This window comes from Serratia sp. CY47444, assembly GCF_052168635.1.
GTDB lineage: Bacteria > Pseudomonadota > Gammaproteobacteria > Enterobacterales > Enterobacteriaceae > Serratia > Serratia bockelmannii.
In genome coordinates this window covers 1-230,686 of record NZ_JBJNMH010000005.1, presented here as the reverse complement: position 1 = coordinate 230,686, position 230,686 = coordinate 1, and the positions used below count along the sequence as shown (strand labels likewise).

Below are 230,686 nucleotides of genomic sequence, written 5' to 3'. Positions count from 1 at the left end.
AGCGTTTTTCACCGGTGCTGTCGGTCAGCACCAGCTTATCCGCAGTGCGCGCCCATTTGCCGTAGTCGGCAAAGGTCTGATCGCCGTCTTTGGTGTCGCGGTAGGTTTCCTGCAGCACAAAGGTGCCGTCCTCATCCAGGAACAGCGCCGTGTCCAGACCGCCGCAATCGGCGCAAGGCAACAATCCTTGATAACTCTGCGGCATCGCCTGCAGCGGTTGTTCCTTCGGCTGATAATGATTGTTGCATCCCAACAACGAGAGTGCGCCTGCCGCCAAGAACAGGGCTATCGTAATTTTCTTCACAGTTATTCTCCTACTGTGTTCATGTATTCCTAAGTGCGAACCTTGCCACGCAGCGCCTTGGTGGCGCCTTTACGCGTCTTGCCTTCCAGGCGACGCAGTTTCGCTCCTTTCGTCGGCTTGGTCGCCTTGCGCGTTTTTTCCACCACCATCGCCTGCTGAATCAGCGCGACCAGCCGGGCCAACGCCGCTTCGCGATTCAATTCCTGACTGCGATACTCTTGCGCCTTGATAATCACTACGCCATCAGCGGTAATGAGATGATGATTCAGCGCCAGCAGCCTTTCCTTATAATACTCTGGCAGGCTGGATGCCCGGATGTCAAAGCGCAAATGGATCGCCGTTGAGGTTTTGTTCACGTGCTGGCCGCCCGCGCCCTGTGCGCGGATCGCCGTCAATTCCAGTTCATTATCCGGTATGGCTACGTTTCTTGACAGTTCCAGCACCGGTTACACCTGTGCCTGCTGCCACTCGGCAAACTGGATTTCCAGACTATTCTGAGCATCGGACAGCCAAATAGTTCCCTCCTGCAGCGTTGCCTGCAGCGTCATGGTGCGGCTGGCCAATGCCGTCAGGCGCGCCAACTGCTCGTCGTCAAGGAAACGCACGCTCAGGTTCTTGTAGCCGGCCACCTTACCCTGCATTCCCTGCCACCACACGTGCGCAGCGCGCTCGCCGTAAGCGTACAACACCACGCGCGGCGACTGGTTGCAGGCCTTGCGGATGCGTTTTTCGTCGGGTAATCCCATCTCGATCCACATTTCCAGCCCGTTGTGGTCGTTGCGCTGCCAGATCTCCGGCTCGTCGTCGGCGCTCAGCCCTTTGGTGAACACCAACCGCTCGTCGGCATGACAGATCCAGGCCAACAGGCGCAGCATCATGCGCTGCTCATTTTCGGACGGGTGTTGCGCCAGCGTCAGCGTGGCGTCGTGGTAGAAGTGACGATCCATATCAGCAATATTGACCGCGGCTTTATAAATGGTTGCTTTCAGCGCCATGGGTGACCTCGTTATTATCCGGCAACAGTGTACTTGATCAGGGCCAAACCCCGCCAGCGCGGCCAGGCCACGGCAGTGCGAAAGGCGTGCCGGGGTGCTGATAACTCCATAACAGCTGTGCTATAGTCGTCTAGGATAGGATAAAACTCCGAGAGCCTGCGCCTCATCGCGATAGTAGTCTTGATGATGCAGAGGTTCTTAAGGGAGGAAACTGTGCAACAATACTGTGAGTTAGTACGCCGTACTTACGCCGAGATTGGCAGTGGAGATCTTGGCTACGTGCCTGATGCGCTGGCTTGTGCGTTAAAGGCATTGGACGATGTCGCAGCGAACGATGCGCTACCGTCCTCCGTTAGGGAACAGGCGGCCTTTGCCGCCGCTAACTTATTGGTGAGCGACTATGTTGATGAATGATGAGTACCAACCCATCAATTGCGATGACTACGACAACCTGGAACTCGCCTGTCAGCATAAACTTATTCTGAAGCTGGAGTTACGCGACGGAGAAGTGATCGAGGCCAAGGCGATCGACCTGCTGCAAAAGAAACGCGTTGAGTATCTGACCATCGAACAGAACGGCCAGCAGCGCGACCTGCGTCTGGACCATATCAGCAGTTTCAGTCATCCGGAAATCGGTACCGTGGTCGTCAGCCTGTCGGACTGAGCAGCGGTAACCCCATCCCAACAGGGCAGCCCAACGGCTGCCCTCGTCATTTAGGGCTTCAGGTTGGCGTAATAGGCCGCCAGATCGGCGATATCGTCATCCGACAGCCCCGACACGTAGGCCTTCATCACCTCGGCCTGGCCGCCGTTGCGTTCCCCTTTCTTGTACGCCTGCAATGCGTGCTGCAGGTACATGGCATTCTGCCCGGCCAGATTCGGGTACATCGGCACCGTCACCTTGCCCTGCGCGCCGTGGCAGGCCGCACAGGCGGCGGCTTTGGCCTGGCCGGCCGCCGCATCTCCCGCCGCCAACGCCGGCAGGCTGAACAGGCCGGCAGCCAACAGCGCGATTTCCACAAACTTCATCATTGCTCCTCACGATTATGATTTTTTTCCCAGCGCAGCCGCCACGGGCGTTCGCCTTCCGGCACCTGCCCCGCCTCACAGACGAATACGCCCAGCGCGGCGATCAGCTGCTCATCATAATAAATCAACGGGATGCGTTCACGCTGCCAGGGAGGAATACCCAGCTCCTGCCACAGTTTTTTTATCGGCCGCGAATGGACGCGCCCCACGATGCGCACCGCACCCTGCACGCCGCCGAACCGAACGCTGACCTGTTGCGATGGCTGCGGTGCGCGCAGCACCAGCTCGCCCTCACCGGCAATCAACTGCCCCAGCCCGTCCGGCAACGTCAGCGGCTGGTCAGGCTGCCAGGGCAGATGCACATCGAGCAGCGCCGCCAGCGGCGGCAACAGGTGCAATCGGCCGCGGAAACGGCGGATCTGATAGGCGCCGAGCTGCAGCTGCGGTTCGGCATCCTCCCGGCTGAGCGCCACCTCATCCCACAGGCGCTGAAGCTGCTCACGCGCCGGCATGGTGACGTTAAACAATGCGATCCAGCGCCGCAGCAAGGCGAAGCGCCGCACCGGCGAACAGTCGGTCAGGCCGTCAATCGCCAATGAGCGATCCGCCGCCAACAGGCTTTGCAGCGGTTCTGCCAACAGTTCGTCCAGCAGTTGCTCCTGCTCGGCGCACAGGCCGGCGCTGCGCGCTACCGCCGAGGCGAAGTGCGGCCAGCGCTGGTTGAGCTGCGGCAACACCTGCAACCGCAGGAAATTGCGATCGAAGCGCGTGTCCTGATTGCTGTCGTCATCTATCCAGGTTAAGGCGTGACGTTGCGCGTAGCTTTCCAGCGTCTGACGCGAACAGCCCAACAGCGGCCGCAACAGCAGGTGCTCGCCCAGCGTGGCGCGCGCCGCCATCGCCGACAACCCCGCCGGCCCGCTGCCGCGCTTGAGCGCCAACAGGAAGGTTTCGCTTTGATCGTCAAGGTGTTGGGCGGTGAGCAGCGCTTCGCCCTCCGCCAATGCTGCGCTGAAGGCGGCATAGCGCGCCGCACGCGCCGCCGCTTCGATGCCGCCCTGGCGGGCATCTACCTGCACGTGCGTCACCGTCAGCGGGATCTGCCAGTCGGCACACCGGCTGCGGCAATGCTCAACCCAACGGTCGGCAAAGGCGCTCAGGCCATGATGCACGTGCAGCGCACGCAGCTGCAGCGCCGGACGTTGGCGGCGCAACGCCGCCAGCAGATGCAGCAGCACGCTGGAATCCAGGCCGCCGCTGAACGCCACCAGCAGCCGCTGCTGCGCGCCCAGCTGGTCCGCCACCTGCGTCGTTAATTGATCAGTATCCATCGGTAGGCTTTGTCACTTCTACATAGCTGCACGTTAACCCCGCCTACCGCCATCAATCAAGCATTAACCGTCCGGGCCTGGCGTCGCGTCAGCAGCCACCAGCCGCCCAGCACCGCGATCACCGCCAGCGCACATCCGGCCGCTCCCCAGCCGATCTGGGCGAAAATGCGGCCATACGCCTGCATCGCCGCCCCTTCGATGTGATCTTCGGCGGTCTGATTGGCGATGATGCCCGCCAGGTAGTTGGCGATCGAACCGGTCGCCAGCATATAGATACCGGTCAACACGCCGGTGGCGCCGGGGATATTCAGCCGGGTGATCTGCGCCATCGCCACCGGATCGATAAACAGTTCGGCGAAGCCCATCACCGCCAGACCGGCGATCATCAGCCCCATCGATCCCGGCCCGTTCAGCCGGGTATTAAGCGCCATCAGCGTAAAGCCGACGCCGATCAACAGCAGACCGAAGGCGAACTTGCACCAGATGCGCAGCGTGCGGTCGCCATCGCCACTCGCCAGCCAGGCCAGCGCCACGCCGCCCAGCATCACCGCACAGGCGTTAACCGACTGGAACAAGGCGGTCGGCACCGTCCAGCCGAACCAGCGCCGGTCAACGAAATGATCGATAAACAGGCTGATGGAGCTGCCGCCCTGCTGGGCAAAGGCCCAGAACAGCGTGCCTAGCAGCATCAGCACAACGATCTGCCACAGCCCCCGGCGCTGGCCGGCGTCCGCGCGCAGCATAATGCGTGCCACCAGCACCACCGCCGCCACGCACACCAACCCGAGCAAATAGCCGGCCCAGCCACGTTCAAACAGCAGCATGAAGAACAGCGGCGACGCCAGCAGCACCACCAGCAGCCAACCCCAGTGCGGCAGGCCCAGGCTTCTGGCGCGCATCAGCGGTACATTCACGCCACGCGTGTGGCGGAAGTGGCGCCCGCCGAGCAGGAAAATCACCAGGCCGGCGAACATGCCGATCCCGGCCAATGCAAAGCCGACGTGCCAGCCATAGCGCTCAGCTGCCAACCCGCAGGCGATCGGCGCCAGAATAGACCCGACGTTGCCGGCGGCGTACAGCAGCGAGAAGCCCCCTTCGCGGCGCGAGTCCTGCGCCGGATACAGCTCGCCCAGCAGGCAGCTGATATTGGATTTGAACAGGCCATAGCCACAGATGATGATGGCCAGCGCCAGATAGAGCGACTGGGCGGAGACCGCGCTCAGGCCGAGCACGATATGCCCCAGGGTCATCAGCGCCGCACCGGCGATCACCGCAACGCGATTGCCCAGCAGGCGGTCGGCGAGCCAGCCGCCCAGAATAGGAGTGACGTAAACTAACGAAGCGTAAGCGCTGTAGAGATCGATGGCGTGGCTGTCGGTATAGCCGAGTTGGTGGGTCAGATAGAGGATCAGTAACGCACGCATGCCGTAAAAGCTGAAATATTCCCAAATTTGTATCGCTACGACATAGTAGATTGCGCGCGGCTGTGAGGGTGTTTTCATGGTGGTCTCCCATCAGTCGGTGAACGGCAAAGGGGAAGCGCGAGCGCCTCCCCTCTTATTGGCTGCGGTTATTTCGCCTTCAGCACTTTCACCCGATAACGTCCGTCCGCCTGACGATAGGCGCCGTGAATGTCGGTTTCAAAGCCCGGATAATGCGCGCCGATTTCGCACAGCATCTGCAGGAACTCCAGCACCGGCCGGCTCTCTTCGGTCAGCATTTCGCCCGGCATCACCAGCGGCACGCCCGGTGGGTATGGGAGGATCATATTGGCGTTGACCTTGCCGACCATCTCTTCCAGATAGACCTCTTCCACTTCGCCGTGCAGCTCTTTCTGGAACGCCTGGTACGGATTCATCACCATGGTTGGCAGCACTTCGAACGCGCGGTACATCAGGTCCGGCAGGTTGTGTTGCTCCACCAGGCGGTGAATGTTCTGCGCCAGATCCTGAATGCGCATGTTTTCATAGAAATCAGGCGCTTCGTGATACAACGAAGGCAGCATGTTTTTCACCCGCAGGTTCAGATCGAACGAGCGTTTGAAGTCGGTCATCGCGCGCAGCAGGCTGAGCGCCTTGGTTTTGTCGATGCCGATGCTGAACAGGAACAGCAGGTTGTACGGCCCGGTTTTCTCGACGATGATGCCGCGCTCGTCGAGGTATTTCGCCACGATGCTGGCCGGGATACCGAACGGCTGCATCTCGCCTTCCTTGCTCATCCCCGGCGTCAGAATGGTGACCTTGATCGGGTCCAGATACATGTGTTCGTTGTCGATGTTCTTGAAACCGTGCCAGGCGCTGTCGGAGCGCAGCGGCCAGCATTCCGGTTCATCGATATGCTCCGGCTGCCAGACGTCGAAGAACCAGCCGTCGGACTCGACTTTCAGGCGTTTAATCTCTTTGCGGAACTTGATCGCGCGTTCGATAGAACCGTTGATCAGGCGCTTGCCGGCGTTGCCTTTCATCATCGCCGCGGCGGTTTCGGTCGACGCCACGATGCCGTAGTGCGGCGAGGTGGTGGTGTGCATCATGTAGGCTTCGTTGAAGGTCTCTTCGTTGATATCGCCCTTCACATGAATCATCGAAGCCTGCGAGAAAGCCGCCAGCAGTTTGTGGGTGGACTGGGTTTCGTAGATCACCTTGCCCTCCACGCGGCCGCCGCTCATGCCGCACTTGCCTTTATAGATCGGGTGGAAGTTGGTGTAAGGCACCCAGGCGGAATCGAAGTGGATCGACTTCACGTCCAGGGTGTTCTTAATAAAGTCGGTGTTGTACAGCAGCCCGTCATAGGTGGAGTTGGTGATCACCGCGTGCACCGGCCAGGTGGCGTTCGGGGTCTCTTTCACGCGCTTGGCGATGGTGGCGCGCTGGAACTCGCTCTGCGGAATGCCGCCGAGAATGCCGTAGGCGTTGCGGGTCGGGCGGAAGTAGATCGGCGTGATGTCGCTCATCATCATCAGGTGAGTCAGCGACTTGTGGCAGTTACGGTCAATCAGCACCGTGCTGCCCGCCGGCGCCGAGTACATGCCGACGATCTTGTTGGCGGTGGAAGTGCCGTTGGTGACCATGTAGCTGCGTTCGGCGTTGAACACCCGGGAAATGTACTCTTCCGCTTCTTTGTGCGGGCCGGAGTGATCCAGCAGCGATCCCAGTTCAGACACCGAAATCGAGATATCCGACTTCATGGTGTTCGGGCCGAAGAAATCGTAGAACAGGCTGCCCACCGGGCTCTTCTGGAACGCGGTGCCGCCCATGTGGCCCGGCGTACAGAAAGTGTATTTGCCTTCACGCACGTATTTGAACAGCGCCTTGGTCAACGGCGGCAGGATGGTGTCGATATACTCGTCGGTGTTCTGTTTGATCTTGGCGGCGATGTCGGTTGCCGCGCCGAGCGCATATTCGAAGAAACGCACCTGCATGCGCAGATCGTTCAGGCTGACGTCCAGCGTCGAATAGGTGTTGGCGAACGCATACAGCGGCATGTATTCGTTCAGCTGGCTGATCTCTTCGCACAGCTCCAGGTTGTATTTGTCCCAGTCGAAGATCACCCCGCACAGGCGGGCGTTGTTCTCGATCAGTTTCAGCAGGTCTTCGCGATCGTTAGGGTAAACGATGCGGAAATCCAGACTTTCCAGCGCCTGATGCAGTTCACGGATAGGCTCTTCTTTGAAGTAGACACCCATGTGATTCATGATGGCGATAACGTTCATATGCATTTCTCCTGGCAAAGCAAGCCCCTTCCCGTCGCGGCTGACAGGTCGGAAAGAAAGGGGCTGGGTAAATTCAGTCGGTCAGCGGACGCGAATCAGTGCGCTTTGGCCGTGGTGTTTTCATCGACCGCCGCTGCGTTGGCAGCCTGGCGGGTATTCATTTTCCGGGCGTAGAACATCAGGATAATCAGGCTGATGATAAAGGTGCCGGACAGTTCGAATGAGTTGGCGCCCATCAGCGCGATGAAGCAGAAGCCGCAGCCGCACACCGAAGCGATCAGGCTCAGCAGGTTGCGCACGTTGACCCCTTCGAAGCGGATCAGATCTACACAGGAATAGAAGTAAGGCAGCATGGTCAGCAGCACCGCGATGCCGGTCAGCTCGCCGAACAGGTCGGAAGCCTTGCCGCCGGCGGAGCTCATCAGGGTGATCAGCACCATCAGCGCGGTCATTTTGCAGCCGGCCAGCAGCAGGCCTTTTTTCGGAATGCCGTTTTTATCCAGCTCGCCGTACACTTTCGGGAAGTTGCCGTCGTTGGCGGCGCGCACCCCGGCCTGGCCGACCAGCATCATCCATGACCCGAGCGAGGTCAGGCAGGCAAAGGCGGTGAAGGCGGAAACCATCGGTGCCGCCCAGTTGCCCATAATCGCCGAGGCGCTGATGGCGAACGGCGCGCCGCTGGCGGCCATTTCAGACGCCGGGAACATGCCGCTGATCACTTGGGTGGCGGCGATGTAGATGATGCCCGCCAGGCCGGTGCCGAGCATGGTCGCCAGCGGCACGGTACGTTTCGGGTTTTTCACCATGCCGGTGCTGACCGCTGCGGATTCCACGCCGATGAACGCCCACAGGCACAGCAGAATACTTTTGATGACCGCATGGCTGTCGGTGGTGCCGGAGGTATTCCAGTTAGCCTGGTAGGTGGCGGCGTCAAACCAGTGCCAGCCGAGGGTGGCGGTCACGATCACCGGGATCAACACCAATACCAGGCCCAGAGTAGTCAAACGGCTGACCCAGGTTCCGCCCAGCATGTTGACGAAGGTGAAGACCCACACGATGGCGATACAGGCGATACCGGCAGGTATTGGGTTGTTCAGCGCCGGGAAGAAGGTGGAGAGATAAGAAACGGCGGTAATGCCGATGGCCAGGTTACCGATCCAGTTAGCATGGTAATAAAGCACGCCGGTCTGGAAACCGAAGGCCGGGGAAATTTCACCGGCGTAGGCGATAGGGCCGCCCTGCTGCGGGTTTTTGGTGGCGAGACGGGCATACACATAGGCCAGCGACATCGCCCCGATAATCGAGATCACCCACCCCCAAATGGCGATGGATCCGAGACTCGCCAGGTTGGCGGGCAATAAGGCAATCCCGCTCCCCATCATATTACCGGCGACGACGCCGGTGCAGGCAATAAGCCCTATTTTCTTGGGTGAAGCCATGGTCAGTTTCTCCTGATTTACGTTTCTTATAAGCCACACCCATAAATAAAAGATTTTAATGAGCCGGCTTGATAGTCAGGATGCTAACCATCGGGGGGAATAAAGTCCTAAAGATAAAGTGAGATTACGCTCATGATCATACAAATGATAACCTGAGGTTTTTGATTAACACATCAAGATAAAAAGGTTTGCTAAAGAAAAGATAAACATCGTTTAAAAACAGAATGATGCCCAGGTTAATAATGAATAACAAACGACAGAAAAGGAACGATATTACGCAGCAAAATAACACAATGGCGCAACATGTCTTCACCAATAAATAACGCCGACAGCATTCCCGGAGAATAATGGCGGCGTAGTATCGGTTAATTATTGGTGCTGGTAGTTATTTAAATAAGGCACCACGTTGGTCAATGACGTCTGGAATACGCCATTGGTGATCCAATGCAAGGTATCCTCACCGGGGCGCAAATTGAACGCGGTAATATAAGAATCCGCCGCCAAATGATTCTGCCCCTGCATTTCATACACTTTGCCCAGCAACACATAATTCAGCCACGACATTTGCAACTCAATCCCCAGATCGATCGCCCGGTGCGCCTCGTCAATGCGCCCCTGCGCCAACGCATCGACCGCCAGAACTTGCTGCATGATCGGCGTGTTTTTCAATTCGGGGATCGTCGTCAGATGGCTGATATCGGCGCGCAATTGTGCCAAGGCCTGGCTGTCGAACGGTTGGTAAGAATTGCGCAGCACATCCACCAGCGCCTTTTCCGCCAGCAGGTAGTGGAAATTCGGCGCGCTTTTAATCAGCTCGCTCAGCTGAGCGCTGGCGCGAGTCAACGAATCGGCATCACCGTGGATCAACAATTGATGTGCCTGGTAGAAGCGCTGCAGCAGCGGCCCGTTGTCGGGCAGCAGCTGCGCCAGACGCTGCTCCAACTGCGGCGGCCAGGGCTGCTTCAGCGCCGTGGACAGGCTGGCGAGGAAATCGCTTTGGATCTTCAGCTGGTTATCGGCGGTAATGAAGTAACGCTTGTCCAACATGATTGAGCTGTCGGCGTTATCCACCAGCCGCACGGACAGGAAACACTGCTGGGCGCGGTAGTGGCGCTGATTGACGAACTCGATATACAGCGACTTGCCCGAGTTGCTGGGGCCGGAATAGTTGTAATTGGTTTGGTCGTGCACCAGGAAGGTCGAGTAGGTGTTGAGCGAATCGGTGATCAGCTCGCTGACGCCCACCACATAAGAGAGCTGCGGCATCCAGTTGCTGCAGCTCTCGCCGCCCTGGATGCGAATATCGATATCGCGCGGGTTGAGCAGCACCGGCATGGTCGAAACCGGCACGCGCTGCGACAGCGTGGCGATGCCGACAAACGCCACGCAGACGCTGAGCGCCGCCAGAAACGCCAGCCACACCCAGAACGTCGAGCGGAGATAAAAGCGCGGCAGCTTTTCGTCAGGCGCGGCGACCGGCGCTCGGGGCCGGCTCGGCGGCACGTACGGCGTCTCGTCGTCGTCATCGCTGCCGTCTTCCGGCTCATGCATGATCACCGCGATCTGCGGCGCCTGTGCGGGAGCGGGTTGCGTCTCTCCCTCTTCACACCATATCACCGACGTCGCCAGCTTATACCCGCGCTTGGGCACGGTGATAATGTATTCCGGGCTGTCGCTGTCGCCGTCTTTCAGGTATTTGCGCAGCTCTGAAATACATTGAGTCACCACGTGGTTGGTGACGATATTGCGCTTCCAGACGTTGTCGATCAGCTCGTCGCGGCTCAGCACCACATCGGGGTGCCGGGCGAAATAGCACAGCATGTCGATCAGGCGCGGTTCCAGCGTTTTCTGGCGGCCGTCTCGGCTGATGGTGTTGTCGGCAGGGGTAACCAGCCACTCCCCGACGCGAAAAGCAGGCTCTTGCATGGCGGAAATAACTCTGTAGGCATGTAGGGCAAGGGCGCGATCATAGCATAACCGCCCCCGGCTGTGGCCGCCGGGAGGCGATTAAGCCGTTAACTCTCGTATAATTCTAACGGTAAACCATCAGGATCGCTGAAAAAGGTAAAGCGGGATTGGGTGTAGGGATCGACGCGCACCGGTTCGCAGGCAACGCCGGCCGCCTGCAGATGGGCGATGGCCCGATCGATGTCGTCAACGCTGAACGCCAGATGGCGCAGGCCGCAGGCCTCCGGGCGGCTGACGCGGGCCGGCGGCGAAGGGAAAGAAAACAGTTCGATAGTGTATTGTCCGTTGAGCGCGAGATCCGCTTTCCAGGAGTCGCGCTCCTCGCGGTAAACTTCACTCAGCAGGGTAAAACCGAGAATATCGCAATAGAAATGCTTACTGGCAGCGTAGTTCGCGCCAATGATCGCAATGTGATGCACCTGACGTAATCCCAGCATAGAAACCCTCTCCTGTTCATTCTGATGGGGCACGGTATCCGGCGGCGGCGATGACGTCAACGGCAAAAACCCCGCGGATTGCCGCGGGGCATGATTCAGCACACGGCGTCTCAGGCCTTCAGATCCACCAACGCCGCGCCGAAGTTGATGTGCAGCACCTGCCCATCGACCACCAGCGCCGGTACACTCTGCACGCCGAGGCGCTCAGCTTCCGCCACGCGCGTTGGGCGTTCCCCCAGGTGCACCACTTCCACCTGCACGTTATCGCTCAACAGTCCCAACAGCTGCTGTTCGGCACTCACGCATACCGGGCAGCCGGCATGATAAAACACGGCCTTAGTCATCCTCATTCTCCTTGGTATTGACGGTTTCGGGCACGTTTACTTACCCATATTGTTTCGAATCGAAACAATGTGAACAGTATGCCAGCACCAATGACTTGTCAATATAGTTTTTAATCGATACTATTTACGCAGCCTGATGAGGATACGATGCTAAAACTGTTTGATCTGCTTGAACGCCTGAATAGCCTGCAACGCAGCTGGCTGCGCAGCCACGAAGAATTGGAAAGCCTGCCGCCGGTGCAGCTGAGCGCGCTCTACTATCTGGCACGCTGTAATCATTACTCCAACACGCCGATGGCCGTGGCGGAATACCTTGGCCTGACCAAGGGAACGGTGTCCCAATCGCTGAAAAAGCTGGAGCTGAACGGCATGATCGCCCGCACGGCGGACGCAAAGGATCGCCGCAGCGTGCGGCTGCGGCTGACAGAAAAATCGCGAAGTTTAATGGAGACTCTGTTTCCTCCTGCCTATCTGCAGCAGGCGCAAGACGCCATGCAGCAGGACGGCGAACAGTTGCAGGCGCTGTTAACCCAGCTGCTGCGCCAACTGCAGCGGCAGGAAAATGCGGCGCTGTTCGGCGAATGCCACCGCTGCCGCTATCACCAGCAGCGCAATGGCCAACCGTTTTGCGGCCTGACACAGGAACCGCTGCCGCTCGACAGCGTGAACCTGATCTGCCGAGAATTCGCCTAAACGATTATGCTGGCGCTTTCAACACCTTCACCAGATAGCGCCCGTCCTCCGTCAGTTTGGCGCCGTGGATGTCGGTTTCAAAACCGGGATAGCGCTCACCGATAGAGCACAGCATCAGCAGGAAATCGAGCACCGCCCGGCTCTCTTCGGTGATCATTTCTCCCGGCATCACCAGCGGCACGCCCGGCGGATAAGGCAGGATCATATTGGCCGCCACCTTGCCCACCAACTGATCCAGCTCGCAGGTTTCCACATTGCCGCGCACCTGCTCCTGGAACATCTGGTGCGGCGTCAGCTTCATTTCAGGCAGCACGTCGAACGCCCGCTGCATCAGGCGCGGCAGATCGTGTTGGCGGATCAGCCGATGAATGCCGGCGGCCAGATCCTGGATACGCATATGGCGATAAAAATCCGGATCCTCGGCGTACAGATCCGGCAGCATGTTCTTCACCCGCAGGTTGAGATCGTAGGCGCGCTTGAAATCAGTCAGGCCGCGCAACAGGCTCATCGCCTTGGTTTTGTCGATGCCGATGCTGAACAGGAACAGCAGGTTGTACGGCCCGGTCTTCTCCACCACGATGCCGCGCTCGTCGAGATACTTCGCCACCAGCGCCGCCGGGATCCCCTCTTCCTCCAGCGCACCCAGCTCGTTCATGCCCGGCGTCAGGATCGTCACCTTGATCGGATCGAGGTACATATGATCGCGATCGGTCTGGCCGAAGCCGTGCCAGTTATCGTCAGGATCCAATGGCCAACACTGCGCCTCATCGATCTCCTCCGGCTGCCAAATGTCAAAGAACCAACTGTCGCTCTCCTCGCGCAGCCGCTGCACTTCACGGCGAAAATGCAGCGCGCGCTCCACCGATCGATTGATCAAGCGGCGCCCCGGGTTGCCGCGCAGCATGGCGGCGGCGGTCTCCATCGATGCCACAATGCCATAGTGCGGCGAGGTGGTGGTGTGCATCATGTAGGCTTCGTTGAAGGTGCTCTCGTCGTAGTCGCCCTTGATATGAATCATCGAGGCCTGGGAGAAGGCCGCCAGCAGCTTGTGGGTGGACTGGGTTTCGTAGATGACCTTACCGGGCACCCGATCGCCGCTCATGCCGCTCTTGCCGTCGTAAATCGGATGGAAGTTGGTGTAAGGCACCCAGGCGGAGTCAAAGTGGATCGACGGCACTGCCAGCGTCTGCTTGATGTAGTCGGTGTTATACAGCAGGCCATCATAGGTGGAATTGGTGATCACCGCATGCACCGGCCAGGTGGCGTTCGGGGTCTCCTGCACCCGAGCGGCGATGCTGGCGCGGGTGAACTCACGCTGCGGAATGCCGCCAAGGATGCCGTAGGCGTTGCGCAGCGGGCGCAGATAGATCGGCACAATATCGCTCATCATCAGCAAGTGGCACAGCGATTTGTGGCAGTTGCGGTCGATCAGCACCGTGCTGCCCGCCGGCGCCGAATACATGCCGACGATCTTGTTGGCGGTGGAGGTGCCGTTGGTAACCAGATAGCTCTGCTCGGCGTTGAAAGTACGCGCAATATACTCTTCGGCCTCGAGGTGCGGCCCGGTGTGATCCAACAGCGAGCCGAGCTCGGTGACTGAAATCGAAATGTCGGCCTTCAGGGTATTGGCGCCGAAAAAGTCATAGAACAGGCAGCCCACCGGGCTTTTTTGGAACGCGGTGCCGGCCATGTGGCCCGGCGTGCAGAAGGTGTACTTCCCTTCGCGCACGTAGTTGAACAACGCCTTGGTCAGCGGCGGCGTAATGGTATCAATATATTCTGCGGTGTACTGCTGGATGCGCTGCGCGATATCGTCCGCCGCATTCAGGCCATACTCGAAGAAATAGAGCACCATGCGCATTTCATGCAGGCTGACGTCGAAGGTGGAGTGGGTATTGATAAAGGCGTACAGCGGTAGGTATTCGTTCAGCTCGTTGATCTCGCTGCACAGCTCCAGGCTGTAGTCGTCCCAGTCGAAGATCACCCCACAGATGCGGGCATTGGCTTCGATCAGCTTCAGCAGGTCACCGCTGTTTTTGGGGTACACCAGTTGGAATCCCATGGTGGCCAGCGCAGCGTGGAGCTCGCGGATCGGCTCATCTTTGTAGTAGACGCCCGTCGGGCCCATGATGGCGATGATATTCATCGGCAGCTCCTGTCAGTTAACGGCCAAGTCTCTATAACACCACGAAAATCCGGCGGTGTGTAGCCAAAAAAAAACCGCCCGGAGGCGGTTTCTTGCAGCGAAGAACAGAACTCAGCAGTAGCCGTAGTTCATCAGACGCTGGTAGCGACGGTTGAGCAACTCTTCGTCGTTCAGACCATCCAGATCTTTCAGATCGGCCAGCAGCTGCGCTTTCAGCGCGGCAGCCATCGCCGGCACGTCGCGGTGCGCGGAACCCAGCGGCTCCGGGATCACCGAATCGATCAGCTTTAACTCTTTCAGACGCGGTGCGGTAATGCCCATCGCTTCTGCGGCCAGCGGTGCCTTGTCGGCACTCTTCCACAGGATGGAGGCACAGCCTTCCGGCGAAATCACCGAGTAGGTGCTGTACTGCAGCATGTTCACTTTATCGCCCACGCCGATCGCCAGCGCGCCGCCGGAGCCACCTTCGCCGATGACGGTGCAGATGACCGGGATGTTCAGACGCGACATCTCACGCAGGTTGCGCGCGATGGCTTCTGACTGGCCGCGTTCTTCCGCACCCACGCCCGGATAAGCGCCCGGAGTATCGATAAAGGTGATGAGCGGCATCTTGAAGCGGGCGGCCATTTCCATCAGGCGCAGCGCCTTACGGTAACCTTCCGGCGCCGGCATGCCGAAGTTGCGGCGGATCTTCTCTTTGGTTTCACGGCCTTTCTGGTGCCCGATGATCATCACCGGGCGGCCATCCAGGCGCGCAATGCCACCGACGATCGCTTTGTCGTCAGCGTAAGCGCGATCGCCCGCCAACTCTTCGAAGTCGGTAAAGATGTGTTTGATATAATCCAGGGTATAAGGACGGCGCGGGTGGCGTGCCAATTGGGCAATCTGCCAGGCCCCAAGATCGGCAAAAATCTTGCGCGTCAGCTCAACGCTCTTTTCACGCAGGCGCTGAACCTCTTCGTCCAGATTAATATCTAATTTTTCGTCTTGACGGCTGACTGCAGTCAGCGAGTCAATTTTCGCTTCCAGCTCTGCAATCGGCTGTTCAAAATCAAGAAAATTCAGACTCATAGCATTCCTATTTTAGTCAAATTCCAAGTCCACCTGCTCATTGCCTACCAACGTCCGCAAATCGATCAACAAGCGGTCGGTGGGCGTCACGCGCCAGGTTGCGCCAAAACGCAGCTTGGCTCGTGCATCTTCCCGTTGATAGTAGAGATGCACTGGAATCGTCCCCGAGCGATGGGGTTCCAACGACTGACGGAGACGGTTCAAAAGCTGGTCATCAATTTGCCTGTCAGTCAGCGAGATAGCAAGCCCGCGAGCGTATTTTTCCCGGGCTTCACTGATGTCCATTACCTCGCGGGCCATCATTTTAAGCCCGCCGCTAAAGTCATCAAAGCTGACCTGTCCACTGGCGATAAGGATACGGTCTTTTTCCAACAAATGCTGGTATTTTTCTAGCGCTTCGGTGAATAGCATCACTTCCAGACGGCCCGAACGGTCATCCAGCGTGCAAATGCCGATACGGTTGCCGCGCTTGGTCACCATGACCCGCGCGGCGACCACCAACCCGACGGCGGTAGTCATTTTGCCCCGATCCGTCGGGTGCATGTCTTTCAAACGCTGGCCACCGGCGTAACGTTCGATTTCCTTCAGGTACTGGGTGATCGGGTGGCCAGTCAGGTACAGCCCCAGCGTCTCCCGTTCACCGTCCAGCACCACCTGCTCCGGCCAGGGCGCGATATTGGCGTAGGATTGCTCCACCTGCTCCGGCGCTTCCGCCAGCACGCCAAACATATCCACCTGGCCAATAGCTTCGGCTTTCGCATGCTGATCCGCCGCTTTCAACGCGTCGCCGAGCGAATTCATCAGCGCAGCGCGGTGCGGCCCAAGGCGATCAAACGCCCCGGACATGATCAGTTTTTCCAGAATGCGGCGGTTCAGTTTCTTGATGTCAGAGCGCGCGCACAGGTCGAACAGGTCTTTGAAGTAACCTTGTTCGCCGCTGTTGCGCGCCTCGATAATGGCCTCGATCGGCCCTTCCCCCACGCCCTTGATCGCGCCGATGCCATAAACGATCTCGCCGTCGTCGTTGACGTGGAAGTGATACAGGCCACTGTTGATGTCCGGCGGCAGGATCTTCAGCCCCATGCGCCAACATTCGTCCACCAGCCCCACCACTTTGTCGGTGTTGTCCATATCGGCGGTCATGACCGCCGCCATAAACTCGGCCGGATAGTGCGCCTTCAGCCACAACGTCTGATACGACACCAGCGCATAGGCGGCGGAGTGCGATTTGTTGAAGCCGTAACCGGCGAATTTCTCCACCAGGTCGAAGATTTTCACCGACAGTTCACCGTCGATGCCGCGCGATTTCGCGCCGTCTTCAAAGCCGCCGCGCTGCTTGGCCATTTCGACCGGGTTCTTTTTACCCATCGCACGACGCAGCATATCCGCGCCACCCAAGGTGTAGCCGGCCAACACCTGGGCAATCTGCATCACCTGTTCCTGATACAGGATGATGCCGTAGGTCGGTTCCAGCACCGGCTTGAGCGACTCGTGCTGCCACTGAATGTCCGGGTAGGAGATCTCTTCGCGGCCATGCTTGCGGTCGATGAAGTTATCCACCATCCCTGACTGCAGCGGCCCCGGACGGAACAGCGCCACCAGTGCGATCATGTCTTCGAAGCAGTCGGGCTTCAGGCGTTTGATCAAATCTTTCATGCCGCGCGATTCAAGCTGGAACACCGCCGTGGTTTCCGAGCGCTGCAGCATGTCGAAGCTTTTCTTGTCGTCGAGCGGAATGGCGGCGATGTCGATCGGTTCCAGCCCGGTCTTGGCGCGCCGGGCGTTGATCATTTCCAGCGCCCAGTCGATGATGGTCAGGGTGCGCAGGCCGAGGAAGTCGAACTTCACCAGCCCGGCATATTCCACGTCGTTCTTGTCGAACTGGGTCACCGGATGGTGCCCTTCGGCGTCGCAGTACAGCGGCGCGAAGTCGGTGATCTTGGTCGGCGCGATCACCACGCCCCCGGCGTGTTTACCGGCGTTGCGCGTTACCCCTTCCAGCTTGCGCGCCATGTCGATCAGCGCCTTGACCTCTTCATCGGCCTCGTAAATCTCCGGCAGCTGCGGTTCGGCGGCAAAGGCTTTCTCCAGCGTCATGCCCGGATCCGGCGGCACCAGTTTGGAGATGCGATCGACGAAGCCGTACGGGTGCCCCAGCACCCGGCCTACGTCGCGGATAACCGCTTTCGCCGCCATGGTCCCGAAGGTGATGATCTGCGATACCGCTTCGCGGCCGTACATCTCCGCCACGTGCTCGATCACCTGGTCGCGCTTCTCCATGCAGAAGTCGACGTCGAAGTCGGGCATCGAAACACGTTCCGGGTTCAGGAAGCGTTCGAACAGCAGGTCGAATTCCAGCGGATCGAGGTCGGTGATTTTCAACGCATAGGCCACCAGAGAACCGGCGCCGGAGCCGCGCCCTGGGCCCACCGGCACGTTGTTGTCCTTCGACCACTGGATAAACTCCATCACGATCAGGAAGTAGCCGGGGAACCCCATCTGGTTGATCACCTTCAGCTCGACGTCCAGACGCTCGTCGTATTCCGGGCGGCGCTGCGCGCGCACTTCAGGATCGGGGAACAGGAACTCGAGACGCTCTTCCAGCCCTTCTTTAGATTTGAGCACCAGGAAGTCCTCGGTGCTCATATCGCCGGTTGGGAACTGCGGCAGGAAGTATTCGCCGAGGCGAATGGTGACGTTACAGCGCTTGGCGATCTCGACGCTGTTCAGCAGCGCTTCCGGGATGTCGGCGAACAGCTCGCACATCTCGTCTTCGCTGCGCATGTATTGCTGCGGGCTGTAGTTGCGTGGCCGCTTGGGATCGTCCAGCGTAAAACCGTCGTGAATGGCGACGCGAATTTCATGAGCGTCAAAATCGTCTTCTACCAGGAAACGCACGTCGTTGGTGGCCACCACCGGCAAGCCGCGCTCAGTGGCCAACGCCACCGCCGCATGCAGATAGTTCTCTTCGTCCGGACGGCCGGTGCGTATCAGTTCCAGGTAGTAACAGTCCGGGAAATACTGTTGGTAGAAGTCCAGGCATTGATCCACCTGCGCCTGGTTACCGCGCAGCAGGAACTTGCCGACGTCGCCCTGACGCGCACCGGAAAGCAGGATCAGCCCTTCGCGATGTTCAATCAGCCAGTCGCGATCAATGGTCGGGCCGGCGGCCCCGTAGCCACGCTGATAGGCGCGGGAAATCAGCAGCGTCAGGTTCTGGTAGCCTTCGTTGTTGCTGGCCAGCACCGTCAGCTGAGCCAGTTCGTCGCCCAGCTCATCGCTTTGCACATGGAAATCCGCGCCGATGATCGGTTTGATCCCGGCGCCGTGCGCGCTGCCGTAGAACTTCACCAGCCCGCACAGGTTGGTGAAATCAGTGATTGCCAGAGCAGGCATGGCTAACGCGGCGGCTCTTTTCACCAGCGGCGCCGTCTTGGCCAATCCATCAATCATGGAGTAGTCACTGTGGACGCGCAGGTGAATAAAACGAGGTTCGGCCATCTCCAGATACCTGATTGAAGGGGCTCAGCAGGCTGAGCCCGGGTTAATGCTATCGTCGAGCCTGATTAACCAGGCCCGCAGGCTACAGCGCCAGCGCCCTTTTCACCGGCGCGAAGCTGCGGCGGTGATGCTCGGTGGCGCCCAGCGCGGCCAGCCGCTCCAGGTGGAAGGCGGTCGGGTAGCCTTTATGCTGCGCGAAACCGTAGTCCGGGAACTCGCTGTCCAGCTCGGCCATTTCGCGATCGCGCGTGACCTTCGCCAGAATGGACGCCGCGCTGATCTCCGCCACACGGCTGTCGCCCTTCACCACCGCCTGCGAACGCATCGGCAGGTTCGGGCAACGGTTACCGTCGATTAAAACCATGTCCGGCGCGATATGCAACCCGGCCACCGCGCGCTGCATCGCCAACATGGTGGCGTGCAAAATATTCAGCTGGTCGATTTCCGCCGGTTCGGCGCGCCCCAGGCTCCAGGAGAGCGCCTTGGCGACGATTTCGTCATACAGCGCCAGGCGGCGTTTTTCACTGAGTTTCTTGGAGTCCGCCAGACCGACGATCGGCTGCGCCGGATCGAGGATCACAGCAGCGGTGACCACCGCGCCGACCAACGGGCCGCGGCCCACTTCGTCCACACCGGCAATCAGCGTGGCAGCGGGATAGATAAAGGGTTCAATCATGCTTTCGCCAGCTCCAACACAGCCTGAGCGGCCTGTTCGTCCGCACCGCAACGGATGCTTTGGTGCAAGGTAAGAAAAGTTTGTTTCAGCGCTTCGGTTTCCGGGCTCTCTTCCAGCAGTGGCATCACGGCGGCGGCCAGTTTGTCCGGCACGCAGTCATGCTGCAGCAGCTCGGTGACAATTTCGCGCCCCGCCAACAGATTCGGCAGCGAAACGTAAGGCGTTTTCACCAGCTTCTGCGCCAACCAGAAAGTGAACGGCTTCATGCGATAGCCCACCACCATCGGGCACTTGGCCAGCATGCACTCCAGCGCCGCCGTGCCGGACGCCAGCAGCGCCGCGTCGCTGGCGATCATCGCCTCGCGCCCCTGGCCGTTCAGCAGGTGTACCGTCAGATCCGGCGCAACCTCGGCCTTGATGCGCTCAAACTGCTCGCGCCGTTTGGCGTTAACCAGCGGCACCACCACTTCCAGCTCGGGATAACGCGTGCGCAGCAGCTGCGCGGTTTTGAGGAAGTCGGCGCTCAGCATCTCGACTTCGGCGCCGCGGCTGCCCGGCAGCAAAGCCAAACAGCGCGCCTGCGGAGCGATGCCAAGCTGAGCGCGCGCCGCCAACCGATCGGGCTGCAGCGGCATGGCGTCCGCCATGGTGTGGCCGATAAACCGGCAGGGCACGTTGAAGCGATCGTAAAACGCTTTTTCGAAAGGGAGAAAGGCCAGCACCAGATCGGTGGCTTTGCCTATTTTGAAAACGCGCTTTTGTCGCCAGGCCCACACGGACGGGCTGACGTAGTGGATGGTGCGAATGCCGCGCTGCTTGAGGCGGCCTTCCAGCGTGATGTTGAAGTCCGGCGCGTCGATGCCGACAAACACGTCCGGCCGCAGCTCACCGAAGCGGCGAGTGAGATCCTTGCGGATCTTCAACAGGCGTGGCAAGCGCTCGAGCACTTCCACCACGCCCATGACCGCCAGCTCTTCCATTTCGTACCAGGCTTCGCAGCCTTCGGCCTGCATTAGCGGACCGGCGACGCCAACGAAACGCGCGTCGGGGATCTGCGCCTTGAGCGCGCGGATCAAACCGGCGCCGAGAATGTCACCGGAGGTTTCTCCGGCGACCAATCCGATAGTCAATGGACGATTCGACATAACTCAGCGAATGATGCCGCGGGTAGAACGGGTGAAGAAATCGAGGTACTGCTGCACCACCGGCTGCTCTTTGGCCAGGGCTTCGATTTCCGCCTTCGCTTCATCCAGCGTTTTTTCACTGCGATACAGGATTTTGTAGGCGTTGCGGATCGCCTGCATTTCATCCTTATCAAAACCGCGGCGCTTCAGGCCGACCGCGTTGACGCCGAACGGCGTCGCGTGGTTGCCCTGCGCGATGACGAAAGGAGGCACGTCCTGAGCGACGCCGGAACAACCGCCTACCATCACATGCGCGCCGATAATGCAGAACTGATGGATCGCCGTCATGCCGCCAATGATGGCGTGATCGTCGATTTCCACATGCCCCGCCAGCGTGGCATTGTTGGCCAACACGCAAGAATTGCCGACCACACAGTCGTGAGCAACGTGCACATTGACCATCAGCAGGTTATCGTTGCCCACTTTGGTCAGGCCGGTGCCCTGCGCGGTGCCGCGGTGAATGGTGACGCTTTCGCGGATGCGGTTGCGATCGCCCACTTCAACGCGCGTCGGTTCGCCTGCGTATTTCAGATCCTGGTTCACTTCACCGATGGAAGCGAACTGATAAATCTGGTTATCGCAGCCAATCTTGGTAATGCCGTTCACCACCACGTGGGATTTCAGCACCGTGCCGGCGCCGATTTCCACCTGGGAGCCGACGTAGCAGAAAGGGCCGATATGCACGTTGGCGCCGATCACGGCGCCCTCTTCGACTATCGCGCTAGGATGGATAAAGGCGGTTTGGTCAATCACGGATTAAGCCTCCCGGCTGCGGGCACACATCATGGTTGCTTCGCAGACAATTTTACCGTCAACGGTCGCTACGCCTTTGAAGCGAGTCAGGCCGCGGCGAGTTTTCTCGAAGGTGACTTCCATGACCATCTGATCGCCTGGCACCACAGGGCGCTTGAAGCGTGCTTCGTCGATACCGGCGAAGTAATACAGCTCGCCCGGCTCCAGTTTACCGACGCTTTTAAACGCCAGGATACCGGTGGCCTGCGCCATGGCTTCCAAGATCAATACGCCTGGGAAAATCGGTTTGCCAGGGAAGTGGCCCTGGAAAAACGGTTCGTTCACCGATACGTTCTTCACCGCACGCAGATATTTGTGCTCTTCAAACTCGAGGACGCGGTCGACCAGCAAGAACGGGTAACGGTGAGGAAGCAGATCCAAAATTTCTGCAATATCCAGAGTATGAGTGTCAGTAGTCAAAATACTCTTCCTGTCTCTAAAAACTGATGGCATCAACAACACGGCCTGCGCTGACCCCAAAAGGAGATCATCATGCAGGCCGCAAATTAACATCTCTTTGCGCTTTTGGTCTCACGACCAACGCGTTTCGTTTTGTACCCGCCAGGGCGGGCGGCAATGATTAGTCTTTTCCGACTTTACGTTCGACAGCTTTCAAGCGTTTGCTGATCTCATCGATATTCATCACCAACGCAGCGGTTTTACGCCAAACCTTGTTAGGCTGCAACGGAATGCCCGAAGAGTATACCCCAGGTTCGGTGATTGGTCGCATAACCATTCCCATTCCGGTGACAACCACCTTGTCGGCAATTTCCATGTGACCGTTGATCACGCTGGCACCGCCAATCTGGCAGTAGCGGCCGATTTTCAGGCTGCCGGCCATGATCACACCGCCGGCGACGGCGGTATTGTCGCCAATCACGACGTTATGTGCAATCTGGCATTGGTTGTCGATGATAACACCATTCCCGATTTGGGTGTTATCCAAAGCGCCGCGGTCAATGGTAGTGCAAGCGCCGATTTCGACGCGATCGCCGATAATCACCGTGCCCAACTGAGGGATTTTGATCCACTCGCCGCGCTCATTCGCATAGCCGAAACCGTCTGCGCCGATCACGGTGCCCGACTGGATCAGGCAACGCTGGCCGATTTCGACCGCATGATAAATCGTGACGTTCGCCCACAGACGCGTTCCCGCGCCGATGCGTGCGTGTTTGCCGATGAAGCAGCCCGGGCCGATAACCACGTTATCGCCAAGCACCGCACCCGACTCGATCACCGCGTTCGCCCCAATGGCGACGTTCTGCCCCAGCTGCGCTTCAGGTGAGATCACCGCGCTTGGCGCGATATCCTGGGCCGGCGACGGCGTAGTGTCCATCAGCTGCGCCATGCGCGCATAGGTCAGGTAAGGGTTCTTAACCACCAGCGCCGCAGCACGGCAGTGTGGTAAATCCGCTTCGGTAAGCACCACGGCGCTTGCCTGGCAGGAAGACAGCTGCTCTTGATAGCGGCTGTTTGACAAAAACGTGATTTGGCCAGGCTGTGCCGAATGCATAGAAGCAATGCCGGTGATGACGAGATCGCCATCACCGTGCAATTGTGCATCCAACTGCTGCGCTAAATCAGCCAGTCGAATTGAAAGCATGTGTTATTTAACCTGTTTCAGCACGTCAGCAGTGATATCTTTGGAAGAGTCTGCATAGGCAACGGCGTTGGCGTCGATCACCACGTCATAACCGCCTTTGCTGGCGACAGATTTCACCGCGTCCTGAATGCGGCTCAGGATCTTGTTACGCTCTTCCATCTGGCGACGACGGTTGTCCTGCTCGAAAGCCTGCGCTTTCTGAGAGAACTGCTCGCGCTGCGCCATCACGTCTTTTTCCAACTTGCTGCGATCGCTGGCTTTCATGGTAGCGCCGTCACGCTGCAGACGCTGCATTTTGGTCTGCAGGCTACGTTCCATGTTCTGGAGTTCGCTTGCACGGCCTTTAAACTCGTTTTCCAGCTGTTTAGCGACCGTTTCGCGGGCCGGCAGCTGTTGGAAAATGCTGGAGACGTTAACGACAGCGATCTTATCTGCTGCCTGAACGCCAGCTGAAGCAGCCATTGCTAAACCGAGGCCTGCGGCACACAACCACTTTTTCACTATAAACTCCTTACCATCACCCATTTGTGTCATATGACACTGAAGTACACAATTTGCCAGACTTGTCCCACCAAACAATGAGAATCATCTCCCTCTGCCGGCGGGCGCCTGGCCATTGCGATTCTTAATAACTGTTATGCCCAGAGGCGAGACCCGTTACCAGGTCTTACCGATGTTAAACTGGAACTGTTCGGACTTGTCGCCTTCGTATTTCTTGATCGGGTTGGCGTAAGAGAACACCAACGGCCCCAGTGGCGACATCCACTGCAGCGCGATACCGGCGGAAGAACGAATATTACTGGCTTTACTGTAGTCCGGCACGCCGTACATCAGCGTTTCGTTGGTATTCTTCCACTTGGTGTCCCACACGGTACCGGCATCGATGAACAGCGACGTCCGCACCGAGTTGGCGTATTTCTCGCTGATGAACGGCGTCGGGGTGATCAGCTCCAGGCTGGCGACCGCCATGGCGTTACCGCCTACCGCGTCATCCGAGCTACAGATGCTCTGACGATCGGTCGTGCTGCCGGCGTTGAACTGACACTGGTACGAGTTGGAATTGTAGTACACCGCCTTCGGACCAATGGTGTTGGACTGGAAGCCGCGCACGGTGCTCGAACCACCGGCATAGAAGTTCTCATAGAACGGCATTTCCTTGCCGCCCAGCCCATCCGCGTAACCCAGGCGGCCGCGACCCAACAGCACCCAGGTGCGGTCGTCGTTGATCGGCACGTACTGTACGCTGTCCAGCGTCACCTTGTAGTATTCGTTGTCCGAGCCCGGAATGGTGACCTTGCCGTTCAACGTGGTGCGGTTACCCGAGGTCGGGAAGTAGCCGCGGTCCAGGTTGTTATAGGTCCAGCCCAGGTTCAGCGTAAAGTCGTCCGTCGAGTAGCTGGCGCGGTCGGTCTTGTTCGCATCCACGCCCATCGAGTCGAGGTAACGCCACATGGCGATCTGCGGCTGCATGTTCGACAGACCGTTGTGGACGTAGCCCAGGCCGGTGCGCAACGAGTTGTTTTCGTTGATCGGGAAGCCCAGCGTGCCGTCGATACCGTAACTCTTGTTGGTATAGTCCGACAGATCCGCGTCATCCGCCTTAAAGTCGTTGTAGAAAATGCGGCCGCCCAGGCTCACACCGTCAACGGTGAAGTACGGGTTGGTGACCGACAGTTCGGTATAGGTCTGGTAGTCGTTCTTGGTGCCGCTGATGCCGACCGAGTAGCCGGTACCCAACCAGTTATCCTGCTGCACGCCGGCCTGGAAGCTGACGCCGCTCTCGGTGCCGTAACCGACGCCGAAGTTAAAGGTACCGGTGTTGCGTTCTTTCACCTTATAGGTCACGTCGACCTGATCGGCGGTGCCCGGCACGCGCTGGGTTTCCACGTCAACCGTTTCGAAATAGCCCAGACGGTTCAGACGCTCTTTACCCTGCTCGACCTGCTCGTTGCCGAGCCAGGCGCCTTCCATCTGGCGCATTTCGCGACGCAGTACGGAATCCTTGCTGGTGTCGTTACCTTCGAACTTGATGCGACGCACGTAGAAGCGGTTGCCCGCGTCAACGTTGACGTGCAGCTTGACGGTTTTATCCGCGTCGTTGATCTCAGGCTGAGTGCCGACGCGCGGGTAGGCGTAACCATAACGGCCCAACATCGTTTTGATGTTGTCTTCCATTTTGGTCACCTTGCTGCCGTTGTACAGCTCGCCTGGCTCAATTTTGGTGATCTGAGCGACTTCCGCCGAGTGGCCGGCCAGGTTGCCGTTCACGACAACATCGGAAAGTTTGTACTGCTCGCCTTCGGTGATGTTGATGGTGATGTAGATGCCTTTTTTATCCGGCGTCAGGCTCACCTGGGTAGAATCGATGTTGAAGCGGGCATAGCCGCGATCCAGATAGAAGCTGCGCAGGGTTTCGAGATCGCCCGCCAGTTTCTGCTTCTGGTATTTGCGGTCGCCGACCAGGTTCCACCACGGCACTTCGTCACGCAGTTGAAAGCGTGAGATCAGTTCGTCGTTGGTGAAAGCATGGTTGCCGACGATGTTGATTTGTTGAATCTTGGCGGAGACCCCTTCCGTGAACACCAGTTTCAGGTCGACACGGTTGCGCGGCAACGGCGTGACTACGGCTTTCACCGAGGCACTGTATTTACCGACGCTGTAGTAGAAGTCTTCCAGCCCTTTTTCAATGCTGGAGATCGTGGTGCGGTCGAGCGCCTCGCCCACCCGGACGCCGGAGGCTTCCAGGTTCTGCTTGAGCATGTCATCTTTCACCGACTTGTTGCCGGAGAAAGTGATGCTGGCGATGGTAGGACGTTCCTTCACCTGCACGATCAAGGTATTACCATCGCGCAGTACGCGCACGTCCTCGAAGTTGCCGGTGGCAAACAAGGCACGAATGGTATTACTGATGTCATCGTCAGTGACGGTATCGCCGACGCGAACCGGCATGTTGAGTAACGCCGCACCGACGGCAACTCGCTGCAGGCCTTCGAAATGAATGTCTTTCACTACGAACCCGTCTGCACCGTATACGGTGGCGCTGCCAAACAGCAGCGACGCTATGAGCAACTTTTTCATCGCCATCGTTGTTATGCGTTCTTCCTAACCTATCCCCGCCCCTAGAGGCGGGAAAAATCATTGAAAAGTGCAAGACCCATCAACAACACCAGCACGATCGAACCTATGCGGTAGCTGTAGTCCTGTACTCGCTCGGAAACCGGCCCACCCTTCAGCTTTTCTATCGCCAGGAAGAGGAGATGCCCACCATCTAACACCGGTAATGGGAACAGGTTGATGATCCCCAGGTTGACGCTAATCAACGCCAGGAACATCAGATAATACACGAATCCGACTCCGGCTGACGCCCCAGCTCCCTGTGCAATCGAGATCGGGCCACTCAGGTTGTTCAGCTTTACATCACCGGTTATTAATTTGCCCAGCATGTTGACCGTCAGCCGCATCAGCTGCCAGGTCTTGTCGCCGGCCTGATACAGCGCCGGGAACGGTCCATACTGGCGAATCGTCTTATACTCTTCCGGCAGCGGCAGCACCTTTGGAATGATGCCTGCAAACCCCACCGATTTGTCTTTTCCCACCGGCTTTGTATCCGGTATCAGCGTCAAAGACAAGGGGGCGCCGTTTCTTTCAATCTCCAAAGCCAGCGGCTGCCCCGGGCCATCGTGGATACGCTTCACCAGCGTCTGCCAACGACCCAACGGCTGACCATCGACTTTAACGATCCTGTCCCCCGCTTGTAAACCCGCCTTTTGCGCCGCCGAGTTAGGCTGCACTTCCGCCAACACGGATTCGATCTGCGGGCCGCGCGGCATAATGCCCAGCGCGACAACGGGATCCTGCTTGTCCGGTTCAAAGTTCCACTGGCGCAAATCCAGGGTTTTGGTCACCACCTGCGAAGAGCCGAACGGCGCGACGCCGACTTCGGTTTGCGCATCGCCAATCTTCGCCACCAGCGCCAGACGAACTGATTCCCAATCAGGCGTTTCGATGCCGTCAACCGACTTTAGTTCCATGCCAGACGAAATTTCGGCCTTGGCGGCGATGGATTGCGGCGCGATTTCGCCGATCACCGGGCGGAAACTCGGCACGCCGATGATGAACACCAGCCAATAGGCAAGGATAGCAAACAGGAAGTTGGCGATGGGGCCGGCGCTGATGATGGCCGCGCGCTGCCAGACGGTTTTGTTGTTAAAGGCCTGATGGCGCATTTCCGGCGCCACCGACTCCACGCGCTCGTCCAGCATCTTCACGTAACCGCCAAGCGGGATCAAGGCGATGACGTACTCGGTGCCCTGGCGATCGGTACGGCGCCACAGCGCCCGGCCGAAGCCGATGGAAAAGCGTTCAACGCGCACGCCGCAACGACGGGCAACCCAAAAGTGTCCGAACTCATGCACGGTAATCAAGATACCGAGCGCAATCAGAAACGCCACCAGGTTCCAAAGCACGCTGACCATCATCCCTCACTTTCCGTCATCGACGGATTAAAACACCAACAGCATCAGGCAGGCAAACACCGGCACCGCCGCGGTCAGGCTGTCGATACGATCCAGTATGCCGCCGTGACCGGGAATCAAATGCCCGCTGTCCTTGATGCCCGCTTCGCGTTTGAACATGCTTTCGGTCAAATCGCCCAGCACCGAAGCCAGCGCGGCGAGCACCGAACAGGCCAACAGCGTGGTCGGCACCACGTTCAGTGGCGCGTAGCGGCCGAACAGCCAGGAAATGACCGCCGACGTCAGCAGCCCGCCGATCAACCCTTCCCAGGTTTTACCCGGCGAGACCTTCGGTGCCAGTTTATGCTTGCCGAACAGCTTGCCGAACATGTAGGCACCGGAATCCGCGCCCCACACCAGCAGCATCACGTACAGCAGCCACCAGGCGCCGGTAAACGGATTTTGCTCGTAGCCGAACTGGCGCAGCGCCAGCATGCCCCAAAAGAACGGCACGATGGTCAGCAAGCCGAACAGCAGGCGCAGCGGGCGCGAATTGCGCCAGATAGAGGCCGAACCGGGATAGAACAACACCAGCAGCAACGCCGCCAGCCACCAGGCCAGCGACAGCCACAGCGAGCCGCTTATCTGCGGCACGGATTGATGGTAAGCGGGGACGCTGAGCATCATCAACGCCAGCAGAAAACCGCACAGTATCGCCAACCAGATGCGCTGCGAACGGGAGGTAAAACCGGCCAATTGGCCCCACTCCCAGGCTGCTAACATGCACACGACGAGCGTTACCAGAGCAAAGGCCAGCGGCGGCAACAGGAACAGCGCCGCGATAACGATCGGGATTAAAATCAGAGCAGTTATGAGGCGATACTTCAGCAAAAGTTCTCCCTAGGACGCATCGGCGCCGATAGGTGTTGTTCCCCCGAAGCGGCGCTCACGTTGTGCAAATGCATTCAGCGCACCTTCAAAGACAAGTTCATCGAAATCAGGCCAGAGCACATCAGTAAAGTAAAGTTCAGCATAGGCGATTTGCCACAGCAGGAAGTTACTGATGCGATGCTCGCCACCGGTGCGGATAACCAGATCCACCGGCGCCAGGTCGCTCATGCAAACCCGCTCGCTCAATAATTCCTCGCTGATCTGATCCGGGTGCAACTCCCCTACCCGTACCTGTTCGGCCAGTTCCCTTACTCCCTGAATGATATCCCAACGGCCACCGTAGTTGGCAGCGATATTGAGCGTCAGGCCATCGTTATTTTCCGTCAGTGCTTCAGAGCGGCGGATCCGCTCCTGCAAACGCGCGCTGAATCGGCTGATATCGCCGATCACCCGCAGCCTGACGTTATGTTTATGCAGGCTTTTTACTTCACTATCCAGAGCGCGGACAAAAAGCTCCATCAGGGCGGAGACTTCCTGCACCGGACGGTTCCAGTTTTCGCTGCTGAAGGCATAAAGCGTGAGTGCATCTAAATGGTGGCTGGCGGCAAAACTGACCGCGCGGCGAACCGATTTCACCCCTGCTTTATGACCGAAGACACGTAACTTGCCCTGACGTTTGGCCCAGCGTCCGTTACCGTCCATGATAATGGCGACATGGCGCGGCCCCTGGGAAGATGGATTAGCCTCTTGTTGGTTTGCGGACGACATAACTCGTACTTATTTCCTCAGTAGAAATATAACTGCCTTTCCGGAACATCAGGCCCTTACGCGCAAAAAAAGCCGTGTGCCCGACACGGCTTTCAGCCTGCCCTCGCGATACCCGGCACAGCCGGGCCGCCATTGGCGCACAGAGCGCCAATCGGGCCATAATTCAACGGTATAACCGCTGACAGGTGGCGCAGACTATACCACCTCAGCGGGGCATGAACAAACGGCCCCGCTGCGGCACGCGCGAATTACGAGCAAAATCGGATAATCGCCGTGATCAGCCGCACAACGCGCGAACGCGCTCCTCGGCAGCGGCGCGCGCCTGACGGTCAATGTCTAAGACCGCGTCGATGCAGGTCGGTTCCTGCAGCGCGAGACGTTCCACCACCTGGCGGTTGACCGCGGCAATGTCGGTAAAGCGGATCTGCTGCTGCAAAAATGCCGCCACGGCGATTTCGTTGGCCGCGTTCAGCGCGGTGGTCGCCGCCTGACCGGCCTCGAACGCCTCGATCGCCAAGTACAGGCAAGGATAACGTTCGCGTTCCGGTTCGGCGAAGGTCAGCGAACCGATGCGGCAGAAGTCCAGCGCTTCCACGCCGGAGTTCACGCGCTGCGGATACGCCATCGCGTGGGCGATCGGCGTGCGCATATCCGGCGTCCCCAACTGCGCCAGCACGCTGCCGTCGGCATAGCGCACCATCGAGTGAATCACCGACTGCGGGTGCAGGATCACTTCCATTTGCTCGGCCGAGGCGTTAAACAGCCAGCGGGCCTCAATGTATTCCAGACCTTTGTTCATCATGGTGGCGGAATCCACCGAGATCTTGCGGCCCATCGACCAGTTCGGGTGGGCGCAGGCTTGATCCGGCGTCATCGCGGCGAACTGTTCCAACGGCGTGGTGCGGAACGGGCCGCCGGAACCGGTAAGCACGATGCGCGAAACACCATGACTGTCCAGTGAAGAGTATCCCAACTGACGCTGAATGTTCTCAGGCAAACTCTGAAAAATTGCGTTGTGCTCGCTGTCGAGCGGCAGCAGTTGCGCCTGGCTTTGCCGCACCGCGTCCATAAACAGACGGCCGCAGGTGACCAGCGATTCTTTGTTGGCCAGCAGTACCTGTTTGCCGGCGCGGATCGCCGCCAGCGTCGGCAATAGCCCCGCAGCGCCGACGATGGCCGCCGTCACTTGATCGACGTCATCCAACGCTGCCAGCTCGCAGGCCGCTTGTTCTCCGGCCAAGACTTCGGTAGCGACACCGTTTTCCGCCAGGACAGCGCGCAGCTCGCGCGCGGCGTTTTCATCCGCCATCGCGGCGAAGGCGGGCCGGAATTCCATGCATTGCTGCGCCATGAGCGCGACGTTACGGCCGGCCACCAGCGCTTTGATCGCAAAACGGTCGGGATTCGCCCTGACCACGGCCAGGGTACTGGTCCCTACCGAGCCGGTCGAGCCAAGAATGGTCAGTTGCTTCATGAGTTCACTCTGAATAACTGTCTGATGAGATCGGAGGTGTTCCAGTGTGGAACCTTGGACACCGCTTGTCCATGATCTTTCAGTACGATGAAACGGGATCTGCGCCACAAAAAACAAAGCGCCGCCCAGGCGACGCTTTCTTTCTGCGCGATGCTGATTAGAAATCCATCAGCTCTTTTTCTTTCTCCGCCAGCGCGGCGTCGACCAGCTTGATGTAAGCGTCGGTCATTTTCTGAATCTCGTCTTGTGAGCGACGTTCTTCGTCTTCGCTGATCTCTTTGTCTTTCAGCAGCGCCTTGACCTTGTCGTTGGCGTCACGACGCACGTTACGCACCGCTACGCGGCCCTGCTCGGCTTCGCCGCGCACGATCTTGATCAGATCCTTACGACGCTCTTCGGTCAGCGGAGGCAGCGGAACGCGAATGTCAGAACCGGCGGAAGACGGGTTGAGGCCCAGATCGGAGCTCATGATCGCTTTCTCAACGGCCTGGCTCAGGCTGCGGTCGAACACGTTGATTTTCAGCGTGCGGGAGTCTTCTACGGTTACGTTGGCCAGCTGACGCAGCGGCGTAGCGGCGCCGTAGTATTCCACCATGATGCCGTCCAGAATGCTTGGAGAAGCGCGGCCGGTGCGGATCTTGCTGATTTGGTTTTTGAATGCTTCTACGCTTTTTTCCATGCGTGAATCAGCATCTTTTCTGATTTCATTAGTCACGTTGCAAACCCTTGGAAGCTGGTTACTTGGCAGGCGATACTCAAGTATAGCCCGTAATCGTACTCGAAGAGCGCGCGGCGCCTGGCGTCACGCGCTCCGAAAAAGGGGGGCGAACAGCCTTATTTGCTGATCAGCGTACCTTCGTTCTCACCCATCACCACGCGGCGCAGTGCGCCAGGCTTGTTCATGTTGAACACGCGGATCGGCAGACCGTGATCGCGGGCCAGCGTAAACGCCGCCAGATCCATCACTTTCAGCTCGCGCTCCAGCACGTCCTGATAGGTTAATTGTTCATACAGCGTCGCATCCGGGTTTTTCACCGGATCGGCGGAGTATACGCCATCCACTTTGGTGGCTTTCAGCACCACGTCGGCTTCGATCTCGATACCGCGCAGGCAAGCGGCGGAATCGGTGGTGAAGAACGGGTTGCCGGTACCGGCGGAGAAGATCACCACGCGGTTGTTGCGCAGCAGGCTGATCGCCTCTGCCCAGCTGTAATTATCACACACGCCGTTCAGCGGGATCGCCGACATCAGGCGGGCGTTCACATAGGCACGGTGCAGTGCATCACGCATAGCCAGGCCGTTCATCACGGTAGCCAGCATTCCCATGTGGTCGCCCACTACGCGGTTCATGCCGGCTTGCGCCAGGCCCGCGCCGCGGAACAAGTTCCCGCCGCCAATAACTACACCGACCTGAATTCCCAGTTCGACCAGCTCTTTCACTTCCTGAGCCATGCGATCCAAAACGCTGGCGTCGATACCAAAACCTTCTGCACCTTGCAGGGCTTCGCCACTCAGTTTAAGCAGAATACGCTGATATACGGGTTTTGCATTGGTTGCCATGGTGTTCTGTCCTAAGAAGCAGTATTAGTATTGGGGATTTCAGCCGATGAAACGCGCCTGAGGTGAGTATCACGCTGCAGGGCCTGCCACCGGTGTAATTCTGGCTGGATAGTATGGAACCGCCAGACGGCGGTTCCATCGACAGTCATTAAGACTGTTTGCTCATCGCGGCAACTTCAGCAGCGAAGTCGGTTTCGACTTTCTCGATGCCTTCGCCCACTTCGAAGCGAATGAAGTTGGTCACGTCAGCGTTGTGCTCTTTCAGCACCTGAGCAACAGATTTGCTCGGATCCATAACGAAAGGCTGACCGGTCAGAGAAACTTCGCCGGTGAATTTCTTCATGCGGCCTTCAACCATTTTCTCTGCGATTTCTTTCGGCTTGCCTGACTGCATGGCGATGTCCAGCTGAACCTGGTACTCTTTTTCTACCACTTCAGCAGACACGTCTTCTGGCTTCACGAACTCTGGCTTGCTCGCCGCAATGTGCATTGCGATTTGCTTGACCAGCTCGTCGTCAGCGCCTTTAGCCGCAACCAGAACGCCGATACGCGCGCCGTGCAGGTAGCTGCCCAGCACGTCGCCTTCCAGGGAAGCAACGCGGCGAATGTTGATGTTTTCACCGATTTTTGCCACCAGCGCTACGCGCTCTTCTTCGAACTGTGCTTTCAGCACGTCAACGTCAGTGATTTTGCCGGCCATAGCGGCATCCAGCACTTTGTCGGCGAACGCCTGGAAACCGGCGTCTTTCGCGACGAAGTCAGTCTGGCAGTTAACTTCCAGAATGATGCCGTAGTTGCCTTCGATCTTGGTTTTGATCACGCCGTCAGCAGCTACGTTGCCTGCTTTTTTAGCGGCTTTGATCGCACCGGACTTACGCATGTTTTCGATTGCCAGTTCGATGTCGCCGTTGGATTCAACCAGCGCCTTCTTGCAATCCATCATGCCAGCGCCGGTACGCTCGCGCAGTTCTTTTACCAGGGCAGCGGTAATATCAGCCATTTATTTTTCCTCGGTTATCTCGCGTGGAGACAGTTCTCATTCAGATAAGCAAAGGGGGCCTTTACAGGCCCCCCTAACCAACATATGTCAATACCTGGTTAATAAGGGCTCAGTGACGAGCTTGCCTTATTATTCAGCTTCTACGAAGCCTTCTTCCGCCTGAACGGCCAGATCTTGAGAACGACCTTCACGCACAGCGGCAGCAACAGCAGTCAGGTACAGGTTTACTGCACGGATTGCGTCGTCGTTACCAGGGATGATGAAGTCAACGCCGTCTGGGTTGGAGTTGGTATCAACGATAGAGAATACCGGGATACCCAGGTTGTTGGCTTCTTTGATCGCGATGTGCTCGTGATCGGCATCGATAACGAACAGTGCGTCTGGCAGACCGCCCATATCCTTGATACCGCCCAGGGAGTTTTCCAGCTTGGCCAGTTCACGAGTGCGCATCAGCGCTTCTTTCTTGGTCAGCTTGTCCAGGGTGCCGTCTTGAGACTGGATTTCCAGATCTTTCAAACGTTTGATGGACTGACGAACGGTTTTCCAGTTAGTCAGCATGCCACCCAACCAGCGGTGGTTCACGAAGAACTGGTCACAGCTGTTCGCAGCGTCTTTTACCGCTTCGCTTGCTGCGCGTTTGGTACCAACGAACAGGATCTTGCCTTTACGGGAAGAGATCTTGCTCAGTTCAGCCAGAGCGGCGTTGAACATTGGTACGGTCTGCTCCAGGTTGATGATGTGAACCTTGTTACGAGCGCCGAAGATGAAAGGCTTCATTTTCGGGTTCCAGTAACGGGTCTGGTGACCAAAGTGAACACCAGCCTTGAGCATGTCGCGCATGGAAACAGTTGCCATGATTAAACCTCTATAGATTAATTGGGGTTATGCCTCCACGTATCCCATAACGCCGACCCTGGCGGCGACAAGTCACCTCAGGGCACCCCGGCGGATGTGCCGATACGTGTGTGTTATTTACACAAAATGAGTGCAGTTAAAGTATTTTCGGCCAATTCCTGCCAGGTCACAAGAACCAAGTCGCGGATCGCCGGCGCGCTTTATACCATAAACCCGCTGCCGACACCAACTTTTGTTGCTTTTCGCCGGGCGTCGGGAAATGAAATTTGGCAGCCTCCGGCCGGGCTGATACCATAAGTCACTGCTTCTTATTGTCGACGATAACGACACCTGCGGACAAATTTCATGGCAATCTCAATTAAAACACCTGATGACATCCAAAAAATGCGCGTGGCCGGCCGCCTGGCCGCCGAAGTGCTGGAGATCATCGAGCCGCACGTCAAACCTGGCGTGACCACCGGCGAGCTGGACCGTATCTGTCACGAGTACATCACCAACGAGCAGCAGGCCATTTCCGCCTGCCTCGGCTATCACGGCTTCCCGAAATCCGTGTGTATATCGGTGAACGAAGTGGTGTGCCACGGCATCCCGAGCGACGACAAAACGCTGAAAGACGGCGACATCGTCAATATCGACGTGACCGTGATTAAAGACGGTTTCCATGGCGACACCTCTAAGATGTTCATCGTCGGCAAACCGACCATTCTGGGCGAGCGCCTGTGCCGCGTCACTCAGGAAAGCCTGTATCTGGCGCTGAAGATGGTCAAACCGGGCATCCGTCTGCGCACCCTGGGCAAGGCTATTCAGCAATTCGTCGAAGCCGAGAAGTTCTCCGTGGTGCGCGAGTACTGCGGCCACGGCATCGGCGAAGTGTTCCACGAAGAACCGCAGGTGCTGCACTATGACGCGGACGACGGCGGCGTGGTGCTGCAGGCAGGCATGGCGTTCACCATCGAACCGATGGTCAACGCCGGCGACTACCGCATCCGCACCATGAAAGACGGCTGGACGGTAAAAACCAAAGATCGCAGCTTGTCGGCGCAGTATGAGCATACTATTGTGGTCACTGATAACGGCTGCGAGATAATGACGTTGCGCAAGGATGACACCATCCCCAACATCATTACGCACGAGATGTAAGCACCGCGGCGAACGCCGCGTGCAGAATATCACCAGGCCGGCTTATGCCGGCCTTTTTTATGGGCTGCGCACTATGTCTGACAATCTTCTTCAACAGGCGGCCCCGGCCGTGCCGATGCCGCCCGTCTCTCCCAGCGCTTACGGCGACGACGAGCTCACCTGTCCGGAACTGAAACAGCGGCTGGAGCAGTTTCAGCTGTGGTTGGCGGCGGCGTTCGACGCCGGCTCCAGCGCCGAAAGCCTGGTGGCGGCGCGCAGCGACTTCATCGATCGCCTGCTGCGCCGGCTGTGGACCTTCTACGGCTTCGAAGATATCCCGGAAACCGCACTGGTGGCGGTCGGCGGCTACGGCCGCGGCGAGCTGCATCCGCTGTCGGACATCGACGTATTGGTGCTCAGCCAGCGCCGGCTGACGGAACAGCAGTCGCAGCGGGTCGGCGAATTCATCACCCTGCTGTGGGATCTCAAGCTGGAGGTGGGCCACAGCGTGCGCACCCTGGAAGAGTGCCTGCTGGAAGGCCTGGCGGATCTGACCGTGGCCACCAACCTGATCGAATCGCGCATGATCTGCGGCGACGTCGCGCTGTTCCTGCAGATGCAAAAACACATCTTCAGCGACGGCTTTTGGCCTTCGCCGCAGTTTTTCCACGCCAAGATCAACGAGCAGCAGGAACGCCACCAGCGCTACCATGGCACCAGCTATAACCTGGAACCGGATATCAAAAGCAGCCCCGGCGGCCTGCGCGATATCCACACGCTGCTGTGGGTGGCGCGCCGCCACTTCGGCGCCACCTCGCTGGACGAAATGGTCGGCTTCGGTTTCCTCACCCAGGCCGAGCGCAACGAACTGAACGAATGTCAGAGCTTCCTGTGGCGCATCCGCTTTGCGCTGCATCTGGTGCTGCCGCGTTACGACAACCGTCTGCTGTTCGATCGTCAGCTCAACGTGGCGCAGCTGCTGCGCTATGAAGGTGAAGGCAACGAGCCGGTCGAACGCATGATGAAAGACTTCTACCGCATGACGCGGCGCGTCAGCGAGCTGAACCACATGCTGCTGCAGCTGTTCGACGAGGCCATCCTGGCGCTGGACGCCACCGAGAAACCGCGTCCGCTGAACGACGATTTCCAGCTGCGCGGCGATCTGATCGATCTGCGTGACGAAACGCTGTTCATCCGCGAGCCGCAAGCCATCATGCGCATGTTCTACCTGATGGTGCGCAACCGCGAGATCAAAGGCATTTACTCCACCACCGTGCGCCAGCTGCGCCACGCGCGCCGTCACCTGAAACAGCCGCTGTGCACCATCCCGGAAGCGCGCGATCTGTTTATGGCCATCCTGCGCCACCCCGGCGCGGTGTCGCGCGCGCTGGTGCCGATGCACCGTCACAGCGTGCTGTGGGCTTATATGCCGCAGTGGGGCAAGATCGTCGGGCAGATGCAGTTCGATCTGTTCCACGCCTATACCGTCGACGAGCACACTATCCGGGTGCTGCAGAAGCTGGAGAGCTTCGCCGATGCGCAAACCCGGCCGCGCCATCCGCTGTGCGTGGAGCTGTATCCGCGCCTGCCGCACCCGGAACTGCTGCTGCTGGCGGCCTTGTTCCACGATATCGCCAAAGGGCGCGGCGGCGATCACTCGATCCTCGGCGCGGAGGACGTGGTCGAGTTCGCCGAGCTGCACGGTCTCAACTCGCGAGAAACCCAACTGGTGGCTTGGCTGGTGCGCTGCCACCTGCTGATGTCGGTCACCGCGCAGCGCCGCGATATCCAGGATCCGACGGTGATCCAGCAGTTCAGCAGCGAAGTGCAGAGCGAAACTCGCCTGCGCTACCTGGTATGCCTGACGGTGGCGGATATCTGCGCCACCAACGAAACCCTGTGGAACAGCTGGAAGCAGAGCCTGTTGCGCGAGCTGTATTTCGCCACCGAGAAACAGCTGCGCCGCGGCATGCAAAACAGCCCGGATCTGCGCGAACGCGTGCGCCACCATCGGCTGCAGGCGCTGGCGCTGCTGCGCATGGACAACATCGACGAAGAGGCGCTGCACCGCATCTGGAGCCGCTGCCGCGCCGACTATTTCCTGCGCCACTCGCCGAATCAGCTGGCCTGGCACGCCCGCCATCTGCTTGCCCACGATTCCACCCAGCCGCTGGTGCTGGTCAGCCGCCAGGCGACGCGCGGCGGCACCGAGATCTTCATCTGGAGCCCGGATCGTCCTTATCTGTTCGCCGCCGTCGCCGGGGAGATGGATCGCCGCAACCTGAGCGTGCACGACGCACAGATCTTCACTAACCGCGACGGTATGGCGATGGACACCTTTATCGTGCTGGAACCGGACGGCAGCCCGCTGGCGCAGGATCGCCACGCGGCGATCCGTCAGGCGCTGCTACAGGCCATCACCCAACGAGAGTATCAGCCGCCGCGTGTGCGCCGCCCCTCTTCCAAGCTGCGCCACTTCAGCGTGCCGACCGAGGTCACCTTCCTGCCGACCCACACCGATCGCCGCAGCTACCTGGAGCTGACGGCGCTCGACCAACCCGGCCTGCTGGCGCGGGTGGGCGAAGTGTTCGCCGACCTGGGGCTGTCGCTGCACGGCGCGCGCATTTCCACCATCGGCGAGCGGGTCGAGGATTTGTTTATCCTGGCTGACGGCGAGCGGCGCGCGCTCGACCAAGAAACGCGCAGAAAGTTGGAGCAACGGTTGACAGAGGCCCTCACCCCGAACGATAAAATGTGATACAAGTAACTTTTTACCGACAACATCAGGAAAGAGAACAGCATGCAGCAATTACAGAACGTTATTGAAAGCGCCTTCGAACGCCGTGCGGACATCACCCCGGTGAACGTAGACACCGTAACGCGCGAAGCGGTAAACCAAGTGATCGGCCTGTTGGACAGCGGCGCCCTGCGCGTTGCCGAGAAGATCGACGGTCAATGGGTCACCCATCAGTGGCTGAAGAAAGCCGTGCTGCTCTCTTTCCGCATCAACGACAATAAGGTAATGGACGGCGCGGAAACCCGCTACTACGACAAGGTGCCGATGAAATTCGCCGACTACGACGAAGCGCGCTTCCAGAAGGAAGGTTTCCGCGTCGTGCCGCCGGCTACCGTGCGCCAGGGCGCGTTCATCGCTCGCAACACCGTGCTGATGCCGTCTTACGTTAACATCGGCGCCTACGTCGACGAAGGCACCATGGTCGACACCTGGGCCACCGTCGGTTCTTGCGCGCAGATCGGCAAGAACGTTCACCTGTCCGGCGGCGTCGGCATCGGCGGCGTGCTGGAGCCGCTGCAGGCCAACCCGACCATCATCGAAGACAACTGCTTCATCGGCGCGCGCTCCGAAGTGGTGGAAGGCGTGATCGTGGAAGAAGGCTCGGTGATTTCGATGGGCGTCTACCTCGGCCAGAGCACCCGCATCTATGACCGCGAGACCGGCGAAATCCATTACGGCCGCGTGCCGGCGGGTTCGGTGGTGGTTTCCGGTAACCTGCCGTCGAAAGACGGTTCTTACAGCCTGTACTGCGCGGTGATCGTCAAGAAAGTCGACGCCAAAACGCGCGGTAAAGTCGGCATTAATGAGTTATTGCGTACTATAGACTAAATTGAAATAGCGGGTGATTCACCCGCTATTTTTTTGTCTGCGTTTCGCTGGCAGTCACAGTCGCAGATCTCGCTTTCCGCCATAATCGCAGTCGTGGAATATAACGATCACATCTAAAGAGGGCGCAGTATGTACGATAACTTGAAGAGTTTGGGCATCAATCAACCGGAAGACGTCGATCGCTATAGCCTGCGTCAAGAGGCCAACAACGACATCCTCAAGATCTATTTCCGCAAGGACAAGGGCGAGTTCTTCGCCAAGAGCGTGAAGTTCAAGTATCCGCGCCAGCGTAAAACCGTGGTGGCGGACAACGCCGGCCAGGGCTACAAGGAAATTCACGAGATCAACCCGAACCTGCGTTACGTGATCGACGAACTGGATCAGCTGTGCCAGCGCGATCAGGTGGAAGTGGATCTGAAGCGTAAAATCCTCGACGACCTGCGCCATCTCGAGGGCGTGGTGTCGCACAAGATTGCCGAGATCGAAGCCGATCTGGAAAAACTCACCCGCGGCAAATAATGCGGATCGGCTGATCCGCATCATCGTTAAGGCGCCCTGTTACGGCGCCTTTTTACGTTATGACTGCAGCAGCGTGCCCCACTGCTCGACCCACGGGCAGGCGGCCACTTCCGGCTCCGGCTGTTCCATCGCATCGATTTCCAGCACTTCGCCAACGCGGGTGGCGCCCTGTTCCTGCAGCAGCGCATCGAACGTGCGCCCGGCGCCGCAGAAGTGGTCATAGCTGCTGTCGCCGAGGGCGATCAGCCCATAGCGCAGCTCCGGCTGATAGCCAACCTGATCGCGAATGGCGTGGAACAGCGGCGCGATGCTGTCCGGCAGATCGCCCTGCCCGGTAGTGGAGGTGATCACCAGCGCGTAGTGCTGACGATAAAACTGCCAGGCCTCCAGCGTGCCCTCTTCGAACAGTTTGACCTCATGGCCCTGCTCGCTGAGGATGTTTTGCGCCTCTTCCGCCACCAGCAGCGAATTGCCGTAGACCGTTCCCACGAAGATACCAACCTGAGCCATGGCTCCTACTCCCTTCATTACCTTTAAAAATTGTCAGCTATCCTGACCGTTAGCCGCGCTAAACTCAACCCCGGCAAGTTCAGGGAATACCCCCGCCCAGCCGAACTGCGCCATCACCCCTTGCCAGTCTTCGTCCCAGCGCGCCGTCACCTGTAGCGGCTCGCCGCTCACCGGGTGCGTCAGCTGCAGATGGCTGGCGTGCAGCATCAGGCGCGGGCAGCCGAAATGCTGCGCCATCCCACGGTTCTGCCGCAGATCGCCGTGCTTGCTGTCACCGATGATCGGATGGCGAAGATGCGCCATGTGGCGCCGCAATTGGTGCTTGCGGCCGGTTTCCGGCTGCAGTTCCACCAGACTGTAACGCGCGCTGTCGTAGCGGCCGACGGCCACCGGCATCTCTACCTGCGCCAACGGCCGGTAGTGCGTGACGGCCGGCTGCGGCCCCTTGTCGGCATCGGCATGTTTATCGGCGATTTTGTCCAGCTCCGCCGTCAGCGGGTAGTCGAGGGTCGCCCCCTCCTGCACGTAACCGCGCACCACCGCATGGTAGGTTTTCTGCACCTGATGCTGCTCGAACTGCTGCGACAGCAGGCGCGCCACCTCGCTGGAAAGCGCCATCAGCAGCACGCCGGAGGTCGGGCGATCGAGACGGTGCACGGTAAAGACGTGCTGCCCGAGCTGATCGCGCACCGTTTGCATCATAAAACGTGTTTCATGACGATCCAGCCAACTGCGGTGTACCAACCAGCCCGACGGTTTGTTCACCGCCACCAGGTGTTCATCCTGATACAAAATCTCAATCACATCGCTTTCCCAGGTCAATAGCCGTTTCGGGCGCGAGTATAACAGGCGTGCGGCTCAGCGCTAGTTTACCCATTCGATGGTCACCAGGCGCGTATCGGCGCGGCCGCGATCGTCCACCGCCCGAATGCGATAACGCCCGTTGTTGATCGGCCGCCAGTCGATCGGCTTTTTGCTGGCGCTGCTACCGAGATAGATATCGTCGACAAACCAGTACACCGTCTTGCTGTCGGCATCCGTCACCGCATTGAAGGCGATTTTGTCCCGCCCCTGCTGCGACTGGCGCAGGGTATAGGTGGTATTTTTCAGCGGCGAAGTGATGCGCGGTGCGTTGCCGCCGACGGCGATGCCGTTATCCTTGCAGCGGTTAACCGGCGGCGTCCGTTTCGGCAGCCCGGCCTGGGCGAACACGTTGGCCAAATCGGAAGGCCAGAATTCAAAGATTTCGGTACGAGTCTGCGCCGCGTCATACGGCGGGCAAACGACCTCGCCGCTGTGAATATCCAGCACCACAGGCCGATAGACGCTGTCCACCTTGATCGGCGACTTGCCGGGAATGAACCAGGTCTTGCCCTTTTGCTGGCACCACGGCGTCGGCAGATCGCCGCTGGCGAGACAAATCTCCACCCGCCGCAGCCGTTGGGGGAACGGATGTTTCGGTTCCCGCAGGCCAGGGTAGCTGGCGTTGACGCTGTCGATGATATTGAAAAACAGCGGCGCGGCCGCCTCGGCGCCGACCAACGCATTGTTGCCGCGCCCGTCGAAGTTGCCTTCCCACACCACCAGCACGTAAGGGCCGAAGATTCCGACGCTCCAGGCGTCGCGAAAGCCCCATGAAGTCCCGGTCTTCCAATACACCGGCAGCGAAGAAGAACGCTGTGCCAGCGTATCGCCCGGCCGCCGGTGCTGGCGCAGCATATCCAGCGTGATGAAACTGGCCTCCTCACTCAGCAGCCGCACCGGCGTCGATTCGGCCTCGTTCAATCGCATGCGAAGCGGCCGCAGCTCGCCGCGGTTCGCCAGCAGCGCATACAGCTTCGCCAATTCCTGCGCCGTCACCTCACCGCCGCCCAATACCAGCGACAGCCCGTAGTGGCTCTCATTGGCCATATTGGCGACGCCGCTCAGGCGTAAGAACTGATAAAAAGTCGGCTGGCGCAGCTGCGAGGCGACATATACCGCCGGGATGTTACGGCTGAAGTTCAGCGCGTCGGTGGCGGTCACCGGGCCGAGAAAGCGCCGGTCGAAGTTTTCCGGCGCATAGGCGCCGAACGACGAAGGCACGTCTTTCAGGATAGTCATCGGATGCAACACGCCTTGCTCCATGCCCAGCGCGTAGATGAACGGCTTCAGCGTCGATCCCGGCGAACGTTTGGCGTTGGTGCCGTTCACCTGCCCCTGGATCGGCCGATTGTAATAGTCCGCCGATCCTACCAGCGCGCGCACCCCCATATCGCGGCTGTCCACCAGCAGCACCGCGGCGTTTTGAATGCCGCGGCTGCGGTTGCGGGCGATAAAGGCGTTAACCTGCCGCTCGACCAGCCGCTGCAACCCGACGTCCAGCGTAGTGTCGACGCGAGTGTCGCGCTGCACCAGTTGCTGCGTCTGCAGGCGTAGCTGTTCGATAAAGTGCGGCGCAATATAGGGTACTTGCTCAGGCTGCCGCAGCGCCAGCGGCAGGCGGAACAGCGTTTGCTGGCTGGCGTCGGTCGGGTAAACCTGCTGCCAGCGCTGGAACAGACGGTTGCGCGCCTGCGTCAATGCGGCACCGAGCACGCCGGTTTTTGGCTCCAGACGGTAGCTGGGCGACTGCGGCAGCACCGCCAGCGTCAGCGCCTCCGGCAGGGTCAACGCCTTCGGCGACTTGGCGAAGTAGATCAGGCTGGCGGCGCCGATGCTTTCAATGTTGCGACCGTAAGGCGCGTAATTCAAATAGGCTTCCAGGATATCGCGCTTGGAGTAGCTCAGTTCCAGCTGCACCGCGCGCAGCACCTGCAACAGCTTGCCGCCCGGCGTGCGGGTATTGAGATGCCAGCGCATCCGCGCCAGCTGCATGCTGATGGTCGATCCGCCCTGCATTTTGCCGCCGGCGACATAGCTGCGCCAGAAGCCGCGCATCAGGCTGACGGGGTTAAAGCCGGGGTTGTAGTAGAACCAGCGATCTTCGTGCAGCAGCAGCCCACGCACCGCCAACGGCGACACCTGCTCCAGCGGGGTCCACAGCCGGTAGCGATCGTCGTTGGCCAGCGTGATGCGCAGCAACGCGCCGTGCCTGTCGTAATAAACGGAAGACTGCGGCAGCCCCTGCCACAGGGGCGGATGCGGCCACAGCCGAATCGCGGCCAACAGCAGCGCCAGTAAAAACACCGCCATCAAGCCGTTTTGCAGCACGCGCCCGGTCAGGATCTTCATACGTTCTCAGCATTCCGGCGCCAGACGCTGGCCTGGCGCCGGATATGGCCTAGTCGTTGCCCGCCGGCACCACCACCAGCTTGCCGCCGCCGGCCGACATGGCCTGCACTTCACGGTCGTACATGGCTTCGCCGTAGGCCGGTGGAACAATAAAGCTGCCGGTATTGGTGGCCTTGATCTGATAGACGAACTCCTGCACCTCGGTGCCAGCGCTGCCGTAGATAATCACCCGATCTTCGCGGATATCGCTGTAATCCGGCGCCCAGGTGGAGCCGGTGGCGGCCAGCGGCGACTGCCAGCCGCCGCGATCGTCGCTCTCCTCGCCGGTATCGGCCGGTTCCGGCGGCGTCTGCTGCACCACTTCGAACCCGCCCGGCAGCAGATCGACGATCGCCAGGTTGCTCTGCCCCTCTTTCGAGTTGGCGCGCACCTTCAGATGGACGTTGATCTTCTGCCCCAGCGTCACCTGCGTCACCGCTTTGCCTTGCTCGTCGGTGTAATCGCGGACAATCTCAATGCCGCGCGACAGCGCTTTTTGCGGCGCATTCAGATCGTAACCGGCCTGCGTCACCACATACCAGGCCGGCGCATTGCCGCCGTTGGTGAAGCGCACGGCGGTGGCATCGGCGTTAAACTGCCCCTGAACGAACAGCCCCTGCAGCTCACTGATGCGCTGCGGCTCGCTGCCGCTTTTGCCCACCTGCACGATGCCTAACGCGTCCGCATTGGCGGATTGCGCCGCCACCTCAGTCGAATAGCTTTCCAGCGCCAGGATGCTCATTGCAGAGGAGTACGTGGTGTAACGCTCTTCTTTCAGCGCCTTGACCATGTTCTCCAGCACCTGCGGCGGAATCGACGCCACCTTCTCAGGGAAGTGACGGGTAATCAAATACAGCCGCGTCGCATCCTGCACCAGCGGATCGAAATAGTTCTGCGTCCACCAGGCGCTGTCATAGGCTTTGCTCAGTTGCTGCCAGCTCGGTTGCAGCAACGCGACGGCTTCGTCGTCCATCTTCAACAGGCGATAGGAAGAGGCCAGATACAGCGCGCTCAGGTCGGTTTTCCACTCCTCGCCATAGCGTTTTTGCAGCGTATCCTGCACCGCCGCCAGCGAGTTGGTGGTCACTTCGCCCTGCAGCGTCAGCAGGTAAACCGCCCAGCTGCGCAGGCGCAGCAGATACAGATCGTCGAACCCGCTGGCCGCCAGCTCGCGCAACACGCCGTTGGCTTCATCCAGCATGCCTTCCGGCAGGGCGTAGCCCGCCGCTTTGGCTTCGAGCAGATATTGCACCACATAAGGCGTGACGAAAGGATCGGCATCCGGCGATGAACGCCAGGCGCCGATCGCCCCGCTGTCGTTCTGGCGGGCGCGCAGCACGCCAAGCAGATTGCGCAGCTGCTTGCTGACTTCCGCCTGGCTCAGGCTGCTTTTCATCTCTGGGTGACGGCTCTGCAGCATCAGCGGAATGGAACGGCTGACGATCTGCTCGGAACAGTAATATGGGTAATCCGCCAGGTATTGCGCCAGCCCATTGGTCAGCACCAGCGGTGAATTCGACACCGCCGCCCGGCGCTGCGCGAAAGCATCGAACATCTGGCGCAGGCCATCGACGTTCTGGCTGCTGCCACTCATGCGCCCCATCACCGACTGGGTGCGGTACGGCGCCGCCGGCCGCACCGAGGTGCTGACGGTGCGGCGGCTGGCCTGGTCGCCGTAACGGGCGTCGAACACCAGCGGCGCATCGCCCAAAACGGCTTTGGCGCGCAGGCGGAAAGCGATCACGCCCTCGCGTTTTTCCGCCAGCGTCAGGCTTTGCGTCGCGTTGCCCACCACCTCCAATTGCGGCGGCGGCGTCAGCAGGACGTTGATGGCTGCCGACTGGCCGTTCAGCCCTTCGAGGTTGTTGCTGATGCCCACGCTGACGTCGAACTCATCGCCCGGCGCCACCATCGCCGGCACGTTCGGCGTCATGATGAAGCTGTCGCGCACCGTAGCGGCGGTTTGCGCCTTGCCGATTTTCTCCGGCGTCACCGAAATCGCCATGACGCGGATCTTGCCGTTGAAGTAATCCGGCACCGGATAGACGAACTGTTTCTCGCCGCTGACCTCGGTAATGCCGGACCAATAGGCCACCGGCTTATCGCGCTTGCGCTTGAACGGGTTGAGGTTGAGATCCAGCCCTTCGCCCGCATCGCCGCCCGGCGCCGCGGTCAGCGCCATCAGCTTGCTGAATTCCGGCAGGATCAGATCGAGGATCTGCGAGCTGCTCACGTTCAGTTCGCGCTTGCTGAAGAAGAACTCCAGCGGATCCTTCAGGCGATAACGCGCCACCTGCAGAATGCCCTCATCGACGGCGAACAGCGCCACCTGCTGCGGCGCATCGGTCTTGACCGTCATCGTCAGGTTTTCACCCGGCTTGATGACCGCCGGCGCCGTCACCTCGAGGCTGTTTTGGCGCGCCTTGGTGCTGATCTTGAACGGCATCACGCCGTAACTCAGCGGGCTCATGAAGATCTCGCTGGAGTTGATGTCGCGCACGAACTGCACGTTGATGTAGCCGTTGCCCTCCATGCCGGCCGGCACGCGGATCGTCTGCACCGAGCTGGTGGTATCGCTGTGGAACCACTGCCAGGCGTAAACTTTGTCCTTCTCGATGGTGATCAAACCGCTGCCGGTATAAGGCGCGTTAATCGCCACCTCGATCTCCTCGCCCGGCTGGTATTCCGCCTGGTTCAGTTTCAGCTTCAGTTCGGCGTTGCGATCCAGCGAACGGCTCAGGTTGGCGTTGCCGGCCACGCTGTAGGCGACGCGGTTGAGCGTCTTGCCCTGCGCATCTTCAATCACCAGCACGAAGTCGCCCGGCTTATCAGTCGTCAGCCGCAGATCCGCGCCCTGCTCGCTCAGCGCCAGCGGCTGTTCCGACAGCTGCACTTCCTTCATCTTCGACTGGTATTTGTAAACGCCCGAATCCTGTTTGGTCAGCACCGAAATGTATTTCTGTTCGATCAGCACCTGCTTCAGATTCGGCATGGCGATCTGTTTCAGGGCCGGATCGATGGCGATCACATTCAGATGCCGCTCCGCGTCGCGATTGATGTAGCCCAGATCGCCGTCGGCCTTCACCCCAATCAGATAATCGTAAGGCGAAACCAGCGTACGGGCGGTAGCCGCCACCGAACGCCCGCCGCCGGCGACGAACGCCTCCGACAACAGCTGCAGCTGATAGGTCGCGTCGGCGTAGGATTTCAGATCGAGCGGAATATCGGCCGCGCCATGCTCATCGGTGGTGCGATCTTCCAGCTCGGTTTCGAACCCGTCGCTGTTTTGCCGGTTTTCGTAGAACGCATAATCCGGGAAGCGATCGAAGCTCGGATACATCGGCCGCAGCGTCAGCCTGGTGGTCACGCGGCGATCTTGCGCCGGGGTGCCGAACAGGTTCTGCACGTCGATGCTGGCCTTCAGCTCAGACGGTTTTACCCAGCCTTGCTGGCGGTCCGGCGTCAACGCCAGCTTCACTTTCAGCTGATCCGGTTCGAACTCCTTCACATTGACCGCGGTATGGCCGAGCAGCGTGGAGGTATCGTTGTTTTTGCCGATCAGATACAGATAGACGTTCCACTCGCCGGTCGGTGAGTTTTCATCGGTGGTATAGCTCAGCTCGTTGAAACCGCTGGCGCCCAGCGTCAGCGGTACGGTGGACATCAGCTTGTCGCGCGGATCGCGAATTTCGGCACGCACCGGCACGCCGGCCAGGCCAACGCCCCAGTCGGCGGCGCGGGTGATCAGGCCAATATTGAAAGTATCCCCCGGCCGATAAACGCCGCGATCGGAGAATAGATAACTGCTGAGGGTGCGCGGATCGGTCGGCGTTTGTTCACCGGCGACGTCGAAGCGCGAGAAGTCCAGCCCGCGATCGTTATAGCTACCGGTCGGCAGGAAGGAGACATCCCCTTCCTTTTCCACCAGGAACATCACCGGCTGGCGCTCGTTGGTGTATACATCGAGCGCCGGGAAACGCACGTGGCCGTCGGCACCGGTGGTTTGGCTGAGCAGCGTCACGCCGTTTTTGGCCACTACCGACACGGTGGCGCCGCTGACCGGTGCGCCGCTTTGGATCGACTGCACAAAGACATCGCGCGTCTTATCCTGCGAGCTCTTGGCGACGATGCCCAGATCGGTCACCACCACAAAGCGCGAATCGCCGACGTCGGGCTGCTCTTCCCCTTCGCTTTCATCTTGTTCCTGATCCTGCTCGGTGCCCGCCTCTTCCGCCGCCGGTTTTCGGTTCGGCTGCCATTCGGACAGCGTCAGCAGGAATACCCCGCGATGGGAGCTGGCGTTGGTGGAGAGATAACGGGAGAGATCGATGCCCTGATAGTTCACTTCCCCCGGCCGCTCGTTGTTGAGCGCCGTTTGGTATTTGAAATGCTCGGTGAAATATTCGTCGTTGAGACGGTTGAATTCCGTGGACGAGTAGTCCCGACTTTTGAAGGAGACAATGTGCTGCAGCTGGCTCGGGATCACCCGTTTGATGTCCAGCCGCAGGCCCGCCACGTTACGCGCCGCCACGCTGATCTGCTTGTCGCCGTTAACCGACAGCAGCGAGCCCTGCGACATGAACTGCAGCGATTTCGGGAACTCCGGCACTTCGACCACCCGATAAACCTTCTTCGGCATCTTGTAACCGCCGACAGAGACCAGCTGGTTGTCTATCTCGAGCAACACAAAGCGGTGCGCCGGAGCGTCGAAACGGAAGCTGAACTGCGGTTGATAGGCCTCTTCCGCCTCGTTAAGCGTCAACGGCAGTGGCGTCGCCTGCGCCAGCACGTTTTTGCCGACGCTGTCGACCGTCCATTGATAGAAGTCTTCGGCATCGTTGGCGGCCTCGGCATCGCTCGGATCATGCTGCGGCAGCAGCCAGGCTTTGGTGGCCCGCACCAACTCTTTATCCTTCACCGCATCGCTGAAACCGACCACCAGCGCACGCTGCCCTTGGCCGCCGTCGGTGTCCACGACCTGAGCGCTGGCGTCACTCAGCGCCAGGCTGTAGAGGGTGGGTACCTTGACCCAGTTGCTTTTCGCCTCTTCGACAGCGTTGCCGGTCGCCGTCGATTTAACGCCCTTACCGACGGTCAGATGCACCGCGCCGCCCTGATCCAGCGCCTGAAGCGGTTCGGAATGCACCCAGGCGTTCAGTTTTTTCTCGTCATAGACCAGAGAGAAGTTCAGCTTTTTCTCGGAGGACGTGCTGCCTTCCTTCAATCCCAGCGAAATCTGTTTTTCAAAGCTGGCGACGTCAACCGGCGCGTTGAACTGCAGATTGAAAATCGCGCTGCGTTTCTGTGCATTCTGTGGATCGCGGTAATACTCGGCCTGCCCCAGACGGTAATCGAACGCGGGCACGGTGAAGGCATAGCGGGTTTTGGCGAGCTTGACCTGCGGCGCCAGCAAGGTGGCGGGCTCCAGGGCCACCTCATATTTCGCCCCCATCGGCAGCGGTTTTTTCGGCGAGAACACCAGCGTTGATTCATTGCTCCACGCCCACTGCCCTTCCGCCGTCGGTTTGAGGGTGATACCGGCGCTCACGGTTTTACCCACCACGGCGATCGGCGCGACCGAGCCGCTGAAGGTCAGGCTCACCGTTTGCGGCGCCTGCCGGGCGGCGGCGTAATCTATCGGCTCGGGGTTGGCCACCTCGGCGCTGATCTCCTGAACCACCAACGGCGCCGGCTCGATGGGCTGGGGCCGATTTTGCCACCAGTGCCAACCGTAAAACGCGCCGCCCGCGGCCCCCGCCAGCAGCAGCAGGCCCAGACCGATCGCTTTCGGGTGTTTATCCACGCCGCTTTCGAGCCGCAAGAAACCGCGCGGCAGCGCAGCCCACCAGGCCGGCGCGCGCCAGCTGAGGTTGCCGACCAGCGGTCTCAGCAACCGTCCCAACAGCGACAACACCCCACCCAGCAGGCGACAAACGCCCTTAACCAGGGTAAAAGGCAAACGCAGGATAAACCTTAATAAATCCATTATTGCAGCACCTCATCATCCTAATGCAGCCCCCGGTCAACCGTCGCGGTTCAACCGAGCCGAAAGACACCGTCGGCTCTCCTGCCCGGCATCCGCGCGAGTACTCTACACTGCCGGACGGCAAAAATCTGCGCGCCGCCGGCGGATTACGGCTCTTTATTCAACATCAAATCCAGCTGTTGCAGCAGCACCAGCAGCGGCAGGCTGCTCGGCTCACGATCTTTCAGCGCCTCTTCGAAATAAGGCGTGATGGCGAAGCGCGTCGGCAGCGGCGCTTGGGCGTCCAGCAGCGCATACATGCGCGGCAGAAACACCCACTGCAGCCAGGCTTCGGCCGACATGCTGTCGATACAGAACGGCTCGGTGCTGGAAAAAGCCTCATGCTCAGGCGGCGCGGCCTGCCACAGCGCCAGATCGCGCATGGATTGTTCAATCGCCTGCAAACTGCGGCGCACCTGGTTATGTATACTCATCTGCATTCCCGATCTCTTTTCATTATGGTATTCAGCTCGCTGGCTGAAAGGCGGCAAAGCATAGCATTTTTATAGTCCAAATTTGGCGCGCCCGAGACCGGCTGCCGTTTTTATCTGGTGGCGATCGCCGCCGCGCGGCACAATAGGGCCACCGAATTCACCACACAGATAAAGATTCATGTCCGTAATAACAGAGAAAAAAAACCACGCGACGCCCGGTAAAGCCATGCTGGCTTCGGTCACCGGGTATGCCATGGACGGGTTTGACCTGCTGATCCTCGGCTTTATGCTGCCGGCTATCAGCATCGAATTAGGATTAACCTCATCGGCCGCCGGTTCACTGGTCACCTGGACGCTGATCGGCGCGGTGCTGGGCGGCGTGATCTTCGGCCACCTTAGCGATCGTTTCGGCCGCATCCGGGTGCTGACCATCACCATTCTGATGTTTTCCCTGTTCACCGGCCTGTGCGCCGTGGCGCAAGGGTATTGGGATCTGCTGGCCTATCGCACCCTGGCAGGCATCGGGCTGGGCGGCGAATTCGGCATCGGCATGGCGCTGATCGCCGAAGCCTGGCCGGCGGAGAAACGCAACCGCGCTTCGGCTTACGTCGGCATGGGCTGGCAATTGGGCGTGCTGGCAGCCGCCTTCCTGACGCCGCTGCTGCTGGAACACATCGGCTGGCGCGGTATGTTCCTGGTCGGTCTGCTGCCGGCGCTGGCGTCATTCCTGATCCGCCGCACGCTGGGCGAGCCGGAGGCGTTCGTGCGGCAGAAAGACGCCGGGCGGCCGCTCTCCTTCCTGCAGCGTTTGCGCCTGCTGTTTAAGGATCGCGCTACCAGCAAGGCCAGCATCGGCATCTTCATTCTCTGTTCGGTGCAAAACTTCGGTTACTACGGGCTGATGATCTGGATGCCGACTTACCTGGCGAAAAACTTCGGCTTCTCACTCACCAAGTCCGGCCTGTGGACGGCGGTGACGGTGGTCGGCATGACGTTCGGTATCTGGCTGTTTGGCGTGCTGGCCGATCGCTTCGCCCGCTGGAAGATTTTCGTGTTGTATCAGGTAGGCGCGGTAGTGATGGTGATCGGTTACGCTCAGTTGAGCGATCCGATGCTGATGCTGTTCGCCGGCGCCGTGATGGGCATGTTCGTCAACGGCATGATCGGCGGCTACGGCGCATTGATTTCCGATACCTACCCGGTACAGGCGCGCGCCACCGCGCAAAACATCCTGTTCAATCTGGGGCGCGGCGTCGGCGGCCTGGGGCCATTGGTAATCGGTGCGCTGGTGACGCAGGTGTCATTTACCGCCGCCATCAGCCTGCTGGCGGCGATTTACCTGCTGGATATCTACGCCACGCTGTTCCTGCTGCCGAAAAAACAGGGCGCAGGCGATACGCTGGGCGCGATTGGTTAACGCTGGCGATGGATTAAGCAGAGGAGCACGCACGGCGGGAGAGAACAAAAAGTTGGGGGCACTGCGTTAACAGTGCCCCCGGTTCGTTTTATAGCTATCCCGCTACACAGTGTGCTCCCTGCTCAATCCTTGAAAACTTTTCCTGCGGCCATCCTGACCAAGTGATCCTTGCATCATCCTGCAGCATCGTCCTGACGCGGTTCCTCAGCCTTCCTGACCCGCCGACAGTCCTGTGTCGGCTCTCAATCTCCGTCCTGGAGGTGTCCCTGGTTTCTATCCTGAAACATCCTGGGCATCTCCTGACGCCATCCTTCGCTCTACCTGAGCGCATCCCTTTCTTCTTCCTGAAGCTGCATCATCCTGATGCTTTCCTGCTCCGCCGGTTCCGTTCCGGTAACGATAAGATCGCTTAAATTCCCCGGAATCACAAGGGTTTGGGAGGTGTCTCACACTAAATTAAGACTAAGAGTTATCCTAAAGAAATTCTAACCAATTGATCTGGATAACAATAATCTCATAGCCTGGAAAAAGGTGGGAAAAATTAAGAGCGATATCTCACAGCCCGTGTGAGAGATCTCTCACACGGGCGACGGCGAATCCGCCGCGCTTCAGTCCAGCATAGGGCGCAGCGCATCGAGGAAATTCCCGAGCGTCGCCGCCAACAAGGTGCGCTTATCGCTGCCGAACTGCTCCAGTACCACGTTGCCGCTGACGTTGCACAGCGACACCATCGTCATCTCGGATTCGGTGGTCGCCAGGAAGAGAGTCGGTGACAGTTTGAGGCGCTTTTGCGTCACCAGATGGCCGATCAGGTTCTCCTGCAGGCGGATAAAATCCTCTTCACTCCAGACCTGCAGCAGGCTTAGGCGATGTTCCCCAAATTGCGCGCTCATGTCACCCGCGTATTGCTGCGTGTAGAAACGGTGCGCGTCCGGCTGCAAACGCAGCTCCAGCGCGGCCTCTACCTTCTCCAGCGTCGCCGCCGGTTCGAAAGGCTGCGGCAACCACAGCACGTCGTCCTCGCGATTCTCCACGATGCAGGGCGACGGCACGCCGTACAGCGCCTCGCTGGCCGGCGCGTGGCCGCGCTCTTGCTGCCACAACTCGACATAGCGTTGAGTGAATTCACGCAGGGCGTGCGATACATCATGGTCCATATTCTTTCTCGCATACGTTAAACTGACGGCCATTGTACCTATCTCTGACCGAGGTGACAGCAGATGTCCTCATATCAAGACCACCAGGCCCTGTCGGGGCTGACGCTGGGCAAACCCACCGCCTACCGCGATCGCTACGACGCCACGCTGCTGCAGGCGGTGCCGCGCAGCATGAACCGCGAGCCGCTGGGGCTGTATCCCGACAACCTGCCCTTCCACGGCGCGGACATCTGGACGCTGTACGAACTCTCCTGGCTGAACGCCAACGGGCTGCCGCAGGTGGCGGTCGGCGAGATCAGCCTCAATGCCGACAGCCTGAACCTGATCGAATCGAAAAGCTTCAAGCTGTATCTCAACAGCTTCAACCAAACGCCGTTCGCCGATGGGGAAACGGTGCGCAGCACCCTGCAACGCGATCTGTCCGCCTGCGCCCAGGGCGAAGTCAGCGTCACCCTGTTCAGCGTCGAGCAGTTGGAAGGCACGCCGATCGCCCGTCTGGCCGGCGACTGCATCGACCAACAGGATATCCGCATCGACAATTATGAGTTCAACGCCGACTACCTGTTAAACGCCGTCGGTGAAGAGGCAGTGGAAGAGCAATTGGTCAGCCACCTGCTGAAGTCCAACTGCCTGATCACCCATCAACCGGACTGGGGCTCGGTGCAGATAAGCTATCGCGGCGGCAAGATCGATCGCGAAGCGCTCCTGCGCTACCTGGTCTCCTTCCGCCACCACAACGAATTCCACGAACAGTGCGTCGAGCGCATCTTCAATGATTTGATGCGCTACTGCCGGCCGCAGAGCCTGACGGTTTACGCCCGCTACACCCGTCGCGGCGGGCTGGACATCAACCCGTGGCGCAGCAACGTCGCGTTCACTCCCGAGCACGGCCGCCTGGCGCGCCAATAAGTGCGAAACATTGCTCAACAACTGAGCTAACGAGCGGTTTGTGTTGGTAAAAGCGCAGGGACGGCGGTAAGGTTAAAACGAGGCTGCAGCCGGGCAGAACGCCCGTTGCACCGCAGTACACCAACCATAACGAGATGCTGTTTTGCTGCGTATGGATTACTACCGCCCCGCACCGGGTGCAAAGGAGTTACCTTGATTACACACATCAGCCCGCTTGGCTCTATGGATTTATTGTCGCAGCTGGAAGTAGACATGCTGAAACGCACTGCCAGCAGCGACCTGTACCGCCTGTTCCGCAACTGTTCGCTGGCCGTGTTGAACTCCGGCAGCCAAACCGACAACAGCAAACAGCTGCTGTCGCGCTATGAAACCTTCGATATCAACGTGCTGCGCCGCGAGCGTGGCGTGAAACTGGAGCTGGTCAACCCGCCGGAAGAGGCGTTCGTCGACGGCCGCATCATCCGTTCATTGCAGGCCAACCTGTTCGCCGTGTTGCGCGACATCCTGTTCGTGCACGGCCAAATCGCCAGCGCCGGCCGTTTCCAGCATCTGAACCTGGAAAACTCGGCCCACATCACCAACCTGGTGTTCTCGATCCTGCGCAATGCACGCACGCTGCATCTGGATGAAGATCCCAACATGGTGGTGTGCTGGGGCGGCCACTCAATCAACGAGAACGAATACCTGTACGCGCGCAAGGTCGGCAGCCAGCTGGGCCTGCGCGAGTTGAACATCTGCACCGGCTGCGGGCCGGGCGCCATGGAAGCGCCGATGAAAGGCGCAGCGGTCGGTCACGCACAGCAGCGTTACCACAACAGCCGCTTCATCGGCATGACCGAGCCGTCGATCATCGCCGCCGAGCCGCCTAACCCGCTGGTGAACGAGCTGGTGATCATGCCGGACATCGAAAAACGTCTGGAAGCGTTCGTGCGCATCGCGCACGGCATCATCATCTTCCCTGGCGGCGTCGGCACCGCCGAAGAGCTGCTGTACCTGCTGGGTATCCTGATGAATCCGGAGAACAGCGAACAGGTGCTGCCGCTGATCCTGACCGGGCCGAAAGAGAGCGCCGACTACTTCCGCGTGCTGGACGAGTTCATCATGAACACGCTGGGCGACGCGGCGCGCCGTCACTACACCATTATCATCGACGATCCGGCGGAAGTGGCGCGGCAGATGAAGAAAGCCATGCCGCTGGTGAAGGAAAACCGCCGCAACACCGGCGACGCCTACAGCTTTAACTGGTCGATCCGCATCGCGCCGGATCTGCAGCTGCCGTTCGAGCCGACCCACGAGAACATGGCGAACCTCAATCTGTATCCGAACCAGCCGCCGGAGCAATTGGCCGCCGCGCTGCGCCGCGCGTTCTCCGGCATCGTGGCCGGCAACGTGAAGGAAAACGGCATCCACGCCATCGAGCAGTTCGGCCCGTACAAGCTGCACGGCGAACCGCAAATGATGAAACAAATGGACAGCCTGTTGCAGGGCTTTGTCGCCCAGCACCGCATGAAACTGCCGGGCAGCGCCTATGTGCCCTGCTACGAAATCGTCGCCTGATCCTCAATCCCGGGCGGCGTAACAGCCGCCCTGTTTTTACTGACCTTATTGCCCATGATGATACACCTACTGATTGTCGACGCCCTGAACCTCATCCGCCGCATTCACGCCGTGCAGGGCTCCCCTTGCGTCAACGCCTGCCGCCACGCGCTGCAGCAGCTTCTCCAGCACAGCCGCCCGACCCACGCGGTAGCGGTATTCGACGAGGACGATCGCAGCGATAGCTGGCGTCACCAAATTCTGCCGGACTACAAGGCCGGGCGTTCGCCGATGCCGGAAAACCTGCAGCAGGAGATGCCGCAGCTGCGCGAGGCCTTCGCCGAGCTGGGCGTCGCCAGCTGGCATTCGCCCGGCAACGAAGCGGACGATCTGGCGGCCACGCTGGCGGCGAAAGTCGCCGGCGGCGGCCATCAGGTGACCATCGTCTCCACCGACAAAGGCTATTGCCAACTGCTGGCGCCGAACGTACAGATCCGCGATTACTTCCAAAAACGCTGGCTAGATATGCCTTTCGTGCAACAGGAATTCGGCGTACAGCCGCAGCAGCTACCGGACTATTGGGGGCTGGCGGGGATCGGCAGCAGCAAGATCCCCGGCGTGGCGGGCATCGGGCCGAAGACCGCCGTGCTGCTGTTGCAGCAATCGGGTAATCTGGATGGGCTTTATCAGCACCTGGAACAGGTGCCGGAAAAATGGCGCGGCAAGCTGGAGCAGCACCGCGAGCTGGCCTACGTCAGCAAACAAGTCGCCACGCTGCGCACCGATCTGTCGCTGGACGGCAACCTGCAGCAGCTGCGTCTGCCGATACAATAAGGGCGCTGCAAGCAGCGCCCTTCATCAGGTTTAACGCGATTAATCGCGCTCGTCGCGCCGACCCGGCACCGCCGACCACATGCGGCGCACGTGTACGGTGATCTCTTCGCGGTCGTGATACAGCTGTTTGGCGTGCACTTCGACGCTGATGCCGGCAGCGCCCAGCGCTTCGCGGATGCTCATCAGGTTTTGCGACACTTCCTCATAGCGCTTTTTCATCGGCAGCTTGAGGTTAAAGATCGCTTCGCGGCACCAACCTTTCACCAGCCACTGAATCATCAGGCTGGTCACTTTCGCCGGTTTCTCCACCATGTCGCACACCAGCCAGTAGATTTTGCTGCTGTTCGGCTCGAACTTGAAGCCGTCGGCGCGGTGGTGCGTCACCTGGCCGGTTTCCATCAGGCTCGGCGCCATCGGGCCGTTATCCACCGAATGCACCATCATGCTGCGTTTCACCAGCTGATAGGTCCAGCCGCCCGGGCAGGCGCCCAGATCGACCGCGTGCATGCCGCTGGCCAGGCGTTCGTCCCACTCGTCGGCGGGGATGAACACGTGGAACGCTTCTTCCAGCTTCAGCGTCGAACGGCTCGGCGCATCGGCTGGGAAGCGCAGACGCGGAATGCCCATGTAGAACGGCGAGTTGTTGTTGCTGTAGGAGTAACCGACGTAGCAGCAGCCCGGCGCGATGAAGAACACGTGCACCACCGGGCGAGTCGGGTTCTCGCGCGCCATCAGCACCTTCTGCTCGCGCATCGCGGCGCGCAGCGGCACCGTCAATTTGCGGCAGAATTTCATCAGCTCTTTGCTTTCGTTGGTGTCCGGCACTTCCACCCGCAGCTCGCCGCCGCGATCAACCACGCCGATCAGCATGCCAACGATCGGCGATACCCGATCCTCCGGTGGCAGATCGCGCAGCAGCTCACCCACCACGATCATCTGGCGGGCGAAAATCAGTTCGCGGAACGGAATCTCCCGCGCCAGGCGATCGGCATCGTCCGGCTGATAGCATTCGAACAGCACGTAACCGCTGTGCTCTTTTACCCGTGCAAAGCCGTAAATCTCCAACTGGGCGGCTTTGTCGGTGATCTCTGCCGCACACTCTTTTTCAAAGCCGGGGCGGCAGTACAACGCAATCTTATTCATGGCGCTCGGCCTTTTTCCTCAGACGCAAAGCGCCAATCAACATCAATATCCAGCCGATCAGGAAGCACACGCCGCCAACCGGCGTGATATATACCCAGACCTTCAGGTGCGACAGCGCCAGGCAATAGAGGCTGCCGCTGAACAACACGGTGCCGAACGCCAACAGCGCTCCGCTCCAGTAAAACCACAGGCTCACGCGGCGCTGCATCGCGACCGCCAGCGCCAGGATGGCCAGGGTGTGGAACCCCTGATACTCCAGCCCGGTACGGATCCAGGCCATTTCATTGGCGCCGAGCGTACCGCTTAACACATGCGCGCCGAATGCGCCCAACGCGACAAACACAAAGCCGCTGATAGCGGCGAAAACCAGCATGGAACGGCTGCTCATCGTGATCTATCCCATTAAAAATCACCGGCCGCGGCAAGGCGGCGGCCGGCCTTATTGTTCGTAGCGGAAGCGGAACTTCTCTTGTTCGCTGGCGGCACGCGCCAGGATCCACTGCCGGAAGGCGGCTATTTTACCCAGTTCTGCCTGGCTGTCATGACATACCAGATAAAAAGCGTTTTTACTGACCAGCACATCGTTGAACGGGCACACCAGGCGACCGGCTTCAATCTCGGTTTGCGCCATCACGTTGTTCACCAGCGCCACGCCCTGACCGTGCACTGCCGCCTGCACCACCATGGCGCTGTGGCTGAAGATCGGCCCCTGCTGCACGTTGATGTGCTGCAACCCCAGCTGGCGCGTATAGGCCAGCCAGTCGCGGCGTGAAACGTCATGCAGCAACGTATGATAAGCCAGATCCTCTGCGGTTTTCAGCGGATGATCGCCGGTCAGCAGGCTCGGCGAACACACCGGCAGCAAATATTCCGCATACAGGCGCTCGGCGCGCAGTCCCGGCCAGTTGCCGCGGCCGTAGAAAATCGCCACGTCGACGTCGTCCGCCAGCTTGTCCTCTTCGCGGTCCACCGCCTGGATGCGCACGTCGATGCCCGGATAAGCTGAGTTAAAGCCGGACAGCCGTGGCACCAGCCACTGAATGGCGAAGCTCGGCGGCAGACTGACGGTCAATGCCCCCTTGGCGCTACGCGCCTGCAGCTTGCGCGTCGCCTCGTTGATCGAAGAGAAAATCTCCTTGATATCGAGGTAGTAACTTTGGCCCTCTTCGGTCAGCAGCAGCGAGCGATTGCGCCGGCGAAACAGCTTCAGTCCGAGAAAGTCCTCCAGCGACTTGATCTGGTGGCTCACCGCGGCCTGGGTCACGAACAACTCTTCCGCCGCCTTGGTGAAACTCAGGTGGCGAGCGGCCGCATCGAACACGCGCAGCGCATTGAGGGGAGGTAAGCGTTTAGACATTAAATTAGCTACTTTTGTGTAACATTAATCCGAATGATTCGGCGCCGAAAATCGGGCGGCTTTGTGTGGCAAGCCATCGGTAAACGCTAACGGCGTATTGCCATTAGTTTTTTTAATCCGAGCCATTATAATTTGTCCGTTGAGGATGCGCCAGCAAATACCTATAGTGGCGGCACTTCCCGGGCCGGAACGAAAAGGGAGTGGGTGTCGAGGACGCCGATGAACTTTTGGCTTGTGGTTGTGATGTTGTGTTTGCAAATTGTCCGGCGATTCCGGACATGGTAGCTAGGCTACTGTTTTTTCACTTCCTGTACATTTACCCTGTCTGTCCATAGTGATTTTATGCAGCACCGCAAAACTTGCGGTGCTTTTTTTTGCCTGACGGTTACTGGTTGCTTTCAACCATCTCTTTCACATCGGCGCGGTTGATCTGCTGCTCGACGCCGTTAGCGTCTTTATAGCTGATCATGCCGGTATCGTTGTCCACTTTTGGCTTGCCGTCAGCGACAATGGTGCGTCCGTCATTGGTATGCATCACGTAGTTGCTGGAACAGGCGGCCAGGGTGAACGTAAGCATCAGGGCAGAGAGAACTGCGGCTGTTTTCTTCATTGAGGACTCCTTTTTAGTTTTAAATGCTGATAAATACCTTTTATGTGTATAGATGCGATTAATAAGCGCACATTTAATAGCATAACAAACTTTTCCAATTTTGCCAGGCGATAAGTCCTAATAGGCAGGATCGCTTGTCTCCGGCGGCAAAATAGGACAGGATCACCCATCGACTCAAGCCAGTGACAATCAGGGTATGACGCCTTTTAACCCCAGCCTTTTTCGCCAACAGTTTCCCGCGCTCGCGCAGGATGGTATCTATCTGGACAGCGCCGCCACCGCGTTGAAACCGCAGGCGGTCATCGACGCCACGCAGCAATTTTATCGCGATGACGCCGCCACCGTGCACCGCAGCCAGCATCGGGCGGCGCAGGATCTGACTGCCCGCTTCGAGCAGGCACGCGGCCAGGTGGCGAAATTGATCAATGCGCCGTCGGCCGACGACATCGTCTGGACGCGCGGCACCACCGAGGCGATCAACCTGGTGGCGCAGAGCTACCTGCGCCCGCGTCTGCTGCCGGGCGATGAAATCCTGGTGAGCGAAGCGGAACACCACGCTAACCTGATCCCCTGGCTGATGGTGGCGGAACAAACCGGCGCGCGGGTGGTGAAACTGCCCATCGGCGCCGATCGGTTGCCGGATTTGACGCAGCTGCCCGCCCTGCTCAACGACAAAACCCGCCTTTTGGCGCTGGGGCAAATGTCCAACGTCACCGGCGGCTGCCCGGATCTGGCACCGGCAATCGCCATGGCGCATGCCGCCGGCGCGCACGTGATGATTGACGGCGCTCAGGGCGTGGTTCACGGCCCGGCCGACGTACAGCGGCTCGATATCGATTTCTACGCCTTCTCCGGCCACAAGCTGTATGGCCCGACCGGCATCGGCGCGCTGTACGGCAAAGCCGAGCTGCTGGCGCAGATGGCCCCCTGGCAAGGCGGCGGCAAGATGCTGACCCAGGCGTCGTTCGACGGTTTTACCCCACAAAAGCCGCCGCACTGTTTCGAAGCCGGCACGCCAAACATCGCCGGCGTGCTGGGGTTGGCCGCCGCACTCACCTGGCTCAGCGAACAGGACATGGCGGCGGCGGAGCGCTACAGCCGCGAGCTGGCGGATCAGGCCGAACAGCGGTTGGCGCAGCTGCCGGGCTTTCGCAGCTTCCGCAGCTCCGGCTCCAGCCTGCTGGCGTTCGATGTCGCCGGCATACACCACAGCGACATCGTCACGCTGCTGGCGGAGCAAGGCATTGCGCTGCGCGCCGGCCAGCACTGCGCGCAGCCGCTGATGGCGGCATTAGGCGTCAGCGGCACGCTGCGCGCGTCGTTCGCCCCCTACAATACACAACAGGATGTCGATACGCTGGTCAGCGCGTTGACTCACGCCCTCGATCTGCTGGCCGACTGACGTGATTTCCGGAGACACTATGCTCGCCCCCCATCCTTTTGGCCGAGAGATCACCGCCGAAGCCTTGATTGCCACCTTCAGCGCGCTGAAACAGTGGGAAGACCGCTACCGCCAGCTGATCATGCTCGCAAAACGGCTACCGCCGCTGCCGGAGGCCTTGCGCAGTGAAGAAATGGCGTTGAGCGGGTGTGAAAACCGTGTCTGGTTAGGGCACCAATTGCTGGAAGACGGCACGCTGCACTTCTATGGCGACAGCGAGGGCCGCATCGTGCGCGGCCTGCTGGCGGTGGTGCTGACCGAAGTGGAAGGAAAAACGCCGCAGCAGATCGCCGCATTGGATCCGCTGGCGCTGTTCGACCGTCTGGCATTGCGCGCGCAGCTGAGCGCCACCCGCGCCAGCGGCCTGGCGGCCTTGGGCTCCGCCGTCAAGGCGATCGCCGCCCGTTACGCCTGACGCGCCGCCTTCGCCACCATCTTTTTCAGCGCGTGCGATACGGCGACGAAACCGAAGGTGGCGGTAACCATGGTCGCCGCACCGAACCCCGCGCTGCAATCCATTCTTTTTGGCCCTTCCGCCGTGCTGCGCGAAGCGCACACCGAACCGTCCGGCTGCGGGTAAACCAGCGGTTCGCTGGAGAAGACGCAGTCGATGCCCAGCTTACCCTTACCGTTTTTCACCACGTTGAAATCGTGCTTCAACCGCTCGCGCAGCTTGGCGGCCAGCGGATCCTGGATGGTTTTGGCCAGATCGGCCACTTCGATTTTGGTCGGATCGACCTGACCGCCGGCGCCGCCGGTGGTCACCACCGGGATCTTGAAGCGGCGGCAGTATGACAGCAACGCCGCCTTCGGCCGCACGCTGTCGATCGCGTCGATGACGTAGCTGAAGTTATGGTCCAGCAGCTCGGCGACGTTGTCCGGGGTGATGAAATCGTCGATGCAGGTCACCCGGCATTCCGGGTTGATCGCCAGGATACGCTCCGCCATCACCTCGGTTTTCGATTGCCCGACATGCTGGCGCAACGCGTGGATCTGGCGGTTGGTATTGGTAACGCAGACATCATCCATGTCGATCAGGGTGATGGCGCCGATGCCGGTGCGCGCCAGCGCCTCAGCCGCCCAGGAACCCACACCGCCGATGCCGATCACGCAGACGTGCGCCTGCGCGAACACCACCAGCGCCTGCTGGCCGTACAATCGCGCCGTGCCGCCGAAACGCTGCAGATAGGCTTCCGAATAAGCTGTGCTCATAACGCTTTAATTACCTTCGTAATGCAAATGATAAGGGCCGGAAAATCCGGCCCTTGCGGGTCAATCTTTTCACGCCGTATGCGTTTACCGAGTGGCCAGCAACGAACCGCCGCCAGTTGACTGATTCGCGCTGAACAACTGACCGCCACCGTTGTTCTTCAGCACCCAGACGCGGCCATAGTGGTTGTAGTATCCCGCCGAGTGGCCGGCATCCGGCCCGATGCCCTGATACATGTCAAAATGCTGGCCCTTGATGGCCCCGCCCACGTCGAGTGCGACCATCAGACGCATCTCGTATTTTCCCGTGAATTTACCCTTGTTGTCCAGCAGCGGCACTTCGGCCAGCAGCGTAGTGCCCGCCGGGATCAGCGAACGGTCGGAGGCCACCGAGGCTTTGGCGATCAGCGGCACCGCACTGGCGCCCTTCACCGGCGCAAAAGCTTCCGGACGGAAGAACACGAACGACGGGTTCTGCTCCAGCAGCTCACGCACCTCTGCGGCGCTGTGGGTATCCGCCCACTGACGGATCGCCTGCATCGACATGTCCGCCTTGGCCACTTCACCGCGATCGATCAGCACCTTGCCGATGCTGCGATAGGCGTGGCCGTTCTTGCCGCCGTAGCCGAAGAACACCAGCGGCTGGCCGTTGCCGTAGTCGACATAGCCACTGCCCTGGACTTCCATCATGAAGTTGTCCATCAGCGAGTTGGTGTAAGCGATGATATAGCGATCGTCAAGCGCGCCGGAATAGATGCCCGCGCGATCCGGCAAGCGGCCTCTGCCCTTCGGCGGCATGCGGTACAGCGGATAGCGGAACTCGCCCTGTTGGGTATAGCGCGCCTGCACCACCGGCGTATAGTAGCCGGTAAACTGCACGTTGCCGTAATTGTCGACACCTTCCATCTGGTAAGCGCTGAGGCCGTACTGGCTCAGCATGCGCGTGTCGGCGCCGGACGCCATCCAGCTTTGCACCGCCTGATAGGTGCTGTTGTTGCGGTTAAACAGCGAAGGCGACGCGTACTTGATCTCCATCAGCTGATCCGAATAATCCTTGGCGTTGACCGGCGAACCTTTGGCGTTGGGCTGATTGACCAGCTCCAGCGATTGATCCAGACGGCCGTCTTTATATTGCTGACCCCGATCGGTCGGCTTGGACGAACAGCCCGCCAACACCGCCACCAACAACCCGCCCAGCAGGTATTTGCCCCAACGTCCTTTCATCGCGCACACTCTCAAACTGATATGATCTACCGGCTGAACGATAACAAACGCTCATTGATAAAGGAATCGCTGCAAATAAAAAAAGCCGCACGGAGGATGGTGATGAAAAAGAAGGCAAATTGCGGGCAAATCCAGCAGAAAAACGGGTTTAGGCCAATAAAATGCAAAAAGGGTTTGCAACAAAACGCACGGAGAGTATAGTGCGCATCCATCGGACGCGGGGTGGAGCAGCCTGGTAGCTCGTCGGGCTCATAACCCGAAGGTCGTCGGTTCAAATCCGGCCCCCGCAACCAACCGATGCCGCATTGGCGGTATTTGCGTTTGGCTTCGATAACAAAGTATTATACGGACGCGGGGTGGAGCAGCCTGGTAGCTCGTCGGGCTCATAACCCGAAGGTCGTCGGTTCAAATCCGGCCCCCGCAACCAACCGAATGTCGTACCAGCGGCATAACATGAACGGTGGTTTCGTAGTAATACAGCATCAAGACGGACGCGGGGTGGAGCAGCCTGGTAGCTCGTCGGGCTCATAACCCGAAGGTCGTCGGTTCAAATCCGGCCTCCGCAACCAACTCTTGATGACAACAGATAAGCACCCTTCCGGGTGTTTTTTTGTATCTGCAATCCGCAAAAATAGCCGGACTCGCGCCCGGCCCTGCTTTTATCGGCTCGCCAGCGCGCCGCCGTTGGCGAAATAAGCCTTGATCCCCGCCAGAATCGACTCCGCCACCTGCTGCTGGAAATGGCTGGTGCGCAGCTTGCGCTCCTCTTCGATGTTGCTGATAAATGCCGTCTCTACCAGGATCGACGGGATATCCGGCGCCTTCAACACCGCAAAACCGGCCTGATCGACGCGATTCTTGTGCAACCGGTTGATTTTCCCCATCCGATTCAATACTTCCTTGCCGAACTTCAGGCTGTCGTTGATGGTCGCGGTCTGGATCAGATCGAACATGGTATGGTCGAGATAGCGGTCGCCGCTCTTGCTGACGCCGCCGATTTGGTCCGACGCGTTCTGCGTCTGCGCCAGGAACTTGGCCGCCGAGCTGGTGGCGCCCTTGGTGGACAACGCGAACACCGATGAACCGCGCGCGGCGCGGCTGGTAAAGGCGTCAGCGTGAATCGAAACGAACAGATCGGCGCGCTGCTTGCGCGCCTTGGCGACACGCACCTTGAGCGGGATAAACACATCTTCGTTGCGCGTCATGAACACTTTCATGTTCGGCTCGCGCTTGATCATGGCGCTCAGCTTGCGGGCAATCTGCAGCACGATATCTTTCTCGCGCGTCTTGTACTTGCCGATAGCGCCGGGATCTTCGCCGCCGTGGCCAGGATCCAGCATGATGACGATCGGCCGATCGCGCCCCGCCTTGCCGGCCTGCGGCGCTTCCGGCGGCAGCGTGCGCTCCAGATCGCCCTTGTTGTAATCTTCCAGTAACGCCAGTAGCGGATCATACTCCTCACCGCCGCTGCCGCCCTTGGTCGGGTAGAGATCCATCACCAGACGGTTGCGATACTCCGGTACCGGCGCCAGCGTGAAAATATGCGGGCTGACGCTCTGCTTGAGCTCAAGCACCAGCCGCACGGTATTCTGATCAAACTGGCCGACGCGCGCCTGCTTGAGATACGGATCGTCGGCGCGCACCTGCCCGGCAATACCTTTCAGCACGCTGTTGAGGTGGACGCCTTCGATATCCACCACCACGCGATCGGGATTGGTCAGGGCAAACTGCTTGTATTTCAGCTCGACGTTGGATTCCAGCGTGACGCGGGTATAAGTGGAGGATGGCCAGACGCGCACGGCAATCACGTGCGACGACGCGGCGAAGCCCGTGCGACTCACACTCAGCAACCAGCTGGCGGCAACGCCCTGTAATAAACGACGGCGGCCCAGATTGTGATTAGCGTTTGGCATGCGGCTCCGGCAGTAATAGCTGTTTACAACAGATTAAAAAAACACCAATAAAATGGGGGTGCCGAAAAACTTTAACCAATCATGCCAGCCCTGTCATCAGAAAATCTTTTTATGGTTTTTCAATTTATTAACGATTTAGCGCCCTTAGCTCGCTCTTCATGACGATTTCCCACTTGCCATTAGCGCCATAAAAGAATAAAAATACAAAAATATCGTATAAATATTCACAAGAGGTTTGCCCGTGAAGGAACGTAGTACAGAGCTGGTGCAAGGATTCCGTCACTCAGTCCCTTATATCAATGCCCACCGTGGCAAGACGTTTGTCATCATGCTCGGCGGGGAAGCCATCGAACACGAGAATTTCTCCAACATCGTCAACGATATCGGGCTGTTGCATAGTCTGGGCATCCGCCTGGTAGTGGTTTACGGCGCACGGCCGCAGATCGACGCCAACCTGGCGCAGCATAACTCTGAGCCGATCTACCACAAGCACACGCGCGTAACCGACGCCCATACGCTCGAACTGGTCAAGCAGGCCGCCGGTTTGTTGCAGCTGGACATCACCGCCCGCCTGTCGATGAGCCTCAACAACACGCCGCTGCAGGGCGCGCACATTAACGTGGTCAGCGGCAATTTCATCATCGCTCAGCCGCTGGGTATCGATGACGGCATCGACTATTGCCACAGCGGCCGCATTCGCCGCATCGATGAAGAAGCGATCCATCGCCAACTCGACAGCAACGCCATCGTGCTGATCGGTCCGGTCGCGGTCTCAGTCACCGGCGAGAGTTTCAACCTGACTTCGGAAGAAGTGGCCACCCAGTTGGCGATCAAACTGAAAGCGGAAAAAATGATCGGTTTCTGCTCCTCACAGGGCGTGACCGATGCAGAAGGCAATATCCTTTCCGAACTGTTCCCCAACGACGCGCAAAAGCGCCTTGAAGAACTGGAGGAAGGCGGCGATTACCATTCCGGCACCGTGCGCTTCCTGCGCGGCGCGGTGAAAGGCTGCCGCAGCGGCGTGCGCCGCAGCCACTTGATCAGCTATCAGGAGGATGGCGCGCTGGTGCAAGAGCTGTTCTCGCGCGACGGCATCGGCACCCAAATCGTGATGGAAAGCGCCGAGCAGGTGCGCCGGGCGACGATCAACGACATCGGCGGCATCCTGGAACTGATCCGGCCGCTCGAACAACAGGGTATTCTGGTGCGCCGTTCACGTGAACAGCTGGAGATGGAGATAGACAAGTTCACCATTATCGAACGCGACAACCTGACCATCGCCTGTGCGGCACTGTACCCGTTCCTGGAGGAAAAAATCGGTGAGATGGCCTGTGTCGCGGTACATCCCGATTACCGCAGTTCTTCGCGCGGCGAGATGCTGCTGCAGCGGGTAGAAAACCAGGCGCGCCAGATGGGGCTGAAGAAGCTGTTCGTGCTGACCACCCGTAGCATCCACTGGTTCCAGGAACGTGGCTTTACCCCGGCGGAGGTCGACGTGCTGCCGATGCAGAAACAGGCGTTGTACAACTACCAGCGCCGCTCCAAAATTCTGCTGGCGGATCTGTAATCACAGTGGGCGCGGCCGTTGCCGCGCCCGTTCATCGCTTATTCCGTTGCCTGCAACCGTTCAGCCAATCCGCTGCGGCGCTGGGTCGGCGTGCGAATAGCCCGCAGCAGTACCGTCTCCGTAGCGTACAGTGAGAGCTGCTTACGCGCACGAGTGATCGCGGTATAGACCAGCTCACGCGTCAGCACCGGCAGGAAATGGTTCGGCAACACCAGAACCGTATGGTCAAACTCCGATCCCTGTGATTTGTGCACCGTCATGGCATAAGCGGTTTCATGCGCCGGCAAACGGCTTGGCTGTACCGACTTGATGCTGCCGTCGGGCAGTTGGAAATGCACGCGCAGATCGCCGTGCTCATCCGGCAATGTAATGCCGATATCCCCATTGAACAGCCCCAGTGCGCTGTCGTTGCGGCCGATCATCACCGGCCGCCCCCGGTACCAGCGGCCGAGCACGCCCGGTTTGCGGTCGATCAGGCCCGCACGCTGCAGCCCGAGCTCAATGCGCTCGTTCAGGCCGGCGACGCCGAACGGCCCTTCACGCAGCGCACACAGCACCTGGAAACGGCCAAAAGCCGCCAGCACCGTCGCCGCGTCCGCCCCTTCGGCCGTCAGCCGCAGATAGTCGCGGTAGCCCGCCACGCAGGCATCCAACAGCGCCTGATACTCTTCGCTCGTCGCCAGCGCATAGCCCGCGACATCGCCGAAACTGCCGTTTAGTGCCGCCAGTGCGCGATCCCCCGCGCCGGCGTTGACCGCCAACGCCAGCTGGCCGATGCCGGAACGGGCATCGAAGCGATAGCTCTTGCGCAGCAGACACAGGCTATCGCGCACCACCGCTTCCGCGTCGGCCTGCCGCCCTTCGATCGAACAGCCGGTCAGGCGGCTCAGCTCTGCGGCACGCGCATCGCTGTATCCCTGCTCGGCAAAACGGCAAATATCCCCCAGCACCGCGCCGGCCTCTACCGAAGCCAGCTGATCGCGGTCGCCAAGGAAAATCACCCGCGCCCGATCGGGCAGCGCGGCAATCAGGCGCGCCATCATCGGCAGATCGACCATCGAAGCCTCATCCACCACCAGCACATCCAAATGCAGCCGGTTGCCACGGTGATAGCGCATGCGCTGACTGTTCGGTTGCGCCCCCAACAGACGGTGCAACGTCGCCGCCTCCGTCGGGAACAACGCCTGCTGCGCCGGGGTCAACGCCAACTGACGGCTGGCGCTGCCAAGCGACTCCGTCAGGCGCGCCGCCGCCTTGCCGGTCGGCGCCGCCAGTTGAATTCGCAAGCGCGCGCTTTCATCCAGCTGCACCAGCGCCGCCAGCAGCTTGGCGACGGTGGTGGTTTTACCGGTGCCCGGCCCGCCGGAAATCACCGCGATACGCCGCGTAGCCGCCACCGCGGCGGCGATCTTCTGCCAGTCGGGTTCATCACTCGCCGTGCCGAACAAGCGGTCGAGAATGGTGCGAAGCTCAGCCTCCGGCACCGCCAGCGATTCACCTTCGCCGCCGATAAACGCCGCCACTTCACCTTCGTTTTGCCACATGCGCTGCAGATACAGGCGCGACCCGCGCAGTACCAGCGGCGTTGCGCCGCTGCCGTCCCCGACCGCCGCACTGGTCGCCAAACGCTGCTGCCAACGCGTGCTATCCGGCCGCCCGGCCGCCTCCCACACCGCCAGCGCCAGCGCCGGTTGGCGCCCTTCAAACAACGTGTCCGCCTGCAGCTGCTCCAGCATCAGGCAGACATGACCTGCCCCCGCCTCTGCGCTCAGGCAGGCGGCGGCCAGCAAAATATCAGGCTCGTCTTCGTTCGCCACCACGCGGGCGAACTGCACGTCCAGCGGGCGCAGCGCGCCAAGCGCCACCGCCTGCTCCAGCAGTGCGATCATGATCCTTCCCCCGCCGCCGCAGCCTCGCCGCTGAACAAGCGATCCATCCCCTCCACCAACTCAAACTCGGGGAGACAGGTGAAAATGCCATTGCCCGGGTGCGCCGCATCCACGCCGCGCAGGAACAGATAAATCACCCCGCCAAAATGGCGTCGGTAATCATAATCCGGCAACCGATGGCGCAGATAACGATGCAACGCCAGCGTGTACAGCTGGTATTGCAGATCGTAACGATGCTCCGCCATCGCCTGCTCCATCGCCGGCCGGGTATAGGCGCTGCTGTCCTCTCCTAGCCAGTTGGACTTGTAGTCCAGCAGGTAGTATTTGCCCTGCCAGCAGAACACCAGGTCGATAAAGCCTTTCAGCATGCCCTGCACCTGGTGAAAATCCAGCGCCGGACAGCGGGCGGAAAGCGGATCGTAACGCTTCACCAGGGAATCGAGCTCCTTCGCCTGCAACAGCCGATTAATCGGTAAATAGAACTGCAGCTCTGCCTGCTTATGCTGCGGCGTCAGCGCCGCCAGCGTCACGCCGCTGTCGTCGAGCGACGTATTGAGCAGCACCTGCATCCACGCCAGCAGAATCGGTTGCCAGTGTTCGGCGAACCCTTGCTGCTGTAGCTGTTCCAGCAGCCACTGTTCGTCGAGCGGCTGGGTGAAGTCCAGCGTTTCAAACAGGCTGTGCAGGAAGGTGCCGGGCGTTGCGCCGCGCGGGAAGGTATGCGGTGTAAGCGCTGGCTCACTTTCTTCCCCGCGCTCACCGGCCGCGTCGACATCCAGACGCGGCAGCAGATCCTGCATCAGGCTCGCGCCGTGCTGTTGCAAACCGGTATAGCTGGTCACCCGCCAAAAATCCTGGATCCGCCGGGTAAAGCTTTTCGCCTCCAACGCCTCGGTTAGCGAAGCCTGGGGGTGCCAGGGTTCTTCATCCGGCGGTTCAACCAGCGACAGCGCGATACCGCCGCCCGCTAATTGCTGCAGCCGCTCCTGCAGATACACGGCGTCACCGGCTTGCCCGCCCTGCACCAGATAACCCAATGCGCTGCGGTGCAGATCGGTATCGCCCTGTTTCTTGCGCGTGCCCTGGAACAACGGTGCGATGCCGATGCTGCAGTGGTACACCGAGCGGGTCAGCGCCACATACAGCAGACGCAGGTCTTCCGCTAATCGCTCCTCCTCCGCCCAGGCCTGGCTCTCTTCATTGGCGTCGAGATCCAGCAACGCCTGGAAACTGTGGCGATCGTGATACAGCGCCTGTTGCTGCTGGCGGAAGTTGCCGACGAACGGCAGCCACACCAGATCGAACTCCAACCCCTTAGACTTGTGAATCGTGATCACCTGCACCAGATGCCGGTCGCTCTCCAGCCGCAGCTGCTGATTATCGGACTGACGATTAGGCTGGGCGATCTGCTGCGCCAGCCAGCGCACCAGCGCATGCTCGCTGTCGAGCTGCGCCGCCGCCTCTTGCAACAGCTCCCCCAGATGCAGCACGTCGGTCAAGCGACGCTCGCCGCCGGCGCTGGCCAGCAGGTTCTCCGCCAGCTGGCACGCTTTCATCACCTCGCTCAGCATCGGCAACACGCCGCGGCGCAGCCAGAGCGTGCGGTAACTGTCGAATTCATTAACCAGCGAGTCCCAGGCGCGCTCATCGCGGCTCAGGCCGTCCAACGTCGGCGCGTCCAGCCCCATCAGCCCGGTGGCCATGGCGCTGCGCAGCGTGCGCTCTTGCTCCGGCGCCAACACCGCCTGCAACAACCACAGCAGGTCTTTGGCCTCCGGGGTGTCGAACACGCTATCGCGGTTGGACAGATACACCGACGGAATAGAAAGCGCACTCAGCGCATCGCGCACCAACGCCGCCTCATTGCGGCTGCGCACCAGCACCGTGATATCGGAGGCTTGTACCGGCCTTGGCATCTTGCCGCCCTGCAGCCACGCCTGGCCCTGCTGCCCGGCGCTGAGCCAGTCGCGAATTTGCGTGGCGCACAGGCGCGCCATCAGCTGTTGGTAATCACTTACACCGGCGCCTTCCCCCTGCTGCAGCCAGAACTGCATCGCCGGTTGCGGCTTGCCGTGCAATTCAAACGCCAGCCCTTGGTTCTTTTCCGCCGCGCTGACCTCGATAAAGGGGATTTGGCCGAACAGGAAAGGCTTTTCTACCTGAGAAAACAGGTGATTAACGCTGGCGACCATCGACGGCGACGAGCGCCAGTTGGTCTCCAGCGTATAGTGGGCGCTCACCTCTGAGCGCGCCCGCATGTAGGTAAAGATGTCGGCACCGCGAAAGGCGTAAATCGCCTGCTTGGGATCGCCGATCAGCAGCAGGCCGCAATCGGGCCGGCCGACGTAAAGTCTTTGGAAAATGCGGTATTGCTGCGGATCGGTATCCTGGAATTCATCGATCATCGCCACCGGGTAACGCTGGCGGATCGCCTGTGCCAGCTGTTCGCCACCACCGCTTTGCAAGGCGCCGTCCAGCCGGCTGAGCAGGTCGTCAAACCCCAGCTCGGCGCGCTGGCGCTTTTCTTGCTGAATGGAAGTGCGGATCTCGCTGAGCGCGCGCGCCATGATCAGGTCGCGCAGCGTCAAGGGTTCATCAAACAGCTCGTCGATCGCCGTGAACAGCGCATGCCGCGGCGGCTCGCCTTTCTTGGTCTTCTCCAGCAGCACCGACTGGCGAAATTTATCCAGTTCCTTCGGCAGCTGGTAGTCCTGAGTCTCCTGCCCGCTCCATTCGCCGACCTTGTTCAGCCAGTTCGGCAGGTGTTTGCTGCTGTAGCTGCGCTTATCGACACCGGACTGGGCGATTAACGCCTCCAGATCGCCCGCCGCCGCCCGCCATTGCGCCTTGATGGCGTCGATGCGCGCGACGATCTGCTCGTGGCGCATCAGGACGGTTTCTTCGTCCTTCGGCGGCCGACGCAGCGCCGGCGCTTCACCGTGCAGATAACCGGAAAGGTCGGCCAGCAACGCTTCCGGGCCGCTCCACTCCTGGCTGACCGCACGCGCCACGCCCAGTGGCAACGGATAGCAGTGGCGACGCCAGAAATCGGCGCAGGCCTGCCGCCGCAGCGGCAGTTCATCCTGCACCAGCGTTTGTTCAAACAGCATGCCGGACTCAAAGGCGTTGTGCGTCAACATTCGTTGGCAAAAGCCGTGGATGGTGTAAATCGCCGCTTCGTCCATCTGCCGCTCCGCCGCCAGCAGCTGCGAGGCGGCGTCGGTCAAATCGTCAATTTCTTCCATCAGCGCCGAAAACAGCGGGTTGGCGCTGATACCGCGCACGCAGGCGATGCGCAGCCCGTGGATATTGTCGCGGATGCGCCCGCGCAGCTCCTCGGTGGCGGCCTCGGTAAAGGTCACCACCAGGATTTCTTCGACCGTCAGCGGCCGGGGAAACGCTGCTTCACCGCCCAACCCCAGCAGCAAACGCAGGTACAGCGCGCCGATGGTAAAGGTTTTGCCGGTGCCCGCCGACGCCTCGATCAGGCGTTCACCAAACAGCGGCAGCGTCAGCGGCTCCAGCCTCTGCGGGGCGACTTCCGTCATGGCGTCGCCACTTTGCGCGGCAGGATCTGCTGCAATGCAGACGCGTTCGGATAGGTAACCCAATCCTTAGGCGCCGCGTAATCCGCCTTGTCTTGCCCGCTGCCGCTCACCTGCGACAGCACCGCCAGCCCCTGCGGTTGGATCACCGCCTGGTGGAAATAATCCGCCAGCTTGGCCGGCGTCAGCTGTTGCACCTGCGCAATCAGCTTCTGACGGGTATCGAAGGCGAAATTGCCGCGATCGAAATCGTTGGCGAACCGGCTGGCTTCTTCGCTGAGGGTTTGCGGCCGCTGCTTCAGCTCATTAATGAGCGCCTGTTTGTACTGCTCAAAATCGGCCTCGCTCATGTCGCGCAAGCGCTTCTCGGTTTTCGGGTAGAAATCCTGATAGCGCTGGTACAGGTAGGCCGGCTGTTTGCTGTTGCTCTGCAGCAGGAAGCCCACGCCCCACTGGCGGCCCACCGACATCGGGAAGGCGAAGACCGCATACCCCAATTGCTCCTGAGTGCGCAGCTGGCTGTAGAACCACGGCTGAATGATCTGCCCCAGCAGCGAGCTGTAGGCCATGCCGGTCACTTCGTCGTAGCCGGTCGGCACATAGACCGCCGCCAGCGCCGAGTCGGTGCTGCTGCCCACCTGTTGCAGGTTGGCTAGCTGATTCTTGTCCACCACCACGTCTTCGCCGTGCCACCATTCGATGCCGGTACAGCCCAGACGATGTTTCAACGTCGACGCCAACGTGTCGACCTGCTGCTTGCTCATGTTGCCCACCACCAACAGCTCCGGCGTGGCCTCGGCCAGCAGGCTGTCGCGATAGGCCAGCACGTCTTTCAGCGTCAGCGTCTTCAGCACTTCGCGGCGCTCACTGCGTTCGGAATACGGCACGCGGGAAACCATCTGCACCGGCTGAATGGCCAGCTCAAACGCTTTGCCCTTCTCGGCGGCGTCCAACTGCTCCAGATACCAGGATTTGGCCTGCGCCAGCTGATCTTCCGTCGGCGTGAAGCTGGAATAGCCCTCGATCAGCGCCGTCAACAACTGCGGCAAACGCTGGGTAAAGCCGTTGGCGTTAAACATCAGGCCGTTGTTCGGCGACGTCGAGAAACTCAACCCGCCGACCGACGCCTGATAGCTCAGTTGATCCAGCGCGAGGCCGGCCAGATAATCCGTCAGCGAGAACAGCACCTGGTTGCGCGCGGAATCCATGGTCTTGGCGTTGCGGAAAGCGACGGTGACGTCGGCCTTCGGCTCGTCGGCGAAATAACGGCTCGGCATATACAGCACGCGCAGGCCGGGTTTATCCACCACCATTTCCGGCTTTTTGAACTCGTGCGACGGTTTGGTCAGGGTGAAATCATCCGGAATGTACGGGTTGAGCGCCGGCAACGACAGAGAAATGCCGCTGCCCAGCTGCTGCCACTGCGTAAAGCGCTGTGGCGTGATTTTGTCGACCTGGTAAGGCGCGTTGACGAAATAGGCCGTCTTGTTGTGCGGCTCATCGGGGCTGACGAACCAGATGCGCGCATTTTGCGGCGTCATGGCATCCAGACGTTCAGCGATCGCCTTGGGATCATAACGATCGGCCAGGTAGGGTGCGTCCAGCGCATGCTCAACCGGCACACGCAGCATCGTGTCCACCAGCCATTCGATGTAGTCCATGTCGCGCGTGATCGACGGATAACGGAAGTCCAGATTCAGAACATGCGAAATTTCGTCGAAATAACTCTGCTTGATGCCTTCGCTGCGCAGCATTTTCAGGTAGTTGAAAATGGCGGCGACGACCTCGTCGCGTTTGGCCAGACCTTTGTCGGTCAGTGAAATGCTGATGGCGAAGACGCCGCCGTTGCGATCGACCATCGGATCCGCGCCGGCATTGATGGCGTCCGCCAGCCCCTGCTTCTGCAACCAGTCAGACAGGGTGTTTTTGCTGCGGTTGCCGATCAGATAGCTGATGTAGGTATCGGTTTTGCTGCGAAACGCGGCGCTGTTGTTATCGATGCGGAACTCGACCTTCAGCTGCTTGCGCGGCTGCGCCGGCACATAGTGAATGATGATGCCCTGCTGTTCCGGCGTCACGGCCGGCACGGTGATCGGCGGCACGCTGGCGTCGTGATTCGGCACGCGGCCAAAGGTTTTCGCCGCAATATCCGCCAACTGCGGCAGCGGCTGATTACCGTACAAAACGCCCATCATCAGGTTGGCGGAGTAGTAGCGTTTATAGAAGCCGGTCAGTTCATCATGCAACTTGCTGTCCGGCTTGTCTTTCAGCGTATCGAGATTGCCGCCGGAGAAACGCGCGCTCGGGTGCGCCGGGTTAAGGGTTTCCGCGCCGACCTGCGCCATGCGCATGCCGTCGCGCGAACGCGCCATCGTCAATTCGGCGTTCACCGCGTTGCGCTCACGATCGGCATTGCCCGGATCCAGCAGCGGCTCGGCAATGGCGTCGGCCATGCGATCGACCGCCGGCTCCAGCGCGTCATTCTCCACTTCCAGATAGAAGGCGGTGCGATAAGAGGCCGTGCTGGCGTTATGGCTGCCGCCGTGCTTTTTCAGGAATTCGGACAGGTTTTCCGGCTCTGGATAGCGTTTGGAGCCCATCAGCACCATATGTTCCAGATAGTGCGCCAAGCCCAGTTGGCTGTTCGGATCTTCGAGCGACCCGACCGGCAATGCCAGCGCCGCCAGCGATTTCGGCGCCTGGGCATCGGACACCAGCAACACCGTCATGCCGTTAGCCAACTTGATCGCCTCGTACTGACGCGGATCGTGTTCGCTCTTGTTGATCTTCTCCGCCAGCGGTTGCCATCCTTGCGCGGCCCAACTCAACGGTGCCCAACACATAGCCAATAATACCAGCCCGGCGATACGGGCCAACTGTCTGCGCATATCCAAAATAACCCCCTATTCTGACGTCGCTACGCCCACTCCCTGACGTTGGCGACGTGCATCAAAACCACATAACCAAATCGGTACTCGCCGTGTTCTTCGCCAATGTGGCGGTCCGAACACGGCGGGTATATGCCTGTACGTTATGTCAGACCGGGAATTACCCCAATGGTTGAATATAACCTTCGTTATTTTTACCACCTCCCGCTGCACAGCACCACCGGGGGATTGTTACCCCAGGTTATGCCGCGCCACCGGCAGCAGATAACGCTCTGTTTCAGCCAGAATTTGCGCCAAGTATTCATTATCCAATTGGCGGAATACTCGCTGCACGTAGGGATCTTCCCCTTCTCCGGGAATGCGCTGATCGCCCTGCCAAGCCTGCAGCAATTTGGCGCGGGCCTTAATTTGCGCGTCTTCCTCCCAGTCGATTTGCTGCGTTTCCGGCAGATAGCACTGGCTCAGCCACGCCCAGCCGCTCTTGTTCAGCAACAGCAGCGGCTCACACAGACCGCGTTGATAACCCGCCAGCAGTTCCGCCAACTGCGCCTGCGCCTCTTCTGGCGCCAGCGCGGCAAAGCGCCAGGCGGAGTTCTTGCGGCCATACATGCGGCTCTCGCCGGTGCCGCCGGCACAGCAATACACCAGGTGCTCCAGCCACAACAATATGCCGTCCACCGCCGACAGCGTAGCGGGCCGCCAGCGCAACAGGCCGTCATCCTGCACCTGGTGCAGCCAGCCACTGAGGCGCACGCCGGCGATATCGATATCCAGCTCCAGGCTATGGCTCTGCGCCCGTTCCGCACGCACCTGCTCGGCCAGTTCGCTCATTTCTTCCTGCTGCTTTTGCCAATAAATTTCGCCGAAGGCGCCATAGGGCAACCCACCGGCGGCGCGCACCCGCTGGAATAGCCGCTCGGGATCGTCGCCGTCGATAAGCGTATTCAGCAGTTGACTGTTGAACTGGTAACGGCTGAGGTTATCCAGCGTGAAGGGTTCTTCGTCCGGCAACTCGGTCTCTTCCAGGATAAAACTGACGCCCAAGCGCAGCTGGAAGAAGGCACGAATCGGATGGCGATAAAACCGCAGCAGCTCATCCAACGCTATTTGCTGCAGCGCTTCGGCGGGCAGCGGCTGGTTGAACGCCGGATGCGCCGCACCGCGACCATCGGCGGCGGGCAGCCACTCGGCGGCATAGCTTTGCGCCTCCGAGCCCGGCAAGAAATTCTCGGCGGCGAACGGCATGCGCGCATGCCACTTCAGCAAGTGCTCGCCCACTCGGCGGGCGCTGTCGTCTGCACTAAGTTCCTCGTCTCCCGGCAGACAATAGCTTTGCTCCAGGTACTCCAGCAGCTCGGTGACCAGCACCGAAGGATAGCGCGGGCTGTTGTCCTGAATGGAACGGCCGATGAAGCTGATATACAGCCGCTGCTGAGCGGACAAAATCGCTTCCAGGAACAGATAGCGGTCGTCATCCCGCCGGCTACGGTCGCCACGTTTGACCTGCTGCGCCATCAGATCGAACCCCAGCGGCGGCAGCGTGCGCGGATACACGCCGTCGTTCATGCCCAGCAGGCACACCACCTTGAACGGAATGGAACGCATCGGCATCAGCGTACAGAAGTTGATTTGCCCGGCGAGGAAGCGCTGACTGATGCGTTCCTGATCGAGGCGCGCCGCCAGATCGTCACGCAGAATGGTCAACGGCACCTCGTCGGGATAGCGCGCCGCCAGGCCAAAATTGATGGCCTGCTGCCACTGCTGTTCGATCAGCGCCAGCACGACTTCAGTGTCACTGTCCGCGGCGAAGAAGGCATCCAGCAGTTGCCGGCACAACGGCAGCCACGCCTCGAGCGGGCGCGCTTCGCTCAAGACTTGCCGCCAGTGGCTGAGCTGCGCCAGCAGGTCTGCCAACTGCCCCGCCAACTCGGCGGCCAACCCGCTCGATTCGTCGTAAGGTAAAATGCCCTGCCAATCGCCGGCATTGCTGTCCATCGCGTAGCCGAGCAGCATGCGCGTAATGCCGAAGCGCCAGGTATGCTGGCCAGTGGCGGGCAGATCCAGTTCGCGCACGTTATCGTCGTCCAGGCCCCAGCGAACGCCGGATTCACCAACCCAGTGACGCAGCAGGCGCAGCCCCTCTTCGCCGATGGCGAAACGGGTAGCCAGGGCAGGCACCTCCAGCAGCGCCAGCACCTGTTCCGAGGTAAAGCGGCTTTGCGGCAAATCGAGCAGTGAAATGAACGCCTGCAGCGCCGGATGCGCCTGCCGCGCTTTACGGTCAGAAATGGCGAACGGCAGGTAGCGCTCGGCGGGGGCGTTGCCGAACACAGCCTGAATATAAGGCGTGTAGCTGTCGATATCCGCTACCATCACGATGATGTCGCGCGGTGTCAACGACGGATCCTGCGCCAGCATGGTCAGCAGTTGATCGTGCAGCACCTCCACTTCCCGCTGTGGGCTGTGGCAGGCGTGCAGGCTGAGGGAGCGGTCATTCTCATCAAGCGGGCGTTTGCTGACGCTGCTTTCCAGCGTTTCCGCGGTAATACCGATTACCGCATGATCTTCCAACTCCAGCATGTCGCGCTGAACGGCGTGCAGCATGGTATCCGCCGGGATATCGACAAAGGCGTCGACCTCTTGCGCCCCTTCCATCTGCGACAGCAGATAGAGGTGATCGCGCCCCAGCTTGCCCCAGGAGGCCAGCAGCGGGTTGCTGAGCTGCTGCTGACCTTCGGCGTCAAACAGGCGCGCCGCGTCGGCCGGCTCGCGAAACAGCCCTTGCTCACGCGCCTGATGGTAATGACGACGCTTGCGGCTCTGCAAGCGGGCCAGGAAAGCGTAATCCTGAATGTCGCCCCAGTAATAACGACAGGGGTTGGTGAACATCAGGTGGATATCGATATGCCGTCCCAGCGCCTGCAGCGCCTCCAAATAGACCGGCGGCAACGCCGAGATGCCGCAGATAAACACCCGCGGCGGCAAACCGGGCGGGCACGTTTTTGCCTGCTCCAGCGCGTGGATAAAGCGGCTGTACAGATTAGCGCGGTGCCATTCCGGCTGCCCCAGTTCGCGCGTGTACTCTACCAACCGCGCCCAGAGCGGCGCCTGCCATTGCTGAGCCTCCGCCAGACCGTCGATGCGCTCACCGCGCTGCCAACTCTCCAGCCACTGCGGGCGATAAACCAAATATTGGTCGAACAGGTCGGCGACCCGGCCGGCCAACTGATGAATTTTTCGCTTGTCGCCGTCATCGGTCAGATAGTGCTGCAGCGGCGCAAACGCCGGTTGGGTCAGCATCTCCGGCAGCAACCACATCAGCTTCCAGGTCATGTCGTCCTTGCTGAAGGCGCTCTCTTTCGGGATATCCGGCAGCACCCGGGTGAACATGTCCCAAATAAAGGTCGCCGGCAGCGGAAACGCGACATTGGCGGCGATGCCGAACTGTTCCGCCAGCTGCATCTGCAGCCATTGCGCCATCCCGGGGCTCTGCACCAGCACCACTTCCTGTTGAAAAGGATCGGCCAACGGATCTCTGGCTATCAGCGCGCTGGTCAGCGTCTTCAATAAATCCAGCTGATTGGAATGATAAACCGTGAACATGAACGCTCCTTTAAAACAAAAAACATACCGGCTCAAAAACGGGTGCAATACCAACGGCTCAGCGTTGCCCACTGCCGCTGCGGCGTTTGAACCCTGACCGTCAATCGACGGCAATCACTCTCCGCATCGTCAAGCGCCGCCTCACGTCGCCAGCCTTCCGGCGGTGGTTCGGCATCGAGCCGCCCGGTGACAGCGAACGTTTCCAACTGCTGGTGCGCCAGCGCCCAGGCTTGCCGGTAGTGCCACTGGCGCTGAAACGACTGCAACAGCACCTGATGATACTGTAACAAGCCAAGCAGCGACACCGAGAACAGCAAGGCTGCCACCAATACCTCCGGTAGGCTGAAGCCGTTGCGGGATAGCCGCCCTGCGCGAGCGTTAGCCATCGCAGTCAGCCAGCCTTTTCTCGGGGCAAAAATCCAACCGCCCCCCTGGCTGCGCTTGCACCTTGCCAGCAGCCTCTGCATCGTCAAACACGCCCCATTGATACAGCCAAAGCGGCTCCCCCCCGCGCATCTCACCAAGGCCGCGTACCGTCACCACCCCCGCTCTGGCAGACAGCCGGGCGCAGGCCGTCAATTCCACGCGCTGCCTGCATAGCCAGGCCGCTGCACTCAGCTCGACGCGCGGCCAACGCTGGCTCATCCCCCAACTCAGCGCCGAAGCGGCCTGATTGTAAGCCTGAAGGTAACGCTGCTGATCGGCGGCCAGTAACAGCGCGTTATCCAATTGCCGATGCTGAGCATTGAGCAACATCAGCCCCAGCGCCAGCAGCAACATCACCGCCGCCAGGGTGCTACCGCCTCGCTGGGTGCACCGCTTCATGGCAGCGCCGCCATTTCGACGCTCCCGCTCAGACTGCGCCTGATACGCGTATCGCTGGCGGAGCGCCCCACGAGCGTCAGGCGGGCCAAGGCCCCGCCATGCTCCCCCCGTTCTATCGCTACATGAAACCGTTCGATGCGCACCTCGTCATGATCGAGCAGCCGCTCCCAGCCGCCGCCATCGCATTGGCTTACGCCGCGCTGCCCTTCCAAGCCGCCATTGCGCAGCCGATAACCGAAATAGCCTGCATCCTCACCCGAGGTGAGCCATTGCCCGCTGCGGATGATGTCGTAAGCGACGATAACGCAGCTGCCCGCCGCTTCTCCCGATGCCTGGCCGATCAGCAACGGACGGCCTGCGCACTGTCCGGCGCAAAAACCGGCGCGGCGCAGATCTTTCTCAATGCCGAACGCCAGCTGTCGCAGCGTTGACTCCAGCCGAAAGTGCTGACCGACGGCCACGTTCTGCTGGCGTAACAGCGGGTAAGTTTTTGCCGCGCCAAGCGCGATCACGCTGCCGAACACCAGCGCCAACATGACCTCCGGCAGAGTAAAACCGCGTTCGACAGTCAGCATGGCGCGATCCCTCTTATCCGGAGCCCTTCGCTGCATAAACGCAGCCGCCCTCGGGCAGACAGCACTAGCCGCAGGCCGCCTGCCTCATTGCTGAGCTGGATATGCCCCGCCTGCGCAGTATTGCGCAAACCGTAAAACCCGATTTCTTTGTCGGTATAACCGCTCAGCGCAACGTCACGATAAAACGGAAAAAAAACGGAGCCTTCGGCTGAACCGCAATCCGGCGGCGGCACGCCACCGCCCAGACACCAGGGCGTGCCGTTCTTGAACCACAGCAGCGCCGGGCGGTTACGCCAGTTGGCGTCCGCCTGCAGTCGCAGCAAAAACGCCAGCAGCTGTTGGGCCGTGTGTTCCAGCCGCAGCGCTTGCTGATGATAGCGCCATTGCCCGACGCCCCAGCCGGTGAGCATGCCGGCGATCAGGAGCGCCGCCAACAGCTCAATCAGCGTCATACCACGCTGGCGGTCATCGATGTTCGATAGCGTATTTTCGTTCATGCGGCCAGTGTAAGGGCCGTAACAAAGTGATAAAGCCGCATGCGCAAGCCTTGCGGCAAGCTGCGCAATGTTTTCCCTATAGTGACAAATGGCGACAATAAAATGCGGCGCGGCGCGCAATGCGGATAAAAAAAGGGGCGCAATCGCTGCGCCCCTGGTGTGATGCGGTTAAGGTCAGATCGCGACCGGCGCCTTGATGGCCGGATGCGGATCGTAACCTTCGATCTCGAAGTCTTCGAAACGGTAATCGAACAGCGAAGCCGGCTTGCGTTTGATCACCAGTTTCGGCAACGGACGTGGTTCACGCGTCAGCTGCAGCCGCGTCTGTTCCATGTGGTTGCTGTACAGGTGGGTATCACCACCGGTCCAGACGAAATCACCCACTTCCAGATCGCACTGCTGCGCCATCATGTGCACCAACAGCGCATAGCTGGCGATGTTGAACGGCAGGCCCAGGAACACGTCGCAGGAACGCTGGTACAGCTGGCAAGAGAGCTTGCCGTCCGCCACGTAGAACTGGAAGAACGCGTGGCACGGCGCCAGCGCCATCTGGTCCAGCTCACCGACGTTCCAGGCGGAAACGATGATGCGGCGCGAATCCGGATCCTGCTTCAGCTGTTGGAGCACGTTGCTCAGCTGATCGATCTGACGACCATCCGCCGCCCCCCAGGCGCGCCACTGCTTGCCGTACACCGGGCCGAGATCGCCGTTTTCATCGGCCCACTCGTCCCAAATGGTGACCTTGTTGTCACGCAGGTAGGCGGTGTTGGTATCGCCGTTCAGGAACCACAACAGCTCATGAATGATCGAACGCAGGTGACATTTTTTCGTGGTCACCAACGGAAAGCCATCCTGCAAATTGAAACGCATCTGGTGGCCGAAAATCGACAACGTGCCAGTGCCGGTACGGTCGGCTTTAGGAGTGCCCTCGGCGAGCACCTTGTTCATCAAATCCAGATACTGTTTCATTTGTCCCTCACGACAGTTGTTGCTGCGGGCGACGACGATACGCCCAAATCATCATAATAATACCGGCCACCACCATCGGGATGGACAGGATCTGCCCCATGCTGATCACGCCGTCGAACAGGCCAAGCTGGGCATCCGGCTGGCGGAACGCTTCGACGATAATGCGGAATGCGCCATAACCGATCAGGAACAGGCCCGATACGGCACCCATCGGCCGCGGCTTGCGGATGAACAGGTTCAGAATGATAAACAGCACCACGCCTTCCAGCAGCAGTTCATACAGCTGGGACGGGTGACGCGGCAGCACGCCGTACTGGTTCAGCAGCGGCAGCAGAGAAGGATCGGCGGCGGCGAGGGCCACGTCTTCGCTGCGCGAGCTTGGGAAAAGCATCGCCCAAGGGGTGTCGGTAGTCACGCGGCCCCACAGTTCACCGTTGATGAAGTTGCCGAGGCGGCCGGCGCCCAAACCGAACGGGATCAATGGCGCGATAAAATCGGAAACCTGGAAGAAGGTGCGTTTGGTGCGACGAGCGAACCAGAACATCACCAGAATCACCCCCATCAAACCGCCGTGGAACGACATGCCGCCATCCCAGACCTTGAACAGATAGAGCGGATTATCCAGGAACAACGGCAGGTTGTAGAACAGCACATAGCCCACGCGGCCGCCGACGAATACGCCCAGGAAACCGGCGTAGAGCAGGTTTTCCACTTCGTCTTTGGTCCAGCCGCTGCCCGGCTTGTTGGCGCGGCGCACCGCCAGCCACATGGCAAAAACGAAGCCGACCAGATACATCAGGCCGTACCAATGCAAAGAAACCGGGCCAATGGAGAAAATGACCGGATCAAATTTAGGAAACGCCAGATAGCTATTGCTCATCTATCACCACAACATGTCTGTTATTTTTCCCCATGCGGGGGCGGCAGGTGCCAAACGGCGACGGACATTACCTCGCGCCTTGCAAACGGCAGCATTGGCCGCTGCGGTTTGCAAGACGACGAACATGCGTCGCGCTGAGGTTGCGCATCATAACATAGGCTTAGCGTGGTCCGGGCCGGCAGCGCGGGAAAAGTTCTGTAAAAAAATCACATCGCGCGGCGATTATCTGCCGCCGCGAATCAACCCGCCCATGCCGCGTCGCTCCATAAACGCCGCCACCAAATGGCGCACTTCCGTGGTCATTTGGGTGTTCAACACCCGGAGCGCCAACACTTCCGCGTCGGCAAGGTCGATATGTCGCAGCAGGTATTTGATGCGCGCCACGCTGCGGCCGTTCATGCTCAGATTGCGATAGCCCATGCCCACCAGCAACAGCGCGCCCATCGGATCGCCGGCCAGTTCACCGCACAGGCTAAGCTGCAGCCCGGCCGCTTTCCCCTGTTCGGCGATCAGCTTCAGCACCTGCAGCATCGCGGGATGCAGACTGTCGTACAGCGAGGCTACCCGCGTGTTGTTGCGATCCACCGCCAGCAGGTACTGGGTCAAATCGTTGGTGCCTACCGAGATGAAGTCGACGCGCCCGGCCAAATGCGGGATCAGGAAAATCATCGACGGCACTTCCAGCATCACGCCGATTTTCGGTTTCGGGATCGCGTAGCCAAGCACCTCTTCCACCTCGCGCCCGGCGCGGTCAATCAGGCGCTTGGCCTCATCGACCTCTTCCAGGCTGGTGACCATCGGCAGCAAAATGCCCAGGTTGCCGGTGCCGGCATTGGCGCGCAGCATGGCGCGCACCTGTATCAAAAAGATCTCCGGCTGGTCCAGAGTGATGCGAATGCCGCGCCAGCCCAGGCAGGGATTTTCTTCGCTGATCGGCATGTAGGGCAGTTGCTTGTCGGCGCCGATGTCTAGCGTGCGCAACGTGACCGGTTTGTTGGGGTAAAGCTGCAACATACCTTGATACTGCGCGACCTGTTCTTCTTCGGAAGGGAAACCGCTTTGCAACATGAACGGAATTTCAGTGCGGTACAATCCCACGCCGTCCACCCGGCCGCCCAACAGCTGTTCATGTTCCGGGCTGAGGCCGGCGTTCAACATCACCTGAACGCGTTCGCCGCTTTTCAACTGCGCCGGCTGTTCGACGTCGTCTTCCGCCAGCTTGCTCAGTTCCTGTTCTTCGCTGATCAGCCGTTGGTATTCCTGCACCAGCACCGGCTCAGGATCGACCAGCAGTTCGCCGCGATACCCATCAACGATCAGCAGCCGCTGGCTGAGCAGAGAAGGCTGGATGTCGGCGCCCATCACCGTCGGCACGCCCATCGCCCGCACCAAAATCGCCGCATGCGAGTTGGCGGCGCCGTCGCGCACCACCACGCCGACCAGGCGATCCTGCGGCACTTCGGCCAGCAATGTCGCGGTCAGTTCATCCGCCACCAGCACAAAACGCGCCGGCCACTGGGTGGCGCCCTGAGTGGTGTCGTCGAGGTGGAACAGCAGGCGCTGGCCCAGCGCGCGCAGGTCGCTGCCGCGCTCGCGCATATAGGTGTCCTGCAGTTTGGCGAACTGTTCGGCAAAGGCTTCTATCACCTGCTTCACCGCCCATTCCGCCACCGAGCCGTTATCAATTTCGGCGAACAATTCGCGCTTGAGGCGGGCATCGTTTAGCAGGTGAGAATAAAGATCGAAGATCGCCGCGCTCTCTTTTTGCGAGCTGGCGGCAAAACGCTTGCTGAAGCGACGAAATTCCGCGCCGGCCTCTTCCAGCGCCAACGTCAGGCGCTCGCGCTCGCTGGCGGTGTCCAGCGTCGACGCGCGGTAAACCTGATCGAGCGAAGGCTGGCTGCTGTCCTGCCACCCTTCCGCCACCGCCACGCCGGGCGAGGCCGCCAGCGCGCGCACGCGCGTTTGGCGATACTGGCCGAAAATGGCGTTAAGCTGCGACTGTGAAAGGATCCCGGCCATCTGAGTGGCCAGGGTGACCATGAAAGACTCTTCGCTTTCGTCGAACTGGCGCAGCTCACGCTGCTGCACCACCAGCACGCCCAACAGCTGGCGCCGGTGAATGATTGGCACCCCGAGGAAGGATCGGAAACGATCCTCTTTCACCTGAGGGACATATTTGAAACTGGGGTGGCTTTGAGCATCGGCCAGGTTGATAGGCTCGGCCCGGCGGCCGACCAACCCGACGACGCCCTCGTCAAACGCCAATGCGATAGTGCGCCCGCGCGGCTTTTTCAGACCGCGCGTGGCCATCAGGTAGTAGCAGCGGCGATCGTTGTCCGCCAGGTAGATGGAACACACTTCGGTGTCCATCGCCAGACAGGTTTCATTAACCAGCAGATCCAGCGCATCCGTCAGACTGGCCGCCGCGGCCACCTTCTCTACAATTTCTCGCAAGCGCGTGAGCATAGTCGGCTTAACTTAACCTCTCTTTCGGCGATAAGCGGGGGCCTGCCGCGGCGCCGCCTGCTCTTGCATCGGCATCACGGTCACGGCGAATTCTTTCATCACCCGGCGGTAAACGTCGCGTTTGAACGACACCACCTGGCGCACCGGATACCAGAAGCTCACCCAGCGCCAACCGTCGAACTCCGGCGTGCTGCTGCGCTGCATATTGATATCAGCGTCATTGCACAGTAGCTGCAACAAAAACCATTTTTGCTTTTGGCCGATACAAACCGGCTTTGTGTCCCAACGCACCAAACGTTTCGGCAATTTATAGCGCAACCAGTTGCGGGTCGAAGCCAGGATGCGCACATCCTTTTTACTCAGCCCCACTTCTTCGAACAGCTCACGGTACATCGCCTGCTCCGCAGTTTCGCCAGGGTTAATCCCACCTTGGGGAAACTGCCAGGAGTGCTGACCGTAACGGCGGGCCCATAAGACCTGCCCCTGACGATTACAGATTACGATACCAACATTCGGGCGGTAGCCATCATCATCGATCACCGGACTACCTCGATAAGCTTAAATTCGCATAGATGTCCTGATTGTTTCACACAAGCTACAGGCGGTAAACCACTGCTTTACGGTGCTGCGGGCCGGATAACATTGGGATAACTCACAGATATAGGCAAAGTTATAAACATACCCCAGCCTTTTAAGCCGGTTTTATTCACTTTTTCTGTGGATAGGTGTGTGCAGAACTCGAGGGATAAGCCGGTAAAACTCTCACCCCCTCAAATCTCCCCTCATACCGAAAAACACAAATTTACTTTAAAAACATATGATTAACCAACAACACGCAATGATGAACAGGTCAAAAATGTGATCTATGCACGGTAAGGATCTTACCCTGGCGAAAGATCCACCAACGCCGTTTTTATCCACAGATTATGCGGGCAAGTTACGCACAAAACGGACAAATTCGTAAAAAACTGCCTGAGTCAAGGCTGTAAATTGAACCAGTGATCGGCAAAAATTTGGGTTATCCCATAAATCTGTGGATAAATAGGTGTAAGATCCTGTTTATTGTCGGTGGCTTCAGGTGAACAAGCCCCGTGAGTGTATTGTCGACCACGTAAGGAAAGAAAAAAAGTCATGTAAAATCATGCTACTATTATTCTTTTCCCCAGGCGACAGCGGTTATCGCTCGCCGTGTATAATTGCAGTACATTTTTCAACCAAATTCGACAGGCTTGATTTATGGCATTTTTATCCCCTTTGCCGCCCCCGCCGGAAAATGAACGGCAGCTGTTCGAGCGCGCTCAGGCGCTGGCCGGCGCCAGCTTTGGCGAGCTGGCCGCCCGCGCGCAGTTGCCGATCCCCAAGGATCTGAAACGCGATAAGGGCTGGGTGGGCATGCTGCTGGAGCTGTACCTCGGCGCCATGGCCGGCAGCAAACCGGAGCAGGACTTTCCCGAACTGGGCATTGAGCTGAAAACCATTCCTGTCGACGCCGCCGGCAAACCGCTGGAAACCACTTTTGTCTGCGTCGCCCCGCTCACCGGCAACAGCGGCGTCACCTGGGCCAGCAGCCACGTTCGCCACAAGTTGGCGCGCGTGTTATGGATACCGGTAGAAGGCGAACGGCAGATCCCGCTGGCCGAACGCCGCGTCGGCTCGCCGCTGCTGTGGAGCCCGAGCGCGGCAGAAGAAGAGAGGTTGCGCCGCGATTGGGAAGAACTGATGGATCTGATCGTGCTCGGTCACGTAGAACGCATCACCGCGCGCCACGGCGAAGTGCTGCAACTGCGCCCCAAAGCGGCCAACAACAAGGCGCTCACCGAAGCCATCGGCGAACAGGGGCAACCTATCATGACGCTGCCGCGCGGTTTCTATCTGAAAAAGGGTTTTACCGGCGCGCTGCTGGCAAGACATTTCTCAATCTAAGCGATTTCGTTTAACTCTGGTTTAGCTAGCCCTGTCAGCGCCGCGATAAACGCGTATAATTCACACTTTGCATTTATTTAGTATTAAGGTGTGTCGGGCAATGTTCGAATGGATTATGGATCCCAATGCCTGGTTAGCGTTAGGTACGCTAACCATTCTTGAGATCGTACTGGGTATTGATAACATCATTTTTCTGTCGCTGGTGGTGGCCAAGCTGCCCAAAGCGCAACAGAACAAAGCTCGCCGGCTCGGGCTGGCCGCCGCCATGATTATGCGTCTGGCGCTGTTGGCCTCCATAGCCTGGGTGATCCGCTTGACGCACCCGCTGTTCACCGTGCTGGATCACTCTATTTCCGCCCGCGATTTGATCCTGCTGCTGGGGGGATTGTTCCTGATCTGGAAAGCCAGCAAAGAGATCCACGAAACCATCGAGGGGTCGGAAGAAGAGCACCACACCAAGGTGCACAGCTTCTTCGGCGCGATCGTGCAAATCATGCTGTTGGATATCATCTTCAGTCTGGACTCGGTGATTACCGCCGTGGGCCTCTCCGACCATCTGTTCATCATGATGGCGGCGGTGGTGATCGCCGTCGGCGTGATGATGTTCGCCGCCCGGCCGATCGGCGAATTCGTCAATCGCCATCCGTCGGTAAAAATGCTGGCGCTGGCGTTCCTGATCCTGGTGGGCTTCACGCTGATGCTGGAAAGCTTCCAGGTGCACGTGCCGAAAGGCTACATCTACTTCGCCATGTTCTTCTCCATGTCGGTAGAGGCGCTCAATCTGATGCGCAGCAAGAAAAACCGTTCGCCGGAATAACCCTACGCGGAGGCCGCCATAGGCGGCTTCCGCCGTTTCGTTGCCCCCTCATTTCACTTTTTCTTATCAGATAAAGACTTATCTGAGACGCCCCCGGCCAAGAGTTTGCTAATCTTGAAAGAACATTGTTTTCTGCATAATCGAGGATCCGCAGGATGAAAAAGTGGGTAATGGCAGTGTCTGCGCTGGTGATGGCCGCCGGTTTGGCGGGATGTTCCAGCGACTACGTCATGGCGACCAAAGACGGCAACATGATCCTGACGCAAGGCAAACCAGAGATCGACACAGACACCGGACTCATCAGTTATAAAGATGAGAAAGGCAACCACCGCCAGATCAACGGCGATCAGGTTTCCCAGGTTATCGAACGCTAATCACCGCGCGCCGGCTATCGCCCGCTCGAGCGCGGTAGCCCTCATTCGTGTCCGCACGGAATCCGCTTCCCCCATCTTCACCGCTTGGTTATAGTCAGGAAAGGCGACATCGCCGCCCGACGGACTTTGCGCCGTCTTCTGAATTGGGCTCCTGTTTCACCGGGCCGCACGGCCCGTCAGCGCTAACAAGAAAGGAAGGCCGTTAATGCAATACCACCGTATTCCCCACAGTTCTTTAGAAGTGAGCGTGCTGGGACTGGGCACCATGACCTTTGGCGAACAGAACAGCGAAGCCGACGCCCATGCGCAACTGGACTATGCATTGGCCGCAGGCGTGAACCTGATAGACACCGCCGAACTGTACCCGGTACCGCCCCGCCCGGAAACCCAGGGCCTGACCGAAAGCTATATCGGCAGTTGGATCAAAGCGCGCGGCAATCGCGAAAAAATCGTCCTGGCCAGCAAAGTCTCGGGCCCGGTGCGCGGCACCGACAGCAGTATCCGCCCGCAGCAGGCGCTGGATCGCAAAAACATCCGCGCCGCGCTGGACGCCAGCCTCAAGCGGCTGAATACCGATTATCTCGATCTTTACCAATTGCACTGGCCGCAGCGCGCCACCAACTGCTTTGGCAAACTCAACTATCAATACACCGACGACAAAGCTACGGTCACGCTGTTGGAAACGCTGGAGGCGCTGACCGAGCAGGTGCGCGCCGGTAAAATTCGCTATATCGGGGTTTCCAACGAAACGCCCTGGGGCGTGATGCGCTATCTGCAGCTGGCGGAGAAACACGAACTACCGCGCATCGTGTCGATCCAAAACCCGTACAGCCTGCTGAACCGCAGCTTTGAGATTGGCCTGGCCGAGATCAGCCAGCACGAAGGGGTAGAACTGCTAGCCTATTCCAGCCTGGCGTTCGGTACGCTGAGCGGTAAATACCTCAACGGCGCTAAACCGGCCGGTGCGCGCAATACGCTGTTCACCCGCTTCAACCGTTATTCAGGGCAGCAAACCCAGCTGGCGATCGCCGAATACGTGGCGCTGGCCAAAAAACACGGGCTGGACCCTTCGCAGATGGCGCTGGCCTTCGTGCGTCAGCAGCCGTTCGTCGCCAGCACCCTGTTGGGCGCCACCTCGGTGGAGCAGTTGAAAATCAACCTCGACAGCCTCGACGTGATTCTGGATGAGGACGTGCTGCAGGCGCTCGAAGAAATCCACACCCGGTTTACCATTCCGGCACCTTAATACCCTGAGGGCGCAGCCAGGCTGCGCCCCGTTTCACCGCCGCTGCGACCACCACAACGCGCAAATCGCCAGCGCAAACACCACGCCAAACCCTACGCCGACGCCCACTACCGGCACGCCCAGCTTCACGACCAAAGAATACAGGCCCAGCATCAGCAACATGGCGGCGTTTTCACCCAGGTTTTGCACCGCGATCGCATTGCCGGCGCCGACCGAATGTTTGCCCCGCTCCTGCAGCAACGCATTGAGCGGTACGACGAAGAAGCCTCCCAGCATGCCGATGATCGCCAGCAAGACGTAGGCATTGAGCATGGTCGTTTGCAGCGCAAATACCGCGACCGCGACGCCGATCAGGATCCCGGCCGGCATACAGCGTTTCACCGTCTTCAGCGTGACGAAGCGCGCGGCGGCACCCGCGCCCACCACGATGCCGACGGCCACCATGGCGTTCAGCAGCGTCGGCGTGGCGTTATCGGCGATACCCAGCGCCACCGGCACCCATAGCACCAGCAGAAAACGCAGCGTCACGCCGGCCCCCCAAAACAGGCTGGTGCCGATCAGGGAGAAACGCGTCTGCCCATCGCGCCACAGCGTAACGCAGGCGGTAAAGAAACTGTTCGTCATGGCCCGCGGCCGCCATGAAGCCCCCGGGCGCGCCGCCGCCAGACGCGGAATATACAGGTTGGCGACCACGGCCCCCGCGTAAACCAAGGCGCAGGCCGCCAGCGCCGCGACCACATGCCAGTCCGCCAGAATACCGCCGGCCACCGAACCGGTCAGAATGGCCGCGATGGTCGAGGCCTCGATCAGGCCGTTAGCCTTGACCAGTTTCTCGCCGCTGGTGATCTCGCCCAGAATGCCGTATTTGGCCGGTGAATATGCGGCGGCCCCCACGCCGACCAGGCTGTAACCCAGGAACGGGTCCCCCCCAAAACAGATCACCAACGCTCCCGCCAATTTTAGGGCGTTGGCGAACATCATCACCCGCCCTTTGGCAAAGCTGTCGGCGATCTGCCCGACGAATGGAGCCAGAATGATATAGGTGGCGACAAAGGCCATCTGCAGGATCGGCTGGCTCCAGTCTGGATACAGCTGCTGCTTGATCAACGCCAGCGTGGCGAACAGCAACGCATTGTCGCCGAACGCCGAGAGGAACTGTGCGCTGATCACCGCGATCATGCCGCGTGACAACAAAGGGGACTCGGTCGAAGGATTCATCAGGCACTCTCCGGCTGTTCGGCCATATGACGCAGGGTGACGAAATCGGGTTTGCCGCTGCCGAGCACCGGCAGCGTTTTCAGCAGGCGAATATCGCGCGGCACCGCCAGCTCCGGGCTGCCCAGTTCGCGCGCCACCCGCAGCAATGCCTCGCGGGTAATAGCGGGATCGGTGGTGAACAGCACCAACGCCTCCCCCTTGCTGCTGTCGCCTTTGACCGTGGCGGCATGCAGTTTTTCCGGCGACAGCCGTTGCGCCAGCAGTTCGACGCTCTCCAGCGACACCATCTCACCCGCCAGCTTGGCGAAGCGTTTCACGCGGCCGCGAATGGTGCAGTAACCCTGCTCATCCAGGCTGACGATATCACCGGTGTCATACCAGCCCGGCTGCAGTACACCATTCGCATCTTCCGCCGCCGGCGGCTCCAGTTCGCCGGGGCGCTCAACCCGCAGATAGCCTTTCATGATATTCGGCCCCCTCAGCTGCAGACGGCCCCCGTTATCAATACCCGGCACCGCGATCAGGCGCGCCTCCATCTGCGGCATGATGCGGCCGACGGTGCCCACCTTGGTCGCCAGCGGCACATTGATCGAGACCACCGGCGCGCACTCGGTCACGCCATAGCCTTCCAGAATGCGGATGCCGTATTTGTCCTGATAGATCTGTTTGGTGCTGTCCGCCAGTTTCTCCGCGCCGGCCACGACATAGCGCAGGCGGGCAAAATCATACGGATGCGCGAAGCGCGCATAGTTGTTAAGGAAGGTCGCCGTGCCGAACAGCACCGTGCAGTTACGGTCATACACCAGCTCCGGCACCACGCGATAGTGCAGCGGGCTGGGGTAGAGGAAAATGCGGCTGCCGGTGATCAGCGGCGTCAGCAGCCCCACCGTCAGGCCGAACGAGTGGAACAGCGGCAGCGACGACATGAAGCGGTCGCGCGGCGTGAAATCGGCGATGGTGCGGATTTGTTCTACGTTGGCCAGCAGACTGGCGTGCGAATGCACCACGCCCTTGGGGTGGCCTTCAGATCCAGACGTGAACAGGATCAGCGCCGCGTCCTCCGGGCGTTGCGGCAACGCCGCGCGTTGCGGCTGCAGCAAGTGACGCAGGATCCACAGCTTATCCGCCAGCGTGACAGTGTCTTTCAGATCTTCCAGATATACCCAGTTAGCCTGCGGCACCTGTTCCGGCAGGTGGGTCAGCTTGCCCTTCTCCAGAAACTGGCGCGAGGTGACGATGGTCTTGATACCGGCGGCCGTCATCGCGCTGTTCAGGCCCTTGGCGCCGGCGGTGTAGTTGAGCATCGCCGGAATGCGATTGCGCAGCGAAGCGCCGAAGATCGCCGCCGCGGTGATAGTGGCGTTCGGCAACAGCAGCCCGACGTGTTCCCCTTCGGCGGTAAAGCGTTGCAGAATGCGGCTGACACCCAGCGATTTTTTGATCAGCGTCTGGTAGCTGTCTTCTTTGAAAGTGATGTCTTCGATACACGGTTTTCGGCGCCCATAGCGGTGCTGCGCCGCCAGCAAGGCATGGAACAGCGTCTGCGGTTCGCGCGTGTCCATCCGCGCCCGCATCATAATCTGCATCAGCCGATCGCCCGCCAACGCCCGGCGATCGCGCGCACGCGGCGCCTCCGGCATCGGCAGCGTGGTCGGCGGCAAGATGCGAATGTTGATTTGCGGGAACCAGCGGATCTTGAACACCCCAGCCATACGGCCGAACGGGCTGAATTCGGGGCCGTCGATCCGCACCGGCACCACGGTGGCGCCCGATTTAGCGGCGATAAACGCCGCGCCGTCGTAGATTTTCATCAGCGCGCCGGTCACGGTGATGCGCCCTTCAGGGAACACAACGATCGGCCGTCCCTGTTCGACCATCCGCACCAGCTGCTTGATGGCCATCGGCTTGGTAGGATCGAGCGAGACAAAATCGATGTAAGGCCGCAGCCAGCGCATAAACCAGCTCTCGCCGATGCTGGCGTAAACCGCAAACACCGGTTTTATCGGCAGGAATAGCGCCAACAGCACGCCGTCGAGGAAAGAGACGTGGTTCGGCGTAATCAGTAATTTTTGCCGTTCGAAGTGCTGGACGTCCCCTTCGACCCGAACCCGAAACAACAGGCGAAACAGCGCGCGCAGCAGTGAAAAGATCATGCCCTTCTCCCTTGGCCATGGAGGCGTAAATCGTTGTAGGGAAAAGAATACTATATGGCAGGCAAAAAAAAACCTACGCATCCGCGTAGGTTGGTGCAATTGAAAATGGCTTCAACATACAGAGTATGCTGATTTCTCACCAATCAATACCTCTGGGATCACCTACTCTAGAGAGATGTCGTGCAGGAAACTACCGCCGAATCGCAAGAGTTCTGCTCCAAATGCAACCAGCTGTAAATTTCCCGCGTTCTATTGTAATAACTCAATGAAACTTAAATAATCCTCACGACGGAAAGATCAATAATGATGCGTCATCCGCAGGAAGCGAGTGAGGGGAGCAAAAAGACCATGCGCATATGCAGGTAAGTGCAGCACATGAGGGTTCGGCCTAATCGAGACTGAAGCAGATCCTTTAATCCCTCTTGTATCATCCACGCTAAAGAGATCAATTACGAAAACTATTCTCAAACGCAAGAGCCAAGTTAGACGTGATATCCAACGTGTCATTTTGATCAACGTATGCAATGCGTTTTCTTGCTTTTCAAGCACGGCAACAATAAAAAGACAAAGTCAAAAAGCGCCAGCTAACAACAAAGCCACCTCCAGACCTTGCTGTTATCGTGATCTCACGGCAAAAGTGCGTGCCGAGGATAATTAATTATTAATAATTAAAAAAACTGCAAGCAATAAAACCTATGCACTAACAACCAAACAGAATTAATAATTAAAATTGAATAATAAAAACCAATCAATCAGAATATAAATCTATTTTGATGTAAATTTTTAGCAGAATATTGCAAGAATTGAGATTGAAAAATAAAATAACCCTGCATTGAATCGCTAGTAAAAAATTGCGACATCCTTGCTTTATATTTTCAAGCAATACGACTTTTATTTATTTAGTGGCATATTCTCAGAAGGAAACCTGAATGAAGAAATATTTATTTTTAGCCCTGCTACCTCTGTCGTGCACGAGCGTACTGGCCGCAAAAACAGCCAGTACGTCTGTAGATTTCTCCGGAGAAATTTACAATAACACCAGCTGCAGTATTGCTGCCAACACCAATAGCATTGATCTTGGCCGCCATTCCAGCGAAGCTTTTGATAAAGTAAATCCTGTCCAGTTGGAAGGCAACGGCATGGGCAGCATCCCGTTCACCGTAAACTGCACGGCACCGACCAGCATGGGCATTGAAGTTACCAGCGCCAGCGGCGATGCCGATTATCAATATATGGACAGAAGCTTCACCGCATCGCTGGCAAAAGACGCCAGCAATAAAGATATCGCCGTGCTGGGCCTTGCACTGTCAGATATCGCTATGGATGGTGAAACCGTGCGTGCGGCGCTGATTCCTGAAGGCGATGATATTTTTGATTTGACCAATGTAACTGACGGTGCAGATCACGAACAGGCTATTTTCTCTGTTGCCTCAGGTAATCGCTTTGCGGTCACATCAGATGCTAATTACGACAACATGGCGATCGGTCAGAACCTGAGCGGCACATTCAACTACCGTTCATTCCTTACCCCGCTTAGCTACATTGATGATAAAAGCATCCAAATGCAAGACAGCATTGCATTGCAAGCTTCTGTGAATCTTTCGGTTCACTACCTGTAATCACCAGGTGGGGACACTTCGCTGTCCCCACTTATTTCAGCCTCTTTGTTTGGCAAAATACCTTAACGTCCTTTGACTAGAGTTCGTTATTCTCCGCTATTCAGGAAATAAAATGAAAGGTCTCATCCATTATCTCACCGCAATATTTATATTGCTTACTCCATTTTATGGCCAAGCAACCATTAAACTGGAAAAAATAAGCCTTTTGGTCAATCAAGAGAAAGGAGAGACAACGGTAAGAGTCGATAATATCGGTAATTATCCTGTGTTGCTATTCTCATCCGTTGTTAAAAATGTATTAAGCAAGCAAGGAGAAGATCCCTTATTCATTCTTTCTCCGCCAGCCGCGCGTATTGATCCGGGTAAATCTCAGCTGGTACGCGTCATGCTTGCCGATCCCTCGGGACTTGATAAAACCCGTCAGCAAATGCGCCATATCTATTTCCAGGAAATTCCCGATATGGGAGAAAAAAGCAACCAGCTTAAGGTGAATACTCGGCATCGGGTCGTCGCTATCGCCACGCCCTCCGCGCTGGCGGAAAACAAATCTCCCTGGCAAACCTTGCATTGGCAACAAAATGGGCATTCTATACAAGTCAAAAATCTCAGCCCTTACGTTGTCAGGTTAGCCCCTTCCATCACCGTACAACCCAGTAACCAGCAGTTTGTTTTAGAACAACCTTATTTGCTGCCTGGGCAAACGATCGGTACACGTAAGAGCGATAGGCTTACCAGCCCCCCCTCCCGTTTGCACTTCACGCCAATCAGTAACACGGGGCGCGCCATACCCGATATCACGGTCAACCTTGCCCCAATCCAGTGAGGCAGCCTTTGAAATTGCATATACCGCTACGTCTGCTGGCGTTTTGTCTGCCTATAGGCTATGCCTCGACCAGCCTGGCTGACTACGATATTGAAATGATGCGCGCACTTGGATTACCCAGTGAGATTGCTGATTACTTTTCCTCTGGAGCGAAATTCCCCGCAGGAAAACAAGCGCTATTCATCAACGTCAACGGACAAAATCATGGACGACATGAAGTCAACATAGACAAACAAGGCGAATGGCAATACGACGCTGAACTCGTAGAAAGCCTAGGGTTATACCCCTGCAAGCTCAACACTCAGGCAGATATGCTGATGAGCCAATGTTATCAAGGCAGCCGCATCGACAATGAAACCGGTAATAATCAATTGATTTTGCTGTTGCCCGAGCGCTATATCCGTCGACAACCGGCGGACTATGAATTTGGCGGCCATGCCCTGATGCTGAATTATACCGCGAGCCGATTCGACAGCCAAAATCACAGCAGTGATTACGCGGCGTTGGAAACCGGCTTTAACAGCAATAATTGGCTGTTTCGCCATAATGGCACCTATAACAAGTCAGAACGACATCAGGGGTACACGCCTTATAATAGTTATCTGCAGCGGACATTGACGGATCACGACGCCATGATGCGTTTGGGACGAGCGACGTTATCAGATTCGCTTTACAGCGGCATTACCTTAGATGGCCTGCAATGGCTGCCTGACTCGTCGTTGTCATTGAGTCAACGCAGTGATGTGCCGGTAGTCGAAGGTATCGCCGAGAGCCAAGCCAAGGTTGAGATTTTTCAGAATGGCAGATTAGTTTACGCTACGCAGGTGCAGCCGGGCACTTTCCGCCTGACCGATATCCCTGCGCAGTTCGACGCAGTCGATTTGTCCGTCACCGTCACGGAAAGTAACGGTAGCCGCAAACAATTCATCGTCCCTTATCTGACGACCTCAGGACGCGCTACTCCCCGCCAGGGCAGTTACTCCCTTGCTCTCGGGCGCACTCACAGCCTGGAAAAAAGTACAGAAATGCCTTTCATCACTGGCTCATTCTCTTTGCCATGGCTCAACCACCACCAGGTGAGAGGGGGAAGTTTCCTCAGCCGCGATTATCGCGGCATCGCCGCCGGTTATAGCGTTGCCAATAGCGATTATCGTTTTACAGCCTTGAGCCACGTGGCGCAGTCGCCAAGTGGAAAGGGCACCAAGCTGCAGCTGAATAGTGCATTGCCCCTGATAAAAAACCTTAAGCTGAACGCCGGTTACAGCATCCAGTCAGAGCGATACCGTTCGCCCACACAGCTTCGTTCTCCACGTAAAGATGACGGCGAAGGAACTTATTGGCCTGTATCGCACGGCGCATCATCTTCACACCAACGTCAAAGCTACAGCCTGGGCCTAGGCTGGCACCATAAATACATTGGAAATCTATCTTTAGGCGTTACACGCGCTGAAGGGGGAGATAAGCAACAAAATCAACGAGTCTACGCCTTCTGGAACCGTCAATTTGGCGCAGCCACCGTTGGCGTTAGCCTGGAAAAAGAGCGCAGCCGCGAGGTTCGCGATAACGATACCAGGGTGTTCGCCACCCTTTCATTGCCTCTGGGAAAAAACCGACGTTATAGCGCCAATATGATAAGCAACGGAAGACATCGTAGCATCAGCAACTCGCTTTCCGGCCAAGCGTTGAATGGCGATCTGGCTTATGGACTCAATGCAACACAGGGCACCCAATCCAACAACGGCACCTACTCAGGCAATGTGAACTATTTGAGTCCGTTCACAACGCTTTCCGGCAGCTATAGCCATCTGTCAGAAAATCAGCAGGCATTTTACTACAGTGCCTCTGGCTCCCTGGTGGCAGACAGCAGCGGGCTAACGCTCTCACCACAGAAAATCGGCGATACCTTCGGCGTCTTGACGATACCGGGCCTCGCCGGAATCAGCGTGTCTACGCCAGGCGGAAAGGTGAAAACCTATGGCAAGCAAGGTAAGGCGGTCATCCCAAGGCTGCGTGAGTATCAACCAAGTCTGATTAACGTAGACACCAGCACCTTACCCCCCGGCGCCGATATCGATAACGGCGTGCGCAAGATCAATCTGGCACGTGGCAGCGTTAAACGTATCAATATCGGTGCCATTAATACATTGCGGGCCATTGTCCAGATTAGCTATGCAGACGGCACAAAACCCGCTATCGGCAGCATGATTTTGGATGAACAACAACGAGTGGTCGCTTTTACCAATGATCAGGGCGCAGCCTTCATTGAACATCAGAAAGCGCACCACGCGAAGAACGATGCGTCTTCACAACGCTTCAGCATGAAACACTCGTCGGGACAGGCATGTTATTTCGCAATTGCTGCCGACACCTCTTCCCGCAATCGTGCCGGCATCAGCCACTCCGAAGCCGTGTGTCGCTAAACGTTCATCGATATCAGGAGAACACATGAAAGTGATTTATTATGGGTTGGCAGCCATAGCCATCAGTTTTGGGGCTAACGCTAACTGCACGCTAACGACCACACAAAACAGCATTTATCTGGGGGAGCACAATATTGGGACACTGTCTCAGCAATCCACTCTGCTGCACAGCGCCCCATTGCAGTATCGGTTGACTTGCGATGAGCCAGTGCAGTTGCAGGGGTTCACTCTGCGGGAGAATAGAAACCTGGCAGAAGGAGGCGGCGCAACCGATGCTTCTAGCTATCTCAGCCTCACGGTTGATGAATTACGCAACGATGATGGTGAGCCCCTTTCCTTTTCACTCGCCCCCGGGCAACCACGCCAAAGACATCTACCCAACTATCGTTTATCCGTCGATCGGGAAGCATTACACATCCTTGTACCGGATAACGAGGTTGGGCAACACTTCACACTGTCATTAACAGTCTCCAGTTTCGCCGCGGCCGCGACACAACTGCGTCAACAGCAACGCGATAACATCCCGCTGTCGACCCAATTGCTGGTCAGCGCTAACTATCTTGATCCCGACGTTCGGTGAATGCGCTGACCTCCACCAGACAGCTCATGGCGTTCGGCCCCTGCGTCAGCGGCGAGGTGCCGATATCGAGCGTCAGCACGTTCGGGTTGCCCGCCTGCTCGACCGGCCGGCGCTGCGCGTCGTAACCCGGCTCGAACCAGGCGCCGGTCGCCATCAGCACCACGCCGCGCGTCACGCCATCGGTGAGCGATACCCCCGCCAGACAGCTGCCGCGTGCGTTGCTAACCAGCACTTCGGCGCCGTCCGCCACGCCGCGCGGCGCCGCATCGTCCGGATGCATGTACAAGGTTTCGCGCCCGGCAGTCTTGTTGCCCTGCGCCAGCGGCGCCGGATCCATCTGGCTATGCAGGCGATCGCTCGGTTGAATGGAGATCAGGTGCAGCGGCCAGTTTTTGGCCTGCGGCGCGCCCAGCCACTCCACCGGCGGCCGCCACTGCGGATGCGGCGCGAAATCTTCGTAGCGATAGCCGGCGATCCGCTCGCTGAACAGCTCTATCTTGCCGCTGGACGTTTGCAGCGGGTTAGCCTGCGGATCGGCGCGGAACGCCTCAAAAAAGACGAACTCTTTGGCCGGCGCGGGCAGTTCGACATAGCCCCGGCGCCAGAAATCCTCAAACTCGGGCCAGGCGACGCCGGCGCGCTGCTGCGCTGCGCCGCATTGCCGGTAGATAGCTTCGATCCAAGCCCGCTCGTCGCGATTTTCGGTAAAGCGCTCACGATAGCCGAGACGCTCCGCCAGATCGGCGAAAATATCGAAATCGTTGCGCGCCTGATGCTGCGGCGCAATGGCCTGATGCATCGCCAACACGTAGCGATCGCGCGACGAGCCGCCGATGTCGTTACGCTCCAGCGAACTGGTGACCGGCAGCACGATGTCCGCCATTTTGGCCGCCGCCGTCCACCAGATATCTTGAACGATCACCGTGTCCGGCTTCTGCCACCCCTCCACCAGCCGATTCAACTGCTGATGATGATGGAACGGGTTGCCGCCGGCCCAGTGCACCAAATGGATATCCGGATAATGCCGCGTCTCGCCGCAAAATTGATAGGCTTCGCCGGGGTGCAACAGCATGTCGCAGATGCGCGCCACCGGGATCGCCAGCCCGGCCGGGTTTTCTCCTACCGGCATGGTCGGCGCGGGGGTATCCACGCGCGGGTTGCCGACGCCGTTCATCGAGCCGTGGCCGAACGAGAAGCCGCCGCCCGGCAGCCCCACCTGGCCCAGCATCGCCGACAGCGCGATCATCATCCAGTACGGTTGTTCCCCCCGATGTGCGCGTTGCACGGAGTAGGAGCAGGTGATGAAACTGCGCACGCCGATCAGTTGCCGCGCCAGCAGCGCAATACGCGCCGCCGGAATGCCGGTAATGGCGCTGGCCCAGTCGGGGGTTTTCGCCACGCCGTCACCGGCGCCGTTCAGGTAATCCGCCAGCTGTTGATAGCCCACGCAGTGGCTGTGCAGGAAGGCTTCATCCTGCGCGCCCAGCCGCTGGATTTCATAAGCCAGCGCCAGCATCAGCGCCACGTCGGTATTCGGCCGGATCGGGATCCATTCCGCGTTGACGAACGCGGGGCAGTCGTCGCGCATCGGGCTAATGTTGATCACCGGCGTGCCCTTATGCGCCAGCTTTTGCAGCCAGGGTTTGAGCGCATGTTCCGCCGCGCCGCCGGAAGAAACCTGAGCGTTTTTCAGCGCCAACCCGCCAAACGCCACAAACAGCTCGCAATGCTCCACCACGCTCGGCCAACTGGTGACGCGCCCGGTCAAGGGCGAGAAAGTGCCGATCACATACGGCAGAAAGAACTGCGCCGCGCCCCAGCTGTAGTTGCCCTGCTGATCGACGCCGCCGCCGCCGCTGAAGTAGAACCGCCGCACCAGCGAGCGGGCATGGTGCAGCCGCCCGGCCGACGACCAGCCATAAGAGCCGGTAAACAACCCGGAGGCGCCGTAACGCTCGCGCACCCGGCGATTCTCTTGCGCCACCAAATCGAGCGCTAACTCCCAGCCCACCTCAACGAAATCTTCCCTGCCGCGCAGCGTACGGTCGCTGCCCTCGCGCTTTTGCAGCCACGAGCGGCGCACCGCCGGCTTGCGGATGCGTTTGTCGGAGTAGACCATCGGGACGATGGAATCGAGCAGCGGCGAAGGGTCGGGATCGTCGACGAAGGGTTCACAACGGATAAGCCGACCGTCTTCAACCACGGCGGTATAAGCGCCCCAATGGGCGAGCTGCGGATAGCGTTTAATGGACATGGCATTCTCGGCGCAAATCGGAATGTACAGACGTTACCTCAGCCCGGCGCCAGTGCCAACGTACAAATTGCGCTATCGTTCGGTCGTCGATGGTTATGCGTACAGACTCGAAGAGATTCTGCAACGGCCGCCACAAGTTGCGCACGAGACCGCTTGCAGCCCCGGTTTTTTTCCGCAAAACTGGGGGATGTAAGCGATTACCCAGGATGTGTTGACTGATATGGCTACGATAAAGGATGTTGCCAGGCTGGCGGGTGTTTCCGTGGCCACGGTATCCCGCGTGATAAACAATTCCCCCAAGGCCAGCGAAGGGTCGCGCACCGCGGTGCTGGCCGCCATGGAACAACTGCAGTATCACCCTAACGCCAACGCACGGGCGCTGGCGCAGCAATCCACCGAGACGCTGGGCCTGATCGTCTCCGACGTTTCCGATCCCTTCTTCGGCGCAATGGTCAAAGCGGTCGAGCAGGTGGCCTATGCCACCCACAATTTTCTGCTGATTGGCAACGGTTACCACGACGCCGAAAAAGAGCGCCAGGCGATTGAACAGCTGGTGCGGCACCGCTGCGAAGCGCTGGTGGTGCACGCCAAAAGGCTGAGCGATCAGGAACTTTGCGGCTGGATGCAACAGATCCCGGGCATGGTGCTGATCAACCGCACGCTGCCGGGCTTCGAAACACGCTGCGTGGCGCTCGACGATCGCTACGGCGCCTGGTTGGCGACCCGTCATCTGATCCAGCAAGGGCACCAGCGCATCGCCATCATCTGCTCCACTCACCAGATTTCCGACGCCACCGACCGGCTGCAGGGCTATCTCGACGCGCTGCGGGAACACGGTATCGCGGTGGATGAAAAGCTGATCGCCTATGGCGAACCGGACGAGATCGGCGGCGAACAGGCGATGACCGAGTTGCTCGGCCGCGGCCGTTCGTTCTCCGCCATTACCTGCTATAACGATCCGATGGCCGCCGGCGCGCTGTCGGTGTTGAGCGATAACAGCGTCGACGTACCGGGGGAAATTTCGCTGATCGGTTTCGACGACGTGTTGATTTCGCGCTACCTGCGCCCACGCCTGACCACCATTCGCTACCCTATCGTCGCGATGGCCACCCAGGCGGCAGAGCTGGCCCTGGCGCTGGCCAACCGGCAACCGCTGCCGGAAATCACCAACATGTTCAGCCCGACGCTGGTGCGCCGCCACTCGGTCGCCACCCTCAACAACGCGCACGAACAGCCGTAATGACATCGCTGCATGGGTGAGCAGTCACCCATGCGTTCATATTGCGTAGCCCGCCGCATTTCCCGCTTTTGGATTTTTTCCGCTCCCTGCGTTCGTGCATATTGTTCGAACAATAACCTTTACACTATATAGCATAAAAGCTATATTCTGAGCGCATCATGTGGCAAGTGGTGACCGTCGAACGGTTCGACGACTGGTTTTTAGCGCTGAACAACGCCCAGCAAACCAGCATCCTGGCGGCGATCTTCAAATTACAGACGTTCGGCCCGCAGTTGGCGCGGCCGCACGCCGATACGCTGCATTTTTCCGACGCGGCCCGGCAGTTGAAGGAGCTGCGCGTTCAACATCGCGGGCGCCCTTTCAGAGGGTTTTTCGCCTTTGACCCACAGCGGCAAGCGGTATTGCTGTGCGGCGGCGATAAAACTGGCGACCAACGCTTTTACCAGCGCATGTTGCCCATCGCCGCCATGGAGTTTTCACATTATCTGGCAACCCGGAGGTAGTGCAGATGGCCAAACCTTTATCCCAACTGATCGATAAACTCGATCCCGCCGTCGTTGCCGCAGCCAGGCAAAAAGCGGACAAGGAAATTTTCGAGCTGCGGCTGGCAATGCTGAGGGAAGAGCTGGCGGTCTCTCAGGTTGAATTGGCGAAGCGGCTCGGCATCAGCCAACCCTCCGTCGCCAATTTGGAAAAGCGCGGCAGCGAAATAAAGCTGTCGTCGCTCAAACGCTATATCGAGGCGATGGGCGGCACGCTGTCGCTGGATGTGCAATTGCCCAATGGCCAGCACCGCCGCATGACGCTGTGAAGCGGGCGCCAGGCGCCCGCCCGCTGATCAGATAAGTTCCAGCGCGATCAGTTCTTCGATGGTTTGGCGGCGGCGGATCAAACGCGGCTCGCCGTTTTCGAACAGCACTTCAGGCAACAGCGGGCGGCTGTTGTAGTTGGAGGACATCGACGCGCCGTAGGCACCGGTGTCGTGAAACACCAGATAATCGCCGATCTGGACCGGCGGCAGTTCGCGGGTTTCCACGCCGCCGCCCGCCTGCTGGGTGAAGACGTCGCCGGATTCGCACAGCGGCCCGGCGATCACCGTTTCGCGCAGCGGTTGCCCCGAGGTAGCGCGCCCATCGGCCGGCAACAGTGAAATATGGTGATAGCTGCCGTACATTGCCGGGCGCATCAGATCGTTAAAACCGGCGTCCACCAGCACGAAGTGGCGGCTGCCCATGTCTTTCACCGCCCGCACCTCGGCCACCAAGACGCCTGCTTCAGCCATCAGGAAACGCCCGGGTTCAATCTCCAGCTGCACCGGATGCCCCAGATGCGCGGCGATGCGTTCACGCGCCCGGTTCCACAAACCGAAATAGTGTTCGGTATCGATCGCCTCTTCGCCGTACTGATACGGGATAGACAGGCCGCCGCCGGCGGAAATGGCGCTGATGTCATGACCGAGATCGATCACCTGCTGCACCATCGCATCGCAGACCCGCTCCAGATGCTGATAATCGACGCCAGAACCGATGTGCATGTGCACGCCGATCAGCTTCAGGCCGTAGCGGCGGATCTTCTCCACCGCCTGCGGCAGGTCGGCATACCAGATACCGTGCTTGCTGTTCTCGCCGCCGGTGTTGGTTTTCTGGCTATGGCCGTGGCCAAACCCCGGGTTAATGCGCAGCCACACCGGGTGCCCTGCGGAAACCTGGCCGAGCTGATCCAGCATGTCGATGGAACCGGCGTTGACCGGAATCTTCAATTCGCTGACGCGCGCCAGCGTGGCGTGATCCAACACGTCCGCAGTAAACACGATCTCGCTCGGTTCGCCGCCCGGCTGAAAACCGGCCCGCAGTGCCCGCTCAATCTCGCCCAGCGACACCGAATCCACCTTCACGCCCTGCTCACGCATCAAGCGCAAAATATGAATGTTCGAACAGGCCTTCTGCGCGAAACGGACGGTATCGAAATGGCGCAGCTGAGCGATGCGCTGGCTGATGATGTCAGCATCATAGGCCCAGACCGGGCAGCCGAAACGCTGCGGCAAGGCCAACAGGTTAGCGGCGTTCAACGCGGTGGAGGTGTCGTGCAACGGGCGTGGCATGGCGATATTCCCAATTCGAAAATGACGGCAGATAGAGCCATAGTGCCGCACGCTGAATCGGGTGGAAAATATCTATTTAGCCATAGTCTATTCATTTATGATATGGCTTTCCCCTTAATCGAGCGGCCTCACCATGCACAGCATCTCTTTGCGGCAGATCGAAATTTTTCGGGCGGTGATGACCACCGGCAACCTGACCGAGGCGGCGGCCCTGCTGCAGACCTCGCAACCGACCGTCAGCCGCGAGCTGGCGCGCTTTGAGAAGCTGATCCGGCTGCAGCTGTTCGACCGGGTGCGCGGTCGCTTGTCCCCCACGGTGCAGGGCCTACGGTTGTTCGAAGAAGTGCAGCGCTCCTATTACGGCCTCGATCGCATCGTCAACGCCGCCGCCGGCATTCGCCAGTTTCAGCAGGCGCAGCTGTCGATCGTGTGCCTGCCGGTATTTTCTCAATCGCTGCTGCCGGCGGTGTGTCGGCCCTTTATCGAACGTTACCCGGAAGTCAGCTTCAGCGTCATCCCGCAAGAGTCGCCGCTGCTGGAAGAGTGGCTGTCTGCCCAGCGTCACGATCTCGGGCTGACGGAAACCACCCTGACGCCGGCGGGCACCGAGCGGGTGACGTTGATGACGTTGAACGAAGTCTGCGTGCTGCCGACGGGCCACCCGCTGCTGGTGAAAGATCGGCTGACGCCGCAGGACTTCGCCGGGCAGAACTTTATCAGCCTGTCGAGCACCGACAGCTATCGCCACCTGCTGGATGCGCTGTTCGGCGAACAGGGCGTCGAGCGCCGCATGGTGATGGAAACGCACAGCGCGGCGTCGGTGTGCGCCATGGTGAGGGCCGGCGTGGGGGTGTCGATCGTCAACCCGCTGACGGCGCTCGACTATGCCGGCAACGGTGTGCACGTGCGGCCGTTCAGCATCGACGTGCCGTTCACCGTCAGCCTGATCCGGCCGCTGCACCGCCCTTCGTCGGCGCTGGTGACGGCCTTTATCGACCACCTTCATCAGCAGGCCGCCGCCTTTGCCGCCCGACTGGCCGCCGCCGTCAGGCGCTGAAAGCGGCGTGGGAATATTGCCGAAGTATCAGCGCAGCGTCGCCTGCCACTGCGGATCGGTGGCGAACCACTCCACCAGAAAGTCCAGCATGGTGCGCAAGGTGGCGGGCATCTGGCGGCGTGAGGTATAGATGCCGTAGATGCCCATCGACTGCGGCCGATAACCCGGCAGCAACTCAACCAGTTCGCCGCTGGCCAGCAGCGGCGCCGCCGAATAATAGGGTTGCATGGAAATGCCCGCCCCCTGCACCGTGCCGGCCATCAGCACCACCGATTCGTTGGCGCTCAGGTTGCCGCTGACCGCCACCGCCGATTTCACGCCCTGAGCATCGAAGTGCCACAGGCTTTTGCCGAAATAGGAGTAGGTCAGGCAGTTGTGCAACGCCAGATCCTGCGGCTGGCGCGGGGTGCCGTGCGCCGCCAGATATGCCGGCGCGGCGCACACCACCGATGCGCAGGTGGACAGCGGCCGGGCGATCAGGTTGGGATCCAGTTCGTTGGTGATGCGCAGCGCCAGATCGATGCGCTCCTCCACCAGGTTCACCGCCCGGTTGTTCATCTGCAGATCGACCGCCACCTGCGGGTGACGTTTCAGATACTGAGCGACGGCCCCCACCAGCGCCGTTTGCCCGAGCGACTGCGAACAGGTGATGCGCAGCAGGCCGCGCAGCTCGTCGCTCTGCCCTTCCTCCACCAGATCGATCTCCCCCGCCAGCGCCAGCATTTGCCGGCAACGTTCCAGAGTACGCTCCCCGGCGTCGGTCAGACTAAGCTTACGGGTAGTGCGGTGCAGTAAACGCGCCCCGGCCCATTGCTCCATCTGCGCCAGGTAGCGCGTCACCATCGCGCGCGACATCTCCAGCGTTTCCGCGGCGGCGATCATGCTGCCGCGATCGACGATGGTGACAAAAACCTCAGCGGCGGTAATGCGATCCATGATTAGTCCGATTTATGCAACGAATAATTGCTTATTATCCGGTTTTTCTATCGCTTTATGCAACCTAACATCATTACAACATTAACTGATACCTAAGGACCTCTGCCCATGTTTAAAAAATCACTGTTAACTCTGGCCTTCACCGGCGTCGCCACCCTGAGCACTTACGCCACCGCTGCCGATACCCTGACCATGGAAGTGTATAACCCGGGCGAGAAAAGCGTGTTCCCGGTGTCTTCCGAAATCGTCAGCGGCAAACACGAAGTGGCGCTGATCGACGCTCAGTTCCAGCGTAACGATGCCGAAGAGCTGGTGAAAAAGATCAAGGCGACCGGCAAGAAACTGACCACCGTTTATATCAGCCACTCAGACCCGGATTTCTATTTCGGTCTGGACGTGATCAAGGCAGCCTTCCCGGAGGCGAAAATCATCGCTTCGCCAGGCACCATCAAGGACATCAACGCCACCAAAGACGGTAAAGTCGCCTATTGGGGCCCGATCCTGAAAGACAACGCGCCGAAAACCGTGATCGTGCCGCAGCCGCTGCAGGGCGACAGCTTCACCATCGACGGCCAGAAAGTGGAAGTGAAAGGCCTGAACGGCCCGACCCCCGATCGCACCTTCGTGTGGATCCCGGCGCTGAAAGCGGTCGTGGGCGGTGTCGCGGTCGCCGGTGACAATATCCATCCGTGGATCGCCGACAACCAGAGCGTAGAATCGCGCCAGCACTGGCAGCAGACGCTGAAAAACATCGAAGCACTGAAGCCACAGGTCGTCGTGCCGGGCCACTTCCTGCCGGGCGCAGCGCAAACGCTGGCATCGGTGCACTTTACCCAAAAATACCTGACCACGCTGGAAGCCGAGCTGCCGAAAGCCAAGGATTCCGCCGCGCTGATTGAAGCGATGAAAAAACACTACCCGACGCTGAAAGACGAGTCGAGCCTGGAACTGAGCGCGAAAGTGCTGAAAGGCGAGATGAAGTGGCCGCAATAAGCGCCCGTGCGTGATTGAACCAGCCCTGGCGCCGCGGTGAACTGCCGCGCGCCAAGCGAGGAGTAAAAATGACCGAAACCACTCTGCATTATATTTTCGATCCGCTGTGCGGCTGGTGCTACGGCGCCGCGCCGCTGGTGAAAGCGGCTCAGAGCCTCCCCGGGCTGAAGGTGGTGCCGCACGCCGGCGGCATGATGACCGGTAACAACCGCCGCCAAATCACCGACGAATGGCGCAACTACGTCATTCCGCACGACAAACGCATCGCGGAGATGACGGGCCAGCCTTTCGGCGAAGCCTATTTCAACGGCCTGCTGCGCGACACCACGGCAGTGATGGATTCCGAGCCGCCGATCACCGCTATCCTGGCGGCGGAGAAACTGGCGGGACGCGGGCTGGACATGCTGCACCGCATTCAGCGGGCGCACTACCAGGAAGGCCGGCGCATCGCCGACACGCCGGTGCTGGAAGCGTTGGCGAAAGAGCTGGGGTTGCCTTCGGCGGCGTTTATCGCCGAAATGCGCTTTAGCAGCGGCGCGCCAACCGCGCAACACATCGCGGAAAGCCGGGCGCTGCTGGCCAAAGTGCAAGGCCAGGGCTTCCCGACCTTTGCGCTGCAGGACAGCGAAGGCCGCCTGCATCTGCTGCCGGCCGGCAACTATCTGGGCAATGTGGAAGCTTGGAAAAACCTGCTGGGCGCCGCCGCGCTGGCGTAACCCTTCTCGCCCCGATCGCCGGGGCGGGTCATTCGACCCGCACGAACCGCCCTTCGGCCCGCACGTTGTGACCGAACCCGCAATCCCCCCGCGTGTGCATCTCCAGCGCTTGTTTGCCAAACGCCATTGTCACGTCGCAGACCTGCGCGCTTTCCGCTTCATGCTGGTGGTAGACAGCCTTGCCGTGTTCGATCGGCAGCTCGGCGGTGAAGTCGCCCATGTTCGGCCCGTAATACAGCCCCATCTGCGGCATGGCGTAGCCGGAAAACGCGATCAACCAGCGCTCGCCCTGCGGCTTCACCGTCACTTCGCTCCACACGCCGCGCCCGGCGTATTGCCAATACACGCCGGCCAGCCCCTGCGGCTGTGGCCACTGCGCCAGGCGTTGGCGCAACAGGCTCATGTTGTGCTGCGATTTGTCATCGTGCGGCGCCAGCGCCAGATAGGCCTGCGCCTTGAGCAATTCGCCGGCGTGCATCAGCGACAACGCCACGTTGTTGTAGGCCGTAGCGACAGCCTGCTCGCTCAGGCCGCAAAACTCGCTCCAGGCCGCCTGATCGCGAAAGATGTCGGCGGCTTTAGCGTAATCCTGCCGCTGATAGGCCTTTTTTCCCAGTTCGGCGTAGCTCGCCACCTTTTGGCAGTCGGCGGCGATGTCCGGCTCGTCAATGTGCGCCCAGGCCCGGACGCTGGCGAAGACGCCGCAGGTCAGCAACAGAGGAAACCAAGCCTTCATCGTTTATCCTTTCTGCAAAAATTCGGCGCCAGTATAACCGCCCGGCGCCGGAGTGTATGCCGCAATTGCGCCCAGCTGCACGCTGCCGGCAATTCAGCCGCTTTATTTCAAACGGTTAGCGGAGTTAAAACTGCTTACAGTCACGGTTTGTTTGTTACCGGCCCGCAGCCCATGCTGAACGAAATACCGCAATTATCGAGCCGTTATGAACGCAACCCCCTTGCAGAAACACGCCGTGTGGCAGCTGATCAAACCCTTTTGGGTGTCGGAGGAACGATGGCGCGCCTGGATGATGCTGATCGCCATCGTCATCCTGTCACTCGGCCTGGTCTATATCAGCGTGCTGATCAACCAGTGGAACCAGGTGTTCTACGATGCGTTGCAGAACAAAAACTACCCGGTGTTCAAGGCGCAGCTGTGGCGCTTTACCTATCTGGCGCTGATTTTTATCGTGTTGGCGGTCTACAAGATCTACCTCACCCAGGGGCTCCAGATGCGCTGGCGGCGCTGGATGACGGAAAAGTTCATGGGGAAGTGGTTGGCGCACCAGGCGTATTATCACACCGAGCAGCAACAGATCGTCGATAACCCCGATCAGCGTATCGCGGAAGATCTCAACGTATTGACCCAATATACCCTGTCGCTGTCACTCGGGCTGCTCTCCAGCCTGGTGACGCTGTTTTCCTTTATCGACATTTTATGGCACGTCAGCGGGCCGATGACCTTCGCGCTCGGTCAGCACGCCATCACGCTGTCCGGCTATATGGTGTGGTTCGCGCTGCTGTATGCGGTGCTGGGATCGCTGCTGATCTGGTGGGTCGGCAAACCGCTGGTCATGCTGGGCTTCAACCAGGAACGGTACGAGGCGAACTTCCGTTTCGGCCTGATCCGCATCCGCGAAAACAACGACGCCATCGCGCTGTACCACGGCGAACCGCGCGAGGCACAGCAGCTAGGCGATCGTTTTGACACCATTCGCAGCAACTGGTGGGCAATTATGCGCATCACCCGGCGGCTGAACATTGCCACCAACTTCTACAGCCAGTTCGCCATCGTGTTTCCCCTGCTGGTGGCCGCGCCGCGCTATTTCTCCGGCGCCATTCAGATGGGCGGCCTGATGCAGATCGCCTCGGCCTTCGGCCAGGTGCAGGGGGCGCTGTCGTGGTTTATCGACGCGTTTAACGACTTGGCGACCTGGAAAGCCTGCGTTAACCGTTTGGCCGGCTTCAACGCCGCCGTCGATCAGGTTCACCATCAGCCGCGCGGCATTCAGCTGCGGGAAGAGGCCGCCCATCCGTTAACGCTGGATAATCTCAGCCTGAACTTACCCGACGGCCAGCCGCTGCTGGCCGGCGCCAAGATGACGCTGCAACGCGGCGATCGCCTGCTGATCGTCGGCCCTTCCGGCTGCGGCAAATCGACGCTGCTGCGGGCCATCGCCGGCATTTGGCCTTACGGCGCGGGCGCCATCGGGCTGCCGGCCAACGCCAATACCCTGTTCCTGCCGCAGCGCAGCTACATTCCGATCGGCACGCTGCGCGAGGCGCTGAGCTACCCGAGCCAGGCGACACAATACAGCGACGAGCAGCTGATGCGGGTGCTGGAAAACTGCCGCCTGAAGCACCTGCAGCGCTGGCTGGATACCGCCGCCAACTGGAGCCACCGCCTGTCGCCAGGCGAGCAACAGCGGCTGGCGTTCGCCCGCGCCCTGCTGATTCGCCCGAGCATCCTGTTCCTCGACGAAGCCACCAGCGCGCTGGACGACGAAACCGAGCAGCTGATGTACTGCCTGCTGGTGGATGAACTGCCGGACGTGACGCTGATCAGCGTGGCGCACCGTAACAGCGTGGCGAAGTACCACCAGACCTGCTGGCGCTTCAGCCGCAGCGAAGATCAACCGGCGCGCCTGGCGCTGAGCCCGCTGCCGGTATAACCCGCAGAGCCGGGCGCTACCGCGCCCGGCGTTCGTTCAGATGCCGTCGGTCTGCACGTCTTCGCACTTCACTCGGCGGCGCTCATGCCACAGGCTGGTCAGGCCCCGTTTGCCGCACGCCAGCGCCACCTCGCGAAACTCATCCAGGCTCAACCCGTCGCGCTCCAGCATCATTTCCGCCGCCAGCTGCATATTGACGCCGGTGAGCACTTCGCAATCGCCCTGCTCATCCGCCAGTTCGCAGGCGCTGCGAAACGGCGAACCGCCGAGCATATCGGTCAGGAACACCACGCCGTCCGGCTGCATCACCGCAGCCAGCGCCGAGCGTAGGGCGTCCCTGAGCTGCGCGGTACTCATCTGTTCGGGGAAATCAACCGCCGCGCAGTGCCGCTGCGGCCCCACCACCTGTTCCACCGCCTGCAACAGCCCGGTGGCAAAACCGCCGTGGCCGGTAATCACAATGCCTGGCATCGCTCGCTCCTCACAAAATGCCGATAAATTTGCCTACTACGCCGATCGCGACCGTGACGCCTATCAGCTTCACCGGTGAGAATCCGCGCTTCATCAGGAAGAAAATAAGCAGCGTGAAACACAGCGGCAATAAATTGGGCATCAACTTGTCCAGCACGTCGGTCTGCAAGGCCACGCTGGCCTTGCCGGCATGCATTACCAGCGGCGTGGACAGGTGCACATACGACGCCACCAGCGCGCCGATCACCGTCATGCCAACGATCGACGCAGCGTGAGAAATGCGCCGGGTGTGGGTCTTCAGCAGCGCCAGCGCGCTGGTGCCGGCCTGATAGCCGTAGTGCGCCAGCCCAAAACGCAGGCCGAAATGAAACAGGTTGAACAGCAGCAGGAAGACGATAGGCCCGAACAAGCTCCCTTCCAACGCTAGCGAAGCGCCTATCCCGGCACAGATCGGCAGCAGCGTCAGCCAAAATAACGCGTCGCCGATACCGCCGAGCGGCCCCATCAGCGCCACTTTCACCGCGCGAATGGTGGAGATTTTCTCCTTGTTCTGCTCCATCGCCAGCACCAGGCCGGACAGGAAGGTGACGTCGAACGGGTGCACGTTGATAAATTCCATGTGCATCCTCATCGAGTTGGCCAGATCCTGCGGGTTGCGGTGGATCTTGCGCAGCCCGGGGATCAGCTGATACAGCCAGCCGCCCGCCTGCATGCGTTCATAGTTGAACGACGCCTGCAGCAGCAGCGAACGCCAGGCCATGCGGTTGATGTCGCCGCGCGTCAGCGCCTCGGCGGGCTGGCTGTCCAGATAATCATCCTGCTCCACCTGGCTGGTGGCCAGCGCCTGCGCCATGCGCTGCTCGGCCTTTTGCGCCAGCAGATCGTCGGAATCGTTAAATGCCATCTTCGGCGTCCTCCTGCGGAGCGGGCCGGGCGGTCGCCTCTGCCGCGCCGCGTTGCGTGTTGAAGAAATCAATCAAAGCGATCGCCAGGGCGCCCAGCGCCACTGCCAGGATCGGCAGCTTGAGGAACGTGACCGAGATGAAACCGAGGATAAAATAAGCCACGTAGGTTTTTTTCATCATCACCTTCATCAGCAGCGAGAAACCGATCGCCGGCATCATGCCGCCCGCCACCGCCAGCCCGTCCAGCAGCCAGCCCGGCGCTTTCTGCACCATGGCGCTGGCCGCGTCGGCGCCGAAGTAAATCGGTAGGAACGCCACCACGAAATAGAAGATGAACAGGATGCTGATGCCGAGATAGTTCACCCGTTCTATGCCGCGCCAGTTCAGCTCTTTCACCATGCGATCGCAGCGGTGCATCATCGGTGAGAACAGCGTAAACAGCAGCGTGATGCAGCCCTGCACCGCAATCGAGAACGGCACTGCCACGCCGATCGCCACTTTAGGATCGGCCTTGGTCAGAATGGCGAACGCGGTGCCGATCACCCCGCCGATCACCACGTTCGGCGGTTGGGCGCCCGCCAGCGGCACCATCCCCATCCACACCAGCTCCAGCGTCCCGCCCACCAACAAGCCGGTGTAGACGTCACCCAAAATCAGCCCCACCAGCGGCCCCATCACCACCGGCCGGTGGAAGTGGGTTAGACCGTCGAACAGGTCAACCCCCGCCAATCCGGCCAACAGCGCAATCAATAACGCATCCGTCAACATGCTTCCCCCCAGGCTCAAAAGAGCAATTTGCCGATCGCCTCGCCCGCTTCATCCGGCACCCGGCGCACTTCGCACTCCACGCCCAGCGCCGCCAGCGCGCGGAACGCGGCCACGTCGCCGTCGTCCAGCGACACCGTTTTGTGCACCTGCCGCTTCCCCTCGGCGAAGTGCATATTGCCGACGTTGACGAAACGGATCGGCACCCCGCCGCGCACCAGCGTCAACACGTCCTGCGGTGTTTTGCACACCAGAAAAATCTTCTGCCTGTCCGCCGCCTTGTGGATCACGTCGATGGTTTTCTGCAGCGTGAAGTAGCGGGTCTGCACCCCTTCCGCCACCACCATGTCCATCAGGTTCTGCTGCACCGGATCGGCGGCGGCCTCGTCGTTAGCCACCACCACCAGGTTGGCGCCGAGGGTATTGGTCCAGGTCACACCCACCTGGCCGTGCACCAGGCGATTGTCGATGCGGGTCATTAAAATGTTCGGCATGTCAGCGGCCCTCCGGGTAACAGGCGGCGTGGTAATCGTCGAGCACCTGCGTCACTTTATGCAGCACCCACTCCTGCGGATCGGCGCTTAATTCGCCGGCGTTCAGCGCCCGCGCCTGATCCGGCAGGTACTGGCTGAGCAGCGCCAGCGGTGCCGGGCTGCGGCGCAGGTTGTCCAGCAACCCGTCGACGGCCTGCTGCACCTGCGGCTGCGGCCAGTAGTAACGCACCCGATCGCTCAGGCTGTAGTGGCGATCGAGATACTGCTGGTGCGGCGTGCCGTGGTAATAGCGGCTCCACTGCTGCGGCTGCTCGCGCATCACCTGCTCCAGCGTGGCGCACAGCTGCGCCGACTGGCGTTCCCCCAGCCATTCACGCTCGATGCGATCGAGGGCGAACAGCGCTTCGCGCAGCGCGAAGGTCAGCGCCGGCCCCACCTTCAGGATGGCGAAGTGATCGCGCACCAGTTGGCGGTAGGCCTGCGGTGGTTGGTAGTCCGTAGAGTGCGCTTCATAGATCATGCCCGGCTGCCTTTCGATGAAGTGGCTCAATGCGTCGGCGCGCTGCGGTTGGTAATGCTCAACGCTGTGGTGATCGAACTCGACGCCCGGCTGTACCACCAGCGCGATAGTTCGCTGCCAGGCATCGTTCAGCTCGGCTTTTTGCCAGGCGATGCGGTGCGTTTCCAGCGTTTGCGCCACCGCCTGCGGCGTGGTGACCTGCAGACCCGCCAGCGCCTCCTGCGCGCCGCCCGGGACCGGCACTTCGGTGCCGATTACATAGACCGGCGCTTCGCCGCCGCTCTGCGCCCAGGCCCGCTCCGCCACCGCGCACAGGCGCGCCGCACGCTCGGCGACCGTGGCATCCCCCAGGGGCGAGGGATCGCCGGCGCACGACATGGAACAATCGAGGTGAATTTTGCGAAATCCGGCGCGAACGTAATCGTCGATCAAGGTTTCCGCCAGCGCCATCGCCTCCTGAGCCGGGCGATCTTGCCAGGCGTTGGGCCCCAGGTGATCGCCACCCAGCCACACGCGCTCGCGCGCCAGGCCCACTTCATCCGCCAGGCGCCACAGCGCATCGCGGAACTGGGCCGCCGTTTGGCCGGTATAGCCGCCGAATTGATTAACCTGGTTGGACGTCGCCTCCACCAATACCGGCGTGCCGCGCGCTTTGGCCTGCCGCAGCGCGGCCTTCAGAACCCAGGGATGGGCGGAACAGACGGAAAAGATCCCGACCGGCATACCGGCCTTGTGCTGCTCGACAAGCTGTAACAACTGCTGCATGAAGCCCCCATGCAGGCGCCCTGCTACCGATCGGCGATGATGACCTCCACGCCCAGTTCGGTTAACGCCCGCTCGTAATCGTCCGGAAGACGGCTGTCGGTGATCAGCCGATGGATTTGTCCGGCTTCGCGAATCATGCAAAAGCTCTTGCGACCGAATTTGCTGGCATCCGCCACCGCGATAATCTCGCGTGCCACCTCGCACATCACGCGATTGAGGTGCGCCTCACCGGGGTGAGGCGTGGTGATGCCGGCGCTCAGATCGAACCCGTCGACGCCCAAAAACAGTTTGTCGAAGCGGTACTGACGCAATTGCTGCTCGGCAGCCGGACCGTAGAGCGAGTAAGAGTTGCGGCGCACGCTGCCCCCCAGCACCATGACTTCCACCCCGTCGTTTCCCGAAAGCTCGTAGGCAATGTTCAGCGCATTGGTCATCACCACCAGATCGCGCCGCCCCTTCAGGAACGGCACGATCTGCGCGGTGGTGGAACCGGAATCGAGGATCAACGCATCGCCATCGCGCACATAGCCGGCCGCCGCGTTGGCGATCAGCGTTTTGACGTCGCGATTCAACCGCCCTTTGTCCCGTAACGGCCGATCGAAAGCGAATTGCTGATTGAGCATTGCGCCGCCGTAAGCGCGCAGCGCACACCCTTTTCGTTCCAGAAAGCGCAGATCGTTGCGGATCGTCACCGTGGATACCGCAAACTGCTTACTGAGCTGCTCCACGCGCACGCTGCCGTGCTCGCATAACAGATCGATAATGTGTTCACGTCGCTTTGCGGTATTCACTGGCATGAGCTGCGGTCCTCAGGTTTCCGGCATCGCCGGGGAGAAGATGGCTTTCGCTCTACTGCGCTGGCATTACAGCAAAGCGAAAGCAATGAAATTGTGATCGGGCTTACAGCCCCGTTTTAGCAAAAAAACCGCCAAAAAACCTTTCGAATCGAAACGAATCGAAAAGCAAAAAGTGGAATGGGAGAAAAATGAAATGCCATGACGAGCGCTAACCCCCGGAGCGCTGAGACGTGGGCTGCACGGAAAGCGAAAGCGGCGCATGGTGCGCCCCACGCCATGACTTTTAGTTCACTCAGTGACCAGGATCACATAATGATAATTATCCTGCGGCCGGCGGGGATTAACCGCCACCATCCCGCCGGGCCATCCCCTTGTCAGTACGAGCCATCTTCCCTACACTTGCGATCAGATATCGGCCCCTTGTCGGTACGTAAGCGTTAACGTCAATCAACGCATCACGCCATGCAGCGCTGATTGACTGCATGCCCTGGTGCGAGGAACCCATGCCGCAACCCGCTTCATCCCCAGCGTCCACCGCGACCCCGCGTCGCCGGTTACACCGCCCTATTTTGCTGATCGTCGGCATTATGCTGATCGCGGCCAACCTGCGCGCCGCCCTGACCAGCGTCGGCCCGCTGCTGGAGCAGATCCAGCAACAGCTGGCGTTGTCCGCCACCGCCGCCGGCCTGATCAACTCACTGCCGCTGATCCTGTTCGCCATTCTCTCGCCGCTGACCCCAGCGCTGGCGAAACGCATCGGCATCGAGCGCACCCTGGGCCTGGCCCTCGCGCTGCTGGTCTGCGGTATCGTGCTACGTTCCCTGCCGCAAGACGCCATGCTCTGGCCGGGCAGCGTCCTGATCGGCGCCGCCATCGCCTTCGCCAACGTGGTGCTGCCAACGCTGGTGAAAAGAGATTTCCCACATCGCGCTGCCGCGATGATCGCTGCCTATGCGGCGGTGATGTCACTGGTTGCCGCCATCGCTTCCGGCCTGGCCGTGCCACTGGCCTCCCTGGCCAACCTCGGCTGGCGGTTCTCTTTGCTGTGTTGGGGTTTGCCCGCGCTGCTGGCGCTGTTGGTGTGGCTGCCGCAGCTGCGGCGCTCCGCCACCCCCGTCGCCAAAGAGCCGCAGCCAACAGAGCTGCAACGCTATCGCTCTCCCTGGGGCAGTGCACTGGGTTGGCAAGTAGCGATGTTCATGGGGCTGCAATCGATCGCCTTCTACACCATCATCGGCTGGTTCAGCGCCTTTGCCGCCAGCCACGGCACCTCCGCTCAGCAGGCGGGTTTCGAACTGTTCGTTTACCAGGTGGTGGCAATCGTCGCCAACTTTGTCATGGTGGTGATTTTGCCGCGTGCGCGCGATCAGCGGGCAATAGCGTTGGGCAGCTCGCTGCTGATCTTCATCGGCGTCGGGGGATTATTGGTGCAACCCGCCAGTTCACTGGTGTGGCTGACGTTTGCCGGGTTGGGGGCGGGGAGTTCGCTGGTGCTGGCGCTGTCGTTCTTTGGATTGCGCAGTCAGCATCATCATCAGGCGACGCTGCTGTCGGGTATGGCGCAATCCGTCGGTTATCTGTTAGCGGCGCTGGGGCCCACCCTATTTGGCTTACTGCACGATCTGACGGAAGGCTGGCGCTGGCCGTTGATCGCCCTGCTGTGCCTGACCGTCTTGCAAATGCTGTTCGGCGCGTTGGCCGGCCGCAGCCGCGTGATCAGCTAACGCTGCGGCGCGATGGGGGCCGCGCCGCCTCAGAGTCGGTGTCCTGCCATAAATCTTCAATAAAGGCGCGCTGCTCATCGCTCAGCACCCATGACGGCGGAATTTTGGACGGTGCGCGACGCTCAGCGCCCTCACGGTTTTTAGCCTGCTTTTTGTTCACGAATCGCCTTCCTGCTTAACCTGCTAACTCAGTAACCAGTAAATCACGGCGGCGGTTAACAGCCAGAATAGCCCGCTACCGATAAACACACACAGCCATGCTCTACGTTTGATATCAGATCCATCCTTGCTCACCACAGCGCCCTCAACCAATAGATTAAACCATTCAAACATTAATTATCGATCTGTTTTAACGATCAATAAAGTCGTTTTTTCCTATGGAAATTTAAAAAACAACTGCTAGCCATAGATCTGCATTACCGCCCTGGTAAGAACGGCACCGTGGATATCACTGTTATCGGCAGGCGATAACTTGAATTGATAGGCGAACGAACGTGCAGTGTGTCATACCTTGAAAGGTCAAAATTAAACCACTAGTAAATAATTCAACTATCAATTATTTGACTGGCCGTAAGCCAAATCGACAACAGACAGCGCTAAAGGCGGGGGATAAAATGAAACGACATACTGGGATCATACGAAGAGAAGCACCGGCCCGCTTTGGTCTCGCCCGGGCCGGCGTGAGTTAACCGATTCTGCTGACGGAATCCCGGCTGGCATGTTCACGCTCGCTGCCGGTCAGCTCACGTAAATGACCCGAGCGCATCTCAAGCAACCGATCGGCGTATTCGAAATAGTGATCGTCATGGCTGATGGCAAACACCGTTTTGCCCAGCGCACGCAGTTCTGGCAATAGTTCACGATAGAAAATGCGCCGGAATTGCGGATCCTGATCCGCGGCCCATTCATCCAACAGCAAGATATCGCGCTGTTCCGCCACCGCCAGCAGCAAAGCCAGACGCTTGCGCTGCCCCTGCGACAGTTGCGGATTGGTCACCCTGGTGCCGTCGAACTGCAGTTTGCTTTTCATATTCAACCGCTCGAGCCAGGCGGCGACCAGCTTCGCATCGGGTTCACCGCCTTCCGGCCCTTGTAAACGATCGAACTGATGAAAATCGGTGAAAATCGCCGAAAATAGCCGGCGGTAGTCCGGCATATCCGCCGCGGTCTGGGCGACGCCATCCAGCACGATGTGGCCGCTCACCGGTCGGTACAATCCGGTCAACAGCATCGCCAGCGTTGACTTGCCGCTGCCGTTGCCGCCGATCAAAAAGACCAGCTCGCCACGCCGCAGCGTCAGATTAAGCGGCCCGACGGCAAAACCGGGCTGCTGTTCCTTATCTGCATAGTGAAAAACCACGTCACGCAGCTCCAGCGTCTGCCAGGAACGGCAGGCGGCGACAGGGAACGCCGGTTGGTACTCGGCCAAGTGCAGCGTCTTCAGCTTGTTGAAGGCGACTTCGGCGCTGACCAGCGTCGGAAACGCCCCCACCGCCTGCAGTAATGGCGTGCGCAAGAACAGCAGCGTCAGGGAATAGGTGGCAGCCACCGCCGAGTCCGCCCATCCCAGGCTGTTAGCCATAAAGAACACCAGCCCAATCGCGCCTAACATCATGATATTTGACCAGTTGAGCGCACTCAAATGGAAGGTATCGGCGCGAATGATATGGTGGCGGTAAGTTTGCGCATCGGGTTGATAGGTCTGTTCGTACAGCGCCTGCGCTCGCTTGCGGTTTAACGTCAGTTCCTTGCGACCGTCAATCACCGATTCGTAATGATGATAGAGGCGCTCTTCCGACTCGCGCAAACTGGCCATATGGCGATAAACCCGCGAGACCAGGCAGCCGCTGCCCACCACGGTGACGGCGACCCACACCGCCGTCACCGCCAACATTTTCGGCGATAACCACCCCAGATAGGCCGCCGACCCCAAGGTTAAAATCACCCCTTGCACCAGTTCGGGCAAGCGCACGAAGGCGACGGTGATATTGCGGACATCGCTGGACAGGCTCGCCAACAATGAGGCGCTGCCTAACTGTTCAAGGCGTTCAATATCGGTATCCAGGATGCGCTTCACTAACTGCCCGCGCAGGCGGTAGACGAAGTAATGGCCCAATGTCGTCAGCGCCAATTGCGATCCCAGCGTGACCGCCATCAGCAATGCCAGCAGGGCGAGAAACATTGGCAGTACGGCCAACGCATCGCCGCCGGCGTCCATCAGGTATTGATTGATAAACGCAATAATACCGATGCCTAAGCCGGCGCTGGTCATGGTCAATGCCATAACCGCCAGAAATGGCCAACGATACTGGTGATAAACCACCCGTAGCAGTTCCATGAAAAAACCTCTGAAGTCGCGATCTGGCAGGCATTGTAAGCGGCACGAGAATGAGATCAAGACGAATTCTCATTGCTCGCGCAGCCTCTGATTTCGACGCCAAGGGCATTTTGATGATTGCTTATTGAAACGAGAGACTTACACTGACGCCTCTATCCGCTGAAGGGAACAGCCGATTATGCTCGCCACTCACGAATACGCCAACGACCTGATTCTGTTCGCCCTGATTGTCGACTACGGCTCGTTCAGCAAGGCCGCGGAGAGCGCCGGCATCACCAGTTCGGTGGTCAGTAAACGCATCGGGCGGCTGGAGAAATCCCTGGGCGCCCGGCTGCTGTACCGCACCACGCGCAGCCTGACGCTGACCGAAAGCGGCCAGGCGCTCTACCAACAGGCCAAAGAGATCGGCGCCAAAGTGCAGGAGGCACTGTACGCCGTCAGCGAAAAAAGCGAAGAATTAACCGGTACCATCCGCATGTCGGTGCCGACCATTTCGGGCGAGCTGCTGCTGAGCGAGAGCGTGGCGGAGTTTTGCGCACTGCATCCCAGTCTAAAGGTCGAAATGCGGCTGGAAAACCGCTTCGTCGATCTGGTGGAAGAAGGCATCGATCTGGCGATCCGTACCGGCACTATGCCAGATTCGAGCCTGATTGCCCGGCCGATCTTCGATTCCCGCTGGGTGATCGTCTGCTCGCCGGGCTATTTGGAAAGCCACCCGGAACCACGCAGCGCCGAAGACCTGCTCGGCCACAATTGCCTGACCTACACCTACCAGGAGAGCGGCACCGCCAACTGGCTGATGAAACGGCCGGGGCGCAACGAAATCTACGAGCTGCAGGTTAACGGCAACCTGTCGGCCAACAATGCGCGGGCGATCCGCAAAGCGGTGATCGGCGGCCACGGCATCGCCATGGTGCCGCGCTGCATGGTGTATGAGGATTTGCAGGACGGCAAACTGACGGAGATCCTGGCCGGCCACTGCGGCAAGGTATTGGGTATTTATGCCGTTTATCCTTACACCCGCAATCTGCCGTTAAAAACCCGTCTGCTGATCGAACATATCATCGGTTCCTACCAAAATATCGGCCATTACTTTTGAGTTTTCTTCTCTGATTATTTCCCCTCGGCCGCAAAAGACCGCGGGGATTACGGCATTTTTGGACATAATCTATTGAACATTACGGCTTAATTAATGTGATATCGCGCATTCATCACACATAAAAACCTTCTATCAAACTGATTTTAAAGCAGTTAATTTACCCCCTCCCGTCGACCAATTTCCCGCCGCCAACGCCGTTCGCCGATGTTAAAAAATTACCGCATGGCATCGTCGCCATCGTTGTGATTAGAATGAAAATGTTGCGGTAATTAACCTTTCAGCTACATATCTCTGCCCATAAAAATAATAACCCTGAGGATCTTATGCCCCTGCTTTTTAGTATTGCGCCCATCGTCCTACTGATTTGGATGATGACCAAAAGGAATGGCGTGCCCTCTTATCTCGCCCTGCCGCTGACGGCCGCCGCGGTGTATGCCGTACAGCTCCTGTGGTTCGATGCCTCGCTGCGGCTGCTGCATGCCAATATCATCACCGCGCTGGTGTCGACGCTGACGCCGATCACCATCATCGCCGGCGCCATCCTGCTCAACAAACTGATGCAGGTAAGCGGCGCGGAAAACGTGGTGCGGCGCTGGCTGGAAACCATCAGCCCCAATCCCGTGGCTCAGCTGATGATTATCGGCTGGGCATTCGCCTTTATGATCGAGGGTGCCAGCGGCTTCGGCACCCCGGCCGCCATCGCCGCGCCGATTCTGGTCGGGCTGGGCTTCAACCCGCTGCGCGTCGCCCTGCTGACGCTTGTAATGAACTCGGTACCGGTCTCCTTCGGCGCCGTGGGCACCCCCACCTGGTTCGGCTTTGCCAATCTCGGCCTGTCGGACGCCAGCCTGCTGGAGATCGGCCGGCAAACCGCGCTGATCCACTTCATCGCCGGCTTCGTTATTCCTCTGCTGGCGCTGCGCTTTATCGTTTCCTGGCAGGATATCCGCCGTAACCTGCCGTTTATCCTGCTCAGCGTGCTGAGCTGCACCCTGCCCTATCTGCTGCTGGCCCAGGTGAACTATGAGTTCCCGGCGCTGGTCGGCGGCGCCATCGGCCTGGCGCTCTCGGTGCTGCTGGCACGCGGCGGCATCGGTCTCGCCCGCAGCGACAAACTGCAGAACGCCGGGCAGGCGGTGCCGTTCTTGCAGGTGGTCAAGGCCATGACCCCGACCCTGCTACTGATTGCTATTCTGATAGTGACGCGCGTGCATCAGTTGGGCCTGAAGGCGCTGCTCAACAACACCACGCTGCTGTGGCAGGAAAACCTCGGCTGGCTCGGGGAGCTGCGCATTAGTCAGGCGCTGATCGTCGAACTGCAGCAGGTACTGGGCACCTCCGCCGCCGCCGGCTACAAAACGCTGTATGTCCCGGCGCTGATCCCGTTCCTGTTGGTGGTGGTGCTGTGTATTCCGCTGTTCCGTCTGAATGGCGGCCAGGTGCGGCAAATGTTCAGCGAAACCGGCGGGCGCATCGCGCGGCCCTTTATCGCGCTTTTCGGCGCGCTGGTGATGGTCAACCTGATGATGCAGGGCGGCGACAACGCGCCGGTGATCCTGATCGGGAAAGCGTTGGCGGCGCTGACCGGCGAGAGCTGGCTGCTGTTCTCTTCGTTCCTCGGTGCGCTGGGCTCGTTCTTCTCCGGTTCCAATACCGTTTCGAACCTGACGTTCGGCGGCATTCAGCAATCGATCGCCCAGAGCAGCGGCCTTGACGTCAATCTGACGCTGGCCCTGCAGTCCGTCGGCGGCGCCATGGGCAACATGGTGTGCCTGAACAACATTATCGCGGTCTGTTCGATCCTCGGGATCGGTAACGCCGAAGGCAAAATCATCAGAAAGACCGTGCTGCCGATGCTGGCGTACGGAGGGATTGCGGCCGGTATGGCAGCGATCCTCACGCTCTGACTGAACACTCGTTATCGCAAGCAAGACAAGAAGGTAAACACTATGATCATCTCCGCGTCAACCGACTACCGGGCCGCCGCCCAGGCCAAACTGCCGCCGTTTCTGTTTCACTACATCGACGGCGGGGCCTACGCGGAGCATACGCTGAAGCGCAATACCGCAGATCTGGCCGATATTGCCCTGCGCCAGCGCGTGCTGCGCAATATGTCCGAACTCAGCCTGGAGACCACGCTGTTCGGCGAGCAGCTGGCGATGCCGGTAGCGCTGGGGCCGGTGGGGCTGACCGGCATGTACGCCCGCCGCGGCGAAGTGCAGGCCGCGCGTGCCGCGGCCAAAAAAGGCATTCCGTTCACGCTGTCCACCGTGTCGGTCTGCCCGATCGAAGAGGTAGCGCCGGCGATCGATCGGCCGATGTGGTTCCAGCTCTACGTGCTGAAAGATCGCGGCTTTATGCGCAACGCACTGGAACGCGCCAAGGCCGCCGGCGTGAAAACGCTGGTGTTTACCGTCGACATGCCGGTGCCCGGCGCCCGTTACCGCGACGCCCACTCGGGAATGAGCGGCCCTAACGCCGCCCTGCGCCGCGTGCTGCAGGCGTTTACCCATCCGCAGTGGGCCTGGGATGTCGGCCTGTTCGGCAAGCCGCACGATCTGGGCAACGTCTCGGCCTACCGCGGCAAACCGACCAGCCTGGAAGACTACATCGGCTGGCTGGGCGCCAACTTCGATCCGTCGATTTCCTGGAAAGATCTGGAGTGGATCCGCGAATTCTGGGACGGCCCGATGATCATCAAAGGCATTCTGGATCCGGAAGACGCCAAAGACGCGGTGCGCTTCGGCGCCGACGGCATCATCGTCTCCAACCACGGCGGCCGCCAGCTGGACGGCGTGCTGTCGACCGCGCGCGCCATGCCGGCGATCGCCGACGCAGTGAAAGGCGACATTACCCTGTTGGCCGACTCCGGCATCCGCAGCGGCCTGGACGTGGTGCGCATGATCGCGCTGGGCGCCGACAGCGTGCTGCTGGGGCGCGCCTTCGTCTATGCGCTGGCGGCGGCGGGCGAAGCCGGGGTGGCCAACTTGCTGGATCTGATCGACAAGGAAATGCGCGTCGCTATGACGCTCACCGGCGCGAAATCCATCACGGAGATCAACGCCGGATCGCTGGTCAGAAACGCCTGATTCACAGCGGCTGCACGCCCTCCGGGTACGCGTTGTAGCTCATCTTGCTGATGAATGCCCCGGCCGGTGACACCAGCACCCGGCCGGCGGCGTCCAGCCCGAGGAAGGTGCCGGTGCAGCGTCCGGAGATAAAGTCGAAGAAGAACACCGAGCACACCGGGATAATCTTTTCCCGGAAGGTGAACAGGAACATCTCATCCTCAAACTTGTAGTAAGTGGCGTAGTCCATGTCGCCGTGGCCGAACTGTTCGCCGCGCAGGTTTTGCCAGGCGTAGCGCTCGGTGTTGACGTAGAAGTGCTCGTAGTAATGGTTGGGGCTGTAGACGTTCAGCGTGCGATAGCCGATCAGCTCGCGGGTCAAATGCGGTGCGATGCCGCCCGGCGTGACGCCTGCAATCAGCCCAACGTGGAAGCTTTGCTTGAGGCGAGACCCCTTTTCTACCGCATGTTCAGGCAGCAGCGTGCTGCGCACCAGCAGCGCCCGGCCGCTGTCGCGGTTGAGCACCAGCGTCAGGCATTCGTTGCCCGGCGACTGCAGCGGAATATTGAAGAAATAGCGTGCGGCGGAGGTTTGCACCTCTTCGTAAGCGTCCTCGCCGCTCTCCCCGCCCCAGGCCCAGAGCACCCGCTGCCGATCGGCGCTGAAACGCAGCGTGAAGTCCCCGCCGTCTTCAAAGGCGATCTGCAACGTTTTGCCGCGCCAGTCCTGGGTGCCCGGCAGCCGGTTGGTGTCGATGCCGCGTGCGAAATCGTCGTAATTCTTCCAGTCCGGTTCGGCATTTTGATTCAGTACGGATTGTTCTGCTGACATCTTCGCTCTCCTTGATTGAATGGGATAAAACCGTCTTACACGTCGGCAACGCTCGCCGGTTTCACCGTTCTGCGGCTCACCACCGCGGGTGCAGTTTCATCGAGAAAACAGCTCAGTACGCCGGCGCAGACCGCGCCGGCAGCCGCCAGCCACATCACGCTGACCAGGCCATAGCGATCGGCGATCAGCCCGGCGATAAACGGCGCCAGACAGCCGCCAATCACCTCGCCGATCCCCATCACCAGCCCCAACGCGGTGGCGATACGGGCCGGCGATACCGTTTCAGACGGGATGGTGGCCATAAACAGCGTGAAGCAGCCGAGGCCGGTATAAGACAGGAACACCAGCACGCCCAGCAGCCACGGGTTGTCGACGTAGCTCAGGAACAGCGGGCAGCACACCGCCAGCAATGAAAAGAAGATCAGCGTCGGCTTGCGGCCGAGGCGATCGGAAATCGCCGGCACCGCTACGCCCCAGAACACCCAGGCAGCGCCGATGGCGCTCATGATGCCGCCCATCGTGCCTTCGCCGAAGCCGCGGTCGGTCACCAAAAAGTTGGGGGTGAAGGTAATGATGATCATGAACCAGGTGACGAACACGCAGGAAATCAGAATGCACAGCGCCACGTTCTTGATTTTGAACAGCTCGCCGTAAGCGGCTTTGCCCGCCGCCTTACCGGTCGCCGGCGCGGCGATAAAGGCGGGATCTTTTTTGCCGTTCACATGGCGATAGATCAACCACGCCAGAATGATGCCCGGCACGGCGGTCAGGTGAAACGCCATGCTCCAGCCCCACTTCTGCGCCAGATAGATGATCAGCGGCGGCGCGATAATGCCGCCCAGCAGCCCCGGCGCCGCGCCCTGGATCAATCCCATGTTGAAACCGCGGCGCTGCGGCTGCGATTTTTCCACCATCAACGATTGCGCGATCGGCAAAACCGGCCCTTCGGCGATCCCCATCAGCGCCCGGAAGATCAATAGCATGGCAAACCCGCTGACCAACCCCGACAGCGCGGAGAACAGCGAAAACACCAGGATCGACAGGATCAGCATCGGTTTGCGGATATTAAAGCGATCGGCTATCGCCCCCAGCCCCGCGCCAGACAGCGCCCAAGTCAATGCCAGCACCGCCGACAGCGTGCCGAGATGCACGTTGCTGAGCTTGAGGTCGGCGGCAATCATCGGAAACAGAAACGAGATGGTCAGACGATCGACGAACACGCAGCCGAAGACGAAAAACAAAATAATCAGCAACCGGTTCTCTTCACTTAATGCGCGGCGAGGCCCTGGCGATGTATTCATAGCGTCATTTGTCCATAAGTTAACTTATGAATGGCGACCCGCCATGGCATAAGTGTATTAAGCGCTCGGCCAAGAGAAACATTGGCCCTCCGTCACGACAACAACTCATTAACATATTAATGACATAAAATTATCGCAAGCCGGCGGTCTGTCAACCGGCGCTTTCTTAGAGACGAATGAAGTTTTTATCCGGTACTATTTTAAAATAGAATTATCACAATCAGATATTTTATCACTTTGTTTTTACAGATAATAAAATAATAACGGGTATTTTCCCGCGGTTAAAAACGCCTATTTTCACGCCATCTGTGAATAATCTCACCATTAACTCTTCAGGTTTATTAATTTGTTATCCACTTTCAGTTAACGATAGGCAGCATTCGGATTCGTTTTTATCTATTGAATCATTTCGTTTTATTTTATTACCACACAACAAAGTAACTCTTACGAGGGAAAGGCTATTGGCAGGGTACATCATTTAATCTGGACAATAACAAAAGCGCAGAGCGTGACGTAAATCACGGCAATCATGCCGTATCCTGCAAAGTAATTATGCTCGCAACAGCAATTATCTATTGCGATTAGGGCTGTTTATCTCAATTAAGCGCCATGCAACACTTCGTGCCATCGTTCGACACCGCGCCGCAAGGCCAGAGACGGAGTGACACATGAGCATCGAAAAACTAACCCGGGAGCCGCTTTCCATCGGCATCGAGTTGCCGCTGGACAACGATTGGTCCACCAGCGGGCAGCTGAAACGCCAGCAGGATGGGCGACCGTTCGGCGTGCCGGACATGAGCGAACACGCTGCGCGCATCAAGCTGGCCGATGAGCTCGGCTTTCGCGCCGCCTGGGTTCGCGACGTGCCGCTGTACGATCCGGACTTCGGCGACGCCGCGCAGGTGTTTGAGACCTTTACCTACCTCGGCTACCTGTCCAGCCTGACGCGCAATATTCTGCTGGGCACCGCGGCCGTGGTGCTGCCGCTGCGCCAGCCGTGGCTGGTACGCAAAGCGGCTTCCACGCTGCAAACGCTGAGCGGCGATCGTCTGCTGCTCGGCGTCGCCAGCGGCGATCGCCCTGTGGAATACCCGCTGTTCGGCGCCGATTACGCCGCGCGCGGTGAACGCTTTCGCACCAGCGTCGGCATTCTCAAAGGGGAAGCCGACAGCGCGCTCCAGCCTGGATTGCGCCTGCTGCCGGCCACGCCGCCGCCGCCGCTGCTGGTCGCCGGGCTGGCGCAACAAACGCCTGAGTGGGTGGGAAAAAATATGGATGGCTGGCTGTCGTATCCCGGCACGCCTGCGGACCACGTTTCGCGGGTCAAACTCTGGCGTAACGTGGCCGGTGACAAACCCTACGTCAGCTTTATTCATCTCGACCTCACAGATAACGCCGACGCGCCGATTCAGCGCCATCGCTTCGGCATCAAGAGCGGCCGCAATGGGTTGATTCAGGAACTGAGCGCCATGCGTGACGCCGGGGTCAACCACATCGGCCTGCATTTCCGCCGCAACCAGCGGCCGCTGGAAGAGACGATGCAGGAGATCGGCCAACTGGTGTTACCGGAATTCCATCGCGCCTGACGCCCGCTTTAGCCCGCTATTCCGACCTGAGCTGGTCTTTGCCCCGTTACCGGGGCTTTTTTATTTCCGCCGCTGCTAGTTCATAACAACTCAGTCTAATCCCTACGGCCAAACGGCGGCATGATGACGGGGAAACGAGCCACTATGAGGAATGAGCAATGACGGCAAAACTGACAGAAGCGGGCTTTTGGCGCAAAACCGCCGACTCTTCATCGCTGCGCGAGCCGCGCGTACTGATCCGGGTCTACGTCGACGAAGGCGAGATTGACCGCGCCATCGCGTTTTACGAGCAACTGCACGGCGTGGAAGCGGATATGCGTTTCGACTTTCCCGAGCATCGGTTGGTGCTGGCAGCGGTAGGACCGTTTCTGATCCTGGAAGGCGCGGAAGAAAACCTACGCCCTTTTCGCAGCACCGTCGGCACGCTGCTGGTCGATGACATTTACCCTTACCACCAGCGGCTGCTGGCGGCCGGAGCCGAGATCTTCTTCGGCCCGGTGGAAGTGCCCACCGGCGCCTGTTTCAATGCGCGCCTGCCGGACGGCACGATTGTCGAGTACGTGCATCATCGGCCGCGCGCGGACGAATAAACCGCCTCAGGGGATCGCCGGCGTCATGGCGTAACCGCGCAGATCCTTGCGCAGGCTGACCATGTACAGCACGATCACCGCCGAGAACGGCAGGCCGCACAGCACCACTGCGGTCTGCATCGCGCTGAAACTGCCGGCGTACAGCAACCCGGCGCACACCAGCGTGGTGACCGCCGCCCAGAACACTCGCAGCCAGGCCGGCGCGTCATCGTGCGCGGAACCGCCCTGGCAGGAGAGGTTAGCTATCATCAGCGTGCCGGAGTCGACCGGCGTCAGGAACAGCACAAAGCTTATCACCACCACGAAACCGGCGGTCAGCTGGGTATAGGGCAGGTATTCGAACAGCTTGAACACCGCCATCGGCGGATCGCTTTGCGCTACCTGCCCCAGGATCGCCTGCCCGCCTTCCAGCACCAGGCTGATGGCGGTATTGCCGAAGATCGACAGCCACGCCAGCGTGAACCCGAGCGGGATCAGCAACACGCCGAAGATCAGTTCACGGATGGTGCGGCCTTTGGAAATGCGTGCGATAAACAGCCCGACGAACGGCGCCCACGCCACCCACCAGGCCCAATAAAACAGCGTCCAGGCACCCTGCCATTGGCGCGCCTTGCCGTACAGATACATATCAAAGCTGCGGCTGACGAGCGAGGTCAGATAATCCCCGAGGTTCTGCAACATGCCGTTGAGCAGGTTCAGCGTCGGGCCAGCCAGAAACACGAACAGCAGCAGCAGGCACAAGAAGCCGACGTTGATGTTCGACAGCATGGCAATGCCCTTCTCGACGCCGGTGACCGCCGCCAGCGTGGCCACCACCATCATCACCACGATCAGCGCCAGCAGTACGCCGGTGCTTTGCGGGATGTCGAACAGGTAAAACAGCCCCGAGTTCACCAGCAGCGCGCCGATCCCCAGGTTGGTCACCATCGAGATAACCGTCACCAGAATGCCGAAGCTGTCCACCAGATGGCCGACGCCACCGTGGATACGCTCGCCGAAGATCGGGTACAGCGCCGAACGCAGCGCCAGCGGCAAACCGCGACAATAGGCGAAATAGGCGAGCGCGGTGGCGATCAACGCATACAGCGCCCAACCGTGCAGCCCCCAGTGTAAAAAGGTCAGCGCCATCGCCTGCCGCGCCGCCTGTACGCTGCCGCCGCTGCCTTCCGGTGGCGACAGGAAGTGATCCAGCGGCTCATAGGCGCCGTAATACACCAGCGCAATACCGATGCCCGACGAGAACAGCATCGCCACCCAGGAGGGGTAGCTGAACTGCGGCGGCTCGTCATCCTGGCTCAGGCGAATATGGCCAAAGCGCGACAGCGCCAGCCAGAACACGAACGCCATGCAGGCGACCATCAGCAGCATGTAATACCAGCCGAACACATCGGCCACCCAGCTTTGCGCGACATTCAACCACTGTTTGCTGGCGGCGGGAAACAGCACAATCAGCGATCCCAGCAGCAGGATCACTGCCGCTGAACCGAAAAATACCGGGACATTTAATCTGACAGGTTCTTCGTCAAGCGATGGGGGAGTTTTCATTGTCATTGGCAGGCTTCCATGATGCGAAAGACAGACGATTTAAATGCAACCTTCAGTTAACATCCTATCGTCATTTATTTGACATTTTCGCAGCATATAGAGTATTGATTGACCGTTCAATCAATCAAATTCAAAGTGTGATTTGCCTATCAGTTGGGGAAAATATGTACCGCAGAGACATTCCTGAGCAGCGCAAGGAGCAGCTGATTAACGCCGCCTTCGAAACCATCAGCGTAGTGGGGCTGGCCGGCGTCACCCTCTCTCAGGTGGCGAAAGAGGCCGGGCTGTCGACCGGCATCGTCAGCCACTATTTTGGCGATAAAGAAGGATTGTTGAGCGCGACCATGCGCAAGATCCTGCGCGATCTGCGCGACGCGGTGGCCGAGTGCCGCGCTCAGGCGGCGAGCGACAGCCAGTCGCAGCTGTGCGCCATCATTCAGGGCAACTTCCACCCCAGCCAAACCAACGCTATTTCCATGCGCGCCTGGCTCGACTTCTGGGCCGCCAGCATGCACCAGCCGGTGCTGCGCCGCCTACAGCGCGCCAACGATCGGCGGCTCTATTCCAATATTTGCAGCCAGTTCCGCCGCGAGCTGCCGCTGCAGCAGGCGCGCGACGCAGCGCGCGGGCTGGCGGCGATGATCGATGGGCTTTGGCTGCGCGGTAGCCTGGCCGGGGATGACACCGATCTGCAGCAGGATTACCGCATCGCCTGCGACTACGTGATACAACGGCTCAAGGCCGCGCCATCGGCGGGGTGAACGGCAGCGTCAGTGCGGTTCCTGCTCTTCGCTGTACTGGGTTTGCCACATGGCGGCGTAGCGGCCGTTCGCCGCCAGCAGCGTCTCATGCCCCCCGCGTTCGACGATCTCCCCCGCCTCCAGCACGATGATCTCATCGGCGTCCACCACGGTGGAGAGCCGGTGGGCGATCACCAGCGTGGTGTGGTTGCGACTCACCTCGCGCAGGTGCCCCTGGATTTCGCGCTCGGTCTGGGTATCCAGCGCGCTGGTCGCCTCGTCGAACACCAGGATGGCCGGATTTTTCAGGATGGTGCGCGCGATCGCCACCCGCTGCTTTTCACCGCCCGACAGCTTCAGCCCGCGCTCACCCACCCGGGTGTCGTAACCGTCAGGCAGACCGACGATAAAATCATGGATATGCGCCAGCCGCGCCGCCCGCTCGATGTCTTCATCGCTGGAGCCGGTTTTGCCGTAACCGATGTTGTAGCGCAGCGTATCGTTGAACAGCACCGTATCCTGCGGCACGATGCCGATCGCCTGCCGCAGGCTGGCCTGGGTCAGTTGGCGAATGTCCTGGCCGTCGAGGGTAATGGCGCCGCCCTGCACATCGTAGAAGCGGAACAGCAGGCGCGACAGCGTGGACTTGCCCGCGCCGGAGGCGCCGACCACCGCCACCGTGTGGCCCGCCGGAATGGTAAAACTCACCTGCTTGAGGATTGGTCGGCGCGTGTCGTAACCGAAGCTGACCGCGTCGAATCGCACTTCGCCGCGCTCGAGGCGCAGCGGCTGCGCATCCGGGCTATCGACGATCTCACGCTTTTCCTGCAGCAGATCGAACATATTCTCCATGTCGATCAGCGCCTGGCGCACCTCGGAATAAATAAAGCCGAAGAAGTTCAGCGGCTGATACAGCTGCAGCAGGTAGGCGTTGACCAGCACAAAGTCGCCGACCGTCATCGTCCCCTGGGTAATGCCCTGCGCCGCCATGGCCATCATCACGATCAGCCCGATCGAGATAATGGCGGTTTGCCCCAGGTTGATCGCGGTAAAACTGAATTGGTTCTTGATGGCGGCGTATTCGTACAGCCGCCGCGACAGATCGAAACGCTCGGCCTCGAACGCTTCATTGCCGAAGTACTTCACGGTCTCATAGTTCAGCAGGCTGTCGATGGATTTGCTGTTGGCGTCGGCGTTGGCCTTGTTGAGCTCGCGGCGAAAACGGGTGCGCCAGCTCACCGCCAGCACGGTGAACAGAATGTAGCAGCCGACCGTCGTCAGGATCGCCAGCGCAAACCAGCCGTTCAGCATATGCCACATGATTGCCGTGACCAGCGTCAGTTCGAACAGGATCGGCACGATGGAGAACAGCAGCCGCGACAGCACCGTGGACACCGCCTGGGTGCCGCGCTCGATGGATAGCGACAGCCCGCCGGTCTGACGCTCCAGATGGAAGCGCAGGCTCAGCGCATGCAGCTGGCGAAATACCCGCACGCCCAGCAGGCGCGTGGCATTCTGGCTGACGTGGATAAACATCACGTTGCGCAGCTCCTCAAACAGCGCGCCGCCCACCCGCGCCACGCCGTAGGCGATAATCAGCCCCAGCGGCACCGCCAGCATTTTCGCCGTCTCGCCGCTCAGCGCATCGACCATTGCTTTGTAGGCCAGCGGCACCAGCGTGGTGCTGACCTTAGCCGCCACCATAAACACGAAGGCCACCACCAGATACCCCCGCAGGCGCGGGTTGTCTTTCGGCCACAGGTAGGGCAGCAGGAATTTCAGCAAACGGGAACGGTCCATCATGTAATATTCATCTTCTCGGTCGTGCTCGCGGCGCACGGCCGCGTGGGGGTTATGAGTTTGGCCTGGCCGGCGGCGAACGCCGCAGCCATCCCGTTTTCCTGCGGTGGCAACTCAGCATCATCCGTCAGGAGAAGCGGCGGCGACTCGGGCAAAGTTCAGGCATGGAGGAGACAATCACATGACCCAGACGTATGCAAAGCGCTTTGCGCAGGTCTTTGACTATATCGACCGCCACCTGGACGAGGCGCTCACCGTCGAAAAACTGAGCGAAGTGGCCCATTTTTCGCGCTTTCATTTTCAACGCCAGTTTAGCGCGTATTGCGGCATCTCGGTGTGGCGTTATATCCAGTGGATGAGGCTTAAACGCGCCTCTTACCGCCTGGCGTATAACCCGCTGGAGCCGGTGATTGACATCGCGCTGGACGCCGGTTTTCAAAACCCGGAGTCCTTCAGCCGCGCCTTCAAACAGGCGTTCAGCCAAACGCCGAGCCAGTTTCGCAAACAGCCGGCCTGGATCGATTGGCAGCAGCGCTTTCCCGAACCAAAACATAAAAGGAAACAACCCATGAAGGTAGACATTGTCGATTTCCCTGCCACGCCGGTGGCGATGATCGAACATAGCGGCCCGCCCGCGCTGGTCAACGAAACCGCCGCACGCTTTATCGAGTGGCGCAAAACCAGCGGCCTGTCGCCGGTCAGAAGCAGCCGCACTTACGGCATCGCACCGCACGATCCGGCCATCACCGACGCGCAGGACTTCCACTTCTTCATTTGCGGCGAGGTCACTGCGCCGATCCCGGAGGACAACGCCTTTGGCGTGGTGAACGGCACGCTGCCGGCCGGGCGCTGCGCGGTGCTGCGCCATCACGGCTCGCTGGATGGGCTCTCGGAAAGTGCCCACTATCTGTACCGCGAGTGGTTGCCGGCCAGCGGCGAGGAGCTGCGCGATTTTCCGCTCTATTTCCACTACCACAACTTCGTGCACGAGGTGGCGGAATATGAACTGGTGACCGATCTTTACCTGCCGCTGAAATAGCTGACATCTGGCTCCGCAAGGAGCCAGATTGACGTTAACAGGACGGCGACGAACCTTGCGGCGGCAGATAACGCTGCGGATCGAGTGCGGTAGCGCGATAGCGGATCTGGAAGTGCAGGAACACCGAATCGGTGCCGGTGCTGCCCATGGTGCCGATCTTCTGCCCCGCTTTCACATCCTGACCGTTGCGCACCAGCGTAGTGTCGTTGTGCGCATAGGCGGTAATAAAATCTTCGCCGTGCTTAATCATGATCAGGTTACCGTAGCCGCGCAGCTGGTTGCCGACGTACACCACTTTGCCCTTGGCGGAAGCGTAAATCGGCTGGCCGCGTTTGCCGGCGATGTCGATGCCCTTGTTGCCGCCATCGGCATTGGAGTAGGCCTGCACGATCCGGCCGCTGGTCGGCCAGCGCCAACAGCGGGCGGCGCCCGGCGGCGGCGTCTGCTTGGCGATCGCAGCGGAAGACGAAGAGGTTTTACGACGCGTGGCGGCGGTTTTGGTCGGCGCGCTGCCGCTCAGCCGCAGTTTCTGCCCCACTTCCAGGCTATAGGGCGGGCGTATCTTGTTGATTCTGGCCAGATCGCTGACTTCGCTGTCGGTGATCCAGGCGATGTAGTACAGCGTATCGCCCCGTTTGACGGTGTAGGACTTGCCGGTGTAGGTGCCCTTCGGCAGTTTGTCGTAGTCGCGGTTGTAGGCATTTTTACCCGAACACCCGGCCAACAACAGCCCCAATGTCAGACACGCCGCGATGCGGCGCCACCCAGCCCATTTGCTTCCTGTGCTCAAATCCAGTCCTCGGTCGTCTTTTCGGTTCTGATACGCGTCAGCCGCACAGTGTAACATTTGCGCCGGGTCAGTCAAAAAGCGGGAAAGAGGCAACTATCGGAAAACAACTGGCACGGAGGCCGCTGCGGCACGATCGGCGGGAGGAAAAATGGCGCCATAAGGCGCCAAATCATGCAGCGATGCCGGGGTTACTGTTTACCTGAGGTCAGCAAACTGAAGCTGGTCATCAGATTGCGATAGTCAGGGATATGTTGAGAGAACAGGTTCCCCAACCCTTCGATATCATTTCGCCAATCGCGGTGCAATTCGCACGCCGCGCCAAACCAACTCATCAGCTGCGCGCCGGCCTGGGACATGCGATCCCAAGCCGCATCGCGCGTAATCGCATTGAACGTGCCGGATGCGTCGGTGATGACGAAAACCTCATACCCCTCTTCCAACGCAGAGAGCGCAGGAAACGCCACGCAAACCTCGGTCACCACGCCGGCGATGATCAGTTGTTTCTTGCCCGTGGCCTTTACCGCCTTGACGAAATCTTCATTATCCCAGGCATTGATATTGCCGGGACGAGCAATATAGGGGGCGTCAGGGAACGTTTGCTTTAGCTCTGGCACCAAAGGGCCGTTCGGTCCGTTTTCAAAACTCGTGGTCAGTATCGTCGGTAAATTGAAGTATTTAGCCAGATCGGCCAGCGCCAAAACATTATTTTTGAATTTATCCGGATCCTGATCTCTAACCAGGGACAGTAGCCCCGTCTGATGATCGACTAATAACACGGCGGCCTGTGCCTTATCTAATCGGTTATATTTAAAAGTCATTCCCTTCTCCTTTATCATCAAAATCATCAAATTCCGATCGCCCCATGCATTCCAAGCATGTAGCATGCTTTCAAACGCTCCGACATCAGGCTAGCAATGAACCAGCCGGGTAAATAGAACGATTATTGGGAATGAGTATCTCACCACTGGGAAGGTCAACCTTATATGATAGATTTCAATGAGATGGTTATGTTTGCCAGAGTAGTTGAATGCGGTGGATTTCTTTCCGCCAGTAAGAAGTTTGGTATACCCAAATCGACGCTATCAAGACGAATATCCAATTTGGAAAAAAGGCTCAATGTCAGACTTATTCAGCGTTCAACGCGAAACCTCATGGTCACCGATATAGGAAAAGAATATTATCAGTACTGCCTGCAGATGATTAGCACCGCAGAGAAAGCGGAATGCCTCATTATTAACAAAAGCGAAAAACCCACTGGAAAAATAAAACTAACCTGCTCAAACATTCTCCTGGATCTTGGCCTAACGGAAGTCCTGGCGAAATTCATGCTGCAATACCCCAAGGTCAATTTGCATGTGAAAATATTTAATCGCAACGTGGATATTATTTCTGAAGGGTATGACCTCTCATTAAAACTCATCGCCGATGAACCCAAAAACAGCAACTTGGTGATGCGTCGAATTTGCGCTGTGCCCACCGCATTTATGGTCGCCCCCTCTGCAACTATTCAGTACCAAAGTATCAATACGCCCGAAGATCTCTCCAGTTTGCCAACGGTCGGGTGGTTATCGACCCATCTTCAGGCCGCCTGGACGTTTCAACAAGCCGATCGCGAAGTCAAAATAAACAACGAGTCGCGCATGGTGTGCGATGACATTCGCCTGATCAAGGAATCGATCGTAAAAGGCGTCGGTGTTGGCTGCCTGCCGCTGAAATTAGCCCGCCAGGAACTGCTCGACGGCAGCCTGAAAACGCTGCTCGACGACTGGACATTGGAACAACACAAGATTGTCGCGTTTTACCCTTCCAGACAAGGACTCCCCCCTTCGGTAAGGGCGCTGATTGATTTCATCGTTGATGAACTGGCCGAATAACACGCCGCTACCAAGCATAAACGCCACGCCGGATTTACCGCAGTGATTAAAAAGTGACTACTATAATAGAGCGTTCGGAAAAATAGAGTGCCCCCGAGGATCGCAACAAAGAGAATGGAGCTGTAACATGCTAAACCTTGATCGCAATAATCTGCCCCTCCTGAGCGAAGAACTGCTCAAAAAGCAACGCACCACCCTGCTGATCATCGCCTTCCTGCTGCTGGCGGGCGGTATAGTGTGCCTGGTTAATCCTTTCGCCTCCGGCGCGGCGCTGAGCATCGTGGTCGGCGTCCTGCTGCTGTTGAGCGGCGCCGGGCTGATTATCGCTATGATCGCCAACCGAGCGCAGAATACTTGGCCGATGATCGGCGGCATTCTGCTGGGCGTGGCCTACCTGATTATCGGCTATGTGTTCATCACCAGCCCGCTGGCGGGCATTCTGGCGCTGGCAGTGTACCTCGCCGTGCTGTTCGCGCTCGGCGGCATCGCCCGCCTGGCGGCTGGCTATATGCGCCGCGGATTGCCGGGCAACTGGCTGCAGTTCGTTATCGGCGTGCTCGATTTGATCATCGCCTGGATGCTGATCGGTTCAGGCCCGGCGGCGTCGGTCACGCTGGTGACGGCGATCGTCGGCATCGAGATGCTGGTCAGTTCCTTTGCGCTGTTCCAGGCGGCGAATCTGTTTAAACGCGCCTGACTCTACCGGCCCGCCATCGCGGGCCTCATCGCTTTCGTTGCTTCCAGACAAAACAAGGCGATACCCCCTCGGCTTGTCCGTGGTTATCTTCATCGGTAAGTGCCAATATAGGCGCAGACAAGGGAGCTGAAACCGATGACAACCCATTCCAACCCGTTGAACTCGCGGGAAGTCTGCCTGCAATTACGCCATTTTAATCAGGTAATCGGGCAACAATGCCGCAATATGGCGCGCCAAAAAACCACCTGCCCGTGCTGCCTGACGGACATCGCCACCGGCTGCGACGCCGGTATCAAACTGTGTGGACAGCAGTTGGCCAAACCCAACCCGCAAACCCCGTTATTCCGGCAGATTCGCAACTTGCTGCTCGATCTGCGCGCAGAAGCGATAGGAGTTCACAGAATAGACGTCCTGAACCGCACCAATAACGAAATATCCTGGCTGTTGCGCGAGCTGTATTTCGAGACGTTCTGACCCCGCATTTTGTCGGGGTCGCTAAAGCGAAAGCCGAAAGTGGGATACAGGCTTTTGGCGACGCGATTATGTTCATCAATCATTAACGTCACCGGCTCCACGCCCTACAAGCAGTCAGCAGGAGAGCCCGTTTAAAAGCGGCTCTGGCAAAAGAAACGTCCACCGACGCGGGGTTAACCGGCGGCAGCGGTTTTCGGCAACACGAAGTCAACCCGCCGATTCTTGGCCCGGCCCGTCGGCGTGTCGTTGGAAGCCACCGGTTCAGCCTCCCCTTTTCCCCGTTCACTCAGACGAGATTTTTCTACCCCATGTGCGATCAGCCAAACAGCCACCGCACGTGCGCGTCGCAGCGACAGATCCTGATTATATTTATCGCTGCCCACCGCATCGGTGTGCCCCTCGATCACCACGTTCCCTACCGGTTCGGCCGCGATAAATTGCGCCACCTGTTGCAGCGCAGGCTCCGCTTTAGCAGCAATCGCATCGCTGTCGAAAGCGAACAGCACATCGCTGCGCATCGATAACGTTACGGCATTTTTGCTGTCTCTGACGGAAATGTCGGCGGATTGTTTAGCCAAATCCGCTGCCTTACTCTGCAGATCAAGGACGCCGGCATTCAGCCCCGAAGGCAAACCAACCAAATCCAGCCGGGTGGCCTTAAGATCGAGTATCACCGGTTTCCCCACGGATGCCGGCTCTCCGCTGTCAGCCCATGAACCCAATGACACCAACCCAAAGGCTAACATCCCACCCACACAGGCGGCTTTCCTGAGGCCGTTCATCGCTCAACGATCCGTAATGGCTATCGGCCCGAGCGGCTCGACGTTGGCGATCGTCAGGTACACCTCTTTCACATCAGGTGGAGGCGCAGGGAAGCTGCCAAACCAGGTGGCGACATAGGGAATGCCTGAACTTGAGCTGAATGACACGCTGGGAGAGGCCAGTGGGACATTATTGCTATCGGTAAGCAGCAGGTATTTTTTATTACCCACCAGAATATAGAAGGATTTCTCAAGGCTGCTTTTATCCAGACTGCTATACAAGCCTTGCCCATTAAGGTTGTCTTTCAACCCTTTGAAACGCACTTTGATGGTCAGGATTTCACCGTGGCGCACGGCCTCGGTCACTTGCGCTTCGGCTACGCCGCTGCTGACGATCCCGGTAGCCAACGGTGTCACGGGGGGATCTTCCGCGAAGGCCATGCCGGGGAACATTATCGACGCAAACAGGCAGGAAATGACGAATTTTCTGACATGCTGCATGATCGGAGTCCTTATTCAGGGGGAATTGAAGATTGTTCTTTCAACAACCAGGCAATGCCACTGCGGTCACTCTGTCCCGGAATTATAGTAAAGCACCTCATATTCATGAGAGTTATCCCTGAAAGCGTAACCTTGGTCACGTTATGCTTGCGCATGAATTCTCCCCCCGTTAGCGCTCATTTTGCTGAATGACCCGCTTCATACCGGCATTCCCTTTCGCTCATCCTCTCTACTGTTCACCCCACTTTACGACCGCCGTCACACCGCGCCACCGCCAAATTGCGTTGGTTATAGAGTCGTCTACAATTCAATCGAATTACCCCCTACAACATCATAAATTATTATTATTAGAGGTGATTATGTTACAGAAACACGAAAACGTAATAAGTATGACTGTACTAAGCCCGCAAGCCACCCAACAGCTGATGCCATCGTTCTCCTCCTTGCCCCACACGCAACACGCCGACGGAAAATATCGCCTGCGCCGTTACTCGGTCGTCAAATACCTCAACCCCAACGTCGCCGAAGTGGGGCCGCGCACTTTCATGCAGTCGGATCAGATCAACCACTTTCAGGGCAACGTGGTGCGCCGCTTCGAACCTATCGACAGCGCCGTGTTGCAGAGCGCCGGCATGGCAGAGATGTGCAGCCTGTTTGCAGAAAGCAACGAACTGCCGGAAGGCGCCGAGATAGAGATCCACCAGATGCGCGTGGTCGCCATCGAGAAAGACACCCAGGTGGCGCCGGAAGGCATTCACCAGGACGGTTTCGACCACATCGCGATGATCGCCATTCACCGGCACAACATCGTCGGCGGTGAAATCATGCTGTATGACGACAGTCACCACGATCCCTTCTTTAAAAAAGCGCTGGCGGACGGCGAAGCCGTGCTGCTGGCGGACAGCAAACTGTGGCACAACGCCACGCCGATCAACGCCGTGAGCCCAACAGAAGAAGGCCATTTGGACCTCTTCGTCCTCACCGCGCGGGGAGAGAAAGCATGACCTTTACTCCCGAGCTCGCCCGCCGCCAGTTCAGCGCCCTGTCCCAGCACATCGACGGCAAACCGGCGATCTTTTTCGACGGCCCCGGCGGTGCGCAGGTTTCACGGGGCGTGCTGGAAAAAATGACGGATTACCTGGGGGCATACAACGCCAACCTGGGCGGCCACTACTTCTCCAGCCGAGTCACCGGCGAGGTGATGGGCCAGGCGCGGGAATCGGTGCGCGCCTTGTTAAATGCCCCGTCGGCCGACACCATCGTCTTCGGCATGAACATGACCACGCTGACTTTTCATCTCAGCCGCATCATCAGCCGCGACTGGCAGGCCGGCGATGAGGTCATCGTCACCGCGCTGGATCACTACGCCAACGTCTCCAGCTGGCAGCAGGCCGCTGCCGACAGAGGGGCCGTGGTGCATCAGATACCGCTCGAGAGCGCCGACTGCGCATTGGATGCCGCGAAAGTGTGTGAGCGCATCAATGCCAACACCCGCCTGGTGGCGGTCAGCTACGCCTCCAACGTCACCGGCAGCATTGTCGATATCAAAACCATCGTCGAAGCCGCGCATCAGGTCGGTGCGCAGGTGTATGTCGACGCCGTTCATTACGCCCCGCATAACCTGATCGACATACAGGCGCTGGGCTGTGATTTCCTGGTGTGCTCCGCCTACAAGTTCTTTGGCCCGCACATCGGCATGGCCTACATCGCGCCGCAGTGGCTGCAGCGCCTGCGTCCGTACAAAGTCGAGCCGGCCACCGACGTCGGCCCCGGCCGTTTCGAGACCGGTACTCAGAGCTTCGAAGCGCTGGCCGGCGTCGCGGCCGCTATCGAGTATCTGGCGCAGTGGGGCTCGCCCGGCGCGCCGTTAAGGCAGCGTTTGCAGGAGAGCTTCGCCGCCTACCACCAGCATGAAGAGGCGCTGTGCCGCCACTTCCTGCAGCGGCTGCAGCAGCTCGACGGGGTGCGGCTTTATGGCTATCCCCAGGCGGACAGCGCGCGCCGCACACCGACCTTCGCCCTGACCTTCAGCGGCCATACGCCTGACGCAATCGCTCGCCGCCTCGGGCAGCACAACATCTGCGCCGGCAGCGGGCATTTCTATGCGTTGGGCTTGGTGCAACAGCTGGGGTTGCAGGACGGCGGCGTGCTGCGCATCGGCATGATGCACTACAACACTCAAGGCGAGATCGATACGCTGTTCAACGTGATCGCCGAAGATATTCTCAGTTAACCCGGCCACATCGCCCGCTCACCTTATTGAGCGGGTTGAGCGGGCGAAAAGGAATCAAACTGCCCGCCTTTTCTTCCATGAGAGTCCACGGCACGCTGATGCGTGCCTTTCTTTCACTCCGTTACGAAATGTGGGGATAATGAACATACTCATGCTGGAACGGCAAAAGAAGCCGGGATCGGCGCATCGTGCGGTTGTCACCGGATACGCCGGAGGTAGCGCATTGCACGCATTCTCTTTTGACTCAGCAGTGGGCATAATGACAAACACGGTCTGGGTCAGATGAGTATGAATGGTGAAGTCGCAGCGAATTACGTTAAATGACATTGCTGTACTGGCGGGTGTAACCAAAATGACGGTCAGTCGCTATCTGCGCACGCCGGACAGGGTTAAACCGGAAACAGCTGCGCGCATTGCCGCCGTTATCGAGGAAGTCGGCTATCAGGCCGATCCCGACAATCCCGCCCTCTATTCCAATAGCCCTCCCCTCATCGGCGTTCTGGTTCCTTCTTTTAACAATCTGATATTTGCTGATGTCCTCGCCGGCATTGAATCCGTGACGTCTATACAGGGTTATCAGACGCTGGTCGTCAATTATGACTACAACAGCAAACGCGAAGAGGAGCAAATTGCCGCGATCCTGGCTTTTAAGATAAAAGGGCTGCTGCTGACCGAGTCGGTCCATAGTCTGCGGGCGGAAAAATTCCTGAAGACGGCAAAAATACCCGTTGCTGAAATCATGGGGCTGTCAGGCAATACAGATCGAATTAACGTGGGTTTTGATAATGTGAAAGCCGGCTACGATATGACCACCATGCTGCTGGCCAGCGGTAAAAAACGCATTATCTATTTTGGTTCAATGTCTGATATCCGCGATGAACAGCGTTATACGGGATACTGTCAGGCAATGGCTAACCATGATTTACCTACCGGTCGTATCTCCCCCAATAAGATCTCTTCCATTTCGATTGGAACAGGCATGATGACGCTTGCGAGCCAGATGTATCCGGATATGGATGGGATTCTCTGTACCAACGACGATCTGGCCGTGGGCGTGTTACAGGAATGTCTGGCAAACGGTATCAGCGTTCCAGCGCAAATTGCCATTGCCGGATTTCACGGTCTTGAGATCGGGCAGATCATTACCCCTCGGTTAGCCAGCGTATTGACGCCACGGTATGAGATGGGGAAAGTGGCGACAGAAATCATAATAAAAAAAATTAAAGGGCTGCCGACCATTGAACGTGTCGATCTCCACTTCCGCCTGTCGATGGGGGAGACAATATAACTTGCCCCTGCCAGTGACTTTATCACTGGCCATCATTGCCCGCTTCGCCAGAAGAGCATCACTCGTTATCCCGGCCAGAGATTCGGCCAGATGGCGCCACCCACCTGACCGAACGTCTCCTTAACGGGCCTTGCGGCGCCGGAGCCAGAATAGGACCAGCAGAATAATGACGACCGCCGCGACGGCCATGCCAGGCAGAATCATCGGCTGCGCGCGCGCCAACAGCGGTTTCGGGCCCCCGGCGCGGACTTCACTCACGTCCGCCTCAGTCACGCTCAGCGTGCTGTTGCCGTATTTCTGCAGCACGAAGTTAGCGATGTCGGCAACCTGCTTATCCGTCAGCTCTCCGACATAGGAACCGGCGCCAAAGCTCGGCATCAGTACGTGCTTACCGTCAACCCGGCGATCAACCCCCTGCAAAATGACGGCAATCAGGTTTGACGGATTGCTCGCGGCCGTGGTGGAGTTGTTGAATAGCGAAGGGTAGGCCTGGTTCAAACTGCCGCTGCCATCCGGCTGATGGCAACTGGCGCAGTAGCCGCTGTAGAGCGCCTCGCCGCTATTGAGCGTGTGGTTGGCGTTGGGCGAATTGATGCCGCGGAGATGGTGCTCAACGTTGTAATGCGCTTGACTAAAGCTATTGCCCTGGCGCTCATCGCCCTGTGACGGCACGGTCTTCAGGTAAGTCGCTATCGCCTGCAGCTGCCGGTCGGTCAGGTATTGGAAGCTGTGCTCAACGGCTTCAGCCATTGGCCCCGCCGCTTGCGCGCGCCCTTCCGCCCGACCGGTTTTCAGGTAGGCCACTAACTCCTGCTCGCTCCAGCCACCGATCCCTTCTTGGCGATCTGCGGTGATATTCGGCGCGTACCAAGAGCCCAACGATGCCCCCATCAGGAAGCGCGAATTGTCTTCCGCCATCAGCACATTACGCGGCGTATGACAGGTTCCGCAGTGAGCCGGGCCCTGCACCAGCGCGGCCCCTTCGTTCCACGCCTCACCTTTCGTCAGATCCGGGGTGAAGCGCCGATTGTCCAAATAAAGCCTGTTCCACACCGCCATGGAGAGGCGGATGTTGAACGGAAACGGCAGATCGGTTTGGTGCTTGGCCGGCTCATCGACCGGGGCAACGCCATGCATGAAATAGGTATACAGAGCGTGGATCTCGTCATCACTCAGACGGGTGTAGGCGGTGTAGGGCATGGCCGGATAGAGATACGCCCCATCTTTCCGGATCCCGGCGCGCAGCACGTCGGCAAACGCCGCTTCGGAATAGCCGCCGATACCGTATTTTACCGATGGAGTAATATTGGTGGCGTAGATAGTGCCCATGGGGGAAGCGATGCCGTACCCCCCGGCAAAAGGTTTACCCTGCTGCTGCGTATTCGTATGGCAGGCCATGCAGTCCGAGGCGATAGCCAGCGCTTGCCCTTTAGCGATCAGATCGCCGTCCTGGGCATGCGCCGCAAAACCGCTTCCCAGCAGCAGCGTCGCTGCCAGCGCGTGGGTGATTTTATTCATTTGCTCTCCAGGGCTCGAAGTACGTCATTGGCCGCCTTGAGTCCAAGCGCCGCCATCGTCAACGTGGTGTTGACAACGCTGGCTGAAACCATGGCGCCTCCACCCGGGATCCAAAGGTTGTCGTGATCGTGAGCGCGGCAATTACCGTTCACCACCGAGTTCGTGGGGTCGCTGCCCATGATCGTGCCGCCCATAATGTGGTTGTTGGCATTCAGCTTGTCGTTAATCACAAACTCTTGCGCATCGAACAAGTCGCCAATCTGCCGTAGCTGGGTTTTGACCACTTCCAGCCCTTTGCGCACGTAATCGCCGACGTCGTAGTGGATGTCCGGGCAGGCCAGGCCATGCTTGTCTTTGCGAGTGGGGCTCAGGGTCAGACGGTTGTTCGGGTCCGGCAGCGGTTCCAGGCTGATGGAGAGATCCACCGAGCGGCTGGCGCGATCGCGCACTTCATCCTGCAGCGCCTTGCCGACCTTGCCCGTTTTCAGGACTTCAAGGGCGGAGGGGATCACCCGGTTGATGTTGTTGATGATGATCTTGTTGGCGGAGTGGTCGCTGCGGAACGCGCCGTCACGATACCCCACCATGCAGCTGCTCTGCGCCGGGCCGCGGCCAACCCACAGGGCCTCTCGCGCCAGGAAGGAGCAGTGCAGGCCCGAGTGATCCATCATGTTGCGTCCCACCTGATCCGAGCTGTTCGCGATGCCGTTCGGGTTCTTTTCGTTGGCCGCCAGCAACAGCAAGCGCGGGTTCTCAATCCCATTGCAGGCCAGAACGAACGTTTTACCGATCGCCCGATGGGAGTTGTGCGCCGTGTCATACCAGTGAACGGCGGTGACGCGGTTATTGTCGTCGGTGTCAATTTTGTACACCACCGCTTCAGGGATCACCTTCGCCCCCTTGTGTTCGGCCCGTTCAACGTGGTGAATACCGTTGTACATCGCCCCGATCGGGCAAATCGGCTGGCAATTGTTATTGCCGCAGCAGGTGGGCCGTCCGTTCCAGGGCCGGGTGCTGCGGCCTTGCGGAATGGGCACCGATTTAAAACCGTGAGGATTAACAATCTCAGCAATGCGTCTGTCGCCGTAGGCCCAAGGCACCATGTCCATCGGGTAAGGCCCGCTGCGTTCCGCAGGGGACTGCCACTCCGGATTATTCGGGCCGGCAACGCCTATTTCCTCTTCGGCTTTCGCGTACCACGGTTCGATATCTTCGTAAGAAATAGGCCAGTCTCTCCCCACGCCATAGAGAGATTTCATGCGAAAATCATTGGGATGGTTGCGCCAGCAAGAAGCGGCCCAGTGCCAGGTGGTTCCCCCCACCACACGCAAATAGCCCTGTTTAAAGCCAGAGCCATTGGGGCCGGTCAGTTTGATATAGTCGTTCTCCGGGAAATAGAGCGGCGCGGTGGCGTACTCCGATTGCGGGTAAAGCCCCTGAAAATCCGACCCCGCACGATTGTGCAGTGGCATATTGCGCCAGTTTTCCACAGCCTGTGCGCGCTCAATGCGCGGGCCTGCCTCAAGTACCAGCACCGAGTAGCCCTGGCTCACCAAAGCATCCGCCATCAGACCGCCCACAATACCGGAACCGACAATGACGACATCGGCCTCTGCATCGACGGAAGCATTAATTATTGGGCTTTTCACACGCGGTCCCCATATTTTTTATCGGCTACGGCAGGCAAATCTGTTGCGGGAATGGAAGGTTGGCGAGTAACGCCCGGCGGCAAGCCGGTCCACCACAGCGGACCAAAATTGCACCAGGTCGGAACAATCAGGGCATCCTGAACCGTGCGATACATCAGCGCCTCTTTATAGGTAATCAACTGACCCTGCTCGGCGCTTGAAGGATCTACGGTTCCGGTATACCACGCGGTCACGATGGCCTGAATAAGCTCCCTCTGCCCCTGTTCAATCGCATGTCGGTTCAAGGTTTCCGCATCGGTAGCTTGCTGGCTCAGGGTGAACAGGGCGTTGAGTTGCGAGTTCAACTGCGGAAAATGTTCGCGCAGTGCGGAAAAATAGCGGGCGGAGAGTGTGACGTCCAAATCGTCAAACTCGGTAATTTTTCTCGAAATTTGCAAGAATTGCGCGTATTCAACGGGCGAGGCGGCAATTTGCGCCCGTTCGGCATAGGTTATATTTGAATAAGGCAACAGGCTGGCGGCGACGATGACGCCCACCATTTTTCCCAGCGCCTCCCTGCGGGTAAGCACGATTTGCAACGACATTGTTAGCTCCGAAATAATTCATTTTTATATAGTTTTTTTAATATCTATCAGGACGCAGGCAAACCAAAATAAAAAATTGTGCCAATGGGGAGGAACCGCATTAAAAGATCAAGGCGTTATGAGATTGGCTACATCGACTACAGAGGTAAACTCACGGCCTTTAAGGATGTAATGTGAACCTGAAGAAAATATCCCTGTAAATAATACGGCGTAATCTCTGCCGTAAATTTATTCAACCCAACTCAATCTTTAAAAATTAGGGGCTATGGCTTTGACGGGAAAGGCGTATTCTTCGGAATCGCTGCAGACAGCGGATGAGCGAGGCTTTCCGCCGGGCAGCCTGAAGTCGCGATACCAGCCGCCGCTGAACGTCTTGCTACGTCAGCAGGGCGCAGTCGATTTTCGCCACAATTTTACGCAGAGCTGCCGGTGCCGTGCAGGTACTCATCGGGCGGTGCAACTCACCCGGGAAGATAACAGCCAGTTCACCGGGTTGCAGGTGGATGAGAGTCTCACCGGGGATCGCCGGGCTAAACCCAAGATCGTGCGCCTCGTTAAACGGCTCACTCAGGGGCAGAGGTAGCCCCAGAACCCCGGCGCCAATCACTTCTTTCCCTTCCAGGACAAGATGGATATCCAGATACTGGCGATGAAACTCTGGCTTCTGGTCGGCCAATAGTTTGGTTTCCCCTTCAACGACGTTAAAGAACATCTGTTTACCCTGCACCTGATAGTGCCCGACAGGTAAATTGTACGGCTCATTTTCAATAATACTGGCCAGCATTTTACGGATGGCCGCCGGATAGAACCTATTATTTACGGCAGTGGTTAAAGCATCAATAATCATAATATTTTCTCTGGTCAATATCGGCTCGGTATTTCACCGACAAAAACAATGGTTGGATAGTGTTATGGCAACACGCAATCTCGGCGTAATTACGGCAGAATCACTATTAGATCGTTCTACGGGCGCCACTATGAATAAACAACAAAGCAAACCGCTTTGTTTCTAATATTTACAACCTATCACCACTGTGAGTAAACTCCACCTGAAAGGCCATTCGGCATGGTGAAATAAGTCATGGCCTATCTCACGGTTTTTAGCCGTTTAAAACTGTGACAAAAGTCACTTAATTAAGTGTTACGAAACAGCGTTACTTATCCTGTGATCCACGGCAGAAAATCACTGGCTATTCATCCTTTTCACCAGAATCGACCGATTTCACACTCTCCGCCTACGGGCATAACGGGCTATCGCCCCCGATAATAATCGACAGAAGCCACGAAATTGCACACGAGATCACGCCAGCAGTAACATGCTTTTTTAACACTCTTTGGCGTGATGTAGATCGCAATAATAAGAGGTAAAAAAACGTCTGATACAGGATATCCCCTATTGTTTTCAGACAGGATCGCAACGATGCACACTGACACTCAACCTACCATTTTACTTATCGCGCCGGTGATGGATGCTTTACAGGCCGCGTTGGACGCCAGTTACCGGGTATTCCGTCTCTATGAACAATCAGATATTCCAGCCTTCCTGGCTCGCCATGGCGCAGACGTTCAGGCGGTGGTCACCCGTGGCGACGTGGGGGTAACCCGGGAGACGCTGGAGCAGCTGCCGCAGGCGGGCATGATTGCTGTTTTTGGCGTGGGAACCGACGCTATCGACCTCAACTACACCCGGGAACGCCATATCAGCGTCGGGATCACCGCCGGCGTGCTGACCGATGATGTGGCCGATCTGGCGATGGGGCTCTTGCTGTCCGCCAGCCGCCGCCTCTGCCAAGGAGACCGTTTTGTACGCGAAGGCCGCTGGGAAACGACGCCGCCACCGCTGGCGACCAAAGTGAGCGGTAAGCGCATCGGTATTTTTGGCATGGGGAATATTGGCCAAGCCATCGCCCGCCGGGCGAAAGGCTTCGATATGACCATCCTGTATACTGACCGCCGGCGCAAAGACGACCTGGATTACCAGTGGTGCGCCGATCTGCACACGCTCGCAGCGCAGAGTGATTTCCTGGTGATCGCGGCATCTGGCAGTGCGGAAAACCGCGGGATTATTGATGCCAGCGTATTTAACGCCATGCCCGATCGTGCCTGGCTTATCAATATCGCCCGCGGCAGCCTGGTCGATGAGGCGGCGCTGATAAAGGCGTTACAAAATCATGTTATCGCCGGGGCCGCTCTGGATGTGTTTGAAAACGAGCCCCATGTCCCGACAGCGTTTTTTGCGCTCGAGAATGTTTTGCTTCAGCCCCACGTGGCCAGCGCTACCGTAGAAACCCGCCAGGGAATGAGCCAATCCGTTTTGGATAATCTCGCAGGTTATTTTTCCCATCAGGATATTCCTGGCTTAATTCAATAAAAATGATCGCCTGAATGGCGCACCATCATTTTTATTCAGCCTAACAAAATATCCGCTTATCGTGGCGGATATCATCGAGGCATTACTATGACCGATAAAATACCAGGAACTCGCTGGCTGCGGGTTATCGCGCCGATCCTTGTCACCTGCATTATTTCATTTATGGATCGCGTTAATATCAGCTTTGCTCTGCCGGGCGGCATGGAACAGGATTTAGGTATTACCAGCCAAATGGCTGGCGTGGCCAGTGGGATATTTTTTATTGGTTATTTATTTCTGCAAATCCCTGGCGGACGACTTGCGGTTTACGGTAGCGGGAAACGTTTTATCGCCTGGTCGCTCGTGGCCTGGGCGATTGTCTCTATCGCCACCGGCTTTGTCACCCATGAATATCAGCTGCTTGTGCTGCGTTTTATTCTCGGGATCTCCGAAGGGGGAATGTTGCCCGTCGTGCTGACCATGGTCAGCAATTGGTTCCCGGAAAAAGAACTGGGCCGGGCCAATGCCTTTGTCATGATGTTTGCCCCACTAGGAGGGATGCTGACCGCCCCGGTTTCCGGCGCGATTATTGCCGCCCTCGACTGGCGCTGGCTGTTCATTATCGAAGGCTTATTGTCGATCGTGGTGTTGACCATTTGGTGGCTGGTGATCAGTGACCGCCCGGAAGAAGCGCGTTGGCTGCCGGCGAAGGAACGCGACTATTTATTGACCGAGCTGGCCCGGGAGCGCAAAGCGCGAGAAGGGATGGCGCCGGCGGCCAAAGCGCCGCTAAAAGCGGTGTTCCGCAACAAGGGATTGATGCGCCTGGTCGTGCTGAATTTCTTCTACCAAACCGGTGACTATGGGTATACGTTGTGGCTGCCCACCATCTTGAAAAATCTGACCGGTGGCAGCATGGCCAATGTTGGGATATTGGCGATCCTGCCGTTTGTTGCCACTCTGGCGGGGATTTATGTGATTTCGATGTTCAGCGATCGCAGCGGTAACCGCCGTTTGTGGGTCAGGATCTCCCTGTACTGTTTTGCAGCGGCGCTGATAGCCTCGGTGATCCTGCATGAGCACGTGGTGGCCGCCTATATCGCGTTGGTGGTGTGCGGCTTCTTCCTTAAAGCGGCGACCAGCCCCTTCTGGTCTATTCCCGGTCGCATTGCGACGACAGAAGTGGCGGGCAGCGCACGCGGGGTGATCAACGGGCTGGGCAACCTCGGTGGGTTCTGCGGCCCCTATCTGGTAGGCGTCATGATTTATGTGTACGGACAGAACGTCGCGGTTTGCGCGCTGGCGGCATCGCTGCTGCTGGCGGGAAGTATCACCTTCCTGCTGCCGAAAGAATGCGATCGCTCCTGCGAAGAAACGGATAACCGCCTGCCCTCCGGGGCTAAACAGAAGTGGAGTTAAGCGGCAATAACGCGGTGTGGGCAGCAACGGTGGCTCACACCCGCATCAGGACTGGATGGCGCGTTGTGTTATCGCGGTAAGATGCCAGGCCAGCGGCTTGATCGTCTCACACGTCAACCCACACCAAACGGTGATGCAATCGTTGAGAATCAGCTTTTCTGAAAACGGTTATAGCTCAATGGGGTGATGTTTACGGAGGTTTTGGAGCGGGTGAAGGGAATCGAACCCTCGTATGCAGCTTGGGAAGCTGCCGTTCTACCATTGAACTACACCCGCATCGGTGTGCGACAGGCATTATAACCGGTTATCGGCGGCGGGCAAGCGGAGATGGCGCGTAACTGTCGATGTTTTAAGCGGTTAAGTCCCGTAGACGAAAAAAAACCGGCGCAGTTGCCTGCACCGGTGGTTTCACGCTAAACGCGATTATTTCTGTGGGCGCATCGCCGGGAACAGAATCACGTCGCGGATGGTGTGGCTGTTGGTGAACAGCATGACCATACGGTCGATACCGATGCCCAGACCGGCGGTCGGCGGCAGGCCGTGCTCCAGCGCGGTGACGTAGTCTTCGTCGTAGAACATCGCTTCGTCGTCGCCGGCGTCTTTGGCGTTCACCTGATCGGCGAAGCGCTGCGCCTGGTCTTCGGCGTCGTTCAGCTCGGAGAAACCGTTGCCGATTTCACGGCCGCCGATGAAGAACTCGAAGCGGTCGGTGATTTCCGGGTTCACGTCGTTGCGGCGCGCCAGCGGCGACACTTCAGCCGGGTACTCGGTGATGAAGGTCGGCTGAATCAGATGGCTTTCCGCCACTTCTTCGAAGATCTCGGTCACGACGCGGCCCAGGCCCCAGCTCTTCTCAACCTTGATGCCGATGGATTCGGCGATGGCCACCGCTTTACCCATGTCGGCCAGGTCAGCCAGATCGGTTTCCGGACGGTATTTCTTGATCGCCTCGGTCATGGTCAGCTTCTCGAACGGCTTGCCGAAGTCGAACACTTCGTCGCCGTACTGCACCTGAGAGGTGCCCAGCACTTTCTCGGTCAGGGTGCGGAACAGGGTCTCGGTCAGCTCGATCAGGTCTTTGTAATCCGCGTAAGCCATGTAGAGTTCCATCATGGTGAACTCTGGGTTGTGACGCGGAGAAACGCCTTCGTTGCGGAAGTTGCGGTTGATTTCGAACACGCGTTCGAAGCCACCGACCACCAGGCGCTTCAGATACAGTTCCGGCGCGATGCGCAGGTACATATCGATATCCAGCGCATTGTGGTGCGTGATGAACGGACGCGCGGATGCGCCGCCCGGGATCACCTGCATCATCGGGGTTTCGACTTCCATGAAGCCGCGTTCCACCATGAAGTTACGGATAGCCGACATCACCTGCGAACGCACTTTGAAGGTGTTGCGCGACTCTTCGTTGGCGATCAGATCCAGGTAACGCTGGCGGTAACGGGTTTCCTGATCTGCCAGGCCGTGGAATTTGTCCGGCAGCGGGCGCAGCGCTTTGGTCAGCAGACGCAGCTCGGTGCAGTGGATCGACAGTTCGCCGGTCTTGGTTTTGAACAGCTTGCCGCGCGCGCCGAGGATATCGCCCAGGTCCCACTTCTTGAACTGCTCGTTGTACACGCCTTCAGCCAGATCGTCGCGCGCGACGTACAGCTGAATGCGGCCGCCCACGTCCTGCAGCGTAACGAAGGATGCCTTGCCCATAATGCGGCGGGTCATCATACGGCCGGCGACGGTCACTTCTACGCCCAGCGCTTCCAGCTCTTCGTTGTCTTTATCACCGTACGCGGCGTGCAGTTTGTCGGAGGTGGAATCGCGACGGAAGTCATTCGGGAACGCAATGCCGTTCTCACGCAGGCCGGCCAGCTTCTCGCGGCGGGACTGCAGTTCGTTATTGAGATCCAGCGCCTGATCGGCGCCCTGTACTTGTTGTTCAGACATTTCTATTCCTCATAACCCGGCTTTCAAACTTGCCTCAATGAATTTATCCAGGTCGCCATCCAGTACGGCCTGCGTGTTACGCGTTTCGACGTTGGTGCGCAAATCCTTGATGCGGGAGTCATCCAGCACGTAAGAACGGATTTGGCTGCCCCAGCCGATGTCGGACTTGTTGTCTTCCATCGTCTGCTTATCAGCATTTTTCTTTTGCATCTCAAACTCGTACAGCTTGGCTCGCAGCTGTTTAAACGCTTGATCCTTGTTCTTATGCTGAGAACGATCGTTCTGGCACTGCACCACGATGTTGGTTGGCAGGTGAGTAATACGTACGGCGGATTCGGTCTTGTTGACGTGCTGACCGCCCGCACCGGAGGCGCGGTACACGTCGATACGCAGATCCGCCGGGTTGATTTCGATATCGATATCGTCGTCCACTTCCGGGTAGATGAACACCGAGCTGAACGAGGTGTGGCGACGGCCGCCGGAATCGAACGGGCTCTTGCGCACCAGGCGATGCACGCCGGTTTCAGTGCGCAACCAGCCGAACGCGTAGTCGCCGATGATCTTGATGGTGGCCGATTTCAGGCCCGCGACGTCGCCGTCGGATTCTTCGATCACTTCGGTCTTGAAGCCCTTGGCTTCGGCCCAGCGCAGGTACATGCGCAGCAGCATGCTGGCCCAGTCTTGCGCTTCGGTGCCGCCGGAACCGGCCTGGATATCCAGGTAGCAGTCGGCGCTGTCGTATTCGCCGGAGAACATGCGGCGGAATTCCAACTGATCCAGCTTGCTCATCAGTTGATCCAGCTCGGCGACCGCTTCGTTGAAGGTCTCTTCATCGTCGGCTTCCACCGCCAGTTCCAGCAGCCCGCCGACGTCTTCGCCGCCCTGCTCCAGCTGATCGATGGTTTCAACGATGGCTTCCAGCGCGGCGCGCTCTTTGCCGAGCGCCTGTGCGCGCTCCGGCTCGTTCCAAACGTCCGGCTGCTCCAGCTCGGCGTTGACTTCTTCTAGGCGTTCCTTCTTGGCATCATAGTCAAAGATACCCCCTAAGAACCGCAGTCCGCTCGGACAGGTCCTGAATTCGGTTTTTTACCGGATTAATTTCAAACATGGTTTCGTTCTTTTACGTTGATGTCGTCGATGGCGGAATGCCATTGGAACCGCTAATTCTAACGGATCCGGGCGGCAGTTTATAGCGAGTTGGTCAGTTTTTGTGGCGATCGGGCGACAAAGCGGGTGGCAGGAAGAGCAGGAATTTCACCAGCGTTTTATTACCGGTGCCCCTCACGCCGCTAAGCTGTTCAAGTATTGAGCAATGTGGTCATTGAGACTATAGTCGCTATGATGACTCACAGGGACAGGCGGTGCCAAAATGGACATTTTCGTCACGGATGATTTCGACAAATTTATGAAGAAAAATCGCATCGTCGATCAAAAGATTTGCACCGCGGCTCACGAACTCGCACACGGTAACCATGACGGCGATCTGGGCGGCGGCGTCTACAAGAAACGTATTTCGCTCAATCGGGGTAAACGGGGTGGCGCTCGATCCATCGTGGCGTTTAAACGCGGTCGTCATCAGTATTTTATTGATGGATGGCTGAAAAACACCGTAAAACAGAACGGTGCAAAAGAAATCAACGATGATGAATTGGCAACCTAGCGCGAGCTCGCCAGAGATTTTCTTGCCATGCCGCCGGAAATTATCAAACGAGCCATCGATAGCGGCTACTTGCGAGAGGTGAAATGCGATGACTGATAATCGCCTGCTCAGACTGCAAAAAATGGCACAGCGTTTTAATGAGATCGGTGCGGTGTCAGACGATACCGTACGCAACATCGCCACACGAGTACAGGCGCAGGAACAACATGCCCAGCGTGAGCAGCATGATCAAATGGACGGCGCACGCATCAAAATGCTGCGCAGACGGCTCGGCCTGAGCCAGGCCGATTTAGCGGCCGTGGTCAACATGTCGACCACCAGCGTACAAAAATGGGAACGTAACGCGGTAAAACCCCAGGGAGCCGCGCTCAGAATGCTGGAAATTATCGAACAGAAAGGGGTCGCCAGCCTGATCATCTCACCACGAAACTGATGAGCGTTCGTGCACCAGTCACTGACCGATGCACGAACGTCAATTTCGCCTCAGCGCGGCCAAAGATGCTGGATCAGCAGCTGCACGTTGCGGTTGCCGCGAAACTCGTTGACGTCGAGCTTGTAGGCCAGTTCCACCTCGCGCACGCTGCTGTCAGGCCACAGCGTGGTGTCCACGTTGAACGCGATGCCGTCGAGCAACGGGCCGCCGCCGAGCGGCTCCACCATCAGCTTCAGGTGTTTCTCGCCCACCAGCCGCTGCTGCAGGATGCGGAACTTGCCGTCGAAGGTCGGTTCCGGGAACGCCTGGCCCCACGGGCCGCCCTCGCGCAGCAGCTCCGCCGTTGTCAGCGACAGCTCCTGCATCGCCAGTTCGCCGTCGGACCAGATCACCCCTTCCAGCATCGCCGGATCGAGCCATTCACCCACCAACTCGCCGAAACGCTGGCGGAACTCGTCGAATTTGGCCTCTTCCAGCGACAATCCGGCCGCCATCGCGTGGCCGCCGAACTTCATCATCAGCCCGGGGTTCAGCATATCCAGCCGCTCCAGCGCATCGCGCATGTGCAGGCCGGGCACCGAACGGCCGGAGCCTTTCAGTATGCCGTCGCCCGCCGGTGCGAACGCGATCACCGGGCGGTGGAAACGCTCTTTGATGCGCGAAGCGAGGATGCCCACCACGCCCTGGTGCCATTCCGGGTGATACATCGCCAGCCCGTAAGGCAGCTCGGTGCTGGTGCGCTCCAGCTGATCGCACAGCTGCAGGGCTTCCACCTGCATGCCCTGCTCTATCTCGCGTCGCGTCTGGTTCAGCGCATCGAGATCGTTGGCCAGCATACGCGCCTGCGCAATGTCGTCGCTCAGCAGCAACGCCACGCCGATAGACATGTCGTCCAGCCGGCCGGCGGCATTGAGGCGCGGACCGAGAGCGAAACCGAGATCGTTGGCCGCCAGTTGGCGGGCATCGCGATTAGCCACTTCAAGCAGCGCGCGGATGCCCGGTCGGCATTTGCCGGCGCGGATGCGGTTTAACCCCTGATACACCAGAATACGGTTGTTGGCATCCAGCGGCACCACGTCGGCCACGGTGCCGAGCGCCACCAGGTCCAGCAGCTCCGCCAGATTGGGCATCGCCAGCGCGCGCTGCTCGAACCAGCCGCTGTCCCGCAGGCGGGCGCGCAGCGCCAGCATCAGGTAGAACGCGACACCAACCCCCGCCAGCGATTTGGACGGGAAGGCGCAGCCGCGCAGGTTGGGGTTAACGATCGCTTCGGCCGCCGGCAGGGTCTCGCCCGGCAGGTGATGATCGGTCACCAGCACCTGCATGCCCTTGGCGTGCGCCACGTCGACGCCGGCGTGGGAGGAGATGCCGTTATCGACGGTGACAATGAGTTCTGCGCCGCGTGCCGCCGCCTGCTCCACCACTTCGGGGCTCAGGCCATAACCGTCTTCGAAACGGTTAGGCACCAGATAATCGACGGCTGCGCCGCCCATGCTGCGCAGCGCCAGCACCGTCAGCGCGGTGCTGGTGGCGCCGTCGGCGTCGAAATCGCCCACCACCATGATGCGGCGGCCGTCGGCCAGCGCCTGTTGCAGCAGGCCGACGGCGTCGTCGATGCCGTCCAGCTGTTGCCAGGGCAGCATGCCCTTGACGCCGCGTTCCAGCTCTTGCTCAGCCTGCACGCCGCGCAGGGCGTAAAGCCGACGCAGCAGCGGCGGCAAACTGGCGGGCAGATGCGTGTCGTCCGCCGCCGGGCGGCGGCGTAGTTGCGTTTTAATACTCACCGGCGATTAACCACCGGCTTTGGTGGCGGCCTGGTGCGCATCCAGCATGGCGGCCATCTCTTTCGGCCCCTGATAGCCCGGGATCATCATGCCGTTTTCCAGGATGATGGCCGGCGTGCCCTGAATGCCGAACTGCACGCCCAGCTCGTAATGCTTGCTGATGTCGGTTTTGCAGGTCGCCGGAGAAACGGCATCGCCCTTCATGGCGGCGTCGAACGCCTTGGCCTTGTCGGCGGTGCACCAGATCGACTGCATGTCTTTTTCAGCCTGGGAAGCCAGCCCCTGGCGCGGGAATGCCAGGTAACGCACGGTAATGCCCAGATCGTTGTACTCTTTCATCTGCTGATGCAGTTTGTGACAGTAACCGCAGGTGATGTCGGTGAACACGGTGATCACGTGTTTCTCTTTCGGCGCTTTGTAAACGATCATCTGATCTTTCAGCGCGTCCATCTTGGTGCCCAGCAGTTGGTTGGTCACGTTGACCGGCTCTTTGCCGCTGACGTCAAACAGCGGGCCCTGCAGGATGTGCTTGCCGTCTTCGGAGGCGTACAGCACGCCGCTGTCGGTCAGCACGGTTTTCAGGCCGTTTACCGGTGAAGGCTGCACGTCCGCCTGCTGGATACCCAGGCTGGCGAGCGCTTTTTTGATCGCCGCGTCATCGGCATGGGCGGCGCCGGCCACCGAAGCCACCAACAGAGAGAGCAGCATTAAACCTTTTTTCATTGTTCCAATCCTTTCGAACCCGCCGCTCAGGCGCGCGGGTGATGCTGTTGATGTAGCTGTTTCAGTCGTTCGGTCGCTACATGTGTATAAATTTGCGTGGTCGAGAGATCGCTGTGCCCTAACAACATCTGTACGACACGGAGATCGGCCCCATGGTTCAGCAAATGGGTGGCGAACGCGTGCCGCAACACGTGCGGCGACAGACGCTCGCTGTCGATGCCCGCAAGGATGGCATAGTGTTTGATGCGATGCCAGAACGTCTGTCGGGTCATTTGCTGGCAGCGGGTGCTGGGGAACAGCACATCCAGCGTCTGGCCATTGACCAGCCATGGGCGGCCGTGCTCCAGGTAATTTTCGATCCAGTAGACCGCCTCTTCGCCCAGCGGCACCAGCCGCTCCTTGTTGCCCTTGCCGATCACCCGCACCACGCCCTGGCGCAGGCTGACGTCGCTGATGCTCAACCCCACCAGCTCGGAAACCCGCAGCCCGGTGGCGTACAACACTTCGAGCATCGCCTTGTCGCGCAGCTCCAGCGGTTGATCGACGCAGGGCGCCTGCAACAGCGCATCGACCTGCGCCTCGCTCAGATCCTTCGGCAAACGCTGCGGCAGCTTGGGAGACGCCAGTTGCGCAGTGGGATCGTCGGCGCGCAGCTTCTCGCGATACAGATATTGAAACAGGCGCCTCATGGCGCTCAGCAAGCGCGCGGAGCTGGTGGCCTTGTAGCCGCCGTCCACCCGCTCGGCGAGAAACGCCTGCAGATCCAACGCCTGCGCCTGCAGCAAGGTGGTATTTTGCTGGCCAAGCCAGGCGCCCAGGGCCTGCAAATCCAGCCGGTAGGAGGCCAGCGTATTTTCCGCCAGATTGCGCTCAAGCCACAGCGCATCCAGGAATTGTTCAATCAGCGCATTGTCTTGCTGTTGCACGCGGTCCTCTCTTTGTTGCATTTCCACCCGCGCCATTATGCCTTAAGCCGACGCAAATCAGGTATACTCGCTGCAATTCTCTAAACAGCAACGTAACGGTTTACACATGAAGATTGGTCTGTTTTACGGCTCCAGCACCTGCTACACCGAGATGGCGGCAGAAAAAATCCGTGAGATTCTGGGTGAAGACCTGGTCGACCTGCACAACCTGAAAGACGTCTCGCCCAAGCTGATGGAGGACTATTCCATTCTGATCCTCGGCATCCCGACCTGGGATTTCGGCGAACTGCAGGAAGACTGGGAAGCGATCTGGCCGCAGTTGCCAGAGCTGGATCTGAAAGGCAAGATCGTCGCCATGTACGGCATGGGCGATCAGCTCGGTTACGGTGAGTGGTTCCTTGACGCGCTGGGCATGTTGCACGATCACATCGCGCCGCTGGGCGTGCAGTTCATCGGCTTCTGGCCAACGGAGGGCTTCGAGTTCACCAGCCCCAAACCGCTGAGCGCCGACGGCAAACACTTCGTCGGCCTGGCGCTCGATGAGGTCAACCAATACGATCTGAGCGAAGAGCGCCTGCAGCAATGGTGCGAACAGATCCTGCTGGAGATGGAGCCGCTGCTGTAGCCGCTATCGGGCGCTGAGCGCGCCCGATTCCCCTCGCTTATTTCCACAGCCGGAAGCGTGGCTCATCTTCCCCGACCGGTGTTTCCTTGGTCAAACGCGCCGGATCGGCCACCTGATACCAGTCCAGTTTGCGCGTCAACAGCATAATGCCCGCCAGAATGGCGAACAGCAGCCCGGCTCCCAGCACCAACGCATTGTCCTCCGACTGCAACAGCAAATAGAGCACGCCGTACAACAACAATAGGCTCGCGGCGAACAGCGCACCGCGCAGCTTGCCGCGCAGTACGGCGCTCAGATAGAAGCCGATCAGTCCGCTGCAGGCGATGCTGGCCGCCAGGTAAGCGGGAGCGAATCCCAGGTGTTCGGAGAAGGCCAGCAGAATCAGGTAGAACAACACCAGCGCCGCACCGACCAGCAGGTACTGAATCGGGTGCACCCGCAGCCCGGTTAGGGTTTCGAACAGGAAAAACGCCATAAACGTCAGCCCGATAAACAGCAGCGCGTATTTGACCGCGCGCTCGGTCAGCTGGTAGTGATCGACCGGTTCGACCAAGCTGGCGCTGAAGGCCGGCAGCTTGTCCTCGTCGATAATGCCATCGTCGTAATGGAACGCACTGTTGATGTTGTTGGCGAACCAGGTGCTGCGCCAGCGAGCGCTAAACCCTTGCTCCGTCACCTTGCGTTCGTCCGGCAGGAAGTTGCCGAGGAAATTCGGGTGCGGCCAGTTGCTTTGCAGCTGCAGCTCGCTGCTGCGCCCCAGCGGCACCAGCGACAGGCTACTGGTGCCCGCCAACGTCAGGGTAAAGTCAGCGTTCAGCCCCTCTTTTTGTTGCAGCGCCGTCAACGTCAGCGGTGCGTGGATCCCCTGGCGCAACGAGCCCACGCCGGTGCCCGGCTCAAACGCCACCGGCTGCGGCATTGCCAGCGGGGAAATGCGCTTGATGCCGCGAGAGTCGCTCAGCGCCACCAGCAGGAACGGCTGGCCGACGGTCACGTTGGCGCGTTGCAAATCCGTCAGCTCCGGCTGGCCGAAACGCACCTTGAAGTTCAGCGGCCCCTGGTAAACCTGCGTCTGATAAATGCCCAACTTGCGCACCTCCACATTCGGCGCGCCCTGTACCTGAAGCGACTCCGGCAGCAAATAGCGGTAATGCTGCACCCGCTGCACTACCGTTTGTCCTTTCTCGTCTTTCTTCTCTTCGCGTTCGACATAGGGAATGACAATCAACGGACCGAGCACGCGCTGCGCCCCGCTGGTGCTTTCGCTCACCTGCCCGACCACGCTTTGCCGATAGCCGCTGCGTTCGTCGATCACGCTCATCAGCTGGGCGATGGGGATCAACATCACCACCATCAATCCCAGCAGCGTGGTTATTTTCCAGAAAAGTACCGATTTCATCATGCTCGCTCCTCGTAGGTAATAAGGCCACGATAAAACCCGCAGGTGAAATCAGAATGTGGTTATGTGAAGGGAAGGTGAAGTCACAGCGATAACATGAAAGTCGCTTCCACCCCGTGCGGCCGGCGGTTGCGCAGGTGAATGCCGCCATGATGCAGACGGGCGACTTCCTGCACGAAGTTCAGGCCCAGCCCGCTGCTTTTCGGCCGTTCGGCGCGCGGCAGCGAATAAAAACGTTCGAACACTTTATCGAGGGCGTAGTCAGGAATGCCGCTGCCGTCGTCACAGACGCTGATGCAGTAATGCTGTTCCCGCCGTTCGCCTCGCACGCTGACGCAACCGCCCGGCGGGGTAAAGTCGATCGCGTTGTCCAGCAGGTTGGTCAACGCCTGGCTGATCAGCAACGCATCGCCGTTCAGCGTCACCTCCGCCAACGCCTCCAGTTGCAATCTGACGCCGCGCTGCATCGCCTGCGCCTCTTTGCCCGCCATCGTCTGGCTGACCAGCGCCGCGATCGCGATGGGCACGGTCTCCATGTCTGGCCGGCTCTCCAGCCGCGCCTGCACCAGCAGTTTGTCCACCAGCTGCTGGATGCGTGCGCTTTGCTGCTCGATGTTGGTGAGAAAACGCCGGGCGGTATCCGGCGGTGGCAGCTCCTGCAACAGCTCCGCCGCGCCCCTGATCGCCGCCAGCGGGCTTTTCAGCTCATGCGTCAGGGTATGTGCATACTGTTCGATATAAGCTTTACCTTCCAGCTTCAGTCGCATGCTCTCCAACGCCTGCGCCAGCTGCGTCAATTCCCGCCCGCCCACTTTGGGCAGCGGCGCGCTTTCCCCTTGCGCCACCCCGTCGGCATAACGCACCAGCCGGCCTATCGAACGGTTGATCCACCAGACGAATACCGCGCCGATCAGCAACGCAATCCCCAGCAGCAACGCGCCGGCCCATAGAATGCGCCGTTCGCTGCGTTTGATCACCGGCGCCATGGTGCTGTTGGGTTTGCCCACGGTGAGCACGCCGATAATACGCCCTTGTTCTATCACCGGCGCGGCCACATACATCACCGAACTGTTTTCATCTTCTGGATCGCTACGGGTGCTGCGGGCGCCGTACTGGCCGCGCAGCGTCCGATAAACGTCATTCCAGCGCGAGTAGTCTTGCCCCTGCGCGCGGCCGGCAGAATCGAAAATGACCCGGCCCTGGGCATCGGTAAGATAGACGTGGTATTCACTGCGATCCTTGCGGATGCCGGAGATATTGGCGCCGATCGGCCGCTGGTTCAGCTGCGTGAACGCCTGCGCCAGTTGGCCATGCGCCGCATCGCCGCGCTGCATGTCCTGACGGGCGATTTGCGCCAACAGGTTGGCGGTGTCCACCAGCGTGCCTTCGGTAGCGCGCCGCACGCCGGGCTTCACTTCCTGGACGAAAATGCTCAGCACGAAGTACCCGGCCACCGCCACGATCAGAAAATATCCCAGCAGCAGGCGCAGGCCAATTTTCATGGCTGGCGGCTCACGCTGTAGCCCAATCCGCGGTGGGTGTGGATGGGCGGCTCACCGGGCTCAACCGCACGCAGCTTGGCGCGCAGCGTCTTGATGTGGGTATCGACGGTGCGATCCAGGCTTTCTTCCGCCTGCGCCCAAACGCTTTCCATCAGTTGCTGCCGCGAGAACACCCGTCCAGGCGCCAACAACAGCGTCTTCAGCAGCAGGTATTCATAACGGGTCAGCGGCAGCGGCCGCTGATGGTAGGAGATGGTGGCCGCGTCTTCGTCGAGCGTGAAAGCGCCGAAATGGTAGCGCGCGCTCTGTTGCAGGCGCTGCTGCTTATGCAGGCGGCGCAAAATGGTGCGCACCCGGGCGCTGACCTCGCGAGGGGAGAACGGCTTGGCGACATAGTCGTCGGCGCCGATCTCCAGCCCGATCAGGCGATCCACTTCATCACTGCGGGCGGTAAGAAACAGAATCGGCAGGTCAGCCGCCTGAGCCAGCAGGCGGCGACACAATTCAAAACCGTTGATATCCGGCAAACCGACATCGAGGATAGCAAGCGCGGGCGCGCCTTGCGCCAACGCCTGCAACGCCGGTTCCGCACGTTCGAACCAGCGTACTTCGAAGCCTTCGCTCTCCAGCGTGTAAACCAGCGTATCGGCAATGCTGGGTTCATCCTCCACCAACCAGAGCACGGGTTTCATCAGGGTTCCTCGCCGTTACCCGCCGGCGGATACAGCAACAGCTGCCGCAGGTGGCGCCACTCCTCTTTGCTCATGCAGTCGGAAGCCAGCCACAGCCGGCGGCGCTTTTTGCCTTCCATCGGCTGCAGCGTCAGCAGCAGGCCGTAGCCCGGCATCCAGGGCTTTTTCGCCAGCCGCCATTCTCGGCCGTGCCAGCTGAAACGCCTGTCCGCCAGCAGCCGCAGCTCGCCCTGCACTGCGGCGATGCGCTTCTGGCTACGAATGCACTGAAACACCACCAGCGTCAGCAGCACCAGCCAAAGCGGGCCATAACCTTCCGGCCAGGGCGAGATCAGGATCAGCAAGATCAGAACGCCATGAGTCAACAGGGAAAAAAGCTGGGTGCGCCAGGAAATGCGGATATCACATCGCCACTGGGCCACGGTCTTTATTTCGCGTTTGGATCAGGGTCACCATTCTCTGCAGCTCGCCGTCCTGCGGCGCGCCATGATTCATCAGCCAGTTGAACAGATCGGGATCGTCACACTCCAGCAGGCGGATAAACAGCGCCTTGTCCGCGTCATTCAGGCTGTCGTATTCGTATTCGAAGAACGGCATGATGGAGATGTCCAGCTCGCGCATGCCACGACGGCAAGCCCAGTGAATACGTGCTTTGTTGTTAATATCCATGTTGTTATGACTCACCTCTTTTCAGCGCGGCAGCGCCAGCGCAGGGTTCAAATGACACACTGTATGGCAACGCCGTCGCAATATAATTCCATCAGCCGGGGATCTGTCTGCAAGGGTGCCCTGGCCGCAAGCCTATAGAGTAACAATTTGACATACACGCCGGGAAGGCGCTTTGCTGCGGAAAACGTAATAAAGCGCAAAATGCCAAAAAAAGCGCCCCCCGGTCCCACGGCGCGAATAACAGTTTGCAAAGCCCGCCGCCTCTTTTACCATGGGTTCAATACCCTTCAGGTAAGCTAAACGTTGAGCAGGAACTTACTATGGCGCATAACATTCCATTCCCACCCCGTCAGCCCTCCGCTTCCACCCATCTCCCCCTGACGCTGATCTCGCTGGAAGATTGGGCGCTGGTGACGTTGAACGGGCCGGACACAGTGAAATATCTTCAGGGCCAGGTGACGGCGGACATCGACGCGCTGGCGGCCGATCAGCACGTGCTGTGCGCCCACTGTGACGCCAAGGGCAAAATGTGGAGCAACCTGCGTCTGTTCCACCGTGGCGAAGGCTTCGCCTATCTGGAACGCCGCAGCGTGCTGGACAGCCAGCTGGCTGAAATCAAAAAATACGCGGTGTTCTCCAAAGTCACTATCGCCGCCGATAATGACGCGGTGTTGCTGGGCGTCGCCGGTTTCCAGGCGCGCGCCGCGCTGACGGGCCTGTTCGCCACGTTGCCGGACGCCGAGCACCCGGTGGTGCAGGACGGCGAGACCACGATTCTGCACTTCGCTACGCCGGCGGAACGTTTTCTGCTGGTGACCCGCCCCGCCGTGGCCGAACAGCTGATCGGCAAGCTGCATGACCAGGCAGAGCTGAATGACAGCAGCCAATGGCTGGCGCTGGAGATCGAAGCCGGTTATCCGGTTATCGACGCTGCCAACAGCGCACAGCTGATCCCGCAGGCTACCAACCTGCAGGCGCTGGAAGGCATCAGCTTCAGCAAGGGCTGCTATACCGGTCAGGAGATGGTGGCGCGCGCCAAATTCCGCGGTGCCAACAAGCGGGCGCTCTACTGGCTGGAAGGTAAAGCGGCCCGCGCCCCGCAGGCGGCGGAAGATCTGGAGCTCCAACTGGGTGAAAACTGGCGCCGCACCGGCACCGTATTGGCGTCGAGCCAACTGGCCGACGGCACGCTGTGGGTACAGGTGGTGATGAACAACGATTTGGATGCCGACAGCCAGCTGCGGGTGCGCGACGATGCCGCCAGCCAACTGGCGATCAAACCGTTGCCCTACTCGCTGGCCGAAGAGAAATAATCCGTCGGCCGCAGGCGCCCTGCCTGCGGCCATCTTCATTACTCGTCTAATTCCCCGTCGCGCTGCACCAGATAAATCAGCACCAGAATGATGGTGACGAAGAAGCGAAACGCATCCGGCACGCCGTTCCACTGCTTCGACATCCACATGCCAAACCACTCGCCCCCAATCGACATAAAGCCGACCTGCCAGGTGAGAAAACCCAGCGTCAGCCCCACTACCGCCAGCTTTTTCCGACCGTTAAAGGCGTGCGCAGGCAGTTTCAGGCCGCCCAACAAACGCAGGCCGCCAATCCAGCACAGCAGTGCGGTCAGGCTTTCCAGCGCGATGATGAAAATATAACCGGCGTGATGCAGCCACGGCGTCTGTATCGAGCGGTATCCGATGGTGGCGTCGGGGAAAATCGTGTCCATCATAAAGACGTGGCGCACGAAGGCGAAGTTGGAACCGTAGTCGGTGATGTTGCCGAAGGCGACCAGCGAAGCGAACAAGGCGATAGCGCAGACCAGCAGCGCTTTGGATAAGCGAACGATCATCTTGGTGAGTCCTGAACAGAGGTTAAAGAAACGGTATGCGGGCTCAGAAATGAAGGAACGGGCTTGCTGGATACCCGAAAGAAGCAAGCGCCTCTTTTTTAAAACAAAAGAGGCGCCAGTTCAATACGCATTCAGACGTAGCGGGAACGCTTAGACGTAGAGGTAGATCGCCATGAAATGGCAGGCGCTGCCGCCGAGCACGAAGGCGTGCCAGATGGCGTGGCCAAAGCGAATGCGCTTGGAGGCGTAGAAAATCACGCCCAGGGTATAGACCACCCCGCCGATCGCCAGCAGCGTGACGCCGCCGGCCTCCAGCCGCGTAACCAACTGATAAATTACGATCAGCGACAGCCAGCCCATCGTCAGGTAGGTCACCAGCGACAGGGCTTCAAAACGGTGGGCGAAGGCCAGCTTGAACAGCACGCCGAGCAGCGCCAATCCCCAGATTACCGCCATCAGGCCCTTCGCCAGCGGCGAATCCAGCCCCACGAGTAAAAACGGGGTATAAGTGCCGGCAATCAGGAGATAAATGGCGCAGTGGTCAAATTTTTTCAGCCAATGCTTGGCCTTCTGATGCGGGATCGCATGGTAGAGCGTGGAAGCGAGAAACAGCAGGATCATGCTACCGCCGTACAGGCTGTAACTGGTGATGGCCGTCGCATCGGCGCCGGTATTCACCGCCTGCACCAACAGCAACACCAGGCCGACGATGCCGAACACCAGCCCGATGCCGTGGCTGATGCTGTTGGCGATCTCTTCCGCCCACGGATAAGCCGCGGCGACAATCTTATTGCTCCCGGCTTTCACTACGTCCGTTTTCCCCATAACGCGCAACCCCTCAAAATGCCCTGCTTTGTTCGAAATTAACGCAAAGCAGCTTAACTGAGAATAATTCCAGTGTACACGTGTACGCTAAAATAAAAATGTGAACGCGTGTAACCATCGAAATCCCCCGCCCGGTGGTCTACAATCGTCAGGCTTCAACCCACCCACCTTGAGGTTTACACCATGTCATCCGCTGTACCCGCGTTAGATTTCGGCTCAATGACCCAAGTCATCCAATTCCTGATGGAAATCGATAAGTTGAAAGGTGTTCAACGCCGCACCAAAGTGCTGGGCACCCAGCGCCAGGAAAACTCCGCCGAACACAGCTGGCACTTCGCCATCGCCGCCATGAGCCTGGCGCCCTACGCCGGTGATGACGTAGACATTCAGCGCGTGATCCAGATGGCGCTGCTGCATGACATCGTAGAAATCGACGCCGGCGACGTGCTGGTCTACGATCTGGCGGCCCGCGCAGCGATCCACGATCAGGAAGTGGCGGCGGCACGTCGTCTGTTCGGCATGTTGCCGGAGGCTCAGCGCGAGTATTTCACCGCTTTATGGCAGGAGTATGAAGATGGCGAAAGCGCCGATGCACGCTTCGCTCTGCTGCTGGATCGCACCATGCCGATGCTGATGAACCTGCACAATGAAGGCCAGAGCTGGGTGGAAAACAACATCAGCCTGGAGCAGGTGCTGGCGCGCAATGCATCGATCGCCGACGTACACCCCGAGCTGTGGCACCATATGGAGCAACACCTGCGGGATGCGCAGCGCAAAGGCTGGTTGAAGTAAGGGACCGGGCTGCCGCTTCTTGGCCGCAGCCCGTCTTCGTCAAGCGAACGCCTGCTGGCGTTCCAACGCCTCCTCATAGCTCGGCATCGATCCCGCCGCCCCGGCCCGTTCCACGCAGACCGATGCGTAGGCGGCGGCAAAGCGCACCGCATCGGCTAACGGCACCTGATTTGCCAGCTGCGCCGCCAGGGCGCCGTTAAACGCATCGCCCGCGCCGGTGGTGTCTTTCGGCTGCGCCGGAAACGCCGGGATCAGCTCGCTGTTTTCCCCGTCCGAGAACAACGCCCCCTGCGTGCCCAACGTCACGATCAGCAAACGAATGCCCTTAGCGTGCAACACCTGCGCCGCCTGGCGCGCCGAAGCCACATCGCGCACCGGCACGCCGGTCAGCAACGTGCACTCGGTGGCGTTGGGCGTCAGCAGATCGACCTGCGCCAACAGGCTGTCCGGCACCGGCTGAAACGGCGCCGGGTTGAGTATGATGAACGTTTGCGCTTCGCGGGCAATGGCGATCACCTGCTCGATCGCCGGCAGGTTGTTCTCCAATTGAGTCAGCAGAATATCCGCCGCGGCGATCGCCGGCCGGCACTGACGCACCTCGTCTTCGCTGACCGTCAGGTTGGCGCCGGGATCGACGGCGATCATGTTTTCCGCCTCCTCGCCGGCAACGTAGATAAGCGCATTGCCGGTGGGGCAATCGCCGGTCGAGAACAGAGTCACCGCATCGAAACCGGCGGCGGCGAGGTGGCGCCGGGCGAACGTGCCGAAGTCGTCGCGCCCCACCTTGCCGATATAATGCACCCGCGCCCCGGCGCGCAGCGCGGCGGTGGCCTGGTTGGCGCCCTTACCGCCCGCGCCCATCATGCTGTTGCGGGCGATCAGCGATTCACCGGGCTGCGGAAAGCGCGCCATGCCGGCGACGATATCTAGGTTGAACGAACCGAACACGCAGACTTTGCCTTTCATTGCGGGTACTCCCTGCTCAATTGGAGGTGGCGCCGGGCGGCCAGGCAGGCGCCTTTGCAGCCGGTTTCATCGGTCAGGCGGCTGACGGAGATCGCCAGCCCCTGCGCCGGCTGCGGCCCGCGTAAATGGCGGCGGATCTCTTGCTCAAGGTGCGCCAACGGGAAACCGCTCATGGCGATCACGCCGCCGCCCAGGATCAGCCGCTGGGGATCGAGCACGTTCATTTCGATGGCGATGGTCTGCGCCAATCGTTCGACGAAGCGCCGCAGATCCGGATGATCGCCGTGGCGCTCAAACAGCCGGTCGAACGGCGTTTGTGCCGCGTTGGCGCGCGCCCAGCCGGTCAGCCAATGGCCGGAAGTCAGGCTCTCGACGCAGCCCCGTTTACCGCACGGGCACTCGCCCTGATGGCCGGGCCAGGGAATGTGACCCAGCTCGCCGGCGGCGCCGTGCGCCCCGTGATAAAAGTCGCCGTTCAGCCACAGGCTGTTGCCCATGCCGGTGCCCAGATACAGCCCCACCGCCACCTGCGGCAGCGCCGGCAGCTGCTGCAAATCCCACCACAGCAGATGGTTGACGTCCTTGTCCATTCGCACCGGCAACGCCAACAAATCGGCCAACAGCACCGCCACCGGCTGGGCGTCCAGCGCCGGAATAAACGGCAGCGACAGCACCCGCGAGCGATCGCGACTGAGGATCCCCGGCAGCCCCAGCATCACCTGCGCCACCTGACGATCCTCGCAATGCCCGGCGATCAGGCGGCCCAACGCCGCCAGCGGATCGGCCTGCTGCGCCCAGTCGGCGGTCGCTATCTTGCGGTACCCGCTGAACTCGCCGTCATCATTCATCAACAACAGGCGGGTATTGGTGCCGCCGACGTCAACGCCAAGAAAATGCCGCATCATGTCCCCCGCCTCAGGCCGCCTGCCGCATTTGATCCAGCATTTTTTCCCATGCCGTCTCCAGATCCGGATCGAGGTTGAACAACCCGGAGCTGCCGACGATCAACACCTCCGCGCCGGCGCCCATCAGATCGCGGTAGGTCCGCTGATTGCAGGATCCGTCGATCTCGATCAGATAGCGCAGATTTTGCTGGCGTTTCAGATCGCGCAACTGGCGGATCTTTTCCAGCATTTCGGGAATGAACGGTTGCCCGGCATAGCCCGGATCGACGGTCATCACGGTGACCTTGTCCAGCAGGTGAAGGTAGTGGCGGATAAACTCCACCGGCGTGGCCGGGTTCAGCACCACCCCCACTTTTTTGCCCAGCGCGCGGATTTGATTGATCACCCGAAACGCGTCGCGGTTGATGGTTTCGGCGTGCGGGCAGATAAAATCCGCCCCGGCGCGGGCGATCGGGTCGATGAAATCGGTCGGGTTCTCTACCATCAGATGCACATCCAGCAACAACGAGGTGTGCGGGCGGATCTGTTCGATAAAGAACGGCGACAGCGTGATGTTTTTAACGTAGTGCCCGTCCATGATGTCGATATGCAGCATATCGGCGCGGCGATTCAGCACCGCCAATTGCTGGCGGATATCCATCAGGTTCATGCACATCAGTGAAGGTGAAATCTGGTATTTCATTAGCGTTATCCTGCGCAAAAGGGAAAAGGGATCAGTGGCCCGCCGCGGTTCTGGCCAGGGCCGCGCTGCGGCGCATCGCCCGCCGCTGCCGATAGCGATGCCGGAAAAACTTCATCGCCAGCACCGCGATCAGCACCGCGCCCCACATCGCCAGACTGAAATGCGGGCTGACGTTCATCAGGTTCAAACCGGTCGCGATCACCTGCAGCACGATCAGCGCCAATACCACGCCGCTGACCCGACCAAAACCGCCGAATGGATCGGTGCCACCCAGAATGATCGCCAGCACCGTCAGCAGCAGGTAAGAGTCGCCGTAGCCCATGCGCGCCGAGTTGAAGCGTGCCATCATCACCAGCCCGGCAATGACGCACAGCAGGCTGGAGAGGGTGTAAATGGCGATCAGTACTCGATGGGTATTCACGCCGCTGAAGTGGGTAGCGTTGATGTTGCTGCCGCTCATGTAGATGCATTTGCCGAGCCGGGTTTTCTGCAAGAACAGCGCCAGCAACGCGGCGACCACCAGGAAGATCCACAGCGGTACCGGCACGCCCAGCACGCTCTCAGCGCCGATAAACCGCACGATCTCCGGCATGCCGCTTAGGGCCGCGCCGCGCGTCAGGTAGATGCCGATACCGTTGACCGTGGTCATGGTGGCCAGCGTCACCAGAATCGGATGCGCGCCGACGTACGCCACCAATGCGCCGGTCGCCGCGCCGATAAGCCCGGCCAGCAGCATCGCCGCCACCAGCGCCAACACCAGCCACACCGTCTGCAATCCCAGCCCGGCGTCCGCCGGCAGATAGCTGATGAACAGCCAGGCCATCAGCAGGCTGGTCAGGTTGGCGCTGGCGATAATGCACAGGTTCAGGCCGCCGCTGAGGATCGGGATGAACATCGCCAGGGTCAGCAGGCCCAGCTCCGGCAGCTGGAACGCCACGCTGGTGAAGGTGGCGCCGCTGAAGAAGCGCCCCGGCATCAGCATGCTGAAGGCCAGCACCACCGCCAGCAACAGCGCCAACAGGCCGACGGCGGTACCGTCTGGACGAAATTTCAGGTAGTTGCCCATCAGGTGCTCCTCAGGCGAAACCGACGTCGGTTTCTTTGCGCTTCTTGTAGTGAGTGACGGTGATCGCCGCGACGATCACCAGACCGATCACCACGTTCATGAAGTAGCTGGACACGCCGATCAGGTTGAGGCCGTTTTTCAGCACGCCGATCAGGAATACGCCCATCAGCGTGCCGATCACGCTGCCCTTGCCGCCGTTGAGGCTGGCGCCACCCAGCACCGCCGCCGCCAGTACATCGAGCTCACCGCCCACCAGCGCATTGGGCACCACCTCCCCCATGCGGTACACCTGTACCAGGCCGCCGATCGCCGCCATCGCGCCCAGATAGCCATAGGCGAACAGATGCAGCAGGCCGACGCGGATGCCGATGCGCCGCGCCGATTCCGCATCGCCACCGACGGCAAACAGCTGGCGCCCGAGGTGCGTTTTGTTCAACAGCAGCCAGGTCAGCAGCGCCACCGCCAGCATCACCAGCGTCGGCAAACCGAGCTGATAGCTCTGCTCACCCACTTGGAACGGCAGCACGCTGCGCGGCAACGTCCACCAGTCCGGCAATGCGTACACACTGCGGCCGTTGGTCAGCCACATCAGCATGCCGAACAAGAACGCCTGCATGCTGATGGTGACGATGATCGAGACGATGCGAAGGCAGTAGATCAGCAGCGCGTTGACCATGCCCAGCGTGGCGCCGATCGCCAACGCCAGCAGAATGCTGCCCGCCGGGCTGGCCAGGCCGTAATGCGTCGCCAGCGTGGCGATCAGGTACTGCACCACCGAGGCGACTGCGGCGAAGGAGATATCGATGCCGCCGGTCACCAGCACCACGAACAGGCCGAGGGCGAAAATGCCGCTCACCGCGTAGCTTTCACTAAGATCGAGCAGGTTCTGCACCGTCAAAAACCGATCGCTGAGCAGCGAAAAGACGATGACCGTCAGCAGCAGTACCCAGGCCAGATAGCCTTCGTTGCCGCGCGGTTTCAGACTGAATCTACGCATTGACCGCCTCCGCCAGCTGCTGCTGGCCCACCTGCCCCGGCAGGTATTCACCGATCACGCTGCCGCCGCTGAAGTGCAACACCCGATCGCAGTTGTAATACACCTCGGGCACCTCGTCGGAGATCAGCAGAATCGCGATCCCCTCCTGCGCCAGCAGATGGATCAGTTGGTAGATGCTGGCCTTGGCGCCGACGTCGACACCGACGGTCGGCGAGTCGAGGATCAGGATCCGCGGCTGGGTCAGCACCCACTTGGCCAGCACGATCTTTTGCTGATTGCCGCCGGACAGCGTCGAAACCGCCTGATCCGGATCCGCCACCCGCACGCCGAGTTTGGCGATCCACTCCGCGACGATGCGATTCTTGCGGTAATCGTCGATCAGGCGAAAACGCCCGCGCAGCTTATCGAGAATGGTCAGCACCGCGTTATCCGCCACCGACTGTTGCTGCACCAGCCCCAGCGTCAGGCGATCCTCCGAGACGTAACCGATGCCGGCCTTGATCGCGTCCTCATGGCCGCGAAAGCGTACCGGTTTGCTATCGAGATAAAGCTTGCCGCTGTCGGGGCGGGTCATGCCGAACAGGCTCAGCGCCAGCTCGGTACGCCCGGAGCCGAGCAGTCCGCACAGCCCGAGCACCTCGCCCTGATGCAGGCGGAAGCTCACGTCCTGATACTGCCCGGCGCGGCTGAGACGATCCGCCTCCAGCATCACCCGATCCTTATTCATGCTCGGTGACTTCAGGCGATAATCCAGCTTCAAGCCGGTCATCAACTCGGTCAGGCGATCGCCGGAGATCTCCGCCGCCGGCCAGGTGCCGATCTTGTTGCCATCGCGGATCACCGTGACGCGATCCGAGATCTCCAGCACCTCGTCCAGCCGGTGGCTGACGAACACCACGCAGATGCCTTTCGCTTTCAGGTAATCCACCGTGCGCAGCAGCTGATTGACCTCGGTGCGGGTCAGTGAGGCGGTCGGTTCATCCATGATCACCAGCCGCGCTTCCGCCACCAGCGCGCGGCAGATTGCCACCTGCTGGCGCTGGGCAATCGGCAGCTCCGCCACCCGTTTGTCGAGATCGAGATTAAAACTCAGCTCCTGCAGCAGGCGCTCGGCGGTGCGCCGCAGCCGCGCCGGCCGGTGCCACCCCAACAGCCCGCGCAGGTTGTGCTCGAAGGCGATGTTTTCCGCCACCGTCAGGTTGGGAAACAGCGACAGATCCTGATAGATCACCTGGATGCCGAAGGCGCGCGCCTGATCCGGCGACAGCCGGCCGAAGGTTTGCCCATCGAGGGTAATGCGGCTGCCGTCATCCGGTTGATACACGCCGGCGATCGCCTTGATCAGCGTGCTCTTGCCGCAGCCGTTGGTGCCGGCCAGGCAGTGCACCTCCCCCGGCATCAGCGCCAGTGAGATATTGTTCAGCGCTCGCTGCCCGCCGAAGGTCATCGACAGCTGTTGCAACGCGATCAGCGGTGCACCCTGCGTTGCCGTATTGCCGGAAATCGCCATGATTACAGCCCCATTTTCACCAGCTTCGGCAGGTTTTGCTTATCCAGGCTTTCGGTGGCGTTGCCGAGAATAGTGTGCTGCTGCGCATCCACCTGCACCTTGCCCATACCCTCGATGGTCATGCCATCGGTGATTTTTTCTCCTTTGTGCATCATGTCGGCGATGCGCACGAACACTTCGCCGGCCACCATCGGATTCCAGATATAACCGCCCTTGATGGCGCCGCGATTGACCAGCGAAGCGCCCTGGCCTGGGCTGAACGGCCCAATGACGCAGATATCGTTGCTTTTGCCGCGGTTGAGCACCGCGCGCCCGGCGCCGATCGGCCCCTGCGAACCGAACGCCAGCACGCCTTTCAGATCGGGATATTTGGCCATCAGATCGTTGGTGGTGCGCACACTGTCATCCAGCGATTCCCCCACGCCGAACTTGTCGCCCACCAGCTGCATGTTCGGGTAGTGCTGCTTCTGGTAGTTGATGGCCGAGTCCGACCAGGTGATGTGCAGCGGCACCGTCAGGCTGCCGACATACACCGCATACTTGCCCTGCTCTTTCATGCAGGCGGCCAGCGCTTTCATGTGGTTGACCCCGTGCTGCGAGGCGTCCACCAGCTCAAAATCCCAGTCGGCGTACTTCTGGCCGGGGGATTCGTGCACGATCACCTTGATGCCCGCTTCCTGCGCGCGCTTGAGCACCGGCTCCAGCACCCGGGCGTCGTTCGGCACCACGCCGATAATGTCCACCTTCTGCGCGATCAGATCCTCGATGGCGCGCACCTGCAGCGCCGGATCCGCCGCCGTCGGCCCGACCATCCAGGCGTCGATGCCGCGTTTGGCGCTCTCGCTTTTGATGCCGGCCTCCATGGCGTTGAACCAGGGAATGCCGCCGATCTTCACCACCACGCCCATTTTCAGCTTGTCCGCCGCCTGCGCGGAGACCGACAGCAGCAGCGAGGCAAACAGACCGACCAGTACGGATTTTTTCATTGTTCTCTCTCCACAAGTGTTGGCTGTAATAAAGGTTTTCGTTGTTGTTATCGCGCCGCCCTTTTCGCGGCGGGTGAAACTTCAATCACGTCGACGTTATTCCAGGCCAATTCCTGACGAAACTCGTCGTCGCCAAGCCTGTCGGTGATCAGCGTATCTATTTCCCGGTAATGGCAAATGCGGGCGAACGAGCGGCGGCCGAACTTGTTGCTGTCCACCAGCAGGAACTTGCGCTCCGAGGCCAGCAGCATCTGTTGCTTCAGCCGCGCATGGTGCTCATTGCTCTCGCGGATGCCGCCGTCCTGGCAAATGCCGTGGCAGGAGAAAAACAGCTTGTTGATCACGAACTCTTTCAGCATCTGCTCCGCCAGCACGCCGATAAAATCCTCGTACTTGGCGGAATACTCGCCCCCCAGCCCGATGGTGCGCACGTTGGCCTTGCAGGCCAGCGTCTGGATGATGTGCAGCGAGTTGGTCAGCACCACCAGCGAGATATCCGGCAGCTGGCGCGCCAAAAACCAACTGGTGGAGCTGCTGTCCAGCAGCAGGCAATCCCCCGGCGCGATAAACCCCAGCGCGCGTTTGGCGATACGCGTCTTCTGCTCCGGCGACTCATTGCTGCGCTGGCGGAAGGACTCTCCCTGGTCTATCTCGGCGGGCACATAGGTTTTTTCCACCGCCGGCGGCTCGACGAACACCGCGCCGCCGTGGCTGCGCAGCAGCAGGCCGCGCCGTTCAAGCAGGGCCAGATCACGCCGCGCCGTCTCGATAGAGATCTGGCACAGCTGCGCCACCTCCTGCACCATCACGCGGCCGCGCTGGCTCAAGACTTCGGTAATAAAGCGATGACGTTCTACAGGCAGCATGTTTCTTTTCTCCTCCACGACGATGATTACGATATCGATTTGCCGCGCCGCGTTTTGCGCGCAGACGCAAAGCGCATCGCCCCGCGGTCGGTCAACGATCGCGCTGTGATAGTTGTCAAAAAAATCGGGAAGGAAATGAAATGAATAATTACGAAAGTGTGGAGTAACAGACAGTTATGATGCGCGAGCGCCTGAGGCAGACAGGAGAGAAACGGTAAACGGTCACAATTCCACGTTCCGCAGCATGACCGTTAATGACCGTTTGTGTGGTTTTGACCGAGCGCCGGCCCCAAAGTAGCCCGGCGTTCTATTTACAGCGGCTTATGCGCCGTTTCCCGCGCCGCCCATACCGCCCAAAGTGTGATAAGCAGAGCCAACGCAACATAGGCGGAAATCGCCAGCGTGCTGTCGTAAGATTTAAACAGAGAAGTGATGATCAGCGGGGCAAAGCCGCCACCGATAATCCCCGCCAAGGTATAGGCTAACGAAGAGCCGGCATAACGCACCCGTGTCGGGAACTGTTCCGTGATGAATGCCGCCTGTGGCCCATACATCGCCGCATGGATCAACAGCCCAATCACCACAGCCATGCAGATCAACACCGGTTGACTGCTGTCGAGCAGGACGAAGAACGCAAACGCCCACACTATCGCTGCCAATGCACCGCCGATATACACCGGACGACGGCCGAAGCGATCCGACAACGCGCCAAACAGCGGTACTGCGACGGCGTTGCCTATCGCCCCCAGCATGGTGGCACCCAGCGCCAGCGGGCGCGGCAGATTCAGCACGGTGGTGACGTAGGTCAACGTGAACACGACCACCAACGCATAGAGCACGTCAGAGCCGATACGCGATCCGCCGGCGATCAGCAGCGGACGCATGTGCTGCGTGAAGACTTCGCGCACCGGCGACTGCGTAACATCTTTCGACGCCTCCAGTTGCAAAAATGCCGGCGTCTCACCCACACCCCGGCGCAGCCACAAACCGAAGATGACCAGCACCAGACTCAGCAGGAACGGAATCCGCCAGCCCCATTGCTGAAAATCGTCCGCCGACATCGCCAACGTCACCAGCGTAATGAGGCCTGTGCCGATCAACGAACCGCAGGACGGCCCTACCTGAGCAAAGGACGCGTTGCGCCCGCGCTGATGCGGCTTACCGTGTTCCATCGACAACAGTACCGCACCCGCCCATTCTCCGCCCAGCGCAATGCCCTGAATAAAGCGCAGCGTCACCAGCAGCAGTGGGCTCCAAATCCCCCAGCTGGCGTAGCCGGGCAGCAACCCCATCAACGCCGTGGTCACGCCCATGATCACCAGCGTGGTGACCAGTACAAAGCGCCGTCCCAACACATCGCCAAGGTGGCCGAATACGATGCCACCGATCGGCCGGGAAACATAGCCCACCGCGTAAGTGGAGAAAGCCAGAATCGTGCCCACCAGTGGATCGAACGATGGGAAGAATACATGGTTGAAAATCAACGCGGCCATGATGTTGTAGACGGTGAAATCGTACCATTCCAGCGCCGTACCGATCGAGCTGGCCGCCGCAAGTTTGCCGGTATTGGGCGTTGCGGCGGCACTTTCTGCGGCCGGTGCGGCAACCTGTGCCGTTTCAGTGGTGTATGCATTCATGATGTCAGCTCCTGTGCAGTCAGTTGCCAGCCAAGGGCATAATGCCAGGCATCGGCGGCGGGCATGTTCAGCGCTTCAGCGGCCTGCTCGCTTAAACGCAGGCCGGCTTCGGCGTCGCTGCTTTCGATCAATAGCATCGGCAACATTCGGCGGTTTTCTCGCGATTCTTTCGGCAGCGGGGAACTGAGTTCGGCATCCGGCGTCAACAGGCTGCTGCGCACGAATCCAGGCTGTTCAGCCAGCTGCGCGCCCAGTTGCAAGATGCGGGCATGCAGCGCTTCCGATGCCGCCGAAGGCAGCACGAAGATACAGAGATGACTGCCGCACCCTTGGCCAGTGACCGCCTCCACCGCACACACTCTGCGCATTGGATCTCGCATTTTCTCCAGGCTCGCCACCGACCATGGCGTTTGGTGTTGAAACGCGGCGCGATAGGCTTCGGAGGTAAAACTGGCCAACGATTCGGTTTTATACAGCCCCAAATATTGACGCCCCCCCTGCAATGCCCGATAGCGTGTGCCGGATAAAAAGCCGGGCACCCGCACTCGCTCCTCCACATGTTCGCGGTCATACCAGCGATTGAAATCCGCATCATCCTGCGTGGCGACATCCGTCGCGACAAACAGCATTCCGTTCTGGGAATCGTTCATGAATATTCTCCTGGTCATCTCAAAAGGCAGGCCTGCGCCCACCGGAAAATCACGCGTCGGCGAGGCAGCGCTCGATCGCCAGCGCCCACCCCAACAACGCCTCATCACGCATCGGCAACCCAGCCAGCATCAGTCCGACCGGCGCCTCTCCTGGCTGTTGGCAAGGCAAGGACAACGCGCAACCGTCGAGGAAATTGATGATCGCGGGATTGCGCAGCATCAGTCCGTTGCAATGGAAGTAGGCATCATCCGCCGCCAGCTCGCCGATAGTTGGCGCAATCAGCGGCACGGTCGGCATCAGCAAAGCGTCAAAACTCTGCAGCGCCGCCGTAACTCGCCGCTGCCAGTCGGCACGTTGTCGCTGCAACAGCTGCAGCTCAGCATCGCCCAAGGATGCACCGCGGCGAATGCGCGACAGCACCCTTGGGTCATAGCCATCGGCCCGTTCAGCGATCAACGCTTGATGCCAGCGCCAGGACTCCAGCGCGGTGAAACCGCCATCGGCATTGATCGCCGCCAGCTCGGCGAACGCCGTGGCGGGGATCAATTCAATACGTGCGCCTGCCTGACTCAGGCATTGCAGGCTGCGCTGGAACGCCCCGGCAACTTCCGGCTGCAGTTCATCCAGCACCACCGCTTGCGGCACGGCAAAATGCGCCTGCGCCAACGTTTTTTGCAGCACCCGCAGCGGACAGTCGGCAATCAGTGCATCCAGCGCAATACAGCTGGCGACGTCATGAGCGATCACGCCGATCGAATCCAGCGAAGGCGACAGCGGCAGTAAGCCAGCGTCATTGATGCGCCGTGCAGTGGGTTTATAACCGGTCAACCCGCACAGCGCGGCGGGAATGCGTACCGACCCGCCGGTATCGCTGCCAATCGCGCCCAGGCACATGCCGTCGGCCACCGCCACCGCCGCACCGGAAGAGGAGCCGCCGGGAATGCGCGCCGCCTGGCGCTCCCAAGGATTGGCCGGCGTCCCGTAATGCGGATTGATGCCCAGACCGGAATAGGCGAACTCCGTCATCGTCGTTTTGCCAACCACCACCGCGCCGGCTTGCAACAGCCGTTCCACTACCGCAGCGTGTTTTTCAGCGGCTGGCGCGTCCGCTAATACGCGCGAACCGGCCGTGGTCACCTCACCGGCCACGTCAAACAGATCCTTGACCGAGATCGGCACGCCATCCAGCGCCGACAGAGGCGAGCCGGCGGCGCGTCGCCGATCGGAGGCCTGCGCTTGCCGTTGCGCCCACTCGGTGTATGTTCGCGTAAACGCGCGCCCCCCCTCTCCCCGCTCATCGACGATCTGCGCCAAAGCGGCGGTGGTGAGTTGCACTGCGGTGAACTCACCGCTAGCCAGCCCGGCGGTGGCCTGCATCAAAGTCAGCTTTTTCATTACGCCACCACCGGCAGTTCGATGCTGCGGTAGCGATGACTGATGGTTCGCCCGAGCACGTCGTCCACCAGTTCCATGCGAAACTCGCCAGCCGGTCGAATGCCGCCGATCGCCGCCACCGTGCCGCAAGTCATCGCCAACCCGTCGGGCGTTTGCGGCTGCGCCAGCCCGCACTCCGGCGGCTGCATACCGGTGAAGTAACGTTCCAGCAAATCACCGGGCGTACGCAACGCGGCAAGGCAGCCCTGTTGATACAATCGCCATTCGCCCTCTTCCCTGATCCACGAACGCAAGATCAAACTGTCCCAATGTTCCAACACCTCCTGGAGCGGCCAGGCGGCTCGCGCCACCGGTTTAACGCAAATCTGTTTCGACAGCGCCACGCTGTGCGCTTCGAGTTGACGATCGGTGTGATCGGACGCCAATGACACGAACAGTTCGCCGCGGTGGGCAAAAATCAGCGGTTCCACTTCGCCGGACGTCGCGTTGCCAATGACTTCAATGGTCTCTTGCTGGCTCAACTGATTGGCGGCAACGCGGTAAAACAGGGGGATTGCACTGGGCTGGGGCACGCCCAGCTCGGCCAATTCACGAATATGGTGCAAGATCGCCTCGCGATCGCGTCCGGTCCAACCGGCGATCACCAGATGATCAATCTCAACATTCAACGTCGCCGCGCCGCAGGATTCAGGTAAAGTGAAGGTCAGTCTCATGGCAGTTTCGCCCCTTTTGTTAAAACACTGTGAAATTTCACTATATCTTTAGTTACCAAATAAGCGATTTCCATGCCATGTTTTTGTGTACTATGTCTAAAAACTTTCTTCTTGCAGGAGCAAAACGTGAAGACTGTTGACGCAGAAAGCCCGCAGCGCCCGATGACGGAAGAAGCCGGCGTGTCACTGAACGAGCTGGCCTACCGGCGTTTCAAACAGGCGCTGGTCACACTCAGCTACAAGCCGGGCGAATATCTCAATACCGCGCAGGTGATGAACGACCTGGATATGGGGAGAACGCCGATCAATCAGGCAATCCACCGCTTGGCCAACGAGGGGTTATTGCAGGTCATCCCGCGCAAGGGCGTGATGGTTTCACCGTTGTCGATGGACGATGCGTTGGAATTGATCGAAGTAAGGCTGGCTAACGAGATGCTGTGTATGCGGCTGGCAAGCCAGAAGATTACCGAGAGGCAGATAGCAACGCTGACCGAACTCAATCGGCAAATCGAAGCCGCGAGCCAGGAGCGAGATAGGGTGCGCATGATGACACTCGATCATGAATTTCACCAGGAACTGGCGCAGATCGCCGGCAATAACATGCTGGCGGATATCCTGAGTGTACTGCACGCCAGGGCGCAGCGTTTTTGGGCCAGCACCCTGTCGCGGGAAGGGCATATGCGCGAAGTGATCGACGAACACCGGGCAATTATCGCCGCGCTGGCCGCACAAGACAGCGCCGCCGCCGCCGAGGCCGCGCAGGCGCATATCCTGTCATTCCGCACTGCGCTGCTGCACGACGGGTAACCCCGCGGCGCAGGATATTACCGGGAATAGTTATGATGACCCTGTTCTGCCGATGAGCAGGAGATAAACGGTAAACGGTCACATTTCACGCTCCGCGGAATGACCGTTTTTATAGTTTTGATCGAGCTCCATCGAGAGGTGGCCGACGTTGGTAGGCGTTGCCTTAAAAAACAGCAAAAAAATCCGGTGAGAATCTCACCGGATCGTTAGCCGCCTGACACACATTATTCTTCGTGCTCATGCTCTTTCAACATCGCCTCACGCAACACGGCGTTCAGGCGTTTCTGATAGCCTTTGCCTGGCCGCTGAAGCCAAGCCAACACATCCGCATCGATTCGGATGGTTTTTGATACTTTCATCGGCTTATAAAAACGCCCCTGAACCGCAGTCTGCCACGTTTCTTCCCCCAGCGCCGGCGCATCGGCATAATCGATGTCCTCGTCCGGCAACGCATTCAGTGAAGCAATTTGCGCTTTCTGCTCCTCCGTCAACGGCGGGAGTACGCTATGGGCCAGATTTTTGGCGGAATTTTTGCGCTTCATATCTTCCCCTCTCTTTGGCATCGGCCTTGCGTGCTGAAATGATACGCACGATCTCGACGGTATCGCCTTCGACATCCGTTTCGATCGTCGTATGTGCCACCAGCAACAGCAAACAGGATCCGACCATACCGATCGTTTGCCAACGTTCTTCTCCATCCTCGATCCTTTCCAGCACAGCCAAATGGTTGGGATCCAGAAAAACCCGTTGCGCTATCTCAAAACTGACACGGTGTTTACGCTGGTTGCTGTGATTTTTATCCTGATTCCATTCAAAATAAACATACATTTTTGTAACTACATTTTGATTGTTATTTAATCAAAATACACTCCGCACGACGGGATGTCAAAACCCCCTCATGCATTCAACGCCCGCCTGCTGCCTCGATAAAAGTACCGGTCACGTAAGACGCAGCGTCAGACAGCAGCCAAGCGATCGCCTCCGCCACTTCCTGCGGCTGCCCGCCGCGCTGCATCGGTAAACTGTCCTTCACGCGATCCACTCGGCCGGGCTCGCCGCCGCTGGCGTGCATCTCGGTATAGATGAATCCGGGCCGTACGCCGTTGACGCGGATGCCCTGCGCCGCCACCTCGCGCGATAACCCGATGGTCAGGGTATCGACGGCGCCTTTCGAGGCGGCGTAATCGACGTATTCCCCCGCGGCCCCCAACCGGGACGCGGCGGAAGACACATTGACGATAGCGCCGCCCTGCCCGCCATGACGCTGCGCCATGCGTTTCACCGCCTCGCGGCAACACAGGAAGTAACCGGTGACGTTGGTGCCGAGCACCTGATTGATGCGCTCGGCGGTCAACTGTTCAATGTTCGCCTGCTGGAACAGAATGCCGGCGTTGTTGACCAGCGCGCTGAGCGTGCCCAGCCCGGCATCCAGCGCCCTGAACATCGCCATCACCTGCGCTTCATCGGCCACATCGGCCTGCAGCGCCAGCGCCTTACCGCCCTGCGCCTCGATCTCCGCCACCACTTGGCGCGCCGCATTTTCGTCACGCAGGTAATTCACACCCACCGCATAGCCCTGCCGGGCCAGCAGCAAGGCGGTCGCGCGGCCAATCCCCCGGCTTGCGCCGGTCACCAATGCCACTTTCGTCATACTGTTTTTTCTCTGGTTAGCGATATCAACACAGCGGCCTGCGCGCAGGCGCCCCGTATGCCCGTCAGAGTATAGAACGGCTCCCTAAAAACCGCTTCAAAGCTGAGCCAGGCGGCGCAGCTGCTTTTTAATGCGCGACTTGGCGCAGCCGTAAGCATCCGTCGCCGCCGCCTGATGCACCCGCTGCAAAGCGGAAGCATGATGGCCGCCGTGGCTATGGCTCTGCGCATCGCCGCGAAAAGACAACAGCAACAGAACGAGCAGCGTCGCCACGCCTACATACATCAGCCGCCGCGAGGCGCCCGCGTTCGGGAAACCTTCAGTCTGCATGTTTTGCTCCCCCAGCCATAATTTCGAATGGCAGCAAAATAACTGAAATTCCCCCCCGCTCCCTTAACGCGAGATTAAAGTCAGATTAAGGTTTGCTTAAGAACGCGCAGGCAGAGCGGTTTTCCCCGTTGTCTTCCCGTCAGCGTTATAGTTAGATAAGCGCGACTCAAGGCTCTCAGCGGAAATAACGTGAACATACTGTTGGTGGAAGACGACCTGCAATTAGGCAAGGCGCTGTGCCGCGCATTGGAGCTGGCCGGCTTTAATTTGTGCTGGGTGCGCCTGCTCACCGACGCGGAAAATAAACTTTCACCCGGCGGGTTCGATTTGATGCTGTTGGATCTCACGCTGCCGGACGGCGACGGTTTGCAGAAGCTGATCGCCTGGCGCGCCGCCGGGCAAAATATTCCGATCATCATCCTGACCGCTCGCGACCGCATCGAAAGCTTGGTGAACAGCCTCGACTCCGGCGCGGACGACTTTCTGGCCAAACCCTTTGCGCTGCCCGAACTCATCTCGCGCGTCAAAGCGGTTAACCGGCGCATGGCGGGCTTCGCTTCTCAAACCTGGAGCCTCGGCGCGCTGTATCTCGATCCGGTCAACCATCAGGTCATGCTGGATAACGAACTGCTGATGCTGTCGAAAAAAGAGTATCACCTGCTGCACGAACTGATGCGCTGCGCCGGCACCGTGGTGCGCAAAGCGGTGTTGGAACAGCGGCTGTTCGGCCACGGCGACAGCGTGGAAAGTAACTCGCTGGAAGTGCACATGCATAATTTACGGCGCAAAATCGGTAAAGAAAGAGTGATTACCGTACGCGGCATCGGCTATTTGCTGAAGAAAGAGTAGCGGAATGATCGGTTTCAAATCCTTCTTTATGCGTACCATTATTTTTCAGGTGCTGGCCATTTTATTATTGTGGGGGATCCTCGTCGCCTGGGTGAAATATTGGTATTACCCCGACATGGAGAAATATTTCGATAACCAGCAACGCATCGTCGCTGCAGGCATCGCCAATATTCTCGACGAAACCGGCACTGACAATATCGATTACCGCGGCATCATCAAGACCATTGAAGGCATGTACATTGATTCCATCAATAACGGCATGCAGGATGAAATCGACTATCACCCGCTGTTTGTGGTTTACGATCGGGACAGCCGGGTGCTTTACAGTTCGCAAACGCAGGGAGAACCGCTGCGCCTGCCGCCTTCGGTGCTGTCCGGCTCCGTCAATTACGCCGGTGCCAACTGGCATCTCGCCGGCAGCTGGAGCGAAAAGCACCAGTACCGGGTGATCGTCGGCGAATCGTTCAACGATCGCACCACGCTGTTCGGCAACCCGGCGGAGAGCACCGCCGTACCGCTGCTGGGCATTCTGGCAGCCATCATCGTTACCTTGCTGTTTACCGCCTATTTCAGCCTGCGGCCGCTGCGCCAGATCGCCCGCACCATCTCCGATCGCCAGCCTGGCAACCTGTCGCCGATCAACGTCAGCGAGCAGTATCAGGAAATCCGGCCGGTGGTGGTGGAGGTCAACAAGCTGATGGCGCGCATCGACGCCGCCAATCAGCGCGAGAAGCGCTTTATGGCCGATGCGGCGCACGAGCTGCGCACGCCGATCGCCGCCGTGCTGGCACAGCTGCACCTGCTGACCCAGGTCGGCGAGCAGCAGGAGCGCCGGGAGATCATCGGCGACATGCAGCAAGGGCTAGATCGCGCGGCATCGCTGTCGCGCCAGCTGATCAACCTGGCCAAGCTGGAGGCGGAAGATTTTCCACTGAAAATTGAGGCGGTGGACATCTACGCAGAGATCGGCAAATGCATCGCGCAGCACGTCCCCTATGCGCTGGAAAAGGATGTGGAACTCTCGCTCGACGGCAGCGAGGACGTGGTGGTGAGTACCGATCGCCATGCGCTGATCGCCATCTTCACCAACCTGCTGGACAATGCGCTCAAGTACGCGCCCCCCGGCAGCCGTATCGAAGCCAATATCCGCTCGCTGGCGCCGCTCGGCTGCTATATTACGTTGCGCGACAACGGCCCGGGAGTGAGCGAAGAACACCGTTCCCGCCTGTTTGAGCGCTTTTACCGCGTGCCCGGTACGCAGCAAACCGGCAGCGGGCTCGGCTTGGCCATCGCCCGAAACCTGGCCGACAAAATCGGCGCGCAGCTGCGCGTCACCGAAGGCCTTGACGATCGCGGCATCGGCTTCATCATCGATTTGCCGGAAAGTTACCGGCCACAGACTGAGAGTTAACAACGACCATGATCGCCCCTGTTCTGCTGCAACGGCAGCAACTCGACCGGCTATGGGATATCGACCGCAGCGAAATTATCGACACTCTGTATCGCCTGCAGGACGGCAAGCTGCAAGCCTACCCGGACTACTACGACGTGCGCGGCTGGGATCCGCACGATCGGGAAACCTATACGCCGATCCACGAAGCCTGCTTCGATCGCGGCGGGACATTCTTCGCGCTGTTCGAAGGCGAGGAGATCGTGGCGGCGGCGGCGCTGGACACCGAACCGCGCGGCCCACAGCGGGATCTGCGCCAGCTGCTGTTCTTTTACGTCAGCGCGCACAAACGCGGCCAGGGGTTAGGCAGGCAGCTGTTCCAGCTCTGCCTGCGTCAGGCGGCGCAAGACGGCGCCGCCGGGCTGTATGTCTCCTCCATTCCCAACAAAAGCACCGTAGACTTCTATCTGGCGCAGGGTTGCCAGCTCATCGAACAACCGGATACCGAATTGTTCGCCCGTGAGCCGGAAGACATTCATCTGGTCTGCCCGTGCCGCTAGCGGCCGGGGTTAACGGGCGATGCGCATCACCGAACGCACGTCGCTTTTCTTGTTCAGATCCCACACCTCGGCGATCTCCGCCAACGCGTGCTCCTGCGTCTCGATAGTGAGCGCTCCGGTCGCCGCCAGCGCCAAAATCTCGGCCGCGTAGCGCTGCATCTCCGGGATCGGCGGGAAGTTGCCGGTGCCGCTGCCGAGGATCTGCAGCTGGTTGCTGCGCAGCACCGCCGCCGGCAGCCGGATGTCCGGCGCGGCCATCGAACCGACGTTGACCAGGCGAATGCCGCGTCCGCCGGCGTAAGACGAGAGATCGTGATTATTGAGCGTTGCGAGCAGCGCTTCGGTCGCCGGCCCCCAGATGTAATCGACGATCACCTGATAACCGCCCGGCCCCGCCGCTGCCGCGAAGGCCTGCGTCAGCGCCTCGCCCTGCAGGCTCAGATCCACCGTGGCATCCACGCCCAATGCCTCCAGCACGCTCAGCCGACGGCCGGCGGCAACGATACGCCCAGCCCCTGCCTGACGCGCCGCGGCAACCGCCAGTTTGCCTGAGGTGCCGGTGGCGCCGATGATCAGCACCGTTTCACCGGGCTGCAGATCCGCTCGCCAGCGCAACGGCAGCCAGGCGGCGAAGGCCGGATTGATCAGCGCTGCCGCCGTGGCGTCATCCACCGCCTCCGGTACCGGCACCGTCCATGACGCGACGCTGCGCTCAGCCATCGCACCGTAAGGACGGCGGAAGGAGGCAAAGTACACCCGTTTTCCGTCCGCCGTACGGCCCACGCCGTCGGTACCGGGCACAATTGGCAATTGCTTCGGGCTGGAATAGTGGGTGCCGGCGACGGTGGCGCGATCCAGCTGTTTGATGCCGGCCGCCAGAACGTCGATCGGCACTTCATTCGCCTGCGCCTGGGGCTCCTCAAAAGTGCCGAAAACCGGGGCTTGCCCCAGCGCTGTTACGATTGCCGCTTGCATGGTGACTCCTTAAATCGTGGGAACGTACAGGAAAGAATAGGCCGCTATAAAATAAAAAGGGACACCGCATGATGCGGTGTCCCCCAAACACAAACTTTGCCGAACGTGTTATTCGTAATCGCTCATCGGCACGCAAGAGCAGAACAGGTTACGGTCGCCGTACACGTCGTCCAGACGCTTAACGCTCGGCCAGTACTTGTTCTCGCGCACGCCGGCCACCGGGAACACCGCCAGCTCGCGGCTGTACGGGTGCTGCCAGTCGTTGACCAGCTCCGCCTGCACGTGCGGCGCATTCACCAGCGGGTTGTCTTCCAGCGGCCATTCGCCTTTGGCGACGCGGTCGATCTCGCTGCGGATTGCCAGCATCGCATCGATAAAGCGATCCAGCTCCACTTTGCTTTCCGACTCGGTCGGCTCGACCATCAGCGTGCCCGCTACCGGGAACGACATGGTCGGCGCGTGGAAGCCGAAGTCGATCAGGCGCTTGGCGATGTCCATTTCGCTGATGCCGGTCTCTTCCTTCAGCGGACGAATATCAAGGATACATTCGTGCGCCACGCGGTGATCGCGGCCGGTATACAGGATCGGATACGCGTCTTTCAGACGAGTTGCGATGTAGTTGGCATTCAGGATCGCCATCTGGCTGGCCTGCTTCAGGCCTTCCGCGCCCATCATGCGGATGTACATCCAGCTGATCGGCAGGATGGAGGCGCTGCCGAACGGCGCCGCGGAGACCGCGCCCTGCTGGGTGGTTACGCCGTCGATCTGCACGACACTGTGGCCCGGTACGAACGGCGCCAGGTGCGCTTTCACGCCGATAGGGCCCATGCCCGGGCCGCCGCCGCCGTGCGGGATGCAGAAGGTTTTATGCAGGTTGAGGTGCGAAACGTCCGCACCGATGTAGCCCGGCGTGGTGATGCCCACCTGGGCGTTCATGTTGGCGCCGTCCAGATATACCTGACCGCCGAACTGATGCACGATCTGGCACACTTCACGGATGGTTTCTTCATACACGCCGTGGGTCGACGGGTAGGTCACCATGATGCAAGAGAGTTCTTCACCTGCCTGCTCCGCCTTGACGCGCAGATCGTGCAGATCGATGTTGCCGTTCTTGTCGCAGGCGACCACCACCACGCTCATGCCCGCCATTTGGGCAGAGGCCGGGTTGGTGCCGTGCGCCGAGCTCGGGATCAGGCAGACGTGGCGGCCCGCTTCGTTGCGGCTTTCGTGGTAGCGACGGATCGCCAGCAGGCCGGCGTATTCGCCCTGCGCGCCGGAGTTCGGCTGCATGCACACCGCGTCATAGCCGGTCAGCTGCACCAGCCACTGAGACAGTTGGCCGATCATCTGTTGGTAACCGGCAGCCTGCTCCGGCGGGCAGAACGGGTGCAGTTCGGAGAATTCAGGCCAGGTGATCGGGATCATTTCCGCCGCAGCGTTCAATTTCATGGTGCAAGAGCCCAGCGGGATCATTGCCTGGTTCAGCGCCAAATCCTTACGCTCCAGACGATGCATGTAACGCATCATCTCGGTTTCGCTGTGATAGCGGTTGAATACCGGGTGGGTCAGGATCGGGTCCTGGCGCAACATGGCGGCCGGGATCGATGCGTTGTTCTTGCTCACCGCCGCGTCCAGCGCGTCGATGTCCTGGCCGTGGTTGTCGCCGGCCAGCAGTGCGAACAGCGTTTGCACGTCTTCACGCGAGGTGGCTTCATCCAGCGTGATGCCCACGGCGCCGTGGATGTCGGTACGCAGGTTGATGCCGAAGCTCAGCGCACGTTCCAGCACGGCAGCCTTGTCTTTCACTTCAACGGTCAGGGTGTCGAACCAGGTGTTGTGACGCAGCGTCAGGCCGGCCTTCTGCAGCCCGGCGGCCAGAATGTCGGTCAGGCGGTGGATACGCCCGGCGATGCGCTGCAGCCCTTGCGGGCCATGGTACACCGCGTACAGGCTGGCGATGTTGGCCAGCAGCACCTGCGAGGTACAGATATTCGAGTTGGCCTTCTCGCGACGGATATGCTGCTCGCGGGTCTGCATCGCCATGCGCAGCGCGGTGTTGCCGGCGGCATCGCGGGAAACGCCGATGATGCGGCCCGGCATCGAACGCTTGAACTCGTCGCGGCAGGCGAAGAAGGCAGCGTGCGGGCCGCCGTAGCCCATCGGCACGCCGAAGCGCTGCGCGGAGCCGAACACCACGTCGGCGCCCTGCTTGCCCGGCGCGGTCAGCAGCACCAGGGCCATGATGTCGGCGGCCACGCTGGTGATGATTTTGCGCGATTTCAGTTCGGCCAGCAGCGCGCTGTAGTCATGCAGCTCGCCGGTGGTGCCCACCTGCTGCAGCAACACGCCGAACACGCCGTCCAGCTCCAGCACTTTTTCCGCTTTATCGACGATGACGTCGAAGCCGAAGGTTTCGGCGCGGGTGCGCACTACGTCCAGCGTCTGCGGATGCACGTCGTCAGCCACGAAGAAGCGGTTGGCGTCTTTCAGTTTGCTGGCGCGTTTGGCCAACGCCATCGCTTCGGCGGCGGCGGTCGCTTCATCCAACAGCGACGCGGAGGCCAGGTCCAGGCCGGTGAGATCGAGGGTCACGGTCTGGAAGTTCAGCAGCGCTTCCAGGCGGCCCTGCGACACTTCCGGCTGATAAGGGGTATAAGCGGTGTACCAGCCCGGGTTTTCTAGCATGTTGCGCAGGATCACCGGCGGCGTCAGCACGGCGCTGTAGCCCATGCCGATATAGGATTTGTAGCGCTGATTTTGCGAGGCGATCGCCTTCAGCTCAGCCAGCGCCTGGTGTTCGGTCGCCGCGTCGCCGACCGGCGGCGGCCCCGGCAGCTGAATGTCCGCCGGCACGATCTGTTGGATCAGCGCGCTGAGCGAGCGAGCGCCCACCGCTGCCAGCAACTCCTGGCGTTGTTCCGCAGAAGAGCCGATGTGGCGTTCGATGAACGCTTCGCTGTGTTCGAGTTGGCTGAGTGTCTGAGTCATTGCTACAAATTCCTGAATGCTTGCGTGATACGGGATATAGCTTGAACGGTAACTAAAACGCCCCGGCCGAGAAGCCTGGGGCGTGGTCACGATTACTCGTCGATCGAGGCCTGATAAGCCGCGGCGTCCAGCAGGTTCGCCAGCTCGCCTTCGTCGGAGGCTTTGATCTGGAACAGGAAGCCGTCACCGTAAGGTTCGCTGTTGACCAGCTCCGGGGAGCTTTCCAGCTCGCCGTTCACCGCCACGATTTCGCCGCTGATTGGCGCGTAAATGTCCGACGCCGCCTTGACGGATTCCGCCACGGCGCAATCTTCACCGGCGGCGACGCTGCGGCCCACTTCCGGCAGATCGACAAACACCATATCGCCCAGCAGTTCCTGCGCGTGTTCGGTGATGCCTACGGTGTAAACGCCGTTACCTTCTGCACGAACCCACTCGTGGGAGGATGCGTATTTCAATTCTGTTGGCACATTGCTCATCGCCGGTTACTCCTTCGAAGAAATAAAAGAATCAATCAATAAAAAATCAATTTGTCAGCGGCTTGCCGGCGCGAACGAAACCGGGCTTGGTCACTTTGACCGGCATTTCACGGTTGCGGATCTGCACGATAGCCTGCTCGCCGATGCCTGCCGGCACGCGCGCCAGCGCGATGCTGAAGCCCAGCGTCGGAGAGAACGAGCCGCTGGTAATCACGCCTTCGTGGGTTTGCCCCGCCGCGTCGGTGAAACGCACCGGCAGCTCATTACGTAATACGCCTTTTTCCGTCATGATCAAGCCGACCAGTTGCTCGGTGCCCTGCTCGCGCTGTTGCTCCAGCGCTTCGCGGCCGATGAAACGGCGATCTTCCGGCTGCCAGGCGATGGTCCAGCCCATGTTGGCGGCCAGCGGCGAAACGCCTTCATCCATCTCTTGCCCGTAGAGGTTCATGCCCGCTTCCAGACGCAGCGTGTCGCGCGCGCCCAGACCGGCCGGCTTGACGCCCGCGGCCAGCAATTTTTGCCAGAAATCCGCCGCCTGCTCTTTCGGCAGCGCGATCTCATAGCCGGCCTCGCCGGTGTAACCGGTGGTGGCGATGAACAGCTCGCCGGCCTGCACGCCGAAGAATGGCTTCATGCCTTCGACCGCGCTTTTTTGTTCCGGGGTGAACAGGGTACCGGCACGCTCTTTGGCCTGCGGGCCCTGCACTGCGATCAGCGCCAGATCGTCGCGCACCGTCAGCGCGACGCCATACGGCGCGGCGTGCTCTTCGATCCAGGCCAGGTCTTTGTCGCGGGTGGCGGAGTTCACCACCAGGCGGAAATAGTCTTCAGTGAGGAAATAAACGATCAGGTCGTCGATCACGCCGCCGGAGGCATTCAGCATGCCGGTGTACAGCGCTTTGCCGGGTTGGGTCAGTTTGGCGACGTCGTTCGCCAGCAGGTAGCGCAGGAACTCGCGGGTGCGGGCGCCGTGCAGATCTACAATGGTCATATGAGACACGTCGAACATGCCGGCATCCTGACGCACCGCGTGGTGCTCATCGAGCTGCGAGCCGTAGTGCAGCGGCATCATCCAGCCGTGAAAGTCTACCATGCGCGCACCGCACGCCACGTGCTGGTCGTACAGTGGGGTTTGCTTTGCCATCTTTTCCCTCTTTCCACTCGTCGCTAGAAGTTAGGGTGCTGCCACGCAATGCGGCGGAGCCTGGCTCGCGGCCCGATCGCCATGGCGCACTGACTGCTCAACACAAATGCTGCGCCGGGACGGGCGGAAACTGCGTGTAACCGCCGTGACGCAAACGATACCTTTCCCTCGAACTTATCACCGAACGACCACATTAACCATAAGTTAAAATAGGCTCATCGCCGTTCCCGGGCGGTAAAATGCCGGGGTAGTGTGCAGAGTTTTTCACTGGAAAAATGCGCCTTAAGGCACAAAATTAACAATTAAAGCGGTAAAACGCCGAAGTTATATAACAAACAGATGGCCGCGCATGGGATCCCGACTTTTGATAACCGAACATGGAATTAGAAAAAGTAATGATAAAAAGCGGCTGAAATTAGATTATTTCAAATGAAGGGTTATATAAGGAAAAGCGATGGAATAAGGCGAGAAGCGCGAGCCCGGTGCGGGCCCGCAGAAGGAAGGGATCAGGCAAGCCACTCGGGCAGATCGTTCAGGCCCATCGCCTGACGCACCAGCTTAGGCTTGACGCCCGGCAGGCTGTCCGCCAGCCGCAGGCCCACGTCGCGCAGCAGCTTTTTGGCCGGGTGGTTGCCGTCAAACAGTTCGCGGAAACCCTGCATGCTGGCCAGCATCACCGCCGCGCCATGTTTGCGGCGGCGCTCATAGCGGCGCAGATAGAGGTGCTGGCCGATATCCTTGCCCTGCCGCTGCAGGCGGCGCAGTTCGGAAATCAGCTCGGCGGCATCCATAAAGCCCAGGTTCACGCCCTGCCCGGCAAGCGGATGCACGGTATGCGCCGCATCGCCCACCAGCGCCAGGCGGTGCGCGGCGAAGCTGCGCGCATAGCGGCCGGTCAACGAGAACGCCAGCCGTTCGCTTTCCAGGCTGCAAGCCCCCAGGCGCATGTCGAAGGTCATCGCCAGTTCGCGGTTGAATTGCTCCGGTTCCAGCCGTTTGAGCCGTTCGGCTTCTTCCGGCGTCACCGACCAGACGATGGAGCTCAAATGCGGATCGCTGAACGGCAGGAACGCCAGAATGCCGTCACCGTGGAAAATTTGCCGCGCCGTCGCCTGATGCGGTTCTTCGGTGCGAATGGTGGCCACCAGCGCGTGGTGGCGGTAATCCCAGAAGGTGAGCGGAATATCGGCGTGCTGACGCAGCCACGACTGGGCGCCGTCGGCGCCGATCACCAACCGGGCGGTCAGCATGCGCCCGTCCTCCAGCGTGACGAAGGCGTCATTTTCGCCCCATGCTACCTGCTTGAGCGCGGCCGGGGTAATCAGCGTGATGTCCGACAGGCTTTCGGCGCGTTTCCACAGCGCCTGCTGGATCACCGAATTTTCGATGATGTGGCCGAGATGGCTGAAGCCGCACTCGTCGCCGCGGAAAGCAATCTTGCCGAAGCTGTCGCGATCCCACACTTCCATCGCATTGTAGGCGCTGGCGCGCAGCTGGAGAATGTCGTCCCACACGCCGATGTGCTGCAGCAAACGCTCGCTGGCGGCATTGATGGCGGAGACGCGCAGGGCCGGCTGTTCCGACGGCGGCGCCATCTCCGGCTGGCGCTGCTCCAGCACCGCCACGCGCAGCCCGCTGCCCTGCAGGCCGCAGGCCAACGCCAGCCCCACCATACCGCCACCGGCGATAATCACGTCAAATGATTGCATGCTGCTCGATTTCCTTAAATAACGCGCGACGCCTTGCCGCGCCGCGCTTTGGGCGCGTTAAAGCGCCCGACCATGTCTCTAACGTTCCACCCAGCCCAGCGTACGCTTGGCGAAGGCATCGCGTATCGCCGGCAAACGCGCCATCGCCATCAGCCCCAGATTGCGCCCAATCACCAGCGGGCCATAACGGTTGGCGAACAGATGAATCAACCCGTCGGTCACGCCGATCGTCGCCTGTTGATCGTTTTGCCGCCGCTGCTGATAACGGCTCAGCAGTGCGTAACCGCCGGCGTCTTCGCCGCTGTCTGCCGCTTCCGCCAGCGTTTCCGCCAGCGACATCACGTCGCGCAGGCCAAGGTTGAACCCCTGCCCGGCGATAGGATGCAGCGTTTGCGCCGCGTTGCCCACCAGCGCCAGCCGGTGGCTGACATGGCGATCGGCGGTCAGCAGCCCGAGTGGATAACTGTGCCGTTTACCGGCCTTGAGGATACGCCCCAGCCGCCAGCCGAAAGCCTGTTGCAGCTCGGCGATAAAGCGCTCGTCGTCCCAGGCATCCACCTGGGCGCGATCTTCACGCGCATGGCACCACACCAGTGAACTGCGCCCCTGCGACATCGGCAACAGCGCCAGCGGCCCATAGCGGGTAAAGCGCTCAAAGGCGCGCCCCTGCGGATCTTCCGCCGTGGTGACGTTGGCGATGGTGGCGAACTGCGGATAGTCCTCCTGCCGCCACTGCACGTTGCAGGCCTGCGCCAGCGCAGAGCGCGAACCGTCGGCCGCCACCAGCAACTGCCCGCGCAGACGCTGGCCGTTGTCCAGCAGCACTTCCGCCCGTTCTGCGGTGCGGATCACGTCCACCACCCGCGCCGGGCAGTGCAGCGTGACACCCGGCGCCTTGGCCAGCAGCGCGAACAGCCGCTGCCCGGCGTCGTGCAGTTCGATCACCTGGCCGAGCGCATCGACCTGATAATCCTGCGCCTGCAGATTGACGAAGCCGGCATGGCCGCGATCGCTGACGTGCACCTGAGTGATCGGTGTGGCGCAGTCGCGCAGCGCCGGCCAAACGCCGATGCGCGCCAGCTGTTGGCAGGTGCCCTGCGCCAATGCGATGGCGCGGGCGTCAAAGCCTGGGTGGTTGCGGTCATCCGGCCGAGTCGCCTCGACCAGATCTACCGCCATTCTTCCCTGAGTAAGCGACGAGATAGCCAGCGCCAGCGTCGCGCCCGCCATACCGCCACCAACGATAATTACGCTCATTTTATGACCTTGCCGCCGCCATCAAAGCCTCGATGGCATCGGCGTCTTTCACCACGGTGGCGGTCAGGTTTTCGTTGCCGTCGGCGGTGATCACGATGTCGTCCTCGATGCGGATGCCGATGCCGCGGTATTCCGCCGGCACGTCCGCATCCGGCGCAATGTACAGCCCCGGCTCCACGGTCAGCACCATGCCCGGCTCCAGCAGCCGATCGCGGCTCGGCGTGCCGTAGTGGCCAACGTCGTGCACATCGAGACCCAGCCAGTGGCTCAGCCCGTGCATGAAGAACTGACGGTGCGCCTGCTCGGCGATCAGCGAGTCGACTTCACCTTTCAATACGCCCAGCTCCACCAGCCCGACCACCATGATGCGCACCACTTCGTCATTGACTTCGCGAATGCTGGTGCCGGGTTTGAACAGTTCCAAAGCGCGCTGCAGCGACGCCAGCACAATGTCGTACACCGCGCGCTGCGGCCGGCTGAACTTGCCGTTGACCGGGAAGGTGCGGGTGATGTCGCCGGCGTACCCCTGGTACTCGCAGCCGGCGTCGATCAGCACCAGATCGCCGTCGCGCATCTGGCTCTCGTTCTCGGTGTAGTGCAGGATACAGCCGTTTTCGCCGCTGCCGACGATGGTGTTGTAAGACGGGTAACGGGCGCCGAGGCGGGTGAATTCATGGTGAATTTCCGCTTCCAGCTGGTATTCGAACATGCCCGGGCGGCATTTTTCCATCGCGCGGGTATGCGCCAACGCGCTGATCTCACCGGCGCGGCGCATCACCGCCAGCTCTTCCGGCGACTTGAACAGCCGCATGTCATGCAGCCACGGCCGCCAGTCGGTAACGGTGGCCGGCGCCTGCAGGCTCTGGCGGAACCCCTTGCGCAGCTTGTCCAGCGCGCCGAACAGGATCTGATCGGCATAGGCGTATTCGCCCTGCGCGTGGTAGACCACGTCCAGGCCGTTGAGCAGCAGGTGCAGCTGGTCATTGATTTCATCGAACGGCAGCGCGCGATCCACGCCCAGCTTCGCCGGCGCGGCGTCTTGCCCCAGGCGGCGGCCAAACCAGATTTCCGCCGTCAGATCGCGCACCCGGTTGAACAACACGCTGTGGTTGTGCGTTTCGTCGCTTTTAATCAGCACCAGCACCGCTTCCGGCTCATTGAAGCCGGTCAGGTACCAAAAGTCGCTGTTCTGCCGATAGGGATAGTCTGAATCTGCACTGCGCGTCGTTTCCGGCGCAGAGAAAATAACCGCCGCGCTGGCCGGCGCCATTTTCGCCAACAGCGCCTGGCGGCGGTTGTTGAATTCCTGCTGAGTCATTACCTTCTCCTGAAATCATGCCATCCGCACCGCCGGCGGAGGGGCGATAGAACGTTTAGTGCAGCGTCGGTTTGATATTTTCCGGCGCCGTCGGTTTTTGACGGGTGAATTCGCCGTGGCACATGATGGCGGCAACCCGCACATACTCCGCTACTTCTTCCAACGACTGTTCCAATTCTTCCTGATCTTCGTCTTCGTCGTAGCCCAGCTGCGCGATGTTGCGCAGATCGTCGATCGCTTCACCGACCTCGTCTTTCACCTGAGCCAGCTTCGGCTGCATCATGCCCAGCCCGAGCAGGAAGTGGTTGACCCAACCGCCCAGCGCGTCGGCGCGATCGAACACGCTGACGATCTCCCCTTCAGGCAGCATCAGTTGGAACAGGAATTCGTCATCTTCCAGCGTGTCACGCGTCACTTCATACAGCTGCTGCAGCGGTTGGCTAAGCGCCTGCGGGAAGGCGACGCCTTCGTTGGTCAGATCGTGCACCAGCGCCTGCCAGCCGGCGTCACGGCTGCCGCCACACAGCAGGCCGCTGATCAGGCCGTGCATTTCTGCCGCGGTCAGCGCCACCGACTGCTGGTTGAGGGCCACGGTCAAAGATTGGTAACTTGGAAATGTATTCTGTATAGACATGCGCATTCGTCATCGTTGGCAGGATAAGTTCGTGTTATGCTACCACCAAGGTCCGTCGCTATACCAGATAAGCGCGACACCTCAGTGGCTAGTTATAATCGCGATGTGGCAGGTTTCACACTGCGCCGGCGGGTGACGAAAGTGCGGTAAATACGCATTTTGAAACCCTTTTTTGACTGGCAATGTGCGCCACAGTAGATTACAACCAGGTACTGAAAAAGGGGTTGTATCTTGGTACCGAGGTATATATAGTGGCGCCCGCTTTGACGGCCCGGCCAGGGCGGACAAGGCTGGCGCGAAATTTAGGCAGGAAGGTGGCATGTCTGCACAACCGGTAGATATTCAAATTTTTGGCCGCTCGTTAAGAGTCAATTGCCCGCCAGAACAACAAGATGCGTTGAATATGGCGGCGGACGATCTTAACCAACGGTTGCAAGATCTTAAAGTTCGCACTAGAGTCTCCAATACTGAGCAACTGGTTTTCATCGCGGCATTGAACGTCTGTCACGAACTTGCTCAAGAACGGTTGAAAACCCGTGACTATGCGTCCAATATGGAACAACGCATACGGATGCTGCAGCAGACCATTGAACAAGCGCTGCTTGAACAAGGTCGCATCTCTGAACGTCAGGATGCACAATTCGAATAACTTAAGTTGTTGAAATCAAAGTTTCAGCAACGAGTACAAAATTTCTCTGAGATGTTCGCCAGCGGGCCAGTCCCCTGAGCCGATATTTAGTACAAACAGAATGTGTTGCTCCGCGATCGGTGAGCACGCTCGGTGCGCCGAGAAGCCTTAAGATTGCGACGGCACGTTCACCTTGAACCATGGGTTCAAGGGTTACAGCCTGCGACGGCATCTCGGAGATTCCCCTTCTCAGCGGTTTATGTGTGCTGAACGCCACACTGAGCAAGCCTGATACGATGCCTTTTCACCCTCAATTCGCGCAGCAGCGCCAAGCCATTCGTCAACTCATTCGCCAACGTCGGCGCGAGCTTACGCCGGGCCAGCAACGCTTTGCCGCAGACAAGATAACCGAACGCCTCGTCGCGCACACACGTATTCAGGCCGCGCACAACATCGCGGTCTTCCTGTCGTTTGACGGCGAACTCGACACCGGGCCGCTGATCGAGCAACTGTGGACGCTCGGCAAACAGGTTTACCTGCCGGTACTGCATCCGTTCAGTTCAGGACACCTGCTGTTTCTGCGCTATGCGCCGGAAACACCGCTGGTGCGCAACCGCTTCAATATTCTCGAGCCGCGGCTCGATGTGCGCCAGGTGTTACCGCTGGGCGAACTGGAGGTGGTGCTGACACCGCTGGTGGCATTCGATCATACCGGACAGCGTCTGGGCATGGGCGGCGGTTTTTACGATCGCACCCTGCAAAACTGGCGCAGCGGCGGCCCCTATCCCATCGGCCTGGCCCATGATTGCCAGCAGGTGGAGCACCTGCCGACCGAGCACTGGGATATCCCGCTGCCGGAAATCCTCACCCCGCTCTGCAGCTGGGCGTGGCACGAGCCCAAATAGAAAAGGCCGGATCGCTCCGGCCTTTTTCGTTGCGGCGAGCCGCCGAATCAGAACAGCAGACGGGCGCGAATGGTGCCGTCGATGGCCTTCATACGCTGCAGCGCGGCGTCGGCGCGCGCGGTTTCCGCTTCGATGTCGATCACCACGTAGCCGATTTCCGGCCCGGTTTGCAGATACTGCGCGGCGATGTTAACCCCCTCTTCGGCGAAGATCTGGTTAATCTGCGTCAGCACGCCCGGACGGTTTTCGTGGATGTGCAGCAGGCGGCTGGCGTTCGGACCATGCGCCGGCAGCGACACTTCCGGGAAGTTGACGGCGGACAGAGTCGAACCGTTGTCGGAGTATTTCGCCAGCTTGCCGGCCACTTCGTCGCCGATGTTCTCCTGCGCTTCCTGCGTGGAACCGCCGATGTGCGGCGTCAGCAGCACGTTATCGAACTCGCACAGCGGCGAGTTGAACGGATCGCTGTTGGTCGCCGGCTCTTCCGGGAAGACGTCGATCGCCGCGCCCGCCAGGTGATTGCTGGCCAGCGCGTCGCACAGCGCGGGAATATCCACCACGGTGCCGCGCGAGGCGTTGATCAGAATCGCGCCCGGCTTCATCAGCGCCAGCTCTTCCGCCCCCATCATGTTCTTGGTGGCCAGCGTTTCCGGCACGTGCAGCGTCACCACGTCGCTCATATTGAGCAGATCGGACAGATGACGCACCTGCTGCGCGTTGCCTAACGGCAGTTTGTTCTCGATATCGTAGAAGAACACTTTCATGCCCAGCCCTTCGGCCAGAATGCCCAGCTGGGTGCCGATGTGGCCGTAGCCGATGATGCCCAGCTTTTTGCCGCGCGCCTCATAAGAGCCCACGGCCAATTTGTGCCACACGCCGCGGTGCGCCTTGGCGTTGGCGGCCGGAATGCCGCGCAGCATCAACAGCAGCTCGCCCAGCACCATTTCGGCCACGGATCGGGTATTGGAGAAGGGGGCGTTGAAGACCGGAATACCGCGTTTGGTCGCCGCTTTCAGATCAACCTGGTTGGTGCCGATGCAGAAGCAGCCCACCGCCACCAGTTTTTCTGCGGCGGCGAACACCTCTTCGGTCAGATGCGTACGCGATCGGATGCCGACGAAGTGTGCATCGCGGATGGATGCCTTCAGCGATTCGGTGTCTAACGCACCCTTGTGGTATTCGATGTTGGTATAACCGGCGGCACGTAAATTATCGACCGTGCTCTGATGAACCCCTTCCACCAACAGGAATTTAATCCTGTCTTTCTCCAATGATACTTTTGCCATTTACCCGACCCTATGTTCAGACTTCAGAAGCGGCTGTGACGACACAGCTCCCATCCAACATAACAAAAATAACGCGGGCGGCAATACAAACGATTGCCTGCCCGGCAGGACAAGGCGCAGCGTTGATGGCGGTTTACGGCAGAAAATGCCATAGGGAAAGTTTTCAGCAGAAGCTTTGGGGAGTCAGCTTTCACAATGTGACATAAGTCACCAAATTTGCCGTTTTTCAGAAAAGATATTTTAACCGAAGAATTATGCGGCCCGGCGCTACCGGGCCACAGACGGCGGAGGCTTATTTGACCACTTTCACGCCCTCCGGGGTGCCGACCAGCGCCACGTCCGCGCCGCGATTGGCGAACAGCCCCACGGTCACCACGCCGGCGATGCCGTTGATCTTGTTCTCCAGCGCGATGGCGTCGGTGATGCTCAGGTTATGCACATCGAGGATCACGTTGCCGTTGTCGGTCACCACGTTCTGACGATACTCCGGCAGGCCGCCGAGTTTCACCAGCTCGCGCGCCACGTAAGAGCGGGCCATCGGGATCACTTCCACCGGCAGCGGGAACTTGCCCAGCACGTCCACCTGCTTGCTGGCGTCGACGATGCAGATGAATTTCTTGGCGATGGCGGCGATGATCTTCTCGCGCGTCAGCGCAGCGCCGCCGCCCTTAATCATCTGCATATGACCGTTGATTTCGTCCGCGCCGTCCACGTAGATATCGAGCGAGTCCACTTCGTTGCTGTCGAACACGTGGATGCCGAGGCTTTTCAGCTTGGCGGTGGAGGCGTCTGAGCTGGACACCGCGCCTTCGATCTGGTGCTTGATGGAGCCCAGCGCGTCAATAAAATGGGCGGCGGTAGAGCCGGTGCCAACCCCGACGATGGTGCCCGGCGTCACGTATTCCAGCGCCGCCCAGCCCACCGCTTTTTTCAGTTCATCCTGCGTCATAATATGTCCCTTGCCTCTGTACGAAAACGTGTGCGTATTATAGGGTAAAACGCTGTTTTTCACGCCGGCAGGATCACACTTATTTACCGCAGCCCGCATTTTTACCCGCTTGGCGGCGAGCTGGGGGCGTGATTTTTCCACCTGCGCCGTGCGCAAAATGTGGCATAGTGCCGGTATCATTCTAATTTAAGGGATATCTTTCCGATGAAACGCCCAGACTATCGTACGCTGCAAGCGCTGGACGCGGTGATCCGTGAGCGCGGCTTCGAGCGCGCCGCGCAAAAACTCTGTATCACGCAATCGGCGGTATCCCAACGCATCAAACAGCTGGAAAACCTGTTCGGCCAACCGCTGCTGGTTCGTACCGTGCCGCCGCGCCCGACCGAACAAGGGCAAAAGCTGCTGGCGCTGCTGCATCAGGTGGAGCTGCTGGAGGAAGAGTGGCTCGGCAATGACACCGGCGTCGATACGCCGCTGCTGCTGTCGCTGGCGGTCAACGCCGACAGTCTGGCAACCTGGCTGCTGCCGGCGCTGAAGCCGGTGCTGGCGGACTCCCCCATTCGCCTGAATCTGCAGGTGGAAGATGAAACCCGCACCCAGGAGCGGCTGCGCCGCGGTGAGGTGGTGGGCGCGGTGAGTATTCAGCCGCAGCCGCTGCCGAGCTGCCTGGTGGATCGGCTGGGGGCGCTGGACTACCTGTTCGTGGCCTCCCGCGGCTTCGCCGAGCGCTATTTCCCGAACGGCGTCACCCGCTCCGCGCTGCTGAAAGCGCCGGCGGTGGCCTTCGATCATCTCGACGACATGCATCAGGCATTCCTGCAGCAGAACTTCGATCTGTCGCCGGGCAGCGTGCCCTGCCACATCGTGAACTCATCGGAAGCCTTCGTGCAGCTGGCGCGTCAGGGCACCACCTGCTGTATGATCCCGCATCTGCAGATCGAAAAGGAGCTGGCATCCGGTGAACTGATCGATCTGACGCCCGGGCTATACCAGCGCCGCATGCTGTACTGGCACCGTTTCGCGCCGGAAAGCCGCATGATGCGCAAAGTGACCGACGCGCTGCTAGAACACGGTCATCTGGTGCTGCGTCAGGATTAAAACGAAAAAAGGTTCGCCGCAGCGAACCTTTTCTTCAATACGATAACCTTACTGCGCGGCGTTACGCTGCAGCTCGAACACCACGTCCACCTGATCGTCGAAGTGAATGCTTTGCTGTTCATAGGTTTGCGCCGCGTCGCTTTCCGCCGCCGCACCGGCCGCCTTATACATCCGCGCCACCGGCATCGGCTGGTAGTTGGCGACCCGGTAGCGAATGCTGTACACCGGTCCCAGCTTGGCGTGGAAGCCTTTGGCCAGGGATTCAGCCTGTTGAGTCGCGTTCTCGATCGCTTTTTGCCGCGCCTGCTCGCGATACACGTCCGGCTTGGCGACGCCCAGCTCCACCGCGCGGATCTCGTTCAGGCCGGATTTCAGCGCGCCGTCCAGCAGCTCGTTCAGCTTGTCCAGCTGACGCAGAGTCACCTGCACCTGGCGCACCGCCCGGTAGCCCTTCAACACCGACTCGCCGGTTTTCAGGTAATCGTATTCCGGCTGGGTGCGCAGGTTGGCGGCGCTGATGTCTTTCTTCTCGATGTTGTTTTTCTGCAGGAAATCAAAGTACTGCGCCACGCGCTCGTCTACCTGCTTCTTCGCCTGGGCGGCGTCTTTGGAGGAGACGCTCACTTCGATCGCCAGGGTGGCGATGTCCGGCGTGGCGTCCACGCTGGCGGTGCCGGAGGTGACGACGTGCGGCCCTTCAGGCACTTCAGCCGCCTGCAGCGCCATCGGTAACGTCCCTAATCCGACCATTGCGGCCATAGCCAATGCTTTTAGCTTCACAGTGTCTCCTTAATGACAGGCTGTCTCTGATCGCCGGCTTTTCCCTGTGAGAACCGCCGGTTTCCTGGCATCAAACGTAGCATATCGCGCGGCGTTTTGAATTCGGATTAGTGACAAATTCTTATAAATTTGCCCCCTGCCAGGCCAGCTGCAGCGCGATGCCCCACATCACCAGCCCGACCAGCGCGTTGATGATGCGCTGCGCCCGCTGCGTGTTCAGCCACGGCGCCAGCCAGGAGGCCAGCAGCGCCAACCCGAAGAACCACACCGCCGACGCGCTGACCGCGCCAAGCGCGAACCAGGAACGCACGTCCGCCGTCAGCTGCCCGCCCAGGCTGCCGAGCACCACAAAGGTATCCAGATAGACGTGCGGGTTCAGCCAGGTGACCGCCAGCATGGTGACCACGAGGCGCCAGCGGCTCTGCGCCAGCTCCTGCGCCGCGGCCTGCGCAGGTTGCGGGCTGAAGGCGGAACGGAACGCGCCCCAGCCGTACCACAGCAGAAACGCCACCCCGCCCCAGGTGACCAGCGCCAGCAGCAACGGCGAGCGGGTCAGCAATGCGCTGCCGCCGAAAATACCGGCGCAGATCAGAACGATATCGCTCAGCGCGCACAGTGAGGCAATCATCAAATGATACTGGCGGCGAATGCCCTGGTTCATCACGAATACGTTCTGCGGGCCCAGCGGCAGGATCATGGCGGCGCTCAGGGCAAAGCCCTGCAGGAAGACGGCTAACATGGGGATTCCTCGAATGATAAAAGGCGCCGGACGAGGGCGCGTGTCGGTCAACACGCGCATCATACGAGGAAGCGATCATTAGGTGAAATTGATGTTTCTAATCCAGTATCAGAGATGCTAATACTTAAATCGGCGTGACGAACCCCAGCTCCTGAGAGATGCGTTGCGCGGTGGCCAGCACCGGTTTAATCAAACTTTTGACGCCGATCTGCTGCAGCTTGGCGGTCGGCAGAGAAACCGACACCGCATAAGGCACGCGCTGTTGAATATCGAACACCGGTGCTGCCACGCAGGAGACCCCCAGCTCGTTTTCCTCGCGATCCATCGCCATGCCGCGCTGGCGAATATCGGCCAGTTCCTCATACATCTTCGGCAGCTCGGTAATGGTATTGCGCGTCAGCGTCTGAATCTCTTGCTGGTGAGTCTGCCAGTAGTGAGCCGGGTAATCATCGTTGCCGTAAGCCATGAAGATTTTACCCATCGCCGAACAGTACAGCGGCATATGCTGGCCGATATAGGCGCGGGTGCGCATCATGCCGGTGGTCGGCTCCAGCTTGTAGATCAGGATGACGTGGTCGTCTTCGCGGCTGGAGAAGTTGACCGTCTCCCCCACTTCCAGATTCAGCTGTTCCAAATGCGGCGCGGCCACGTGAATGATGTTGAGTGACGACAGCGCCTTCTGGCCGATGGAAATGAACTTGGTGGTCAGGCGGTAGCTGCCCGGCGACGGCGCCTGGGTCACATAGCCGCTGGTGTGCAACCCCTGCAGCAGGCGGTGCACCGTGCTCTTGTTCATGCCGGCCAGCTCGGACAAATGCGCCAGCGGACATCCGTTGGGGAAATTACTCAGGATCTCAATCAACTGCAAACCGCGGAACAGGCTTTGGCTGCCCAGCGGTTTGTCTTTCTTGTCATCTTTCTCGTCGACGGCTTTCAGGCTCATAGCGAAAATCTCTCCAGTGTCGAACCGCCAACCGGCGCTGCGGCAAAGTCAGCAGGCTCTTTGCCGGGCATGTTACCCCAAGGCCCGCATCAGGTGAAGACGGAACGCCGTTTCATTGTCCGCAGCGGGATAAAAATCCGCAATATTTCCCCCGTGTTGAAGTGAGCCATCGGTCACACTTCCGCAAAGTAAAAAATAACTAATTGTTTAATAACAATAATTAAAACCTCACCGCCTTTGATTTAGCGCAACGAACGTCATATTATTTTTGAAATTGAATTTCGCATATTGAAATTTAAAGACCAGATACTCACCAGTAGTTTGGCTAACTTGCCCGACATCTTCGCACGGGCGCAACACCAGGGGCGCATCACATGACTATCGATAATGCGGCACAACCCATCCTTACCCTCAACCACATCGTCAAACGATTTGGCGGCAACGTGGCGGTCAACGACGTCAGCCTGCAGGTGATGCCGGGCGAGGTTCTGGCGTTGCTGGGCGAAAACGGCGCCGGTAAATCGACGCTGATCAAAGTGCTGGCGGGCGTCTACCCGCGCGACGGCGGCGATATTCGCTTTCAGGGCGCAAGCATCGCCTCCGCCGCCGCGATAAAAAGCACCAGCCGCCAGCCGATCGCTTTTATTCATCAGGATCTCGGCCTGATCGAATGGATGACGGTGGCGGAAAACATGGCGCTGGTGATGGGGTTTCCCCGCCGCTTTGGGCTGATCGACTGGCGCGCCATTCGCCGCCGGGCGGCGCAGGCGCTGCACGACGTCGGCATCGCACTCGATCCCGATGCGCGCGTCTTCGAACTGTCGCGCACCGAAAAATCGCTGCTGGCGATCGCTCGCGCGGTGGCGGTCAACGCCGAGCTGCTGGTGCTGGATGAACCGACCGCCTCCCTGCCCGCCAACGACGTGCGTCATCTGTTCGCCGTGATCAACCGGCTGCGCGCCAAAAAGGTCGGCATGATTTATGTCACCCACCGTCTGGACGAAGTGATCGAAATCGCCGATCGGATCTGCGTGATGCGCGACGGGCGCTATGTCGCCGGCGGTCGCACCGCCGACTACTCGCTGCGCGATCTGGTGCAAACCATCGTCGGCGAAGCGATGGCGGACGATCAGCGCGAACCGCTGCCGGAACATCGTCCGCCGGTGCTGCAGCTCGATAGCGTCACGGTGGGCGACATCGGCCCGGTGAGCTTCGACTTGCAGCCGGGCGAGATGCTGGCGCTGGCCGGCCTGCGCGGGGCCGGGCAAGAAGAGATTGGCCGGCTGCTGTTCGGGTTGCGCCAGGCCGACGGCGGCGCGATTCGATTTCGCGATCGGCCCTATCAGGCGAGCACCCCGCAGCAGGCGATGGCCTGCGGCGTTTCGCTGGTGGCGGGCGATCGCACCGGCGAAAGCCTGGTGATGTCGATGAGCGTGCGTGAAAACCTGTTTATCAACCCCTGCGCCAGCGGCCACCGGCTGCTCTCCCGCTACGGGCGGCGAGCGGAGATCGGCGCCAGTTGGTGGAAGGTGCAGCTGTTCGACGTACGCCCCAAGGACGTCAATATCGATATCAGCGCGCTGTCCGGCGGCAACCAGCAAAAGGTGGTGATGGCGCGCTGGATGCATCTGGGGGCGCCGCTGCTGATCCTGGAAGATCCCACCGCCGGCGTGGACGTCGGCGCGCGCGCGGAAATCTACCATCTGCTGAATAAATCCCTGGCGGAAGGCGTGGCAGTGCTGGTTATCTCCAACGATTTCGAGGAGATCGCCCATATTTGCAACCGCGCACTGGTATTCAACCGCGGGAAAGTGGTCGGCGAGCTGAAAAATCAGCAGGTGTCATTCGCCAATTTATTGGAGCTGGCCTCTGCCAGCACCGGGGAAAACGTCGCAATCACGTCAGAATCCGAGGTAGGCCATGTCTAAAACATCCGTTAAATCAACCGCACTGGAGCAGCGCGTCAGCCTGGCGCAGGACGGCGCCGGCCCGTGGCTGATGCAGGTTCTCACCCGCTATGGCCTGCTGCTGCTGTGCATCGCGCTGGTCGTGCTGTTCTCACTGCTCACCCCCTCCTTCGCATCAATGCTGACGCTTCAGGCTATCTTGTCGAGCAAGGCCAAAATCGCCCTGTTGGCGCTGGCGGCGACCATCCCGATGATCGTGGGCAAGATCGATCTTAACGTCGGTTTCGGCATTGTGCTGTGGCACATTCTGGCGATCACGCTGCAGGTGGAATACGGCTTCTCCTGGCAGATGGCGGTGCTGACGGTGCTGGCGATCTCGGCGCTGTACGGGTTGCTGAACGGCATTCTGGTGGCGCTGGCCGATATCGACAGCTTCGTCGCCACCCTCGGCTCCGGCACCGTACTGTACGCCATTGCCCTGTGGCACTCCGGCGGGCGGCAGATCGTCGGCGACTTGCCGGATGCCTTCATCGCGCTGCACCACACCGAGATCGCCGGCATTCCGATCGTGGCATTTTACGTGCTGATCGTCGCGGTGGTGCTGTGGCTCATCACCGAACACACCCCGCTCGGCCGCTGCATGTATGCGGTGGGCGGCAACCCGGCGGCCGCGCGCCTGAACGGCATTTCGGTCAACCGCTTTACCATCGGCGCCTTCATCGCCTCCAGCGTGCTCACCGGTTTCAGCGGCGTGTTGATCGCCGCCGAACAGGGCGTCGGCCAGGCCAGCGTCGGCATGGACTATCTGCTGCCAGCGCTGGTCGGCGCCTTCCTCGGCAGCACCACCATTCGCCCAGGGCGCGTCAACGTCTGGGGCACCGTGGTCGGCATCGCCATTCTGGCTATCGGCATCGCCGGCATCCAGCAGTTCGGTGGCGAATTCTGGGTCGAGCCGCTGTTCAACGGCGCGACGCTGTTGCTGTCGATCACTCTGGCCGGCTATGCCCAACGCCGTCGGCTGCTCAATCAGAAAGCGGTACAACGCAGCCAGGCGACGCCGGCTGACAACAACAATCAGACAGCGACCCACCCTTAAACCAGGAGCACACCATGAAACGCATTTGGCTGTTACCGGGGTTCACCACATTCTTGCTCGCCGCATCGCCGGCCTGGGCCGACGCCTATCTCGATCAGGCCACCGCCGCCGTGGCGAAGGCTACCGCCAGCGCCACCCAGTGGGACGGCCCCACCAGCGGCCCGCAGCTGCAGGCCAACAAGAAGATCATTTTTATCGCCTCCGACATGAAGAACGGCGGCGTGCAAGGGGTGCAACAGGGGTTGAGCGAAGCGGCGAAAGCCGCCGGCTGGAAGCTGGAAACGCTCGACGGCGGCGGCTCGGTGAAAGATCAGCTGGCATCGCTCAATCAGGCCATCGCCCAGAAACCAGACGGCATCGTGATCGGCGGCTGGAACCCTAACGTCGCCAAGATCCCGCTGAAAAAGGCCGTACAGCAGGGCATCGTGCTGACCGCCTGGCATGCGGTGCCGGAACCGGGCCCCATCGCCAAATACAATGTGTTCTATAACGTCACGTCGGATTCCAACGAAGTGGCGCGCATCGCCGCGCAATACGCGGTGGTGCAGTCCGGCGGCAAGGCGAGCGTGTTGATCTTCACCGACTCGCTGTACCAAATCGCCTTGGACAAGGCCAACGTCATGAAAGAAGAGATCGCCAAATGCAGCGGCTGTACGCTGCTGGAATTCATCGACACGCCGCTGGCCGATACCGCCAACCGCATGCCGGCGATGACCTTCAGCCTGCTGCAGAAGTACGGCGACAAATTCCAATATGCGCTGGCAATCAACGATCTGTATTTCGACTTTATGGCGCCGGCGCTGAAAACCGCCGGCAAAGGCGGCAAGAACGCGCCTTACAACGTGTCGGCCGGCGACGGTTCAATCTCCGCTTACCAGCGTATCCGCTCGGGCGACAGCCAGTCGGCGACGGTGCCGGAGCCCTTGAAACTGCACGGTTGGCAGCTGCTGGACGAATTCAACCGCGCCTTCGCCAAGCAGCCGCCTTCCGGCTACGTGACCCCGGCACATCTGGTCACCCGCGACAATATCGCCGCCGACGGCGGCGCCAATAACCTGTATGACCCGCAAAACGATTACCAGGGCCATTACAAAGCGATCTGGGGCGTGAAGTGAACGGCGGCATTCGGCATTCATTGCGCACGCACGCTCAGCTCGAGCGCTTGTGCTCACCGGCGATTTGGGCCGAAGGGCCGGTCTGGCTGCCGCAAGAGGATGCGGTAGTGTTCAGCGACGTGAAAGGCAATCGCATGTTCCGCTGGTCGCGCCGGGGTGAGCTAAGCCTATACCGCTCGCCGTCGCACTACGCCAACGGCAATGCGCGCGACGGCGAGGGGCGTGTGGTCAGCTGTGAACACGGGCGGCGCGGCATCAGCCGCACCGAAAGCGATGGCGAAGTGCGCCTGTTGATCGACCGCGTCGACGGCAAGCGCTTTAACTCGCCGAACGACGTGGCGGTGTGTTCCGACGGCACCCTGTGGTTCACCGATCCGCCCTACGGCATCATCGGCGACGAAGAGGGTTACAAATCGGAAAGCCAGGTGATCGGCTGCTATCTCTACAGCTTCGATCCGCGCGACGGTTCGCTGACCATCGCCGCCTGCGACCTGCAGCGCCCGAACGGCCTGGCGTTTTCACCGGATGAAAAATGGCTGTACGTGGCGGACATGTCGATCGTGGATTTTCCGACGCTGGGCCGCCGCGAGCTGCGCGTCTATGCGGTCAACGGTCGCGAGCTGGAAGCCGGCCGCCGTTTTGCAACCGTGGAACCCGGGTTCCCGGACGGCTTCTGCGTCGATCGGGCCGGCAATCTGTTTTGCAGCTGCGCCGACGGCGTGCTGGTCTTCGATCCAGAGGGGCGACAGATCGACAAAATCAGCGTGCCGGAACGCGTCTCCAATTGTACCTTCGGCGGCCCGAACGGCGATGAACTCTATATCACCGCCACCACCTCGCTCTACCGCATGGCGCTGAACACCCGCGGTTAACCGGGGTCTCGCAAGACGCAGGGTGGGTTTCGATCCGCCCTGCTTTGTCACGTCTGAAGCACGCCATCTCCACCAAAACGTGGCGGCGATCACAAAATCACCACTCAATTTTAACGTCATGTTTTTCATGAATAATTTTACTCCCCCTTGCTTTGACTTCCCTGAATCGCCGGGATAGCATTTATTTGAAATGCAATTTCGCATATTGAAATTTAGCGAACCAAAAACAGACAATTCGCACAGGCGGAGAACCGGCATGAGAGTGAGTTACAGCGAGTTAAAACACCAATTCAAACGCGTGCTGCTGGCGCGCGGCGTGGCGGAACACACCGCCGATGACTGCGCCGGCATGTTCGCCGACACCACCGCCAGCGGCGTTTATTCCCACGGCGTTAACCGCTTTCCACGCTTTATTCAGCAGCTGGACGCCGGCGATATCGTGCCGGACGCCGAACCCAGCAAACTGTTGTCTCTGGGGGCGATCGAGCAATGGGATGCGCACCAGGGCATCGGCAACCTTACCGCCCGCCGCATGATGGATCGCGCCATGCAGCTAGCCGACGATCATGGCATCGGCCTGGTGGCGCTGCGCAACGCCAACCACTGGATGCGCGGCGGCGGTTACGGCTGGCAGGCGGCGGAGAAAGGCTATATCGGCATTTGCTGGACCAACTCGATCGCCGTGATGCCACCGTGGGGCGCCAAAACGTGCCGTATCGGCACCAACCCGCTGATCGTCGCCGTGCCCGGCAACCCGATCACCATGGTGGACATGTCGATGTCGATGTTTTCCTACGGCGCGCTGGAGCTGAACCGGCTGGCGGGCAAAACCCTGCCGGTGGACGGCGGCTTCGACAACGACGGCCGCCTGACCCGCGATCCGGCCACCATCGAAGAGAACCGGCGCATTTTGCCAATGGGGTATTGGAAAGGATCGGCGCTGTCGATCGTGCTGGACATGATCGCCACCCTGCTGTCCGGCGGCGCCTCGGTGGCGGAAGTGACGGAAGATCACCGCGACGAATACGGCGTCTCGCAGGTGTTCATCGCGATTGAGATAGACCGGTTGATCGACGGCGACAGCCGCGATCAAAAACTGCAGCGCATCATGGATTACGTCACCAGCGCCGAACGGGACAACCCCGACGTCGCCATTCGCCTGCCGGGCCACAAGTTCCCGCGCATTCTGGAAGAAAACCTGCGCGACGGCATTCCGGTTGACGAACGAGTCTGGGCGCGCATTCAGGCGCTGTAACGGGAGGATCATCATGATATTCGGCCACATCGCCAACACCGCGCCCGAGCAGTACCCGACGCCGGTCGCCAACGCCGTCGCCTATTTGCAGCGCACCGATTTCAGCGTCTTGCCCGCAGGGCGCTATGAAGATCCCGCCACCGGCTACGTGGTGCAAGTGCTGGATCTGCATACCCAACCACCGGATGCGCTACGCCCGGAAGTCCACCGGCAAAACGTCGACGTGCAGTTTCTGGTCAGCGGTACCGAGCTTATCGGCGTAGCGGCGGACAACGGCGACAACGTCATTCATCAGGAGCTGCTGGCGCAGCGCGACATCCTGTTTTATCAGGACGTGGCCGACGAATCCTGGCTCACGATGCGGCCCGGCAATTTCGCGGTATTTTTTCCGCAGGACGTGCATCGCCCGGCCTGCATTAACCAACGCCCCTGCGCGATACGCAAGGTGGTGGTGAAGATACCGCTGGCGTCGTTTAGCGCCCGATAGACGCAGCACCCGTAACGATAACAACACCGGTCCCTGAGGCCTGTGCGGGCGCCCTTGCGCCCAAATTAAGCAAAACAATAACGCCCGACCCTACAAAAAAGTGAACATCGAAAGAGGTCCTTATGAATACAGCCTCCGTTTCCGTCAGCCAAAGCCAGGCTATTCCCAAGCTCCGCTGGCTGAGGATCGTGCCGCCGATCCTCATCACCTGCATCATTTCTTACATGGATCGGGTCAACATCGCCTTCGCCATGCCCGGCGGCATGGATGACGAACTCGGCATCACCGCCTCGATGGCCGGGCTGGCCGGCGGCATCTTCTTTATCGGTTACCTGTTTCTGCAGGTGCCCGGCGGCAAGCTGGCGGTATACGGCAACGGCAAGAAATTCATCGGCTGGTCACTGTTGGCCTGGGCGGTGATCTCGGTGCTGACCGGGCTGGTCACCAACCAGTACCAGCTGCTGTTCCTGCGCTTCGCCCTCGGCGTTTCCGAAGGCGGCATGCTGCCGGTGGTGCTGACCATGATCAGCAACTGGTTCCCGGATAAGGAGCGCGGCCGCGCCAACGCCATCGTCATCATGTTCGTGCCGATCGCCGGCATTCTCACCGCCCCGCTGTCGGGTTGGATCATCACCGCCTGGGACTGGCGCATGCTGTTTCTGGTGGAGGGCGCTCTGTCGCTGGTAGTCATGGCGCTGTGGTACTTCACCATCAGCAACCGGCCGCAGGAAGCCAAATGGATCTCGCAGGCGGAGAAAGAGTATCTGGTGAAGACCCTGCACGACGAACAGCTGCTGATCAAAGGAAAAACGGTGCGCAACGCCTCGCTGCGCCGAGTGCTGGGCGACCGGATCATGTGGCAGCTGATCCTGGTGAATTTCTTCTACCAGACCGGTATCTACGGTTACACCCTGTGGCTGCCGACCATTTTGAAAGGGCTGACCCACGGCGATATGGAGCAAGTGGGCCTGCTGGCTATCTTGCCCTATATCGGCGCCATCTTCGGCATGCTGATCATCTCCACCCTCTCCGATCGCACCGGTAAGCGCAAAGTCTTCGTCGCCCTGCCGCTGGCCTGCTTTGCCGCCTGCATGGCGCTGTCGGTGCTGCTGAAGGATCACATCTGGTGGTCTTACGCTGCGCTGGTCGGCTGCGGCGTATTTATTCAGGCGGCGGCCGGGGTGTTCTGGACCATCCCGCCCAAATTGTTCAACGCCGAAGTGGCCGGTGGCGCACGTGGCGTGATCAATGCGCTGGGCAACCTCGGCGGCTTTTGCGGCCCGTATATGGTCGGCGTCCTGATCAGCCTGTTCAACAAGGATGTCGGTGTCTACAGCCTGGCAGCCTCGCTGGCGATCGCCTCCGTGCTGGCGTTGATGCTGCCCAATAAATGCGACCACAGCGCGAGGAGCGAATGATGGAATATTGGCTGGGGCTCGACTGCGGCGGTACCTTCATCAAGGCGGGATTATACGACCGCAGCGGCCATGAACACGGCGTTGCGCGGCGCAATCTGGCGATCGTCGCGCCGCAGCCCGGCTGGGCCGAGCGCGATATGGCATCGCTGTGGCGCACCGCCGCCGACGTGATCCGTGAAGTGCTGTCCGCCAGCGGCGTCGCCGCCGGCGCCATCCAGGCCATCGGCATCTCGGCGCAGGGTAAGGGGGCGTTTCTGCTGGATAAGCAGGGGCAGCCGCTGGGCAACGCCATGCTCTCTTCCGATCAGCGCGCGCTGGCGCTGGTGCAGGAATGGCAGCGACAGGGCGTGCCGCAGGCGCTGTATCCGCAAACGCGCCAAACGCTGTGGACCGGGCACCCGGTCTCGCTGCTGCGCTGGCTGAAGCGGCATCAGCCGGAACGTTACGCCCGCATCGGGAGCGTGCTGATGGCGCACGACTACCTGCGCTATTGCCTGACCGGCGAGCTGGCCTGCGAAGAAACCAATATCTCCGAATCCAACCTGTATCAGATGCGCAGCGGACGCTATGACCCGGCGCTGGCGCAGCTGCTGGGTATCGGCGACATCATGCCCGCCCTGCCGACGATCGTCGGTTCGGCCGAGATCGCCGGGCGCGTCGAGGCAAACGCCGCGGCCATCACCGGCCTGCAAACCGGCACTCCGGTGGTCGGCGGGTTGTTCGACGTGGTGTCCACCGCGTTGTGCGCCGGCCTGCAGGACGAAACCCGGCTCAACGCGGTGATGGGGACCTGGTCGGTCACCAGCGGCATCACCGACGCCATCATCGAGGGTTTCGATCATCCCTTTGTCTATGGCCGCCACGCCGAAAACGGCCAATACATCGTGCACGAAGCCAGCCCCACTTCCGCCGCCAACCTGGAATGGTTCTGTCACCAATGGGGGCTGCAGGACTACGACCAGCTTAACCGCTGGGTCGCCGCCCTGCCGAAAGCCGCCGGCGATCTGCTGTTCGCCCCTTTCCTGTATGGCTCCAACGCCGGCCTGGGGCTGAGCGCCAGCTTCTACGGCCTGCAGGCCTTCCACCAGCGCGAGCACCTGGTGCAGGCGATCTACGAAGGCGTGGTGTTCTGCCACATGACGCACCTTAACCGTATGCGCCGGCATTTCCCTGAGGCGCAGGCGCTGCGCGTGACCGGCGGCCCCGCCAAATCCCGCCCCTGGATGCAAATGTTCGCCGACGTCAGCGGCCTGCCGGTTGAGCTGCCGCAGGTGGAAGAAACCGGCTGTCTGGGCGCGGCGATGGCGGCCATGGTCGGCAGCGGCGTCTTCAACGATTTCACCGCCGCCCAGCACCGGCTGGCGCCGCGTATCGAGCGGCTGCTGCCTGATGCGGCCGCCGCCGAAGCTTACGACCACAAACACCAACGTTATCAGGCGCTGATTGCTGCATTGCAAAATCTGCAGCCCGCCAACAAGGAGGCCCCATGAGCACGAAACCGCGCCTGCAGCTGGCGCTCGATCAAACCCGTTTGGATACGGCGCTGCGCACCGCCGAGACCCTCAGCCCCCATGTGGACATCATCGAGGCCGGTACCATTTTGTGCATCAGCGCCGGTATTCAGGCGGTTAGCGCGCTGCGTGAACGCTGTCCGCAGCACACGCTGGTGGCCGATCTCAAGGTGGCCGACGCCGGTGCGACGCTGGCCGATCAGGCCTTCGGCCAGGGCGCGGACTGGATGACGGTGATCTGCGCCGCGCCGTTGGCCACCATGGCCAGCGCGCGGGAGGTCGCCGAGCGTCACGGCGGTGAAATCCAGATCGAACTGTTCGGCCGCTGGACATTGGAGGATGCGCGGCAATGGCGCGGCCTCGGCATTCGTCAGGCGATCTATCACCGCGGCCGCGACGCGCAGGCCAGCGGGCAAACCTGGGGCCGGCAGGATCTGGATCGGATGAAGGCGCTGTCCGATCTGGGCATCGAGCTGTCGGTGACCGGCGGCATCACGCCCGCCGACCTGCCGCTGTTTAAAGAAATCGCCGTCACCGCCTTTATCGCCGGCCGCGCGCTGGCCGAGGCCGGCGATCCGCCGGCCGCCGCCAGGCAGTTCCGCACCGCCATCGATGACATCTGGAGATCATGATATGCGTCAGCACCCGTTGGGAATTTACGAGAAAGCGCTGCCGAAACACCTGAGCTGGCCCGAACGCCTGGCGCTGGCCAAGGCCTGCGGCTTCGACTTCGTCGAAATGTCGGTGGACGAAAGCGATGAACGTCTGGCGCGCCTGAGCTGGAGCAAGGCGCAGCGCCTGGCGCTGGTGGACGCCATGCTGGAAACCGGCATCCGCATTCCGTCGATGTGCCTCTCCGGCCACAGGCGCTTTCCGTTTGGCAGCCACGATCCGGCGCTGCGACAGCGCGCCTTCGACGTGATGGAACAGGCCATTCAGCTGGCCAAAGATGTCGGTATCCGGACGATCCAGCTAGCCGGCTACGACGTGTATTACGAAGAGCAGGACGAGGGGACGCTGGCGCGCTTTAGCGAAGGCATGCAGTGGGCGGTAGACCGTGCCGCCGCCGCCCAGGTGATGCTGGCGGTGGAAATTATGGACACCGCCTTTATGAACTCGATCGCTAAATGGAAAGCCTGGGACGCCCTGCTGGCCTCGCCGTGGTTCTCGGTGTATCCAGACGTCGGCAACCTCAGCGCCTGGGGCAATGACGTGCCGCGCGAGCTGGAGCTGGGCATCGATCGCATCGCCGCCATTCACCTGAAAGACACCTACCCGGTCACCGCCACTTCGCCGGGGCAATTCCGCGACGTGCCGTTTGGCGAAGGCTGCGTCGACTTCGTCGAGGTGTTTCGCACGCTGCAGCGCCTCAATTACCGCGGCGCATTCCTGATTGAGATGTGGACCGAAAAAGCCGAGGAGCCGGTGGCCGAGATCGTTCAGGCCCGCCGCTGGATCGAACAGAAAATGCAACAAGGGGGCATGACATGCTGACTCAGTTAAAACAACAGGTGCTGGAGGCCAATCTCGATCTGCCGCGCCATAAGCTGGTGACCTTTACCTGGGGCAACGTCAGCGCGGTGGATCGCGAACGCGGTCTGGTGGTGATCAAGCCGTCAGGCGTTGAATACGAGCATATGACGGCGGAGGATATGGTGGTGGTCGATCTGGCCAGCGGCCGCACCGTCGAGGGGGCAAAAAAACCGTCGTCGGACACCGCCACCCATCTGGCGCTGTACCGCGAATTTGCCGATATCGGCGGCATCGTCCACACCCATTCGCGCCACGCTACCATCTGGGCGCAGGCCGGGCTGGACATCCCCGCCTGGGGAACCACCCACGCCGACTATTTTTATGGCGCTATCCCCTGCACTCGCCTGATGACCCAGGATGAAATTGAGCACGATTACGAACTGGAAACCGGCAAGGTGATTATCGAAACCTTCCGCCAGCGCGATATCAATCCCAACGCGATCCCGGCGGTACTGGTCAATGCCCACGGCCCCTTCGCCTGGGGCAAAGACGCCCACAACGCGGTGCATAATGCGGTGGTGCTGGAAGAAATTGCCTACATGGGCATTTTCTCGCGCCAGCTGACGCCGGGCATTCACAGCATGCAGCGCGAGCTGTTGGACAAACACTACCTGCGCAAACACGGCCAAAATGCCTACTACGGGCAGTAGAGCGCCGGGGACTTAACCGTGGCACCCGATGCTTTGCCGCATCGGGTGCCAACGGGCATGAGGCGCAGTGCAGCAAAAACCTCATTCGCTCATCGACGCGAAATTCGCTATCATCCGCACCCACCCTCCAGCCGGCCGCCCGATGTCTACGATCACCGATACCTTTATCGCCCCGCCATGCCATGACCAAACAGAGATCCTCTATCAGGACGATCATCTGGCGCTGATCAATAAACCGGCCGGGCTGCTCAGCCTCTCGGGCAAGAATCCGCAGAATCTCGATTCGGTACACCACCGGCTGGTACAGATCTTCCCCGGCTGCGCCCTGGTGCACCGCCTGGATTTCGGCACGTCCGGGTTGATGGTGGTGGCCCGTAACAAAGCCGCCAATGCCGCGCTCTGCCGGCAGTTCAGCGAGCGCACCGTCAGCAAAGTGTACAGCGCGCTGCTTTGCGGCCATCTGGCGGATAACGAAGGGGTCATAGACGCGGCGATCGCCAAAGATCCGGCGCTGTTCCCGCTGATGTCGATTTGCGCCCTTCACGGCAAGCCCGCCCGCTCCCGCTATCGGGTCGTCGAGCGTTTTTATCGTGAAACGGAAGGCGGGATCTCGCTGCCGCTGACGCGGGTGCAGCTCACCCCGGAGACCGGGCGCACCCACCAGCTGCGTATTCACAGCCGGCAGTTGGGCCACCCTATTTTAGGCTGCGATCTTTACGGCGGGCGCCTGCTGCCGGGTACCGAGCAGACGCCGCGGCTGATGCTGCACGCCAGCGAGCTGGACTTTATGCACCCCATCAGCGGAGAGCGGATCGCCGCTCGTCACGCCGCGCCGTTCTGAACGCGGATTACCACATCAAATCGTCGGGCACTTTAAAGTCGGCGTACGGATCGTCTTCATCCTGTTCTTCCTGACTCAGCGCGCTGTGCAGCACAATGCTCGCCGCATCGCGCTGCGCGATTTTATCGGCGACGCTCGCGGGGATAATCGCGTATTCACACTCTTCCCGGTTCTCGACCACCAAGCGGGCAATGGCGAGGCGGCCATTGATCAGCTGAGTCTGCGTCGCCTTATCCACCAGGATTTTCTTGATCAGGTTGCCGTCGGTGAAGTTGAAACCGATATCACCTTTCGCCAGAACGATGCGGTTCATCTCGATCAGTTGCTTCACCTGCGCCTTGTATTCTTTGGACAGCGCGGCTTGCTTTTGCTGCTCGTTCAGCGCTTTATCGCGCTCAAGCTGCGCCTTTTTATTCTCTTCCACCGCCTCTCTGGCCTCGCGGGCCTGAACGCGTGATTTTTTAGCCGTTCTTTGGACTTTGGCCATTTTCTTGCTGGTTACCAAGCCCGCTTTGAGCATCTGCTCTTGTAAAGTGAGTTTTGTCATGTTCGTGTCTGAAGCCGTGGAGTCATGGGGGGATTATACCCGTAATTTTTCAGGCTGCACCAGGTTGCCGGCCCGGTACGTTGGCGGTTTACGCTGCAGAGCAACGGCGATAAACCGACCCGAACGCCAGATCATGAATAGCGCTCATGTGGTAATGAAATTAAGTCTCTTTCACTCCCTGCGGGACTCTGGCAAAAATAGACCTCATTAAAGACAGACAATATGAAATCGGCTGAATGAAAAAAGAGAAAAACAACCCATTGAAAGAAATGGATAAATCCAGCCTTCATATCATATAACAGGATGCTATAAGACGATGAATAGAGACTTTACCTTTACGATTAAGAGCAGTTCTTTCAATGAAGATTATAACCCTTCTGAAAGTACGCGTATCACCACCAACTTCGCCAATTTGGCCAGAGGGGAAAACCGCCGGGAGAACCTGCGCAACACGCTGGTGATGATTAACAACCGCTTCAATTCGTTGGCGCATTGGGATAACCCCAAGGCCGACCGCTATTCGGTCGAACTTGAAATCATTTCGGTTGAGATGCGCGTTGAAGATCGGGGTGCCAGCTTCCCGGTGATCGAAATCCTGAAAACCAACATCATTGATAAAAAAACGCAAAAGCGTATCGAGGGCATCGTTGGGAACAATTTCTCCTCTTACGTGCGCGACTACGACTTTAGCGTCTTGCTGCCGGCGCACAATAAAAACACGGCGGAATTTACCATTCCGGATGATTTCGGCGATTTGCACGGCAATATCTTTAAGCACTTCGTCAATTCAAACGAATACCATGAAAATTTCAGCAAACCGCCGGTGATCTGCCTCAGCGTGTCCAGCAAAGACACCTACCATCGGACGGGCAATCAACACCCGGTGTTGGGCGACGAGTATCGGCAAGACGGCGCTTCGCTGACCGACCGGTATTTTAAAAAAATGGGCCTGCAGGTGCGCTACTTCATGCCGAAAAATAGCGTCGCGCCCCTGGCGTTTTATTTCCCCGGGGATTTGCTGAGCGATTACACCGATCTGGAACTGATCGGCACCATCAGCACGATGGAGACCTTCCAGAAAATTTATCGGCCTGAAATTTACAATGCCAACTCGGCGGCGGGGCAATGCTATCAGCCAAGCCTGAATAACCAGGATCATTCATTAACCAAGATTGTTTACGATCGCGAAGAGCGTAGCCAGTTAGCGATTGAGCAGGGGAAATTTACGGAAGAGCAATTTATCAAACCCTACAAACCTCTTCTTGAGCAATGGTCTGCTCACTACGCGCTTTGATTCACTCAAATACAGGTCATCTATTATGAAAATATTGCTCCCTACGTCGACCGCCGGCAGCTTGCCCAAACCTGTCTGGCTGGCCCAACCGGAAACCCTGTGGTCGCCTTGGAAATTGCAGAATGAAGAATTAATCGAAGGGAAACAGGACGCCTTGCGTTTGTCGCTGGCAGAGCAACAACAGGCCGGCATTGATATCGTCAGCGATGGCGAGCAAACGCGCCAGCACTTCGTCACGACGTTTATCGAACACCTCAGCGGCGTCGATTTCGAGAAACGCGAAGTGGTTAAAATCCGCAATCGCTACGAGGCGAGCGTGCCAACCGTTGTGGGGGCGGTCTCGCGCCAAAAACCCGTTTTCGTTGAAGACGCCAAATTTTTACGCCAGCTGACCAAGCAGCCGATTAAATGGGCCCTGCCGGGGCCGATGACCATGATCGACACGCTTTATGACAACCACTATAAAAGCCGCGAGAAATTGGCCTGGGAGTTCGCCAAGATCCTCAATCAGGAAGCTAAAGAGCTCGAGGCCGCCGGCGTCGACATTATTCAGTTTGATGAGCCCGCATTTAACGTGTTCTTTGACGAGGTAAATGACTGGGGCATTGCCGCCCTGGAAAGAGCCATTGAAGGGCTTAAGTGTGAAACCGCCGTACATATCTGCTATGGATATGGGATTAAAGCCAATACCGACTGGAAAAAGACGCTGGGCTCGGAATGGCGGCAATATGAAGAGGCGTTTCCGAAACTGCAAACGTCCAACATCGATATCATCTCCCTGGAGTGCCATAACTCGCACGTGCCGATGGACCTGCTTGAACTGATCCGCGGCAAAAAGGTGATGGTCGGCGCCATCGACGTAGCGAATCATGCCATTGAGACGCCAGAGGAAGTGGCCGCTACGCTGCGCAAAGCGCTGCAGTTTGTCGATGCCGACAAGCTCTATCCGTCGACCAACTGCGGCATGGCCCCCCTGCCCCGTCAGGTCGCCCGCGGCAAGCTGAATGCGTTAAGCGCAGGTGCCGAGATCGTGCGCCGAGAGCTGTTAGCCAAATAACCTTGCCAGCGCCCGCCACAGACACCTCCTGTGGCGGGCGATTATCATCAATTCCCCCTCCCCGCAACGTCCCCGCTCTGGTGTATACTCGGATTTCTACGCGATGCCAGCCACAGCGGTTTTGGTTCAGGCCTGGCCTGAACAGCCCTCAGCCAGCCCACACCAGCCGAATAACAGTGGAATAACCATGAGCCCAAATACCGCTCGCATCAGCGAAATCATCGATCGCGCCAGGATCTCCCCCTACCAAATCCTGATCCTCACCCTGTGTTTCCTCATTGCCCTGCTGGACGGTTTCGATACCGCCATCATCGGCTATATCGCCCCGGCGCTGCGCGAAGAGTGGGATCTGCTGCCCGCTCAGCTCTCTCCCGCCTTCGGTGCGGGGCTGTTCGGCCTGCTGATCGGCAGCCTGCTGTTCGGGCCGATCGCCGACGCCTTCGGCCGCAAACGCGTGCTGCTCGTCGCGGTGCTGGTGTTTGGCGGCTGCACCCTGGCTTCGGCCTATACGCATTCGATCGAATCCCTGACCCTGCTGCGCTTCATCACCGGCATTGGCCTCGGGGGCGCAATACCAACTTGCATCACCCTCAGCTCGGAGTACTCACCGGCGCGCCGCCGCATGCTGATGGTCACCTTGAGCTGGAGCGGCTTTACCGCTGGGTTAGCCCTGGGCGGCCTGCTGGCCGGGCAGATTATCCCGGCGTTCGGCTGGCGCGGCCTGCTGCTGGTCGGTGGCATCGCGCCGTTGGCGCTGCTGCCGCTGTTGGCCTGGCAGATGCCCGAATCAGTACGCTTTATGGCCGCCAGCGCCAAACATGCCGATCGGCTGCGCCGGGTGGTCGAGCGTATCACCGGCCAGCGTTGGGCCGGTGTGACGATTGTCGATGACGAGCGTCCGGCGCAGATCAAATCACCGATCTCGCATCTGTTTATCGAAGGGCGCGCCGTGCGCACCCTGCTGCTGTGGGCGGCGTTCTTCTGTTCGCTGTTCGTGTTTTACCTGCTCACCAGTTGGCTGCCGACGATCCTCAAAGACGCCGGTTTCGATATCGCCCACGCCTCGCGCATCGGCGCGATGGTGCCGCTCGGCGGCACCCTGGGCGCCATTCTGATGGCGCTGCTGATGGATCGGGTCGGGCCCTACCGCGTGCTGGCCGTCTCCTACCTGGGTGCCGCGCTGGTGATTGGCGCCACCGGGTATCTGATGAGCGACGTCTACACGCTGGCCGCCGTCGTGTTCCTTATCGGCTTCGGCGTGGCCGGCGCGCAGAACGGCCTGAACCTGGTTTCCGCCACCCTTTACCCGACCGCAGCCCGCGTGACCGGCGTCAGTTGGGCCATGGCCAATGGCCGCTTTGGCTCGATCGTCGGCTCAATGCTCGGCGCCTGGATGATGACCGCCGCCGGCTCGACGGAGGTGTTCTTCCTCTGGTTGGCGCTGCCGGCGCTGTTGGGCGCCGCCGCCATCTTCCTGCTTTATCGCCTCAGCCTGCGCCGCCGCGTGCCGCTCACGGAGCAGGCAGCGGACATCTGATCGCCCTAAAAGAAAAGGCCAAGACGCCATCGGTAGCGTCTCGGCCTGCAGTAAAAAAAGGGGGCCAAGGCCCCTTCTGTGTTATTCCGCCTTGGCGGAAGCGTCTTCAGTGCGATACAGGTGCACGTCCATTTGCGGGAACGGAATGCCGATGTTGTGGGCATCCAGCGCGCGCTTGAAGTTTTCCATCAGATCGAAGTACACGTTCCAGTATTCCGCATTGGTGGTCCAGGAACGGGTCACAAAGTTCAGGGAAGATGGCGCCATCTCGTTCAGACGCACAGTCACGCCTTTAGCGTGCATGATGCGCTTGTCGGCGGCGATCACGTCGCCCAGCACCTTCTTCACCACGTCGATATCGGCGTTGTAGGCCACGCCTACCACGATATCCACACGGCGGTTCGGCTCGCGGGAGTAGTTGATGATGTTGCCGGCGATGATTTTACCGTTCGGCACCACGATGGTTTTGTTGTCTGCGGTGCGCAGGGTGGTGGAGAAAATCTGCACCTGATCGACGGTACCGGCCACGCCGCCTAGATCGACATATTCACCCACGCGCAGCGGGCGGAAGATCACCAGCAGCACGCCGGCGGCGAAGTTAGACAGCGAGCCTTGCAGCGCCAGGCCGACGGCCAAACCGGCGGCACCCAGCACGGCGATCACCGAGGTGGTCTGCACGCCGACACGCCCCAGCACGGCGATGAAGGTGAACGCCAGCACGCCGTAGCGCACGATCGCCGACAGGAAGTCTGCCACCGTGGCGTCGATGCCGCGCAGCTTCATCACGCGGTTCAGCGCATTGCCGACCACGCGGGCCACGATCGAACCGATGATCAGGATAACGATGGCGGCGACGATATTCACCGCGTACTGGATCAACAGATCCTGGTTCTTCACCAACCAGTTGCCGGCACCGTTGATGCCGTCTACTACATTCAAATCTTTCATTCGTGTCGTCCTAACTCAGTCCCTAACGGGAGAAACTCGCAAAAATACACTGGCCTCGGCAGCCAGTAGGAAACCACCGCCTAAGGGTAACCAACATTAAAGGCTCATGCCAACCGTCAGCGTTAAAAATAGCCGAAACCGCCCGCCGCGTCTTCTATGCTGAAAACAGCGCGTTGGCTATTTCACGACAAGGGATCCGTTCTTCATGCACATTCGCTCTTCGCTCAAACACTATTGGCAAGTGCGGCCCAGGCTGCTGTTTTCCGTCGGCGCCGGGCTGCTGTGCTTTCTGCTGCTGCCCGCCCAGCTCTCGTTGCTGCAGCGCCTGATGATCGGCTGGAATACGCTGGCCTGGCTCTATCTGCTGTTTCTTTGGCGGCTGATGCTGGTCAGCACACCGCAGCACATTCGCCAGATCGCTCGGCGACAGGATGAAAGCGCCAGCACGGTGTTGGCGCTGGTCAGTTTCGGTTGTCTGGTGAGCATTCTGGCGATCCTGTTCGAATTGAGCAGCGCCAAACAGGCCAGCGACTCGCTGAAAACGCTGCATTTGCTGCTGACCGGCGCCACGCTGGTGGTCTCCTGGCTGTTGCTGCCGACCGCCTTCACCATGCACTATGCCCACCAATTTTATCGCCAGGGCGCGCAGCAGGATCCTTTGCCGCTGCTGTTTCCCGGCAATCTCACCGAGCCGACCTATCTGGACTTCGCCTACTTCTCCTTCACCATCGCGGTCGCGTCGCAAACGGCCGACGTGGCGGTCGGCGCCGCGGAGGTGCGTAAAATCGCGCTCGTGCAGTCGGTTATTTCGTTCGTGTTCAACATGCTGATCCTGGGCCTGTCGATCAACGTCGGTGCCGGCCTGCTGGGCTGAAAACGAAAAAGGCTCCCCGCAGGGAGCCTTATGCACGTGCAACAGGTGCCGAAGATTACAGAACGTCTACCGCGTTCAGATCTTTGAAAGCCTGCTCCAGACGCGTCACCATGCTGGTCTGCGCTGCGCGCAGCCATACGCGTGGATCGTAGTATTTCTTGTTCGGCTGATCGGCGCCTTTCGGGTTGCCCAGCTGGCCCTGCAGGTAAGCTTCGTTCGCTTTGTAGTACTGCAGGATGCCATCCCAGGTCGCCCATTGGGTGTCGGTGTCGATGTTCATTTTGATCACGCCGTAACCCACAGACTCTTTGATCTCTGCGTCGGTAGAACCGGAACCGCCGTGGAACACGAAGTTCAGGCTGTTGTGCGGCAGGTTGAATTTCTTGGACACGTAGTCCTGAGAATCACGCAGGATGGTCGGAGTCAGCTTAACGTTGCCTGGCTTGTACACGCCGTGCACGTTACCGAAGGAGGCTGCGATGGTGAAGCGCGGGCTGATGGCGTTCAGTTTTTCGTACGCGTAAGCCACGTCTTCCGGCTGGGTGTACAGTGCGGAAGCGTCCATATGGCTGTTGTCCACGCCATCTTCTTCACCGCCGGTGCAGCCCAGTTCGATTTCCAACGTCATGCCGATTTTGGCCATGCGCTTCAGGTAGGCGCTGCAGATCTCGATGTTTTCTTCCAGAGATTCTTCAGACAGATCGATCATGTGGGAAGAGAACAGCGGTTTGCCGGTAGCGGCGAAGTGCTTCTCGCCGGCGTCCAGCAGACCGTCCAGCCATGGCAGCAGTTTCTTCGCGCAGTGGTCGGTGTGCAGGATCACCGGCACGCCGTAGTGTTCAGCCATCTGGTGAACGTGGTGTGCGCCAGAGATAGCGCCCAGAATCGCTGCACCCTGAGGCACATCGGTCTTCACGTCTTTGCCGGCGATGAACGCGGCGCCGCCGTTGGAGAACTGAACGATAACCGGCGCGCGCACTTTAGCCGCGGCTTCCAGCACTGCGTTGATGGAGTCGGTACCCACGCAGTTTACCGCTGGCAGCGCAAAGTTGTTCTCTTTAGCAACTGCGAAGACTTTCTGAACGTCATCACCCGTGATGACACCCGGTTTTACGAAATCAAAAATTTTAGACATGTTACTTTGTCCTGTTTCGTCGGCCGTAGATGGATGTAAATCGATGTTTTCACGCCGCGCAGCGTGAGCCGCGCGGTATAAAACAAACGGGCGGCTTTCGCCTCCCGTTGTCTGAATTACTGCTTAGCGCGCTCTTCCAGCATCACGACTGCAGGCAGCGGTTTCCCTTCAACGAATTCCAGGAATGCGCCACCGCCGGTGGAGATGTAGGAAATTTTGTCAGCGATACCGAACAGATCGATGGCTGCCAGAGTGTCGCCGCCGCCAGCGATAGAGAAAGCGTCGCTATCGGCGATCGCGCGGGCGACAATTTCGGTGCCCTTACGGAAGTTAGGGAACTCGAATACGCCAACCGGGCCATTCCACAGAATGGTCTTGGCGTTCTTCAGGATAACGGCCAGACGCTCGGCAGAGACGTCGCCCATATCCAGAATTTGCTCGTTGTCCTGGATCTCGTTGGCCTGCTTCACGGTCGCGGTCGCGGTTTCAGAGAACTCGGTCGCCACGCGCACGTCGGTCGGAACCGGGATGTCGCAGGTTTCCAGCAGTTTCTGCGCGTTCGGGATCAGATCCGGTTCGTACAGGGACTGGCCCACGTTGTTGCCCTGCGCCGCCACGAAGGTGTTGGCGATGCCGCCGCCGACGATCAGCTGATCGGCGATTTTGGACAGGGAATCCAGCACGGTCAGTTTGGTGGAGACTTTAGAGCCGCCCACGATGGCGACCATCGGACGGGCCGGGTTGCCCAGGGCCTTGCCCAGCGCTTCCAGCTCGGCGGACAGCAGCGGGCCGGCACAGGCGACAGGCGCGAACTTGCCCACGCCGTGGGTGGAAGCCTGCGCGCGGTGCGCGGTGCCGAACGCGTCCATCACGTACACGTCGCACAGCGCCGCGTATTTCTTGGACAGGGTTTCGTCGTCTTTCTTCTCGCCCTTGTTGAAGCGAACGTTTTCCAGCACCACCAGTTCGCCTTCGGCGACGTCGACGCCATCCAGATAATCCTTCGCCAGACGCACTGGGGATTTCAGATGATCTTTCAGGTAGTTGACCACAGGCAGCAGGGAGAATTCTTCGTTGTACTCGCCTTCGGTAGGACGACCCAGGTGGGAGGTTACCATCACGCGGGCGCCTTGCTTCAGCGCAGCTTCGATAGTCGGCAGGGAAGCGCGGATACGCGCGTCGGAAGTCACTTTACCGTCTTTTACCGGCACGTTCAGATCGGAGCGGATCAGTACGCGTTTACCCGCCAGATCCAGATCGGTCATCTTAATTACAGACATGGTGAACCCTCTTTATTGAATCTCTATAAAATTGCCTGAGCAGCGCGCCCATCACGCCGGCGCCGCCGTACTAGAAACCGCTGGCGGCCATTGCCCGTGTTGTATCCAACATCCGATTGGCAAAGCCCCATTCATTGTCGCACCAGACCAAGGTCTTTATCAGGTGCTGCCCGCTGACCCGGGTCTGCGTACCGTCGACGATAGCGCTGTGCGGGTCATGGTTAAAATCAATCGAGACCAATGGTAATTCCGTGTAGTCAACTATACCACGAAATGATTCCCGTGCGGCCTTTTGCAACAGCTGGTTGACCTCCGCCACCTTCACCGCGGCGCTCACGCTGACGCTAAGATCGATAGCCGTCACGTTGATGGTCGGCACGCGCACCGAGATAGCCTCGAAGCGATCGCAAAACTGCGGGAAGATGCGGGTGATGCCCGCGGCCAGCTTGGTATCGACCGGAATGATCGACTGGCTCGCCGCGCGGGTGCGCCGCAAATCCGCGTGATACGCGTCGATCACCGGCTGATCGTTCATCGCCGAGTGAATGGTGGTCACGGTGCCGGACTCGATGCTGTAGGCGTCGTCCAGCAGCTTGATCACCGGAATAATGCAGTTGGTGGTGCACGAGGCGTTGGACACGATGCGGTGTTCCGCCAGCAGCGTCTGATGGTTGACGCCAAACACGATGGTGGCGTCCAGATCGTTGCCGCCCGGATGGGCGAACAGCACTTTCTTCGCCCCCGCCGCCAGATGGGCTTCGCCATCCGCCCGGCTGCCGTACACGCCGCTGCAGTCCAGCACCACGTCGACGCCCAGTTCGCCCCAGGGCAACTGCTCCACCGCCGGCTGATGCAACAGGCGAATCGCGTCGTCTCCGACGCTCAGCGTGTCGCACTCTTGCCGCACATCCCACGCAAAGCGGCCGTGGCTGGAATCGTACTTCAGCAGATGGGCCATGCCTTCGGCGTTCGCCAGCTCGTTGATCGCCACCACGGAGATTTCCGCCCGTCGTCCCGATTCGTACAGTGCGCGCAATACGCTGCGGCCGATGCGGCCAAAGCCGTTTATCGCTATGCGGATGGTCATGCTGCTCCTGAAAAAGGGCCGTCCACGCCGGGTGACTCACCGGCGCCGCCCGGCGCTGACTGGTTGTCTCACTAACCCGCATAGAGTAGTGGATCGTACCGCCCGCTGTGAATCGCCGAGTTTGCATTATTCCCGCGCTTCAGCGGTTTTTCACCGCCGTCACATCGGCATTTCTGTTGAAGAGTGCTTCAACTGAAACGCTTCAGCTGAGCATAAACCAAAGTTTTGGCAAAAGGAACAGGTGCGACAGTTCCTCAGGTAACGGACGGGAGTTTTACGAGCATAAGATGATCTGGCGCACATTTTTGGCCTCAAGACCGCGACGAATTTTCGCTCGCCGGCCCCGTTTCGCCGTAGTGCTCACGAAAATAGTCGCGCAAAAATTCGACCGTCACCCGCACTTTCGCCGACGTTGCCAGCCGGGAAACGTACACCGCCCAGAAAAGATCGCTGCTAGCGGTTTAACTCTGTAAACGGAGCGCCCGCATCGGCGGGCGTCCTGGTTAAGCTTTCGGGAATATCCACAAATGCTCGGCCGGCAGGGAGAGCCGGCACAGCGTTTGATCGCGCGCCTCGTGGCCATAGGCACGCACCACGAAATCTTCGGCCACGGTGCGGAACAGGTATTCCCAGCGATCGCCGAGATACATGCTGGTCAGCAACGGCAGCTCAAGCTGGTTGCCCTGCGGATCTTCGCCCAACCGCACGCGCTCGACGCGGATCACCGCCGTGCCCTCCTGCCCGACCTGCACGCCTTCGCCCGCTTTGCCCCACAGCGCCCAATCCTTACCTTCGATGCGCGCCCGATCGCCTTCCAGCGCGACGACCTTGCCCGGCAACCGGTTGTTGCTGCCCATGAACTCGGCGGTGAACAGCGTGGTGGGCGAACCGTACATCTCCTGCGGCGTGCCCTGCTGTTCGATTTTGCCGTTATTGAGCAGCAGGATGCGATCGGAAATGGCCATCGCCTCGTTCTGATCGTGGGTCACCATCAGCGCCGACAGACCGAGCTTGATGATCAACTCGCGCAGGAATACTCGCGCCTCTTCGCGCAGCTTGGCGTCAAGGTTGGACAGCGGCTCATCCAGCAGGATCACCGGCGGGTTGTAGACCAGCGCGCGCCCGATCGCCACGCGCTGCTGTTGGCCGCCGGAGAGTTGGTGCGGATGGCGTTTGGCCAAATGCCCCAGCCCGAGCTGATCCAGCACCGCCTGCACCCGCTGGGCGATTTCCGCCGAGGCAGTCTTACGCAGTTTCAGCGGGTAAGCGACGTTCTCAAACACCGTTTTATGCGGCCACAGGGCGTAGGACTGAAACACCAGCCCCAGATTGCGCTCTTCGGCGGGAATTTCACTGCGTGCGCTGCCGTTGTACACCGCGCTGTTGCCGATGACGATCCGCCCCTGGCTCGGTTTCTCCAGCCCGGCTACCGCCCGCAGCAGCGTGGTTTTGCCGCTGCCCGACGGGCCCAGCAGCGAGACCACTTCGCCCCGTTTCAGATCCATCGACACCCCTTTCAACACCGGGTTGTCGCCATAGGTCAAATGCAGATTCTCTACCGAAAGTTCAATCATGTAATTTCACTCCAAAGCGCAAGGCGATCCCCAGCCCCAACACCACCAGCAGGATATTGATGAACGACAGCGCGGCGACGATATCGATAGCGCCCGCGGCCCACAGGGAAACCAGCATCGAGCCGATGGTTTCTGTGCCCGGAGACAGCAGATACACCCCGGTGGAATATTCGCGTTCAAAGATCAGGAACATCAGCAACCAGGAGCCGATCAGGCCGTAGCGCGACAGCGGAATGGTGACGTGGCGGGTGATCTGACCGCGGCTGGCGCCGGCGCTGCGCGCCGCCTCCTCCAGCTCCGGTCCCACCTGCAGCAGCGTAGAAGAGATCAGCCGCAGGCCGTAAGCCATCCACACCACGGTGTAGGCCAGCCAGACGCTGAAGATGGTGCTGCGCAGCGAACGCAACCAGACGATCACGTTCTCGCGCAGCCACTCGGCCATCGGCAGCACTGACAGCCAGCCTTCCTTAAGCGATTTGTCCAGCCACATCGGCAGGAACAGAAACACCCACAGGAACGCCAGGCCGGCCAACAGCCCCGGCACCGCGCGCGGCACCAGCACGCTGTAGTCGAGGAAGCGCGTGGCGCCATCCGGCTTGCGGTGCATGGCAATGCCGATAAACAGATAGCACGCCACCGCCAGCGCCCCGCCGATCACCCCGATCGCCATCGAGTTGACGATGGCGCGCAGCAGGTTGGGTTGCGCCCAGATGGTGCGGAAGGTGTTGATCGACAGTTCGTCCCAGACAGACACGCCCACGCCCCAGTTGGAGATAAAGGCGCGCAGCACCACGCCGATCAGCGGCACGCCGATGGTCACGGTCAGCCAGAACATCACCACCGCGCCGGCCACCCAGCGCCATTTGCCGAGCGGCAGCGCGCGCGCCTGCGAGGCTTTGCCCTTGACGGTGACGAAGCGGTTGGCGGTGCGCATCAGCCGGCGCTGCAGCATCACCAGCGGAATGGTGATGCAGATCAACACCACCGCCACCGCCGCCATCAGGTGGTAAGAAGGCGTGCCCAGCTTGTTGGTCAACTGATACAGGTAGGTCGCCAGCACCAGGTTGCCTTCCGGATCGCCTAGCACCAGCATCAGGCCGAACACCTCCAGCCCGAGGAAGAACAGCAGCACCCCGGCGTACAAGATAGACGGCCGCACCATCGGCAGGCTGACGGCGGTCATCACCTGCAGCGGCGTAGCGCCGGCGGTGCGCGCCGCTTCTTCAACGTCGGAGCCCACGCTGCGCAGCGCCGAGGAGATGTACAGATACGCGTGGGGCACGTGCGTCAACCCGGCTATCACCACGATGCTGGCCATCGAATAGATGTTCCACGGCACGAAACCCAGCAACGCTTCCGCCCACAGCGAGAAGAAGCCGACCGGCCCCGCCGCCACCACGTAACCGAAACCCAGCACCATCGGCGACACGAAGATCGGTACCAGAATCAGCGGTTCGATGATCCGCCGCCCCGGCAGATCGGTGCGCACCATCAGAAAGGCCAAAATGCCGCCGAGCGGGATGGCGATAATCACCAGGCCGAATGCCAGAATAAAGCCGCTTTTCAGCGCCTTGTAGAAATCCGGATCGGTAAAGATGAACTCGAAGGCCTCCAGGCTGAAGACCTTGGAGGGAGAGAAAAACGGAGCCGAGAGGAAGCTTTGAATGATGATAAACGACAGGGGGACATAGATAACCAGCGCGGTTATCAACACCACCAGGCCGCGCGGCAGGCTCTGCCACTTTCTGCGCCATGCTTGCATAAATGCTCCCTATGGTTGTAAACGACGACCAAAGGGCGCGCGCCCGTGCGGCAGGCGCGCGTCCGAATGCAGTCCCTGTTATTTCGCCGCGGCGGCGCGCCATTGTTTGATGTAGTCGAGACGTTTGGCCGGCTGCAGATATTCCAGCAGGCTGTCATCGACCGGGATCGGCTTGAGCGCGTTACCCAACAGCTTGGTCATGCCATCGATGTCGTTCTTGCCTTCGATGTCGTTGCGGATCGAGGGGATATCCGCCTGATTGGCGAGAATATTTTGCCCTTTCTCCGACAGCACGTAGTCGAACCACAGCTTGGCGGCATTAGGGTTGCCGGCCTCTTTGCTGATGAAGCTCACGCGCGACAGCACCAGGGTATAGTCTTTCGGATAGACGATGCCGAGCGACGGATCGCTCTTGGCGCGGGCCTCGGCGTATGAACCGAGGATATTGAAGCCGATCAGGTTTTCACCGGAGGAGACGCGCTCCATCATGGTGCCGGTGGAAGATTGCACCGCCAGCCCGCCCTTGGCCACGTCGGCCAGCGTTTTGAAGTAGTTAGGATCGGCCTTGAAGTCCTGCACCGACAGCATGAAGCCGACGCCGGATTTTTCGATGTCGTAGGTGGTGACTTTCTTCTTGAATTTGTCCGTCTGGCCGGCGATCAGTTTAGCCAGCGCCGCGTGTGAATCCGGCACATCGCCCTGCGGGATCAGCCGTTTGTTATAGATAAACACCACCGGCTCATAGGTGGTGCCATACACTTTATCTTGCCATACCGCCCATTTTGGCAGCTGAGCCCGCTCCGGAGAGGCATACTCCTGCGCGTAATCGCCCGCCAGTTTCAAAATGGTGTCCATCGACGAACTCCACACCAGGTCGCCGCTGGTGCCGCCGGCCGCCTGCTCGCTGATAAAGCGGTTATACAGTTCGGTGCTGTTCATGTCGTTGTATTCGACCTTGATGCCCGGATACAACGCCTCGAACCCCTGGATCAGCGGCGCCGCCGCCTTGGTGTCGGTGGTTGAATAAATCACCACCTTGCCTTCTTTCTTCGCGCCGTCGACCAGTTTCTGATAGTCGGCGGGGTAGCCCGCCGGGAAGGCCGCATAGGCGGAAACGGAGCCCAGTAAGGTGATAGCAGCTACGGTCGCGCTGATTTTTTTCATCATCATCCATCCCCTGATCACATTTAATAAACCAAAAATTAACATACAGTTAATATTTATGACGAGGCAACGGCGTTGCTTGTTATCTTTCGGTTTTGTGAGGTTGGACGTTTTTCAGCCAATAAAAAGCCCGGCAGCGCGGGCTTTACAGCACTTCCTATCGCAGACTATTCGGCCAGGTGAGAGCGCCGCAGCAGGCGAATTCGCTGTACGATGGCAACCCCCAGCAGCGTCAGAACAAATCCCGCCAGCTGCACCAGCGACAACGCCTCACCAAACAGCGCGTAAGCCTGCAGCGCCGCCGCCGGCGGCACCAGCAGCATCAGCGCGGTAATGCGAGTCAAATCGCCGTGGCGCACCATCCAAATGAACAGCGCGGTGCCGCCCAGCGACAACACGCCGGCCGACCACAGCAGCGAGAACCACAGCGTTGGCGAATTGTCCCAGGCGCCTGAGCCCATTACGGCCGCCAGTACGCCGGTCACGATCGCCGCGCCGAGGTGCTGAATGGCGCCTGCCGCCCGCAGATCGGCCGCCGCCAGCGAAGACTTCTGCACCATGATGCCTATCGTCAGCGCAACGATGCTGCCAAACCCCATCAGGATCGGCAGCAGCGCCATATTGCCGACGTCGATGCCGGTCAGCCGCGGGGAGAGCACCAGCGCAACGCCGATAAAACCGACCGCCAGCCCGGCCCAGGAACGTAACCCGATCGGCTTACGCAGCACCAGCGCGAAAATCAGCGCGGTAAACAGCGGCTGCAATCCGCCGATCAGCGACATCACTCCGGCTGCCAGGCCGTTCGCCACCGCCCACCAGCTTGCGGCAAGGTAAACACCGTTCATCAACATGCCGGTCAGCAGGTGCATTACGAACTGTCGCCCCTTGGGCCAGGCGCAATGCAGCGCCAGCAGAGCGAATACTGCCGCGGCGATCAAAAAGCGAAAGGTCAGGAAAAGGTTGGGATCGGCATGATCCGCCACCGCCCGCGCGGCAATAAAACCGGTCGACCAAATTAATATCAGGAAAAACGGCGCAATAAATGCCTTTCGCCGATCGCGTTTTTCGCGCTGGGTTATTTCCATATCACTACCTAAAAAATGCCGTTGATGAATTAATGCAGAGCATACTAACCAATTTAACACGGGCTTAACAGTATCGACGCTGGCACCAAGCAGGCGTGGTGAACATAATTGCGGGAAATAATGAAGTTTCAATCTTATATAATTCACCAAGCTTATAATTAATCCCACCACGTTACGATAATGTAAATTAATTGCTACATCCGGTATAACTATTCCCCTCCTGGCGGCATTGTCGGAATAATTCCCCTTTGCTAGCCTTCCTGAAGCCACTTAATTAACTGGACTGACTCATGGCCGAAATCACTGATTTTATGAAACTGGATATGCGTATTGGCGAAATTATTTCCGTGGAATATAACGACAAGGCATTAAAACCCGCCTATAAGCTGCGCATTGATTTCGGCGAAGAAATTGGCATTAAAAACAGCTCGGCGCAATTATGCGAAAACTATCAGGAAGATGATCTGCTTGGAAAAAAAGTCATCTCCGTCGTTAATTTCCCCGCCAGGCGGGTTGCCGGATTTAAATCTGAAGTGCTGGTACTTGCCGCGGTCACCCGGGATCAAGGCACTGTCTTGCTGAAACCCGATGTCGACGTGGAGATCGGCAGCAAGATTTTATAATCGCCACATCATTCGTGAGGCCACCGAGAAATGCGACAGTTATCCCTGCTTGATGAAGTTAAGAAGGCGTACCAGGAACACCGTTCAGCCTTTATCCCCGGCGCCACCATGCAAGCGATCCTGCTGGCGCTGGGCGCGCGGCCGGAAGATTTTGCCAGGCTGCAGCAGGTCAGCGCCAATCTGGCGGACGATCCCACACTGCCTTTCCGCAAGTCCAGAAACGGCCGCTTCTGTTTCGACTTCGATCGCGCCCAGATTGAGCGGCTGGAGTTCCAGCCTTTCGTGCTCTCGGTCGAGGAAGACTTCATCCGCTACGATTCGGGAAAGGTGCGCCATTTCCGCGGCATCAACGACGATCTGCAGTTGAATACGGCATTTCAGGCACTGATGAAATTCAAAGCCTACGTGATCGATGGCGTGAGCGTGACGCCGCGCCCCCGGCTTAATCAGGAAATCAACAAATTTGTCTGCACGGTGTTCAACCTGCGCACCGTCACCACGCCGCAGATGTTGGGCGAACCGGCGCTGGAAGGCGTACACAGCGACGGCGTCGACCACACCATGACGACCTTCCTCGGCTGCGACAACATGACCGACGACAGCGCCAAGACCTTTATTCACGATATGCGCGAAACCAGCGGGATCAAATTCGATCGCGCCCGGCCGGAATGGATTTTGGGCGAAATACAGCATCGGCATTTCCTCGATACCCTGCTGATTGTCGACCATGAGCGCAAACACAGCCTCTCACCGGTGGAAGCGCAGGACAAACGCCGGCATTCGACCCGTGATATGCTGATCTTTTTCACCCGTAAACCGGTCGAAGACGGCCACGTCTCCTTCGCGTATGACTCTTTTAAACCGCATATCGAAATCCCGCTGTCGATAGACATGGTGGCGCGCGCGAGCTAACGCGCTGCCGGGCCGGCCGCCAGGATCCCTCTGTGCGGCCGGTTCACGCCGGGGTAAACAGCGCGGGATTAATCAGGTTTTTGTCGCCGAATTATTATATCCTGCCGGACGAAAATTTTTGCGGGCTTACGCTGCCCCACGCGCCTCCTCCTGCAGTGCTTCATTCCGCAGCCAGGCCGTTTATTTCATGAATACAGGCAGTGCCATACCGTTATGACCAAGAGTTTATCCCCGAAAGACATTATCGCCCTGGGCTTTATGACCTTCGCCCTGTTTGTCGGCGCCGGCAACATCATTTTCCCCCCGCTAGTGGGGCTGCAGTCCGGTGAGCATCTGTGGCCGGCCGCCCTCGGTTTTATGGTGACCGCCGTCGCCCTGCCGGTGATTGCCGTGATCGCGCTGGCGCGCGTCGGCGGCAGCATCAGCCTGCTGACTGGCCCCATCGGCCGCACAGCCGGCCTGCTGTTGGCGACCGTCTGCTATCTGGCGCTGGGCCCGCTGTTCGCCACCCCGCGAACCGCCAATGTTTCTTTCGCCCTCGGCATCGCGCCCTTCACCGGCGACGGCGCCCTGCCGCAGTTCATCTACAGCCTGCTGTTCTTTACCCTGGCGATGGTCGTGTCGCTGTATCCCGGCCGCTTGCTCGACAACGTCGGCCATATTCTGGCGCCGCTGAAAATTCTGGCGCTGGCCGTGCTCGGCATCGCCGCCCTGGTCTGGCCCGCCGGTGCGCCGGTCTCCGCCGTCGGCAGCTATCAGGCCGCGGCGTTTTCCACCGGCTTCGTTCAGGGTTATCAAACCATGGACACGCTGTCGGCGTTGATGTTCGGCTCGATTATCGTCACCGCCGCCCGCTCGCGCGGCGTCAGCGACAGCGGCCTGCTGCTGCGCTACACCCTCTGGGCCAGCCTGATCGCCGGCGTCGGCCTGACGCTGGTCTATATCTGCATGTTCAAGCTCGGCGCCGGCAGCGGCAGCCTGGTCGGGAACGATGCTCAGGATGGCGCGGCAATCCTGCACGCCTATGTGCAGCACACCTTCGGCGATCTGGGCAGCGTCTTTATGGCGGTACTGATGTTCATCGCCTGCCTGGTGACGGCGGTCGGCATGACCTGTGCCTGCGCGGACTTCTTCTCTCGCTACCTGCCGCTCTCTTACCGCACGCTGGTGGTTATCCTCGCGCTCTTCGCCATGCTGGTCTCCAACATGGGGCTGGCCAACCTGATCCGCGTCTCGCTGCCGGTGCTGACGGCGATCTATCCACCCTGCATCGCGCTGGTATTGCTCAGCTTCAGCCAGAACCGCTGGCGCAGCGCCAAGCGCGTCTTCGCGCCGGTGATCGCTACCAGCCTGGTGTTTGGCCTCGCCGACGGCCTGAAAGCCTCCAGCTTCAGCAGCCTGCTGCCCGTCTGGTTCGATAAGCTGCCGCTGGCCGAACAGGGTCTGGTCTGGCTGCAGCCTACGCTGCTGGTGCTGTTGCTGGCGGCGGCTTACGACCGGTTGCGCAGCGCCGAAAGCATCAAGACCGCGTCGTAAACGCGGTTTCCGCCCATAAAAATCTATGGTCATCCCCGTTTTTGCAACACCGATTTTGATTTATGATGGGCTTGCTTAAATCTATACGGCGTCTGATGGGGAACACTGCGTTACCCGCGCCACGATGAAGTCCGCACCTGTTGAACCTGAAA

General features: G+C 59.6%; 206 protein-coding genes, 4 tRNA genes, 1 other RNA gene and 2 pseudogenes (1 of these 213 cut by a window edge). 80 read left to right on the top strand and 133 right to left on the bottom strand.

Annotation, left to right across the window (positions count from 1 at the left end; genetic code table 11):
• The 3 genes in view from nlpE to ACJ8IL_RS10385 are tightly spaced (at most 29 nt apart) and all read right to left on the bottom strand, a layout consistent with a single transcriptional unit that may run on beyond the window.
• Positions 1-304: the 5' portion of an envelope stress response activation lipoprotein NlpE gene (nlpE, locus tag ACJ8IL_RS10395; RefSeq protein WP_060435094.1), read on the bottom strand. 380 nt of this gene lie to the left of the window's left edge; the window shows 304 of its 684 coding nt (coding positions 1-304); its start codon is at positions 302-304; its stop codon lies beyond the left edge, outside the window.
• Between the two features lie 29 nt (positions 305-333).
• A complete protein-coding gene (gene arfB / locus ACJ8IL_RS10390) occupies positions 334-747 on the bottom strand; it encodes an alternative ribosome rescue aminoacyl-tRNA hydrolase ArfB (protein WP_004931997.1) in 414 nt (137 codons plus the stop codon).
• A gap of 3 nt (positions 748-750) precedes the next feature.
• Positions 751-1,299: a YaeQ family protein gene (locus ACJ8IL_RS10385; RefSeq protein WP_025304016.1), complete on the bottom strand. Its 549-nt coding sequence runs from the start codon at positions 1,297-1,299 to the stop codon at positions 751-753.
• A gap of 213 nt (positions 1,300-1,512) precedes the next feature.
• On the opposite strand from ACJ8IL_RS10385, the gene ACJ8IL_RS10380 reads away from it, so the two are divergent.
• Both ACJ8IL_RS10380 and rof read left to right on the top strand, forming a co-directional pair.
• Positions 1,513-1,713 carry a YaeP family protein gene (locus ACJ8IL_RS10380; protein ID WP_004931993.1) on the top strand — a complete coding sequence of 67 codons (201 nt, stop codon included), beginning with the start codon at positions 1,513-1,515 and terminating at the stop codon, positions 1,711-1,713.
• On the top strand, positions 1,700-1,963 hold the full coding sequence (gene rof, locus ACJ8IL_RS10375; RefSeq protein ID WP_004931991.1) for a Rho-binding antiterminator: 264 nt from the start codon (positions 1,700-1,702) through the stop codon (positions 1,961-1,963). The genes ACJ8IL_RS10380 and rof overlap by 14 nt, the downstream gene beginning before the upstream one ends.
• Positions 1,964-2,013: 50 nt before the next feature.
• Here rof and ACJ8IL_RS10370 read toward each other — a convergent pair whose 3' ends face one another.
• The 8 genes from ACJ8IL_RS10370 to ACJ8IL_RS10335 form a co-directional block, all read right to left on the bottom strand.
• Complete coding sequence (locus ACJ8IL_RS10370) at positions 2,014-2,328, bottom strand: c-type cytochrome (protein ID WP_442516529.1); 315 nt, start codon at positions 2,326-2,328, stop codon at positions 2,014-2,016.
• Entirely contained in the window at positions 2,328-3,659 is a 1,332-nt protein-coding gene (gene tilS, locus ACJ8IL_RS10365; protein WP_147823298.1) for a tRNA lysidine(34) synthetase TilS, read from the bottom strand. Before tilS ends, ACJ8IL_RS10370 begins: the two co-directional genes overlap by 1 nt.
• Positions 3,660-3,715: 56 nt before the next feature.
• Positions 3,716-5,161 (bottom strand): dipeptide permease DtpD, encoded by a 1,446-nt coding sequence (gene dtpD, locus ACJ8IL_RS10360; protein ID WP_197811434.1) that lies wholly within the window; start codon positions 5,159-5,161, stop codon positions 3,716-3,718.
• Positions 5,162-5,229: 68 nt separating this feature from the next.
• Positions 5,230-7,368 carry a lysine decarboxylase CadA gene (cadA, locus tag ACJ8IL_RS10355; RefSeq protein ID WP_043139919.1) on the bottom strand — a complete coding sequence of 713 codons (2,139 nt, stop codon included), beginning with the start codon at positions 7,366-7,368 and terminating at the stop codon, positions 5,230-5,232.
• A gap of 95 nt (positions 7,369-7,463) precedes the next feature.
• Positions 7,464-8,807, bottom strand: coding sequence for a cadaverine/lysine antiporter (gene cadB / locus ACJ8IL_RS10350; RefSeq protein ID WP_025304021.1), 1,344 nt, complete (start codon positions 8,805-8,807; stop codon positions 7,464-7,466).
• Positions 8,808-9,176: 369 nt separating this feature from the next.
• Complete coding sequence (gene cadC, locus ACJ8IL_RS10345) at positions 9,177-10,733, bottom strand: lysine decarboxylation/transport transcriptional activator CadC (protein ID WP_049203373.1); 1,557 nt, start codon at positions 10,731-10,733, stop codon at positions 9,177-9,179.
• 89 nt (positions 10,734-10,822) lie between these two features.
• A complete protein-coding gene (locus ACJ8IL_RS10340; protein WP_025304023.1) occupies positions 10,823-11,212 on the bottom strand; it encodes a VOC family protein in 390 nt (129 codons plus the stop codon).
• Between the two features lie 110 nt (positions 11,213-11,322).
• On the bottom strand, positions 11,323-11,556 hold the full coding sequence (locus tag ACJ8IL_RS10335) for a glutaredoxin domain-containing protein (RefSeq protein WP_060435087.1): 234 nt from the start codon (positions 11,554-11,556) through the stop codon (positions 11,323-11,325).
• A gap of 147 nt (positions 11,557-11,703) precedes the next feature.
• Between ACJ8IL_RS10335 and ACJ8IL_RS10330 the strand changes: the two genes are divergently transcribed.
• The gene (locus ACJ8IL_RS10330; protein ID WP_025304025.1) at positions 11,704-12,249 is read left to right on the top strand and encodes a MarR family winged helix-turn-helix transcriptional regulator; all 546 of its coding nucleotides are present in this window, start codon (positions 11,704-11,706) and stop codon (positions 12,247-12,249) included.
• Positions 12,250-12,253: 4 nt separating this feature from the next.
• Here the strand turns inward: ACJ8IL_RS10330 and ACJ8IL_RS10325 are convergent, their stop codons facing one another.
• The 18 genes from ACJ8IL_RS10325 to rpsB all read right to left on the bottom strand — a co-directional run bounded on the left by ACJ8IL_RS10325 (position 12,254) and on the right by rpsB (position 34,224).
• Entirely contained in the window at positions 12,254-14,395 is a 2,142-nt protein-coding gene (locus ACJ8IL_RS10325; protein WP_025304026.1) for a lysine decarboxylase LdcC, read from the bottom strand.
• Between the two features lie 111 nt (positions 14,396-14,506).
• Positions 14,507-15,466, bottom strand: a complete 960-nt coding sequence (gene accA, locus ACJ8IL_RS10320) for an acetyl-CoA carboxylase carboxyl transferase subunit alpha (RefSeq protein ID WP_019455765.1) — start codon at positions 15,464-15,466, stop codon at positions 14,507-14,509.
• Between the two features lie 12 nt (positions 15,467-15,478).
• Entirely contained in the window at positions 15,479-18,967 is a 3,489-nt protein-coding gene (dnaE, locus tag ACJ8IL_RS10315) for a DNA polymerase III subunit alpha (RefSeq protein ID WP_025304027.1), read from the bottom strand.
• An 82-nt stretch (positions 18,968-19,049) separates the two neighbouring features.
• Entirely contained in the window at positions 19,050-19,643 is a 594-nt protein-coding gene (rnhB, locus tag ACJ8IL_RS10310; protein ID WP_049195379.1) for a ribonuclease HII, read from the bottom strand.
• Complete coding sequence (gene lpxB / locus ACJ8IL_RS10305) at positions 19,640-20,788, bottom strand: lipid-A-disaccharide synthase (RefSeq protein WP_038878789.1); 1,149 nt, start codon at positions 20,786-20,788, stop codon at positions 19,640-19,642. The genes rnhB and lpxB overlap by 4 nt, the downstream gene beginning before the upstream one ends.
• A gap of 3 nt (positions 20,789-20,791) precedes the next feature.
• Positions 20,792-21,580, bottom strand: a complete 789-nt coding sequence (gene lpxA / locus ACJ8IL_RS10300) for an acyl-ACP--UDP-N-acetylglucosamine O-acyltransferase (protein ID WP_025304029.1) — start codon at positions 21,578-21,580, stop codon at positions 20,792-20,794.
• Positions 21,581-21,583: 3 nt separating this feature from the next.
• The gene (fabZ, locus tag ACJ8IL_RS10295) at positions 21,584-22,039 is read right to left on the bottom strand and encodes a 3-hydroxyacyl-ACP dehydratase FabZ (RefSeq protein WP_004931962.1); all 456 of its coding nucleotides are present in this window, start codon (positions 22,037-22,039) and stop codon (positions 21,584-21,586) included.
• 160 nt (positions 22,040-22,199) lie between these two features.
• A complete protein-coding gene (lpxD, locus tag ACJ8IL_RS10290; protein WP_025304030.1) occupies positions 22,200-23,222 on the bottom strand; it encodes a UDP-3-O-(3-hydroxymyristoyl)glucosamine N-acyltransferase in 1,023 nt (340 codons plus the stop codon).
• 3 nt (positions 23,223-23,225) lie between these two features.
• Positions 23,226-23,723 carry a molecular chaperone Skp gene (gene skp / locus ACJ8IL_RS10285; protein WP_025304031.1) on the bottom strand — a complete coding sequence of 166 codons (498 nt, stop codon included), beginning with the start codon at positions 23,721-23,723 and terminating at the stop codon, positions 23,226-23,228.
• 156 nt (positions 23,724-23,879) lie between these two features.
• Complete coding sequence (gene bamA, locus ACJ8IL_RS10280) at positions 23,880-26,306, bottom strand: outer membrane protein assembly factor BamA (RefSeq protein WP_033639522.1); 2,427 nt, start codon at positions 26,304-26,306, stop codon at positions 23,880-23,882.
• Positions 26,307-26,341: 35 nt separating this feature from the next.
• Positions 26,342-27,697: a sigma E protease regulator RseP gene (gene rseP / locus ACJ8IL_RS10275; RefSeq protein WP_025304033.1), complete on the bottom strand. Its 1,356-nt coding sequence runs from the start codon at positions 27,695-27,697 to the stop codon at positions 26,342-26,344.
• A gap of 27 nt (positions 27,698-27,724) precedes the next feature.
• Positions 27,725-28,567: a phosphatidate cytidylyltransferase gene (gene cdsA / locus ACJ8IL_RS10270; RefSeq protein ID WP_043139905.1), complete on the bottom strand. Its 843-nt coding sequence runs from the start codon at positions 28,565-28,567 to the stop codon at positions 27,725-27,727.
• A gap of 9 nt (positions 28,568-28,576) precedes the next feature.
• Entirely contained in the window at positions 28,577-29,335 is a 759-nt protein-coding gene (gene ispU, locus ACJ8IL_RS10265) for a (2E,6E)-farnesyl-diphosphate-specific ditrans,polycis-undecaprenyl-diphosphate synthase (RefSeq protein WP_025304035.1), read from the bottom strand.
• A gap of 277 nt (positions 29,336-29,612) precedes the next feature.
• Positions 29,613-30,809 (bottom strand): 1-deoxy-D-xylulose-5-phosphate reductoisomerase, encoded by a 1,197-nt coding sequence (gene ispC, locus ACJ8IL_RS10260; RefSeq protein ID WP_060435085.1) that lies wholly within the window; start codon positions 30,807-30,809, stop codon positions 29,613-29,615.
• A 157-nt stretch (positions 30,810-30,966) separates the two neighbouring features.
• On the bottom strand, positions 30,967-31,524 hold the full coding sequence (frr, locus tag ACJ8IL_RS10255) for a ribosome recycling factor (RefSeq protein WP_004931943.1): 558 nt from the start codon (positions 31,522-31,524) through the stop codon (positions 30,967-30,969).
• Positions 31,525-31,643: 119 nt separating this feature from the next.
• Positions 31,644-32,369: a UMP kinase gene (gene pyrH / locus ACJ8IL_RS10250; RefSeq protein WP_004931940.1), complete on the bottom strand. Its 726-nt coding sequence runs from the start codon at positions 32,367-32,369 to the stop codon at positions 31,644-31,646.
• A 148-nt stretch (positions 32,370-32,517) separates the two neighbouring features.
• Positions 32,518-33,369 carry a translation elongation factor Ts gene (tsf, locus tag ACJ8IL_RS10245; RefSeq protein ID WP_025304037.1) on the bottom strand — a complete coding sequence of 284 codons (852 nt, stop codon included), beginning with the start codon at positions 33,367-33,369 and terminating at the stop codon, positions 32,518-32,520.
• Positions 33,370-33,498: 129 nt separating this feature from the next.
• Positions 33,499-34,224, bottom strand: coding sequence for a 30S ribosomal protein S2 (gene rpsB / locus ACJ8IL_RS10240; protein ID WP_016929891.1), 726 nt, complete (start codon positions 34,222-34,224; stop codon positions 33,499-33,501).
• Between the two features lie 345 nt (positions 34,225-34,569).
• Here rpsB and map point away from each other — a divergent pair, with 345 nt between their 5' ends.
• From map to ACJ8IL_RS10220, 4 genes are all read left to right on the top strand, one after another.
• On the top strand, positions 34,570-35,364 hold the full coding sequence (gene map, locus ACJ8IL_RS10235) for a type I methionyl aminopeptidase (RefSeq protein WP_004931936.1): 795 nt from the start codon (positions 34,570-34,572) through the stop codon (positions 35,362-35,364).
• A gap of 73 nt (positions 35,365-35,437) precedes the next feature.
• The gene (gene glnD, locus ACJ8IL_RS10230; protein WP_147823294.1) at positions 35,438-38,101 is read left to right on the top strand and encodes a bifunctional uridylyltransferase/uridylyl-removing protein GlnD; all 2,664 of its coding nucleotides are present in this window, start codon (positions 35,438-35,440) and stop codon (positions 38,099-38,101) included.
• Between the two features lie 42 nt (positions 38,102-38,143).
• Positions 38,144-38,968, top strand: a complete 825-nt coding sequence (gene dapD / locus ACJ8IL_RS10225) for a 2,3,4,5-tetrahydropyridine-2,6-dicarboxylate N-succinyltransferase (protein WP_025304039.1) — start codon at positions 38,144-38,146, stop codon at positions 38,966-38,968.
• A 129-nt stretch (positions 38,969-39,097) separates the two neighbouring features.
• A complete protein-coding gene (locus tag ACJ8IL_RS10220; protein WP_004931929.1) occupies positions 39,098-39,487 on the top strand; it encodes a DUF3461 family protein in 390 nt (129 codons plus the stop codon).
• Positions 39,488-39,544: 57 nt separating this feature from the next.
• On the opposite strand, the gene ACJ8IL_RS10215 is transcribed toward ACJ8IL_RS10220, so the two are convergent.
• The 5 genes from ACJ8IL_RS10215 to ACJ8IL_RS10195 form a co-directional block, all read right to left on the bottom strand.
• Positions 39,545-39,997, bottom strand: coding sequence for a flavodoxin (locus tag ACJ8IL_RS10215; RefSeq protein ID WP_033644870.1), 453 nt, complete (start codon positions 39,995-39,997; stop codon positions 39,545-39,547).
• A gap of 33 nt (positions 39,998-40,030) precedes the next feature.
• On the bottom strand, positions 40,031-40,801 hold the full coding sequence (gene truC, locus ACJ8IL_RS10210) for a tRNA pseudouridine(65) synthase TruC (protein WP_025304040.1): 771 nt from the start codon (positions 40,799-40,801) through the stop codon (positions 40,031-40,033).
• Between the two features lie 60 nt (positions 40,802-40,861).
• Positions 40,862-43,210: a penicillin-binding protein 1C gene (pbpC, locus tag ACJ8IL_RS10205; RefSeq protein ID WP_442516526.1), complete on the bottom strand. Its 2,349-nt coding sequence runs from the start codon at positions 43,208-43,210 to the stop codon at positions 40,862-40,864.
• 49 nt (positions 43,211-43,259) lie between these two features.
• Positions 43,260-49,235 carry an alpha-2-macroglobulin family protein gene (locus tag ACJ8IL_RS10200; protein WP_442516525.1) on the bottom strand — a complete coding sequence of 1,992 codons (5,976 nt, stop codon included), beginning with the start codon at positions 49,233-49,235 and terminating at the stop codon, positions 43,260-43,262.
• A 146-nt stretch (positions 49,236-49,381) separates the two neighbouring features.
• Positions 49,382-49,708: a YqcC family protein gene (locus ACJ8IL_RS10195; protein WP_025304043.1), complete on the bottom strand. Its 327-nt coding sequence runs from the start codon at positions 49,706-49,708 to the stop codon at positions 49,382-49,384.
• 178 nt (positions 49,709-49,886) lie between these two features.
• Here ACJ8IL_RS10195 and ACJ8IL_RS10190 point away from each other — a divergent pair, with 178 nt between their 5' ends.
• Positions 49,887-51,125: an MFS transporter gene (locus ACJ8IL_RS10190; protein ID WP_025304044.1), complete on the top strand. Its 1,239-nt coding sequence runs from the start codon at positions 49,887-49,889 to the stop codon at positions 51,123-51,125.
• 608 nt (positions 51,126-51,733) lie between these two features.
• On the opposite strand, the gene syd is transcribed toward ACJ8IL_RS10190, so the two are convergent.
• A complete protein-coding gene (syd, locus tag ACJ8IL_RS10185) occupies positions 51,734-52,282 on the bottom strand; it encodes a SecY-interacting protein (protein ID WP_089196212.1) in 549 nt (182 codons plus the stop codon).
• Between the two features lie 63 nt (positions 52,283-52,345).
• Here syd and queF point away from each other — a divergent pair, with 63 nt between their 5' ends.
• The 3 genes from queF (at position 52,346) to xni (ending at position 55,561) form a co-directional block, all read left to right on the top strand.
• On the top strand, positions 52,346-53,191 hold the full coding sequence (gene queF, locus ACJ8IL_RS10180) for an NADPH-dependent 7-cyano-7-deazaguanine reductase QueF (protein ID WP_049296155.1): 846 nt from the start codon (positions 52,346-52,348) through the stop codon (positions 53,189-53,191).
• Between the two features lie 192 nt (positions 53,192-53,383).
• Positions 53,384-54,748: a nucleotide 5'-monophosphate nucleosidase PpnN gene (ppnN, locus tag ACJ8IL_RS10175; RefSeq protein WP_049206164.1), complete on the top strand. Its 1,365-nt coding sequence runs from the start codon at positions 53,384-53,386 to the stop codon at positions 54,746-54,748.
• A 54-nt stretch (positions 54,749-54,802) separates the two neighbouring features.
• Positions 54,803-55,561, top strand: coding sequence for a flap endonuclease Xni (gene xni, locus ACJ8IL_RS10170; protein WP_281041913.1), 759 nt, complete (start codon positions 54,803-54,805; stop codon positions 55,559-55,561).
• Between the two features lie 39 nt (positions 55,562-55,600).
• On the opposite strand, the gene rlmM is transcribed toward xni, so the two are convergent.
• The 4 genes from rlmM to ACJ8IL_RS10150 form a co-directional block, all read right to left on the bottom strand.
• Positions 55,601-56,704 (bottom strand): 23S rRNA (cytidine(2498)-2'-O)-methyltransferase RlmM, encoded by a 1,104-nt coding sequence (gene rlmM, locus ACJ8IL_RS10165; protein WP_019455735.1) that lies wholly within the window; start codon positions 56,702-56,704, stop codon positions 55,601-55,603.
• Positions 56,697-57,092 (bottom strand): DUF423 domain-containing protein, encoded by a 396-nt coding sequence (locus ACJ8IL_RS10160; protein ID WP_004931896.1) that lies wholly within the window; start codon positions 57,090-57,092, stop codon positions 56,697-56,699. The genes rlmM and ACJ8IL_RS10160 overlap by 8 nt, the downstream gene beginning before the upstream one ends.
• 51 nt (positions 57,093-57,143) lie before the next feature.
• Positions 57,144-58,061, bottom strand: a complete 918-nt coding sequence (locus tag ACJ8IL_RS10155) for a transcriptional regulator GcvA (RefSeq protein ID WP_025304049.1) — start codon at positions 58,059-58,061, stop codon at positions 57,144-57,146.
• A gap of 385 nt (positions 58,062-58,446) precedes the next feature.
• Complete coding sequence (locus tag ACJ8IL_RS10150; protein ID WP_025304050.1) at positions 58,447-58,671, bottom strand: YgdI/YgdR family lipoprotein; 225 nt, start codon at positions 58,669-58,671, stop codon at positions 58,447-58,449.
• 196 nt (positions 58,672-58,867) lie between these two features.
• On the opposite strand from ACJ8IL_RS10150, the gene csdA reads away from it, so the two are divergent.
• Positions 58,868-60,073, top strand: coding sequence for a cysteine desulfurase CsdA (gene csdA, locus ACJ8IL_RS10145; protein WP_141998858.1), 1,206 nt, complete (start codon positions 58,868-58,870; stop codon positions 60,071-60,073).
• A 19-nt stretch (positions 60,074-60,092) separates the two neighbouring features.
• Positions 60,093-60,527: a cysteine desulfurase sulfur acceptor subunit CsdE gene (gene csdE / locus ACJ8IL_RS10140; RefSeq protein WP_442516524.1), complete on the top strand. Its 435-nt coding sequence runs from the start codon at positions 60,093-60,095 to the stop codon at positions 60,525-60,527.
• Here csdE and tcdA read toward each other — a convergent pair.
• Positions 60,518-61,324, bottom strand: a complete 807-nt coding sequence (tcdA, locus tag ACJ8IL_RS10135; RefSeq protein ID WP_089196216.1) for a tRNA cyclic N6-threonylcarbamoyladenosine(37) synthase TcdA — start codon at positions 61,322-61,324, stop codon at positions 60,518-60,520. The genes csdE and tcdA overlap by 10 nt on opposite strands.
• A gap of 84 nt (positions 61,325-61,408) precedes the next feature.
• Entirely contained in the window at positions 61,409-62,545 is a 1,137-nt protein-coding gene (mltA, locus tag ACJ8IL_RS10130) for a murein transglycosylase A (RefSeq protein ID WP_060435082.1), read from the bottom strand.
• A gap of 216 nt (positions 62,546-62,761) precedes the next feature.
• Between mltA and ACJ8IL_RS10125 the strand changes: the two genes are divergently transcribed.
• The 3 genes from ACJ8IL_RS10125 to ACJ8IL_RS10115 all read left to right on the top strand — a co-directional run bounded on the left by ACJ8IL_RS10125 (position 62,762) and on the right by ACJ8IL_RS10115 (position 63,114).
• Positions 62,762-62,838 (top strand) — tRNA-Met (locus tag ACJ8IL_RS10125).
• Between the two features lie 57 nt (positions 62,839-62,895).
• Positions 62,896-62,972: transfer RNA gene (locus tag ACJ8IL_RS10120), tRNA-Met, on the top strand.
• Between the two features lie 65 nt (positions 62,973-63,037).
• Positions 63,038-63,114, top strand: a tRNA-Met gene (locus ACJ8IL_RS10115).
• A 90-nt stretch (positions 63,115-63,204) separates the two neighbouring features.
• On the opposite strand, the gene amiC is transcribed toward ACJ8IL_RS10115, so the two are convergent.
• The gene (gene amiC / locus ACJ8IL_RS10110) at positions 63,205-64,458 is read right to left on the bottom strand and encodes an N-acetylmuramoyl-L-alanine amidase AmiC (protein ID WP_004931882.1); all 1,254 of its coding nucleotides are present in this window, start codon (positions 64,456-64,458) and stop codon (positions 63,205-63,207) included.
• A gap of 241 nt (positions 64,459-64,699) precedes the next feature.
• Here amiC and argA point away from each other — a divergent pair, with 241 nt between their 5' ends.
• Positions 64,700-66,025, top strand: coding sequence for an amino-acid N-acetyltransferase (argA, locus tag ACJ8IL_RS10105; RefSeq protein WP_025304056.1), 1,326 nt, complete (start codon positions 64,700-64,702; stop codon positions 66,023-66,025).
• A gap of 38 nt (positions 66,026-66,063) precedes the next feature.
• On the opposite strand, the gene recD is transcribed toward argA, so the two are convergent.
• The 12 genes from recD to rppH form a co-directional block, all read right to left on the bottom strand.
• A complete protein-coding gene (gene recD, locus ACJ8IL_RS10100; protein ID WP_442516523.1) occupies positions 66,064-67,914 on the bottom strand; it encodes an exodeoxyribonuclease V subunit alpha in 1,851 nt (616 codons plus the stop codon).
• Entirely contained in the window at positions 67,911-71,462 is a 3,552-nt protein-coding gene (gene recB, locus ACJ8IL_RS10095) for an exodeoxyribonuclease V subunit beta (protein ID WP_442516522.1), read from the bottom strand. The genes recD and recB overlap by 4 nt, the downstream gene beginning before the upstream one ends.
• Positions 71,459-74,347, bottom strand: a complete 2,889-nt coding sequence (gene ptrA, locus ACJ8IL_RS10090; protein ID WP_197836005.1) for a pitrilysin — start codon at positions 74,345-74,347, stop codon at positions 71,459-71,461. Before ptrA ends, recB begins: the two co-directional genes overlap by 4 nt.
• 231 nt (positions 74,348-74,578) lie before the next feature.
• On the bottom strand, positions 74,579-77,950 hold the full coding sequence (recC, locus tag ACJ8IL_RS10085) for an exodeoxyribonuclease V subunit gamma (RefSeq protein ID WP_442516521.1): 3,372 nt from the start codon (positions 77,948-77,950) through the stop codon (positions 74,579-74,581).
• Between the two features lie 32 nt (positions 77,951-77,982).
• Entirely contained in the window at positions 77,983-78,336 is a 354-nt protein-coding gene (locus ACJ8IL_RS10080) for a prepilin-type N-terminal cleavage/methylation domain-containing protein (RefSeq protein WP_060435075.1), read from the bottom strand.
• Positions 78,329-78,775, bottom strand: coding sequence for a YgdB family protein (locus ACJ8IL_RS10075; RefSeq protein WP_442516520.1), 447 nt, complete (start codon positions 78,773-78,775; stop codon positions 78,329-78,331). Before ACJ8IL_RS10075 ends, ACJ8IL_RS10080 begins: the two co-directional genes overlap by 8 nt.
• Positions 78,772-79,350, bottom strand: a complete 579-nt coding sequence (locus ACJ8IL_RS10070; RefSeq protein WP_261426977.1) for a prepilin peptidase-dependent protein — start codon at positions 79,348-79,350, stop codon at positions 78,772-78,774. Before ACJ8IL_RS10070 ends, ACJ8IL_RS10075 begins: the two co-directional genes overlap by 4 nt.
• Positions 79,344-79,847, bottom strand: coding sequence for a prepilin peptidase-dependent protein (locus ACJ8IL_RS10065; protein ID WP_442516519.1), 504 nt, complete (start codon positions 79,845-79,847; stop codon positions 79,344-79,346). The genes ACJ8IL_RS10070 and ACJ8IL_RS10065 overlap by 7 nt, the downstream gene beginning before the upstream one ends.
• A 174-nt stretch (positions 79,848-80,021) precedes the next feature.
• Positions 80,022-80,816, bottom strand: coding sequence for a thymidylate synthase (gene thyA / locus ACJ8IL_RS10060; RefSeq protein ID WP_025304065.1), 795 nt, complete (start codon positions 80,814-80,816; stop codon positions 80,022-80,024).
• Positions 80,817-80,823: 7 nt separating this feature from the next.
• Positions 80,824-81,696, bottom strand: coding sequence for a prolipoprotein diacylglyceryl transferase (gene lgt, locus ACJ8IL_RS10055; RefSeq protein WP_016929919.1), 873 nt, complete (start codon positions 81,694-81,696; stop codon positions 80,824-80,826).
• Between the two features lie 222 nt (positions 81,697-81,918).
• Positions 81,919-84,165 carry a phosphoenolpyruvate--protein phosphotransferase gene (gene ptsP / locus ACJ8IL_RS10050; protein ID WP_043139841.1) on the bottom strand — a complete coding sequence of 749 codons (2,247 nt, stop codon included), beginning with the start codon at positions 84,163-84,165 and terminating at the stop codon, positions 81,919-81,921.
• A 12-nt stretch (positions 84,166-84,177) separates the two neighbouring features.
• Positions 84,178-84,705 (bottom strand): RNA pyrophosphohydrolase, encoded by a 528-nt coding sequence (rppH, locus tag ACJ8IL_RS10045; RefSeq protein WP_004931849.1) that lies wholly within the window; start codon positions 84,703-84,705, stop codon positions 84,178-84,180.
• 696 nt (positions 84,706-85,401) lie between these two features.
• On the opposite strand from rppH, the gene mutH reads away from it, so the two are divergent.
• The 4 genes from mutH (at position 85,402) to ACJ8IL_RS10025 (ending at position 88,525) form a co-directional block, all read left to right on the top strand.
• Entirely contained in the window at positions 85,402-86,088 is a 687-nt protein-coding gene (gene mutH / locus ACJ8IL_RS10040) for a DNA mismatch repair endonuclease MutH (protein ID WP_149570136.1), read from the top strand.
• 100 nt (positions 86,089-86,188) lie between these two features.
• Positions 86,189-86,905: a TerC family protein gene (locus ACJ8IL_RS10035; protein ID WP_025304068.1), complete on the top strand. Its 717-nt coding sequence runs from the start codon at positions 86,189-86,191 to the stop codon at positions 86,903-86,905.
• Positions 86,906-87,060: 155 nt separating this feature from the next.
• Complete coding sequence (locus ACJ8IL_RS10030) at positions 87,061-87,279, top strand: YgdI/YgdR family lipoprotein (RefSeq protein WP_016929923.1); 219 nt, start codon at positions 87,061-87,063, stop codon at positions 87,277-87,279.
• A gap of 205 nt (positions 87,280-87,484) precedes the next feature.
• Complete coding sequence (locus tag ACJ8IL_RS10025) at positions 87,485-88,525, top strand: NADP(H)-dependent aldo-keto reductase (RefSeq protein WP_060435062.1); 1,041 nt, start codon at positions 87,485-87,487, stop codon at positions 88,523-88,525.
• A gap of 33 nt (positions 88,526-88,558) precedes the next feature.
• On the opposite strand, the gene lplT is transcribed toward ACJ8IL_RS10025, so the two are convergent.
• The gene (gene lplT, locus ACJ8IL_RS10020) at positions 88,559-89,743 is read right to left on the bottom strand and encodes a lysophospholipid transporter LplT (protein ID WP_404758735.1); all 1,185 of its coding nucleotides are present in this window, start codon (positions 89,741-89,743) and stop codon (positions 88,559-88,561) included.
• Complete coding sequence (aas, locus tag ACJ8IL_RS10015; protein WP_173888477.1) at positions 89,743-91,896, bottom strand: bifunctional acyl-ACP--phospholipid O-acyltransferase/long-chain-fatty-acid--ACP ligase; 2,154 nt, start codon at positions 91,894-91,896, stop codon at positions 89,743-89,745. The genes lplT and aas overlap by 1 nt, the downstream gene beginning before the upstream one ends.
• Before the next feature lie 929 nt (positions 91,897-92,825).
• On the opposite strand from aas, the gene ACJ8IL_RS10010 reads away from it, so the two are divergent.
• The 4 genes from ACJ8IL_RS10010 (at position 92,826) to ACJ8IL_RS09995 (ending at position 97,338) form a co-directional block, all read left to right on the top strand.
• Complete coding sequence (locus ACJ8IL_RS10010) at positions 92,826-93,515, top strand: hypothetical protein (RefSeq protein WP_141998876.1); 690 nt, start codon at positions 92,826-92,828, stop codon at positions 93,513-93,515.
• A 112-nt stretch (positions 93,516-93,627) separates the two neighbouring features.
• A complete protein-coding gene (locus ACJ8IL_RS10005; protein WP_141998878.1) occupies positions 93,628-94,338 on the top strand; it encodes a fimbria/pilus periplasmic chaperone in 711 nt (236 codons plus the stop codon).
• An 8-nt stretch (positions 94,339-94,346) separates the two neighbouring features.
• Complete coding sequence (locus ACJ8IL_RS10000) at positions 94,347-96,758, top strand: fimbria/pilus outer membrane usher protein (RefSeq protein WP_141998880.1); 2,412 nt, start codon at positions 94,347-94,349, stop codon at positions 96,756-96,758.
• Positions 96,759-96,783: 25 nt separating this feature from the next.
• Positions 96,784-97,338, top strand: coding sequence for a hypothetical protein (locus ACJ8IL_RS09995; RefSeq protein WP_025304075.1), 555 nt, complete (start codon positions 96,784-96,786; stop codon positions 97,336-97,338).
• Here the strand turns inward: ACJ8IL_RS09995 and ACJ8IL_RS09990 are convergent.
• Positions 97,310-99,592: a molybdopterin guanine dinucleotide-containing S/N-oxide reductase gene (locus ACJ8IL_RS09990; protein ID WP_442516518.1), complete on the bottom strand. Its 2,283-nt coding sequence runs from the start codon at positions 99,590-99,592 to the stop codon at positions 97,310-97,312. The two genes, ACJ8IL_RS09995 and ACJ8IL_RS09990, sit on opposite strands and share 29 nt — an antisense overlap.
• A 220-nt stretch (positions 99,593-99,812) precedes the next feature.
• On the opposite strand from ACJ8IL_RS09990, the gene galR reads away from it, so the two are divergent.
• The 3 genes from galR (at position 99,813) to ACJ8IL_RS09975 (ending at position 101,643) form a co-directional block, all read left to right on the top strand.
• On the top strand, positions 99,813-100,832 hold the full coding sequence (gene galR, locus ACJ8IL_RS09985; protein ID WP_028127674.1) for an HTH-type transcriptional regulator GalR: 1,020 nt from the start codon (positions 99,813-99,815) through the stop codon (positions 100,830-100,832).
• Between the two features lie 158 nt (positions 100,833-100,990).
• Positions 100,991-101,335, top strand: a complete 345-nt coding sequence (locus ACJ8IL_RS09980; RefSeq protein WP_147823276.1) for a type II toxin-antitoxin system RelE/ParE family toxin — start codon at positions 100,991-100,993, stop codon at positions 101,333-101,335.
• Positions 101,336-101,340: 5 nt separating this feature from the next.
• A complete protein-coding gene (locus tag ACJ8IL_RS09975) occupies positions 101,341-101,643 on the top strand; it encodes a helix-turn-helix domain-containing protein (RefSeq protein WP_025304078.1) in 303 nt (100 codons plus the stop codon).
• A 27-nt stretch (positions 101,644-101,670) separates the two neighbouring features.
• On the opposite strand, the gene lysA is transcribed toward ACJ8IL_RS09975, so the two are convergent.
• The gene (lysA, locus tag ACJ8IL_RS09970) at positions 101,671-102,933 is read right to left on the bottom strand and encodes a diaminopimelate decarboxylase (RefSeq protein ID WP_141998881.1); all 1,263 of its coding nucleotides are present in this window, start codon (positions 102,931-102,933) and stop codon (positions 101,671-101,673) included.
• A gap of 133 nt (positions 102,934-103,066) precedes the next feature.
• Between lysA and ACJ8IL_RS09965 the strand changes: the two genes are divergently transcribed.
• A complete protein-coding gene (locus ACJ8IL_RS09965; protein ID WP_060422988.1) occupies positions 103,067-103,990 on the top strand; it encodes a LysR family transcriptional regulator in 924 nt (307 codons plus the stop codon).
• A 27-nt stretch (positions 103,991-104,017) separates the two neighbouring features.
• Here ACJ8IL_RS09965 and ACJ8IL_RS09960 read toward each other — a convergent pair whose 3' ends face one another.
• Positions 104,018-104,926 carry a LysR family transcriptional regulator gene (locus tag ACJ8IL_RS09960; protein WP_049206124.1) on the bottom strand — a complete coding sequence of 303 codons (909 nt, stop codon included), beginning with the start codon at positions 104,924-104,926 and terminating at the stop codon, positions 104,018-104,020.
• Positions 104,927-105,034: 108 nt separating this feature from the next.
• Between ACJ8IL_RS09960 and ACJ8IL_RS09955 the strand changes: the two genes are divergently transcribed.
• Together ACJ8IL_RS09955 and ACJ8IL_RS09950 are read left to right on the top strand one after the other, a co-directional pair.
• On the top strand, positions 105,035-105,919 hold the full coding sequence (locus tag ACJ8IL_RS09955; protein ID WP_025304082.1) for an MBL fold metallo-hydrolase: 885 nt from the start codon (positions 105,035-105,037) through the stop codon (positions 105,917-105,919).
• A 68-nt stretch (positions 105,920-105,987) separates the two neighbouring features.
• Complete coding sequence (locus tag ACJ8IL_RS09950; protein WP_025304083.1) at positions 105,988-106,635, top strand: DsbA family protein; 648 nt, start codon at positions 105,988-105,990, stop codon at positions 106,633-106,635.
• 28 nt (positions 106,636-106,663) lie between these two features.
• On the opposite strand, the gene ACJ8IL_RS09945 is transcribed toward ACJ8IL_RS09950, so the two are convergent.
• A complete protein-coding gene (locus ACJ8IL_RS09945) occupies positions 106,664-107,371 on the bottom strand; it encodes a hypothetical protein (protein ID WP_060435046.1) in 708 nt (235 codons plus the stop codon).
• 205 nt (positions 107,372-107,576) lie between these two features.
• Between ACJ8IL_RS09945 and ACJ8IL_RS09940 the strand changes: the two genes are divergently transcribed.
• Positions 107,577-109,304 (top strand): ABC transporter ATP-binding protein/permease, encoded by a 1,728-nt coding sequence (locus ACJ8IL_RS09940; protein ID WP_025304085.1) that lies wholly within the window; start codon positions 107,577-107,579, stop codon positions 109,302-109,304.
• A gap of 36 nt (positions 109,305-109,340) precedes the next feature.
• Here the strand turns inward: ACJ8IL_RS09940 and agaF are convergent, their stop codons facing one another.
• The 6 genes from agaF to agaR are packed head-to-tail and all read right to left on the bottom strand — an operon-like array spanning position 109,341 to position 114,021.
• Positions 109,341-109,775 (bottom strand): PTS galactosamine/N-acetylgalactosamine transporter subunit IIA, encoded by a 435-nt coding sequence (gene agaF / locus ACJ8IL_RS09935; protein WP_025304086.1) that lies wholly within the window; start codon positions 109,773-109,775, stop codon positions 109,341-109,343.
• Between the two features lie 10 nt (positions 109,776-109,785).
• On the bottom strand, positions 109,786-110,679 hold the full coding sequence (locus tag ACJ8IL_RS09930) for a PTS system mannose/fructose/sorbose family transporter subunit IID (protein WP_147823273.1): 894 nt from the start codon (positions 110,677-110,679) through the stop codon (positions 109,786-109,788).
• Positions 110,669-111,448 (bottom strand): PTS N-acetylgalactosamine transporter subunit IIC, encoded by a 780-nt coding sequence (agaW, locus tag ACJ8IL_RS09925; RefSeq protein WP_019455697.1) that lies wholly within the window; start codon positions 111,446-111,448, stop codon positions 110,669-110,671. Before agaW ends, ACJ8IL_RS09930 begins: the two co-directional genes overlap by 11 nt.
• Before the next feature lie 14 nt (positions 111,449-111,462).
• Positions 111,463-111,939, bottom strand: coding sequence for a PTS N-acetylgalactosamine transporter subunit IIB (agaV, locus tag ACJ8IL_RS09920; protein WP_019455696.1), 477 nt, complete (start codon positions 111,937-111,939; stop codon positions 111,463-111,465).
• Position 111,940: 1 nt separating this feature from the next.
• Positions 111,941-113,224 (bottom strand): D-tagatose-bisphosphate aldolase, class II, non-catalytic subunit, encoded by a 1,284-nt coding sequence (locus tag ACJ8IL_RS09915; protein WP_043139785.1) that lies wholly within the window; start codon positions 113,222-113,224, stop codon positions 111,941-111,943.
• A 23-nt stretch (positions 113,225-113,247) separates the two neighbouring features.
• Positions 113,248-114,021, bottom strand: a complete 774-nt coding sequence (agaR, locus tag ACJ8IL_RS09910) for a transcriptional repressor AgaR (RefSeq protein ID WP_004931804.1) — start codon at positions 114,019-114,021, stop codon at positions 113,248-113,250.
• Positions 114,022-114,524: 503 nt separating this feature from the next.
• On the opposite strand from agaR, the gene ACJ8IL_RS09905 reads away from it, so the two are divergent.
• Positions 114,525-115,745, top strand: a complete 1,221-nt coding sequence (locus ACJ8IL_RS09905; protein WP_025304089.1) for a CynX/NimT family MFS transporter — start codon at positions 114,525-114,527, stop codon at positions 115,743-115,745.
• Here ACJ8IL_RS09905 and ACJ8IL_RS09900 read toward each other — a convergent pair.
• The 3 genes from ACJ8IL_RS09900 to ACJ8IL_RS09890 all read right to left on the bottom strand — a co-directional run bounded on the left by ACJ8IL_RS09900 (position 115,738) and on the right by ACJ8IL_RS09890 (position 118,083).
• Positions 115,738-115,905 carry a hypothetical protein gene (locus tag ACJ8IL_RS09900; RefSeq protein WP_167324577.1) on the bottom strand — a complete coding sequence of 56 codons (168 nt, stop codon included), beginning with the start codon at positions 115,903-115,905 and terminating at the stop codon, positions 115,738-115,740. The two genes, ACJ8IL_RS09905 and ACJ8IL_RS09900, sit on opposite strands and share 8 nt — an antisense overlap.
• A 23-nt stretch (positions 115,906-115,928) precedes the next feature.
• Entirely contained in the window at positions 115,929-116,042 is a 114-nt protein-coding gene (locus ACJ8IL_RS09895; protein ID WP_049232362.1) for a YmiA family putative membrane protein, read from the bottom strand.
• Positions 116,043-116,430: 388 nt separating this feature from the next.
• Positions 116,431-118,083, bottom strand: a complete 1,653-nt coding sequence (locus ACJ8IL_RS09890; RefSeq protein WP_043139777.1) for a multidrug ABC transporter permease/ATP-binding protein — start codon at positions 118,081-118,083, stop codon at positions 116,431-116,433.
• A 178-nt stretch (positions 118,084-118,261) separates the two neighbouring features.
• Here ACJ8IL_RS09890 and ACJ8IL_RS09885 point away from each other — a divergent pair, with 178 nt between their 5' ends.
• The 3 genes from ACJ8IL_RS09885 (at position 118,262) to lldD (ending at position 122,271) form a co-directional block, all read left to right on the top strand.
• Positions 118,262-119,182, top strand: coding sequence for a LysR family transcriptional regulator (locus ACJ8IL_RS09885; protein WP_141998885.1), 921 nt, complete (start codon positions 118,262-118,264; stop codon positions 119,180-119,182).
• Between the two features lie 323 nt (positions 119,183-119,505).
• Positions 119,506-121,089, top strand: coding sequence for an L-lactate permease (locus ACJ8IL_RS09880; protein WP_043139775.1), 1,584 nt, complete (start codon positions 119,506-119,508; stop codon positions 121,087-121,089).
• A gap of 42 nt (positions 121,090-121,131) precedes the next feature.
• Positions 121,132-122,271 carry an FMN-dependent L-lactate dehydrogenase LldD gene (gene lldD, locus ACJ8IL_RS09875; protein WP_025304093.1) on the top strand — a complete coding sequence of 380 codons (1,140 nt, stop codon included), beginning with the start codon at positions 121,132-121,134 and terminating at the stop codon, positions 122,269-122,271.
• Position 122,272: 1 nt separating this feature from the next.
• On the opposite strand, the gene ACJ8IL_RS09870 is transcribed toward lldD, so the two are convergent.
• A complete protein-coding gene (locus tag ACJ8IL_RS09870) occupies positions 122,273-123,082 on the bottom strand; it encodes a MoaF C-terminal domain-containing protein (RefSeq protein WP_038629879.1) in 810 nt (269 codons plus the stop codon).
• Positions 123,083-123,117: 35 nt separating this feature from the next.
• Positions 123,118-124,335 (bottom strand): MFS transporter, encoded by a 1,218-nt coding sequence (locus tag ACJ8IL_RS09865; RefSeq protein ID WP_043139766.1) that lies wholly within the window; start codon positions 124,333-124,335, stop codon positions 123,118-123,120.
• Between the two features lie 716 nt (positions 124,336-125,051).
• Here ACJ8IL_RS09865 and ACJ8IL_RS09860 point away from each other — a divergent pair.
• A complete protein-coding gene (locus ACJ8IL_RS09860; protein ID WP_025304096.1) occupies positions 125,052-125,969 on the top strand; it encodes a TIGR03571 family LLM class oxidoreductase in 918 nt (305 codons plus the stop codon).
• 158 nt (positions 125,970-126,127) lie between these two features.
• Complete coding sequence (locus ACJ8IL_RS09855; protein WP_049206127.1) at positions 126,128-126,559, top strand: VOC family protein; 432 nt, start codon at positions 126,128-126,130, stop codon at positions 126,557-126,559.
• 6 nt (positions 126,560-126,565) lie between these two features.
• Here the strand turns inward: ACJ8IL_RS09855 and ACJ8IL_RS09850 are convergent, their stop codons facing one another.
• Positions 126,566-128,110: a BCCT family transporter gene (locus tag ACJ8IL_RS09850; protein WP_025304098.1), complete on the bottom strand. Its 1,545-nt coding sequence runs from the start codon at positions 128,108-128,110 to the stop codon at positions 126,566-126,568.
• 158 nt (positions 128,111-128,268) lie between these two features.
• Here ACJ8IL_RS09850 and betI point away from each other — a divergent pair, with 158 nt between their 5' ends.
• Positions 128,269-128,865, top strand: a complete 597-nt coding sequence (gene betI, locus ACJ8IL_RS09845; RefSeq protein ID WP_173888456.1) for a transcriptional regulator BetI — start codon at positions 128,269-128,271, stop codon at positions 128,863-128,865.
• A gap of 9 nt (positions 128,866-128,874) precedes the next feature.
• Here the strand turns inward: betI and ACJ8IL_RS09840 are convergent, their stop codons facing one another.
• Positions 128,875-130,644, bottom strand: a complete 1,770-nt coding sequence (locus ACJ8IL_RS09840; RefSeq protein WP_414104945.1) for an ABCB family ABC transporter ATP-binding protein/permease — start codon at positions 130,642-130,644, stop codon at positions 128,875-128,877.
• Between the two features lie 181 nt (positions 130,645-130,825).
• Here ACJ8IL_RS09840 and ACJ8IL_RS09835 point away from each other — a divergent pair, with 181 nt between their 5' ends.
• Positions 130,826-131,683, top strand: coding sequence for an AraC family transcriptional regulator (locus ACJ8IL_RS09835; RefSeq protein ID WP_173888453.1), 858 nt, complete (start codon positions 130,826-130,828; stop codon positions 131,681-131,683).
• Between the two features lie 34 nt (positions 131,684-131,717).
• On the opposite strand, the gene actS is transcribed toward ACJ8IL_RS09835, so the two are convergent.
• Positions 131,718-132,473, bottom strand: coding sequence for an amidase activator ActS (gene actS / locus ACJ8IL_RS09830; protein ID WP_060435022.1), 756 nt, complete (start codon positions 132,471-132,473; stop codon positions 131,718-131,720).
• 188 nt (positions 132,474-132,661) lie between these two features.
• Positions 132,662-133,291 carry an isochorismate family cysteine hydrolase YcaC gene (gene ycaC / locus ACJ8IL_RS09825; protein WP_025304103.1) on the bottom strand — a complete coding sequence of 210 codons (630 nt, stop codon included), beginning with the start codon at positions 133,289-133,291 and terminating at the stop codon, positions 132,662-132,664.
• A 189-nt stretch (positions 133,292-133,480) separates the two neighbouring features.
• Between ycaC and ACJ8IL_RS09820 the strand changes: the two genes are divergently transcribed.
• The 3 genes from ACJ8IL_RS09820 to ACJ8IL_RS09810 all read left to right on the top strand — a co-directional run bounded on the left by ACJ8IL_RS09820 (position 133,481) and on the right by ACJ8IL_RS09810 (position 135,518).
• Positions 133,481-134,347, top strand: coding sequence for a LysR substrate-binding domain-containing protein (locus tag ACJ8IL_RS09820; protein WP_158523427.1), 867 nt, complete (start codon positions 133,481-133,483; stop codon positions 134,345-134,347).
• A 127-nt stretch (positions 134,348-134,474) separates the two neighbouring features.
• Positions 134,475-135,044, top strand: coding sequence for an HdeD family acid-resistance protein (locus tag ACJ8IL_RS09815; RefSeq protein WP_043142563.1), 570 nt, complete (start codon positions 134,475-134,477; stop codon positions 135,042-135,044).
• Between the two features lie 135 nt (positions 135,045-135,179).
• Positions 135,180-135,518: a hypothetical protein gene (locus ACJ8IL_RS09810; RefSeq protein WP_025304105.1), complete on the top strand. Its 339-nt coding sequence runs from the start codon at positions 135,180-135,182 to the stop codon at positions 135,516-135,518.
• 173 nt (positions 135,519-135,691) lie between these two features.
• Here the strand turns inward: ACJ8IL_RS09810 and ACJ8IL_RS09805 are convergent, their stop codons facing one another.
• Together ACJ8IL_RS09805 and ACJ8IL_RS09800 are read right to left on the bottom strand one after the other, a co-directional pair.
• Complete coding sequence (locus ACJ8IL_RS09805; protein WP_043142565.1) at positions 135,692-136,300, bottom strand: OmpA family protein; 609 nt, start codon at positions 136,298-136,300, stop codon at positions 135,692-135,694.
• Between the two features lie 3 nt (positions 136,301-136,303).
• On the bottom strand, positions 136,304-136,780 hold the full coding sequence (locus tag ACJ8IL_RS09800; RefSeq protein ID WP_004931717.1) for a hypothetical protein: 477 nt from the start codon (positions 136,778-136,780) through the stop codon (positions 136,304-136,306).
• Between the two features lie 389 nt (positions 136,781-137,169).
• On the opposite strand from ACJ8IL_RS09800, the gene ACJ8IL_RS09795 reads away from it, so the two are divergent.
• The 3 genes from ACJ8IL_RS09795 (at position 137,170) to ACJ8IL_RS09785 (ending at position 140,301) form a co-directional block, all read left to right on the top strand.
• Positions 137,170-137,784, top strand: a complete 615-nt coding sequence (locus tag ACJ8IL_RS09795; protein ID WP_442516517.1) for a 2OG-Fe dioxygenase family protein — start codon at positions 137,170-137,172, stop codon at positions 137,782-137,784.
• Entirely contained in the window at positions 137,781-139,013 is a 1,233-nt protein-coding gene (locus tag ACJ8IL_RS09790) for a cysteine desulfurase-like protein (RefSeq protein ID WP_442516516.1), read from the top strand. The genes ACJ8IL_RS09795 and ACJ8IL_RS09790 overlap by 4 nt, the downstream gene beginning before the upstream one ends.
• Before the next feature lie 295 nt (positions 139,014-139,308).
• Entirely contained in the window at positions 139,309-140,301 is a 993-nt protein-coding gene (locus ACJ8IL_RS09785; RefSeq protein WP_043142708.1) for a LacI family DNA-binding transcriptional regulator, read from the top strand.
• Positions 140,302-140,421: 120 nt separating this feature from the next.
• On the opposite strand, the gene ACJ8IL_RS09780 is transcribed toward ACJ8IL_RS09785, so the two are convergent.
• The 4 genes from ACJ8IL_RS09780 to ACJ8IL_RS09765 form a co-directional block, all read right to left on the bottom strand.
• Positions 140,422-141,819, bottom strand: a complete 1,398-nt coding sequence (locus ACJ8IL_RS09780) for a c-type cytochrome (protein WP_060435014.1) — start codon at positions 141,817-141,819, stop codon at positions 140,422-140,424.
• Complete coding sequence (locus tag ACJ8IL_RS09775; protein ID WP_261127885.1) at positions 141,816-143,468, bottom strand: GMC family oxidoreductase; 1,653 nt, start codon at positions 143,466-143,468, stop codon at positions 141,816-141,818. Before ACJ8IL_RS09775 ends, ACJ8IL_RS09780 begins: the two co-directional genes overlap by 4 nt.
• Positions 143,465-144,052, bottom strand: coding sequence for a sorbitol dehydrogenase family protein (locus ACJ8IL_RS09770; protein ID WP_261127884.1), 588 nt, complete (start codon positions 144,050-144,052; stop codon positions 143,465-143,467). The genes ACJ8IL_RS09775 and ACJ8IL_RS09770 overlap by 4 nt, the downstream gene beginning before the upstream one ends.
• A gap of 376 nt (positions 144,053-144,428) precedes the next feature.
• Positions 144,429-144,899 carry a YhcH/YjgK/YiaL family protein gene (locus ACJ8IL_RS09765; protein ID WP_025304114.1) on the bottom strand — a complete coding sequence of 157 codons (471 nt, stop codon included), beginning with the start codon at positions 144,897-144,899 and terminating at the stop codon, positions 144,429-144,431.
• A gap of 573 nt (positions 144,900-145,472) precedes the next feature.
• On the opposite strand from ACJ8IL_RS09765, the gene ACJ8IL_RS09760 reads away from it, so the two are divergent.
• Both ACJ8IL_RS09760 and ACJ8IL_RS09755 read left to right on the top strand, forming a co-directional pair.
• A complete protein-coding gene (locus ACJ8IL_RS09760) occupies positions 145,473-146,423 on the top strand; it encodes a 2-hydroxyacid dehydrogenase (protein WP_089196229.1) in 951 nt (316 codons plus the stop codon).
• Between the two features lie 87 nt (positions 146,424-146,510).
• Positions 146,511-147,821, top strand: a complete 1,311-nt coding sequence (locus tag ACJ8IL_RS09755) for an MFS transporter (protein ID WP_442516515.1) — start codon at positions 146,511-146,513, stop codon at positions 147,819-147,821.
• Between the two features lie 202 nt (positions 147,822-148,023).
• Here the strand turns inward: ACJ8IL_RS09755 and ACJ8IL_RS09750 are convergent.
• The 3 genes from ACJ8IL_RS09750 to prfB form a co-directional block, all read right to left on the bottom strand.
• Positions 148,024-148,097 (bottom strand) — tRNA-Gly (locus tag ACJ8IL_RS09750).
• Between the two features lie 147 nt (positions 148,098-148,244).
• Positions 148,245-149,762, bottom strand: a complete 1,518-nt coding sequence (lysS, locus tag ACJ8IL_RS09745; protein WP_004931697.1) for a lysine--tRNA ligase — start codon at positions 149,760-149,762, stop codon at positions 148,245-148,247.
• A 9-nt stretch (positions 149,763-149,771) separates the two neighbouring features.
• Positions 149,772-150,870 (bottom strand): peptide chain release factor 2 gene (gene prfB / locus ACJ8IL_RS09740; RefSeq protein ID WP_096242572.1). Its coding sequence is split into 2 segments (ribosomal slippage): positions 149,772-150,794 and positions 150,796-150,870, totalling 1,098 coding nucleotides; the frame shifts between segments, so codons are not numbered across the junction.
• Between the two features lie 261 nt (positions 150,871-151,131).
• Between prfB and ACJ8IL_RS09735 the strand changes: the two are divergent.
• A pseudogene (locus ACJ8IL_RS09735) lies at positions 151,132-151,518 on the top strand (type II toxin-antitoxin system RelE/ParE family toxin).
• Complete coding sequence (locus tag ACJ8IL_RS09730; protein ID WP_025304117.1) at positions 151,511-151,855, top strand: helix-turn-helix domain-containing protein; 345 nt, start codon at positions 151,511-151,513, stop codon at positions 151,853-151,855. The pseudogene ACJ8IL_RS09735 and the gene ACJ8IL_RS09730 overlap by 8 nt, the downstream one beginning before the upstream one ends.
• Before the next feature lie 50 nt (positions 151,856-151,905).
• On the opposite strand, the gene recJ is transcribed toward ACJ8IL_RS09730, so the two are convergent.
• From recJ to xerD, 3 genes are read right to left on the bottom strand one after another with little or no spacing between them, the layout of a single operon-like run.
• A complete protein-coding gene (recJ, locus tag ACJ8IL_RS09725; RefSeq protein ID WP_016929971.1) occupies positions 151,906-153,639 on the bottom strand; it encodes a single-stranded-DNA-specific exonuclease RecJ in 1,734 nt (577 codons plus the stop codon).
• 6 nt (positions 153,640-153,645) lie between these two features.
• The gene (dsbC, locus tag ACJ8IL_RS09720; RefSeq protein ID WP_025304118.1) at positions 153,646-154,362 is read right to left on the bottom strand and encodes a bifunctional protein-disulfide isomerase/oxidoreductase DsbC; all 717 of its coding nucleotides are present in this window, start codon (positions 154,360-154,362) and stop codon (positions 153,646-153,648) included.
• 26 nt (positions 154,363-154,388) lie between these two features.
• Positions 154,389-155,309, bottom strand: coding sequence for a site-specific tyrosine recombinase XerD (xerD, locus tag ACJ8IL_RS09715; protein ID WP_154747450.1), 921 nt, complete (start codon positions 155,307-155,309; stop codon positions 154,389-154,391).
• An 85-nt stretch (positions 155,310-155,394) separates the two neighbouring features.
• On the opposite strand from xerD, the gene fldB reads away from it, so the two are divergent.
• Positions 155,395-155,913, top strand: coding sequence for a flavodoxin FldB (fldB, locus tag ACJ8IL_RS09710; protein WP_025304119.1), 519 nt, complete (start codon positions 155,395-155,397; stop codon positions 155,911-155,913).
• Between the two features lie 37 nt (positions 155,914-155,950).
• On the opposite strand, the gene creD is transcribed toward fldB, so the two are convergent.
• The 5 genes from creD to sdhE all read right to left on the bottom strand — a co-directional run bounded on the left by creD (position 155,951) and on the right by sdhE (position 160,175).
• Positions 155,951-157,315 carry a cell envelope integrity protein CreD gene (gene creD / locus ACJ8IL_RS09705; RefSeq protein WP_197835977.1) on the bottom strand — a complete coding sequence of 455 codons (1,365 nt, stop codon included), beginning with the start codon at positions 157,313-157,315 and terminating at the stop codon, positions 155,951-155,953.
• Positions 157,316-157,395: 80 nt separating this feature from the next.
• Positions 157,396-158,814, bottom strand: coding sequence for a two-component system sensor histidine kinase CreC (gene creC / locus ACJ8IL_RS09700; protein WP_173888438.1), 1,419 nt, complete (start codon positions 158,812-158,814; stop codon positions 157,396-157,398).
• Entirely contained in the window at positions 158,811-159,506 is a 696-nt protein-coding gene (creB, locus tag ACJ8IL_RS09695) for a two-component system response regulator CreB (protein ID WP_025304122.1), read from the bottom strand. The genes creC and creB overlap by 4 nt, the downstream gene beginning before the upstream one ends.
• On the bottom strand, positions 159,506-159,928 hold the full coding sequence (locus ACJ8IL_RS09690; RefSeq protein WP_025304123.1) for a protein YgfX: 423 nt from the start codon (positions 159,926-159,928) through the stop codon (positions 159,506-159,508). The genes creB and ACJ8IL_RS09690 overlap by 1 nt, the downstream gene beginning before the upstream one ends.
• A complete protein-coding gene (gene sdhE / locus ACJ8IL_RS09685; RefSeq protein WP_004931679.1) occupies positions 159,909-160,175 on the bottom strand; it encodes an FAD assembly factor SdhE in 267 nt (88 codons plus the stop codon). The genes ACJ8IL_RS09690 and sdhE overlap by 20 nt, the downstream gene beginning before the upstream one ends.
• A 320-nt stretch (positions 160,176-160,495) precedes the next feature.
• Between sdhE and ygfZ the strand changes: the two genes are divergently transcribed.
• Positions 160,496-161,488 (top strand): tRNA-modifying protein YgfZ, encoded by a 993-nt coding sequence (gene ygfZ / locus ACJ8IL_RS09680; protein ID WP_049208207.1) that lies wholly within the window; start codon positions 160,496-160,498, stop codon positions 161,486-161,488.
• Between the two features lie 38 nt (positions 161,489-161,526).
• Here the strand turns inward: ygfZ and ACJ8IL_RS09675 are convergent, their stop codons facing one another.
• Together ACJ8IL_RS09675 and trhA are read right to left on the bottom strand one after the other, a co-directional pair.
• Positions 161,527-162,024, bottom strand: a complete 498-nt coding sequence (locus ACJ8IL_RS09675; protein WP_025304125.1) for a DUF2165 family protein — start codon at positions 162,022-162,024, stop codon at positions 161,527-161,529.
• 150 nt (positions 162,025-162,174) lie between these two features.
• Positions 162,175-162,849: a PAQR family membrane homeostasis protein TrhA gene (gene trhA, locus ACJ8IL_RS09670; protein ID WP_033639467.1), complete on the bottom strand. Its 675-nt coding sequence runs from the start codon at positions 162,847-162,849 to the stop codon at positions 162,175-162,177.
• 183 nt (positions 162,850-163,032) lie between these two features.
• On the opposite strand from trhA, the gene ACJ8IL_RS09665 reads away from it, so the two are divergent.
• Positions 163,033-163,641 carry an HD domain-containing protein gene (locus ACJ8IL_RS09665; protein ID WP_147823258.1) on the top strand — a complete coding sequence of 203 codons (609 nt, stop codon included), beginning with the start codon at positions 163,033-163,035 and terminating at the stop codon, positions 163,639-163,641.
• A gap of 39 nt (positions 163,642-163,680) precedes the next feature.
• Here ACJ8IL_RS09665 and rbsK read toward each other — a convergent pair whose 3' ends face one another.
• The 12 genes from rbsK to ACJ8IL_RS09605 all read right to left on the bottom strand — a co-directional run bounded on the left by rbsK (position 163,681) and on the right by ACJ8IL_RS09605 (position 176,015).
• Positions 163,681-164,607 (bottom strand): ribokinase, encoded by a 927-nt coding sequence (rbsK, locus tag ACJ8IL_RS09660; RefSeq protein ID WP_025304128.1) that lies wholly within the window; start codon positions 164,605-164,607, stop codon positions 163,681-163,683.
• Positions 164,604-165,512, bottom strand: a complete 909-nt coding sequence (gene alsK, locus ACJ8IL_RS09655; RefSeq protein WP_141998908.1) for an allose kinase — start codon at positions 165,510-165,512, stop codon at positions 164,604-164,606. Before alsK ends, rbsK begins: the two co-directional genes overlap by 4 nt.
• A 10-nt stretch (positions 165,513-165,522) precedes the next feature.
• Positions 165,523-166,194 carry a D-allulose 6-phosphate 3-epimerase gene (gene alsE, locus ACJ8IL_RS09650; protein WP_033639463.1) on the bottom strand — a complete coding sequence of 224 codons (672 nt, stop codon included), beginning with the start codon at positions 166,192-166,194 and terminating at the stop codon, positions 165,523-165,525.
• A gap of 31 nt (positions 166,195-166,225) precedes the next feature.
• The gene (locus ACJ8IL_RS09645) at positions 166,226-167,260 is read right to left on the bottom strand and encodes an ABC transporter permease (RefSeq protein ID WP_308370100.1); all 1,035 of its coding nucleotides are present in this window, start codon (positions 167,258-167,260) and stop codon (positions 166,226-166,228) included.
• A 10-nt stretch (positions 167,261-167,270) separates the two neighbouring features.
• Complete coding sequence (locus ACJ8IL_RS09640; protein WP_060434989.1) at positions 167,271-168,257, bottom strand: ABC transporter permease; 987 nt, start codon at positions 168,255-168,257, stop codon at positions 167,271-167,273.
• Positions 168,250-169,767, bottom strand: a complete 1,518-nt coding sequence (locus ACJ8IL_RS09635; RefSeq protein WP_442516514.1) for a sugar ABC transporter ATP-binding protein — start codon at positions 169,765-169,767, stop codon at positions 168,250-168,252. The genes ACJ8IL_RS09640 and ACJ8IL_RS09635 overlap by 8 nt, the downstream gene beginning before the upstream one ends.
• 2 nt (positions 169,768-169,769) lie before the next feature.
• Positions 169,770-170,753 carry a substrate-binding domain-containing protein gene (locus ACJ8IL_RS09630; RefSeq protein ID WP_025304134.1) on the bottom strand — a complete coding sequence of 328 codons (984 nt, stop codon included), beginning with the start codon at positions 170,751-170,753 and terminating at the stop codon, positions 169,770-169,772.
• A 47-nt stretch (positions 170,754-170,800) separates the two neighbouring features.
• Positions 170,801-171,619 carry a DeoR/GlpR family DNA-binding transcription regulator gene (locus tag ACJ8IL_RS09625; RefSeq protein WP_025304135.1) on the bottom strand — a complete coding sequence of 273 codons (819 nt, stop codon included), beginning with the start codon at positions 171,617-171,619 and terminating at the stop codon, positions 170,801-170,803.
• 311 nt (positions 171,620-171,930) lie between these two features.
• Entirely contained in the window at positions 171,931-173,256 is a 1,326-nt protein-coding gene (locus ACJ8IL_RS09620; protein ID WP_025304136.1) for an MFS transporter, read from the bottom strand.
• Positions 173,253-173,906, bottom strand: coding sequence for a DUF4286 family protein (locus ACJ8IL_RS09615; protein WP_043142626.1), 654 nt, complete (start codon positions 173,904-173,906; stop codon positions 173,253-173,255). Before ACJ8IL_RS09615 ends, ACJ8IL_RS09620 begins: the two co-directional genes overlap by 4 nt.
• Positions 173,907-173,955: 49 nt before the next feature.
• Positions 173,956-175,302 (bottom strand): amidase, encoded by a 1,347-nt coding sequence (locus ACJ8IL_RS09610; RefSeq protein WP_442516513.1) that lies wholly within the window; start codon positions 175,300-175,302, stop codon positions 173,956-173,958.
• Positions 175,302-176,015: a DUF2848 domain-containing protein gene (locus ACJ8IL_RS09605; protein ID WP_025304139.1), complete on the bottom strand. Its 714-nt coding sequence runs from the start codon at positions 176,013-176,015 to the stop codon at positions 175,302-175,304. The genes ACJ8IL_RS09610 and ACJ8IL_RS09605 overlap by 1 nt, the downstream gene beginning before the upstream one ends.
• Positions 176,016-176,177: 162 nt before the next feature.
• Here ACJ8IL_RS09605 and ACJ8IL_RS09600 point away from each other — a divergent pair, with 162 nt between their 5' ends.
• A complete protein-coding gene (locus ACJ8IL_RS09600; RefSeq protein ID WP_169540627.1) occupies positions 176,178-176,822 on the top strand; it encodes a GntR family transcriptional regulator in 645 nt (214 codons plus the stop codon).
• Positions 176,823-177,046: 224 nt separating this feature from the next.
• Here the strand turns inward: ACJ8IL_RS09600 and ACJ8IL_RS09595 are convergent, their stop codons facing one another.
• The 4 genes from ACJ8IL_RS09595 to ACJ8IL_RS09580 all read right to left on the bottom strand — a co-directional run bounded on the left by ACJ8IL_RS09595 (position 177,047) and on the right by ACJ8IL_RS09580 (position 178,803).
• Positions 177,047-177,364: a BrnA antitoxin family protein gene (locus ACJ8IL_RS09595; protein ID WP_033639455.1), complete on the bottom strand. Its 318-nt coding sequence runs from the start codon at positions 177,362-177,364 to the stop codon at positions 177,047-177,049.
• A complete protein-coding gene (locus tag ACJ8IL_RS09590) occupies positions 177,327-177,650 on the bottom strand; it encodes a BrnT family toxin (protein WP_071845113.1) in 324 nt (107 codons plus the stop codon). Before ACJ8IL_RS09590 ends, ACJ8IL_RS09595 begins: the two co-directional genes overlap by 38 nt.
• Before the next feature lie 76 nt (positions 177,651-177,726).
• Positions 177,727-178,473 (bottom strand): SDR family oxidoreductase, encoded by a 747-nt coding sequence (locus ACJ8IL_RS09585; protein WP_025304143.1) that lies wholly within the window; start codon positions 178,471-178,473, stop codon positions 177,727-177,729.
• 96 nt (positions 178,474-178,569) lie between these two features.
• Positions 178,570-178,803 (bottom strand): hypothetical protein, encoded by a 234-nt coding sequence (locus ACJ8IL_RS09580; RefSeq protein WP_025304144.1) that lies wholly within the window; start codon positions 178,801-178,803, stop codon positions 178,570-178,572.
• Positions 178,804-178,992: 189 nt separating this feature from the next.
• Between ACJ8IL_RS09580 and ACJ8IL_RS09575 the strand changes: the two genes are divergently transcribed.
• The 3 genes from ACJ8IL_RS09575 to ACJ8IL_RS09565 are packed head-to-tail and all read left to right on the top strand — an operon-like array spanning position 178,993 to position 181,602.
• A complete protein-coding gene (locus tag ACJ8IL_RS09575; RefSeq protein WP_025304145.1) occupies positions 178,993-179,652 on the top strand; it encodes a response regulator in 660 nt (219 codons plus the stop codon).
• A gap of 4 nt (positions 179,653-179,656) precedes the next feature.
• Positions 179,657-181,063 (top strand): ATP-binding protein, encoded by a 1,407-nt coding sequence (locus tag ACJ8IL_RS09570; RefSeq protein WP_043142639.1) that lies wholly within the window; start codon positions 179,657-179,659, stop codon positions 181,061-181,063.
• 11 nt (positions 181,064-181,074) lie between these two features.
• Positions 181,075-181,602, top strand: a complete 528-nt coding sequence (locus tag ACJ8IL_RS09565) for a GNAT family N-acetyltransferase (RefSeq protein WP_442516528.1) — start codon at positions 181,075-181,077, stop codon at positions 181,600-181,602.
• Between the two features lie 9 nt (positions 181,603-181,611).
• Here the strand turns inward: ACJ8IL_RS09565 and ACJ8IL_RS09560 are convergent, their stop codons facing one another.
• The 8 genes from ACJ8IL_RS09560 to ACJ8IL_RS09525 form a co-directional block, all read right to left on the bottom strand.
• Positions 181,612-182,577: a quinone oxidoreductase family protein gene (locus tag ACJ8IL_RS09560; RefSeq protein WP_049206141.1), complete on the bottom strand. Its 966-nt coding sequence runs from the start codon at positions 182,575-182,577 to the stop codon at positions 181,612-181,614.
• 108 nt (positions 182,578-182,685) lie between these two features.
• A complete protein-coding gene (gene gcvP / locus ACJ8IL_RS09555; RefSeq protein ID WP_197835972.1) occupies positions 182,686-185,565 on the bottom strand; it encodes an aminomethyl-transferring glycine dehydrogenase in 2,880 nt (959 codons plus the stop codon).
• Positions 185,566-185,657: 92 nt separating this feature from the next.
• Positions 185,658-186,044, bottom strand: a complete 387-nt coding sequence (gene gcvH, locus ACJ8IL_RS09550; RefSeq protein ID WP_025304150.1) for a glycine cleavage system protein GcvH — start codon at positions 186,042-186,044, stop codon at positions 185,658-185,660.
• Positions 186,045-186,090: 46 nt separating this feature from the next.
• Positions 186,091-187,188, bottom strand: coding sequence for a glycine cleavage system aminomethyltransferase GcvT (gene gcvT, locus ACJ8IL_RS09545; RefSeq protein ID WP_004931631.1), 1,098 nt, complete (start codon positions 187,186-187,188; stop codon positions 186,091-186,093).
• 506 nt (positions 187,189-187,694) lie between these two features.
• Complete coding sequence (gene ubiI / locus ACJ8IL_RS09540; protein WP_404758743.1) at positions 187,695-188,897, bottom strand: FAD-dependent 2-octaprenylphenol hydroxylase; 1,203 nt, start codon at positions 188,895-188,897, stop codon at positions 187,695-187,697.
• 78 nt (positions 188,898-188,975) lie between these two features.
• The gene (gene ubiH, locus ACJ8IL_RS09535; RefSeq protein WP_147823249.1) at positions 188,976-190,154 is read right to left on the bottom strand and encodes a 2-octaprenyl-6-methoxyphenyl hydroxylase; all 1,179 of its coding nucleotides are present in this window, start codon (positions 190,152-190,154) and stop codon (positions 188,976-188,978) included.
• A gap of 1 nt (position 190,155) precedes the next feature.
• Positions 190,156-191,472, bottom strand: a complete 1,317-nt coding sequence (pepP, locus tag ACJ8IL_RS09530; protein ID WP_025304153.1) for a Xaa-Pro aminopeptidase — start codon at positions 191,470-191,472, stop codon at positions 190,156-190,158.
• 55 nt (positions 191,473-191,527) lie between these two features.
• The gene (locus ACJ8IL_RS09525) at positions 191,528-192,106 is read right to left on the bottom strand and encodes a YecA/YgfB family protein (protein WP_025304154.1); all 579 of its coding nucleotides are present in this window, start codon (positions 192,104-192,106) and stop codon (positions 191,528-191,530) included.
• A gap of 319 nt (positions 192,107-192,425) precedes the next feature.
• On the opposite strand from ACJ8IL_RS09525, the gene zapA reads away from it, so the two are divergent.
• The 3 genes from zapA to ACJ8IL_RS09510 all read left to right on the top strand — a co-directional run bounded on the left by zapA (position 192,426) and on the right by ACJ8IL_RS09510 (position 193,639).
• Positions 192,426-192,755: a cell division protein ZapA gene (zapA, locus tag ACJ8IL_RS09520; protein WP_004931621.1), complete on the top strand. Its 330-nt coding sequence runs from the start codon at positions 192,426-192,428 to the stop codon at positions 192,753-192,755.
• A gap of 40 nt (positions 192,756-192,795) precedes the next feature.
• Positions 192,796-192,978: non-coding RNA, 6S RNA (gene ssrS / locus ACJ8IL_RS09515), on the top strand.
• A gap of 52 nt (positions 192,979-193,030) precedes the next feature.
• Positions 193,031-193,639 (top strand): 5-formyltetrahydrofolate cyclo-ligase, encoded by a 609-nt coding sequence (locus tag ACJ8IL_RS09510; protein WP_049208251.1) that lies wholly within the window; start codon positions 193,031-193,033, stop codon positions 193,637-193,639.
• Between the two features lie 47 nt (positions 193,640-193,686).
• Here ACJ8IL_RS09510 and serA read toward each other — a convergent pair whose 3' ends face one another.
• Entirely contained in the window at positions 193,687-194,925 is a 1,239-nt protein-coding gene (serA, locus tag ACJ8IL_RS09505) for a phosphoglycerate dehydrogenase (RefSeq protein WP_025304156.1), read from the bottom strand.
• Positions 194,926-195,217: 292 nt separating this feature from the next.
• Positions 195,218-195,874: a ribose-5-phosphate isomerase RpiA gene (gene rpiA / locus ACJ8IL_RS09500; RefSeq protein WP_025304157.1), complete on the bottom strand. Its 657-nt coding sequence runs from the start codon at positions 195,872-195,874 to the stop codon at positions 195,218-195,220.
• 204 nt (positions 195,875-196,078) lie between these two features.
• Between rpiA and ACJ8IL_RS09495 the strand changes: the two genes are divergently transcribed.
• The gene (locus ACJ8IL_RS09495) at positions 196,079-196,972 is read left to right on the top strand and encodes a LysR family transcriptional regulator ArgP (protein ID WP_025304158.1); all 894 of its coding nucleotides are present in this window, start codon (positions 196,079-196,081) and stop codon (positions 196,970-196,972) included.
• Positions 196,973-197,020: 48 nt separating this feature from the next.
• Here the strand turns inward: ACJ8IL_RS09495 and ACJ8IL_RS09490 are convergent, their stop codons facing one another.
• The 3 genes from ACJ8IL_RS09490 to ACJ8IL_RS09480 form a co-directional block, all read right to left on the bottom strand.
• The gene (locus ACJ8IL_RS09490; RefSeq protein ID WP_025160209.1) at positions 197,021-197,752 is read right to left on the bottom strand and encodes an oxidative stress defense protein; all 732 of its coding nucleotides are present in this window, start codon (positions 197,750-197,752) and stop codon (positions 197,021-197,023) included.
• Positions 197,753-197,873: 121 nt separating this feature from the next.
• Positions 197,874-198,491, bottom strand: a complete 618-nt coding sequence (gene argO, locus ACJ8IL_RS09485) for an arginine exporter ArgO (RefSeq protein ID WP_025304159.1) — start codon at positions 198,489-198,491, stop codon at positions 197,874-197,876.
• Positions 198,492-198,615: 124 nt separating this feature from the next.
• Entirely contained in the window at positions 198,616-199,434 is an 819-nt protein-coding gene (locus ACJ8IL_RS09480) for an IclR family transcriptional regulator (RefSeq protein WP_025304160.1), read from the bottom strand.
• Between the two features lie 374 nt (positions 199,435-199,808).
• Here ACJ8IL_RS09480 and ACJ8IL_RS09475 point away from each other — a divergent pair, with 374 nt between their 5' ends.
• From ACJ8IL_RS09475 to ACJ8IL_RS09420, 12 genes are all read left to right on the top strand, one after another.
• Positions 199,809-201,362, top strand: coding sequence for a sugar ABC transporter ATP-binding protein (locus tag ACJ8IL_RS09475; RefSeq protein WP_442516512.1), 1,554 nt, complete (start codon positions 199,809-199,811; stop codon positions 201,360-201,362).
• Positions 201,355-202,437, top strand: a complete 1,083-nt coding sequence (locus ACJ8IL_RS09470; RefSeq protein ID WP_016930014.1) for an ABC transporter permease — start codon at positions 201,355-201,357, stop codon at positions 202,435-202,437. Before ACJ8IL_RS09475 ends, ACJ8IL_RS09470 begins: the two co-directional genes overlap by 8 nt.
• Before the next feature lie 14 nt (positions 202,438-202,451).
• Entirely contained in the window at positions 202,452-203,552 is a 1,101-nt protein-coding gene (locus ACJ8IL_RS09465) for an ABC transporter substrate-binding protein (protein WP_025304163.1), read from the top strand.
• Positions 203,549-204,424 carry an SMP-30/gluconolactonase/LRE family protein gene (locus ACJ8IL_RS09460; RefSeq protein ID WP_435967850.1) on the top strand — a complete coding sequence of 292 codons (876 nt, stop codon included), beginning with the start codon at positions 203,549-203,551 and terminating at the stop codon, positions 204,422-204,424. Before ACJ8IL_RS09465 ends, ACJ8IL_RS09460 begins: the two co-directional genes overlap by 4 nt.
• Positions 204,425-204,680: 256 nt before the next feature.
• Positions 204,681-205,679, top strand: coding sequence for a 3-dehydro-L-gulonate 2-dehydrogenase (yiaK, locus tag ACJ8IL_RS09455; protein ID WP_060422789.1), 999 nt, complete (start codon positions 204,681-204,683; stop codon positions 205,677-205,679).
• Between the two features lie 13 nt (positions 205,680-205,692).
• Positions 205,693-206,166, top strand: a complete 474-nt coding sequence (locus ACJ8IL_RS09450; protein WP_025304166.1) for a YhcH/YjgK/YiaL family protein — start codon at positions 205,693-205,695, stop codon at positions 206,164-206,166.
• Positions 206,167-206,288: 122 nt separating this feature from the next.
• Positions 206,289-207,584, top strand: coding sequence for an MFS transporter (locus ACJ8IL_RS09445; protein ID WP_025304167.1), 1,296 nt, complete (start codon positions 206,289-206,291; stop codon positions 207,582-207,584).
• On the top strand, positions 207,584-209,074 hold the full coding sequence (locus ACJ8IL_RS09440; protein WP_435967858.1) for an FGGY-family carbohydrate kinase: 1,491 nt from the start codon (positions 207,584-207,586) through the stop codon (positions 209,072-209,074). Before ACJ8IL_RS09445 ends, ACJ8IL_RS09440 begins: the two co-directional genes overlap by 1 nt.
• Positions 209,071-209,727 (top strand): 3-keto-L-gulonate-6-phosphate decarboxylase UlaD, encoded by a 657-nt coding sequence (gene ulaD, locus ACJ8IL_RS09435; RefSeq protein ID WP_025304169.1) that lies wholly within the window; start codon positions 209,071-209,073, stop codon positions 209,725-209,727. Before ACJ8IL_RS09440 ends, ulaD begins: the two co-directional genes overlap by 4 nt.
• A 1-nt stretch (position 209,728) precedes the next feature.
• Entirely contained in the window at positions 209,729-210,589 is an 861-nt protein-coding gene (locus ACJ8IL_RS09430; protein ID WP_043142677.1) for an L-ribulose-5-phosphate 3-epimerase, read from the top strand.
• Positions 210,583-211,278, top strand: a complete 696-nt coding sequence (gene araD / locus ACJ8IL_RS09425; protein WP_049199294.1) for an L-ribulose-5-phosphate 4-epimerase — start codon at positions 210,583-210,585, stop codon at positions 211,276-211,278. The genes ACJ8IL_RS09430 and araD overlap by 7 nt, the downstream gene beginning before the upstream one ends.
• Before the next feature lie 142 nt (positions 211,279-211,420).
• The gene (locus ACJ8IL_RS09420; RefSeq protein WP_442516511.1) at positions 211,421-212,119 is read left to right on the top strand and encodes an RluA family pseudouridine synthase; all 699 of its coding nucleotides are present in this window, start codon (positions 211,421-211,423) and stop codon (positions 212,117-212,119) included.
• Between the two features lie 7 nt (positions 212,120-212,126).
• Here ACJ8IL_RS09420 and ACJ8IL_RS09415 read toward each other — a convergent pair whose 3' ends face one another.
• Complete coding sequence (locus tag ACJ8IL_RS09415; protein ID WP_025304173.1) at positions 212,127-212,666, bottom strand: DUF2058 domain-containing protein; 540 nt, start codon at positions 212,664-212,666, stop codon at positions 212,127-212,129.
• Positions 212,667-212,982: 316 nt separating this feature from the next.
• Here ACJ8IL_RS09415 and ACJ8IL_RS09410 point away from each other — a divergent pair, with 316 nt between their 5' ends.
• From ACJ8IL_RS09410 to ACJ8IL_RS09400, 3 genes are all read left to right on the top strand, one after another.
• Positions 212,983-213,960 (top strand): DUF1852 domain-containing protein, encoded by a 978-nt coding sequence (locus ACJ8IL_RS09410; RefSeq protein ID WP_193402926.1) that lies wholly within the window; start codon positions 212,983-212,985, stop codon positions 213,958-213,960.
• A 25-nt stretch (positions 213,961-213,985) separates the two neighbouring features.
• Positions 213,986-215,017 carry a methionine synthase gene (locus ACJ8IL_RS09405; RefSeq protein ID WP_049206152.1) on the top strand — a complete coding sequence of 344 codons (1,032 nt, stop codon included), beginning with the start codon at positions 213,986-213,988 and terminating at the stop codon, positions 215,015-215,017.
• Between the two features lie 187 nt (positions 215,018-215,204).
• Complete coding sequence (locus tag ACJ8IL_RS09400; RefSeq protein WP_435967849.1) at positions 215,205-216,554, top strand: MFS transporter; 1,350 nt, start codon at positions 215,205-215,207, stop codon at positions 216,552-216,554.
• Positions 216,555-216,635: 81 nt separating this feature from the next.
• Here ACJ8IL_RS09400 and mscS read toward each other — a convergent pair whose 3' ends face one another.
• Positions 216,636-217,502 carry a small-conductance mechanosensitive channel MscS gene (gene mscS, locus ACJ8IL_RS09395; RefSeq protein WP_025304177.1) on the bottom strand — a complete coding sequence of 289 codons (867 nt, stop codon included), beginning with the start codon at positions 217,500-217,502 and terminating at the stop codon, positions 216,636-216,638.
• 205 nt (positions 217,503-217,707) lie between these two features.
• Here mscS and ACJ8IL_RS09390 point away from each other — a divergent pair, with 205 nt between their 5' ends.
• Positions 217,708-218,376, top strand: a complete 669-nt coding sequence (locus tag ACJ8IL_RS09390) for a DUF1345 domain-containing protein (protein ID WP_060434961.1) — start codon at positions 217,708-217,710, stop codon at positions 218,374-218,376.
• Positions 218,377-218,431: 55 nt separating this feature from the next.
• On the opposite strand, the gene fbaA is transcribed toward ACJ8IL_RS09390, so the two are convergent.
• The 8 genes and pseudogenes from fbaA to ACJ8IL_RS09350 form a co-directional block, all read right to left on the bottom strand.
• Complete coding sequence (gene fbaA, locus ACJ8IL_RS09385; RefSeq protein WP_435967848.1) at positions 218,432-219,511, bottom strand: class II fructose-bisphosphate aldolase; 1,080 nt, start codon at positions 219,509-219,511, stop codon at positions 218,432-218,434.
• Between the two features lie 116 nt (positions 219,512-219,627).
• The gene (pgk, locus tag ACJ8IL_RS09380; protein WP_025160206.1) at positions 219,628-220,791 is read right to left on the bottom strand and encodes a phosphoglycerate kinase; all 1,164 of its coding nucleotides are present in this window, start codon (positions 220,789-220,791) and stop codon (positions 219,628-219,630) included.
• 70 nt (positions 220,792-220,861) lie between these two features.
• Positions 220,862-221,878 carry an erythrose-4-phosphate dehydrogenase gene (epd, locus tag ACJ8IL_RS09375; RefSeq protein WP_004931582.1) on the bottom strand — a complete coding sequence of 339 codons (1,017 nt, stop codon included), beginning with the start codon at positions 221,876-221,878 and terminating at the stop codon, positions 220,862-220,864.
• A gap of 311 nt (positions 221,879-222,189) precedes the next feature.
• A pseudogene (locus ACJ8IL_RS09370) lies at positions 222,190-222,318 on the bottom strand (LysR family transcriptional regulator); the annotation flags it as partial.
• Between the two features lie 63 nt (positions 222,319-222,381).
• The gene (locus ACJ8IL_RS09365) at positions 222,382-223,452 is read right to left on the bottom strand and encodes an ABC transporter ATP-binding protein (protein WP_043142690.1); all 1,071 of its coding nucleotides are present in this window, start codon (positions 223,450-223,452) and stop codon (positions 222,382-222,384) included.
• Complete coding sequence (locus tag ACJ8IL_RS09360) at positions 223,445-225,214, bottom strand: ABC transporter permease (RefSeq protein ID WP_025304187.1); 1,770 nt, start codon at positions 225,212-225,214, stop codon at positions 223,445-223,447. The genes ACJ8IL_RS09365 and ACJ8IL_RS09360 overlap by 8 nt, the downstream gene beginning before the upstream one ends.
• Before the next feature lie 78 nt (positions 225,215-225,292).
• A complete protein-coding gene (locus ACJ8IL_RS09355; RefSeq protein ID WP_043142713.1) occupies positions 225,293-226,381 on the bottom strand; it encodes an ABC transporter substrate-binding protein in 1,089 nt (362 codons plus the stop codon).
• Between the two features lie 164 nt (positions 226,382-226,545).
• Positions 226,546-227,463, bottom strand: coding sequence for a DMT family transporter (locus tag ACJ8IL_RS09350; protein ID WP_060434959.1), 918 nt, complete (start codon positions 227,461-227,463; stop codon positions 226,546-226,548).
• Between the two features lie 290 nt (positions 227,464-227,753).
• On the opposite strand from ACJ8IL_RS09350, the gene ACJ8IL_RS09345 reads away from it, so the two are divergent.
• The 3 genes from ACJ8IL_RS09345 to brnQ all read left to right on the top strand — a co-directional run bounded on the left by ACJ8IL_RS09345 (position 227,754) and on the right by brnQ (position 230,534).
• On the top strand, positions 227,754-228,086 hold the full coding sequence (locus ACJ8IL_RS09345; protein ID WP_025304190.1) for a tRNA-binding protein: 333 nt from the start codon (positions 227,754-227,756) through the stop codon (positions 228,084-228,086).
• Between the two features lie 30 nt (positions 228,087-228,116).
• Positions 228,117-228,998 (top strand): 2OG-Fe dioxygenase family protein, encoded by an 882-nt coding sequence (locus tag ACJ8IL_RS09340; protein WP_025304191.1) that lies wholly within the window; start codon positions 228,117-228,119, stop codon positions 228,996-228,998.
• 213 nt (positions 228,999-229,211) lie between these two features.
• Positions 229,212-230,534, top strand: a complete 1,323-nt coding sequence (gene brnQ / locus ACJ8IL_RS09335; protein WP_406903674.1) for a branched-chain amino acid transport system II carrier protein — start codon at positions 229,212-229,214, stop codon at positions 230,532-230,534.
• The last annotated feature ends 152 nt before the right edge of the window (positions 230,535-230,686 follow it).

Bases quoted from the DNA above. Each gene is read 5' to 3' on its own strand.
- ACJ8IL_RS10385 (WP_025304016.1), bottom strand. From the start codon at position 1,299: ATGGCGCTGAAAGCAACCATTTATAAAGCCGCGGTCAATATTGCTGAT.
- rof (WP_004931991.1), top strand. From the start codon at position 1,700: ATGTTGATGAATGATGAGTACCAACCCATCAATTGCGATGACTACGAC.
- ACJ8IL_RS10370 (WP_442516529.1), bottom strand. From the start codon at position 2,328: ATGAAGTTTGTGGAAATCGCGCTGTTGGCTGCCGGCCTGTTCAGCCTG.
- tilS (WP_147823298.1), bottom strand. From the start codon at position 3,659: ATGGATACTGATCAATTAACGACGCAGGTGGCGGACCAGCTGGGCGCG.
- dtpD (WP_197811434.1), bottom strand. From the start codon at position 5,161: ATGAAAACACCCTCACAGCCGCGCGCAATCTACTATGTCGTAGCGATA.
- cadA (WP_043139919.1), bottom strand. From the start codon at position 7,368: ATGAACGTTATCGCCATCATGAATCACATGGGTGTCTACTTCAAAGAA.
- cadB (WP_025304021.1), bottom strand. From the start codon at position 8,807: ATGGCTTCACCCAAGAAAATAGGGCTTATTGCCTGCACCGGCGTCGTC.
- cadC (WP_049203373.1), bottom strand. From the start codon at position 10,733: ATGCAAGAGCCTGCTTTTCGCGTCGGGGAGTGGCTGGTTACCCCTGCC.
- ACJ8IL_RS10340 (WP_025304023.1), bottom strand. From the start codon at position 11,212: ATGCTGGGATTACGTCAGGTGCATCACATTGCGATCATTGGCGCGAAC.
- ACJ8IL_RS10335 (WP_060435087.1), bottom strand. From the start codon at position 11,556: ATGACTAAGGCCGTGTTTTATCATGCCGGCTGCCCGGTATGCGTGAGT.
- ACJ8IL_RS10330 (WP_025304025.1), top strand. From the start codon at position 11,704: ATGCTAAAACTGTTTGATCTGCTTGAACGCCTGAATAGCCTGCAACGC.
- ACJ8IL_RS10325 (WP_025304026.1), bottom strand. From the start codon at position 14,395: ATGAATATCATCGCCATCATGGGCCCGACGGGCGTCTACTACAAAGAT.
- accA (WP_019455765.1), bottom strand. From the start codon at position 15,466: ATGAGTCTGAATTTTCTTGATTTTGAACAGCCGATTGCAGAGCTGGAA.
- dnaE (WP_025304027.1), bottom strand. From the start codon at position 18,967: ATGGCCGAACCTCGTTTTATTCACCTGCGCGTCCACAGTGACTACTCC.
- rnhB (WP_049195379.1), bottom strand. From the start codon at position 19,643: ATGATTGAACCCTTTATCTATCCCGCTGCCACGCTGATTGCCGGTGTG.
- lpxB (WP_038878789.1), bottom strand. From the start codon at position 20,788: ATGTCGAATCGTCCATTGACTATCGGATTGGTCGCCGGAGAAACCTCC.
- lpxD (WP_025304030.1), bottom strand. From the start codon at position 23,222: ATGCTTTCAATTCGACTGGCTGATTTAGCGCAGCAGTTGGATGCACAA.
- bamA (WP_033639522.1), bottom strand. From the start codon at position 26,306: ATGGCGATGAAAAAGTTGCTCATAGCGTCGCTGCTGTTTGGCAGCGCC.
- rseP (WP_025304033.1), bottom strand. From the start codon at position 27,697: ATGGTCAGCGTGCTTTGGAACCTGGTGGCGTTTCTGATTGCGCTCGGT.
- ispU (WP_025304035.1), bottom strand. From the start codon at position 29,335: ATGTCGTCCGCAAACCAACAAGAGGCTAATCCATCTTCCCAGGGGCCG.
- ispC (WP_060435085.1), bottom strand. From the start codon at position 30,809: ATGAAGCAACTGACCATTCTTGGCTCGACCGGCTCGGTAGGGACCAGT.
- pyrH (WP_004931940.1), bottom strand. From the start codon at position 32,369: ATGGCAACCAATGCAAAACCCGTATATCAGCGTATTCTGCTTAAACTG.
- tsf (WP_025304037.1), bottom strand. From the start codon at position 33,369: ATGGCTGATATTACCGCTGCCCTGGTAAAAGAACTGCGCGAGCGTACC.
- rpsB (WP_016929891.1), bottom strand. From the start codon at position 34,224: ATGGCAACTGTTTCCATGCGCGACATGCTCAAGGCTGGTGTTCACTTT.
- map (WP_004931936.1), top strand. From the start codon at position 34,570: ATGGCAATCTCAATTAAAACACCTGATGACATCCAAAAAATGCGCGTG.
- glnD (WP_147823294.1), top strand. From the start codon at position 35,438: ATGTCTGACAATCTTCTTCAACAGGCGGCCCCGGCCGTGCCGATGCCG.
- dapD (WP_025304039.1), top strand. From the start codon at position 38,144: ATGCAGCAATTACAGAACGTTATTGAAAGCGCCTTCGAACGCCGTGCG.
- ACJ8IL_RS10220 (WP_004931929.1), top strand. From the start codon at position 39,098: ATGTACGATAACTTGAAGAGTTTGGGCATCAATCAACCGGAAGACGTC.
- ACJ8IL_RS10215 (WP_033644870.1), bottom strand. From the start codon at position 39,997: ATGGCTCAGGTTGGTATCTTCGTGGGAACGGTCTACGGCAATTCGCTG.
- pbpC (WP_442516526.1), bottom strand. From the start codon at position 43,210: ATGAAGATCCTGACCGGGCGCGTGCTGCAAAACGGCTTGATGGCGGTG.
- ACJ8IL_RS10200 (WP_442516525.1), bottom strand. From the start codon at position 49,235: ATGGATTTATTAAGGTTTATCCTGCGTTTGCCTTTTACCCTGGTTAAG.
- ACJ8IL_RS10195 (WP_025304043.1), bottom strand. From the start codon at position 49,708: ATGAGTATACATAACCAGGTGCGCCGCAGTTTGCAGGCGATTGAACAA.
- ACJ8IL_RS10190 (WP_025304044.1), top strand. From the start codon at position 49,887: ATGTCCGTAATAACAGAGAAAAAAAACCACGCGACGCCCGGTAAAGCC.
- syd (WP_089196212.1), bottom strand. From the start codon at position 52,282: ATGGACCATGATGTATCGCACGCCCTGCGTGAATTCACTCAACGCTAT.
- queF (WP_049296155.1), top strand. From the start codon at position 52,346: ATGTCCTCATATCAAGACCACCAGGCCCTGTCGGGGCTGACGCTGGGC.
- xni (WP_281041913.1), top strand. From the start codon at position 54,803: ATGATGATACACCTACTGATTGTCGACGCCCTGAACCTCATCCGCCGC.
- rlmM (WP_019455735.1), bottom strand. From the start codon at position 56,704: ATGAATAAGATTGCGTTGTACTGCCGCCCCGGCTTTGAAAAAGAGTGT.
- ACJ8IL_RS10160 (WP_004931896.1), bottom strand. From the start codon at position 57,092: ATGAGCAGCCGTTCCATGCTGGTTTTCGCCGCTATCAGCGGCTTTGTG.
- ACJ8IL_RS10155 (WP_025304049.1), bottom strand. From the start codon at position 58,061: ATGTCTAAACGCTTACCTCCCCTCAATGCGCTGCGCGTGTTCGATGCG.
- ACJ8IL_RS10150 (WP_025304050.1), bottom strand. From the start codon at position 58,671: ATGAAGAAAACAGCCGCAGTTCTCTCTGCCCTGATGCTTACGTTCACC.
- csdA (WP_141998858.1), top strand. From the start codon at position 58,868: ATGACGCCTTTTAACCCCAGCCTTTTTCGCCAACAGTTTCCCGCGCTC.
- csdE (WP_442516524.1), top strand. From the start codon at position 60,093: ATGCTCGCCCCCCATCCTTTTGGCCGAGAGATCACCGCCGAAGCCTTG.
- tcdA (WP_089196216.1), bottom strand. From the start codon at position 61,324: ATGAGCACAGCTTATTCGGAAGCCTATCTGCAGCGTTTCGGCGGCACG.
- mltA (WP_060435082.1), bottom strand. From the start codon at position 62,545: ATGAAAGGACGTTGGGGCAAATACCTGCTGGGCGGGTTGTTGGTGGCG.
- amiC (WP_004931882.1), bottom strand. From the start codon at position 64,458: ATGCCAAACGCTAATCACAATCTGGGCCGCCGTCGTTTATTACAGGGC.
- recD (WP_442516523.1), bottom strand. From the start codon at position 67,914: ATGATCGCACTGCTGGAGCAGGCGGTGGCGCTTGGCGCGCTGCGCCCG.
- recB (WP_442516522.1), bottom strand. From the start codon at position 71,462: ATGACGGAAGTCGCCCCGCAGAGGCTGGAGCCGCTGACGCTGCCGCTG.
- ptrA (WP_197836005.1), bottom strand. From the start codon at position 74,347: ATGCGCAGACAGTTGGCCCGTATCGCCGGGCTGGTATTATTGGCTATG.
- recC (WP_442516521.1), bottom strand. From the start codon at position 77,950: ATGTTCACGGTTTATCATTCCAATCAGCTGGATTTATTGAAGACGCTG.
- ACJ8IL_RS10080 (WP_060435075.1), bottom strand. From the start codon at position 78,336: ATGGCTAACGCTCGCGCAGGGCGGCTATCCCGCAACGGCTTCAGCCTA.
- ACJ8IL_RS10075 (WP_442516520.1), bottom strand. From the start codon at position 78,775: ATGAAGCGGTGCACCCAGCGAGGCGGTAGCACCCTGGCGGCGGTGATG.
- ACJ8IL_RS10070 (WP_261426977.1), bottom strand. From the start codon at position 79,350: ATGCTGACTGTCGAACGCGGTTTTACTCTGCCGGAGGTCATGTTGGCG.
- ACJ8IL_RS10065 (WP_442516519.1), bottom strand. From the start codon at position 79,847: ATGAACGAAAATACGCTATCGAACATCGATGACCGCCAGCGTGGTATG.
- thyA (WP_025304065.1), bottom strand. From the start codon at position 80,816: ATGAAACAGTATCTGGATTTGATGAACAAGGTGCTCGCCGAGGGCACT.
- lgt (WP_016929919.1), bottom strand. From the start codon at position 81,696: ATGAGCAATAGCTATCTGGCGTTTCCTAAATTTGATCCGGTCATTTTC.
- ptsP (WP_043139841.1), bottom strand. From the start codon at position 84,165: ATGCTCACGCGCTTGCGAGAAATTGTAGAGAAGGTGGCCGCGGCGGCC.
- mutH (WP_149570136.1), top strand. From the start codon at position 85,402: ATGGCATTTTTATCCCCTTTGCCGCCCCCGCCGGAAAATGAACGGCAG.
- ACJ8IL_RS10035 (WP_025304068.1), top strand. From the start codon at position 86,189: ATGTTCGAATGGATTATGGATCCCAATGCCTGGTTAGCGTTAGGTACG.
- ACJ8IL_RS10030 (WP_016929923.1), top strand. From the start codon at position 87,061: ATGAAAAAGTGGGTAATGGCAGTGTCTGCGCTGGTGATGGCCGCCGGT.
- ACJ8IL_RS10025 (WP_060435062.1), top strand. From the start codon at position 87,485: ATGCAATACCACCGTATTCCCCACAGTTCTTTAGAAGTGAGCGTGCTG.
- lplT (WP_404758735.1), bottom strand. From the start codon at position 89,743: ATGAATCCTTCGACCGAGTCCCCTTTGTTGTCACGCGGCATGATCGCG.
- aas (WP_173888477.1), bottom strand. From the start codon at position 91,896: ATGATCTTTTCACTGCTGCGCGCGCTGTTTCGCCTGTTGTTTCGGGTT.
- ACJ8IL_RS10010 (WP_141998876.1), top strand. From the start codon at position 92,826: ATGAAGAAATATTTATTTTTAGCCCTGCTACCTCTGTCGTGCACGAGC.
- ACJ8IL_RS10005 (WP_141998878.1), top strand. From the start codon at position 93,628: ATGAAAGGTCTCATCCATTATCTCACCGCAATATTTATATTGCTTACT.
- ACJ8IL_RS09995 (WP_025304075.1), top strand. From the start codon at position 96,784: ATGAAAGTGATTTATTATGGGTTGGCAGCCATAGCCATCAGTTTTGGG.
- ACJ8IL_RS09990 (WP_442516518.1), bottom strand. From the start codon at position 99,592: ATGTCCATTAAACGCTATCCGCAGCTCGCCCATTGGGGCGCTTATACC.
- galR (WP_028127674.1), top strand. From the start codon at position 99,813: ATGGCTACGATAAAGGATGTTGCCAGGCTGGCGGGTGTTTCCGTGGCC.
- ACJ8IL_RS09980 (WP_147823276.1), top strand. From the start codon at position 100,991: ATGTGGCAAGTGGTGACCGTCGAACGGTTCGACGACTGGTTTTTAGCG.
- ACJ8IL_RS09975 (WP_025304078.1), top strand. From the start codon at position 101,341: ATGGCCAAACCTTTATCCCAACTGATCGATAAACTCGATCCCGCCGTC.
- lysA (WP_141998881.1), bottom strand. From the start codon at position 102,933: ATGCCACGCCCGTTGCACGACACCTCCACCGCGTTGAACGCCGCTAAC.
- ACJ8IL_RS09965 (WP_060422988.1), top strand. From the start codon at position 103,067: ATGCACAGCATCTCTTTGCGGCAGATCGAAATTTTTCGGGCGGTGATG.
- ACJ8IL_RS09960 (WP_049206124.1), bottom strand. From the start codon at position 104,926: ATGGATCGCATTACCGCCGCTGAGGTTTTTGTCACCATCGTCGATCGC.
- ACJ8IL_RS09955 (WP_025304082.1), top strand. From the start codon at position 105,035: ATGTTTAAAAAATCACTGTTAACTCTGGCCTTCACCGGCGTCGCCACC.
- ACJ8IL_RS09950 (WP_025304083.1), top strand. From the start codon at position 105,988: ATGACCGAAACCACTCTGCATTATATTTTCGATCCGCTGTGCGGCTGG.
- ACJ8IL_RS09945 (WP_060435046.1), bottom strand. From the start codon at position 107,371: ATGAAGGCTTGGTTTCCTCTGTTGCTGACCTGCGGCGTCTTCGCCAGC.
- ACJ8IL_RS09940 (WP_025304085.1), top strand. From the start codon at position 107,577: ATGAACGCAACCCCCTTGCAGAAACACGCCGTGTGGCAGCTGATCAAA.
- agaF (WP_025304086.1), bottom strand. From the start codon at position 109,775: ATGCCAGGCATTGTGATTACCGGCCACGGCGGTTTTGCCACCGGGCTG.
- ACJ8IL_RS09930 (WP_147823273.1), bottom strand. From the start codon at position 110,679: ATGGCATTTAACGATTCCGACGATCTGCTGGCGCAAAAGGCCGAGCAG.
- agaW (WP_019455697.1), bottom strand. From the start codon at position 111,448: ATGTTGACGGATGCGTTATTGATTGCGCTGTTGGCCGGATTGGCGGGG.
- agaV (WP_019455696.1), bottom strand. From the start codon at position 111,939: ATGCCGAACATTTTAATGACCCGCATCGACAATCGCCTGGTGCACGGC.
- ACJ8IL_RS09915 (WP_043139785.1), bottom strand. From the start codon at position 113,224: ATGCAGCAGTTGTTACAGCTTGTCGAGCAGCACAAGGCCGGTATGCCG.
- agaR (WP_004931804.1), bottom strand. From the start codon at position 114,021: ATGCCAGTGAATACCGCAAAGCGACGTGAACACATTATCGATCTGTTA.
- ACJ8IL_RS09905 (WP_025304089.1), top strand. From the start codon at position 114,525: ATGCCGCAACCCGCTTCATCCCCAGCGTCCACCGCGACCCCGCGTCGC.
- ACJ8IL_RS09890 (WP_043139777.1), bottom strand. From the start codon at position 118,083: ATGGAACTGCTACGGGTGGTTTATCACCAGTATCGTTGGCCATTTCTG.
- ACJ8IL_RS09885 (WP_141998885.1), top strand. From the start codon at position 118,262: ATGCTCGCCACTCACGAATACGCCAACGACCTGATTCTGTTCGCCCTG.
- ACJ8IL_RS09880 (WP_043139775.1), top strand. From the start codon at position 119,506: ATGCCCCTGCTTTTTAGTATTGCGCCCATCGTCCTACTGATTTGGATG.
- lldD (WP_025304093.1), top strand. From the start codon at position 121,132: ATGATCATCTCCGCGTCAACCGACTACCGGGCCGCCGCCCAGGCCAAA.
- ACJ8IL_RS09870 (WP_038629879.1), bottom strand. From the start codon at position 123,082: ATGTCAGCAGAACAATCCGTACTGAATCAAAATGCCGAACCGGACTGG.
- ACJ8IL_RS09860 (WP_025304096.1), top strand. From the start codon at position 125,052: ATGAGCATCGAAAAACTAACCCGGGAGCCGCTTTCCATCGGCATCGAG.
- ACJ8IL_RS09855 (WP_049206127.1), top strand. From the start codon at position 126,128: ATGACGGCAAAACTGACAGAAGCGGGCTTTTGGCGCAAAACCGCCGAC.
- ACJ8IL_RS09850 (WP_025304098.1), bottom strand. From the start codon at position 128,110: ATGACAATGAAAACTCCCCCATCGCTTGACGAAGAACCTGTCAGATTA.
- betI (WP_173888456.1), top strand. From the start codon at position 128,269: ATGTACCGCAGAGACATTCCTGAGCAGCGCAAGGAGCAGCTGATTAAC.
- ACJ8IL_RS09840 (WP_414104945.1), bottom strand. From the start codon at position 130,644: ATGGACCGTTCCCGTTTGCTGAAATTCCTGCTGCCCTACCTGTGGCCG.
- ACJ8IL_RS09835 (WP_173888453.1), top strand. From the start codon at position 130,826: ATGACCCAGACGTATGCAAAGCGCTTTGCGCAGGTCTTTGACTATATC.
- ycaC (WP_025304103.1), bottom strand. From the start codon at position 133,291: ATGACTTTTAAATATAACCGATTAGATAAGGCACAGGCCGCCGTGTTA.
- ACJ8IL_RS09820 (WP_158523427.1), top strand. From the start codon at position 133,481: ATGTTTGCCAGAGTAGTTGAATGCGGTGGATTTCTTTCCGCCAGTAAG.
- ACJ8IL_RS09815 (WP_043142563.1), top strand. From the start codon at position 134,475: ATGCTAAACCTTGATCGCAATAATCTGCCCCTCCTGAGCGAAGAACTG.
- ACJ8IL_RS09810 (WP_025304105.1), top strand. From the start codon at position 135,180: ATGACAACCCATTCCAACCCGTTGAACTCGCGGGAAGTCTGCCTGCAA.
- ACJ8IL_RS09805 (WP_043142565.1), bottom strand. From the start codon at position 136,300: ATGAACGGCCTCAGGAAAGCCGCCTGTGTGGGTGGGATGTTAGCCTTT.
- ACJ8IL_RS09800 (WP_004931717.1), bottom strand. From the start codon at position 136,780: ATGCAGCATGTCAGAAAATTCGTCATTTCCTGCCTGTTTGCGTCGATA.
- ACJ8IL_RS09795 (WP_442516517.1), top strand. From the start codon at position 137,170: ATGACTGTACTAAGCCCGCAAGCCACCCAACAGCTGATGCCATCGTTC.
- ACJ8IL_RS09790 (WP_442516516.1), top strand. From the start codon at position 137,781: ATGACCTTTACTCCCGAGCTCGCCCGCCGCCAGTTCAGCGCCCTGTCC.
- ACJ8IL_RS09780 (WP_060435014.1), bottom strand. From the start codon at position 141,819: ATGAATAAAATCACCCACGCGCTGGCAGCGACGCTGCTGCTGGGAAGC.
- ACJ8IL_RS09770 (WP_261127884.1), bottom strand. From the start codon at position 144,052: ATGTCGTTGCAAATCGTGCTTACCCGCAGGGAGGCGCTGGGAAAAATG.
- ACJ8IL_RS09765 (WP_025304114.1), bottom strand. From the start codon at position 144,899: ATGATTATTGATGCTTTAACCACTGCCGTAAATAATAGGTTCTATCCG.
- ACJ8IL_RS09760 (WP_089196229.1), top strand. From the start codon at position 145,473: ATGCACACTGACACTCAACCTACCATTTTACTTATCGCGCCGGTGATG.
- ACJ8IL_RS09755 (WP_442516515.1), top strand. From the start codon at position 146,511: ATGACCGATAAAATACCAGGAACTCGCTGGCTGCGGGTTATCGCGCCG.
- lysS (WP_004931697.1), bottom strand. From the start codon at position 149,762: ATGTCTGAACAACAAGTACAGGGCGCCGATCAGGCGCTGGATCTCAAT.
- ACJ8IL_RS09730 (WP_025304117.1), top strand. From the start codon at position 151,511: ATGACTGATAATCGCCTGCTCAGACTGCAAAAAATGGCACAGCGTTTT.
- dsbC (WP_025304118.1), bottom strand. From the start codon at position 154,362: ATGAAAAAAGGTTTAATGCTGCTCTCTCTGTTGGTGGCTTCGGTGGCC.
- xerD (WP_154747450.1), bottom strand. From the start codon at position 155,309: ATGCAACAAAGAGAGGACCGCGTGCAACAGCAAGACAATGCGCTGATT.
- fldB (WP_025304119.1), top strand. From the start codon at position 155,395: ATGAAGATTGGTCTGTTTTACGGCTCCAGCACCTGCTACACCGAGATG.
- creD (WP_197835977.1), bottom strand. From the start codon at position 157,315: ATGATGAAATCGGTACTTTTCTGGAAAATAACCACGCTGCTGGGATTG.
- creC (WP_173888438.1), bottom strand. From the start codon at position 158,814: ATGAAAATTGGCCTGCGCCTGCTGCTGGGATATTTTCTGATCGTGGCG.
- creB (WP_025304122.1), bottom strand. From the start codon at position 159,506: ATGAAACCCGTGCTCTGGTTGGTGGAGGATGAACCCAGCATTGCCGAT.
- sdhE (WP_004931679.1), bottom strand. From the start codon at position 160,175: ATGGATATTAACAACAAAGCACGTATTCACTGGGCTTGCCGTCGTGGC.
- ygfZ (WP_049208207.1), top strand. From the start codon at position 160,496: ATGGCGCATAACATTCCATTCCCACCCCGTCAGCCCTCCGCTTCCACC.
- ACJ8IL_RS09675 (WP_025304125.1), bottom strand. From the start codon at position 162,024: ATGATCGTTCGCTTATCCAAAGCGCTGCTGGTCTGCGCTATCGCCTTG.
- trhA (WP_033639467.1), bottom strand. From the start codon at position 162,849: ATGGGGAAAACGGACGTAGTGAAAGCCGGGAGCAATAAGATTGTCGCC.
- ACJ8IL_RS09665 (WP_147823258.1), top strand. From the start codon at position 163,033: ATGTCATCCGCTGTACCCGCGTTAGATTTCGGCTCAATGACCCAAGTC.
- rbsK (WP_025304128.1), bottom strand. From the start codon at position 164,607: ATGAAAGGCAAAGTCTGCGTGTTCGGTTCGTTCAACCTAGATATCGTC.
- alsK (WP_141998908.1), bottom strand. From the start codon at position 165,512: ATGATGCGGCATTTTCTTGGCGTTGACGTCGGCGGCACCAATACCCGC.
- alsE (WP_033639463.1), bottom strand. From the start codon at position 166,194: ATGAAATACCAGATTTCACCTTCACTGATGTGCATGAACCTGATGGAT.
- ACJ8IL_RS09645 (WP_308370100.1), bottom strand. From the start codon at position 167,260: ATGGGCAACTACCTGAAATTTCGTCCAGACGGTACCGCCGTCGGCCTG.
- ACJ8IL_RS09640 (WP_060434989.1), bottom strand. From the start codon at position 168,257: ATGCGTAGATTCAGTCTGAAACCGCGCGGCAACGAAGGCTATCTGGCC.
- ACJ8IL_RS09635 (WP_442516514.1), bottom strand. From the start codon at position 169,767: ATGGCGATTTCCGGCAATACGGCAACGCAGGGTGCACCGCTGATCGCG.
- ACJ8IL_RS09630 (WP_025304134.1), bottom strand. From the start codon at position 170,753: ATGAAAAAATCCGTACTGGTCGGTCTGTTTGCCTCGCTGCTGCTGTCG.
- ACJ8IL_RS09625 (WP_025304135.1), bottom strand. From the start codon at position 171,619: ATGCTGCCTGTAGAACGTCATCGCTTTATTACCGAAGTCTTGAGCCAG.
- ACJ8IL_RS09620 (WP_025304136.1), bottom strand. From the start codon at position 173,256: ATGAATGCATACACCACTGAAACGGCACAGGTTGCCGCACCGGCCGCA.
- ACJ8IL_RS09615 (WP_043142626.1), bottom strand. From the start codon at position 173,906: ATGAACGATTCCCAGAACGGAATGCTGTTTGTCGCGACGGATGTCGCC.
- ACJ8IL_RS09610 (WP_442516513.1), bottom strand. From the start codon at position 175,302: ATGAAAAAGCTGACTTTGATGCAGGCCACCGCCGGGCTGGCTAGCGGT.
- ACJ8IL_RS09605 (WP_025304139.1), bottom strand. From the start codon at position 176,015: ATGAGACTGACCTTCACTTTACCTGAATCCTGCGGCGCGGCGACGTTG.
- ACJ8IL_RS09600 (WP_169540627.1), top strand. From the start codon at position 176,178: ATGACGGAAGAAGCCGGCGTGTCACTGAACGAGCTGGCCTACCGGCGT.
- ACJ8IL_RS09595 (WP_033639455.1), bottom strand. From the start codon at position 177,364: ATGAAGCGCAAAAATTCCGCCAAAAATCTGGCCCATAGCGTACTCCCG.
- ACJ8IL_RS09590 (WP_071845113.1), bottom strand. From the start codon at position 177,650: ATGTATGTTTATTTTGAATGGAATCAGGATAAAAATCACAGCAACCAG.
- ACJ8IL_RS09585 (WP_025304143.1), bottom strand. From the start codon at position 178,473: ATGACGAAAGTGGCATTGGTGACCGGCGCAAGCCGGGGGATTGGCCGC.
- ACJ8IL_RS09580 (WP_025304144.1), bottom strand. From the start codon at position 178,803: ATGCAGACTGAAGGTTTCCCGAACGCGGGCGCCTCGCGGCGGCTGATG.
- ACJ8IL_RS09570 (WP_043142639.1), top strand. From the start codon at position 179,657: ATGATCGGTTTCAAATCCTTCTTTATGCGTACCATTATTTTTCAGGTG.
- ACJ8IL_RS09560 (WP_049206141.1), bottom strand. From the start codon at position 182,577: ATGCAAGCGGCAATCGTAACAGCGCTGGGGCAAGCCCCGGTTTTCGGC.
- gcvP (WP_197835972.1), bottom strand. From the start codon at position 185,565: ATGACTCAGACACTCAGCCAACTCGAACACAGCGAAGCGTTCATCGAA.
- gcvH (WP_025304150.1), bottom strand. From the start codon at position 186,044: ATGAGCAATGTGCCAACAGAATTGAAATACGCATCCTCCCACGAGTGG.
- gcvT (WP_004931631.1), bottom strand. From the start codon at position 187,188: ATGGCAAAGCAAACCCCACTGTACGACCAGCACGTGGCGTGCGGTGCG.
- ubiI (WP_404758743.1), bottom strand. From the start codon at position 188,897: ATGCAATCATTTGACGTGATTATCGCCGGTGGCGGTATGGTGGGGCTG.
- ubiH (WP_147823249.1), bottom strand. From the start codon at position 190,154: ATGAGCGTAATTATCGTTGGTGGCGGTATGGCGGGCGCGACGCTGGCG.
- pepP (WP_025304153.1), bottom strand. From the start codon at position 191,472: ATGACTCAGCAGGAATTCAACAACCGCCGCCAGGCGCTGTTGGCGAAA.
- ACJ8IL_RS09525 (WP_025304154.1), bottom strand. From the start codon at position 192,106: ATGTCTATACAGAATACATTTCCAAGTTACCAATCTTTGACCGTGGCC.
- zapA (WP_004931621.1), top strand. From the start codon at position 192,426: ATGTCTGCACAACCGGTAGATATTCAAATTTTTGGCCGCTCGTTAAGA.
- ACJ8IL_RS09510 (WP_049208251.1), top strand. From the start codon at position 193,031: ATGCCTTTTCACCCTCAATTCGCGCAGCAGCGCCAAGCCATTCGTCAA.
- serA (WP_025304156.1), bottom strand. From the start codon at position 194,925: ATGGCAAAAGTATCATTGGAGAAAGACAGGATTAAATTCCTGTTGGTG.
- rpiA (WP_025304157.1), bottom strand. From the start codon at position 195,874: ATGACGCAGGATGAACTGAAAAAAGCGGTGGGCTGGGCGGCGCTGGAA.
- ACJ8IL_RS09495 (WP_025304158.1), top strand. From the start codon at position 196,079: ATGAAACGCCCAGACTATCGTACGCTGCAAGCGCTGGACGCGGTGATC.
- argO (WP_025304159.1), bottom strand. From the start codon at position 198,491: ATGTTAGCCGTCTTCCTGCAGGGCTTTGCCCTGAGCGCCGCCATGATC.
- ACJ8IL_RS09480 (WP_025304160.1), bottom strand. From the start codon at position 199,434: ATGAGCCTGAAAGCCGTCGACGAGAAAGATGACAAGAAAGACAAACCG.
- ACJ8IL_RS09475 (WP_442516512.1), top strand. From the start codon at position 199,809: ATGACTATCGATAATGCGGCACAACCCATCCTTACCCTCAACCACATC.
- ACJ8IL_RS09470 (WP_016930014.1), top strand. From the start codon at position 201,355: ATGTCTAAAACATCCGTTAAATCAACCGCACTGGAGCAGCGCGTCAGC.
- ACJ8IL_RS09465 (WP_025304163.1), top strand. From the start codon at position 202,452: ATGAAACGCATTTGGCTGTTACCGGGGTTCACCACATTCTTGCTCGCC.
- yiaK (WP_060422789.1), top strand. From the start codon at position 204,681: ATGAGAGTGAGTTACAGCGAGTTAAAACACCAATTCAAACGCGTGCTG.
- ACJ8IL_RS09450 (WP_025304166.1), top strand. From the start codon at position 205,693: ATGATATTCGGCCACATCGCCAACACCGCGCCCGAGCAGTACCCGACG.
- ACJ8IL_RS09445 (WP_025304167.1), top strand. From the start codon at position 206,289: ATGAATACAGCCTCCGTTTCCGTCAGCCAAAGCCAGGCTATTCCCAAG.
- ACJ8IL_RS09440 (WP_435967858.1), top strand. From the start codon at position 207,584: ATGGAATATTGGCTGGGGCTCGACTGCGGCGGTACCTTCATCAAGGCG.
- ulaD (WP_025304169.1), top strand. From the start codon at position 209,071: ATGAGCACGAAACCGCGCCTGCAGCTGGCGCTCGATCAAACCCGTTTG.
- ACJ8IL_RS09430 (WP_043142677.1), top strand. From the start codon at position 209,729: ATGCGTCAGCACCCGTTGGGAATTTACGAGAAAGCGCTGCCGAAACAC.
- araD (WP_049199294.1), top strand. From the start codon at position 210,583: ATGCTGACTCAGTTAAAACAACAGGTGCTGGAGGCCAATCTCGATCTG.
- ACJ8IL_RS09420 (WP_442516511.1), top strand. From the start codon at position 211,421: ATGTCTACGATCACCGATACCTTTATCGCCCCGCCATGCCATGACCAA.
- ACJ8IL_RS09415 (WP_025304173.1), bottom strand. From the start codon at position 212,666: ATGACAAAACTCACTTTACAAGAGCAGATGCTCAAAGCGGGCTTGGTA.
- ACJ8IL_RS09410 (WP_193402926.1), top strand. From the start codon at position 212,983: ATGAATAGAGACTTTACCTTTACGATTAAGAGCAGTTCTTTCAATGAA.
- ACJ8IL_RS09405 (WP_049206152.1), top strand. From the start codon at position 213,986: ATGAAAATATTGCTCCCTACGTCGACCGCCGGCAGCTTGCCCAAACCT.
- ACJ8IL_RS09400 (WP_435967849.1), top strand. From the start codon at position 215,205: ATGAGCCCAAATACCGCTCGCATCAGCGAAATCATCGATCGCGCCAGG.
- mscS (WP_025304177.1), bottom strand. From the start codon at position 217,502: ATGAAAGATTTGAATGTAGTAGACGGCATCAACGGTGCCGGCAACTGG.
- ACJ8IL_RS09390 (WP_060434961.1), top strand. From the start codon at position 217,708: ATGCACATTCGCTCTTCGCTCAAACACTATTGGCAAGTGCGGCCCAGG.
- fbaA (WP_435967848.1), bottom strand. From the start codon at position 219,511: ATGTCTAAAATTTTTGATTTCGTAAAACCGGGTGTCATCACGGGTGAT.
- pgk (WP_025160206.1), bottom strand. From the start codon at position 220,791: ATGTCTGTAATTAAGATGACCGATCTGGATCTGGCGGGTAAACGCGTA.
- epd (WP_004931582.1), bottom strand. From the start codon at position 221,878: ATGACCATCCGCATAGCGATAAACGGCTTTGGCCGCATCGGCCGCAGC.
- ACJ8IL_RS09365 (WP_043142690.1), bottom strand. From the start codon at position 223,452: ATGATTGAACTTTCGGTAGAGAATCTGCATTTGACCTATGGCGACAAC.
- ACJ8IL_RS09360 (WP_025304187.1), bottom strand. From the start codon at position 225,214: ATGCAAGCATGGCGCAGAAAGTGGCAGAGCCTGCCGCGCGGCCTGGTG.
- ACJ8IL_RS09355 (WP_043142713.1), bottom strand. From the start codon at position 226,381: ATGATGAAAAAAATCAGCGCGACCGTAGCTGCTATCACCTTACTGGGC.
- ACJ8IL_RS09350 (WP_060434959.1), bottom strand. From the start codon at position 227,463: ATGGAAATAACCCAGCGCGAAAAACGCGATCGGCGAAAGGCATTTATT.
- ACJ8IL_RS09345 (WP_025304190.1), top strand. From the start codon at position 227,754: ATGGCCGAAATCACTGATTTTATGAAACTGGATATGCGTATTGGCGAA.
- ACJ8IL_RS09340 (WP_025304191.1), top strand. From the start codon at position 228,117: ATGCGACAGTTATCCCTGCTTGATGAAGTTAAGAAGGCGTACCAGGAA.
- brnQ (WP_406903674.1), top strand. From the start codon at position 229,212: ATGACCAAGAGTTTATCCCCGAAAGACATTATCGCCCTGGGCTTTATG.